Below are 168663 nucleotides of genomic sequence, written 5' to 3'. Positions count from 1 at the left end.
TGTTGGCCTGCGTCGCCGAGGCGCTGCGGCCGATCGCGATGGACCCGTCGCCGGCCGCGTTCGCCTCGGTCCCGAGGGCCGTCGCGCTCACGCCGCCCGCCGTGGCGCCGTAGCCGGCCGCGAGCGCGTCAGCGCCGCCGGCGACCGGGAGCGGGAACTGGCTGACGTTGTTGCCGCGGATCGGCAGGTTCTCGGCGTTCGACAGCCGCAGCTCGATCGCCGCGATGCGGGCCGGATCGTACACCGTGCTGCCGCCGCCGCCGCCGGGTCCGGCTCCGCCGCCCGTGCAGGGATTGCAGGCGGTGCCGCCCGTCGTGCCGGTTCCGGTTCCGGTGCCGGCGGTGGTCCCGGTTCCGCCGCCGACCGACACGCCGACGGATCCGATCGTGCCGCCGCCGACCGTGGCGCCGACATTGGCGACGGTGCCGCCGCCGACGGTCGCGCCGACCCCGGCGATCGTGCCGCCGCCGACCGTGGCGCCGACATTGGCGATCGTGCCGCCGCCGACGGTGGCACCGACCGTCGCGACCGATCCGCCGCCGACCGTCGCTCCGACGTTGGCGACGGTACCGCCGCCGACGGTGGCCCCGACATCCGCGACCGATCCGCCACCGACGGTTGCACCGACATTCGCGACCGATCCGCCGCCGACCGTTGCGCCGACGGTCGCGAGGTTGCCGCCGCCGAGGGTCGCATCGACCGTCGCCAGGCTTCCGGCGGTGCTGTTCACGGCCGTGGTCACCGTATCGAGCGCCCCGCGCAGGACCTGGGCCTCGGCCAGGCCCGGAGTGCCGAGGAGCAGAACGCCTCCGAGCAGCGGGATCGCGATCGTGCTGCGCGAGCGGGCCGCTTCGCGACGCGGCGCAGGGGTGGACGTGCGCGCGGAGGCGCGGTTCTGGCGACGAGACATGGGGGCACTCCGACAGGGAACCACGCCGGGAGGCTGCATCGTGCCGAGAACACAACGCACGAGATCCATTGCATGGCTCATGCAATCTGAGCGGGAATGCTTAACGAGGGTTTGAAGTTACAACCGAGAGTTGCTTTTCTTCGCGTGGGTTCAGCGCGCGCCCGACCTTCCGCATTCGGCGCGGCGACCGCTTGCGCGCAGGAGCTTCGGGACGAGATGGGATGACGGGGAGCGAGCCGCGGCGGCCGAGCAGACGCTGCCGCCCTGCGCGGGACGTGATCCCGCTCGCAGCAACCGTCCGACGCAGGAGGCCGATCTCAGCGCCGGCCGCCGCCGCCCTTGTATTTCGGCTTCTGGCCGCCGAGCCCTTGCGTCGAGCGTGGCTTCGGCCGCTCCACCCAGGCGACGGCGCTCGCCGGCAACTCGCGGTCGGTGCCCGGTCCCATGTTGTCGAGGGTCGGCTTCGAGATCCGCGTGCCCGAGCCGCGTGGGGTCTTGCGGCCGTACTTGCCGGCATCGCGCTCGACGTCGGCCTGGCGCGCCATCGGGTCGTCGGAGATCATCAGCTCGGTCGCCTGGAGCCGCTTCAGCTCGTCGCGCAGGCGCGCGGCCTCCTCGAAGTCGAGATCGGCGGCGGCGGTCCGCATCCGCTTCTCGAGATCGGACATCACCGCCTTGAGGTTGTGGCCGACGGTGATCTCCGCCATCCCGGTATCGACCTGGACGTGATCGCGCTCGAACACGCTGCTGAGGATGTCGCTAATCCCGCGCTTGACGCTCTGCGGGGTGATGCCGTGCTCGAGATTGTAGGCGAGCTGCTTCTGGCGCCGGCGCTCGGTCTCCGCCATCGCCCGCTCCATCGAGCCGGTGATCTGGTCGGCGTAGAGGATGCAGCGCGCGTCGGCGTTGCGGGCGGCGCGGCCGATGGTCTGGACCAGCGAGGTCTCGGAGCGCAGGAAGCCCTCTTTGTCGGCGTCGAGGATCGCGACCAGCGCGCATTCCGGGATGTCGAGGCCCTCGCGCAGCAGGTTGATGCCGATCAGCACGTCGAAGGCGCCGAGCCGCAGGTCGCGGATGATTTCGATGCGCTCCAAGGTGTCGATGTCGGAGTGCATGTAGCGCACGCGCACCGAGTTCTCGTGCAGGTACTCGGTCAGGTCCTCGGCCATGCGCTTGGTCAGGGTGGTGACCAGGGTGCGGTAGCCGGCCTGCGCCACCTCGCGGACCTCGCCGAGCAGGTCGTCGACCTGGGAGCGGGCCGGGCGGATCTCGATCACCGGGTCGACGAGGCCGGTCGGGCGGATCACCTGCTCGGCGAAGACGCCGCCGGTCTGCTCCATCTCCCACTTGCCGGGGGTGGCCGAGACGTTGACCGTCTGCGGCCGCATCGCGTCCCATTCCTCGAAGCGCAGCGGGCGGTTGTCGAGGCAGGAGGGCAGGCGGAAGCCGTACTCCGCGAGCGTCGCCTTCCGCCGGAAGTCGCCCCGGTACATGCCGCCGATCTGCGGAACCGTGACGTGGCTTTCGTCGGTGAAGACCAGCGCGTTGTCGGGCAGGTACTCGAACAGCGTCGGCGGCGGCTCGCCCGGCTTGCGGCCGGTGAGGTAGCGCGAATAGTTCTCGATGCCGTTGCAGGCGCCCGTCGCCTCGATCATCTCGATGTCGAAGGTGCAGCGCTGCTCGATCCGCTGGGCCTCGATCAGCCGGCCCATCCGGGTCAGCTCCTCGACGCGGCCGTTGAGCTCGTGCTTGATCCCCTTGATCGCCTGCTGCAGCGTCGGCCGCGGCGTGACGTAGTGCGAGTTGGCGTAGACCTTCACGAACTTCAGCTCGTTGATCTTCTTGCCGCTCAGCGGATCGAACTCGACGATGCTCTCGATCTCGTCGCCGAACAGGCCGATGCGCCAGCCGCGGTCCTCCAAGTGGGCCGGCCACAGCTCGATCACGTCGCCGCGCACCCGGAAGGTGCCGCGGGCGAAGTCCGCCTGGATGCGCTTGTACTGCAGCGCCACCAGGTCGGCGACGAGCTGGCGCTGCTCGATCTTCTCGCCGAGCGTCACCGTGAACGACATCGCGGTGTAGGTCTCGACCGAGCCGATGCCGTAGATGCACGAGACCGAGGCGATGATGATGACGTCGTCGCGCTCCAGCAGGGCGCGGGTCGCCGAGTGCCGCATCCGGTCGATCTGCTCATTGATCGAGGATTCCTTCTCGATGAAGGTGTCCGAGCGCGGCACGTAGGCCTCGGGCTGGTAGTAGTCGTAATACGAGACGAAATACTCGACCGCGTTGTCGGGAAAGAAGCTCTTGAACTCGCCATAGAGCTGCGCCGCCAGGGTCTTGTTCGGCGCCAGGATCAGGGCCGGGCGCTGCGTCTCCTCGATGATCTTGGCCATCGTGAAGGTCTTGCCCGAGCCGGTGACGCCGAGCAGCACCTGGTCGCGCTCGGCCGCGTTCACGCCCTTGACCAGCTCGGCGATGGCGGTGGGCTGGTCGCCGGCCGGCGTGAACTCGGATTCGAGGCGGAACGGCTTGCCGCCCTCGGACTTCGCCGGGCGGTCCGGCCGGTGCGGCACCCAGGTCTGCCCGTCGCGGAACAGCGGGTTTCCCTCCTCGAGCAGGCGCTGCAGGGCGTCGACCGTGGCGGAGACGCCGTCGGCGGCGAGCGGGGCCTGGTCCGGCTCGCCCTCGGGGGCGGGGCCGTCCTCGGGTGGGGTCATCCCGAGGGCCTGGGCCAGCGCCGGGTCGACCTCGGCGCCCGGTGCGATGGTGAAGCCGCGCTGCGGCGCCTCGCCGAAGCCGGCGGGCTCGGTCGTCGCGCCTTTGGCCGGCGGTTTCGCCTTGGCCTTCGCCGGCTTGCGCTGGCCCGGCCGCGGCAGCTCGGCCGGCCGCTTGGATTTGACCTGCGGCGTGCGGGCGAGGGCGGGGCTCAGCAGCTGCGCCAGGAACGGATCGAGCGGCTGCACGTCCGGCCGGTCGGCCTTCCCGGTTGCTGAGACGTGCCGGGGCTTCTTGGGAATTGCCATGTGCCAAATATGGCGCGGCCCTGGGCCGGACGGAAGAGGCCCGACGGTCGCTGCCGGCATCCCGCCCCGATACCAGGGGCTCATAAACCGTTCGCCGCTATCGAGGGCTGGGGTCGTCCGCCGCAATGCCGCCGGCTTGCACGATCACACGCGAGCCGTGGGCGGCAGGCCGGCCTGACCGCTGAAAGCTGATGGGATGATGAACTTCGTTCTGGGAGCCGTGGCCGGGGCGCTGATCGTCGGCATCGCGGCGATCGCGGCGGCGCGGAACCCGGAGATCCAGCAGCGGCTCGGCCTGTTTCCGGCCGCGCCGATCACGCTGATGGCGGCCCCTCAGCGGCCGGAGCCGATCTGCCCGCCGCCGCCCGCGGTGGGGCCGACCATCGGGACGCAGGACATGCTGTTCAACAAGCGCCGGTTCTGGTCGGTCGCGCCCTGACCCAACGGCGATGGCCGACGGTGCGCATTCGCTAGCGAGCCTCGGCTCAAACGCTGCTCAGCAGGAACATCAGGATCGTCGTGGCCGCCGTGGTGCTGAGGAAGCCGCACAGGGCGGCGGCGAAGGACGGGCCGGTGGCGGCGGTGAAGGTCTGGGTTTCGGTGGTCATGACGGCTGGCCTTGTCGGCGACGTGCTGCGTCGCGTTCGATGGGACGATGCTCGGAACGGAGAAGCTTTGCGGTGCGAACGCGCACCCGGTCAGTTGCAGCGGTTCACTTGCTTGGCGATGCGAAGGTTTCGCAGCTCGGTGCGAAGATCGATCGCGACGACGCCGGCACCGCAATCCTCGAAGGCGTCGCGGGCCTCGTTGTAGCGGTCCCCGATCTCGTCGAGGGTGTCGCAGACCCGATCGTGGTTGCCGAGGCGGGCTTCCTGACGGGCCTGGTAGCGGAGGGCGGACGCCTCATCGACCTTGGCGCGGCCTTCGAAGCAGGAGGGCGCGGCGAATGCCGGGCCGAGGCAGAGAACGAGGCCGAACGCGGCCAGTATCGTGGTCTTGGTTCGGGTCATGGGCCACCGTGAAGACAATCACGCAAGCGGTACGCTGGAAGAGGCAAAGTATTCGACCGGTGTCGTTCAACCCCCGGTCACGTGCGCTCAACGGCGGAGCTAGGCCGATGGTTCCGCTTTTGCTGCGCTGCGGCCGCGGCGCGAAACCAGGATTGCGGCGAGGTCGACCGGCGCGAAGCCCTGCGCGTCGACGCCGACGTCGTACTGCTTGGGCGCGGTACGGAGCTGCCCGTGCGAATGGCCGTGCAGATTGAGAACGCCGCGGCCGATGCCGTTCCAGGTGCGGAAGGCGTAGTGGCACAGCACCAGGCCGCGGCCGTCCACCGCGATCTCGGCATAATGCGCGATCGAGGTCCAACCCGGCGCATCGAGCGTATCGGGCCCGTCGTTGTTGCCGACGATCAGGTGCTTCTCTCCGTTCAGGCCGGCGAGGATCGCGTGGACCCGCTCCCGCGGCGGCCCGAGGGCGAAGTCTCCGAGATGCCAGACGGTGTCGTCGGGCGCGACGACGCGATTCCACGTCGCGATCAGCTCGGCATCGTGCGCGGCGAGGTCGGGAAACGGCCGGCGGTCGAGCCGCAGGATGCGCGGGTCGCCGAAATGCGTATCGCTCGTGAAATAGACCGCCACCGCCCGCCTCGCTGCGCCAGACCGCACGCGGTCTCGTGTCCGATCCGGCCCGCCTCGCGCAAGGGGCGTCGGGATCGGTGCGACACCCCACCCTGTTTCGGCGAAGCGCCGGAACGGGGCTTGCGTGCCCCGGAGCGGAAAGCTAAGACCCGCGGACCCTTCGGGGTGTCGGCGGCCCAACGGCATGCCGACGCGAGAGCGGACGTGACGGAGTATAGCGCAGCCCGGTAGCGCACCTGTCTGGGGGACAGGGGGTCGCAGGTTCAAGTCCTGCTACTCCGACCAACAAAACGGGACGTCGGTCGAAGGATCGAGGTCGCCGCTCTGAGGAAAGGCCGGGGCCGAGCAGGCCCCGGCCTTTTTTTGTGGTCGTGGGGCCGGCCGTTCGGGTCCGCGTTCCGAGAGGCCTTGGGGACGCGGAAGCCTCGAAGGCGCCCGCCGGAGGCCGCGTGATTTTCCAGACACCCCGTCCGAGGCCCGATCGCGCGGACGCCTCCGGAAGAGGGCTGACTCCCGAAGCGTCGAGCCTCAGCTCTTCTTTCGGAACGCGTCGAGGCTGACGACCTCGGCGCTGGCCTCGTTGCCGTCGGCGTCCTTCTTCGCAGCCTTGACCGCGACGCGCGCCTCCTTCTCGTCCGCCTTACCGCCGTTCTGCGCGGCGGGGAGAGCGGGGATGGTCTTCGGTGCGGTGCTGCCGATCGCCGCCAGGCCGGTGCCGGGCGTGACCGATTTGGGCTTCATCTCGGTCGGCTCGGAGGCCGCGCCGCGCGGGCCGGCCTTCGCGTTGCTCGGGGCGGGCTCCTCGCCGGAGGCCTCCGCCGTCTCGTTGAGGTCGAACTTCAGGCCGAACTGCACGGACGGATCGAAGAACCCCGACAGCGCATCGAACGGCACCAGCAGCCGCTCGGGAACGCCGGAGAAGGACAGCCCGACCTCGAAGCTGTGCTCGGTCACGCCGAGGTCCCAGAACTGGTGCTGCAGGACGATCGTCATGTCCTGCGGGTACTTCTCGCGCAGGGCCTGGGACATCCGCACGCCCGGGGCTTCGGTGCGGAAGGAGACGTAGAAGTGGTGCTCCCCCGCCAAGCCCTCGCGGGCGGCGTCGGTGAGCACCTTGCGCACGACGCCGCGGAGGGCGTCCTGAACCAGGAGATCGTAGCGGATCAGGTCGTCTGCCATCTGCGGTCGCTCTGTGCGGTCTGCCCGACGACCTGTCGCGCGGGACGCGCACCAAATCGGATGAGGAAGGAAGGCGGCTTCCGTCGCCGGAGGCCGGGTATCAAGCGGCCGACGCGCGGAACCGCGTCAGGCTGCCGACCACCGCGCCGGCGGACCCGTCCGGCCGTCCCGCCCGGCAGCGCCATCGTGTCCGAGGGCGGGGGGCTACGGCGAACGGAACGGATCCGATAGGTTCGAAGTGACCGGCGCGTCGCGAAGACCGTTCGTCGCCGTTCCGGCCTTTCGACCGGTGAGAAGAACATAGTGGGGATCGCCGCGGTTTTGAAGCCCGATCATGGTGTCCCGCCCATCGAAGCCGCCGCACCGTCCGAACCGGACCGGCGATGGGTCGCGGCCGGCCGCCTCGGCGTGAACCTGGTCGTGCTGGCCGGGATGCTCCTGCTCTACCTCGCGGCGGCGAGCCTGATGTCGCTGGCCGCGGTCCGGGTCGGCGCCGACCTGCTCGCCGGGATCGATCCGTTCCTCGACGCGGCGCGGCGGCCCTATCTCGGCGCCACCGAGCTCGCCCGCCGCGAGCTCGCCGTCGACGTGCTGCGGCAGGTCTTCCTCGCCGGCCTCGTCGTCGCGGTCGCCCTGCGCCGCGACGGCACCGGGTGGCGCAGAAGGCTCGCCCTCGATCGCGAGCGGCCGAACGGGATGCGGCCGCGCACGCTGCTGCTGATCCTGCTGCTGTGGCCGGCCGTGCACATCGCCTGGGTCACCGGCACCGCGGAGGCGTTCGGCGCGGCCTTCGGCAACGGCGTGCGCCTGTCGCCGATGCTGAGCCCGGCCGCCGTGGCGGCGTGGCTCGGCTACGTCGTGGTGCTGGCGCCCGCCGCCGAGGAGATGCTGATGCGCGGGGAAGGCTTCGCCGCCGCCCGGCGCTTCCTGCCGCCGGCCGCGACGATCCTCGTCACGGCATTGCTGTTCGCGATGGCGCACGTCTCGGCCTGGGGATTCGCCCGCCCGGTCTCGCTGGCGCCGCTGGCGCTGATGCTGGGCTGGCTGCGCTGGCGCACCGGCCGGCTCTGGCCGTGCATCGCGCTCCACGGCTGGAGCAACCTCGCGCTGATCGCCTACGTGCTGTGGCCGTGACGGCGCGTCAGGCGGGCCGGTTCGCCAGGGCTTCGCGCACGGTGCTCGCGACGGAGCCGTTGCGCAGGTCGCGCGGGATCAGGATAGCGTCGGGGAGGAGGTGCGAGGCATCGCCCGACATCTCCTCGTAGAGATCGCTGGCCAGGACGATGCGCAGGCCCGGGCGCAGGGCGCGGGCCTCGACAGCGAGCCGCGAGCAGCAGAGCGCGCCTTCGAGCCCGACATCGGCGACCAGCACGTCGACCGGAAGGCCGAGGACGAGGACGGTGAGGGCGTCGACGCCGCTGTCGCAGGCCGTCGCCTGGAAGCCCGCGCGGCGGACCTGATTGGAGACCTCGTCACGCCAGCGCTTCTGCCGGCCGGCGACGAGAACCTGGATCCCGTAGCAGCCCCCTGCGGGCTGGGTCGGGCTCACGAGCGTTGTTCCGCTGGTGGGTTGCGGCATTCCGCGTTCGACTCGGCGTTCGCGTTGCATCGCAGCATGCTAGGCCGGGAAGCAGCGGTCGCGCAAGCCCCACGCCGCGTTTGCGCCGTATTTCTGAGCGCACCCGCCCAGGAAGCAGGCATGCGCCGGGATCGGGCAGGCGGTTGACCGAGGCCGGGCCGGCGGGGCAACAGGGCCGCGTCGCGGGCGACGCCGCGAGCGCACGGAGATGGTTTCAATGTCGTCCGCAAAATCGCCCCCCGTCTCCCCCCTCGCGCCGGCCTCGACGCCGGCGCTGCCCCCGATCCGCGGCGTCGCCCTCGCCACCGCGCAGGCCGGGATCCGCTATTCCGGCCGCACCGACGTGCTCTATGTCGGCCTCGACGCCGGCACCGCCGCCGCCGGCGTGTTCACCCGGTCGCGCTGCCCGTCGGCGCCGGTCGACTGGTGCCGCGAGGCGCTCGCCGGTGGCGCGGCGCGCGTGCTGGTCGTGAACTCCGGAAACGCCAATGCGTTCACGGGATCGCGCGGCCGGGATGCGGTCGCGCTCACGGCACGGATCGCGGCCGCTGCGGCCGGCTGCGCCGAGACCGAGGTGTTCATCGCCTCCACCGGCGTCATCGGCGAGCCGCTGGACGCTACCAAGTTCGAGGGCGTGCTCGCCGATTGCGCCGGGCGCACGGTGCCGGGCGCCGAGGCCTGGGAGGCCGCCGCCCGCGCGATCATGACAACCGACACCTTCCCGAAATGCGCGACGCGGACCGCCGAGATCGACGGGGTCGCGGTCACGATCAACGGCATCGCCAAGGGCGCCGGGATGATCGCGCCGGACATGGCGACGATGCTGGCCTTCGTCTTCACCGACGCGGCGCTGCCGCAGCCGGTGCTGCAGGCGATGCTGGCGGAGGGCACGGGCAAGAGCTTCAACTGCGTCACGGTCGACGGCGACACCTCGACCTCCGACACGCTGATGCTGTTCGCCACCGGCAAGGCCGCGACCGCGCCGGTCGCGGACGCCGCCGACCCGCGGCTCGCGGGCTTCCGCGCGGCGCTGGACGACCTGCTGATCGAGCTGGCGCAGCTCGTCGCCAAGGACGGCGAGGGCGCCCGCAAGTTCGTCACCGTCGAGGTCGGCGGTGCCGAGAGCGACGCCTCCGCCCATCGCATCGCGATGTCGATTGCCAACTCGCCGCTGGTGAAGACGGCGGTCGCGGGCGAGGACGCCAATTGGGGCCGCGTGGTGATGGCCGTCGGCAAGGCCGGCGAGCCCGCCGACCGCGACCGCCTCGCGATCTGGTTCGGCGACGTGCGCGTGGCGGTGGCCGGCGCCCGCGACCCGGATTACAGCGAGGATGCCGCGAGCGCCGTGATGCGCGAATCCGACGTCACCGTCCGCGTCGATCTCGGGCTCGGAACGGGCAAGGCGCGGGTCTGGACCTGCGACCTGACCAAGGGCTACATCGAGATCAACGGGGATTACCGCTCGTGAGGCGCCTCGCGATCGCCCTGACTTCCGGCTTCTGCCTCCTGGGGTCGCCGGCTCGCGCCGACGATGCCTGCGCGCGCCGGATCACCGTGACCGGGCGCGCGCAGGCCACTCAGGCACCCGACTTCGCGACCGTCGTCATCGGCGTCGAGGCCAAGGCGCCCAACGCCGCGGCGGCACTCGATGCGTCGTCACAGGCGGTCGGCGGCGTCGTGGCGCTGGCCGGGCGACTCGGCGTGCCGACGGGCGACGTCGGCACCGCGGCCGTCGTGCTGGAACCGGCGACGCGGACCGTGACGCAACCGGACGGTACGCGGCAGGAGCAGCCGGACGGCTACCGTGCGACGAACCGCGTCAGCGTGCAGCTTGCCGATCTGGTCCGCCTCGGCGACCTGCTGCGACAGGCTCTCGATACGGGAGCGAACAGGATCGATGCGATCACCTTCGGGCTGAAGGATCCCCTGGCCGTCGAGAACCGCCTTCGGGTGGAGGCGACGCGCGACGCGCGGTCCCAGGCCCAGGCGTTGGTGGAAGCGGCAGGCGCCAAGATCGGCGGCCTCTGCCAGCTCACCGTCGGCCATGGGCAGCTGCCGGATGCGGCGCAGGCCTTTCGCTTTTCCGCAGGATCGCGGTTTGACGCCAAGCGTGTGCCGATTGAGGCCGGGCTGATCGCGAGTCAGGCCGAAGCCACGGCATCGTTCGCGGTGGAACCATGACGGCGCCGGTGCGCCTGCTGCTCGTGGTCGCCGTGGCCTTGGTCGATCACGACGGCCGCGTGCTCGTCAGCGAGCGGCCACCCGGCAAGCAGCTGGCCGGCCTGTGGGAGTTTCCCGGCGGCAAGGTGGAGGCGGGCGAGCGCCCCGAGGCGACGCTGATCCGCGAGCTGGCCGAGGAGATCGACATCCGGGTGGAGGAGCCGTGCCTGGCGCCGCTCACCTTCGCGAGCCACGCCTATCCGGACTTCCACCTGCTGATGCCGCTCTACGTCTGCCGGCGCTGGAACGGCACGCCGCGCCCGCTCGAGGGCCAGGCGATCAAGTGGGTGCGCCCGCGCGACCTGCGCGAGCTCGCGATGCCGCCGGCCGACGAACCGCTGATCCCCTACCTGATCGACCTGCTCGGCCCTTGAAAGCCTTAGCGGAAGCCGGCCACGCGGCGGTCGCGCTTGCGCTCGGCCGCCGGCTGGTAGGCGATCTGGGCGTGATGCGTGCAATAGGGCAGCCCGGTGATCGAGCGGGCGCCGCAGAACCCGAATTCCGGCGTGGTCGGGTCGCCGATGGGCCAGCGGCACATCGATTCGCGCAGATCCATGATCGTCACGCGCTGCGAGGCGGCGAGCGCCACCGGCTCGGGCGCGGCGGCCGGAACCGGGAAGTCCGGCGCGGGCCGGTGCGCGAGGATCGCCACCGGCTCGGGAGCCTCGGCCTCGACCACGGCGATCGCCGTCTCGATCTCGACTTCCTGCGCCGGCTTGCGCCGAGCGGCCGCGACGTCCTCGGCCGGCTTGATCACGCGGCCCGAGAGGCCGAGCCGGTGCACCTTGCCGATCACCGCGTTGCGGGTGACGCCGCCGAGCTGCGCCGCGATCTTGCTCGCGCTCTGGCCGTCTTCCCACAGCTGGCGCAGCAGCGTCACGCGCTCGTCCGTCCAACTCAAGATTGTGTCCATGGTCTCGCCCCTCCCGATCTAGACCCGCGGACTGCCCCGGTCCCCCGCAGTCAAGGCGCGGATCGGGCGCGACCTGTCCCCGCTGACCGGCTGGTCCCGAAAGTCGGGACGAGGCCGGTCCGAAGCCCGTCGTGCGCGCCGCTGGTCATAGCCGCCATACCCCCCCTGAGGCATCCGGCGACGAGGGCAACCTACAGGACCGTTCTCCGCCGATGCAAGGCCGGCGGAAGCGGAGCCGTGGCTGTCCACCGCCCATTGTCTGGGCGGCGACGACCGGGGTTCCCGTGCGCCGGGTGTGACCCGGCCGCATCACCGCCGGCGGCAAGGCTGCGTTGCGGTCGCCCGGCCGGAACGCTAGTATGGTCAAGCTCGTTCGCATGCCGTGACGGCCCGGATCGGGCGTGGGGTTTTTTGACGATGTCGCGTCGATACGGTTGGCTGCGCGGGTGCCTCGCCCTCGCTGTTGCGGCCCAGCTTGCCGCCTGCTCCTCGGTGCCGAGGATCCCGTACACCGCCGCCGAGGCGGCGGTCGCGGGCGTGCCGGGCATTCCCGGCGCCCGCGTGTTCTCGGACGCCTCGGTCGAGACCTTCACCGAGATGGCGTCGACGCCGCAGAACAAGCGCCAGGGCTTCAGCTACCTCGCCCTGTCCGGCGGCGGCGGCGACGGCGCCTACGGCGCGGGCGTGCTGAACGGCTGGTCGGCCTCGGGCACGCGGCCGGAATTCTCGCTCGTCTCCGGCGTCAGCACCGGGTCGCTGATCGCGCCGTTCGCCTTCCTTGGCTCGTCCTACGATTCCTACCTCACCGACATCTACACCAGCGGCATCGCCAGCACCCTGGTGCAGAGCCCGAGCGTCGTGAACGTGCTGTTCGGCTCCGGCCTGTTCGGCGACGGCCGCCTGCGCAACCTCGTCGGGCGCTACGTCAACGCCGACCTGCTCGCCGCCATCGCCGCCGAGCACGCCAAGGGCCGACGCCTGCTGGTGGTGACGACGAACCTCGACAGCCAGCGCGCCACGATCTGGAACATGGGCGCCATCGCCGCGAGCGGCGCGCCCAACGCGCTCGACCTGTTCCGCGACGTGCTCACCGCCTCGGCCAGCATCCCGGCGGTGTTCCCGCCCCAGCTGATCGACGTGCAGGCCGAGGGGCGCGCCTTCCAGGAGCTGCACGTCGACGGCTCGGTGGTGACGCCGGTCTTCACCCTGCCGCAGGCACTGCTGCTGCGCGACAAGCGCCTCGCGACCGGTCAGAAGGGCCGGATCTACGTGATCATCAACGGCCGCCTCGAGCCCGAGTTCGACGTGGCGCAGAACAACACCCTGGCGATCGTCGGGCGCTCGTTCACCACGGCGAGCCGCGCCCGCAGCCGCCAGACGCTGGCCGCGACCTACGCCTTCGCCCGCGAGAACGGCGTCGGCTTCAACCTCACCTACATTCCCGAGGACGGCCCCAAGCTGACGACGCCGGACGGCTTCGACACCACCTACATGCGCAACCTTTACGAGGCCGGCTTCGAGCGCGCCAAGACCGGGCGGTTCTGGGAGAGCACCGTGCCGGCCGCGCCGCTGACCAAGGCGATCGCCAGCGCGGCGACCCGGTAGGCCTCGGCGCCCTCGCGCATCGTGCTGCAGTGCGGTAGGGAGTGGGGGAGCGCCCCCGCTCCCGGCCCGTGACCCCCCATCATGCTGCAGATCGAAGACCTCACCTTCAACATGTGGGGGCGGCGCTTCTTCACGAAGGCCAGCGTGGCGATCCCGCCGGGGGCCAAGGTCGGCATCGTCGGCCGCAACGGCGTCGGCAAGTCGACGCTCTTCAAGATCATCCTCGGTGCGTTCCAGCCGGATTCCGGAACGGTGTTCCTGCCGAAGACGGCGCGCATCGGCTCGGTCGACCAGGAGCACCCGGCGACGCCGGTCAGCCTGATCGACACGATCCTCGCGGCCGACGTCGAGCGCGACGGCCTCTATGCCGAGCTGGAGACCGCCGAGCCCGAGCGCATGGGCGAGATCTACGGCCGGCTGATCGAGATCGACGCCGACCGGGCGCCCGCCCGCGCCGGCGAGATCCTGGCCGGCCTCGGCTTCTCGGTGGCCGACCTCGAGCGGCCGATGTCGGAGTTCTCCGGCGGCTGGCGGATGCGGGTGGCGCTCGCCGCCGCCCTGTTCGCCGCCCCCGAGATGCTGCTGCTCGACGAGCCGACGAACTATCTCGACCTCGAAGGCGCACTCTGGCTCGAGGCGCGGCTCAAGCGCTACCCGCACTCGGCGCTGATCATCAGCCACGACCGCGAGCTGCTGAACAACTCCGTCGACGCGATCCTGCACGTCGCCAACGGGCAGCTCGAGCTCTACACCGGCGGCTACGACGACTTCGAGCGGCGCCGCGCCGAGAAGGCGAGGCTCCAGCTCTCGGCCAAGGCCAAGCAGGACGCCGAGCGCGCCCACCTGCAGAGCTTCATCGACCGCTTCAAGGCCAAGGCCTCGAAGGCCGCGCAGGCGCAGTCGCGGGTCAAGCGCCTGGCCAAGCTCGAGCCGATCGCCACCACGATCGAGGAGCACGTCGCGCCGTTCCATCTGCCGTCGCCGAAGCGCCCGCTGGCGCCGCCGCTGATGCACCTCACCGACGTCGAGGTCGGCTACGGCGACGATCCCGCAATCCTGCGCGGCCTGAACCTGACGCTCGACATCGACGATCGCATCGGCCTGCTCGGCGTCAACGGCGCCGGCAAGTCGACCTTCGCGAAGATGGCGGCCGGCGCGCTCGACATCCGCTCGGGGCGGATGACGCGCGAAGGGCGGGTGCAGGTCGGCTGGTTCCACCAGCACCAGATCGAGGCGATGGACCCGAAGGATACGCCGCTGGCCATCATCCGCCGCGAGCGGCCCGAGGACGGCGAGTCGGCCCGCCGAGGCAAGCTCGCGAGCTTCGGCCTCGCCTACGAGAAGCAGGAGACCACGGTCGATGCGCTGTCGGGCGGCGAGCGGGCGCGGCTGCTGCTGAACCTCGTGGCGATGCGGGCGCCACACCTGCTGATCCTCGACGAGCCGACCAACCACCTCGACATCGACAGTCGCCGGGCGCTGCTCGACGCGCTGAACGACTACGAGGGCGCCGTCATCCTCATCACCCACGACCGCTCGCTGATGGAGCTCGTGGCCGACCGCCTCTGGCTCGCGGCTGACAACACCGTGAAGCCGTTTCCCGGCGACATGGACGACTACGCGAAGTTCGTCCTCGACCGCTCCCGCGCCGGCAAGAGCGCGCCGGGACAGGGGCGCGAGAAGAAGGGCAAGAAGCGGGCTGCGTGATCCTTAGGCGGGATCATGATAGGAACGATCGAATACAGTCGATCGTTCCGCTGCGGCGCCGTCCGGCCGACGCGGTGCTTGAACAATCGCTCGGGCGGCCGATGCAATTCTCGTCCGCGGCGCTTACCCTATGTTAAGGCGCGCGCTGCCATAACCCCACCCCGTGCCCGCCGGCCTGCGGGTGGAGCGTCAGACCGATGAGTTTCGCCGCCAACGCCTACACGAGAACCGCGAACAGCGTCCTCAGCCCGCGCGAGGCGGAAGCCGCCGTGCTGATCAAGGCGGCCCAGCAGCTTCAGATGGTCAAGGACGACTGGACCAACCAGTCCGCCAACCTGAACAAGGCGCTGAACTTCAATCAGAAGGTCTGGACGCTCCTGGCAGGCGCCGCGACGGCGCCCGAGAGCCCGCTTCCGATCGCGATCAAGAACAACATCGGCCAGCTCTCGGTCTTCGTGTTCCGGCGGATCATCGACACGCTGATCGAGCCGGGCGCCGACAAGCTCTCGGCGCTGATCAACATCAACCAGCAGATCGCCGCCGGCCTGCGCTCCTCGTAGGCCGCGCCGGATCGGCGGACGCGACCGGGCACGGGACGCGGCGCGTCCCGTCGCCTCGGCTTCGGCGACCCGGTCTCGACAGGCATGGCGACGCAAAAAAGGGCCGAGGCGCACAGCCCCGGCCCTTTCGTTCCGCTCGGCGTCACGACCGGCGGAGGCGCCGCTCACGCCTCGCGATCGACGGGCTTGTCGGCCGTCCTGCGCTCCGCCTGAGCCTCGGCGTAGGCGCGCGACCGCAGCACCGACACGTCCGGAAGCTGGACCAGCACCGCACCGGTGCCGGGATCGAGCACCTGATACACGACGCTCTTCGTATCCCGGTCGATGGTGATGCGCCGCTCGTCGTTGGTCCGATCCGACGCGGCGTCGCCGCGCGACCGTCCGTCATCGGAGACCGCAGCGCCGCTGCGATCGCTTCTGCCGATGTCGACGCGAACGGCCGGATCGAGCGCCACCGGAGCCGCCGCCTCGATGAGTCTGGCAGGCTGGACGACGGGCGGTGCGCTCAGGCGCGTCGGCGTCGGGGGTGTCACTTCGAAGGTACTCATCGCGCACCTCTACGGGTCCCGTTGCGGCATGAGACCAGAAGCCGTGCGGCGCGTGAATCGTATCTTAAGACTTCGCCCCGGTACCCGACTGAGCGGGATCATCCTGAAGAATCAGGCAACGACGCGGATCGAATTTTAACGGTTCGCCCCGGCATGCGCCGCGTTCCCGGGGCCCGGTCGAGCGGATGCGAGGCCTTGGAAGCGATCCGCCCCCGCGCGCCTGTCGGCGGGCGGGGGCGGAGCGCTCGGTCATGCGTCCCAGTGTGGCGCCGTCACTCGGCGGCGTCGACGTAGAGCTTGCCGCCCTCGGCCAGGAACTCGCGCGACTTCTCCGCCATCCCGGCCTCGCGCTCGGCGCTGGTGAGGATCGGCGCTGTGTTGAGCACCTCGCCGGCGGCCTCCATCGCCAGCACCTCGGCGCGCAGGTCCTGCGTGATCTTCATCGAGCAGAACTTCGGCCCGCACATCGAGCAGAAATGCGCGACCTTGTGGGCGTCCTTGGGCAGGGTCTCGTCGTGGTAGGCGCGCGCCGTGTCCGGGTCGAGGCCGAGGTTGAACTGGTCCTCCCACCGGAAGTCGAAGCGGGCCTTCGACAGGGCGTCGTCGCGCAGCTGCGCCGCCGGGTGGCCCTTGGCCAGATCCGCGGCGTGGGCGGCGATCTTGTAGGTGATGACGCCGGTCTTCACGTCGTCGCGGTTGGGCAGCCCGAGATGCTCCTTGGGCGTGACGTAGCAGAGCATCGCGCAGCCGAACCAGCCGATCATCGCCGCGCCGATGCCGGAGGTGATGTGGTCGTAGCCCGGCGCGATGTCGGTGGTCAGCGGGCCGAGGGTGTAGAACGGCGCCTCGCCGCACTCGGCGAGCTGCTTCTCCATGTTGACCTTGACCTTGTGCATCGGCACGTGGCCCGGCCCCTCGATCATCGTCTGGCAGCCCTTGTTCCAGGCGATCTTGGTCAGCTCGCCCAGCGTCTCGAGCTCGGCGAACTGCGCCGCGTCGTTCGCGTCGGCGATCGAGCCGGGGCGGAGGCCGTCGCCGAGCGAGAACGAGACGTCGTAGGCGCGGCAGATGTCGCAGATCTCCTCGAAGCGCTCGTAGAGGAACGATTCGCGGTGCCCGGCCAAGCACCAGCGCGCCATGATCGAGCCGCCGCGCGACACGATGCCGGTGACGCGCCGCGCGGTGAGCGGCACGTGGGCGAGGCGGACGCCGGCATGGATCGTGAAGTAGTCGATGCCCTGCTCGGCCTGCTCGATGAGCGTGTCCTTGAACACCTCCCAGTCGAGCTTGAGCGGATCGCCGCCGACCTTCTCGAGCGCCTGGTAGATCGGCACCGTGCCGATCGGCACCGGCGAGTTGCGAATGATCCACGAGCGGATGTTGTGGATGTTGCGGCCGGTCGACAGGTCCATCACCGTGTCGGCGCCCCAGCGGATCGACCAGACCAGCTTCTCCACCTCTTCCGCCGCCGACGAGGTGACGGCCGAGTTGCCGATGTTGGCGTTGATCTTCACCAGGAAGTTCCGGCCGATCGCCATCGGCTCCAGCTCGGTGTGGTTGATGTTGGCCGGGATGATCGCCCGGCCGCGGGCGACCTCGTCGCGCACGAACTCGGGCGTGATGAACGGCGGCACCGAGGCGCCGAAGCTCTCGCCATCGGCGAGCGCCGCGTGCGCCCGGTCGAGCATCTGCTCGCGGCACAGGTTCTCGCGGTGGGCGACGTAGATCATCTCCTCGGTGACGATCCCGGCGCGGGCGAACTCGTACTGCGTCACCATCTGGCCCGGGCCGGCCTTGCGGATCGTCCGCTCGGCGGGGCAGGGGGCCACCAGCTTGTCGGCCGGCACGAAGCCGTTGTCCTCGGGCTTCACGATGCGCGGCTGCACGGCGGCGTAGTCGCGCTTGGCGATCCACGGGTCGCGCAGGGTCGGCAGGCCCTTGGCGAGGTCGATGCGGGCGTCGGTCTCGGTGTAGGGGCCGGACGGGTCGTAGACCCGCACCGCCGGCTCGTTCGGGTCGGTCAGCACGATCTCGCGGAACGGCACCCGGATGTCCTCCCGGCCGGCCACGCTCGCGTAGACCTTGCGCGAGCCGGTCACCGGACCCGTGGTCACGGTCTCGGGACTTCCCTTGACGTCTTTGGACAGGACGGGCGCGTTCATCGAGTGGGTCTCCCGGCTTTGGGGCGACCCGGCACGCGTCGATGGAGATGCGATGAAGCGGCAGACGCCGGGATCGGCGCCGCAGGTTCCCGTCCCTCCGCCGGTACGAGCCGGATCAGGTTCAAGGGTCAGGACGTCGCGTCCACTCTCAGCCCCCGGTTGCGGGGCCCCCCTCGGAATGGTTCGAATCTCCGCGTGCCGCCGGACTTTGTCAATGCGCGCGACAGACCATGCCGGGACGGACGGCTGCCGGCGTCGCCGCGGAACGGTTAGGGTCCGCCCGCGAGACCCGGCGGAGACCCATGCGCATCCTGCTCGTCCTAGCGGCCGCCGCCATCGTCTTCGGCGGCCCCATCGCCGCGCTGGCCGTCTTCCAGCGCAACCTGCTCTACCCGGGCGCCTTCATCGCCGGCCCGCGCGCACGCCTGCCGGTGCCGCCGGGCACCGAAGCGATCTCGCTCGTCACCGCCGACGACGAGCGCCTGCATGCCCTGTGGCGGGCGCCGCGCCCCGGCTGCGGCGTCGTGGTCAGCTTCCACGGCAACGGCTCGCGCCCCGAGCCCGCGGCCGCGCGCTTCGCCGCCGCGCCCTGGTCCGGCGCCGGATGGGGCGTGCTGGCGATCGCCTATCGCGGCTATCCCGGATCGACCGGCACGCCGACGGAGGAGGGGCTGATCGCCGACGGGCTCGCGGCCGTCGCCGAGGCCGCGCGGCGGGCGCCCGGCGCTCCGATCCTGCTGCACGGTCATTCCCTCGGCGCCGCGGTCGCGGTCGCCGTGGCGGAGCGGGTGCCGCATCTCGGGCTCTACCTCGAGGCGCCGTTCGATTCGCTGCCCGGCATCGTGCGCCTCGCCTTCCCCTACGCGCCGACCACTCTGCTGCGCGATACCTGGCGCTCCGATGCGCGCATCGCGCGGGCCGGCGGGCCGGTGCTGATCGTCCACGGCACGGCGGACGGCGTCGTGCCGGTGAAGCTCGGGCGCCGCCTCGCCACCGCGGCGGGCGCGAGCGCCCGCTTCGAGGCGGTCGCCGGCGACCACGTCTCGGTGCTCGGAACCCGCGATCGCCTGGCCGAAACCCTGTTCGGCGACCGCGTCCGGCCGGGCTGCCCGGCGCTCGCCGCAGCGACGCCTTGACGCCGCGCCGCGGTTTTCCCGCAATCCCATATCGCCGGTCGGACCCGATGCGAACGGAGGCGAGGCGGTGGGGCGACGCGAGCGGCGCTGGCGCGAGGACGATCCCGAGACGCAGGCGCGCAGCCCCGAGCCGGTGATCTGCCCGCTCTGCGAGCGCCCGATCCCGCCCCGCGCCCGCTCGAGCCTGCATCACCTCGTGCCGAAGCTGAAGGGCGGCACCCACGGCACCACCGTGCGGCTGCACCAGGTCTGCCACTCGGCGATCCATGCCCGGCACAGCGAAGCCGAGCTCGCCCGGCGCCTCGCCGACGTCGGCGCGCTCCGCGCCGAGCCGGAGATCGCGCGCTTCATCGCCTGGGTGCGGACCAAGCCCGACGACTTCCACGCTGCCACGCGGATGACGCGGGACCGTCGCTCGGCCAAGCGCAAGAGCTGACGCCGGGCCCCGGAGCGGATTCACCCCGCGTTCGCCATGCCGCGCGATGGCGCTGCGGGGCTCAGGCGGCCTTTACGCATCCCGCCCAAGGGTTGCGCCGACGGGGCGACCGGGCGGAGGCGGTGATGGCGGGGGCGGCGGGCACGGCGGGGCCGGGGGATGCGATGCGTCTCGCCTGGGTCGACGTCGCCAAGGGCATCTGCATCCTCCTCGTGGTGATGATGCATTCCACCCTCGGCACCGGCGAGGCGATGGACGGCGAGGGTTTCCTCCACACGGTGGTGAGCTTCGCGAAGCCGTTCCGGATCCCGGACTTCTTCCTGCTGTCGGGCCTGTTCGTCGGCCGGGTGATCGACCGCGACTGGCGCTTGTTCGCCGACCGGCGTGTCGTCCACTTCGCCTACTTCTACGGGCTCTGGGTCGTCGTCCAGTCGCTCGCGAAGTATCCGGCGATCGTCGGCGAGGCCGGGCCCGACGCCTTCGCGGCCCATCTCGTCCACGCGCTGATCGAGCCGTACGCGACGCTGTGGTTCATCTACCTGCTCGCGGTGTTCTCCGTGGTGACCAAGCTGCTGCGCCGCGTGCCGGCGGCGGTGCTCCTGGCCGGCGCCGCCCTGCTGCAGGTCGTGCCGATCGCGACCCCTTCCTATCTCGCGGAGGAGTTCTGCGCCCGCTACGTCTACTTCGTGGCCGGATACCTGTTCGCCGGGCGCATCTTCGCCTTGGCCGACCGGGTCGCGCGCAACCCGGGGGCGGCCTGTGCCGGGCTGATGCTCTGGGCGGGGATCGAGGCGTGGCTCGCCTTCACGCCCTCGCAACTGCCGGGGTACCCGACGCTCGCCAGCCTGCCGCTGGTCAGCCTGATCCTCGGCGGCGCCGGCGCGCTCGCCATCGTCGCCGGCGCCGCCCTGCTGACGTCGGCCGGGGGGCCGGTCACCGCGGCGTTGCGCGCCTGCGGGCAACGCTCGATCGTGATCTACCTCGCGTTCTTCCTGCCGATGGCGGTCACGCGGACGCTGCTGGTCAAGGTCGGGCTGATCGACGATGTCGGCCTCGCCAGCCTGACGGTGATGGTCGTCGCCGTGATCGTGCCGCTCGCCCTGGAGCGCGCGGTCCGCGGCACCGCCCTCCGCTTCCTGTTCGCCCGCCCGAAGGCGTTCCGCATCGCGAGGGCCCGGCAGGCCCCCGCTCCGGCGCTGCAGCCGGCCTGAGCCGGGGCGCGCCGGTTTCGCGGTCCGTCTCAGCCTTCGAACCGTACTCCCAGCCGCCGACCCTCGCGCCGGACGACGCGACAGCGCCGCAGCGGCTCGTAGGCGGTCACCCGCAGCGTGAACCGATCGGGGGCGACGATCTCGGCCGCGACCTCGATCTGCGCGCCGGTCTCGGAGACGTCCCAGACCAGGCATTCGCAGGGCTCCCCGCATTCGTCCGCGATCAGGCTCGCCACCTGGAAGGCGTCCTTGCGCGGGGTGCTGCGTCGATTGTCGCTCATGGCATCACCCCAAGGTCGAAGGCGGAGCGCATCTTGCGCGCAATCGCTTAGCAAAAGCCGCGTCCGGCGCCAAAAACCCCGTGAACTCGGCGACGCTGGGCCGCATCGCGGAGCGCGAACGCCAAGTTCCTGATCGTCAACGGGTTCTGAAAATCGGCGGTTAACATCCCTTAAACCCGCCGCATTTACCGTGCGGAACCGGACCTCCGACGATCGCCGCCGCACCGCCTTCGCAGGGCATCTCGGACGGGCCTCAGGACAGACGGGACGCATGGCGAACGGACGCGGACGGGACGGCCGGGGCGAACCGAACTTCGACGTGCCCGAGGGGCGCGGCGCGGGTCGGGGCGGCGCGGACCTTCGCCTGTCGCGGGCCGATCGCCCGGGAGGCGGCGTGGCCAGCAGAAGCCGAGACAGCGAGGACGCGGGCAGCCGCCGGGCGAAGCCGGCCGCCAAGGGCGGCGCGCGGCGTGGCGCTTCGTCGAAGAAGGTCCGGCGGCGCTCGCTGCTCGGGCGCGTGGTCTACGCCGGCTGGGTGCTCGGCCTGTGGGCGGTGGTCGGGATCGCCGGCCTGATCGCCTACCATGCCTCCCAGCTTCCGCCGATCGACCAGCTCGCGGTGCCCAAGCGCCCGCCGAACATCGCGATTCTCGCTTCCGACGGCTCGCTGCTCGCCAACCGCGGCGAGACCGGCGGTCGCGTCGTCGGCATCAAGGAGCTGCCGAGCTACCTGCCGCGCGCCTTCGTGGCGATCGAGGACCGGCGCTTCTACAGCCATTTCGGCGTCGACCCGGTCGGCATCCTGCGCGCCATCGGCCAGAACCTGACGCGCCGCGGCGTCGCCCAGGGCGGCTCGACCCTGACGCAGCAGCTCGCCAAGAACCTGTTCCTGACGCCCGAGCGGTCGGCCTCGCGCAAGATCCAGGAGGCGATCCTCGCCCTGTGGCTCGAGCACAAGTACAGCAAGGACGAGCTGCTCGAGCTCTACCTGAACCGGGTCTACTTCGGCGCCGGCGCCTACGGCGTCGAGGCGGCGGCGCAGCGCTACTTCGGCAAGCCGGCCAAGACCGTCAGCGTCGCGGAAGCCGCGATGCTCGGCGGCCTCGTCCAGGCGCCCTCGCGGCTGGCGCCGAACCGCAACCTGCCGGCGGCCCAGGCGCGCGCCGCCCAGGTGGTCGCGGCGATGCAGGAGCTCGGCTTCATCACCGCCCAGGACGCCAAGGTGGCGCTCGCCCAGCCGGCCCGGCCGGCGAGCACCCGCGGCGGCGGCTCGGCGAACTACGTCGCCGATCTCGTGATGGACGTGCTCGACGACTTCGTCGGCACGATCGAGGGCGACATCGTCGTGCAGACCACGGTCGACACCAACCTTCAGGCGACCGCCGAGAAGGCGCTCGTCGACGAGCTGAACGCCAAGGGCGGCCGCTACAACGTCGGCCAGGGCGCGCTGGTCTCGATGCGGCCGGACGGCGCGATCCGCGCGCTGATCGGCGGGCGCGACTACGCGCAGAGCCAGTTCAACCGCGCCACCACCGCCAAGCGCCAGCCCGGCTCCTCGTTTAAGCCGTTCGTCTACCTCGCCGCGGTCGAGCGCGGCGCGACGCCGGACACGGTGAAGGAGGACGCGCCGATCAAGATCGGCAACTGGCAGCCGGAGAACTACTCGCACCAGTACGAGGGCCCGGTCACGCTGCGGACCGCGCTCGCCCTGTCGCTCAACACCGTCGCGGTGCGCCTTGGCCAGGAGGTCGGCGCCAAGGCGGTGGTGCAGACCGCGCAGCGCCTCGGCATCACCTCGGCGCTGCAGGCCAACGGCTCGATCGCGCTCGGCACCTCCGAGGTGACGCCGCTGGAGATGGTCGGCGCCTACAGCGCCTTCGCCAACGGCGGCACCGGCGTGATCCCCTACGTCGTCGCCGGCGTGAAGGCTGCCGACGGCAAGGTGCTGTACAAGCGCGGGGAGGGCGCCCTCGGCCGCGTCATCGATCCGAACGCCGTCGGCATGATGAACGCGATGATGCACGAGACCTTCGTGATCGGCACCGCCAAGAAGGGCGACATCCCGGGCTGGGACCTCGCCGGCAAGACCGGCACCAGCCAGGATTTCCGCGATGCCTGGTTCATCGGCTATTCCGGCAGCCTGGTCACCGGGATCTGGCTCGGCAACGACGACGGCGAGCCGACCAAGAAGGCGTCGGGCGGCAACCTGCCGGTCGAGATCTGGAAGTCCTACATGAGCGTCGCGCTGAAGGGCCAGACGCCGGTGCCGTTGCCCGGCCTCAACCGCTGGCGCAAGGCGCCCGAGACGACTGCCTCGGTGGCGAGCGCGCCGAGCCCGGGCAACATCCTCGGCCAGATCTTCGGCGAGCCCCCGGCGCCGGCGCCCCGCCCGAATGCGGCCCGCCGTCCGGCGGCCCGCGACTCGGACGACCGCAACTTCATCGAGAAGCTGTTCGGCATCGGCGAGTGACGTGAGCGGACGGCTCGGCCGGCGCCCGCGTCGCGCGGCGGACCTGGCCCCCGAGGCGTCGCGCTGCGCGACGCCTCGCTCGGGCGGACGCCCTCAGGCGGCCAGCTCCTCCTCGTAGGCGATGAGCTTCCGCCCGGTCTTGATCGCCAGGTGGTACTGCTTGGCCGCGACCGCGTCGTGGATCGCCACGAGATACGGGGCCGCGCCCGGGATCGTCTTCAGGATCTCGGTCGACTGCATCACGAACAGGTTCTCCGCCTCCGCCGGATCGTCGGCGAGATAGATCACCTGCAGGGTCACGCAGAGCTTCTTGCACGGCGTGTCGGCGTCCGCCTCGCGGATGATCTCGCTCTCGCGCAGGAACTTGCACTGGGTCTCGACGAGGAAGACCGACCGCCGATCGCCGTTCCGGATCAGCGCCCCGTTGATGATCAGCCGCTCCGCGGGCTTCAGCTCGATGCGTAGGGCCATGCCGGCAACTCCATTCTAGAGACGCCACGACCATCGACACGATCTGTTAATGTTGTTTGAACTCTCATCGCTTAATTGGGCGCAATACACCCTGCACACCCGCGATATGCCGGATTCGACCGGTCGATTTAACGCGTCGGTAGGTGGCGACATGTTTCTTCGTGAGGCCGGCAGAAAGCCGGTCTTCTGATCAAATATGGATCTCACCTCATGTCCGGCGTCTCCCTCACCGCTGCTACCCGCCAGAACCTGCTCTCGCTGCAGGACACGGCGTCCTTGTCCTCGACCACCCAGAACCGTCTTTCCACCGGCAAGAAGGTCTCCTCGGCCCTCGACAACCCGGTCAACTTCTTCACCGCGCAGAGCCTGTCGAACCGCTCCTCGGACCTCGGCACCCTGCTCGACAGCATCTCGAATGGCGTGCAGACGATCCAGGCGGCCAACACGGGTCTGACCTCGATCCAGAAGCTGGTGGACTCGGCCAAGTCGACCGCCAACCAGGCGCTCGCCACGCAGATCACCACCAGCGGAACGGCTGGCACTGGCTTCTCGGCCACTACCGGCTCGGTCAACCTTCTCGTCAACGGCTCGGCGGTTCCGGTCTCGCTGACCGCCAGCGACACCATCGACACGGCCATCACCAAGCTGAACACCGCGGTCAGCGCTCAGGGCGCAGGCAACGCGTTCACCAAGGATGCCACGGGTACCAAGCTCGTCGTCAACGCTACGGCTGACATCGAGTTTTCGGCGCCTGCCGACCAGACCGCGCTTGGCTTTGCCAGCGGCGCCGCTAATGCGGGTCCTCTGTACACAGCTTCGGCGGCCGGGCAGAGCTCCAACCTGACGGTGACCGGCGTCAAGGAGCGGGCCTCCCTGTCGAAGCAGTACAACAGCCTGCTGACCCAGATCGATCAGCTCGCCAAGGACTCGAGCTTCAACGGCACCAACCTGCTGTCGAGCAGCGCGGCTTCGAACAAGCTGCACATCTCGTTCAACGAGAAGGACACCTCGAACCTCGACGTCCAGGGTGTCGATGCCACTTCCGGCGGTCTCAACCTGACGGCGATCACTGGCAACTCTGGTTCGACGGCGGACGGCAAGGGCAGCTTCCTTCTCGATGCCTCAGTCACCGCTACGCTCAGCAGCCTGACGAGCGCCTCCACAACGCTGCGTTCGCAGGCCTCGACCTTCGGCTCGAACCTGTCGGTGGTGCAGAACCGTCAGGACTTCACCAAGAACCTCCAGAACGTGCTCGACACCGGCGCCTCCAAGCTCACCGATGCCGACCTCAACGAGGAGGCCGCGAATTCCCAGGCCCTGTCGACCCGCCAGTCGCTCGGCATCTCGGCCCTCTCGCTGGCCAACCAGGCCCAGCAGGGCGTGCTTCAGCTCCTCCGCTAAGCAACCACCCACCATCACGACGCGACGAAGCGGCCGGGGCATCGCCCCGGCCGCTTTTTCTTTTTTGTCCGCGATGCGTCTTCGATCGTCGATCTTCCCTAATCACGCGCGCAGTCAGCCGAAATCTCAGACTTCATTAACCGGAATGCAAGGAACGGCGTGCTTAGTTAACCCTAACATCGCCTAAGCAAGACGGATCATCCCATGTCCTCGGAAGTCACGCTCTCTGCCGCCACGCGCCAGAACCTGCTCTCGCTGCAGGATACGGCGGCGCTCTCGTCGACGACGCAGAACCGTCTTTCCACCGGCAAGAAGGTCTCCTCGGCCCTCGACAACCCGGTCAACTTCTTCACCGCGCAGAGCCTGTCGAACCGCTCCTCGGATCTCGGCACCCTGCTCGACAGCATCTCCAACGGTGTGCAGACGATCCAGGCGGCCAACCAGGGCCTGACCTCGATCCAGAAGCTCGTGGACTCGGCCAAGTCGACCGCCAACCAGGCACTCGCCACGCAGCTCAACACGAGCGGAACAGCCGGTGCCGCCTTCTCCGCCGCTGCCGGCACGATCAATTTGCAGGTCAACGGCACCGCGGTCTCGACCACGCTGACCGCCAGCGACACCATCGACACGACCATCGCCAAGCTGAACGCGGTGGTCGGTCCCCAGGGCGCGGGCAACGCGTTCAGCAAGGACACGACCGGCACGAAGATCGTCGTCAGCGCCAGCGCCGACCTCGAGTTCTCGACGCCCGGCGACCAGACCGCGCTCGGCTTCACCAGCGGCACCGCCAACTCCGGTCCCCAATACGGCACCACCTCGACGGCGGGTCAGAGCTCGAACCTGACGGTGACCGGGGTCAAGGAGCGCGCGGCCCTCGCCAAGCAGTACAACAGCCTGCTGACGCAGATCGACCAGCTCGCCAAGGACTCGAGCTTCAACGGCACCAATCTGCTGTCGAGCAGCGCCACCACCAACAAGCTGCACATCTCGTTCAACGAGAAGGACACCTCGAACCTCGACGTGCAGGGCGTCGATGCTACCTCGGTCGGCCTCAGCCTCACGGCGATCACCGGCAACTCCGGTGCATCCTCGAATGGGCAGGGCAACTTCCTGATCGACAACGACGTCAAGACGACGCTCACCAGCCTGACGAACGCGTCCTCGACCCTGCGCTCGCAGGCCTCGACCTTCGGCTCGAACCTGTCGGTGGTGCAGAACCGTCAGGACTTCACCAAGAACCTCCAGAACGTGCTCGACACCGGCGCCTCCAAGCTCACCGATGCCGACCTTAACGAGGAGGCCGCGAACTCCCAGGCGCTGTCGACCCGCCAGTCGCTCGGCATCTCGGCCCTCTCGCTGGCCAATACCGCGCAGCAGGGCATCCTCCAGCTCCTGCGGTAGGCTGCGCCCACGCGCGTTCGGAGCGAGGTCGGGGCATCGCCCCGGCCTTTTTTCATGCGTGAGGCCCGGCGGCGATCGGGGGCGAGGCCGGAACGGTTCGTTAACCATCGCAACGCGACTGTCGCGCGGGGGAGGCATCATGGCCCGACGCACGAATCATCGCGACCTGCCGGTCGCGTCCCAGCGACGATCCTCGACCGCGAGGCTGCTGAAGGATGCCTCGCTCGAGCAGCGCGCCGGACGGCTCGCGGCGGCCGAGCGGCAGTATCGCCGGGTGCTGGATGCCGACCCGCAGAACGCCGAAGCCAATTACAAGCTCGGCATCATTGCGAGCCAGACCGATCGCGTCGCGCTGGCGGTGCCGCATTTCGCGGCCGCGTTGAAGGCGGGGCCGGACCAGCCGCATTACTGGCTCTCGCTCGCCACCGCCCTGCTCGGCGCCCGCCGGGTCGGCGACGCCCGCTCCGTGCTCGAGCGCTTCCGCGAGAAGCGCTTCGCCGATGCCGAGACCCAGGCGACGCTGACGGCGCTGATCGCCAACCTGTTCACCGAGGCGCACCAGCATTACGAGGACCGGCTGTTCAAGGACGCCGAGCCGCTGATCGACATGATCGTGATGCTCGACGAGGGCCACGTCGAAGCGCTCCACATGGCCGGCAGCATCGCCGCGCAGACGAACCGCCTGACCCTCGCCGTCGACCTCCTGCAGATCGCCGTCTCCCTCGACGACGACGCGCCGGTGATCAAGGGCAACCTCGGCACGATCCTCGCGCGCCAGGGACGCTACGGTGAGGCGAATGCCTGCTTCGACCGATCGATCGAGATCGATCCGAACAACCCGAACACCTTCAGCAACTTCGGGGTCGCCCTGCGCAAGCAGGGCCGCCTCCGCGACGCGATCGACCGCTTCGACGAGGCGCTTCGGCTTTGCCCCGACTTCGCGCAAGCCCACAGCAACCGCGGAAGCGCCCTGATGGACATGGGCCTGCTCGACGAGGCCATCGCCGCCTACGACGAGGCGCTGCGGATCGACCCGAGCCTATCCTTCGTCCACAGCAACCGCCTGTTCACCAAGCTGTACTCCGCCGACTATACCGCCGAGGAACGCTTCGCCGACGCCCAGGCCTTCGGCCTTCGGTTCGCTGATCCGCTGCTGCGCCGCCGCCCGTTCGCGAACGATCGCGATCCCGAGCGCCGCCTGCGGGTCGGTTTCGTCTCGGGCGATTTTCGCGAGCACGCGGTCAACTACTTCTTCGAGCCTGCGCTGCACCGGTTCGATACGACGCAGATCGAGACCTTCGCCTTCTCCAACACGGTGAACGAGGATGCGGCGACGGAGCGCCTCAAGGCGAGCTTCGCCCACTGGCACTGCCTGTGCGGCCTCACCGACGACGAGGCGGCAGACCTGATCGAGGCGGAGGCGATCGACATCCTCGTCGACCTGTCCGGCCACACGGCCGAGAACCGCATCCTCGTCTTCGCCCGCAAGCCCGCCCCGATCCAGGTCGGCTGGATCGGCTATCCCGGAACGACCGGCATGTCGGCGATCGATTATCGCTTCACCGATCTCCACGCCGAACCCCCCGGCGTCGGCGACGACCTCAGCGTCGAGGCGCTTTGGCGCCTCCCGCGCGCCGGCGCGTGCTACCAGGCCCCCGCGGCCTCGCTGCCGCTGGCCGATCATCCGCCCTCGGAAGACAACGGCTACGTCACCTTCGGCTGCTTCAACCGCTTCACCAAGGTCAGCGACGCCGCGCTCGAAGCCTGGGGCCGCATCCTCCACCGGGTCCCGGGCTCGAAGCTGCTCCTCGAGATCGCCGACGTGGACGAGCCGGCGACCGCGCGCCACGTCGCGGCGCGGCTTGAGCGCCTCGGCGTCCCGCTCGACCGCACGATCCTGAAGGCGCGTTCGCCGAGCAACCGCTACGTCCTCTATAACCAGATCGACATCGCCCTCGACCCGTTTCCCTACAATGGCGGCACGTCGAGCCTCGATACGCTCTGGATGGGCGTGCCGTTCATCGCCCTGGAAGGGAGCCACTTCGTGGCCCGGATGGGCCATTCGATCCTGACGAATGCAGGCCTGCCGGAACTCAGCGCTCCGACCGTCGACGCGTATGTGGATCTTGCCAGCCGTTTGGCCGAGGATGCGGGGTGGTTGCGGTCCATCCGCCACGATCTTCGCGGCCGCTTCGCAGCGAGTCCGCACATGGATCATCGTCTTCTGGCGGACGACGTCGTCGCGGCTTGGCGCATGATGTGGCGGGCATGGATTGCGAAGTCCGCCACGTCGGTCGTCTCGGAAGCATGATGTCGATGTCGACGTCTTCGGTTGCCTATCGATCTCTCCGCGGTGGCCCTCGGACCAACCTCGCCGATCTCGTCCCATTGCCGGCGCCGTTCACGGTCTATCTCGAGCCGACGAACATCTGCAACTTCAAGTGCTCGTACTGCCCGGTGCATTTCGATGATTACGCGGAGCGAAGCGGTGGCCTCAGCCGTTTGACATTGGAAGACTGTACGCGCGTCTTCCGTGATATCCTGGCGCTCGGCCGTCTTCGGACGCTCAACTTATATATGCTGGGTGAGCCGTTCGCGAACAAGCGGCTGCCGGAGTTCATCTCACTGGCGAAGCAACTTGACGTCGCTGATCGCGTCATCGTGACCACGAACGCCACATTGATCGACGAAGCGATGGCACGTCGCACGATCGAAAGTCGGCTCGATTATCTCCGGGTGTCGATCTACGGCACCTCCAACTCGCGGTCGGCACAGGTCACGGGCTCGAAGATCCCCCTCAACCGCATCGTCGCGAACGTGACACGGCTGAAGTCGATCCGGGACGAACGAGGATCGGCTTGGCCGCATATCTACGTGAAGATGATCGACGCCGGTGATGCGGAAGACAATAAGCGCTTTCTCGAGCTGTTCGGGCCGATCTCGGACCAGGCTGCCGTCGAGCCTGCGATGAACTGGAATCTTCCGAAAGACGAGGTCAATCTATCCGGACCCCATGAAAATCTCGACGCGGAGCATTTCAGGCACAAGAAGACGGCGTGCCCGTTTCCGTTCTACTCGCTCGTCGTCAACGCCGATCTCCGTGTCACGGTCTGCTGCGTCGATTGGGAGAAGGCACCGAGATCGGCAACTTGCGTGATCAGACGCTTCAGCAGATCTGGCACGGCGAGGCGCTTCGCGATTTTCGCTTGAAGCATCTCCAAGGTGAACGCCACAACATCGAAGCCTGCCGGTCGTGCACCTTCCTCCATACCGCGCCGGACAATCTCGACGCCGTGTCGCCAGCAACGTTCCTGGATCGCGAGACAAAGACGGCCGCTTCGGCCGCGGGATGATCGTCTATTTCGGCTCATCCGGCATCACGTAGACGACCGTGTCGAAGCCATGGTGGCCATGTTGCCTGAGGCGGAAATGCGGGCGATCGTAGAGGCTGGCGATGATCCGCGGGATGTCCCATAGGTCCGAGGGACGATGGTAGACGCTGACGGCGATCGTCGGCCGCCGCGCCAGAAGCTCTGCCATGCCCTGCAGGGCGTCGCGTTCCGCCCCCTCGATATCGAGCTTCACGTAGACGTCGCCGGTGCAACTGACGGCGTCGTCCAATCTGACCACTTGGATGTCCGTCGTAGAGGTGCTTGCCGCAACGAAGTCCTGCGAGCCCAAGACGCGCGACGCTTCGCCGTCGCCGTCGGTGAATTGAACGGTCTCGTTCGCATCGGAAAGCCCCGCCTTGATCAAGGTGTAGCGGCCGAGCGTTGTGCGATGCCTTCGGGCGGTCTCGACGAGAGCTGCCATGTTCCGCTCGTCCGGTTCGAAAGCGATCCAGTCGTATACGGAGACGTCGTGCGCGAGCAGCGTCTCCAGCGTGTCTCCCGTATAGGCTCCGCCATCGACGAAGGTGATGGGTTGATTGAAGATGGGGAGGAAGGCGGGAACGTATGCGTCCGATGCGCAGAGTTCGGGATGGCGCCGTGGGTCGGTCGAAAGCCGATAGTCGAGCAGTGCGAGCAAGAGAGCCTGGCTCTCGGCGTCGCCCAGCCGATCGTGGAGCGCTTCGATATCGTCGAGCCGATCGAGCGTCGCAGCGGGTGGTGCGAGCCAATAGTTGTCGAGCGAGAATCCGGGTATCGTATACAGATCTGTCGGGAAGAGGACTTGGGCGAAACCGCGCGCAATGGCCCATTCTGCGATGGAGCGCGATGGCACGTAGTGATTCATCAATCCATGCACGTAGGCCGATCCTTCGATCTCGGCATCGCCGAGATCGTCGGGATGGCGGCACGGCAGGCCGTCGACGGTCGATCGCTCGCGCCCGGTCCGGTCGACGAAGCCCAGGACCGGCACGTCGCGCCGCACGAGCTCGCGCGCGATCCGCCTGCCGAAGCCGCCGGCGCCGTAGATGTGACAGCCCCGCCCGACACCCGCGAAATCCTGCTCGGGGACGGCGAGGCGCCGGCGAAGGTTGGCAAACGCGGTTCCGCTCATCACGGCCTATCCTGTTCGGCGTGCGGCATCGGCGGTCCGGCGGATCGCCTGGTCGAGGGGGGTCCAGACGTCCAGGCCGAGGTCGCACCGGGCCTTGTCGATCGACGGGACGTAGCGGTTGCGGTCGGCGCCGGCGCTGGGGAGGCCTTGGATCGCGACGCCGCGGCTCGACGGAATCTCCGCGGCGACCGCGGCCGCCAGGTCGGCGATGCTGATCGGCTGGTCCGAGCCGACGTTGTAGGCCGTGCCGGGCATGCCGCGCACGAGGAGCGTCGTCAGCCAGCCCGCCAGATCCGCCGCGTAGAGGTAGGAGCGGACCGGCTGCCCATCGCCCGAGACGACGATCGTCCGCCCATCCAGGGCGTCGCGGATGAAGTTGCCGATGGCGAAATGCCCGTCGAGCGGCAATCCCGGCCCGACGAAGGCGAAGGCCCGCGCGATCACGGCGGCCGTCGCCGTCCGGGCGGAGACGATCGCGCACATCTGCTCGGCGAGCCGCTTGGCCTGCCCGTAGGCCGAGCGTGGATCGAGCGGATCGCAGGCGCCGGGATGATTTTCCGGAATCGCCGCGAGGTCCGGCGGTTGGCGGCCGTAGACTGCGCCGGAGCTGACGTAGAGGAAGCGGCCCACCTCCGCAGCGGTCGCGAAGTCGAGGACGCGCCGCGTGCCCTCGGTGATCGACGCGATCAACGTCATCGGATCGCGATCCGCCGCCGCGCTCGTGTCCGTCGCCGCGTGGATCACATGGGTGAAACGTCCGGCCGGAAAGGCGAAGGACTGCACGTCGCCGGCGATCAGCCGGACGCAGTCGAGTTGCGCGAGATCGGGCGAGGCGCGAAGGAACCCGCCGGGATCGCGCGAGAGGACGGTGACCGTGAGATCGATCGGCAACGTGGTTCGCGCGCGCGCCAGCAGCGCGAGCAACCCTCGCCCGAAGAAGCCGGTCCCGCCGGTGAGGAAGATCGAGGCACGATCGAGTTCGGCGAGCGCCGGGGCCACGCGGGCGATCACCGCATCGAGATCGCCCGAGGCGATGCCGCCGAAGTCGTCGCTCACGCGGGTGCGCGCCGGACGATCAGGTGCTCGGGCACGGTCTCCGAGGCCGGATCGAGCGGAACGATCATGTTGGCGCGGAACTCGTCGCGCGGCAGCAGCGGCGACATGTCCTCCAGCGGCATCGAGCGCATCGATCCGTCGGCCTGGGGCAGGGCCGCCGATTTCGGGAACAGCGCCTCGGTCTCGATCACGCGCACGTCGACGAGGAGCGGCCCCGGGTGATCGAGCGCGCGGCGGATGCCGTCGCGCAGGTCGGCGACGTCCGAGATCGCGAACGCGTCCCAGCCGAAGGTCTTGGCCAGCGCGACGAGATCGGGGATGTCGAGCTTGGCCTGCGGCCCGCTGCCGACGTAGCGGCCCTCGAAGTAGTTGCGCTGCGTCGTGCGGATCGAGGCGTAGCCGTTGTTGTTGAACACGAACATCCGAACCGGCATCCCGAAGCTGGCAATCGTCTGCAGTTCCTGCACGTTCATCATCAGCGAGCCGTCGCTCTCGATCCCGACGAAGGGCCGGCGGTCGGACGCCATGTAGGCGCCGATCATCGCCGGCAGGCCGTAGCCCATCGCGCCGAGACCCGAGGTCAGGAACACCCGCTGGCCCGGCTTGTTCTGGAAGCCGGTGTGGAAGAACTCGACCGCCAGGCCGGAGCTTCCGGTGACGATCAGGCCGTCCTCCGGCAGTTCCTCGGACAGCATCTGGGTCAGGTGGAAATGGCCGATCGGCCCTTCTGTCGGGAAGGGCGCGCCGTCGTTGATCGGATAGCGCCGCTTCCAGTCGGCGCAGCGCGCGAGCCAGCCGGACCGGTCGACCGGCGCGGCCTCGCGCGTCCGCGGCAGGAGCCGTCCGATGAAGTCGCGCGCGTCGGCCTCGATCCTCAAGGAGAAGCCGGCATTCTCCGAGAACTTGGCCAGCTCGGCGGCATCGACGTCGACGACGACCTTCTGCGCGTGGCGGCCGAACTTGGCCGGGTTGTGCGCGGTGACGACGTTGTCGAGGCGCGCGCCGATCGCGATCACGAGGTCGGCGTTCTGGACCGCGAAGTTCGGCGCGCGCAGCGCCACCGTGCCGGGCTTGCCGACGCTCAGGGGATGGGCCGCCGGGATCAGGTCGGCGGCGTTCCACGTCGTCACCACCGGGATCTGCAACGTCTCGTAGAGCTCGCGGAACGCGCCCGCCGCCTCCGCCAGGCGGATGCCGTGCCCCGCCAGGATGATCGGCCGCTCCGCCCGCGCCACCATGCCCATCACGGCATCCAGCTGCGCCTCGGTCGGGCCGGTGCTCGCGTCGGGCGACGGCGGCGCGAAGCCGGCGAGCGCGGCGACGTCGATCGTAGCGTTCTGCACGTCCAGCGGAATGTCGAGCCAGACCGGCCCGCGCCGCCCCGTCGTCGCGCGGTGCACCGCCTCCTCGAGATGCCGGCGGATCGCCGCCGGCTCCATCACCGTCGCGGCGTATTTGGTGATCGGCCGCACGATCGAGACGATGTCGACCTCCTGCGGCCCCATCTGCCGGACGCCGCTCGCGCCGATGAGGTCGTCGCGCTTCACCTGTCCCGAGATGATCAGCAGCGGCACGGACTCGATCCAGGCGCCGGCGCATCCGGTGATGGCGTTCGTCGCCCCCGGGCCCGTCGTCACCAGGGCGCAGCCGAGGCGCCCGTTCACCCGCGCATAGGCTTCGGCCGCGATGGCCGAGGCCTGCTCGTGATGGTTCGGGACGTAGGTCAGGGTGGGGCAGGCGCCGACGGCGTCGACGAGGTACATCGCGCCGCCGCCGGGCACGAGGAAGACGCAGCCGACCCCTTGGGCGGCCACGAACTCCGCGACGTAATCGGCCAGGCGCCGGAGATGGGTGGTCATCGCGGGTGGGTCTCTCGGTGGTGCGGCAGGCTCGAAGATCGGCCGGGGGCGTCGGTCAGGCGAGCCAGTAGCGCAGGAAGGTCTTGCGATCCGGGTTCTGCCCGATCGCCGGATCGGTGTAGAACGAGTCGTCGATCGCGTGGGTGGAGGAGATCTCCTCGAACACCGCCCCGGTCCGGCTCTCGAAGGCGTGCCGCGTGCCCGGCGTGATCGTCACCACCGAGCCCGGCCGGCAGACCTGATCCTCGCCGTCGAGCCGCAGGACGAGATCGCCGTCCAGCATGTGGAAGGTCTCCTCCTTGCGCGCGTGGTACTGCTCAGGATGCGACTGCCCCGGCAGGACGACGATGAGCTTCTTGCAATAGCCGCGGTTGACCACGGTCACCATCGTGATGCCGACCCGATCGAACTGGTCGAGACCGTAATGGTGCGAGATCTCGAGCTCGGCCTCGCCCGGCACCACCCCGCGGCTCTCGCTGAGCAGGGCCTTCACACGCTCGACGATCGACAGGATCCGTGCCCGGACCTCCTCCCGCCGCGTGGCGGCGGACGTGACCGGGGCCGCGGCGGGGATGTCGTCGGTCGCGGTGTAGTGCGTGTACTTCGACCAGTCGTTGGCGGTGACCTGGCCCGGCTGCGCGGGGATCGCGAAGAACACGTCCTCGGCCTTGAGCCGCTGTCCCTTGGCGATCGGCCGCTTCGCGAACACGCCCCGGCGCAGGTCGCGCAGGGCGTCGCGTTCCTCCCGCGACGGCTCGACCCGCTCTCCCGTCACCCCGGCGCAGGCATAGGCCTTCCGGGCCGAATCCAGCCAGGCCCGCGCCTGGGCGGGCGATGCGGAGTAGGCGTTGAGCGCGTAGGTTTCGGTCGGGACGCCGACATGCTTCTCGAACAGCGTAGCGCCCTTCGCGATCGCCATCGCGACGGGCAGCGTCTCGTTCGGGTCCTCGTGCGTCGAGTATCCGATGCGCAGGTGGGGATAGCGCGCGCGCAGGAGATCGATCTGGTTGAGCTGCAGGTCGCTTGCGGGCGTCGGATACTGCGCGACGCAGGTCATCAGCGCGAAATCGCGCTCGCGGTGGCGCATGAAGGACACGATGTTGTCGATGTCGAGCAGCTCGATCCCGGCGGTCGAGCCGACGACGGGCAGATCGGTCCGCCCGATCGCCTCGATCAGCGGCCAGTCGGTGAACGAGCAGCTCGCGATCTTCAGGATGTCGAAGCCGTCCGCGACGATGCGATCGACGGAGGCCTCGTCGAAGGGCGTGCACATGGCGATCAGCCCGTGCTCCTTGATCCGCGCGACCAGGCGGCGCGTCTGCGCGCGGTCCAGGCGGGTTTCGGAGAACCGCTTGATGTACTTGATGTCGGTCCGACCCTGAAAATCCGGGTGGATGAAGGTGTCGAGCTCGCGGAACTGGAGCTTGATCGCGAAGGCGAAATCGTAGCCGCGGGCCAGGGCTGCGAATTCGTCGATGATGCGGAGCCCATGCTCGACGTCGCCCATGTGGTTGTTGGCGAGCTCGAAGATGAACAGGCGCTCCGGGATCAGAGAGGCGACAGGCGACGTCCGCGACAGTGACATGGGGTTGGTCTCGTTCAGCAGGGCGCTTCGGTGTGTCGTTCGCTGCGCCGGCACGTCCGCGACGCTCGAGCGGACGCCGCGGACGCGCCGGTGCTCGCCTCCGGGGCGTCGTCCGGCGCGGGTCTGGCGATCACCGCGAATCTTCCCGGCGATCATAGGGGTGGTCGGGTGGGTGTCTCAAGCGGGCGACGCGAGCGGGCGACGATCGAGAAGACATGGCTGCCCTTGCCGCCGGCCGAGACCGGATGGGAGATCCGCGTCAGCGTCTCGAGGCCGGCCTGCTCCATCATCGCGTCGATCGCTTCCTCCGTGAAGAAGTTGACGTGCTCGTGCCAGTGCCGCTTCGCCGCCGCCCGATCCCCGGAGGCGGGAACGAGGCGGACGATGTCCTCGTGCGGGACCTCGAGGTACAAGATCGTCTTCGGATTCATCGAGGCCGCGATCTCGCGAAGCTGCTCGCGCGGAAAGGGCACGTGTTCGAGCACGTTGCTCGAGACGACGAGGTCGTAGGGTCCGGTCCGAGCCTGATCGAGGGTCACCCGCTTGGCGCCGGAAACGACCGGTTTGTCGGAGATGTCGTAGACGTGGTGGAGCGAGGCTCGGTCCTTGAACGGCGTGTTCACACCGGTATCGCCGCCCCAATCCAACACGCGCGGCGCCGCCGCGACGTGATCGGCGAGGATCGCCTCGATCGCCGGGATGTAGGCGCTGCCGCCGAGCAGGATGTCGTTGCGGGCGCCGTATCCCGGCTCGTAGCGCTCGCGCTGGGCACGATAGGCGGGGCCGCGATAAGCGGCGTAGAGCGCGGCCATCTCCGCGTCGTCGAAGCGCATGTCGAGGAAGAGCAGGCCGCAGCCCTCGCAAGCCAGCGTGTTGCAGACGCTGTAGGCGCGGCCGAGCGTCAGGTCGCGCATCGCCCAGTCCGGCGTGATCTCGACGCTGTCCCAGCCGAAGATCCGATGGGCGAGGAACGGCATTAGCACCGCCGGGACGCGGCGCAGCGCCGTCCCATCGCAGCAGACGCAGCTTTTCGCGATCTTGATGCCGGCATCCCCGTGTAGCGCGCGATCTGGCTCGACAGGAGCCGGCGCAGCGGCGCGCCGGTCAGGTCCGAGCGATACAGTGCGACGCTCGCCGCCAGGCCCTGCTCCAGGCTCCAGCGCGGATGCCAGCCGAGGATGCGATGGGCCCGCGTCGAATCCAGGCGCAGCAAGCCGGCTTCGTGGAGCTGCCCCGGCACACCGGCTTCGTGCCAGCGCGCGTCGGCCGCCCACAGCCTGGCGACCGCATCGGCGACGTGGCGGACCGACACCTCGCCTCCCGCCGTCGGGCCGAAGTTCCAGCCCTGGCCGAGCAGGTCCGGCGCGTCGTGGGCGCGCTCGCACAGCACCAGGTAGCCGCAGAGCGGTTCCAGCACGTGTTGCCACGGACGGACCGCATCCGGGTTCCGGATCGCCACAGACCGCGCATCGCGGAAGCCCCGCACCAGATCCGGGATCAACCGGTCCGGCGCCCAGTCGCCGCCGCCGAAGACGTTGCCGGCGCGCGCGGTCAGCGTGCGCAGGCCGGCCCCGGGTCCGTACGACCGGGCGTAGGCGGAGGCGACGTGCTCGGCGCAGGCCTTGCTCGCGCTGTAGGGATCGTGGCCGCCGAGCGCCTCGTTCTCGCGGTAGCCCCAGGGCCATTCGCGGTTCTCGTAGCACTTGTCGCTGGTGACTACGAGGACGAGGCAGCCGTTCCCGCGTCGGCGGGCCGATTCGAGCACGTGGACCGTGCCCATGACGTTGGTCGCATAGGTCTCGACCGGATCCGCGTAGGAGCGCCGCACCAGGGATTGCGCGGCGAGATGGAGGACGATCTCCGGCTCCGCCTCGGCCATCACGGCCTGGACCGCCGCGAGGTCGCGCACGTCGCCCCTGCGGTCGAGGAGGCCGTCGCCGAGCCCGGCGTCTCGAAACAGGCTCCGGCCTTCGAGGCGATCGCGCGAGAAGCCCGTCACGACGGCGCCGAGAGCGCCGAGCCAGTGCGCGAGCCACGCGCCCTTGAAGCCGGTATGGCCGGTCAGCAGCACGCGGCGCCCGCGCCAGAAGGCGGGGCTCGGCAGGGCGCCGGCGATCACCACCGCTTCCACGGCGCGGTGCCGTCGGCCCAGAGCCCGTCGAGATGGATCTTGTCGCGCAGCATGTCCATCGGATGCCAGAAGCCGTGGTGCCGGAACGCGGCGAGCTCGCCCTGCGCCGCAAGCGCCTCCATCGGTTCCTGCTCCCACATCACGTCGTCGCCCTCGACGAGGTCGAGCACCTGCGGCGACAGCACGAAGAAGCCGCCGTTGATGAAGTCGTTCGTCTCGGCCGGCTTCTCCTGGAAGACCGCCACGCGCTCGCCGTCGAGCGCCATGGCCCCGAAGCGTGCCGCCGGCGACACGGCCGTCACCGTCGCGCGCTTCCCGTGCGCGCGATGGAAGGCGAGCAGCGCGTCGAGATCGACATCCGACAGCCCGTCGCCGTAGGTCATGCAGAAGTCCTGGTCGCCGACGTAGTTGCGCACGCGGCGCAGGCGGCCGCCGGTCATCGTCGATTCGCCGGTCTCGACCAGCGTGATTTGCCAGGGCTCGGCGACGCTGTTGTGGATCACGGTCGAATTGTTCTTCAGGTTGATCGTCACGTCGGACGTGTGCAGGAAATAGTTCGAGAAGAACTCCTTGATCATGTACCCCTTATACCCGAGGCAGATCACGAATTCTGTCAGCCCGAAGGACGAGTAGTACTTCATGATGTGCCAAAGGATCGGCTTGTTGCCGAGCTCGACCATTGGCTTGGGCCGGATCATGGTCTCCTCGCCGAGCCGTGTGCCGCGGCCGCCGGCCAAAATGACGACCTTCATGAGTGCCGTGCTCCCACCCTGCCCGCACCGGTTCGACGGTACCCCGTAGTGTCAGGGCGTTTCCATTCCGTTAACCATACCGGACGATAGCTCGCGCGCGGCTCTCGCGCGATGCAGGGGCCTCGAACAGCCGCCCGTGCGACAGGAATGGGGAATGTCGGTGCATGGCGGACGGTGACGGGACGGAAGCGCCCACTTTCGACGCCACGGCCAGCGCGGACCGGATCCGCGACGAGATCCTGCGCCTCGTCGATCTCTACGCGTCGAAGGCCCATGCACCGCGCCCGTTCGAGGCCGGCGCATCGCCGGTTCCGGTCTCGGGCCGCGTCTACGGCGCCCCGGAGATGCGGCTGCTCGTCGATTCCGCGCTCGAATTCTGGCTGACCACCGGCCGCTTCAACGCGGCGTTCGAGGGGCGCCTCGCGCGCTTCATCGGCGCCCGCTACTGCCTGACCTGCAATTCCGGGTCCTCGGCCAACCTCCTCGCGGTGACCGCGCTGACCTCGCATCTGCTCGGCGACCGGCGGCTCGTGCCCGGCGACGAGGTGATCACCTGCGCCACCGGCTTTCCGACCACCGTCAACCCGATCCTGCAGAACGGCCTCGTCCCGGTCTTCCTCGACGTCGAGATCCCGACCTACAATCTCGATGTCCGCGCGCTCGAGGCTGCGCTCTCGCCGCGGACGCGGGCGATCGTCGTCGCCCATACGCTCGGCAACCCGTTCGACCTCGGCGCCGTCACGGCCTTCGCCAAGACGCACGACCTGTTCCTCGTCGAGGATTGCTGCGACGCGCTCGGGGCCACCTACGACGGCCGCATGGTCGGCACCTTCGGCGATGTCGGCACGCTCAGCTTCTATCCGGCCCACCACATCACCATGGGGGAGGGCGGGGCGGTCTTCGCCGGGTCGAGCCGGCTCAAGCGTGCGCTCGAATCCCTGCGCGACTGGGGCCGGGATTGCTACTGCGCGCCGGGCCAGGACGACACCTGCAAGAAGCGCTTCGACTGGAAGCTCGGCGACCTGCCGCACGGCTACGATCACAAATACACGTACTCGCATCTCGGCTACAATCTGAAGATCACCGACATGCAGGCCGCGGTCGGGGTCGCCCAGCTCGACCGGCTCGACGGCTTCATCGCGCTGCGCAAGCGCAACTACGCGCTGCTGAGGGACGGCCTGCGCCGGTTCGAGGACCGATTGATCCTCCCCGAGGCGACGCCGCTGAGCGAGCCGTCCTGGTTCGGCTTCCCCCTGACGCTGCGCGAGAGCGGCCGGCGCAACGACCTCTTGAAGCACCTCAACCGTCACCGGATCGGCACGCGGCTGCTGTTCGGCGGCAACCTCACTCGCCAGCCCTACATGCTGGAGCGGCGCTTCAGGACGGTCGGAGACCTCTCGGCGAGCGATCGGGTGATGAACGACACCTTCTGGATCGGCGTCTATCCCGGGATCTCGCCGGACGCGATCGCCTACATGGTCGACAGCATCGGCGCGTTCTTCGCCGGCTGAGCGCGCGCACCGGCCGCGCGGCGTCGGTGTCACCAGTACAGCTGGAACCGCCCGATGAAGACGTCGGCATCGACGGCGCGGCCGGCCTGGAGCGCCGACGGCGCGGTCCGCGAGCGGACGTAGTCGGCCATGATCCGCACGTTGCGGTCCGGGTACCAGTTCACCCCGACGCTGACGTCGCGCTCGATCCCGCCGCGGACCGTGCCGTCGTCGAGGTCGATCGCGCTGACGCGGGCGGCCACTTCGAACACGCCGATCCCGCCGCGGCTCACCCGCGCGTCCTCGCCGACCTTGACGCCCTCGAAGATCGCGTAGGTCGTGCCGTATTTCGGCGTCACCGCGTAGGCGCGGCCGGCGCCGTTGAGTACGTAGCTCGCCTCGACGTAGCCGCCCTGGAACGCGACCGATCGCGCCCCGTCGAAGCGCGACACCTCGGTGCGGATGTACTCGGCCTGGATCAGCAGCGGTCCGGTGCGGTAGGCCGCCTCCAGCCCGATCCGGCCGATGCTCGCCGCATCGCGGATGTCGCCGGTGTTCACGAACGGGCGGGCGAACAGGAAGGCCTCGGAGCGGCTCGACAGGGCGAGCGGCGTCTCGTCCCGCGGCAGGCTGCGATAGCTCCCGGCGATGCCGAGATGCAGCACCGCGTCGTCGGTGTGGATGGGCGCGAAGGTGGCGCGGGTGGTCGAGGCCACGCCCTCGCTGCGGATGCCGGTGTTGGCGTTGCCGCCGAAGACGCTGGTGACGACGCTCCAGTCCGCCCCGCTCCGGCCGATCGCGAAGCCGAAATTGCGGGCCGGCGCGAACGCGTCGGCGAGCGAGCGTTCGGTGAAGACGGTGTTGTTGTCGCTGATCAGCTGATCGAGGCTGAACGGCTCCTTCATGTTGCCGACCGTGAGGATCATGTTCGGGATGCCTTTCCAGGCGATCGCCGCATCGTTGATCGGCCGCATCGGGTCGGCGAAATCGTACTGGAACGCGATCTCGATGGATTTGCCGAGCGTCAGGTAGGTCTCGATCCACGAGCGCCGGACGCCGACGTTGTCGGAGAACGGCTCGGCAAACCCCGGCTGGCGGATGCCGGCCGCCCCGAAATCGAGCTGCAGCTTGCCGCCGATCCGAAGCTGGGCCGCGTCGTCCGGGAAGCGCAGCGTGATGCCCTTGTCGTCGATCGTCAGCGTCTCGCCGTAGGGTCCGGCCAGCGGCGCGGCCGCGACGCCGCCGGCGGCGACGGCCGCACCACCGACCAGCATGGCGGCCAGGCATCGCCGCGCGATCGACCGCTTCGCCATCATCGTCTCCGAAAGCTCCCCGCCCGTGCCCAGGACGACCGATAGCCCGGGATCGCTGACGGTATCGCGACAGGGCGGCGCCGACCGCACGCGATTCACAGCATCGGCAGGGTTCGCGGCCGCGGCCCGCGCAGAAACTGCGCCTCGATCATCGCGATCTCGGCCGCGTTGAGATAAAGCTTCGCCGCGCCCGCATTCTCGATCGCCCGCGATGCGCGGCCGGTCTTCGGGATGGTGAAGGTGTTCTCGATTCGCGTCAGGAACGCCAAGGCCACGGCGTAGGGCGTCGTCCCGTGCGCCGCGGCGATGCCGGCGAGCACGCGGCCGCCGGCGCTCGACGGGTTCGGGAAGTCGCCGCTGCCGAAGGGCGAGTAGCCGACGAGCGCGACCCCGTTCGCGGCGCACCACGGCAGCACCGCGTGCTCGATCGCCCGCTCGCCGAGATGGTACAGCACTTGGTTGCAGGCAATGCGGTAAGGGCCGGCGATGCGCAGCGCCCGGTCGAGGTCGTCGACGTCGAAGTTGCTCAGGCCCCAGGCCAGGATCTTGCCCGCCTGCCGCAGGTCCTCGAACCCGGCGATGGTCTCCTCCAGCGGATGGCTGCCGGGCCAGTGCAGCAGGTAGGCGTCGAGCCGGTCTGTCCCGAGCCGCCGCAGCGACTGCTCGCAGGCCCGCGCCACCCCGCGCCGCGTCGCGTTGCCCGGAACCACCTTGGAGACGAGGAAGACCTCCTCGCGCACGCCGCGGATCGCCTCGCCGACGATGGCCTCGCCGTCGCCGTACATCTCGGCCGTGTCGATGTGGGTCATGCCGGCATCGATGCCCGCCCGCAGGGCGGCGACCGCGCCGTCGCGGGCCGTGGCATCGATGTGCCACGTGCCCTGCCCGATCACCGCCACGTTGAGGCCGGTCGAGCCGAAGGGTCTGGCGTGCATCGCGTGGATCCTGTCTCGCTGGGGCGCGCGGCGCGCCCCGAAGGTCCGATGTCTGCGGCGCGGCCGCCCGATCGGCGAACGGATGGCGCCCGCGCCTTAATCGCGCCATCATGGGACGTTGAGCAATGGCTCGGCACGGGGTCCGGACCTAGACTTTGGACGATGTCCCGTTTCCGAAACGGGGCGCCGTCCCGCGGGCTACGTCCTTCTCCGGTTCGAGAACGCTTCAGGATCGGTTTCGTGCACGCTGCCTGTCCGCCTCCCGTCCCGCTCCCCGCCCAGGCGGATCGCTGAATGCTGCCGCAGCATCGCTGGTTCTGGGCCCTGATCGTCGTCGCATCGGGCGGGGCCGGTCTTCTCTACAACCTCCTGTTCGTCGGCGGCACCTCGCTTGCCGCCGGCCTGATCTACGGTCTCGCCGTCGGCGTGACGGTGCTGTCGTTCGATCGCGGGCTGATTCTCTCCGGGCTTCAGACGCGCCTGCGCCGCCTCCCGGCGATGCTGTACGTGCCCTCGGCCGAGCTGCTCTACGTGCTGATGATCGCGCTCGGCTGCGCGCTCGGCGGCCTCGTGGTCTGGTCGCTCGGGCTCACCGCCGACAGCCTGTCGGCGGCGGTTCGGATCACGCCGCGGGTGCTGGCCTACTCGCTCGCGGTCTCGGCGCTGCTGGTCTTCGTCGTGCGGATGCGCGACCTGATCGGCGGCGAGGTGTTCGTGAACTTCCTCGTCGGACGCTACCACAAGCCGGTGCGGGAGGAGCGCATCTTCCTGTTCCTCGACGTGGTCGGCTCCACCGCCTTCGCCGAGACCCACGGCGACCTCCGGGCGCAGGAATATCTCGGCGCGATCTTCGCGACGCTGGCCGAGCCGGTGCGGCGCAACGCCGGCTCCACCGACGATTACATCGGCGACCTCGCCATGATCACCTGGCCGATGGCGCGCGGCCTCAAGGATGCGCGCTGCGTCGCCTGCGTGTTCGACGTGCTCGACCGGATCGAGGCGGATGCGCCGGCGTGGACCGCGCGCTTCGGCACGGTGCCGCGGCTGCGCGCGGCCCTGCACGGCGGATCGGTGGTCACGGCGGAAGTCGGCGTCGACCGGCACAAGATCGCCTATTTCGGAGACGCGGTGAACGTCACCTCGCGGATCGAGGCGCTGTGCCGGCCGCTCGGCGTGAACATCCTCATCTCGCAGGACCTGCTCACCCGCCTCGGCGGGTTGCCGCCCGGGATCGCGGCGCGGTCCCTCGGAGCCCACGCCCTGCGCGGGCGCGGCCAGCCGCTCTCGGTGGCGACCTTGGAGCGGCCGGCCCCCGAGGTGCCCCAGCCGATCGAGGCAGAGCGGCCGGCGCTTCGGGTCGCGCGATGAGCGGACGCTGGCTCACCGCCCTGCGCATGCTGCTGCGCTACGGCCTGCCGCTCGCCGGCATCGTCGTGGTCGGCCGGGCGATCGTGCTGTCGATCGGCGGCGAGATCTCGAAGGCGCAGTTCGCCCTTGGCGTGCTCCTGATGGTCGCGGGATTCTCGGCGCGCCTGGTGCCGAAGGCCCGTCGGCCGAGAGCGACGGCGGAGCGGCGCGCCGCCGCGAGGCGGCCGTCATGACCGGCTCGACGGCGATCTACGTCGACGCCGACGCCTGCCCAGTGAAGGACGAGACCTATCGCGTCGCCGCCCGCTACGGGCTGCACGTCTACGTCGTCGCCAACAGCTTCCTGAACGTGCCGCGCGAGCCCTGGATCGAGCGCGTGGTGGTCGGCGACGCGATGGATGCCGCCGACGACTGGATCGCCGAACGCGCCGGGCCGGGCAGCATCGTCGTCACGGCCGACGTGCCGCTGGCCAGCCGCTGCGTGAAGGCGGGCGCGACGGTGATCGGGCCGAACGGCAAGCCGTTCTCGGACGCGTCGATCGGCATGGCGCTGGCGACGCGCAACCTGATGCAGGACCTGCGCGAGGCCGGCGCGATCACCGGCGGGCCGCGCCCGTTCTCGGCGCGCGACCGGTCCGAGTTCCTCGGCGCCCTCGACCGTGCGGTGAACCGCATCCGGCGCGGCTCGACCTGACGGCGTGGCGCGTCAGCCGGCGACGAGCGCCTTGAGCGCGTCGTTGAGGCGGTCCTGCCAGCCCGGGCCGTCCTTCTGGAAATGCGCGAGCACGGCGCTGTCGAGGCGGAGCGTCACCGATTCCCGCGCGCCCGGGGCGGCCTGCGGCTGGCGCGGGGCCGGCGGTGCGGCCGCCGGGGCGGGCTTGGCGGTGGTGGCCGCCTTGAAGGCGGCCTCGGCCGCCTGACGCGGATCGGTGATGCGGCGCGTGCGGTCGAAGGCCATGGTCGCGCCTCAGGCCTTCTTGGCGGCTTTGGCCGCACTCTTCTTCGCGGCCGCCTTCTCGGCGACGGCCTTGTCGGCCGCCTTGTCTGCAGCCTTCTCCGCCGCCTTGGCCTTCGCGGCGGCCGCCTTCGTCAGCGGCTTCACCTCGGCGGCCTTGGCCTGCGCGTCGGCGGCCTCCTTGGCGAGCCGCAGCGCCCGCAGGCGGACCGTGCGCTCGTCGACGGCCTTGATCGAGGCGATGTGCTCCGCCATGGCCTGGGCGCCCTCGCGCTGCATGCGCTCGGCCCGTTCCGCGCGCTCGGCCCGCTCCTCGGCCTTGTGCTTGGCTTCCTCTTCCGGCGTCCGGACTTCGTCCTCGGCGTCCGCGCCCGTATCGATCTCGTCGCTCATCATATTCCTTTCGTCCCGTCCGGGTCCCGTCACGACAAGGGCGCTCCACGCTCCGCAGGAGCGCGCCGTTGCGTCGGGATGGGCAGGCTCGGCGCAACCCGAGGACAGGTGGGCGGCCGGTTCGCATCGTCTCCGCCGATCCACCGCGAACCCGTCGCGGCGTGCGGAACGAGTGATTGTGTAGCACGCCGGAGGCCCCGATGGCGAATGCCGCGGCCTGGTCGAAGGCAAGTCACGGCGACTTTTCCCGTGCAGCCGTAGCCTAACCTTCGACGAACGAACGTATGACCGCCGGCGGCACCTTACGCCGGCGGCTCGGACGTCGGTTCAGCGCACGCGATAATTGAGCGGGATCGTCACCGACAGGCTCGACTGGGTCACGCCGGCGGGCGCCGCCGGCAGGCTCCCGCGCACGGCGCCGAGCGCCGCGCTGTCGATCTGGCTGACGCCGCTGCTGCGCGCGAGGCCGGCGCTCGTCACCTGGCCGGACCGCAGCACGGTGAAGCGCACCATCGCCGTGCCGCCGGCCGTGCCGCTCGCGGCACCCGGGTTCATCCGGCCATGGATCGCCGAGCTGATCGCCCCGGTCCATTGCCGCATGGCGCTCGGATCGCTCCCGGCCGAGGCCCGGCCCGACGCGTTCTCGCGTGAGGACGATGCGGAACTCCGGCTCTCGGCGCCCGCGCGGGCCTGGGCCTGCTTCGCCTTGGCCTCGCGGGCGGCCTTGGCCTTCGCCTCGCGGACCGCCTCCTTGCGCTCCTCGATGGCCTCGCGGCGGGCCTCCTCGAGCTCTTCCCGGCGCTTCTGCGCCCGGAGCTTCGCCTCGCGCTCGGCCTTGAGCTTGGCGAGGTCGACCTTCGGCTTTTGCGGCTCGGCCGGCTTCTCGGGCTCCGGCGCCTGCGCGACCACCGGCGGCGGGGGCGCCAGCGGCTCGGCCTGCTCGGCCTGGGAGGTGATGATCTGGCTCTCGGGCTCGACCGCGACGGCGTCGGGCGGGACCTCCGCGACGGACGCGGGCGGCGGCGGCGCGACGACGGCCTCGTCGGGCTTCACCTCGGCCACCTCCGGCGGCGGCTTGGTCGGCTCCGCCTCGGCCGGGTCCTCGACCGGCTTGGTTTCCGGCGGAGCGGCTTCGCTCGCCTGGGTCTCGCTCGGCGCCTGCGTATCCGCGTCGGTCATCAGCGGGGCAAGGTCGATCGAGATTTGCTGCTCGCCGGGGGGAGCCGGCGGGGTCAGCTTGAACAGGGCGAGGCTGGCCAGCGCGCCGAGATGCAGCACGAGCGCGACGAGGAAGGCGGGCACGAGCCCGGACGTGCGGGATTCGGGAGCCCCGGTGTCGGCGATGACGGACATGGCTTACCGAGCCGCCCCGTTGGCCGCCCCACCTGAGGGCGCCGCCGGAGACGCGCCGGGCGCGGCACCGCCGGGCGACTGGGCGATCAGCGAGACCTTGGTGAAGCCCGCCTGCCCGACGAGGCCCATCACTTCCATGATCTTGCCGTAGGGCACGTCCTTGTCGCCGCGGACCAGCATCACCTGGTCCTTGTTCTCGGCCGCCATGGCGCGGAGGCGCGGCATCAGCGTCTCGTTCGTGAAGATCTCCTTGGCGATCGACGGCTTGCCGTCCTTGTCGATCGTCACCTCGACCGGCTTCTGCGACTGCGCGACCTTGGCGGCCGAGGTCTTCGGCAGCTGCACCGGCACGCCCGTCGTCATCAGCGGCGCCGCGACCATGAAGATGATCAGCAGCACCAGCATGACGTCGACCATCGGCGTCACGTTAATCTCCGACATCGGTGCGGTGTCGAGATCGTCGTCGTCGGAACCGCTCGCGCGGATCGAACCCATCGCCATGCGGCGTCCTCCGGGATCGGCGGCCCGGCCCTCGAGGGCGGCCGCTGCGGGAATGGAAGGCCCGGCCGCCCTTCGCGGGGTCGGGCTCGCGCATCGTGAGATCGCCGGGGGGCGCTACTCGGCGGCGGCGCGGTGCTGGACGCCGCGGTCGCGGGCGAGGCGGTTGCCGAGCACGCCGATGCCGGAGACGAAGGTGCTCTGGATCCGCCCGACGTCGTTGGCGAGCTTGTTGTAGGCCATCACCGCCGGGATCGCGACGACGAGGCCGATCGCGGTGGCGAACAGCGCCTCGGCGATGCCCGGCGCCACCACGGCGAGCGAGGTGTCCTGGCTGCGGGCGATCGACGAGAACGAGTTCATGATGCCCCAGACCGTGCCGAACAGGCCGACGAACGGCGCCGTCGAGCCGGAGGTCGCCAGGAGCGCGAGGCCGTTCTGCAAGCGCTTGACCTCCAGCGTCAGCGCGGCGCGCATGGCCCGCTCGATGCGGTCGCGCCGCTCGGCGCGGGTCTCCGAGGCGTCCTGGTCGCGCCACGCGTCGAGGGCCGCCTTCACCACGTGGCCGGCGATGCCCTTCATCCCGGTCTCGAGGTTGCCGCCCGAGCGCACCAGCGCATCGAACGCCTTGGCCTGCCGCCGGGCGGCTGCGAGCCGGACGATCTTCTCGAACACCACGGTCCAGCAGGCGAGGGAGGCGACCACCAGCAGGATCATCACCCCCTTCACGATCGGGTCGGCCTGCAGGAACAGGCCCACGAACGAGAAGTCGTGACCGGCATCGATCGGGGCGGAAGTCGGATCCATTGCGGGTTCCCTCGGGTGTCATTCGGATGCGGCAACGGCCGCGGGCCGCCCGGCGGCGCGAGGCCGTCGGGCGGGTCGGTTCTCACGAGGTCTCGCCGGCGTGCCCGCCGGCGAGGTCGGCTCAGCGATCGAACGGGACGTTCGCCTTGGTCTCGGTCTCGGTGCGCTCCAGGCAGGATTCGCGGGTGGCGTCCCCGCCCTCGCAGGCGAGCACGTCGCTGAGCAGCACGCGGCTCAGCTTTGGGCACGCGATCCCGGGGAAGTTGAAGATCTTGACGGTGGTCTTGCGGGCAGGGATCGGGCCGAGCTCGGCGGCGACCCGCTTCTGCGCGATCCCGTCGGTGTCGAAGGCGAACAGGTCGAGCTTGTAGGATTTCAGGGCCGTCCCACGGCTGTTGTCGACGATGATGGTCGCGCGGCACGAATCGTCGGCGGGCTCGAGCCGGTTGAGCTGGAGCTTGATCGGCGCGGCCTTGTCGGCGGAACCGGCGTCCTGCGCCGTTGCCGACACGACGAGCGAGGCCGCCAGCACGAGCGACAGCCCGGCGCTGGCCGCCGTATCGAGCGCGAGGCGCCCGATCCGGCGCCGGTAGAGCGGGACGCCTCGCCCGAGCATTTGTTCAGCCATCGACTCGCTTTCCATCCTCCGCCCCGCGGCGGTCTCCCGGCGCCCTGCGCCGCATCGATCTCGTTCGCCCCGGAAGGATCCGGTCGGGTCCGGCTCCGTCCGGTCAGTGCAGGGCCGCACCGTCCGGCCGGCGCTTCGATGCCCCGAGACGCCCCGCGGCCTCGTCGATCGGCCCGACCGCCGCACGCAGCGCGGCGACGAGGCGCGGCGCTTCGGGCCGGCCGGTGATCGCGGCCGCGCCGCGCTCGACCTCGCCCCAGAGCCTGCGCCGGCCGCGCCCGATCAGGCCGACCAACGCGCATTCGTGCCCGGTCAGCCGGCAGCAGGTCGCCGGCATGAACGGCCCGTCATCGGCCCGCTCGGCGCGCAGCGCGCGGACGACCCCGACGATCCCGGAGACGAAGCGGCCGCCGGCCTCGGCGCCGAGGAGCGTCTCCGCACCGTCGAACGCCGCATCCCAGCACGCGATGTCCCGCGTCATGTAGCCCGCGGCCACGAACCGGGCGACCGAGAGCGCCAGCACCTCCGCGTCGTCGCCGCAGACCTCCGCCACCCGCGGCATCGGCGCATGCTTCGACAGGATCGGTGCGGACATTCGGCCTCCGGAAAGTGCCTGCCGCACCGCCTCGTCACGCTGAAACGGACCGCACTGTGCCTGCGGGGCGGAAGTATCCGAGGTGGAGGGCAAGGATCAAGGGCATGGCCGAAAATCAGAGCCGTTCCAAACTGTTACGAATACATCCCTGTTCTCGGCCGTCGTCTGTTGCCGAAAGATCCCGCCGTCCGTTGCCGCTTCTGCCCGTGCGTCCCGCCTTCGGCGCGGCGCGGCGTCCCTTGATGGGCCGGGTCGCCTCGTCCATATCTTGGCGTGCCGGGCCGCTGGGCCGGAAGGGGCGCTGCCGCCAGCGGGCCCCGCGACGAGGCGCCCACCGGCATTCGGGCACGGGGCCTCCACAGGGGTGTTGCCGCCGATGACCCGTCCATCTCCGTTCGGACACCCGTTCCTGCTCGGGTTCGACGAGATCGAGCAGGCCCTCGACCGGGTCTCCAAGGCCGCCAACGACGGCTACCCGCCCTACAACATCGAGCGTCTGGCCCGCACCGACCGGGAGCCGGACCGCCTGCGGATCACCCTGGCGGTGGCCGGCTTCACGCGCGACCAGCTCGACGTGATGCTGGAGGAGAACCAGCTGATCGTCCGCGGCCGTCAGGTCGATGACAAGGAGCGGCTGTTCCTCCACCGCGGCATCGCGGCGCGGCAGTTCCAGCGCGCGTTCCTGCTGGCCGACGGGATGGAGGTGCTCGGCGCCGACCTGTCGAACGGGCTGCTCTCGATCGATCTGGCGCGGCCCGAGCCCGAGCGGGTGGTGCGCCGCATCGCCATCCTCGAGCGCGATTGATCCGCGGGAAAAGCACCCCACATCAGGATCAGGCCCACGATCGCCGGATCGGTTCGATCAAGACGGGATCGTTTCCGGGCCGATTGCTCTGCCTCGAAAGGAGGGCACGACATGACCGACCTCAACACCTCCCCGCTGACGGCCGCCGACCTCGATCCGGCCGAATTCAACGCCGCCGACCTCGCGGCTCTGGGCGAAGGTCACATCGCCTACGTCCGCTCGATCCGCTCCGACGAGGTGATGCGGCTGTTCCCGCAGGCGCCGCAGCTGACGCCCGGCCTCGACCTGTTCGCGCTCCTGTCGGCCAGCGGCGCGCCGATCCTGCTCGCGGATTCGCGCGAGGTGATCCTCGCCAACGCCGCCGAGCACGACCTCTTCCCGGTCAGCCTGCACTAGCCGGTCTCGCCATCTCCGCCACCGCCGAGCGCAGCCGCGCGATATCCTGCGGCCGCGACAGGCGGTGGTCGCCGTCCGCGATCAGCGTGAGGACCGTGCCCGCCGCCGGCAGCCGGTCCAGGATGCGGAAGGCGTGGGCGTGCGGCACGTCCGGATCGTTCATCCCCTGGAGGATGTGGACCGGGCAGCGCAGGTCGAGGGCGCCCGTCAGCAGGCGGTTGCGCCGGCCATCCTCGATCAGCGCCATGGTGATCGCGTCGGGCTCGGGCGCGTAGGCGCTCTGGCGCAGCCAGACGCCGTCCTGCTCCAGCGTGCGGCGCACCTCGGGCGGGAACCGATCCCACATCAGGTCCTCGGTGAAGTCGAGGGCCGGCGCGATCAGCACGAGGCCGGTCGGCGCCGGCGCCCCGCGCGCGGCGAGGTTTCGCGCCGCGAGGCAGGCGATCCATCCGCCCATCGAGGATCCGATCAGCACCGGCGCTTCCGGCGCGTGCGCGGCGAGCACGCCCTCGGCGTCGGCGAGCCAAGTCGAGATCGTGCAGGCCGAGAACTCGCCCTCGGATTCGCCGTGGCCGGAATAATCGAACCGCACGAAGCGCCGCCCCTCGGCGGCGGCCCAGGCGTCGACCGCCATCGCCTTGGTGGCGCCCATGTCCGAGCGGAAGCCTCCGAGCCAGACGATCGCCGGACCCGCCCCGTCGCGCACGCGCACGGCGATCCGGCGTCGGTCCGCTCCTTCGCCGACGTCGACGTGCTCCAACGTCGTCCCGTCCCGCATCCCGCTCTCCCGATTCGCCCGGCCCGCGCGTTCCCGACCTGAACGCCGCGTCTTCAGCGCCCGTTTACCAGACCGTAAAGCGTACCCGTGATCCTATGACAATGAACGCTTCCCTGCGGCCGCGGCCCGCCTGCGCCCTCTCGCCGCGCAGCCGCCGATGAACGGCGATTCCCGTCCGTCGGTCGGCTTCCCCGGCGACGCGTCGCCGCTGGCCGGTGCCTGCGTCCTCCAGATCATTCCCGAGCTCGACGCCGGCGGTGCCGAGCGCACCACCGTCGACATCGCGGCCGGCCTCGCGGCGGCGGGTGCGCGTGCGCTGGTGGCGACGGAGGGCGGGCGCCTCGTCGGCGAGCTTCAGGCCAAGGGCGGCATCTGCCTGCCGTTCCCGGCGGCATCGAAGAACCCCGTCCAGATGGCCCTCAACGTCGGCCGCCTGGCGCGCCTGTGCCGGCGCGAGGGCGTGCAGATCATCCATGCGCGGTCCCGCGCCCCGGCCTGGGTCGCGCTCGGCGCCGCGCGACGGCTGAAGCTGCCCTTCGTCACGACCTATCACGGCAGCTATTCCGGCCGTACCGGCGTGAAGGTGCTGTACAACTCGGTGATGGCACGCGGCGACGTGGTGATCGCCAACTCGCACTACACCGCCGACCTGATCCGTCGCCTGCATGCCGAGCAGGCGGGCGACCGGGTTCAGGTGATCCACCGCGGAACCGACCTCTCCGCCTTCACTCCCGTCGCGGTCGGCGCCGCGCGGGTCGAGGCGTTGCGCCGCGTCTGGGGCGTCGCCCCGCACGAGCGCGTCGTCCTGCTGGCGGCCCGCCTCACCGCGTGGAAGGGTCAGCGCATCCTGATCGAGGCGGCGGCGCTGATGCGCGCGCAGGGCGTCGCCGACTTCGCCATCGTGCTCGCGGGCGACCCCCAGGGCAGGGTCGCCTACGAGCGCGAGCTCGACGCGCTGGTCGTGGCGCGCGGGCTCGAGGGCGTCGTCCGCCGCGTCGGGCATTGCACCGACATGCCGGCGGCCTTCCGGGCCGCCTCGGTCGTCGCGGTGCCCTCCGTCGAGCCGGAGGCGTTCGGCCGTTCCGCCGTCGAGGCCCAGGCGCTCGGCACGCCGGTGGTGGTGTCCGACCTCGGCGCGGTCCCCGAAACCGTTTTGAGCCCGCCCGAAGTGTCGGCCGGCCAGCGCACCGGCTGGCGGGTTCCCGCCGGCGATGCGGCGGCGCTCGCGGCGGCACTCACGGAGGCGCTGTCGCTCGGCGCCAGCGCGCGCGACGCGCTGGCCCGCCGCGAGCGCGCCCATGTGGAGGCGAACTTCTCCCTGGAGCGCATGGTCGGCGACACGCTGGCGATCTACGCCAAGCTGCTCGGCCGATCGGAGCCCGCCTGACCCCGCGTCGCGATGGGGGCTTGTGCTTTTGGCCTGCAAGCTTCACATCCGGGAAAAGGTTTTCGCATCGCGGGAGCCGGTATCGTTTTGCGTCGAGACGGCGGCATGTGTTGACTTGCCGCACGGTTCGGCCAAGGTAAGCTGTCCGGGATCGGCCGGAGCGATCGGTGGTCTGGGCAGCCTGGAACGGGATGCCAGGGGCCGCCGTTTCGTCGTTGCATCAGGAGAACACCGCCATTCGTAGACCCATGAGAGCCATGCCGGCCCCGCAGAAGGACGGGCCTCGCGCCAACCGGGACATCCGCGGCGTGCGCGAAGTGCAGCTCATCGACGACACCGGCCAGAACCGGGGCGTCGTCGCCTTCTTCGATGCTCTGGCCCTGGCCGAAGAGGCCGGCCTCGACCTCGTCGAGATCGCACCGAACTCCGTTCCTCCCGTCTGCAAGCTGCTCGATTACGGCCGCTTCCGCTTCAACGAACAGAAGAAGCAGAACGAGGCCCGTAAGCGGCAGAAGACGGTCGAGGTCAAGGAGATCAAGCTCCGCCCCGGCATCGACAAGCACGACTACGACACCAAGATGAAGTCGGTGCAGCGCTTCTTCGAGGAGGGCGACAAGGTCAAGGTGACCCTGCGCTTCCGCGGCCGCGAGATGGCGCACCAGGATATCGGCCTGCGCCTGCTCGAGCGGGTGAAGACCGAGACCGCCGAGATCGCCAAGGTGGAAAGCGAGCCGATGCTCGAAGGCCGCCAGATGATCATGATCCTGGCGCCGCGCTGATCGCTCCGCCGAGGCCCGTGGAATTCCAAAACGCCGTCTCGCTCCGCGAGGCGGCGTTTTCATGCTGCGGTCGCGCGTCGCCATTCCCAGACCATGCGCCTTTCACGGGCCGTCGCGCTTTCACCGGCCGGTCGCGCGGATTATCTGCTGCGCATGGCCCTGACATCCGACGAGATCGAACGCTACGCCCGCCACCTCGTGCTGCCGGAGATCGGCGGCCCCGGGCAGGGCAGGCTGAAGGCGGCGCGCGTGCTCGTGATCGGTGCCGGCGGGCTCGGCGCCCCGCTGATCCAGTACCTGGCCGCCGCCGGCATCGGCACGATCGGCATCGTCGACGACGACACGGTCTCGCTCTCGAACCTGCAGCGCCAGATCATCCACGGCACACCGGATCTCGGCCGGCCGAAGGTCGAAAGCGCCGCGGACGCCGTCGCCCGCCTCAACCCGAACGTGACGGTGGTCGCCCATCCGATCCGGATCGATGCCGCATCCGCCGAAGCCTTGGCCGCCGCGTACGACGTCGTCGCCGACGGCTCGGACAACTTCGCGACCCGCTACGCCGTGTCCGACGCCTGCTACCGGGCGCGCCGCCCCTTGGTCACCGCCGCCCTCGGCCGTTTCGACGGCACGCTGACGACGATCCGCGCCCACGAGACCGGGCCGGACGGCGCCCCGAACCCGACCTACCGCTGCCTGTTCCCGAACCCGCCGCCGCCCGGCACCGTGCCGCCCTGCGCGGAAGCCGGCGTGCTCGGGGCGCTCGCCGGCGTGATGGGCTCGCTGATGGCGATGGAGGTGATCCGCGCGGTGACCGGCTTCGGCGAGCCGCTGGTCGGGCGGCTGCTGATGGTCGATGCCCGCGCGATGCGGTTCGAGACCTTGGGCTACGCCTGGGACGAGGCGAACCCGCTCAGCGGCGCGGTGCCGTCACAAGCCTGATGGCGGGGTCCATTCCGCTTCGGCATCCACCTTGCCGAGGCAGCACTTCTTGAACTTCTTGCCGCTGCCGCACGGGCAGGGATCGTTGCGGCCGACGTCCTTGAACGGGTTGACCGTCGGCAGGCCGTAGCCGGCCTTGGTCCAGGCGAGCTGAACGATCGGGTCGTCGAGGTAGCCGTGGTTCCACGCGTCGAGGCGCGACCGGTCGTTGGGCTTGCGCTCGGCCTCGCGCAGGGTCTCCTTGAACCACGCGGCATCGCTGAACTCGTCGGTGATGCGCTTGTCGCGCCGGGCCGCCTCGGCCCGCGGGGCGAGCTCGCGCAGGCCGAGATAGGCGATCGCCTCCTCCCAGGCGATCCAGCCGACCGCCTCCTCGACGGCGGCCTTCGCGTCGTCGAAGCGGACCAGCAGGTCGCGCAGGGTCTGGCGCGGAATCCGACCCTCGATCGCCAGGAAGACGCAGGCGGACAGCAGCGCCTGGCGCACCGCATCGTCGACCGTGCTGTCGAGGATCAGCGCGAAGATCCCGTCGATCCGCCCGTCGAACAGGCTCGCGATCATGCGGGCGAGCGTCGTGGTGACGGCGTCGCCGAGCACCGCGTCCACGCTCTCCTCGTCCTGGCGCAGGAAGCGCAGGAGCGGGGCGAGCAGCCGCGGATCGCGGGCATGGGCGAGCACGTGCAGCCCCCAGAACAGCAGGTTCTCCTGCTCCGGCGTCAGCTCGGCGCCCTCGGCCGCCCCCGCGAGGAGGCGAAGGGTCTCGTCCGCGACGAGATCCGGCTCGGCCAGGGCGCGACGCAGCAGCGGCTCGGGCAGGGTCTCGGCAAGGGACAGTGCCTGGCTGAGCGCTTCGGCGTCGGTCATGGTCGGGTCGCCCTCGTTGCGTGCCGATCGCGTCGCGTGCAGGTCGCGCGCCGGTATGGTCGTCGGGGCGCGGGGTTCAGCCGCGCAACGTCGCGCCGGTCTTGCGGCCGACCTCGGCGACGATCCGGGCGCTCACCGCCTCGATCTCCGCGTCGGTCAGCGTCCGCTCCAGCGGCTGCAGCCGCACCGCGATCGCCACCGATTTCGAGCCGTCCGGGATGCCGGTGCCCTCGTAGACGTCGAACACGTCGACGCCGGTGACGAGCTTGCGCTCGGCGCCGGCCGCCGCCTTGACGATCTCGCCGGCGGCGACGTCGCGGCCGACGACGAAGGCGAAGTCGCGCGACAGCGGCTGGAAGTCCGAGAGCGTCGCCGCGCCCTTGGTCTTGGTCGGCTTCAGCTTCGGGGCCGGGATCGCGTCGAGGACGATCTCGAACGCCACCAGGGTGCCCTTGAGATCCAGCGCCTTCATCACCCGCGGATGCACCTCGCCGAAGAAGCCGACCGGGTTCTTCGGGCCGAACTGGAGCGTGCCCGAGCGGCCGGGATGCAGCCAGTCCGGGCCGCCCGCCACGACCTGGAGCCCGCCCGTCGGAACGCCGAGGGCGGCCAGCATCGCCATCGCGTCGGCCTTGACCTGGAAGGCGTCGACGGTCGGCGCGGTGCCGTCCCAGTGGCGCCCGCCGCCCGCGAGGTTGGCCGTTCCCCGGCGCACGGCCGCGGCGCGGATGGTCTGTCCCTCCGGCGTGTCGTCGGCGAAGCACTGCCCGACCTCGAACAGGGCGGCATCGGGATAGCCGCGGTCGGCGTTGCGCTGCGCCGCGCGCAGCAGGCCCGGCACCAGGCTCGGCCGCATGTCGGAGAGTTCCGAGGCGATCGGGTTGGCCAGCACCAGGTCGGCGCCGCCGCCGCCGAACAGCACCGCGTCGTCGTGCGGGATGAACGACCACGTCACCGCTTCCATCAGGCCGCGGCTCGCCAGCGCGCGCTTGGCGCGGCGGGTGCGCTTCTGGATCAGCGTCAGCGTCGGGCGCGCGAGGCCGGCCAGCGGCGCCAGCGGCTTCGGCTCGATCCGGTCGAGGCCCGCGATGCGGATGATCTCCTCGACGAGGTCGGCCTCGCCCTCGATGTCGGGCCGCCACGACGGCGGCAGCACCTTCGCCCGGTCGCCGGTGCCGGAGACCTGGAAGCCGAGCGCCTCCAACGTGACGGTCATCTCGGCGCGGGACAGCTCGATCCCGGCCAGACGCCGCACTTCGGTCCAGGGGAAGTCGACGACGCGGTCGGTCTTGGGCATCGCGCCGGCGATCGTCGCCTCGGACGGGATCCCGTCGCAGAGGTCGAGGACGAGCTGCGTCGCGCGGTCGAGCCCGGGCAGCGTCGAGGCCGGGTCGACGCCGCGCTCGAAGCGGTAGCGCGAATCGGTGATCACGCCGAGCCGCCGTCCGGTCTGCGCGATGTTGGCCGGGTTCCACAGCGCCGATTCGATCAGCACGTCGGTGGTGGAGGCGTCGCAGCCCGAGGCCGCCCCGCCGATGATGCCGGCGATGGATTCGACGCCGTTGTCGTCGGCGATGACGACCATCTCGCCGCCGAGCGCGTGCTCGCGCCCATCGAGGCCCTTCAGGGTCTCGCCCTCGCGGGCGAGCCGGACGGTCAGGCCGCCGGCCACCTTGGCGGCGTCGAACACGTGCAGCGGCCGGCCCTGGTCGAAGGTCATGTAGTTGGTGATGTCGACCAGCGCGTTGATCGGGCGAAGGCCGATCGCACGCAGCCGCGCCTGCATCCAGTCCGGCGAGGACCCGTTGCGCACGCCGCGCACGCGGCGGAGGGCGAAGTGCGGGGCGAGGTCGCGCGCCGCCTCGGGAATGTCGAGGGCGACGGCGACCGGGCAGGGGTCTTCGCCGCGGATCGGCGGCTCGGCCAGGGGCTTCAGGGCACCGATGCCGGTGGCGGCGAGGTCGCGGGCGATGCCGTGGACCGAGGCGCAGTCCGGGCGGTTCGGCGTCAGGTTGATCTCGATCGCCGGATCGTCGAGCCCGGCCCACAGCGCGTAGGGCGTGCCCACCGGCGCGTCGGCCGGCAGCTCGAGGATGCCGTCGTGGTCGTCCCCGAGGCCGAGCTCGGCCCCTGAGCACAGCATGCCGCGGCTCTCGACGCCGCGGATATTGCCCACCGAGAGGGTCATGTTCTTGCCCGGCACGTAGGTGCCCGGCGGCGCGAACACGCTGAGCAGGCCGGCGCGCGCGTTCGGCGCGCCGCAGACCACCTGGAGCGGCTGCCCGTCCCCGGCGTCGACGCTGCAGACCCTGAGCCGGTCGGCGTTGGGATGCTGCTCGGCGGTGAGGATCTTCGCCACCACGTAGGGTTTCAGCGCCGCCGCCTTGTCCTCGATGCCCTCGACCTCGAGCCCGATGCGGGTGAGCGTCTCGGCGATCACGTCGAGGGACGCCTCGGTGTCGAGGTGGTCCTTGAGCCAGGAGAGGGTGAATTTCATGTTTGAATGCTTCCGCTCAAGCCAGGCGGGGCTTCGCGATGAGGAGAACCGCAAGCTGCTTGCGATCGGATGTGGGCAATTGCTCGATGAGCGTGACGGTCTGAGCGGCGAGAGCGATCAATCGCAGCGTCTCGTCGTGACGGACCAGGAGTCCGGGCGGACTATAATCGGCGAGGTTTCGCGCTTCCTGTAGGTCGATGAAATTGTTGCCGATATCGACGATCTGCGGGCCGATTGCCAAGGCGCCTCGGCCTTTCAGGCGCTGCTTGGCAGCACCGTGGTCGAGCAGGCGGTAGACGGGCTCCACCAAGGTGTTCGGCTGCGTCCACCCGAGCAGCTCGCTCGCGCAGACGAAGCACAACGCATGGAACACGGCGTAGTAGGCACTGCTGACCGCTCGCCGATGCGCAGCCTTGCGCAGGTTGGGCCGACCGCGCGTCTCGGCAAGCCCGAAAGCGACGTCCAACAGATCGTAGACGATCGGGTTGCCCAGCCGCGGCATCAGCCGTGTCCCGGCAGTCGGTCCGGCGCACCTTTGCCGGCAATCCCGACGTCGTGGTGGTCCTCGTCGGAAACATCGTCGCCGAGGACTTCGTCTCCGGGATAGTCGTAGCGGATGTAGGGAAAACGGGTTTCTCCGCGATCCAGCAATCCCTGCCGGAGCCGCGATAGGGCCTTCGTCGATACGGCACCGTCGGTGACGCCCGCATCCGACTTGAAATGCGCGATCACCACGAGCGACGGTTCTCCGTCGTGATCGGACCCGGCGATCATGTCCGCGTGCTCGAAGCCGTGCGGCGCCAGAACGTCGCGAAGGATGTCGTTGGCGAGCGTCGTCAATTCCTGTTCGGTCATTGCTTCGACCTCGTGCGTTGTCACCCCGTCAGGCCGCCGATCAGGCTCGGCACGTCGAGCGGGCGGAAGCCGTAATGCTCGATCCAGCGCAGGTCGGCCTCGAAGAACGGCCGCAGGTCCGGCATGCCGTACTTGAGCATGGCGATGCGGTCGATGCCGACGCCGAAGGCGAAGCCCTGGACCTCGCTCGGGTCGAGGCCGCAATTCCGCAGCACGTTCGGGTGCACCATGCCGCAGCCGAGGATCTCGAGCCAGTCGGTGCCCTCGCCGAAGCGGATCTCGCCGCCCTTGCGCGAGCACTGGATATCGACCTCCGCCGAGGGCTCGGTGAAGGGGAAGAACGAGGGTCGGAAGCGCATCTTGACGGCGTCGACCTCGAAGAACGCCTTGCAGAACGCCTCGAGCACCCATTTCAGGTTGGCGATGTTGGCCGCCTTGTCGATCACCAGCCCCTCGACCTGATGGAACATCGGCGTGTGGGTCTGGTCGGAATCGTGCCGGTAGGTCCGGCCCGGGATGATCACCCGGATCGGCGACGTCTGCGACCGCATGGTGCGGATCTGGACCGGCGAGGTGTGCGTGCGCAGCACCTTGCGCTTGCCCTCGGCGTCGGGCGCCAGGAAGAAGGTGTCGTGCATCTCCCGCGCCGGATGCCCGGGCGGGAAGTTCAGCGCGGTGAAGTTCAGCTCGTCGGTCTCGATGTCCGGGCCTTCGGCGACCGAGAACCCCATGTCGGCGAAGATCGCGGTGATCTCGTCGATGACCTGGCTGATCGGGTGGATGCGGCCGCGGGACTCGGGCGCCTCGCGCAGCGGCAGGGTCACGTCGATGCGCTCGGCCGCGAGCCGCGCTTCGAGGGCCGCCTCGGCGAGCGCGTCGCGGCGCTGGGCGATCGCGCCCTGCACCCGGTCGCGCAGGCCGTTGATGAGCGGGCCGCGCTGCTTGCGCTCCTCCGGGCTCATCGCGCCCAGCGTCTTCAGCAACTCGGAGACGCTGCCCTTCTTGCCGAGCGCCGCGACGCGCAGGGCCTCGAGCGACGCCTCGTCGGCGGCGGCCGCGACCTGGGCGAGCAGGTCGCGTTCGAGGGTGTCGAGATCGGTCATCGCTGTCCCATCGCGTGCGGTTCACCGCCCGGCGCCGTCGGCGCGCAGGCTCGTGGTCACAGGGTGTGCGAACATGACGAAGGCGCGGCGCTCCCCGAGGGAGCCCCGCGCCTTTCGCCGGTTCGTCGCTCGGATGAGGCTCAGGCGGCCTTGGCGGACTGAGCGGGCAGGGCGGCCTTGGCCTTCTCGACCACGACGGCGAAGCTCGCCGGCTCGTGGATCGCGAGGTCGGACAGCGCCTTGCGGTCGACCGCGATGCCGGACTTCGCCAGGCCGTCGATGAAGCGCGAATAGGTCAGGCCGTGCTCGCGGACGGCAGCGTTCAGGCGCTGGATCCAGAGGGCGCGGAACGTGCGCTTCTTGTTCTTGCGGTCGCGGTAGGCATACTGCATGCCCTTCTCGACCGCCTGCTTGGCGATGCGGATCGTGTTCTTGCGCCGGCCGTAATAGCCACGGGCGGCCTTGAGGACTTTCTTGTGCTTGGCGTGACTGGTCACGCCGCGTTTGACGCGGGCCATGGTGTATCTCCTGGATCGAAAAAAGCAGTCTCGGCGGTCGTGAAGGGCTTACCGGCTGTTGGGCAGGAAGTACTTCTTCACGTTGGCGGCATCGCCCTCGAACAGGGTGGTGGTGCCGCGCAGGTTGCGGATCTGCTTCGTCGTCCGCTTGATCATCCCGTGGCGCTTGCCGGCCTGGGCGTACATGACCTTGCCGGTCCCGGTGATCTTGAAGCGCTTCTTGGCGCCCGATTTGGTCTTCAGCTTGGGCATTTGGCTCTCCGCTGCGCGAAACCCCAGCCGTCCGACGATGGCCGGAGGGGTGCGCTCGATGGATGCTTCTGGTGGAGCAGCATGAACCGCCACGGCAGCCCTAACCGGCCGGGCGGTTCCACGCGGAGCGGCTTATGGCAGAAACCGCGCGCCGCTTCAATGCCTTCGCGGATGCCCGATCGGCCCCGCCGTCCCGAGCGACGCGTCCGGGGCTCGGCTCACAGCTTGGCCGTGATCGTGGCGAGCACCGAGAGCGGCGCGCCCGGGGCGTTGTTGAACTGGTTGAACGGCTGCTCGATGTAGCGCCGGTCGGTGAGGTTGCGGGCATTCAGCGAGAAGCGGGCGTGCTCGTCGATATCGTAGAACACGGCCGCGTCGAGGCGCGCAAAGCCGCCGACGGAGTAGCTGTTGTTCAGGTCGCCGGTGCGCCGCCCGACATAGGTGATGCCGCCGCCGACGGTCCAGCCGCGCAACGGGCCCTCCTGGAACTGGTAGGTCGACCACAGGCTGGTGCTGAAGCTCGGCACGCCGATCAGGCGGTTCCCGACGACGTAGACGTCATCCTTGGTGATCCGCGCATCGAGGTAGCCGACGCTGCCAATGACCTTCCAGCCCGGCAGAATCTGGCCGGCCAGATCCGCCTCGACGCCCTGCGAGCGCTGCTCGCCGGTGATCACCGAGAAGCCGGTGTTGACGGGGTCGGCGGCGGCCACGTTCTGGCGGGTGATGCGGAAGGCGGCCGCGCTCAGGGTCAGGTCCGGCGTAAGGTCGAGGCGGCTTCCGACCTCGACCTGGTCCCCGGTCTCGGGCGTCGGGTTCGAGACGTTGAGGACGTTGGCGGTCTGCGGCTTGAACGACGTCGTGTAGCTCGCATAGAGCGTCAGCGGATCGAGCGGCCGGTAGACGAGGCCGACCCGCGGCGAGGTCCCGGACAACGCCAGGTCCGGCGGGATCGTGCGCGAGGTCGGCGTCCGGTTGAAGTAGAACTGCGTTCCGGTGTCGTAGCGGACGCCGAGCAGCACCTGCAGGCCGTAGCCGAGGTTGACCTGGTCCTGGAGGAAGAGGCCGTAGAGCTCGCTTCTCTGGCGGAGGTCGCCCTGCAGCGCCGTGCCGACGATGGCCGAGCCGAAGCTCGGCGTGAGGAAGCTGACCGACGGATAGCCGGTGCTCTGCGTCGTGTAGGAATGGCGAAAGCCGTCGGCGTACTCGAGCCCGACCAGCACGGTGTTGCGCAGCCCGAACAGGTCGAACTTCGCGACCATCTCGGTCTGGCTGTCGATCGAGGCATAGGCCGAGCGGACCGCGGTCTCGCGCCGTGACACGGTCCTGTTGTTGTCGGTCAGGCCCGTCGCACGGGTCGCGACGAGATCGAAGGCGCCGCCCTGGGCGCTGAAGACCTCGCGTAGGGTGATGGACTCGTTCACGTCGTGCTCGATGCGGAGCACGCCGAAATTCGCCGTGGCGTTGTAGCGGCTGAAGGGCTCGCCGTAGTAGCGGCCGATGTCGTCGAGGAGGACGCGTCCGTTCCGGGCGATCAGTCCCTCGTCGTACTGGGTGTCGGTGCGGGTGAACTCGCCGACGAACGACACGCGGGTGTCGGGAGACGGGTTCCAGGCGAAGGCCGGCGCCGCGAAGGTGCGGGCATTGTCGCGATCGCCGTAGTTGCGGAAGGTCGGGTCGGACTGTCCCGCGAAGCTGATGCGGGCCGCCAGGCCCTCGACGCCCGGGATGGCGCTCGACACCGAGCCCTGCACGCGCCGGAAGCCGAAGCTGCCGCCCTGGATGTTGAGGTCGCCGGACGGGACGAGCGTCGGCTGCCGGGTGACGATGTTGATCAGGCCGCCGGGCTCGCCGCGGCCGTACAGCACCGAGGCCGGTCCCTTCTGCACCTCGATGCGCTCCACGTCGGCGAGGTCGCGCTGGACGGTGTAGAAGTTGCTCGCCTGGTTCAGCAGGATGCCGTCGATGGCGTAGGTCTGCGTGGCGAAGCCGCGGATGATGAAGGTCTCGCTCCGCCCCTGCAGGGTGCCGCCCGGCTGCACGTTGCTGACGTTCTGCAGCGCGTCGCCGAGCCGAACGTCCTGCTGATCCACCAACACGTCGCGCGGCACCACCTGGACGGATTGCGGCGTGTCGGCCAGCGGCGTGTCGGTGCGCGTGGCCGTCGCCGAGCGCGTGGCGCGATAGCCGACCACCGGTCCGCCCGCCCGCTCGCCGCCCGTGCCGGTCACGCTCAGCTCGGACAGGACGACCTCGTCCGTGGCCGGGCCGGCCAGTGCTGGGACCGGGGATGCGACACCCGCCAGCAGGCCGGCCACCGCGGCGAGAAAGCAACCGATGGTTTCATGACGGGGACGTCTCGCATCTCCACCATCACCGACCATGGTTTTCGCTCGCGCTTGGATATTCGAAGCCGATCGGCTCCGCGCAATCCTTGAGCGATGGCGTGCGGTGCTTGCAATGATCTCAACGCGGAAAGCGACCGGCGGATATGATCCTTTCGGAGGCGTCGCCGAAAGGCCACAACATCGATTTGTAATACTTCAAAGCTGCTCTTTACGATTTCGATTCTTGTGCGCGCCGCGGATCGCCATGTCCGCCGGCGTCCCGGTCCACGGGGCTCGCGGCTCGATCGGGCATCGCGGGCCGACCGGTCGTCGAGGATACCGGGGACAAGTCCCGGTGAAGACGACGAAGCGCTGCCTTTGCACCGCACAAGGAACCATAACCTTGGCCGTGGGTTTCGTTCATGTCCCACTCAGCCCGGGTCGGGTTAGATCCCCGAAACGCAGGCTACTCAGGAGACCTTTCGTGCGCATTGCCCAGATCGCCCCGCTCTCGGAAGCCGTACCGCCCAAGTTCTACGGCGGCACAGAGCGCGTCGTCAGCTGGATCACCGAAGAACTGGTCCGCCAGGGCCACGACGTCACCTTGTTCGCGAGCGGCGATTCCGAGACGTCCGCCAAGCTCGCGGCCTGCACGCCCGAAGGTCTGCGTCTTCTGGGCTATCGCGATCATACCGCGAGCCATCTCGCGATGCTGCACCAGGTTCATCGTCGGGCGCACGAGTTCGACATCCTGCATTTTCACATCGATCTGCTGCAGTATCCCATGTTCGAGGATCTGAACCACAAGTGCATCACCACGATGCACGGCCGCCTCGACGTGCCGGACTTCATGCCCGTCTACAAGACCTTCACCGGGATGCCGCTGGTGTCGATCTCCGACAACCAGCGCGAGCCGATGCCGCCGAACGTCAACTGGCTGTCGACGATCCATCACGGCCTGCCGGCCCAGAACTGCCCGTATTCCCCCGAGGCCAAGGGCGGCTACCTCGCCTTCCTCGGCCGCATCTCGCCGGAGAAGCGCCCGGACCGCGCCATCGAGATGGCGATCCGCTCCGGCACGCCGCTGAAGATCGCCGCCAAGGTCGACAAGGCCGATCAGGATTACTGGGACGAGGTCATCGAGCCGATGATCCACCAGCCGCTGATCGAGTATATCGGCGAGATCAACGAGGAGCAGAAGAAGGAATTCCTCGGCAACGCCCTGGCGCTCGCCTTCCCGATCGACTGGCCGGAGCCCTTCGGCCTGGTGATGATCGAGGCGATGTCGGCCGGTACTCCGGTGATCGCCTTCCGCAACGGCTCCGTGCCGGAGGTGATCGCCGACGGCGTCAGCGGCGTGCTGTGCGAGACCATGGACGACGCGGTCGCCGCGGTGGCCAAGGTCAAGACCATGAGCCGCGCCGGCGTCCGCCGCCACTTCGAGACCGCGTTCACCGCCGAGTGCATGGTCAAGAAGTACGTCGCCGCCTACGAGGAACTGCTCGCCGCCCGCGATTCGGTGATCGCCCTGCCGACCGCCTCCGCCTTCGCCCCGCATTACGGCGAGATGAACGGCTCGGCCCGCCCGGCGATCTCGATCGCCGCGATGCCGGCCTGATCCGGTCGCGGCGGGCCTCGCCCGCCGCCGCATCCGGCATTCGGCTTGCAAGGGCCGCCCAAGAGCCGTCGAAGCGGCGCGGGCAGGGTTTTCTCCGTCCTCGCCCCGTCGTACAAACGGCTCAATCAGACGGTCACCAGGGCCGCCGCATCGCAAAGGCGCGATCCGGCGGCCCTTTCGATTCGCACTCCAGGATGCGCGGAGCAGGTCACGCATGGCGGACACGATGACGGCAAAGGCGCAGCCCGGCAGCGAGGCGCAGCAGAAGATTCCGCGCGGCTTCCAGGATGCCGACGAGGTGCTTCCGCAGTACCACATCGAGGCGCAGACCTCGCTGGTGGACCGGCCGCTGCGCTCGCTCAAGTTCGGCGAGGCCTTCGCCGTGCTGGATTCGTTCGGCGACATCGGCGTGCAGCCCGGCCCGGAAGGCCTGTACTTTCAGGATACGCGCTACCTGTCGCGCCTGCACTTCACCATCGAGGGCCAGCGCCCGCTGATGCTGTCCTCGGTGATGCAGGACGACAACGGCGCGCTTTCGGTCGACATGACGACCCCCGACATCCGCCTCGACGGCGGCGACGAGATCACGCTGGCGCGCGAGATCATCGCGATCGAGCGCACGAAATTCCTGTTCCGCGGCGCCTGCTACGACCGGATCGGCCTGCGCTCCTACGATTCGCGCCAGCGCACCCTGCGCATCGAGGTGACGTTCGATGCCGATTACCGCGACCTGTTCGAGGTCCGCGGCACGGCGCGCACCAGCCGCGGCAAGCGCGCGGTGCAGGTCGCGAGCGACCAGGAGGTGCAGTTCCGCTACGTCGGCCTCGACGAGATCGTGCGCACCACCGCGCTGCATTTCGGGCCCAAGCCGAAGCTGCTCGAGCCCGGCCGTGCCGTCTTCGAGGTGACTCTGGCGCCCGAGGGCCGTGCCTCGCTGTTCGTCCGCGTGGTGTGCGAGGCGCATCGCGCCTTCACCAGCGCGCCGTCCGCCGAGAAGACCGGCGAGGATGCCGCCGCCGCGCTCTCGCTCGCCTCGGGCAGCACCGCGGTGCGGCCGCCGAAGGGCCTCTACGAAGGCATGGTCTTCGCCCGCGCCTACCGCGATGCGCGGCGCGACCTGCGCGAGCTGACCGCCGGCATCACCACGATCATCTCGTCGAACGACCAATTCAACGAGGCCGCCTGCCGCGCCACCGCCGACCTCTACATGCTGGCGAGCCGGACGCCCGAGGGCATCTACCCGTTCGCCGGCATCCCCTGGTACTCCACGGTGTTCGGGCGCGACGGCATCATCACCGCGATGATGGCGCTGTGGATCGATCCGAAGTTCGCCAAGGGCGTGCTGCGCTACCTCGCGGTGACGCAGGCCAAGACCGTCGATCCGGCCGCCGACGCGCAGCCGGGCAAGGTGCTGCACGAGACCCGCCGCGGCGAGATGGCGATGCTCGGCGAGGTGCCGTTCCGGCACTATTACGGCACCATCGACGGCACGCCGCTCTTCGTGATGCTGGCCTGGGACTATTACGCCGTCACCGGCGACCGCGAGACCATCACCCGGATCTGGCCCGCGCTCGAGCTCGCGCTGGCCTGGATGAACGAGTACGGCGACCGCGACGGCGACGGCTTCGTCGAGTACGCCCGCGACACCGACAAGGGGCTGGAGAACCAGGGCTGGAAGGACAGCCACGATTCGATCTTCCACACCGACGGGCACCTGGCCAAGGGCCCGATCGCGCTGTGCGAGGTCCAGGGCTACGTCTACGCCGCCAAGAACGGCATGGCCAAGCTCGCCGCGATGCTCGGTCACGACGCCATGGCCGAGAGCCTGACGCTCGAGGCGAACGACCTGCGCGAAAAGTTCGACGCCGCGTTCTGGAACGCCGAGATCGGCACCTACGCGCTGGCGCTCGACGGCGAGAAGCGCCAATGCGCCGTGCGCTCGTCCAATGCGGGCCACGCCCTGTTCACCGGCATCGCCAAGCCCGAGCGGGCGGCGCAGGTGGCGGCGACGCTGCTGTCGAAGGATGGCTTCAACGGCTGGGGCGTGCGCACGATCGCCCGCGGCGAGGCGCGCTACAACCCGATGTCGTACCACAACGGCTCGATCTGGCCGCACGACAACGCGATCATCGCGATGGGGCTCGCCCGCTACGACCTGAAGCACGAGGCCGCGCGCATCTTCCAGGGCATGTTCGAGACCGCCTTGTACCAGGACCAGAAGCGGTTGCCGGAGCTGTTCTGCGGCTTCATGCGCCGGCGCCAGCGCGGGCCGGTCTCCTACCCGGTGGCGTGCAGCCCGCAGGCCTGGGCCGCGGCGGCGCCGTTCGCTTTCCTCTCGGCCTGCCTCGGGCTGGAGCTCGATCACGCGCGCAACCGCGTCCGCCTGCGCAACCCGATCCTGCCGGCGTTCCTCGACGGGGTCTCGCTCTACAACGTGCGCCTGGGCGATTCGCGGGTCGACCTGCGGTTCCAACGCCACGGCGGCGACGTCACCGTCAGCGTCACGCGTCGCCTCGGCGATGCACAGGTGGCGGTGCTGAAGTAGCCGCCGCGCGTGGGTCTCGAAGCGCGAGGCGGCGGTCGCCTCGCGCAGCCGCGCATCATTCCGGATGCGTCTCGCCGTCGGGCTTCGGAAGTGTCAGCACCACGCCGGCGAAGTCTCCGCGCTGCCACTTGCGCGCGACCGGATAGGCATGGTCGTACCCGGGCACGGTGAGGGCGAAGCCCGGCGGCAGGCGATGGCGGCGCGAGATCGCGAGCTTCGCGCCCGCGACCGACATGTCGCGGATCACGCAGGCATGGGTCGTCCCGTCGGGACAGGTGATCGTCGCCGGGATCATCACCGTGTGGCGGCCCCCGCCCGATCGCTTCTCCGGCGGAGGCTCCATCAGGCTGAGATGGTTGCGGGAAGCGGCGAGCTCGGACCACGCCTTCGCAACCATGCCGCGATGCTCCTATCCTGCCGCGGCCCTTGCGGTGCGGTGCCTGTTCCTGCTCCGGGTTGTCGTAAGCTCGGTTTCTCAAGAAGGGTTGAAGATGCAGCCGCCGTCCTCCGCCATCGCGCCGACGGATCCACACCGTCACGGTAGCTCCGCGGGCGAGGCCTCGGTGATCGTTGAGGTGTCGGCGTGAGCGCCGAGGCGAGCCCGCTCGACCTGGCGCAGGCGCTGCTGCGCTGCCCCTCGGTGACCCCGGAGGAGGGCGGGGCGCTTGCGCTGCTCGACCGGATCCTCACCGCGGCCGGGTTTGCCGTCTCGCGGCCGGTCTTTTCCGAGTCCGGCACGCCGGACGTCGAGAACCTCTATGCCCGGATCGGCACCGGCGCGCCCTGCCTGCTGTTTGCCGGCCATACCGACGTGGTGCCGCCGGGAGACGCCGCCGCGTGGCGGAGCGGCCCGTTCGCGGGCGCGGTCGCCGACGGCGTTCTCTACGGGCGCGGCGCCGTGGACATGAAGGGCGGCATCGCCTGCATGCTCGCCGCCACGCTCCGGTTCCTGCAGGCGCGCGGCTCGGGTCTTCACGGCTCGATCGCCTTCCTGATCACCGGCGACGAGGAGGGACCGGCGGTCAACGGGACCGTCAAGCTGCTCGACTGGGCGAAGGCCCGGGGCGAGCGCTTCGACCATTGCCTGCTCGGCGAGCCGACGAACCCGAGCACCCTGGGCGAGATGATCAAGATCGGGCGGCGCGGCTCGCTCACCGGCAAGCTCACCGTCCACGGGCGGCAGGGCCACGTCGCCTACCCGCACCGGGCCGAGAACCCGATCCCGGGCATGCTGCGCCTCGCCTCGGCGCTGGCCGCGGACCCGCTCGACGGCGGCACCGCGCATTTCGACGCCTCGAACCTCGAGTTCACGACGATCGACGTCGGCAACCCCGCGACCAACGTCATCCCGGCCGACGCGCGGGCGGTGTTCAACATCCGCTTCAACGAGGGATGGGACGCGCAGACGCTCGCCGCCGAGATCCGCCGCCGCCTCGACGCGGCCGCCGGCGGCACGGTCCGCTACGCCCTCGACCTCGCGCCCTCGAACTCTCCGGCCTTCCTGACCCAGCCCGACGCCTTCGTCGCGCTCGTCTCCGACGCGATCGAGGCCGAGACCGGGCTGCGCCCGAAGCTCTCGACCACCGGCGGCACCTCGGACGCGCGCTTCATCAAGGATTTCTGCCCGGTCATCGAGTTCGGCCTCGTCGGCGAGACCATGCATCAGGTCGACGAGTGCGTGCCGGTCGCCGACCTCGACCGCCTGACGGCGATCTACGGCCGGATGCTCGACGCCTACTTTCCGGCGTCGGGCCAGACGGGTGGGCCCTCGGCGGGATAATCCACGCCGACGAAGCACAGCCCGCAGGCGGGCGCCATCGGGCCGCAGCGGCTGCGGTCGCGCGAGGCCAGGATGTCGGCGAGGCCGGCCGCATCGAGGCGTCCGCTTCCGGCGAGCATCAGCGTGCCGACCATGCTGCGGACCTGATGGTGCAGGAAGGAGCGGGCGTGGGTCTCGACCACGATCTCCACCATCGATCCCATCGCACGGCGGGTGACATCGAGGCGGTCGAGGGTGCGCACCGGGCTGTTGGCCTGGCACTCGGCGGCGCGGAAGGCGGTGAAGTCGTGCAGGCCGAGCAGGCTCTGCCCGGCCGCGTGCATCGCCGCCGCATCGAGCGCCCAGGGCACGTGCCAGACCTGGCCGCCGGTGAAGGTCGGCGGGCTGCGCCGGTCGAGGATGCGGTAGCGATAGTGCCGCCGGATCGCCCAATGCCGCGCGCTGAACCCGGCGTGGACGATCTCCGCCGAGAGGATCGAGATCGGCACGCGGCGCAGATGCGCGTTCAGCGCGTCGCGCACCACGTCCGTCCGCCACGCCTTGGCGAGATCAAGATGGGCGACCTGATGCGTCGCATGCACGCCGGAATCGGTGCGCCCGGCGCAGGTCAGCCCCTGCGTCTCGCCCGAGAACCGCGTCACCGCCGTCTCGATCGCGCCCTGCACGCTCGGCGCGTCGGCCTGCCGCTGCCAACCGCGGAAGGGCGCGCCGTCGTACTCGATGACGAGCTTGTAGCGCGGCATCAGGGTCGTCTCTGCAGGTGAGCGGAGGACGCGCCTTTCCCTCCCCCCCTGCGGCGCAGGGTACCTTCCCCCGCAGAAGGTGGAGGGAACGGGCGGTTGTCGATTTCCCTCATCCGAAACGCGCGCCGGCAATCACCCGCGCCCCGCGCAGGAACTCCGCGCCGCTGGCGCTGCCGCCCTTCCCGGCGCGTCGGACCTCCAGGAACCGCACGGCGCCCGAGCCGCAGGCGACCGTGGCGTCGGCGTCGAGGAGCGTTCCGGCGACGCCCGATCCGGTGGCGGGCAGAGCCCGGAGCACCTTCACCCGCTCGGCGCCCTTCCCGAGGTCCACCTCGAAATAGGCGCCCGGGAACGGGCTCAACCCGTTGATCTGCGCCGCGACCGCGTCGGCATCCCGGGCCCAGTCGATCCGCGCCTCGTCGTTGGCGATCTTCCTGGCGTAGAGCACGCCGTCCTCAGCCTGCGGCCGGAAGGTCAGGGTGCCGGCGTCGAGCTCCTGCAGAGCTTGCGCCATCAGGTCGGCGCCCGCCGGCATCAGCGCGTCGTGCAGGTCGCCCGTGGTCATGCCGGGGCGGATCGGGATGCGGGCTTCCAGCGCCACCGGCCCGGTGTCGAGGCCGGCTTCCATCCGCATCACGCCGACGCCACTCATCCCGTCGCCCGCCATCACCGCGCGGTGGATCGGCGCCGCCCCGCGCCAGCGCGGCAGCAGCGAGCCGTGCAGGTTGAGGCAGCCGTGGCTCGGCGCGTCGAGGATCGCCTGCGGCAGAAGCATGCCGTAGGCGACGACGACGGCGACGTCGGCCCGGTGGCGCGCGAAGGTCTCGGCGGCCTCGGCGTCCTTGAGGGTCGACGGGGTCAGGACCGGCAGGCCGAGCCGGTCCGCGAGCGCATGGACGGGGGAGGGGCGCAGCGCCATGCCGCGCCCGGCCTTCGCCGGCGCGCGGGTGTAGACCGCCGCGATGGCGTGGCCGTCCTCCGAAAGACGCGCGAGCGTCGGCACCGCGAAATCCGGGGTGCCCATGAAGACAACGCGCATGTCCGGTGTCCGATCAGGCCGCGTCGCGCTTGGCCGCCTTGGTGAACTTCTTCACGATCCGGTCGCGCTTGAGCTTCGACAGGTGATCGATGAACAACACGCCGTTGAGGTGGTCGATCTCGTGCTGGATGCAGGTGGCGAGCAGGCCGGACGCCTCGATCTCCTGCACCCCCCCGTCGAGGTCGCGGAACCGCACCCGCACCTTGTCCGGCCGCGTGACCTCGCCGTAGACCTCCGGGATCGAGAGGCAGCCCTCGTCGTAGACCCGCGTCTCCTCGGAAGCCCAGACGATCTCGGGATCGAGGAAGATCTGCGGGTTGCGCACGCCCTCCTCCTTGGAGGTGTCGATGGTCACCATCCGCTTCGTCACGCCGATCTGGATCGCCGCGAGGCCGACGCCGGGCGCGTCGTACATCGTCTCGAGCATGTCGTCGGCGAGGGTGCGGATCTCCTTCGTCACGGGGCCGACCGGCTCCGACGGCAGGCGCAGGCGCGCATCGGGCAGGATCACGAGGGGACGGATCGTCATGGCTCGACCGGGTGACGGGGCAGGTGGCGGGGCGGGCGTGTCGCCGGAATAGGATGCGGGGGGAGGGCGGTCAAATGCCCGCGCGCCCGCCGCCGCGGCAGGTCCTAGAACGCCGTGCGGCTGCGGATCGCCGCCGTCAGCGTGCCCTCGTCGAGATAGTCGAGCTCGCCGCCGACCGGCACGCCGTGGGCGAGCCGCGTCACCGTCAGGCCGAGGTCCTTGATCGCGTCGGTGACGTAGTGGGCCGTGGTCTGCCCGTCGACCGTGGCGTTCAGCGCGATGATGATCTCCTTCACCTCCGGTCGGGCCGCCCGCTCCACGAGGCTGGCGATGTTGAGGTGCTCGGGCCGGACCCCGTCGAGGGCCGAGAGCACGCCGCCGAGCACGTGGTAGCGCGCCTGCACCGCGCCCGAGCGTTCCAGCGCCCAGAGATCGGACACGTCCTCGACCACGACCAGCAGCGTCGGGTCGCGCGTCGGGTCGCTGCAGATCGTGCACGGATCGCAGGTGTCGACGTTTCCGCATTCGCGGCAGACGACGATGCGCTCGACCGCGACCCGCATCGCGTCGGCCAGCGGCGCGAGCAGCGTGTCCCGCTTCTTGATGAGCTGCAGGGCCGCCCGCCGGGCGGAGCGGGGCCCTAGGCCCGGCATCCGCGCGAGCAGCTGGATCAGGCGCTCGATCTCGGGGCCGGCGACGGCTTGCGGCATGAACGGTTCGTTTTCCTGGGCGGGGCCTGGGCGGGGCCGGGTCGGGGCGGGAGCGCCCATGCGATACCGCCGAACGCGGCCGGGATGAAGGCGGCGTGGGGTCCCACGCGGCCGCGATGCGATGCGCTCGGGTGAACGGTTTCCGGCCCCCTGACAAGCGGCCCTCGTCTGTCCCCCACCGCCCTTCGTCCAAGTTGACGGCGAAAGCTTGCCGCCTATCCAAGACGAGCCGGGAGCGGCGAACCTGCGTGCGGCGGTCCTGTACGACCGCACGGACGCTCCCATGATCCGGCGCCTGGCGCGCCCGGAGCAGCGACACGGCGCGAGCAGGGGCCCGGGAGAGAGACCTTGAGCAAAATCGGCGATCATAACGCGGCCCACGGCGCGGAGGCGATCGGCCTGCGCAACCTGAAGGCCGTTCACTGGAACCTCGAGGCCCCGCGCCTCTACGAGGAATCCCTCGCCCGCGGCGAGAGCCGCCTGGCGCGCGGCGGCGCGCTGGTGGCCACCACCGGCAGCCATACCGGGCGCTCGCCCAAGGACAAGTTCGTGGTGCGCGACGCGAGCACCGAGAACGAGATCTGGTGGGAGAACAACGGCGCGATCACGCCCGACCAGTTCGCCGCCCTGCTCGCCGACTTCCAGGCCCACGCCGAAGGCCGCGAGCTGTTCGCGCAGGACCTCTACGGCGGCGCCGACCCGGCGCACCGGGTGAAAGCGCGGGTGTTCTCGGAATTCGCCTGGCACTCGCTCTTCATCCGCAACCTGCTGATCCGGCCGCCGCGCGCCGAGATCGCGGCCTACGTCCCGGACATGACCATCATCGACCTGCCGAGCTTCCAGGCCGACCCGGCCCGCCACGGCTGCCGCTCGAAGACCGTCATCGCCATCGACTTCACCCGCAGGATCGTGCTGATCGGCGGCTCGGCCTATGCCGGCGAGATGAAGAAGTCGGTCTTCACCTACCTGAACTACATCCTGCCGGGCGCCGGGGTGATGCCGATGCACTGCTCGGCCAACGCCGCCCTCGACGCCGAAGGCGGCTCCGCGATCTTCTTCGGGCTGTCGGGCACCGGCAAGACCACGCTCTCCAACGATTCCTCGCGCAAGCTGCTCGGCGACGACGAGCACGGCTGGAGTTCGGACGGGATCTTCAACTTCGAGGGCGGCTGCTACGCCAAGACCATCCGGCTCTCGCGCAACGCCGAGCCCGAGATCTACGCCACCACCGAGCGCTTCGGCACGGTGATGGAGAACGTGGTGATCGACCCCGAGACCCGGATTCCGGATTTCGACGACGCCTCGCTCACCGAGAACACCCGCTGCGCCTACCCGCTCGACTTCATCGCCAACGCCAGCGACACCGGCCGGGCCGGGCACCCGAAGAACATCGTGATGCTGACCTGCGACGCGTTTGGCGTGATGCCGCCGATCGCCAAGCTCACCGGTGCGGAGGCGATGTACCACTTCCTCTCCGGCTACACCGCCAAGGTCGCCGGCACCGAGCGCGGGCTGACCGGGCCCGAGGCGACGTTCTCGACCTGTTTCGGCGCGCCGTTCATGCCGCGCCACCCGAGCACCTACGGCAACCTGCTGCGCGACCTCATCGCCCGGCACGACGTCGATTGCTGGCTCGTCAACACCGGCTGGACCGGCGGCGGCGTCGGCACCGGGCGGCGGATGCCGATCCGCGTCACCCGCCGGCTGCTCACGGCGGCGCTCGACGGCTCGCTGTCGAAGACTGAGTTCCGGCGCGACCCGTATTTCGGCTTCGCGGTGCCGGTCTCGGTGCCCGGCGTCGAGCCGCACATCCTCCAGCCGGTGAAGACCTGGGCCAACAAGGCCGCCTTCGCCGAGACGGCGAACCGGCTCGTCGGCATGTTCAAGGAGAACTTCAAGCGCTTCGAGCAGCACGTCGACGCGGACGTGCGCGCGGCCGAGCCGAACGCGCAGGCGATGGCGGCCTGAGGGGCTCTGGTCTTCCCTCCCCCTTGCGGGGGAGGGAAGGGTACGCGTCCGACCGTCGCCTCAGCCCGGCTTGCGCTCGCTCAGGAACGCCTTCATCCGCTCGAGCGCGCGCAGGATGTTCTCGGCCGAGTTGGCGTAGGACAGGCGGATGTAGCCCTCGCCGTGCACGCCAAAATCCGGGCCGCCGATGACGGCGACGCCGGCCTCCTCCAGCAGGGTCGAGGCCAGGGCCTTGGCCTTCCAGCCGGTGCGGCCGACGTTCGGGAACGCGTAGAACGCGCCCTTCGGCACGATGCAGGAAACGCCGGGCAGGTCGTTGAGGCCGTCGACCACAATCGTCCGCCGCCGGTCGAACTCGGCGACCATCTCGGCCACGCAATCCTGCGACCCGTCGAGCGCGGCGATGCCGGCCCACTGCGTCGCCGCGTTGACGCAGGAATGGGCGTTGACCGCGAGCTTGCGCGCCGCCTCGTAGAGCGGCTTCGGCCAGACCGACCAGCCGAGCCGCCAACCGGTCATCGCGTAGGTCTTTGAGGCGCCGTCGAGATAGATCAGCCGGTCGCGGATCGCGTCGTACTTGAGCAGCGAGTGATGCGCCTGCCCGTCGTAGGTCATGGTGCCGTAGATCTCGTCCGACATCACCGCCACGCCGGGGTGGTCGGCGAGCCCCTTCACCAGGGCGTCGATCTCGGCCTTCGGGGTCACGCCGCCGGTCGGGTTCGCCGGCGAGTTGACGATGAGCAGCCGCGTCCTCGGCGTGATCAGCGCCAGGGTCTCCTCGGCCGAGAAGGCGAAGCCGTTGCCCTCGCGGATCGGCACCGGGACCGGCGTCGCGCCGGTGAACTCGATCATCGAGCGGTAGATCGGGAAGCCGGGGTCGGGATAGAGGATCTCGGCGCCGGGCTCGCCGAACATCAGGATCGCCATGAACATGGTGACCTTGCCGCCGGGCACGATCATCACGCTTTCGGGTGAGATCTCGACGCCGTGGCGCCGGTGGATGTCGCGGGCGACCGCCTCGCGCAAGGGAAGGATGCCGGTGGCAGGCGTGTAGCCGTGATGGCCGTCGCGCAACGCCTGGATGCCGGCCTCGACGATGTGGGCCGGGGTCGGCATGTCGGGCTGGCCGATGCCGAGATTGATGACGTCGCGCCCCTGGGCCGCCAGCGCGTTGGCCCGCGCGAGGACGGCGAAGGCGTTCTCCTCGCCGATACGTCCGAAGGCCGGAACGATCTGCATCATGGAAACGCCCTCGTGATTAGCGCAGCCGAGCCTCGCGATTGCCCGGCGCGCCGTCCTGCCCGGAACGGAGCCTGCTCCCTGCACGCCGCGTGCCGGGAGGGACGCAGCGCTCAGTTCTTGGAGCGCTCGGCCAGCTTGCTCGCGCCGAACGACAGCGCCACGGCGATGACGGCCAGGATCACGAAGGTCTTCACCGACGCGTAGAACAGGGCCGGCTCGATGCCGGTGTCGGTGTAGAGCACGAGGCCGATCGCGGCGAGCGGCAGCGAGATCAGGATGAAGAGCGGAACGAGCGGGTTCATGAACGGCACTCAGGTCGTGCGGGGCGGCGGCGCAGCCCTCGCGCTTGGACGGATCGCTCGTCCTTAGCATCCCGGCGTGGCCGTGGGGACACCCGGCGCACCGTTTTTTTGCCGCGCGATCGAGCCTGGCCGCAGTTCGGATCGACAAATATCGGCGGGGTAGCAACGCGGACATTTTCACGAGATCGATCGGCGTTGCTAAGAAAGACGCAAGTCTCGGCGTCTATGTTCGCCCCTAACAAGGGGAAACCGAATTGATGCGCTCACCTGTGTCGAAGCCGCGCTCGATCATGTCGGATCGCGCGCAGATTGACGCGCTGGTGCTGCAGATCGGCAGGCTGGTCCGTCATCGCGGCTACGTCCGTACGAACGTCGCCAGCGCGATGCTGCTCAAATATCTTCCCTCCGACGCCGGGTACGACTGGAGGGGCGAGGCAGGATTGCAGGTCCGTTTCCACGAGGCCGGCCTGGACCTGAAGACCCTGGAATACCTCCTCACGAGCGCCCGTCTCGAGATCACGCACATCCAGGAACGCGCCCGCTGACGAGCCTCGGGCGGCGCGGCCCTCACGCCGGCACCCGCACCGTCGCCCGCAGGCCGCCGAGCGGGCTGTCGTGGAGCGAGACGTCGCCGCCATGAGCACGGGCGATGTCGCGGGCGATCGACAGGCCGAGGCCCGAGCCGCCGGCATCCTGCCGCGCATCGTCCAGGCGCACGAACGGCTTGAACACCTCCTCGCGGCTCTCGAGCGCGATGCCCGGGCCGTCGTCGTCGATCGAGACGAAGAACGCCCGCGCCTCGGCCCGGCCGGAGATCGCCACCGTCTCGCCGTAGCGCGCGGCGTTGGCGGCGAGGTTGAACAGGCAGCGCCGGAACGCGTCCGGCCGGACGGTGACCGAGGGCGACCCGGCCAGCTCGAAATCCGAGACCTGGGCGCCCAGGCGCTCGACGTCGGTGCGCAGGTCCTCCAGCAGGGCGCGCATGTCGGTCGGCGCCGCGTTCTCGGCCGAATCACCGCGGGCGAAGGCGAGGTAGCCTTCCAGCATCCGGCTCATCTCGTCGACGTCGCGCGAGAGCTCGTCGATCTCCGGGGTCTGCTCGATCAGGGCGAGCGAGAGGCGGAACCGGGTGATGATGGTGCGCAGGTCGTGGCTCACGCCGTTGAGCATCGTCGTGCGCTGCTCCATCGCCCGCTCGATGCGGCGCTTCATCTCGATGAAGGCGTGGCCGGCCTGGCGGACCTCGCGGGCGCCGCGGGGGCGGAACTCGATCTCGCGGCCCTTGCCGAATCCCTCCGCCACCGCGGCCAGCCGCAGGATCGGCTTGATCTGGTTGCGCAGGAACAGGATCGCCACGCCGAGCAGCACCATCGACGAGCCGATCATCCAGACCAGGAAGATGTGCGAGTTTGAGGCGTAGGCCTGCGAGCGGCGGGCGGTGATGCGCATCACCCCGTCGGGGATCGCGACGCGGATCTCGATCAGGTTCGAGCGGCCGACGGTGTCGATCCAGAACGGCCGGCCGATCTGCCGCTTCAGCTCGTCCGACAGCGCCTCGTCGAGGATCGAGAAGAACGGCCGCGGCCCCGGCGGCGGAATCTTGGCCCCCTTCAGGATGTCGAGGTCGAGGTTCAGCCGCTCGCCGGCGATGCGCGAGAGCGTCTCGGCGTCCTTGTCCTGGGGATAGACCTCGTAGATGTCGATCAGGGCCGCGACGTCGGCGGTGACGGCCGAGGACAGGCGCTTGGTCACCAGCTGCCAGTGCCGCTCCATGAAGGTGTAGGCGATCACCGATTGCAGCAGCACCACCGGCGCGATGATGATGATCAGCGAGCGGGCATAGAGCCCCTTCGGCAGCAGGTCGCCGATGGCGCGGGCGAGCCGCTTCCACAGGGTGCGCGGGCCTCCCAGCCGGCGCTGGGCCGGGCGACGCACGGCCGCGAGGTCCGGCGCGGTCATGCCGGGCACCGTGCGGGGCGGGGTGCTGTCGTGCCGGGGAATGTCGGGGCCGGCGGGAGGCGGCGCATCGGGCGAAGGTCCGGGCGGAGGCCCCGGAAGCGGGACGTCCGTCTTATGCCACTCCCGACGCGCCGCTCCAACGCGCGCTCGGTCCGACGCCGATCAGGATGCTGGCGCCGAGCAGCACGAGGCGGCCGTCAGCCCGTCCTCGCGCACCTCGTGCGTACCGGCCTCGGTGCTGCGGATCCGATAATTCGGCGCGCCCGCCTCGGCCGGCAACAGGCCGATCACCTCGAAGATGCGGTTGCCGTTTCGCGCCGCCGCGAGATCGCGGCGACGCACGAGCTGCCCGAGATGAAACTTGTGGCCCATGTCGTGCTCTCCCACTGTCGCGCTCCCTTACGCGACGCGGGGCGGCTTCGGTTTCGCTTCGGGGATCGGCGAACGCGAGAGACTGAGGATCGTCCGCTGCGGACGCCCCGACTTCTGGGCGATCTCCTCGTCCTGTGCCGAGATCACCTCGCGGGCCGGCTCGTCGCCGTCGAGACCACCGAGGATCTCCATCGGGACGCGGCGGTTCGAGGCTTGCGAACCGTCCTCGTAGACCACGTCGAACAGCACGGAGCCTCGCTCCTGCGGCCTTTGCCTGGTGCGCTTACTCATTGCCTGCTTGGGGTTGGGGTCAACGTGAAACGCCGCCCAGGGATGGAACGGCTCCCGATCGATGGGCGGACCGGGGCGGGAGACGCCACCCGGCCCGTCAGCGGGAGCCGCATGCGGCTGGCGAGAAGGGCCTCGGCCGGCATCGAGGCTGAGATGGCGCAGGTCCGCGCGTTTGGCAACGCACGGCACGTCCGCGCGCCTTGCAGACGTCCGCGCGCGAGACGCCGAAGGCGTTGGGGCCGTGTGCGGCGACCGCTCGCAGCCGCCGTGGCGCATCAGCCGGCGAGGGAGAGCTCGCTCTCGTTGGCGGCGCGCTCGCCGGCCGAGGACTTGATCCGGTAGCAGGGCTCGCCGGTCCGGTCCTCGGGCATCAGGCGGACGATCTCGCACAGCAGGCCCGAGGCATCGTCCTTGACGGAGCCGAAGCCGCCGCGCGACTGACGGACACGCTGGCCGAGCTTGAACTTGTGGGACATCGTACATCACTCCTGATCGCCGCGACGCCGGCTGCCGGACCCGGGGCGGGTGCGACGTTCGAAGTGACGGATTCGGCTGGGTCGGGTGGCGCCGGCCCGCCCGCCGCGGCCTGAGCCGCGTCGGTCGGATCGCCGCCGGGGCTCGGCTGCGGGACTACTTGCGCGCGCGCAGCTTGCGCGCCGCGAAGCGGGCGTCGCGTGCCTCTTTCTGCTCGGCGGCCAGGGCGGCCTGACGCTCGGCCTTCTCGGCGGCGATGCGCAGCACCTCGGCAGCCTCGAACTCGCGCTGGGCCTTCGCCTCGGCGACGCGCTGGATCTCGGCGGCGACCCGGGCGGCCTCGCGCTCCTTGTTGCGCTCCTCGCGGGCCTCGATCACGGCCTGACGCTCGGCCTGGCGGGCGACGACGGCGGGATCATCGGCGGCCGGCCGCGAACGATAGCGCGCCAGCATCGCTTCCCGCGCCTTCGCAGCGGTCTCGAGCCGGTCGGAGAACTGGTTGTCCTTGGATTGATTCACACAAGATCCTTATGCGCCACCGGCCCCATGCCGGCTGCGGTCAAACAGGTCGGACCGAATCGCAAGGCTCGCGGCCCATGACGCTCGGCGGATGGCGGGCGCCCCGCCGTGGCGGGACGCGGTCGGCGATGAGGCTCGCTCATCGCGATTCGGTCGCAACGCTCCGAAAACGCGCGAAGCCGTCCCGGGTGGGACGGCTTCGACGACGATCCGAGGCGAGCTCGGTGCTCAGGCGGCCTGGAGGCTGCCGGCGGACTGCTTGCCGCTACGACGATCGGTCTCCATCTCGTAGGAGATCTTCTGGCCTTCGGTCAGGCCGCGCATTCCGGCGCGCTCCACAGCCGAGATGTGCACGAAGACGTCCTTGCCGCCGTCATCCGGCTGGATGAAGCCGAAGCCCTTCTGATCGTTGAACCACTTGACGGTGCCGGTGCTCATAGAAAATTCCGTATCTTATCAGTCGTCATAATTCGACCGGCGCATGTGAATCACGCGCCAGGTCGCGGGTCGTCGAAATGTGGGAGAAAATCAGCGCACGTCCATTACGGACGGAACGGCCGGATATCTGGCCAGAGATCGATGTTGTACTTTTTGCACACTCGGCGACATTTAGCAAACACCGCGTGCGACAAACACGAAAGCGCGCGTCTCGATCCGAGAACCGCACGGTGGGTCGACGGCAAATCGTTCGGCGGGAATGCGGGAAAGCGTGCTAGGCTCGGGTCATGCCCGCCACGCGCTCGTGCGGACGGTCTCTTCCTTCGAGGTGGACATGGCGCGCATCCCCGAGACCGGTGACTCCTCCGTCGTTTCGATGGCGGAATACGACAAGCGCGCCAAGCGGATCTCCGGAAACACGAGCGAGATCGCCGAGGACCTGAAGAAGAGCCGCCAGGCGACGAGCCTTCGCCTGATCGAGACCGCCGAGCGCAAGGCCTCGACCCCGCGCCTGACGCTCGTCGGCTCCGGCGAGGAGCCGGCCGGCACCGACTGATTGATCGGCCCTTGGCGCGATCGGAGCGGCCGGACGTGTCAGCAAGCCCGCGCGTCGCGTTCGCGGGGGCTGAACGTACGATCCCGAAGGCATCGCGCGATCGCGGACGAGCCGCTACGGCAGCGCCAGGCTGCGGCGGGCCCGGCGGCGCTGCAGCCACAGGCTCGCCGCGAGCGCCGTGCCGATCACCACGGCCGACACCGCCGTCGTCAGGCTTCCCAGCGCGTAGATCTCCGGCGTCGTCACCGTGGTGGTGAGACCCTGGAGCTCGAGCGGCAGGGTGTTGCGCCCGCCGATCGCCTGGCTGGTGCGGGCGAGCTCGTCGAAGGACAGGGTGAAGCCGAACAGGGCGACGCCGACCAGGGCCGGCGCCAGGATCGGGACCACGACGTGGCGCAGCGTCTGCGCTCCGGTCGCGCCGAGGTCGCGGGCGGCCTCCTCGTAGGCCGGATCGAACCGGTTGAAGACCGCGAACATGATGAGAAGGCCGAAGGGCAGCGTCCAGGTCAGGTGCGCCCCGAGCGCCGAGGTGTAGAGCCCCATGGCGGTGCCGTGATCCTGCAGCCATCCCCAGCCGGTGGCGGCCGCCAAAGCGTTGATCGCGTCGTCGACCAGACGGAACTCGAGGCCGATCCCGAGGGAGACCACGATCGAGGGCACGATCAGGCTGGCGACCGCGATGGCGAACAGGGCGTTGGCGCCGCGAAAGCCCTTGCGGAAGGCGAGGCCCGCGAAGAACGCCAGGACGACGGTGAGCGCCATCACCACGAAGCCGAGGCGGAGCGAGCGCCCGAACGCTGCCCAGATGTCGACGATGCCGCCGCCGGCCCAGAGCTTGGCGAACCAGTGCGTCGAGACGCCGTTCATCGGAAACGTCAGGCCGCCCTGCGGACCCTGGAAGCTCAGCGCCAGGATCGTCAGGGTCGGGCCGTAGAGGAACAGCACGTAGAGCGCGAAGAACGCGGCCAGCGCGGCGAAGGCCAGGCCTCGGGGACGATCGCTCACGCCGAAGGCTCCGTCATGGTCAGAGTTCCCGTCGCAGGTCGATCACCCGGGTGAGCCCGAGGATCATCATCAGCACGGCGGCGAGCAGCACCACGGCGTTGGCGGCCGCGGCCGGGAACTGCAGGTACGACATCTGCACCTGGATCACCTTGCCGACCGACGCGATCTGCTGGCCGCCCATCACGCCGACGGTGACGAAGTCGCCCATCACGAGGGTGAGCACGAAGATCGTCCCGATGGCGATGCCCGGCTTGCACAGGGGAACGATCACGCTCCACAGCGTCTGCCACCCCGTGGCCCCGGCATCGTAGGCCGCCTCGATCAGCGACCGGTCGATCCGCGCCATGCTGTTGAAGATCGGCACGATCATGAAGACCGTGTAGAGGTGCACGAAAGCCAAGGTCACCGAGAAGTCCGAGTACAGCAGACCCTCGATCGGGCTCCCGATCACGCCCATCCCCTGCAGGGTGTCGTTGACGAGGCCGTTGCGCCCGAGCAGCGGAATCCACGAGATCATGCGGATCACGTTCGAGGTCCAGAACGGGATCGTGCACAACAGGAACAGCCCCATCTGCACGGTGCGCGAGCGGACGTGGAAGGCGAGGAAGTACGCGACCGGGAACCCGATCAGCAGCGTGAAGGCCAGCGTCAGCGCGCAGAACTTGAGGGTCGAGAGATAGGTCCGCGCCGTGGTGCACGGGTCCGCGAGGTTGCCGCAGCCCTCGAACACGTCGCGGTAGTTCTGCAGCGTGAAGGCCGGGATGATCTCGTACTCGTTGTACTCCCAGAAGCTGACCATCAGCGTCAGCAGGAGCGGGATCGCGAGGAAGACCAGGAACACCAGCGCCATCGGCGCGGCCTGAAGATAGGCGAGGGGCCGCCGCCGGCGGGCCGGGGCGGCCTCGGCCCGAGCCGGATTCGCCGGCACGTCGGCGAGGGCGGGAAGCGCCACGTCGCTCATCGCGAGCCCTCCGACCGATGCAGCGGGCGCCGTTCCCTTCCGCGTCCGCGGGCGACCGGTTCCACGGCGCCTGTCCTCGAATCGCGAGTTCCCTCTCCCGGACGGGAGAGGGGGCAGGGCGGTGCTTCGGACGATCCATGTATAGACGACATGCCGAAGTGCGTGAGCACCATGGCCTCGGCGAACGAGGGGCGCGGCGCAGCCATCGTCCTCACGCCGCGATGAACTCGTTCCACTTGCGGACCATGTAGGTGTTCTCGTCCATGACCGCGTTCCAGCAGGCGACCGCGCCCATGCGGGCCTCGAACGAGCCGCCGTCGCGGGTGGCGCCGGCCTTCTCGAGCAGGCCGCCGTCGGGGCCGTGGATGTCCTTCTCGGCGGGCTTGCCCTCCATCCAGTAGGCCCACTCGTAGGGCTCCATCTGGGTCTTGGCGGTCTCGGGCACGGCGGAATAGTAGCCCTGGCGGTTGAGGTAGGCGCCGGCCCAGCCGGAGAGGAACCAGTTGACGAATTCGTAGGCCGCGTCGAGCTTGCGGCCGGTCAGCGTCTTCGGCAGGCCGAAGCCCGTGGCCCAGGCGCGGTAGCCTTCCTTCAGCGGCTGATAGGTGCAGGCGACCCCCTGCGTGCGCACCTTGGTGACGGCGGGCGACCACATCGACTGGATCACCGTCTCGCCGGACGCCATCAGGTTCACGGATTCGTTGAAGTCCTGCCAGAAGGCGCGGAACTGGCCGGCGCGCTTGGCCTCGATCAGCAGCTTGATCGTGCGGTCGATCTCCGCCTTCGTCATGTTGCCCTTGTCGGCGTAGGTATAGTCGCCGGTGGCCTCCACCACCATCGCCGCATCCATGATGCCGATGGAGGGGATGTTGAGAATCGAGGCGCGGCCCTTGAACTCGGGGTTCAGCAGCTCCTTCCAGCTGGTGATCGGGCGCTTGATCAGGTCCGGGCGGATGCCGAGCGTGTCGGCGTTGTAGGTCGTCGGGATCAGGGTGATCCACTCGGTCGGCGACGACGCGAAGGTCTTGCCCGTCTGGCCTTCGAGGTAGAACACCTTCTTCGGCGCGGTGCCCTGGTCGCCGATCGCCTTACCGGCGATCTCGCCCTTGGTGAAGATCGGAGTGATCTTGTCGGCGTTCTTGATCCGGCGCGCATCCATACCGAGGATGTTGCCCGAGGGGACGATCTTCTTCAGGCTGAAGAACTCGGTGTCGATCAGGTCGAAGGAGTTCGGCTGCGTCACCGCGCGCTTCGTCACCTCGTCGGTGACGACCGGGATGTACTCGATCGTGATCCCGAGATCCTCCTTCACCTTCCGGGCGATGTCGCCGGACTGGTTCACGGCGGTGCCGAGGTAGCGCAGCGTCACCGGCTCGGCCGCGTGGACGGCGGGAAATCCGGTGATCGGCCCGGCCGCGAGGGCGGTGCCGGCTCCCTGGAGCAGCGTGCGCCGCGTGAATCTGATGCCGTTGGTCATCGTCGTCCCTTTCTTTTCTTGATGCCGGTCGCCTCAGGCGTCGAGGCGGTGCGCGGCGGCGGGGTCCCAGCCGAGCGCCACGCGGTCGCCCGGCGCCAGCGGGCGGCCGGCGAAGGTCGCGTCGTCGACGACCGCGCTCAGCCCGCCCGGCTCGGTCATCCCGTCCGCCTCGAGCGCCACCTGCACGCTGGCGCCCTGGTACTCGACCGCGAGGACGCGGGCCTGCACGGCGCCGTCGCCGGCCTCGGCCCCCAGCCGCATCCGGTCGGCGCGCACCGCGACCTTGCCCTCGGGCAGGGCGATGACGTTGTGGCCGCCGATGAAGCGGGCGACGAAGGCCGAGGCCGGCCGCTCGAACACCGTGCGCGGGTCGCCGGCCTGCTCGATCTTGCCGCCGTTCATCACCACGACGAGGTCGGAGAGCGCCATCGCCTCCTCCTGGCTGTGGGTGACGTGGATGAAGGTGAGGCCGAGCTCGGCCTGGATGCGCTTGAGCTCCACCCCCATCCGCACCCGGAGGAACGGGTCGAGGGCCGAAAGCGGCTCGTCGAGGAGCAGCACCTTCGGTCCGGTGACCAGCGCGCGGGCGAGCGCCACGCGCTGCTGCTGCCCGCCCGAGAGCTGGGCCGGAAGCCGGTCGGCGAGGTGCCCCATCTGCACGAGGTCGAGCATCGCGTCGGCCTTGGCGCGGCGCTCGGCCTTCGCGACGCCGCGCATTTTGAGCGAGAACGCGACGTTGTCCCGGCAGGTCAGGTGCGGGAACAGCGCGTAGCTCTGGAACATCATCGCCGTGCCGCGCTCCGCGGGCGGCGCGTCACCGACGGCGCGCGGGCCGATCACGACCTCGCCGGCGCTGACCGCCTCGTGGCCGCCGATCATCCGCAGCGTCGTGGTCTTGCCGCAGCCCGACGGGCCGAGCAGGCAGCAATAGGCGCCCGACGGGATTTTCAGGTCGATCGCATCGACGGCGAGGGTCGCGCCGTAGCGCTTGGTCAGCCCGATCAGCTCGACGTTCATGCGGTTCCTTTGCCCGGCACCCCTGCGGCGAAACCGGGGAGCAAGCCGCGGGCCATCCCGGCCACGCCGATGCCGGGAAAACGATGCGCCGCCTGCCGCGTCGCGCTCGGGCCCGGGGAATCGGGCATATGCACTCGGTCGCATGGACCCGGGCGCATGGAAGCGATGCCCTGCCCGCAGGCGGCCCCGTGCGGGCGCGCTTGTGGCGGCGGCCGCTTCGGTCTAACCCTCGCTGCCCCGAACACCCTGGATGCGAGACGGCCGGAGACGGCGCGTCGGTCAGCGCCCGCCGCCCGCGCGGCGGGTCCGCCGGAGTCCCACGAGTCCCATGTACATCGAACGCAAGGACGCGCCCGCGTCCCCGAAAACGCCCGGCGCCCGGGTCCTCGTGGTCGAGGCGCGCTTCTACGACGGCCTGTCCGACGACCTGCTCGAAGGCGCCCGCGCCGCCATCGCGGCGGCCGAGGCCGAGGCGACGGTCGTGACGGTGCCGGGCGCGCTCGAGATTCCGGCGACGGTGGCGATCCTGCTCGCAGCGGCCGAGACGGCCGGCACGCCCTACGACGCCGTGGTGGCTCTGGGCTGCGTCATCCGCGGCGAGACCGGGCATTACGACATCGTCGCCGGCGAGAGCGCGCGCGCGCTGATGGACCTGTCCGTCGACCTGCGCCTGCCGCTCGGCAACGGCATCCTGACGGTGGAGAACGAGGCTCAGGCCCAAGCCCGTGCCCGCGTCTCCGAGATGAACAAGGGCGGCGGCGCGGCCGAGGCGGCACTCGCGGTGCTGGCGCTCAAGCGCGCGGCCGCCGCTGCATGAGAGCCTGACGATCATGACCAAGATCAATCCGCGCAGCGGCGCCCGGCTCTCCGTGGTGCAGGCGCTCTACGATATGGAGATCTCCGGCAAGGGCGTGCTCGACGCGCTCGCCGAGTTCGAGACCTTCTGGCTCGGCAAGGAGATCGACGGCGTGCTGCACCCGGCGGCCGAGCCGGCCTTCTTCCGCGACCTGCTGCGCGGCGTGGTGGAGGAGCAGCGCGCGATCGATCCGCAGATCGACCAGGCGCTGAGCCAGGGCTGGCCGCTCAAGCGCATCGAGGTGGTGCTGCGCGCCATCCTGCGCGCCGGCACCTACGAGCTGATGTTCCGCCGCGACGTTCCGGCCCGCGCCGCCATCTCGGAATACGTCGACGTCGCCCACAGCTTCTACACCGGCGACGAGCCGGGCATGGTCAACGCCGTCCTCGACAAGGTCGCGCGCCAGACCCGCGCGGCGGAACTGGCCGGCGCCAAGCAGGGGTGAGCGTCCGGTGAGCGCATCGCGCCCGACCGAGGACGCGCTCATCGCGCGCTACTTCGCGCCGCTCGCCGGCCCCGGCGCCGACGGCCTGCGCGACGATGCGGCGAGCCTCGCGCCGAGCCCCGGCCACGACCTCGTGCTCACCGCCGACGCGATCGTCTCCGGCGTCCACTACTTTCCCGACGACCCACCCGGCTCGCTCGCGCGCAAGGCGCTCGGGGTGAACCTCTCCGACATCGCCGCCAAGGGCGCCGCGCCTTGCGGCTTCCTGCTCACGCTGGCTTTGCCGGCGGACTGGACCGAGGCGTGGCTCGCCGCCTTCGCCGAAGGGCTCGGGCAGGCGAGCCGGGCGTCCGGCTGCCCGCTGCTCGGCGGCGACACGGTGCGGTCGGGCGGTCCGGCGCTGATCGGCATCACCGCGATCGGCGAAGTCCCCGCGGGGCGCATCGTGCGCCGTACCACGGCGCGGGTCGGCGACCGGATCTGCGTCAGCGGCACCATCGGCGACGCGGCGCTCGGCCTGCGGATGCGGCTCGAGCCGGATGCCGAATGGGTCCGGGCGCTTGATGGCGCATCGCGCAGCCATCTGGCCGACCGCTACCTGCACCCGCGGCCGCGGCTGGCCCTCGCCGACGCGGTGCTGCGCTTCGCGACCGCGGCGATGGACGTGTCCGACGGGCTCGCCGGCGACCTCGCCAAGATGCTGGCCGGTGCCGGCGCGACGGCGACGATCGACACCGCGACGGTCCCGCTCTCGCAAGCCGCCGCCCGCGTCGTCGATGGGAGGCCCGACCTGCTCGACGTCGCCGTCACCGGCGGCGACGATTACGAGATCCTCTGCACCGTGGCGCCCGACGACCTCGACGCGTTCCGCCAGGCGGCTTCGCTCGCGGGCGTGCCGGTCGCGGTCCTCGGCACCGTCGCCTCAGGCAGCGGACGGCCCGGCTTTCAAGGTGTCGACGGAGCCACGCGCGTTTTCGCGGCGGGCGCGTTCAGCCATTTCTGAGAAGGTCTCGGAGACCGTCCGAACCTGAGGCGCCGCGTCGTGCGGCAAACCCTCGGCCTCGCGGCCGAGCTGGCGCCGGACGTCGTCGATGAGGGTGGCGGCGATGACCGGCGTCCAATGGGCGAGGTCGGCCCGCTGTACCGCCGTGCCGCCGGGATGCGCATCGTCCCGCTCCGCCGGGGCGGAGAGCGAGCGCTGGAGGACCTGAAGCAGCGCGCCGTGCACGGACGGCGGCTGCATGCTGACGCGTTCCGCCACCAGGAACTGCACCGCGTTCGTCAGCACCTCGATCGTCGCTGCGAGCTTCGTCGCCTGATCGCCACTCATCGTCGAGCACCCTTCATTGATGCAACCGAAGGTAGTGTTCGTCATAGTTAACGGCCGGTAAACGTGCATCCCGCCGCGCACCGCGCCGTCCGGATCGGGCCACGCGCAAAACCCGGCCAACGATAAGCGGTCCGGCCGCAAATCAGAATTCAATGCTCATTGCTGCGTTGCAGCAAGATCTCGTGTCGAAATACAAAAGTGGCGTTTGCGCTCGACCGCGAAGTTTGGCAATCAAGTCTCGCACTTCTGGGAAGGAATGCCGAATCCGAGTCGTTCGTCCAGGCCCAAGGGCCAAGCTCGACAACATCAAGCCGACGCCAGGCATCACGAGAACAAGGGACGGGTGCATGACCGCTTTGCTGCTGATCATCCTGGGCGGGCTGTGCGCCGTCGCCTACGGCATCGTGACGATCAACGACGTGATGAGACGGGACGCCGGCACGCAGCGCATGCAGGAGATCGCCGCCGCGATCGCCGAGGGCGCGCAGGCCTACCTCAAGCGCCAATACGCCACCATCGGCCTCGTCGGCGTCGTGCTGTTCGCGGCTTTGGCCTTCTTCCTCGGGATCAAGGTCGCCATCGGCTTCCTCATCGGCGCGGTCCTGTCCGGGGCGGCCGGCTTCATCGGCATGAACGTCTCGGTGCGTGCCAACGTGCGCACGGCGCAGGCGGCCTCGACGTCGCTCGGCGGCGGCCTCGAGGTCGCGTTCAAGTCGGGCGCCGTCACCGGCATGCTGGTCGCGGGGCTCGCGCTGCTCGGCGTCGCCTTCTACTACCTCTATCTCACCCGCGGGGCCGGCCTGCCGCCGGCCAGCCGCGAGGTCATCGACGCGCTCGTCGCGCTCGGCTTCGGCGCCTCTCTGATCTCGATCTTCGCCCGCCTCGGCGGCGGCATCTTCACCAAGGGCGCCGACGTCGGCGGCGACCTCGTCGGCAAGGTCGAGGCGGGGATCCCAGAGGACGACCCGCGCAACCCCGCCACCATCGCCGACAACGTCGGCGACAACGTTGGCGATTGCGCCGGCATGGCGGCCGACCTGTTCGAGACCTACGCCGTCACCGTCGTCGCCACGATGGTGCTCGCGGCGATCTTCTTCGGCGGGCAGGTCGACGTCGCGGGCCGCAACGTGCTCGAGGCGATGATGATCTATCCGCTGGCCATCGGCTCGGCCTGCATCCTCACCTCGATCGCCGGCACCTACGCCGTGCGGCTCGGGTCGAACCAGTCGATCATGGGGGCGCTGTACAAGGGCCTGATCACCGCGGGCGTGCTCTCGGTCGGGGCCATCGCCGCCGTCAACCTCGCCCTGTTCGGCGGTTTCGCGACGCGCTTCACCACCTCCACCGGCGTCAGCTTCACGTCGGGCGGCCTGCTCGGCTGCGCGGTGATCGGCCTCGCGATCACCGCGCTGATCGTGGTCATCACCGAGTACTACACCGGCACGAACTTCCGCCCGGTGAAGTCGATCGCCGACGCCTCGGTCACCGGGCACGGCACCAACGTGATCCAGGGCCTCGCGGTCTCGCTCGAATCGACGGCGCTTCCGGCCCTCGTGATCGTCGGCGGCATCATCTCCACCTATGCGCTGGCGGGGCTGTTCGGCATCGCCATCGCGGTCACGGCGATGCTGGCGCTCGCCGGCTTCATCGTGGCGCTCGACGCCTTCGGTCCGGTCACCGACAATGCCGGCGGCATCGCCGAGATGGCGGGCCTGCCCTCCGAGGTCCGCAAGTCCACCGACGCCCTCGACGCCGTCGGCAACACCACCAAGGCGGTCACCAAGGGCTACGCGATCGGCTCGGCCGGCCTCGGGGCGCTGGTGCTGTTCGCCGCCTACACCTCGGACCTCGACTACTTCATCGCCAACGCCAGCGACACGCAGTACCGCTTCTTCAAGGGCGTCACGGTGGATTTCTCGCTGTCCAACCCCTACGTCGTCGTCGGCCTGCTGATCGGGGGGCTGATCCCGTTCCTGTTCGCCGGCATGGCGATGACGGCCGTGGGCCGGGCGGCCGGCGCCGTGGTCGAGGAGGTCCGCCGCCAGTTCCGGGAGAAGCCGGGGATCATGGCCGGCACCGACCGGCCGGATTACGGCCGCGCCGTTGACATGCTGACGCGGGCGGCGATCCGCGAGATGATCGTGCCCTCGCTGCTGCCGGTGCTGATGCCGATCGTGCTGTTCTTCGCGATCCAGCTCGTCGCGGGCAAGTCCCAGGCCTTCGCCACGGTCGGCGCGAGCCTGCTCGGCGTGATCCTCACCGGCCTCTACGTGGCGATCTCGATGACCTCGGGGGGCGGCGCCTGGGACAACGCGAAGAAGTACATCGAGGACGGCCATCACGGCGGCAAGGGCTCGGACGCGCACAAGGCGGCCGTCACCGGCGATACCGTCGGCGACCCCTACAAGGACACCGCCGGCCCCGCGGTGAACCCGGCAATCAAGATCACCAACATCATCGCATTGCTGCTGCTGGCGATCCTGGCGCATGCGTGAGGTCGATGCCTGTCGATCCCATCTTCCTCCTCATCCTGAGGTAGCCGCGCGATCGGTCCTCAAAGGAGGCCTCCGGACCGCTCGGCGGCCTCTGGAGGGCGCCTTGGAGGGTTCCGCGTCGCTGCGGCACCTCGGGATGAGGTGTGGTCTCGGATGCGGGGCGGATCCGACGGACTTCAAGCAACCGTCCCGATCGCCTCGCAGCGAAACGCGCCGTACGCGCCGCGGGCCAGGCGCTCGGCCAGGGCCGGCATGAACAGCGCGGCTTCCTCCGCCAGGCGCCAGGGCGGGTTGACCACGATCAGGCCGTTGCCGGTGAGCCGCGTGTCGTCGGGCCGGTCGATCATGAGGTCGAGCCGTAGCGCCGGGCGGGTCAGGGCGCCGTCCAGCGCGGCGACCATGCGGTCGACGGCGGCGAGGTTCTTGATCGGGTACCAGGCCAGGAACACGCCGGTCGGCCACTTCGCCACCGCCCGGGCCAGATGGGCGCCGAGCCGGTCGACCTCGCCCGGCACCTCGTAGGGCGGGTCGATCAGGACGAGCCCGCGGCGCTCGGGCGGCGGGATCATCGCGTTGAGGGCGGTCCAGCCGTCAAGGTGCAGCACCTTGGTGCGGGCGTGACCGTTGAAGCGCTCGCGCAGCACCGCGTGGTCCTCGGGATGCAGCTCGACGAACACGCCCTGGTCCTCGGCCCGCAGGAACTCGCGGATCAGCGCCGGCGAGCCGGGATAGGTGGTGGCGCCGTGGCGCGCCCGGACCGCGGCGACCGCGGTGCGGTAGGGGGCGAGCAGGTCCTCCACGGCCTGCGGAAAGGGGTCGTCGAGGCGTCCCCAGCCGTCAACCCACTCGGCGGTGCGCCCGGCTTCGTCCGCGGTGAGGTCGTAGAAGCCGAGGCCCGCATGGGTGTCGATCGCCCGATAGGGCGCCGGCTTGAGGCCGAGATGCGCGAGCACCCGCGTCAGCACGAGGTGCTTGAGCACGTCCGCGAAGTTGCCGGCATGGAAGGCGTGGCGATAGTTCATGACGGACGATCAAGCGGATCCGGCGGCCCGGGTCCAGCCGTCGGACCCCGAATCCGCCGAAAAGGCTCAGCGCGCGGCGCCGACCGTGATCTCGGGCGCGCGGCAATTGCCGCGCGCGACCTCCGGGCAGGCGGTGAACCCGCGCAGGTCCTTGGTGAAGCAGATCCGCACATCCTGGAGCTGCCCGCGGGCGCAGGACACCGCCATCATGTCAGGCCGCAAGCCGGGGTTCGCGGTCACGAACTGCCGCGCGATCCCGATCGGCGCCAGGCGGCGCTCCGAACCCGAGGTCTTGAGGTCGTCGGGGATGGTCACCGCCAGACGCGCGGTGCGGGCGGCGTTGAAGTAGGCGGTCGGGTCGAGGCCGGAGCAGGTGCCGTGCTTGCGCCACTCGTAGCGGGCGAGCCCCTCGCTCGGGTAGACCTGGCCGGCGACCTCCATGGCCTGCGGCGTCGGCGAGCGCTGCACGGCCGAGCAGTTCTGCGGGTAGCCGCGGGTGTATTGCGGCCACAGCCCGTGCACGACGAAGCCGAGGCCGCGCCCGGCGGCGCATTGGCGGTCGTCGCGCTGGCCGGCGGTCTCGCAGTAGGTCGGGGACCAGGACAGGGCCAGGACGTAGAAGTCGAAGCCGCCGGACGTGTCGTTGCCGCGGCCGAAGCCGCCGTAGTCCTGCGCCTGCGCGCTTCCGGCGGCCAGCAGGGCCGCCAGGGCGAGGCCGGCACGCGTCACGGGCGCGCCATGCGGCAGGCGGTGGCGTAGGCGTAGCTCAGGTCGCGGTCGAGGCCGTGGACGCAGAGCTCGACGCCCCAGGTCGCGCCGATGATGCCGAGGCTCTCGCGCACGGAGTAGTCGACCTTGCGGCGGACGCCGTCCGAGGTGGTCGCGGTCGCGGTGCAGAATCGACGCGGGATGAAATCGAGGCCCCACGGTCGCCACGCCGTCCGCTCGATCGTGTCGTAGGCTACGATCGTCAGGGACGAGTTCCAGAACTTCGCCTCCTTCTCGGCGAACTGCGTCGAGACCTTCTCCAGCACGCTCGAATCCTGGCAGGCCGGGATGTTGGCGTCGAAGGGGAAGGCGCGCTCCTCGGAAGGCTCGATGTCCTCCCGCGCCGAGCGGGCGAAGGCCGGCTGCAGGCAGCCGGCGAGGATGAGGCCGACGCCCAAAGCGACGGAGACGGCGTTCGAGCGCATGGCGGGTGCTTTCCGCGTGTTGTCCTGCATCCGGGGACGATGGCCCGGGGCACGCTCAAGTCAAGCCGGACGACCCGTCCGGCCACGCTTTCGCGGGCCGGTGGCGCACGGGAGGCACACCCGCCGGCCGGGTGACGCTCAGTAGATCGGCCCCGACGCCAGCCCGGGCGCGGCGAGCGAGAGCGGCTCCTCGGAACCGCCACCCACGTCCTCCTCCGGCAAGGCCGCCGCGACGCGGGGCGCGGGACGTGACGGAAGCGGGCGCGGCGCCGGGGCCGAGGCGTAGGCCGAGGGCGCCGCCGGCCGGGCGGGCGCGCGGGCGACCTGTGTCGGGCTGGCGGCCCGGGACATCGGCGGCGCGCCGTAGGGATCGTCCTCCTCGATATCCACCGGGGCCTGCGGCGGCGCCGGCTGGCGCTCGGGCGGGCGGGGGCGGGACATCGGCCGCGGGCTGTCCGAGCCGAGCTGTGGCGTGAACTTGATCAGCGGCTGGCAGATCCGCTTCAGCCCGCGCGGGTCGTGGCGCGCCAGGTCGACGTGGATGTGGTCGTAGTGGAACACGTTGGATCCGGGCGCCAGCACGGTGGTGAAGCGCTGGCAGGCCCCGATGAAGACCTCGCGCAGGAAGCCCTGCTCGGCCTCCGTGCCGCGCCAGCCACCCTTGACGGTGATGACGTAGCCGTCGGCGAGCTTGAACGACATCACGTCGATGGCGTTGCCGAAGGAATGCTCGGACAGCTTGGCGCCGACCTGGTTGTTGCGCCCGCGGCAGGCGTAGGAGCCGGCGTTGATCTCGGCGACCGGCTGGCCGAAATACAGGTTCGCCGCGGGCTGGATCGTGTCGGCGAGCCAGGCCTCGGCTTCGGCGAGCGCCGGGCAGCCGAGCGTCATGCGCTGCTTCAGGACCACGGCGCCGCCGCCGAGCCGCGTCACCCGGAACGGCTGCGTCATGCCGCAGGGGCCGGGCCCGTCGATCTCCTTGGACGGGACGACGAACTCGGTCGGCTCGACGAGCTTCTTGGCCAGGCACACCTGCTCCGCCTGGTCGCGCCAGGCGTCGCGGCGCTCAAACTTGTTGATCGCACAGCCGGTGAGCCCCGCGCCGAACAGCGCAAGGGCGGAGAATGCGAGAACGCTACGCCACATGACGCGGAGAATGATCACGGACGCGTAAACGCGATGCTAACGCTGCCGCCGTCGCGGCGGGGCCTTGCGCATGCTACGCCCCGGGCACCGCCGGCCGGGCCTTCGCGCATCCGCGCACGAAACCTGCACCGGCGCCCGCGGCGGTCGTCGTCGGACCCGCCCCGGAACCGGTGGCCTTCGCGAAGGGCCCTCAAGTCAAGGACGCGTGATGCTTTCGTTGGTCGACCTGCGCCGCCGCATCGAAGCCGGCACCCTCACGCCGGAGGGCGCGATCCGCCTGTCGCAGGAGGCGATCCTCGCGCGCGATCCGGTGGTGCGCGCCACCGTCGTAACCGATGCCGCGCCCGCCGTCACCGATGCCGGGCCGCTCGCCGGGATCGCGGTGGGCGTCAAGGACATCATTGACACCGCCGCGATGCCGACGCAGATGGGCTCGCCGATCTACGACGGCTGGCGCCCGAAGGCCGACGCCGCCATCGTCATGCGGCTCAAGGCGCTGGGCGCGGTGGCGCTGGCCAAGACCACGACCTCGCCCTTCGCCAGCGTCGACCCGACCGAGACCACGAACCCGCACGATTCGAACCACACGCCCGGCGGCTCCTCGGCGGGCTCCGCCGCCGCGGTCGGGGCCGGGATGCTGCCGCTGGCCCTCGGCACCCAGACCGGCGGCTCGGTGATCCGGCCGGCGAGCTTCTGCGGCTGCGCCGCGATCAAGCCGTCGTTCCGGCTGCTGCCGACGGTGGGCGTGAAGACGTTCTCGTGGGCGCTCGACACGCTCGGCCTGTTCGGGGCCGGCATCGGCGACGTCGCCCACGCGCTGGCGCTGATCGCCGGCCGTCCGGCGATCGACCTCGGCGGCACCGCGCCCGGCACGCCGCGGGTCATGGTCGTGACGCAGGACTACGCCGAAGCCCCGGCGCCCGAGGCGCAAGGAGCGCTCGACCGTGCGCGGCAGGCGGCCGAGCGCGCGGGCGCGCTGGTGCGCGACTTCGCGCTGCCGGCGGAGTTCGCCGCGGCGTTCGAGAGCCACGGGACGATCCAGGATTTCGAGGCGCGCCAGGCGCTGGCCTGGGAATACGCCCACCATCGCGACGCCCTGAGCCCGCGGCTCGGTCCGCAGCTCGACGCCGCGCAGGGGCTCGACGCGGCCGCCTACGACGACGCCCGCCGCAAGGCGCACCGGGCGCGGCGCCTGCTGAAGACGCTGTTCTCGGATTTCGACGCGATCCTGACCTATTCGGCCCCCGGCTTCGCGCCGCGGACGCTGGCCTCGACGGGCGACGCCCGCTTCAACCGCCTGTGGACGCTGATGGGTGTGCCCTGCGTGAACGTGCCGGTGCCGGGGGACGGACTGCCCGTCGGCGTGCAGGTGATCGCCCGGTTCGGCGACGACGGGCGGGCCCTCGCCGTCGCCGCGATGATCGAAAGCGCCCTGGAACGGTAGAGCGCCCACAGCGCGTCAGACGGTGGCGTCCTCGCCGAGCGTGTCCTCGACGTAGAGCTGCTCCAGCAGCACCTTGATCACCGCCATCATCGGCAGGGCCAGCGCGATGCCCCACAGGCCGAAGATCACGCCGAGCACGAGCTGCCCGGCGAAGATCGTCGCCGGCGGGATGTCGAGGGCGCGCTTCTGGATGAACGGCGTCAGCCCGTAGCTCTCCAGGCACTGCACCAGCAGGTAGACGCCCAGCGCGCCGAGCAGCGCGTTCGCCCCCGAGGCGAGGCTCGCCAACAGGATGATCACGCCGGCGACGAGCGGACCCACCGTCGGCACGAAGGCCAGCAGGCCGGCCTGGAGCCCGAGAATCAGCGAGCCGCCGATGCCGAGGAAGGCGAGGCCGCCCCAAATGCACAGGAAGATCACCGTCATCGTGATGAGCTGGCCGAACAGCCAATGCCGCAGGGTCTCGCCGGCCCCGTCGAGCACCTTCGACCAGCGATCGCGCTTCCTGGGCGGGATGAAGCGCAGCACCCCGTCGCGGTAGCTCGCCGGATCGGCGGCGAAGGACAGGCCGAGGAAGACGATCACCAGCACGTTGCCGAGCGCGCTGAACAGCCCGATGATCACCGCCGCCGCCGGGCCCAGAACGTTGCCCGCATCCGACAGGAGCGAGCCCGGGCTCTTGATCGCGCTCGAGGCGAGGCCGCCGAGGCCTTCCGGCTTCTTGTCGTCGTCCTTGGGCGCGGGCTTCTCGTCCTTGCCCTTGCCGTCCGGCCCGCCGACGGAGTCGAGGATCGGCAGGTCGATGCCGTAGGACGACAGCCACGACGTGACCGTGCCCGCCTGGCTCTTGATCGTCTGGCCGAGGTCGCGCCCCTGCTGCACCACGGTCGCGCCGCCGAAGCCGATCAGGCCGATGGCCGCCGCCGCGACCGCGAGGCTGGCGATCGTCAGCCGCAGGCCGCGGGGCAGGGGGAGGACGTGGCCGAGGCCACGGGTCAGCCCGTCGAGGAAGACGCCGAGGAGCACCCCGGCGAAGACCAGGAACAGCGTCGCCACCGACATCCAGGCCAGCGCCAGCAGCGCCACGAACGACACCACCGCGATGCCGGATGCGGCGAGCGGCAGCGTCCCTCGCCAGGGGCCGACGGGCCCGGCGAACGCTTCGGTCTTGGGTTCGGCCATGTCGTCCTTCGAAACTGGTGCGGCGTCGGCGCTCACGAGCGCCCCCGCGTCGCCCGGGTCAACCCTCGGGCGCCGCCTCTGCACCGAGGATCGCGGCCCAGCGCGCGGCCGCCGCGTCGTCCGCCTCCGCCGCCTCGACCCAACCGCCGGTGGTCCCGTCGACGAGATGCTCGCGCTTCCAGAACGGGGCGCGCGTCTTGAGGTAGTCCATCAGGAAGCTCGCCGCCTCGAAGGCCGCGACGCGGTGGCTCGATGCGGTCAGCACCAGCACGATGCCCGCGCCCGGCGCGACGCGGCCGTAGCGATGGATCACCCGGACCGCCTGGAGCGGCCAGCGCGCTTCGGCCGCCGCCGCCACGCGCCCGATCTCGGCTTCGGCCATGCCGGGATAATGCTCGAGCTCCAGCGCCGTCAGCCGGCCGCCCTCGTCGCGGCACAGGCCGGTGAAGGTGACGACCGCGCCGGCGCGACCGGCGAGCCGCGCGTTCAGCGCGTCGATCTCGGCGGCGACGTCGAAGGGCTCGGCCTGGATGCTGACGGAGGGCAGGGAAGCAGCGGGCATCGGTCTCTCATCGCGGCGACGCGGGTGACGGCGGCGTGACGACGAAACACGCTTGCGCCTGACTCGGCCACCGCCTGCGCCTATATGGCATATCGGCCCGCTCCCCGCGGGGGGCGGCCGATCCGCGCCGAAGGACGAAGACGTGACGCCTGAACTGATCCTGCCCTACGATGGCGTCCTGCCGGAATTCGCGAGCCGCCCCGTCTGGTGCGGGCGCGGCAGCACGGCGATCGGCGCCGTCCGCCTCGGCAGCCAGGCCTGGATCGGCGACGACGGCGTGATCCGCGCCGACGGGCAGCCGGTGACGCTCGGCGACCGGTTCTGGCTCGGCCACCGCTCCACCGTCCACATCGCGACCTTCACCCACGGCACCCGCGTCGGCGACCGGGTCACGGTCGGGCGCAACAGCGTGGTTCATGCCTGCACGGTCGGGTCCGACGTGGTGATCGAGGACGACGTGGTGATCCTCGACGGGGCGAGCGTCGGCGACGGCGTCGTGATCGAGGCCGGCGCGACGGTGTTTCCGCGCACCCAGCTCGCCGGCGGCTTCGTCTACGCCGGCAGCCCGGCCAAGCCGCAGCGCCCGATCGATCGGGCCGAGATCGACGAGCGCGCCGAGCGCCTGCGCGAGGCCGCGGGCGATCCGGCCGCGGTCGCCGCCGGCGACCCGCCCGAGGTCGACGAGACGGTCTACGTCGCCAGCACGGCCCGCATCCGCGGCCGCGTCGGGCTCGGCGCCGGATCGAGCGTGCTGTTCTCGTGCGACCTCCATGCCGAGGTCGGGCCGATCGTGGTCGGCGCCGACACCAACATCCAGGACAACACGGTGATCCGCACCCGAGGGGAGGGCGTCGTCATCGGCCGCGACACCACGATCGGCCACAACGTCCGCATCGGCGACAGCCGCATCGGCGCCCGCTCGCTGATCGGCATCGGCGCGACGGTCGCGCCCGGCACGGTGATCGCCGACGACGTCATGCTCGCCGCAGGGGCCACCACCGATCCCGGCCAGCTGCTCGAGGGCGGCTATCTCTGGGGCGGCCGCCCAGCCCGCATCCTCGGCCCGCTCGATGCCGACAAGCGCGCGATGATGGTGCGCATCGTCGAGGGCTACTGCGAGCACGGGCGCGAGTACCGCAAGGCCGAGGCCGGGCAGGGGTGAGCTTGCGTCGCGCCGGGACGTGCGTCGTCGGGCAAGGCAGGGCTCCGCTTGGATCCACCACGCTCCGTCATCCCGGGGCTGCGTTGCGGAACCCGGGATCCAGAGCCGCCGATGGCGCAAGCTGAAGCACGACCTGCGGTTCAGGATCCCGAGCTCGCCTGCGGCGCCCCGGGATGACGGGGCGTGGTGGAAAACGACGTTCTATAGTAAGCCCTGCCTATCGCCGGGCCGGCCTATCGGTCATCGGCCACGGGCAATTGCGGCAACCAACCCTCAGCGACCGACCTCAATCCTCCAGCCCGATCAGCTGGAAGCTGGTGTGCAGGTCGTTGGACATCGGCACGTTCAGCCGCTCGCCGTTCGGCAGGCGCTTGAGGAACCAGCGCTCGTAGGTCCAGCGCAGCTCGCGGCTTTCGGCCAGCCGCGCGAAGGTCGCGGCGACGGCGCCCGCCAGCTCCGGGTCGTCCTTGCGGAACATGATGCCGTAGGGCTCGAACGACAGCTTGTCCGGCAGCACCGTGTACTTCGCGCCATCGGCGGAATCGTTGGCGATCAGGCCGTAGAGCAGGATGTCGTCGGTGGCGAAGGCGTCGGCGCGGCCGTCCTTGACCATGGCGTAGGATTCCGCGTGGTCCTTTCCGCTCAGAATCTCGGCCTGCAGCTTGAGCTTGGCGAGGATGTCGCGGACGGCGGCCTCGTTGGTGGTGCCGGCGGTGACCACGACCTTCTTGCCGCCGAGGTCGCGATAGGACGCGATCGGCGAGGCCCGGGCCACGAGGAGCTTCGTCGCGCTGATGAAGGTCACCGGCGAGAACGCGACCGTGCGGCGGCGCTCGGCGTTGGCGGTGGTGGAGCCGCATTCGAGATCGACCTTGCCGCCGGACACCGCGGCGAACCGCGTCTCGGAGGTCACCGGCTCGTAGCGCACCTTCAGGTCGGTGCGTCCGGTCTCGCGGCCGATCTCGTCGACGATCTCGCCGCAGAGGTCGATCGCGTAGCCGATCGGGCGCGGGCTGCCGTCGGCCTGCTTGCCCTCGACGAAGGAGAACGGGACCGAGCTGGTGCGATAGCCGATCACCACCTCGCCCTTCGCGGCGATGGTCTTCAGGGAGCCGGTGAGAACGTCGACCGCGCCCGCAGGCCCCGCGATCGCCAGCAGCCCCGCCGCCAACGCCGCCGTCACCGTGCCTGACGCCATCGCGAAACTCCTGATCCGGGCAGCGGGAAGGGATCGGGACCGGCGGCCGGCCCCGGATCGGACGACCGCCTACTCGGCAGCCGCCACGGCGCCGACGTGGTCGAGGCGCTGGTCGCTCGTCGAGAGCTGCCCCTCCCACTTGGCGACGGCCACGGTGGCGATGCTGTTGCCGAGCACGTTGGTGGCCGAGCGGCCCATGTCGAGGAACTGGTCGATGCCGATGATCAGCAGCAGCCCGGCTTCGGGGATGTTGAACTGCGTCAGCGTCGCTGAGATCACGACGAGCGAGGCGCGCGGCACGCCGGCCATGCCCTTCGAGGTCACCATCAGCAGGAACAGCATCGTCAGCTGCTGACCCCAGGTGAGGGGGATGTTGTAAGCCTGCGCGATGAACATCACCGCGAAGGTGCAGTACATCATCGAGCCGTCGAGGTTGAACGAGTAGCCCATCGGCAGCACGAACGAGGTGATGCGGTTGGGCACGCCGAACTGCTCGAGGTTGGTCAGCATCTTCGGGTAGGCCGCCTCGCTCGACGCGGTCGAGAAGGCGAGCACGAACGGCTCCTTGATCAGGTTGAACAGCCGCTTGATCCCGGCTCCGCCGAGCAGCAGGAAGCCGACGCCCATGAGCGCGCCCCAGAGCACGCCCAGCCCGATGTAGAACTCGACCAGGAACTTGCCGTAGGTCACCAGCACGCCGATGCCCTGCGTGGTGATCGTCGCCGCGATCGCCGCGAACACCGCGACGGGGGCGAACAGCATCACGTAGCCGGTGACCTTGAGCATCACGTCGGCGAGGCCCTCGATGCCCTTGGCCAGGAACGCGCCCTTTTCGCCGAGCGCGGCGAGCGCCACGCCGAAGAAGATCGAGAACACGACGATCTGCAGGATCTCGTTGTTGGCCATCGCCTCGACTGCGCTCTTGGGCACGAGGTGGGTGACGAACTCCTTCAGCGACAGCGAGGCCGCCTTGAGGCCGGTGCCGGCGCCGACGTCGGGCAGCGGCAGGTTCAGGTTGTGGCCGGGCTGCATGATGTTGACGAGCACGAGGCCGAGCATCAGCGAGCAGAACGAGGCGCCGACGAACCACAGCAGCGCCTTGCCGCCAACGCGGCCGACGCTGGCGGTGTCGCCGAGATGGGCGATGCCGACGACGAGCGTCGAGAACACGAGCGGGGCGATGATCATCTTGATCAGCCGCAGGAAGATGTCGCTGATCAGCGCGATGTAGCCGGCGATCTCCTTGGAGGTCTGCGGGTCCGGCCAGGTGATGCTGCACAGGTATCCGACGACGATGCCGAGCAGCATCCCGACGAAGATCAAGGTGGTCAGCCGCGAACCTGTCATCGGGAACTCCTGGGCGAAAGCGAGCCGGCACGAGACTTCGCGTTAACGAATGTGAAGCAGGAAGCGCGCCATGCGCAAGCGGCCAGGACGGTTTAATCCGTGGGTCCGCGACTTTTGTTTTTCGCGGGGATTGGATTTTCCGGCGTGGCGTTTTCGTCGCGCCGAGGGCTATGCTCCGGCACGGGCGCGGCCGGTTGCGGTTGAGGGGCGTCGCACGGTGTGGCGGCGGCGCCGCTCGTGCGGTACGGGACTTGCGCGTCCGGGATCTGCCGGTTCGGGACTTGCCCTGCCCGGCCTTGCCCCATACGCCATGCGCCGCCGGCCGCGGGCGAGAGAGACGGACACGCGATGGATGTCTTCGTACAGCAGTTGATCAACGGGCTGACGCTCGGGTCGATCTACGGCCTGATCGCGATCGGCTACACGATGGTGTTCGGCATCATCGGCATGGTCAACTTCGCGCACGGCGACGTCTTCATGGTGTCGAGCTTCATCGCACTGATCGGCTTCCTGATCCTCACCGCCTGGCTCGGCGTCTCCTCAATCGCCCTGGCCTTCCTGATCGTGCTCGTCGTCTCGATGGTGCTGACCGCGCTCTGGGGCTGGGCGATCGAGCGGGTCGCCTACCGGCCGTTGCGCGGGTCGTTCCGGCTGGCGCCGCTGATCTCGGCGATCGGGGTCTCGATCTTCCTCTCGAATTTCGTCCAGGTGACGCAGGGCGCGCGCAACAAGCCGCTGCCGCCGATGCTCTCGGGCGGCATCACCCTGTTCGAGACCGACGGGTTCCAGGTGTTCCTGTCCTACAAGCAGTGCCTGATCATGGCGGTGACCGCGGTGCTGCTCACCGGCTTCTGGTACCTCGTCCAGCGCACGCCCTTCGGCCGGGCGCAGCGTGCCTGCGAGCAGGACCGCAAGATGGCGGCGCTGCTGGGCATCGACGTCGACCGCACGATCTCGCTGACCTTCGTGCTCGGCGCCGCGCTCGCGGCCGTCGCGGGCGTGCTCTACCTGATGTATTACGGCGTGGTCTCCTTCTCCGACGGCTTCGTGCCCGGCGTGAAGGCCTTCACCGCCGCGGTGCTCGGCGGCATCGGCTCGCTGCCGGGCGCGGTGCTGGGCGGCCTGATCATCGGGCTGATCGAGACGTTCTGGTCGGCCTATTTCTCGATCGAGTACAAGGACGTGGCCGCGTTCTCGATTCTCGCCGTGGTGCTCATCTTCATGCCGTCGGGGATTCTCGGCCGCGCCGAGGTCGAGAAGGTCTGATGGCCGCTGCCACCCGCGGGGCCGACGGCCTCACCGGCATCCTGAAGGATGCCGCCTTCTACGCGCTCGGAGCCTTCGCGCTCTGCGTGCCCGTGGTCAGCTTCCGGACCGATGCCGGCCCCACCGGCGGGCTCGAGCTGACGCCGCGCTGGGTTCTCGTCGCCGGGCTCTGCGCCGCGATCTTCCTGGCCCGCCTCGCGCAGCGATTGGTCCTGATGCGCCGCGACGCCCGCCGCGCGCTCAGGCCGTCGCGGTCCCAGGCGACGGAAGCCGTCGCCGGCCTGCCGAATGCCGGGCAGCGGGTCTCGATGCTGGCCCTGTGGCTGTTCATCGGCGTGGCGCTGACGCTGCCCGTCGTCGCCGCGCTCGCGAGCGGCAGCCTCGGGGAGGGACGCTACTGGATCGACCTCGGCATCCTGATCCTCACCTACGTGATGCTCGGCTGGGGCCTCAACATCGTCGTCGGCCTCGCCGGCCTGCTCGATCTCGGCTACGTCGCCTTCTACGCGGTCGGCGCCTACTCCTACGCGCTGCTATCCACCACCTTCGGCCTGTCGTTCTGGATCTGCCTGCCGCTCGCGGGCCTGTTCGCCGCCCTGTGGGGCATGCTACTCGGCTTCCCCGTGCTGCGCCTGCGCGGCGACTACCTCGCCATCGTGACGCTGGCCTTCGGCGAGATCATCCGCCTCGTCCTGATCAACTGGGTCGACGTCACCGGCGGCGGCGCCGGCATCTCGTCGATCCCGCGCGCGACCTTCTTCGGCATCCCCTTCACCGCGGGCGAGGACGGGTTCGCCGCCCGCTTCGGGCTGACCTTCGACTCGATGCACCGGGTCGTGTTCCTGTACTACCTCATCCTCGCGCTCGCCCTGATCACCAACGTCGTGACGCTGCGGCTGCGGCGGCTGCCGATCGGCCGCGCCTGGGAGGCCCTGCGCGAGGACGAGATCGCCTGCCGCTCGCTCGGCATCAACACCACCACGACGAAGCTGACGGCCTTCGCCCTCGGCGCCGCCTTCGGCGGTTTCGCCGGCTCGTTCTTCGCCGTGCGCCAGGGGTTCATCTCCCCGGAAAGCTTCAACTTCCTGGAGAGCGCGATCATCCTGGCGATCGTGGTGCTCGGCGGCATGGGCAGCCAGGTCGGCGTCGCCATCGCCGCGGTGGCGATGGTCGGCGGCCCCGAGATGCTGCGCAACCTCGGCTTCCTGAAGTCTATCTTCGGCCAGGGCTTCGACCCGAACGAGTACCGCCTGCTGCTGTTCGGCCTCGCCATGGTGGCGATGATGGTCTGGCGCCCGCGCGGGCTGATCTCGGAGCGAACGCCCTCGGTGGCGCTGGGCGAGCGCCGCGCGATCTCGGGCGCGCATGTCAGCGAGGGCCACGGCTGATGACCGAGCCGACCACCCGCGCCGACGCCGTGCTGACCGTCGACCACCTGACCATGCGCTTCGGCGGGCTGACGGCCGTTGGCGACCTGTCGTTCCAGGCCCATCGCGGCGACATCACCGCGCTGATCGGGCCGAACGGCGCCGGCAAGACCACCGTCTTCAACTGCATCACCGGCTTCTACAAGCCGACCGAGGGGATGCTGACGCTCGCCCATGCCGACGGCTCGAAGCATCTGCTGGAGCGCCTGCCGAACCATGCCGTGAACCGGATCGGCCGGGTCGCGCGCACCTTCCAGAACATCCGCCTGTTCCAGGGGATGACGGTGCTGGAGAACCTTCTCGTCGCCCAGCACGCGCCGCTGATGCGGGCGTCGGGCATGACCGTGCTCGGGCTGCTCGGCCTGCCGGTCTACCGCCGGGCCGAAGCCGCGGCGATCGAGCGGGCGAAGGAGTGGCTCGTCCGCATCGGCCTGATCGAGCGGGCCGACGACCCCGCTGGCGACCTGCCCTACGGCGCCCAGCGCCGGCTCGAGATCGCCCGCGCGATGTGCACCGAGCCGGTGCTGCTCTGCCTCGACGAGCCGGCCGCCGGCCTCAACCCGCGCGAATCGGGCGAGCTCAACGCGTTGCTGCGCCACATCCGCGACGCGCACGACACCTCCGTGCTGCTGATCGAGCACGACATGTCCGTGGTGATGGAGATCTCCGACCACGTCGTCGTGCTCGATTACGGCGTGAAGATCGCCGACGGCACCCCCGGCGAGGTCCGAGCCGACCCGCGCGTCATCGCCGCCTATCTCGGCGTCGAGGACGAGGAGGTCGAGGCCGTCGAGGCGGAGGTCGGCCTCACCGTCACCCATCTGGAGGTCGAGGCTTGAGCGTCGCCGGGATCAACGTGCTCGTGGAGGAGACCCGGGCGCTCGCGGCCGGGAAGGCTCCGGCCAAGACCCTGCTCGCGGTGCGCGGCGTCTCGACCTACTACGGCAGCGTCGCGGCTTTGCGCGGCGTCGATCTCGACGTCACCGAGGGCGAGATCGTCACGCTGATCGGCGCCAACGGCGCCGGCAAGTCGACCCTGATGATGACGATCTTCGGGGCGCCGCAGGCGCGCGAAGGCACCATCACCTACGACGGGCGCGACATCACCCGCCTGCCGACCCACGAGATCGCGCGGCTCGCGATCGCGCAGTCGCCGGAGGGCCGCCGGGTCTTCCCGCGCATGAGCGTGCACGAGAACCTGCAGATGGGCGCCGCGCTCCACGACGGGCGGTACTTCGCCCAGGACCTGGAGCGCGTCTGCGCCCTGTTCCCCCGCCTGAAGGAGCGGCTGATCCAGCGCGCCGGCACCATGTCCGGCGGCGAGCAGCAGATGCTCGCCATCGCCCGCGCGCTGATGAGCCGGCCGCGCCTCCTGCTGCTTGACGAGCCCTCGCTCGGGCTCGCGCCGCTGGTGGTGAAGGGCATCTTCGACGCGGTGCGCGACCTGAACCGGCGCGACGGCATGACGATCTTCCTCGTGGAGCAGAACGCCTACCACGCGCTGAAGCTGGCGCATCGCGGCTACGTGCTGGTCAACGGGCGCATCACCATGAGCGGCACCGGCCGGGCGCTGCTCGCCGACCCCGCGATCAAGGCCGCCTATCTCGAGGGCGGCCACGGCGCCCCGGTGGAGGTCTGACGCGATGCAGGGCCTGATCTACGAAGAGGAGTCGATCGGCCTCTTCCTCCTCGTCACCGTCGCGATGGGCGGCTGGGCCGGGTGGATGGCCGCCCGCGGCCTGGCCAAGGCATGGCGCCCGTTCTGGCAGATCGTGCCGGCGCTCCTCGCGGTGGCGGCAGCGGTGAGATTCATCCACTTCGCGCTATTCGGCGGCACGCTTTTGTCAGCCCAATACTATGCGGTCGACGCCATCGTCGTCATGATCGTCGGCGCGGCGGGCTACCGCTGGACGCGGACGCGGCAGATGACGACCCAGTATCGCTGGCTCTACGAGCGGACTTCGCCGCTGACGTGGCGGACACGCGAGCCGGCGGCCGGCGGGCCGTGATGGCATTCGGCGCGCGCGGGTGCCGAGCGCACGATTCTTGCCCGGCGCCGACGGTCCGAATTCAGATTACAACCAAGGGGATTTGAGATGAGAGCGTTACTACTGGCGGGCCTCGGGCTCGGTGCCATGCTCGCGGCGGCCCAGGCGGCCGAGGTCAAGCTCGGCATCGCCGCACCGATCACGGGCAACAGCGCCGCGATCGGCACGCAGCTCAAGAACGGCGCCACCCAGGCCGTCGAGGACCTGAACAAGTCCGGTGCGGTGAAAGGCACGACGTTCTCGGTCCTCGTCGGCGACGACGCGTCCGATCCGAAGCAGGGCGTCTCGGTCGCCAACAAGTTCGCCTCCGACGGCGTGAAAGTGGTGGTCGGCGACTACAATTCCGGCGTCTCGATCCCGGCCTCCGACGTCTACCAGGACGCCGGCATCATCCAGGTCACGCCGGCCTCAACGGCGGTGAAGTTCACCGAGCGCGGCCTCTGGAACGTGTTCCGCACCTGCGGCCGCGACGACCAGCAGGGCGCGGTCGCGGGCGAGTATCTCGCGACGCACTTCAAGGGCAAGAAGATCGCCTTCGTCCACGACAAGACCCCCTACGGCAAGGGCCTCGCCGACGAGACCCTGAAGGCGCTGAAGGCCAAGGGCGGCAAGGACGCGATCTACGAGGGCATCAACCCGGGCGAGAAGGACTATTCGGCGCTCGTGTCGAAGCTGAAATCCGCCAAGATCGACGTGGTCTACTTCGGCGGCTACTACACCGAAGCCGGCCTGATCCTGCGCCAGATGAGCGACCAGGGCCTGAAGGCGCCACTGATGGGCGGCGACGGCCTCGTCGACAAGGAGCTGGTGGCGATCGCAGGGCCGGCGGCGGAGGGCACGCTGACGACGTTCCCGCCGGACGCGCGCAAGAACCCCAACGCCAAGGACGCGCTCGCCGGCTTCAAGGCGAAGGGCATCGATCCGGAGGGCTACACCCTCTACTCGTATGCCGCGGTCCAGGTGCTGGCCAAGGCCATGTCCGAGACCGGGTCGACCGACGGCAAGAAGCTCGCGGACTGGCTGCACCAGGGCAAGCCTGTCGACACCGTCGTCGGCCCGATCGCCTACGACAAGAAGGGCGACATCACGAAGCCCGACTACGTGATGTACCAGTGGAAGAAGAACGCGGCCGGCAACATCGATTACGCCGGCAACGAGCTGACCAAGTAGCGCGTCCTCGCGATGCCGCGTCCGAGCCGTCCCGCACCGCGCGGGGCGGCTCTTTCATGCCCACGCGGCGAGACAGATTGGCGGCTTTCCAGGCATAATCGTCGCCGGACCCCGGATTCCCGGTGCGCCCGCTCACGAAACGTGCACACTGCACCGTGCATGGGCGGAATTGCCCGGCTCCGAGGTTCGGATCGACAACCGGGTGGAACCTGTGAACGCCGACGCGCGACGGCCTCGCTCCATGCGGGCAGACCGCTCACGGACGGAGACCGAAATCGGTCCCGGTCCGGCGACGGTGCGGGACGACCCGGTCCCGATGCTCGCGAGAGTTGTCCCCACCATATCGGCCAAGCTTGCTTCGCCCGCCCCCGTTCCGGCACCATCATTGCAGAGGCACGGCCAGCGCCGGCCGCTTTCTGCGCGTCCGCCACACGCCGCCATGTTCGTGCGGCTCGTTTCGGGAGTTTCGTTTTGACGCAATCCAAGTTCGATCGTCGCGGGATCGTGGCCGCCCTCGCGCTCGGCGCGGCCGTGGTCTCCGCCGGCGCGCAGGCCCAGGAACTGACCGGCACGCTGAAGAAGGTGAAGGACACCAACGCCCTCACCATCGGCTACCGTGATTCCTCGGTTCCGTTCTCCTACCTCGACGGCGACCAGAAGCCGGTCGGCTACGCGATGGACATCTGCCTCAAGATCGCCGAGGCGGTGAAGAAGGAGCTCAAGCTCCCGGGCATGGAGGTGAAGCTCAACCCGGTCACCTCCGCGACCCGCATCCCGCTGATCGCCAACGGCACGATCGATCTCGAGTGCGGCTCGACGACGAACAACGCCGACCGCCAGAAGCAGGCGGCGTTCACCAACACCCACTTCCTGACGGCGACGCGCTACGTCTCGAAGAAGGACGCCAAGCTGCACACGATCGACGACCTCAAGGGCAAGACCGTGGTCTCGACCTCGGGCACGACGAACATCAAGCAGATCAACGAGGCCAACACCGCCAAGAGCATGGGCCTGACGATCCTGCCCGCCAAGGACCACGCCGAGGCGTTCCTGATGGTCGAGACCGGCCGTGCCGTCGCCTTCGTGATGGACGACGTGCTGCTCGCCTCGCTGGTCGCAGGCTCCAAGACCCCCGACGCCTACGAGATCTCGACGGAAGCCCTGTCGAAGCCCGAGCCCTACGGCATCATGCTGCGCAAGGACGACGCGCCGTTCAAGGCGGTGGCGGATGCCGCGACGAAGGCTTTGTACGAGAGCCCCGAGGGCAAGGCGCTCTACAGCAAGTGGTTCGAGAAGCCGATCCCGCCGCGCAACATCAACCTCAAGCTTCCGATGAGCGAGGCGATGGCCAAGCAGTTCAAGAGCCCGAGCGACAGCGCCGACCCGGCCGCCTACTGAGCCTGAGCCGGCGGATCCCGGGCGGCACTGCCGCCCGGGATCCGCGACACGGATCGAACGAACGAGAACGGTGAAGCGCGGGCGATGAACTACAACTGGAACTGGGGCATCTTCTTCGAACAATCGCCCGAAGGCACCGGCACCTACGCCGACATGCTGCTCTCGGGCCTGGTCTGGACGATCGCGACCGCGCTCTGCTCCTGGATCATCGCCTTCTTTCTCGGCTCGCTGATCGGCGTGATGCGGACGCTGCCCTCCAGGGGCGCCAATGCCGTCGGCACGGCCTATGTCGAGCTGTTCCGCAACATCCCGCTGCTGGTGCAGATGTTCCTGTGGTACTTCGTGCTTCCGGAAGTGCTGCCGCAGGCGTGGGGCAACGCGCTGAAGCAGCTGCCGAACGCCCCATTTTACACCGGCGTCGTCTGCCTCGGGTTCTTCACCGCCTCCCGCGTCGCCGAGCAGGTCCGCGCCGGCATCCAGTCGCTGCCCCGGGGCCAGCGCCTCGCCGGCACCGCGATGGGCTTCACGGTCTACCAGACCTATCGCTACGTGCTGCTGCCGAACGCCTACCGGATCATCCTGCCGCCGATGACCTCGGAGTTCCTGAACAACCTCAAGAACACCTCCGTCGCCCTCACCATCGGCCTGCTCGAGCTGACGGCCCGCGCGCGCTCGATGCAGGAATTCTCGTTCCAGGTGTTCGAGGCGTTCACGGCGGCGACCATCCTGTACGTCCTCATCAACCTCGTCGTCATCCTGCTCGCGTCCCTCCTGGAGCGCAGCGTGGCGGTTCCCGGGCAGCGCTGATGTTCTCGAACTTCGATTTCGGCGTCGTCTTCGGATCGCTGCCCTACCTCTTCGGTCAGGGCATGGTCTTCACCGTCACCCTGACCGCGCTCGCCGCCGGCATGGGCGTCATCCTCGGGACCCTCCTGGCGATGGCGCGCCTCTCGGGCGTGCCCGGCCTCAAGCACGTGGCCAAGGTCTATGTCGAGCTGATGCGCTCCCTGCCGCTCGTGCTGGTGATCTTCTGGTTCTACTTTCTGGTGCCCTATATCGGCGCCTACCTCACCGGCGCCTCGCGCCCGATCCAGGTCGGCGCCTTCTCCTCAGCGCTCATCACCTTCACGCTGTTTGAGGCGGCGTACTTCTCCGAGATCATGCGCGCCGGCATCCAGTCGATCCCGAAGGGGCAGACCGGGGCGGCCTACGCGCTGGGCATGACCTACGCGCAGACGATGATCACCGTCGTGCTGCCGCAGGCCTTCCGCAACATGCTGCCGCTGCTGCTGACGCAGACGATCGTGCTCTTCCAGGACACCTCGCTGGTCTACGTGCTGTCGCTGACCGACTTCCTGGGGGCGGCCTCGAAAGTGGCCCAGCGCGACGGGCGCCTGGTCGAGATGTACCTGTTCGCCGCGGTCGTCTACTTCGCCGTGTGCTTCTCGGCCTCGTTCCTGGTGCGCCGGCTGCAGCGCCGCGTCGCCATCATCCGCTGATCGCCGTACAAGGACCGCGTTATGACCTCGACGCCGATGCCGGCCCCCACCGCCAAGACCCCCGTCGCTCCCGGCTCCGTCGCGCCGACGGATGCCGGCCTGCAGTCCGGCCCGCTGTCGAGCCCGTCGCCGAAGCTCGCGACCGGCGCACCGATGATCGCCATCGACAACGTCAGCAAGTGGTACGGCGACTTTCAGGTGCTGACGAACTGCACCACGCAGGTCGCCAAGGGCGAGGTCGTGGTGGTGTGCGGCCCCTCGGGCTCGGGCAAGTCGACCCTGATCAAGTGCGTCAACGCTCTGGAGCCGATCCAGAAGGGCCAGATCACGGTCAACGACACCAAGGTCGTCGACAAGGCCACCGACCTGCCGAAGCTCCGCTCCCGCGTGGGGATGGTGTTCCAGCACTTCGAGCTGTTTCCGCACCTCTCGATCACCGAGAATCTCACCGTCGCCCAGCGCAAGGTGTTGAAGCGCCCGGCCGAGGAGGCGAAGAAGAAGGGGCTCGACCTGCTCGCCCGCGTCGGCCTGTCGGCGCACGCCAACAAGTATCCCGGCCAGCTCTCCGGCGGTCAGCAGCAGCGCGTGGCGATCGCCCGCGCGCTGGCGATGAACCCGGTGGTGATGCTGTTCGACGAGCCGACCTCGGCGCTCGACCCCGAGATGGTCGGCGAGGTGCTCGACGTGATGGTCGAGCTCGCCAAGGAGGGCATGACCATGATGGTGGTGACCCACGAGATGGGCTTTGCCCGCAAGGTCGCCGACCGGGTCATCTTCATGGATCGCGGCGAGATCGTCGAGGACGCCCGCAAGGACGACTTTTTCGGCCAGCCGCGCAGCGAACGCGCGCAGCAGTTCCTGTCGAAGATCCTGCAGCACTGATCCTCTCGCGTGCGGCCCGACGCGCCCCGTGAGCGCGCCGGGTCCGAGCGTCAGCGCTTGATCGCCACCGGCCCGTTCATGCCGGGCCAATCCGAGTAGCCGTTGGCACCGCCGCCGTACCAGTACGGCTTCGGCGCCTCGGCGAGAGGGGCGCCGGACGCCAGCCGTCCCACGAGGTCGGGATTGGCGATGAAGGGCCGGCCGAAGCTGAACAGGTCGGCGTGCCCATCCGCGAGCTCCTTCTCGGCCAGCTCCAGCGTGTACTGGTTGTTGCCGACATAGGCCCCCGAGAAGCGCTTCCGCAGGTCGAGGAAGTCGACGCTGTCGGGCACGTCGCGGGTCTGCTGGGTCACGCCCTCGATGGTGTGGATGTAGAGCAGGCCGAACTTCGACAGCGCATCGACGTAGGCGCCGAAGGTCGCGTGCGGATCGCTGTCGAGGGGCGTCTTGCCGGGCTCGGTCGTCGCCGGGGAGAGGCGGATGCCGACGCGGTGACCGCCGCCCCAGACGTCCGTGACCGCCTTCACCACCGCGAGCGGAAACCGCAGCCGGTTCTCGATCGATCCGCCATACGCGTCGGTGCGCGTGTTCGTCGAATCGCGGACGAACTGCTCGAGCAGGTAGTTGTTGGCCGAGTGGATCTCGACGCCGTCGAACCCGGCGCGCTTCGCGTTCTCGGCGGCGCGCCGGTAATCCTCGACGATTCCTGGGATCTCGTCGGCCTCCAGGGCGCGCGGCGTCACGTGCGCCTTCATGCCCTCCTCGGTGAAGGCGGTGCCCTCCGGCCGGATCGCCGAGGCCGAGACCGGCGGCCGATGTTCCGGCTGCAGGTCGGGATGCGAGATCCGGCCCGTGTGCCAGAGCTGCAGGAAGATGCGGCCGCCGTTGGCGTGCACCGTGCCGACGATCCGGCGCCACGCCTCGACCTGCGCCTCCGACCAGATCCCCGGCGTGTAGGCGTAGCCGACGGCCTGCGGGGAGATGTTGGTCGCCTCCGAGATGATCAGCCCCGCGGTGGCGCGCTGGCCGTAATAATCGGCGGCGAAATCCGGCGGCACGCCGTCGGTCGAGGAACGGCTCCGGGTCAGCGGCGCCATCACGATGCGGTTGCTGAGGGTGAGGTCGCCGAGGGTGTAGGGCTGCAGCACGGGGCTGTCGGAGCGGGGCATGCCGGGTCCTTTGTCGCAGGCGGTCGCGCGGCTCACGGCGATGGACGGTCCGCCGGACCGCGAGCGCGGGTGTCCGACAACGTGCCGCGCCGGCGGGAGTTCGCCGCAGCGCACCGGCGGGCGGCAGGCCCCGGCTACTTCCCGGTCCAGTCGTGCCCCGCCACCAGCGCCTCCACCGGCTTCCGCCACGTCGAGGGCTGGTCGTCGGAGCCGGAGCCGAGGGCGCACTGCACCATCACGCTGTCGCTCCAGCGGCCGTACTTGTAGCCGACCGCGGGCAGGTGGCCGACGCGGACGAAGCCGCAGGCCTCGTGCAGGCGCAGCGAAGCCGCGTTCTCGGAATCGATGTAGCCGATCATCTGACGGTAGCCGCCCGCGGCGCAGGCCTCGATCAGCGCCGGCAGCAGGCGCCGGCCGATCCCGGCATGCAGGTGCTCGGGATGCACGTAGATCGAATGCTTGAGCGTGTAGCGGTAGGCCGGCCGCTTCCGGAACGGCACCGCGTAGGCGTAGCCCGCGACCTGACCGTTCCGGTCGGCGACGAGGTGGGGCAGGCGCTTCTTGCGCATGGTCTTGCGGCGCCGGCGCAGGTCGTCGGGGAGGAGGCGATCCTCCTCGAAGTCGCCGACGTCGCCGACGCCGCGGCGGATGTGGTGCTCGTAGATCGCCACCATCGCCGCGAGGTCCGCGTCCGACGACGGGCGAATGACGATGTCGGCGCAGGACGAGGCCGGCTCTGGGATCGCGAAGTCGCCCGCCGGGCCCGCGTCCTCCATCAGCGCGCCTCGCGCATGACGTAGGTGTGGAAGCGGATCTGCCCGTCCGGCTCGACCTGACGGTACACGCCCTGGATCTCGGCCTCGAAGCCGGGGAACAGGTTCGCGGAGCGCTCGAACATCTTGAAATAGTCCAGCATCGGCTTGGCCCGCTCATCGATCCGCTCGCCGGGCAGCACCGTGCCGATCCCGGGCGGGTAGACCAGAAGCAAGGTCGTCGCCACACGCCCCTCGGCTTCGGCAATCGGGACGAAATCGACGTTGTTGCGGGTCAGCATCTGCGCCGCGGCCTTGGGCGCCATCACCATCTCGGGCAGGTGCTCGGGCTGGAACTGCTTGCGCTGGAGCATCGAGGTGCCGTGCTCGCGGTGGAAGGCGTGGAAGTCGGCGCAGAGGTCGCGAAGCCGCACGCCGCGGTAGCGGTTCGGGCGCCGCCGCACGAACTCCGGCATCGCGTCCTCCAGGAGCACGTTGTCGTCGTGCAGGCGCTTGAAGGCGACGAGGCCCGAGATCAGCGTGCCGGCCTTCGAGGATTCGACGCCGGGGGTCAGCAGGAAGAGCAGCGAGTTCAGGTCGTTCTTCTCGGCGACGATGCGGTTCTCGCGCAGGTACTGCGCGACGATCGGGGCCGGAACGCCGTGGGCGGCATATTCCCCGGTCGCCCGGTCGAAGCCCGGCGTCAGCACCGTCAGCTTGTTCGGGTCGGTCATCGCGTAGCCGGGCGAGGCCTCGGGCCCGACATGGGTGAAGCCGTGCCAGCGCGCGCCGGGGCGCAGCTCCCAGTGCTTCGGGTCCGAGGCGAGCACGTCCGTCGTCAGGCTCTCCCACGGCACGTTGACGCCGTCCGGGCCGGGGGTCACGTCGGGCACGAAGGCGTCGAAGAACCAGCGCCGGTTCGGATCTCCCTCCTTCTCCTCGAACTCGCGGCGGATGGCGCGGACCTTCTTGCGCCACTCGATCCCGAGACGGATCGTGTCGTCCCACAGGATCATGCCCGAGCGGCCCTTCATCATCTGCGCCCCGACGTCCAGCGAGGCGAAGATCGGGTAGAACGGCGAGGTCGAGGCGTGGACGAGGAAGCTCTCGTTGAGGCGGCGGTGCTCGACGCGCCGGGTCTGGCCGCGGATGTGCCCGTCCTTGGTGTGGATCTGCGAGGCTTGGCTGAAGCTCGCGAGCTGCTTGTGGGTCGATTGCGTGGCGATGATGCCCGGCGAGGTCTCGTCGAGCCCCTTCAGGCCCATGGCGAAGCGGCCGACGAAGAGCGGGTGGAACTTCATGAAGCCGGCCCAGGCCTCGTCGAACAGGATGTAGTCGCACAGGTGCCCGATCCGCTCGACGACGCCCTGCGCGTCGAGGATCGTGCCGTCGTAGGTGCACTGCTCGATCACCGCGACGCGGAACGGACGCTCGCGGCGCCACGCCTCCTTGTCCTCGACCAGCGGGTTGCGGCGGATCTTCTCGCGGATCGCGGTCTCGTCCAGGGCCTCGTGGTAGATCGGCCCGATCAGCCCGTAGGCATTGCGGTCGGTCTCGAGGAAGATCGGGATGCCGCCGGCGAGCATCAGGGCGCCGTGATGGGCGGCCTTGTGGTTGTTGCGGTCGAACAGTACGAGGTCGCCCTCCGCGACCAGAGACCCGAGCACCACCTTGTTCGAGGCCGAGGTGCCGTTGAGGACGAAGTAGGTCTTCTCCGCCCCGAAGATCTGCGCCGCCTCCTTCTGCGCCTTCAGCGCCGGCCCCTCGTGGGTCAGGAGGTCGCCGAGGTCGAGGACCGAGTTGTCGAGGTCGTCGCGGAAGATCGCCTCGCCGAGGTGCTCGACGAAGATCCGCCCGATCGGCGAGCGGTTGTAGAAGATGCCGCCGTTGTGGCCCGGGCAGGTCCAGAGCTGGTTGCCCTTCTCGGCGTAGTCGACGAGCGCGCCGAAGAACGGCGTCTTCAGGGTCTCGGCGTACTGGGTCACGCGGGAGACGAGGCCGCGGGCGATGAATTCTGGCGTCTCCTCCGCCAGGAAGATGTAGCCGTCGATGAAGTCGAGCAGCTCGACCGGGATGTCCTCCAGGCGCTTGCGGCGCACGAGGATGACGATCGGCATCTCGAGGCCGCGCCGCCGCATCATGTCGATCAGCGAGGCCGCCTTGCCGTCGAGGCCGCGCTTGCCCCAGTCGACCACCATGCAGCCGATCGCCGCGTCGGTCTGCACGGCGATCGCCGCGTCCTCGACGCGCCGCGCCCGGATCACCTCGAAGCCGCGCCCCTCGACCGCGGTGACGATCTGCGCGACGCGGACGCCTTCGAGGTCGTCCGGATCGAAGGCCGGCGCGCACATCAGCACAGTGAAGCGGCGGTGAAAGTCCATGGAAAGCCTCTGGCCTGACGGGTCGGCGCCTGCCTGCGACGCCATCATGACGGTTGGATGACGGTGCGGGCGAACGGCGCGGGATCTTGCCGGGGCGGCGGCCGACCTTCGGTCCGCTCGGGTAATACGATCGGCCCGCCATGGCCATGACGACGATGCCTCGGGCCACCCGCTCGACCGCTCCGCGCATCGGCCGCGTCGCGCTCCGCCTCGCTTTCGCCCCAGCGCCTGCGGACAAGGTGGCCCGCGCTTAACGGATCCTTCACCACAGCGCCGCGAGCGTCCCAAACGCATGAAGCCGACAGCCGCGATCCTTCGTCCCGCACTGGCCGCCGCATGGCTGGCCTCCGCCGTCGCGCCCGCAGCGGCCCACCCGCACGTCTGGGTGACCGCGAAGGCCGAGATTGGGTACGCGGGCGGCAAGGTGGTCGCGGTGCGCCACGTCTGGACGTTCGACGCCGCCTACACGGCCTTCGTCACCCAGGGGCTCGACGCGAACAAGGACGGCAAGCTGACGCCGGACGAGCTTCAGACCCTCGCCGCCGAGAACACCGGGAATCTCGCCGAGTTCGGCTACTTCACCAAGCTGAAGGTCGGCGGCAAGGAGCAGGCCTTCGCCGACCCGGTCGAGCCGCGGATGGCGATGGAGGGCGACACCCTCACCCTGAGCTTCCGCCTGCCGCTGAAGACGCCGCCCGCGCAGGGGCGCGGCGTGCTCGCGCTCGAGGTCTACGACCCGACCTACTTCGTGTCCTTCGGCCTGTCCGAGGCGCCGGATGCAGCGACGCTCGTCGGCGCACCGAGCGGCTGCGCGGCGACGGTGACGCGGCCGAAGACCCCCGAGCCCAAGACGGCGGAGGCCGGCGCCCCCGGGATGAGCGAGGCGTTCTTCGAGGCGCTGACGGCCGCTTCCGGCTACGGGGTGCAGTTCGCGAACCGGATCCTCGTCGCATGTCCGTAGGCGCCACGCTCGCCGTCCAGCACGCAAGCCGCGGGCCGCTGCGGCTGATGCTGGTCGCCGCCGCCGTCGCGGTCGCGGCCCTGATCCTCGCCGGCCTGGTCTGGCTCGCGGCGCCCGGTCTCTCCGCGCCGCCGCCGCGCTCGCCCTTCGGCATCGGCTTCCGCGAGGCCGCGCCGTCGGCGACCGGGCTCGGCGGCTGGCTCCTGGCGATCCAGTCGAGCTTTTCGCGCAGCCTTCAGGCCGCGCTCGCCGCGATCAAGGGCGGCGGCGACTGGATGCCGCTGGTCACGCTCGGCTTCGCCTACGGCATCTTCCACGCCGCCGGCCCCGGGCACGGCAAGGCCGTGATCGCCGGCTATCTGTTCGCCGGCGAGCGGGCCTTGCGCCGCGGCTTCGGCTTGAGCTTCGCCGCCGCGATCCTGCAGGCGCTGGTGGCGATCGCGATCGTCGGGACCGGCCGCCTCGTGCTCGGCGCCACCGCCGCCGGAATGACGCGGGCCGGCAACACCATCGAGATCGTCAGCTTCGCCCTCGTCGCCGCGATCGGGCTGGCGGTGACGTGGCGCAAGGCCGGGCGCCTCGCCGACCTCGGCACGCCCGCCGCCTGCGGCCCCGAATGCGGCCATGCCCGCCTCGCCGACGCGCGGGCGCTCGAAACGCTCGACACCTGGCGGGAGCGCGCCGGCGTGGTCGCCGCCGCCGGTTCGCGGCCATGCGCCGGAGCGGTGCTGATCCTGGTCTTCGCCGCCGCGCAGAACATGCTGGCTGCGGGCGTCCTCGCGGTCTTCGCCATGGCGCTCGGCACGGCGCTCACCACCGGCGCGCTGGCGAGCCTCGCAGTCTTCGCCAAGGGCGCCGCCCTGCGGATCGCCGGCGGTCGCGGACGCGCGGGCGTCGTGGCGATCGGCGCGCTCGAGCTGCTGGCCGGCGCCTTCGTGCTGGTGCTCGGGCTGGCGATGCTGTCGGGCCTCGCGCTCGACATCGGCGGCTGATCGCCCCTCGCCAACGGCACGCCGCCATGCCACGCTCCGGTCCGGGCAGGGAGCCCGGCACGCGAGGCGCCGCATGGCAGGGTTCGACCACATCCTGAACTGGCGGCTGCTCTCGGGCTCGCACCCGTTTCCGGGACCCGACGGCGGCACCTGCATCAACGAGGCGGCCCTCGTCGCCGCGGGGCTGCCCTACCGCGCGATCCGGTCGAGCGACGAATGCCCGCCCTGCTTCTCGCGCCCGCTCGCGGCCTACGCCCTCGGCCTCAACGACGCGATGCCGGACGGCGAGCGCCACCGCTTGATGGCCTTCGTCCTGCGCCTGTCCGGCTCCGCCGACACGCCGGCGGTCGAGGCGGAGCGGACGGCCTTTTTGGCCCTCGAAAGCATCCGCAGCCTTCTGCCGCCGCTGCTCGAGCGGGCCGGATCCGCCGCCCTCGCCACCCGCTGCGCCGGTGCGGCGGATCTCGACGAGGCGCTGGCGGCCGCGCGTTCGGCCGCCTGGGCCGGCGGAGCGCGGGCGCAGGCCGCATCGAGTCAGCGCGCCTGGGTCTCCGGAGCGTTGGCGGCCGCGGTCTCCCGCACCGCAAGCGCGGCGATCCGCGCAGCGGAGGATCCGCGCAGCGCGGCCGAGATCGCCGAGGGGGCGGCGCCGTTCGCCCCGGGCACGTGGGCGCGGGCGGCCGTGATCCTCGACGGCGCGCTGCGGATCGGGCGGCAGGCGCCCGACATCGACCTGTTCGCCGCGCGCGACCGCCTCGACGCCGCCCGATCGGCCGCGCACGCCTGAGCCGCGATCACGCGTTCGCGTCAGGCGGCGGCGGAAGCCGCGTCGAGATCGAGTTCGACAGTCTCGCAGTTGTCGAGCCAGACGCCGGTGAGGTGGAAGAAGAACGTGCCGTGGCCGACCACTGCGATCGTCCGCTCGGGCCGCGCGCGCAGCCATTCCCGAAACCCGGCGACGCGCTGGTCGAACAGGTGCCGCGGCTCGACCGGATGACCGCCGACAACGGACCCCTCCTCGGCGTGCCACCACACCTCGGGCAGGTGCCCCACGTCCAGATGCGGGAACTCCGCCGCGATCTCGGAGGCGACCCGGCCGACGTCGCAGCTGCTCTCCTGGCACTCCCGATGCAGCACCTCGACGAGGAGCTTCGGCTCGGCCGGATGGTCGGCGAAGACCAGCGCGGTCGTCTCGATCGCGCGGGTCAGCGGCGAGACCACCACAAGGTCGAACGGGATCTCGGAGAGCGCCGCCCGCGCCGCGCGCGCCTGCTCCCGGCCGCGCGGCGTCAGGCGGGCGTCGCGATGGTCGGGATCGCGGCCGGTCGCGCGGTGGGCGGCGTTGAAGGTCGATTCGCCGTGGCGGAGGCAGACGATGCGGGTCAGGCCGTTCATGCGGGTCATGGTCTCGTCGGTTCGTGTCGGGGTCAGGCGAAGCGGCCGCCGCGCTGGATCACCTCGATCTTGTAGCCGTCGGGGTCCGTGGCGAAGAAGAACCGCGCCAGCTCGGTGTCGCCGTGCTTAAGCGTCTTCATGTCCGTCGCCGGCAGCCCCTCGCGAGTGAAGCGGGCGTGCTCGGCGGCGAGATCCGCGACGGTGACGGCGACGTGGCCGTAGCCGTCGCCGAGGTCGTAGGCCTCGGTCCGGTCCTTGTTGACCGTCAGCTCGATCTCGAAGGGCGAATCCGGCGCGCGCATGTAGACAAGGGTGAAATCGGGAAAGTCGAAGCGGTCGGAGATGGCGAGCCCGAAGGCCGCCTCGTAATAGGCGACCGAGCGCGCCTCGTCGCGGACGCGGATCATCGCATGGACGGGCTTGGCCATTCTTCGCTCACAGGTCGGATCGAGGGAGTGAAACCGATATTTGGCGCGAAGAACCGATCCGAAAAGGCCGCGAGCCCTGCGCCGAACCGCAGGCAGCCCCGCGCCGATGGCCACGGAGGCCCGTTCGAAGCCGATGCCAAGGCTATCAGCAACCCTGTCGACCGATCGAGGCGCCCTCATGCCTGAGCCCATCCTGCTCGCCACCAGCCAATCGCCCGCCGAGGAGGCGATCTGGCGCGACGCGCTCGCCCGCGCGATGCCGGGCGAGCGCATCGTGACGGCTGCCGACGAGTTCGATCGCTCGACGGTCGCGATCGCGATCGTCGCCAACCCGGTTCCGGGAGCGCTGGCCGGACTGCCGGCGCTCGCCTGGGTGCACAGCCTGTGGGCCGGCGTCGAGCGCCTGCTGCAGGACGCGACGCTGCCGCCGGTCCCCGTCGTCCGTCTCGTCGATCCGACGCTGGCGCGAACGATGGCCGAGACCGTCGCGGCCTGCGTGCTCGCGCTGCACCGCGATCTCCCGCTCTACGCCGCGCAGCAACGCCGCCGCGAATGGCGCCAGCACCCGGCCCGCGCGGCCGGCGCGTGCCCGGTCGCGATCCTCGGGATGGGCGAGATGGGGCGGGCCTCGGCCGAGCTGCTGCTCGGGCTCGGCTTTCCCGTCCGCGGCTGGAGCCGATCGGGCACCGCGATTCCCGGGTTGATTGCACATTCCGGCCGCGACGGCCTCGGCACGGCGCTGGACGGCGCGGCCTACCTCGTCAACCTGCTGCCGCTCACCGCCGAGACCCGCGGCATCCTCGATCGCGACTGCTTCGCCCGGCTGGCGCCGGGTGCCGGCGTGATCAACTTCGGCCGCGGCGCCCACCTCGTCGAGGCCGACCTGTGGCCAGCGCTCGATGACGGACGGGTCGGGCACGCGGTGCTCGACGTGTTCGCGCAGGAGCCGCTGCCCCGCGACCACCCGGCCTGGGACTACCCGAACGTCACGGTCCTGCCCCACGTCGCGGCGCCGACCGACGAAGCCTCGGCGGCCGCGATCGTCGCCGGGGCCGTGGCGGCCTTCCGCAGCACCGGACGGGTGCCGGCGGGTGTGGACAGAGCCCGCGGGTACTGATCGCCGTCGCCGCAAGCTGTCGCGTGGTTTCGCGGACGCAACGTCTCGCGTCCTCGAGATGCCGCACACCGAAACGCGCATGGGAAACACGCCGTTACAAATTTGCCGCCGCCCGCCATCTTCGATTGTCGCGCGTCTCGGGCCATAAGGAGCCGCGAAGTCCCGTCGGGACGCGACCGAAGACGACCGCCGATGAACGCGCCCGCCAGCCCGCATATCCTGATCGTCGAGGACGACCGCGAGATCGCGAACCTGGTCGCGCGCTACCTCCGCGGCAACGCCTGCCGCGTCACCCTCGCCGGCGACGGCGCGGAGATGGACCGGGCGCTGGCCGACGGCCGGGTCGACCTCATCGTCCTCGACCTGATGCTGCCGGGCGAGGACGGCCTCAGCCTGTGCCGGCGCCTGCGCGCGAGCTCGGCGATCCCGATCCTAATGCTCACCGCCAAGGCCGAGGAGATCGACCGCATCGTCGGCCTCGAGATCGGCGCCGACGACTATCTCGCCAAGCCGTTCAACCCGCGCGAGCTGCTGGCCCGCATCCGCGCCGTCCTGCGCCGCACCGGCAACGAGGTGGCGGAGGAGGAGGGCGCGCGCCGGATGCACTTCGTCGGTTGGACGCTCGACGTCTCGCTGCGGCAGGTGCTGAGCGCGGAGGGCGCTCGCATCTCGATCACCGGCGCGGAGTTCGACCTGCTCCACGCCCTGTGCCTGCGCCCGGGCCGCGTGCTCTCGCGCGACCAGCTCCTCGACCTGACCCAGGGGCGCAGCGCCGGCCCGTTCGAGCGCAGCATCGACGTGCTCGTGAGCCGGATCCGCCAGAAGATCGAGCGCGATTCGCGCAACCCCGAGATCATCCGCACGATCCGCTCGGGCGGCTACCTGTTCACGCCGGAGGTGACGCGCTCATGAGGTTCGGCCGGATCCGGAGCCGCCTGCGCCCGCGCAGCGTCGCCGGGCAGATCGCCCTGCTCGTGGTGGCCGCGATCGTCGTCGCGCACGCGGTCGCGACCACGGCCTTCGTGCTCCTGCGCGAGCCCTGGAAGCCGGACGACCATCCCGGCGTCGCGGCAGGGCGCCTCGCGATCGTCGCCCGCCTCCTCGACAACGCTCCCGTGCCGGACCGCGACGCCCTGCTGGCGAATGCGGCACGCAGCGTGCCGAACCTTCAGATCGCACCCTGGACCGGGACCGCTGCCGAGGGCGAAGGCCTCAACCGCCCGGTCGTCCGCCGCCTGCGCAACGGCTTCGGCCGGGCGCTGACCGTGGTCGAGATCGGCGGGCCGGAGATGCGCGCCGACGGCTACCTCCGCCTCGGGATCGTCACGCCAAACGGTGCGCGGCTGCAGGCGAGCCTGCCCGACGACCCGCTCAGGCCGCCGCACGAGGGCGCGATCATCTTCACCGTGATCTTCCTCGCCCTGACGCTGGCGCTGCTCTCGGTGTGGGCGACGCGGGCGCTGACGGCGCCCCTGGCGCGGCTCGCCGGCGCCGCCGAGGCCTTCGGCACCGGGGACGACCACGTGGCGCTGCCCGAGGCCGGCCCGCGGGAGGTGATCGCGGTCTCCCGCGCCCTCGACCGGATGCGCAACCGCGTGCGACGCCTGATCGACGACCGCACGCAGATGCTGGCCGCGATCAGCCACGACCTGCGCACACCGATCACCCGCCTGCGGCTGCGCGCGGAGTTCATCGACGACGACCACACCCGCATCATGACGCTGCGCGATCTCGACCAGATGAACGCGCTCGTCGAGGCGGCCCTGTCCTTCGTCCGCGACGGCCAGGGCGGCGCGTCGAGCGCCCGGACGCTGATCGACCTCGCCTCGGTGGTGCAGACGGTCTGCGACGGGTTCAGCGACGTCGGCGCCGACGTCGTGGTCACGCAGAGCCGCCACGTGCTCGTCCGCGGAAAGCCCGACGAGCTTGAGCGGGCGATCACCAACCTCGTCGACAACGCGGTCAAGTACGGCGGCGGCGCGCGCCTCTCGATGGAGCAGACGCCGCGGGGCGTCCGCATCGTGGTCGGCGACACCGGTCCCGGCATTCCCGATGCCGAACGCGACGCGATGCTGCAGCCGTTCGTGCGCGGCGACCGGGCCCGCAACCTCAACGACGCGAGCGGCTTCGGCCTCGGGCTGTCGATCGTGCTCGCCATCGTCGAAGCGCATGACGGCTGGCTCACCCTGACGAATCGCCCGGAAGGCGGCCTCTCCGCCGCGATCGAGCTGCCGCTGGCCGCCGCGATCCCGGCCGAACCCGCCGAGACCCGGATCGCCGCCGCGGCGGAATGAACGGCCGAGCCTTGCATCGGACCGGCGCGATCGGCGTTGAGGCCGCACGGGCATCGGAAGGCAGGAAGCGCATGGACGTCGGATTCATAGGGCTCGGGCGCATGGGGCGCGCCATGGCAGCCAAGCTGGTTGAGGCCGGGCACACCGTCCGCGTCTGGAACCGGACCCCGGATGCTGCGCACGGGATCTCCGGCGCGACGCCGGTGGCGAGCGCGGCCGAGGCGTTCGTGGGCGACGCGGCGATCACCATGCTGTCGGACGACGCAGCGCTGCGCTCCGTCATCGTCGAGGGCGGGCTGCTCGACAGCGCAGGCCGGCCGGCGATCCACCTGTCGATGAGCACGATCTCCGTCGCCTTGGCGCAGGAACTGGCCGCGATCCATGCGCGCGCCGGCATCGCCTATGTCGGCGCCCCTGTGTTCGGGCGGCCGGACGCGGCCGCGGCGGGCGCCCTCAATATCATCGCCGCGGGCGATGCCGGCGCGATCGATCGCGCAGCCCCGCTCCTCGACGCGATGGGCACGAAGACGTGGCGCTTCGGCACCGAGCCGCATCAGGCCAATGCCGTGAAGCTCGCCGGCAACTTCATGCTGGTCTCGGCGATCGAGGCGATGGGCGAGGCCGCCGCCTTCGCCGAAGGTCACGGGGTGGCCGGCGCCGACCTTCTGGACATGCTCACCGGCACGCTGTTCGCCTCGCCGGTCTACAAGGGCTACGGCGCGTCGATCGCCGCGAACCGCTACGAGCCGCCGGGCTTCGGCCTCCGCCTCGGCGCCAAGGATATCGGCCTCGCCCTCGGCGCCGCGGCGGCGGTGAACGTGCCGATGCCGTTCGCGAGCGTCCTGCGGGACAACCTCATCGACGCGATCGCGCACGGCGACGGCGACAAGGACCTGGCCGCGCTCGCCACCGTGGCGACCCGACGCAGCGGGCGCTGAGCGCTTGGACACGGCGACGGCCGGCGTTTGCACCGACGCGCGAAGTCGGTCGTCATGCGTTCGGTGCAACGCCGCCGTTGCGCGCGCCTTGCGCCCCGCCCACGATGCCATACCTGAACCTCTCGGCCCGCGACCGGGCTCCCCCATCCTGAGGCCGGCGCGCGCGGCCTTCGAGGCACGCCGATGATCTCGACCGAAGCCGACATCCTGAACACCGCTGCGTCCTGGCGACGCGACGGCCGCGACGTCGCGCTCGCGACCGTGATCGAAACCTGGGGATCGGCGCCGCGTCCGGTCGGCAGCCACCTCGTCGTCGACGGCGAGGGCAACTTTCTCGGCTCGGTCTCCGGCGGTTGCGTGGAGGGCGCGGTCATCACGGAAGCCGCCGACGCCATCGCCGACGGCAAGCCGCGGGTGATCGAGTTCGGCGTCGCCGACGAGACCGCGTGGCGGGTCGGCCTCTCCTGCGGCGGCCGCATCCGCATCTTCGTCGAGCGGATCGACTGACATGCGCGCCGACATCCTCGAAGGCCTCAACGTCGAGCGTGCCGCCCGCCGCGCCGCGATCCTCGTCACCGACATCGCCGACGGCGCGCAGCGCCTGGTTCGGGAGGCCGATATCGCCGCCGACGCCCTCGCCGAACCGCTCGGTCGGCACCTCGCCGCAGCCCGGAGCGGCCTCATCGAGGCGGACGGCCGGACGCTGTTCCTGACGGTCCAGGTGCCGCCGGTCCGGCTCGTCGTGGTCGGGGCCGTGCACATCACCCAGGCCCTGGTGCCGATGGCCGCCGCGCTCGACCTCGCGCTGACGGTGATCGACCCGCGCACCGCCTTCGCCAGCCCCGAGCGGTTTTCGGGCGTCGCGCTGGTGGCGGATTGGCCGGACGCGGCCCTCGGCGGCGCTGTGCCGCCGCTGGATCGCTACTGCGCGCTCGCCGCGCTGACCCACGATCCCAAGATCGACGATCCGGCGTTGAAGGCCGCGCTCTCGGCGGAGTGCTTCTACATCGGCGCGCTCGGCTCGCGGAAAACCCACGCGGCGCGCGCGGTCCGGCTGATCGAGGCCGGCTATTCCGAGGCCCAGCTGGCGCGCATCCGCGCCCCGATCGGGCTCGCCATCGGCGCGGTCAGCCCGGCCGAGATCGCGCTGTCGGTGATGGCGCAGATCGTCGCCGCCCTGCGTCGGGCGCCGCGCGAGGCAGCTTCGTGAAGTTCGGGCCGGTTCCGGTCGGATCCGCGCTCGGCCTCATCGCCGCCCACACCATCAAGGCGGGCGGCGCGACCCTGCGCAAGGGCCGGGCGATCTCGCCCGAAACGATTGCAGGCCTCGCGGCCGAGGGCGTGCGCGATCTGGTGGCCGTCTCCCTGGAGCCGGGCGACGTCGGCGAGGACGAGGCCGCCGAGACCCTGGCGCGGCACCTCGCCGGGACCGGCCTGCGCTGCGAGCCGCCGTTCACCGGACGCTGCAACCTCTTCGCGGTCGGGCCCGGCGTTCTGGTCGTCGATCGAGCTGGCATCGATGCGGTCAACGGCGTCGACGAGGCGATCACCGCGGCGACGCTGCCGCCGTTCAAGCCCGTGGTGGCCGGCGAGATGGTCGCGACGATCAAGATCATCCCCTACGCGGTGCCGGGTACGGTCCTGGCGCATGCGTGCGCCGCCGCGCCGGCCGGCGCGTTGCGGGTCTCGCGCTATCGCCGCCGGCGGGTCGGCGTGGTCTCGACGCGGCTGCCGAGCCTGAAGGAGACCACCGTCGACCGGACCCTGGCCGCCCTCGCGGATCGGCTCGCGCCGACCGGCGCCGAGATCGTCGCCGACCGTCGCGTACCGCACGCGGCCGGTGCGGTCGCCGAGGCGCTGGTCGCGGCGACCGCGCAGGACGGCGCCGACCTGGCGATCGTGTTCGGCGCCTCGGCCATCGCAGACCGCCGCGACGTGATCCCGGCCGGCATCGCGGCTGCGGGCGGCGCGGTGATCCATTTCGGCATGCCGGTCGATCCCGGGAACCTGCTGCTGCTCGGAGCGCTGGGGGACGTTCCGGTGATCGGCGCGCCGGGCTGCGCCCGCTCGCCCAAGGAGAACGGGTTCGACTGGGTGTTGCACCGCCTGCTCGCGGACCTGCCCGTCACCCGCGCGGACATCGTCGCGCTCGGTGTCGGCGGACTGCTGATGGAGATCGTCTCGCGGCCGCAGCCGCGATCGGGCGAACCGAGCGCGGCCGACGATGCCTGACATCGCAATCGGTGCCGTCCTGCTCGCCGCCGGGCGCGGCACCCGCTTCGGTGCCGAACCGAAGCTGCTCGCGCGGCTCGACGGGACGCCGCTGGTGCGCCACGCCGCGGAAGCCGCCCTCGCGTCCAGGGCCCGTCCGGTCGTCGTCGTGCTCGGGGCCCATGCGGTGGCCGTGCGCGCCGTCCTTCACAATCTCGACCTCGTCTTCGTCGAGAACGCCGCGTTCGGTTCCGGCCTCTCGACCTCGCTGCGGGCGGGACTCGCCGCGCTGCCGGCCGAGACCGATGCGGCGGTGATCCTGCTCAGCGACATGCCGCGGGTGACGCCGGCGCAGATCGATCGCCTCGCCGCCGCCTACCGGGCCGCGAAGCCGGCTCCGAGTGCCGTGGTGCCGACGATCGCGGGGCGCCGCGGCAACCCGGTGCTGCTTGATCGGCGCGTGCTCGGCGACACCCTCGCCAGCCTGTCCGGCGATCACGGTGCCGGGCCGCTGCTGAAGGGTCGCGCCGACGTCCTGGAAATTCCGGGAGAGCCCGGGACCGCGCTCGACGTCGACACGCCGGAGATGCTGGCTCGGCTCTGAAGGCTCAGGCCTTCTTCGCCTCGCTTCGGCAGCGATCCGAGCAGAACCGTACCTCATCCCAGACCCGCTCCCACTTCTTCCGCCAGGCGAACGGCCGCCCGCACTGCGCGCACAGCTTGGTCGACAGGTCGCCCTTGCGGATCATCTTCCCCGATGTCCGGCCCGAACTCTTGTTTACGGAATCGCCCCCGCTTCGCCTGGACATCCGGTCAGCGCCCGATCTGTCCGGCTTCGGCCAGCCCCACCGGCGACCACCGCGTGATCTGGATGTAGCCGTCGCGGGCCGCGACCACGACGTGGCGCCTGTGGCGATGGACGACGGTGCCGGGCAGATGCTTGTGCGCCTCGCGCCAGCCGCCGGCCTGCGCGACGTAGACGCGAGCGTCGCCGAGCCGCGCCAGCGTCTCGATCGATCCGAAAGCGCGGATCCGACGCAGGATCGCGGCGACGTCGGCGCGGAAGTCGAGGGTGCGGTCGACGTCGCTCGCGCGCGCCCAGTACGAGCCGTCGCCCTGCGGCTCGGGCCGCCGCCACCGCGCCGGCAAATCGCGGCCGATCGGCCCGGTCGCGAGCCGCCGCGCCGCCATCTGGCACTTGGCCAGCAACGTCTCGTGGTCTTCCTGGGCGTCGAGCGGGAACAGGTCCTGCGCGAGGATGTCGCCGGTGTCGAAGGCCTCCTCGGCGAGCACGTGTGCGGTGACGCCCCAGGTCTCGTAGGCCTCCTCCACCGCCCGGAACAGCGGGTAGGGGCCGCGCCCGGTCGGCAGCGGCGAGGGGTGGATGTTGAGGCCGAAGGCCGCGCGGGTGCGCCATCCGGTGATCAGCCAGGGATAGCCCGCCACGACGAGCGCCCAGTCGCGGCCGTGGGCGGCGTTCAGCGCGTCGAGATCCTGGGCCTTCAGCCGCGAGAGCTGGATCGGCAGGCGCAGCTGACGGGCGCGCGCCACCACCACGTCGTTGTGATCGTAGAGCCCGTCGCAGGGGCGGGTGAACAGCTTGATCGGGGTCCAGCCGGCCTCGATCAGGCCCTCGAACACGCCGCCGAGGAAATCGATGCCGGCGAAGGCGAACTTCATGAACCTGGATTCTCCGGCGGTCTTGATGGGATGCGACCATGTGGAACGGCTGCGCCGGCCTCGACCGACTCCTCCGTCCTCCACGACGCCTTAGCTTCATCTTGTCGAACCGTCTCCGCCGGCAAGGGGCGTTCGGCGGCGACGGGGGCGAGCATGCAACGGGTTCTGATCTACGGCGGCACGGGCGGCATCGGCCGGGCGACGGCGGAGGCGCTGCGCCACCGCGGCTACGGCCTCCACCTCGCGGCGCGCGACCGCGGCCGGCTCGAAGCCGCGGCGGCCGAACTCGGCGAGACCACCGTGACGGCCGGCGACGTCGCCGACGCCGACTTCTTCGCTCAGGCCACCGCGGAGGCAGGCGATCGCCTCGCCGGCCTCGTCTACGCGGTCGGCACCATCAACCTGCGGCCGCTCGCCCGCCTGACCCGGACGAACGCCGAGACCGATTTCCGGGTCAACGCGCTCGGCGCCTTCTCGGCGATCCAGGCAGCGGCCGGCGCGCTGAAGGCCGGTGCCGGCGAGGCGGGCGCGGGCGTCGTCCTGTTCTCCACCGTCGCGGTGGCGCAGGGGTTTCCGGCCCACGCCTCGGTCGCCATGGCGAAGGGGGCGGTCGAAGGCCTCGCCCTGTCGCTGGCGGCCGAGCTCGCGCCGCACGTACGCATCAACGTGGTGGCACCCTCGCTGACCCGGACGCCGCTCGCCGCCGCGATCACCGGCAACGCCACCCTGGCCCAGGGCATCGCCGCGATGCATGCCCTGCAGCGCCTCGGCACGCCGGAGGACATCGCGGGGCTCGCCGCCTTCCTCGTCTCGGCCGAGGCCGGCTGGATCACCGGGCAGATCATCGGCGCCGACGGCGGCCGCTCGATGCTGCGCACCAAGGGCTGAGGCGCTTGGCAACGCGGAACACCGGGGGGCGGAAGACCCTGCGGTTCGTGCTGGGCGACCAACTCAACCGGCGCGTGTCTAGCCTCGTCGATCTCGATGCGCCCGACGTGGTGCTCATCGTCGAGGTGATGGCGGAGGCGACCTACGTCCGCCATCACAAGCAGAAGATCGCCTTCCTGTTCTCGGCCATGCGCCACTTCGCGGCGGAGCTCGAAGCCGAGGGCGTCACGGTGGATTACGTCCGCCTCGACGATCCCGGCAACAGCGGCAGCTTCACCGGCGAGCTCGCGCGCGCGGTGGCCCGGCATGCGCCGGACCGTGTCGTCGTGACCGAACCCGGCGAATGGCGGGTCTGGTCGATGATGCAGGCGTGGCGCGACGACCTCGCCGTCCCGGTCGAGATCCGCGACGACAACCGTTTCCTGTGCCCGCGCCGCGATTTCGCCGACTGGGCCGGGGACCGCCGGGCGCTGCGCATGGAAACGTTCTACCGCGGCATGCGCCGCCGCACCGGCCTGCTGATGGACGGCAAGGATCCCGTCGGCGGCCAGTGGAACTTCGACGCCGACAACCGCAAGAAGCTGCCGCGGGGCCATGCCGTCCCAAGCCGCCTGCGCTTCGAGCCGGACGCGACGACGCGCGCGGTGCTCGACCTCGTCGCCCGCGCGTTCGCCGGGCATTTCGGCGACCTCGACGGCTTCGGCTGGCCGGTGACCCGCCGCGACGCGCTCGAGGCCCTGAAGCACTTCATCGCCGACGGCCTGCCGACCTTCGGCGACTACCAGGACGCGATGAAGACCGGCGCGCCGTTCCTCTACCACGCGCTGATCTCGCCGCCGCTCAATGCCGGCCTGCTCACCGCGGAGGAAGTCTGCCGCGCCGCCGAGCGCGCCTATCGCGAGGGCGCGGCCCCGCTGCACTGCGTCGAGGGCTTCATCCGCCAGATCCTCGGCTGGCGCGAATACGTGCGCGGCCTCTACTGGGCGCGGATGCCGGCTTATGCCGAGACCAACGCCCTCGACGCGTGGCGCGACCTGCCGTGGTTCTACTGGTCGGGCGAGACGGAAATGAACTGCCTCGCGCAGGTCGTCGCCGAGACGCGGGCCCATGCCTATGCCCACCACATCCAGCGCCTGATGGTCACCGGCAACTTCGCTCTGCTCGCGGGGCTTTCGCCGGCGCAGGTCGAGGAATGGTACCTGATCGTCTTCGCCGACGCCTACGAGTGGGTCGAGCTGCCGAACGTGCACGGCATGGTGCTGTGGGCCGATGGCGGCGTGATGGGATCGAAGCCGTACGCGGCCTCCGGTGCCTACATCAACCGGATGTCCGATTACTGCGCCGCCTGCCGCTACGACGTCGCGAAGAAGGCCGGCCCGGACGCCTGCCCGTTCAACTACCTGTACTGGAACTTCCTTATCGCCAACGCCGACCGCCTCGAAGGCAACCCGCGCCTGTCGATGCCCTATCGCACGCTCGCCGCGATGCCGCCCGCGCGCAAGGCCGAGATCGCGGCGGACGCGGCGTCGTTCCTCGATGGGCTGAGCGCCGATGCGCCGGCGGGCGAGATTAAACGATAACTGGAACGCTGCAGGCGGACGCGGCGCGAAGGAGCTTCGCATCGCGCGAGGCGAGGGGGCGTGAACACCGAATCGCCAATTCGAGATAGCTCGCATCGTACAGCGAGAGCCCGTGCTTGGCGGCGAGCGTCATCGTCGCCGACCAGGCATGTCGCGCGGTCTCGGTATCGATCAAGATCGGTAGGGCTGCGAGAAGCTCGAGAGCCTGAGTCCTCTCTGCCGTTACGATGCGGCGCTTCCGCTCAGCCGTAAGAAGGACGTGCCCGACCTCGAGAGCCCAGAGGCCAGGCACGATCGCACCTTTTGCCGCGACCTGTTCGAGAATATCGCTCGCATCGCTCTCGATCGGCAGGACCCAAGCGAGGGCCATCGACGCATCTAGGATGCAGAGGCTCACCGGCGGTCTTCGCTACGAAAAATCTCTATCTCCTCTGGGCTGAACGTTTCACCGCGGGCGGCGATGCGATCGCGCAACGCGCGCAGCCCGCCAACCGTCAGGGCCGTGGTATCCTCACGGGTCGGCGGGACGAGCCGTGCGACGGGTTTGCCATCGCGCAGGACGAGCACGTCCTGGCCAGCCTCGAGCGCATCGAGAAGTGAGCCGAGCGAACTTTCTGCGTCGAAGATGCTGATTGCGTCCATACGATCACCAACCGAACGACGTCGCGTTTCCGCTGCGTCTGCTGCTGGCAATCGTAGCATGGTTCGGCCAGCCGCGGATGGGTCGAGCATCGCTCACCACGGCGTCCAGACCGACAACGCGAGGTACGGGCTCGGCCGCCTTTCGGTACTCTCGACCTGTACGCCGCCCGACACGCGAAAACTGTAGCTGCCGACTGAGAAATCGGTGGAGTGGGCGCCGAAATTCCACTTCGTATAGCCGGTCCGGTCGGCGTAGAGGCTGACTTCGGGGCCGAGGTAGAAGCCCCAGGCGCGATAGCCGAGGGCGATCCGAGACCAAGCCGAATCGCGCGCCGAGCCCAGGACCAGGGTCGCCTCAACCAGGCTCTCGTCGGTCGGGCGCGCCCAGACCTCGCCGTGCAGGCGAAGGCCCCAACGCATCGGAAGCGTCGCCACGCTGCGCCCGTCCGTCAGGGCTTCGTACGCACCCTCCGGCCCGGCATAGAGCGCGACGACGCCCCAATCCGGGAACCACTGATAGCCCGCCAGCGCCGCGCCGAGCACGGTGTAGCGCGACAGGCGAGCGCTGCCCCACGAATCGCAGCCGCACGCCATCTCGTTGCGGCGCCCGCCGCCGAGGCTGGCGAGCGCGACGAAACCCGGCCGGTCGAGCTTGTCCAGCGCGATCTTGGCGCCGATGGACAGGAAATTCGCGGCGCCGGCATCCAGGCTGCCGAACAGCAGGGTGTCGAGATCGCCGGCCCGAGCCGTGGGGGATGCGGCTGGAACGGTGCAGAGCAGGCACGCCACCGCCGCCGCGAGACGGCGCCTTCGGTGCGGGGACGCGAGCCGTGCCAAGCCGATGACTCCTAATACAAGATGAAAATCTTATATCTCGAAGGCTCGCAACATGGGGCGATTCAGGAGAGATGTCGCGACAGTTTCAAAGACGGTCGTCGATTTTTCCACCATTCGGCCGTGAAACAATCAACCGCAACTCTGAGTATGTAACTTTAAGTTACGCATAAAGCGCCCAGTCAACCTGAAGGAAATATGTCCTTTCTGAAGCTTCCAGGCTTGTCGGTTTCCCGCGGACGGTGCGCCGCCGGGGAGGGGGCGAGGCTCATGCTTGGCGGCGGTGCCGAACTCGGCTAGAGCCCGCGCCGGGACAGCAACCTGCGGCCACGTTTTGTATTCCGGTGCCCGAACGTCCGACGTCCTCACGGTTCTCGCCAGCCAAGAGGGAGACCGCCTGACCGTCGGCGACATCGTCGCGGTGCTGCGGGACCGTGCCTTCGCGCTGCTCGTGGTGCTGCTCGGCCTGCCGAATTGCCTGCCGATGCCGCCGCCGATCCCCCTGGTCTGCGGCCTGCTGCTGCTGCTCGTCGCCGTGCAGATCGCGATCGGCAAGTCGTCGCCCTGGCTGCCGAAGGCGCTGCTAGGACGGTCGGTCGCCCGGAAGGACGTCGAGCGGGCCGTCAAGCGCGCCGTGCCGGTGCTGCGGCGGCTGGAGCGCTGGTCGCGGCCAAGGCTCAGCGTGTTCGAGACGGCGCTCGGCATGCGCGGCATGGGCATCGCCCTGCTGACGCTGTCGCTGGCGCTGATCGTCGCCGCGCCGGTGATCGGCCAGATCCCGCTCGGGCTCGCCGTCTGCCTCGTCGGCCTCGGGCTGGTCGAGCGCGACGGCATCCTGGTGCTGGTCGGTCTCGGGATCGGGAGCCTGGGCGTGCTGCTCAATGCCGGCTTCGCCTACGCGATCGTCGCCGGGATCATGAGCCTGTTCCACCTCTGAACCGCGATCGTGCGGCTCCGGCTCACGCCTCGAGATGCCGCGGCTTCACCAAGCGGTAGAGCAGCCCTCCGCGCGGGCCCGCCAGCATCGACACGAGATAGAGCGCGCCGGCCGCCAGCACGATCGCCGGCCCGGTCGGCAGGTCGAGATGGTAGGACAGGCTCAGGCCCGAGAAGCTCGCCACCACCGCGATCAGCATCGAGGCCGGGATCAGCGTGCCGAGCCCGCGCGCCCAGAACCGGGCGGCGATCGCCGGAAGCAGCATCAGCCCGACCGCGAGCAGGGTGCCGAGCGCCTGGAACCCGCCGACGAGGTTCATCACCACGAGGCCGAGGAAGGCGTAGTGCACCGGGCCGCCGCTGCGGCTCACCGTGCGCAGGAACAGCGGGTCGACGCATTCCATCACCAGCGGGCGGTAGATCAGCGCGAGGCCGAACAGGGTCGCCGTCGCGATGCCACCGAGCAGCAGCAACGCCGGGTCGTCGAGCGCCAGCACCGTGCCGAACAGGATGTGCAGCAGGTCGATCTGCGAGCCGCGCATCGACACCAGCAGCACGCCGGCGGCGAGCGAGATCAGGTAGAACGCGGCCAGACTCGCATCCTCGCGGATCACGGTCGAGCGGGTGACGAGGCCGGCGAGCAGGGCGACCGCGAGCCCCGCGACGAGCCCGCCCAGCGTCATCGCCGGCAGCGACAGGCCCGCCACCAGGAAGCCGACGGCGGCGCCGGGCAGGATGGCATGGCTCATCGCCTCGCTCATCAGGCTCATGCGTCGGAGCATCAGGAACACGCCGACCGGCGGCGCCGAGATCGACAGCGCGAGGCAGCCGACCAACGCCCGGCGCATGAAGCCGAACTCGACGAACGGCGCGAAGGGATCGATCACGCCGCGGTCTCGTGCTGCTCGGGTGGGGCCGGGCGATGGCGATGCCCGTGCGTGTGATCGTGCCCATCGTCGTGCCCGGACCCGTCGGGTGCCGGGGCGACTTGGGCATGGTCGTGGGCGCAGATGGCGGCGTCCTCGTCCCAGGCCTCGGACAGGCGGGTGGCGCGGGCGAGGTTCTGCGGCGACAGCACCGAGGCCGTCGCGCCCCAGGCGACCGGCTCCCGCGCGAGCAGGAGCGTCTTCGGGAAGTACGCACGGACCTGCGCCAGGTCGTGCAGCGCCGCGACGATAGTCCGGCCCTCGCCGTGCCACGTGCGGATCAGCGCGATCAGGTCGGCGGTGGTGCGCGCGTCGACTCCGGTGAACGGCTCGTCGAGCAGGAGCACCTGCGCGTCCTGGAGGATCAGGCGTGCGAACAGCGCGCGCTGGAACTGGCCGCCCGAGAGGGTGCCGATCGGCCGCACCTCGAAGCCGGACAGCCCGACGGCGTCGAGCGCCTTCAGCACGGCGCCTCGATGCCCGAGCAGGCTCCGCCAGGCGCCGGATCGGCGCCACAGGCCCATGCTGGCGAGATCGAGGACGCTCAGGGGGAAGCTGCGGTCGATCTCGTCGGCCTGCGGCAGGTAGGCCAGCGTGCGGGCCGGCATGCCGCGGTGGATCTGCCCGTCGAGGCTGGGGATCTCGCCGATCAGCCCTTTCAGCAGGGTCGACTTGCCGGCGCCGTTCGGGCCGACCAGCGCCAGCAGGTCGCCGCGGCGGATGGTGCCGTCGAGGTGGTGCACCGCCGGATGCCGGTCGTAGCCGAGCGTCAGTCCGTCGAGGCGGATGTCGCCGGCGGCCACGGGCGTGCGCGCGGTCACGCGCCCAGCGTCCAGGCGATCGCCAGCCAGAGCGGCGCGGCAAGCGCGGCGGCGAGGCCGAGGTGGAACGCCAGGCCGCTCTGGAACAGCGATGCGGCCGAGGAAGCCGGCGTGCGGGATCTGGGTCTCAAGGGGACGATCTTCGTCGAGGGTGCGCGAGCGCCGAAGGCCGATCCGTTGCCCGGACCGGTGGCGCGGCCTATAATCCGTGGTGATACACTGTAACACCGGCGGCGTTCAATCGGGGCGCCCCGGCCGCAAGGATCGGGATGCACGATCACGTCGGGCACGAAGGGGAGGCGTGCGGCGCGGAGCACGCCGCCGCGACGATGGCGCGTGCCGCGAAGCTCTGCCGCGACAGGAGCCTGCACTTCACCAAGCTGCGGCACGACGTGCTGCAGGCCGTCGCGGAGACGGGCAAGCCGATGGGTGCCTACGACATCGCCGAGCGCCTGAGCGGGCCGGATCGCCGGGTGGCCGCCGTCTCGGTCTACCGCGCGCTCGACTTCCTGACCGAGAACGGCCTCGTCCACCGCATCGCCAGCCGCAACGCGTTCGTGTCCTGCGCGCACGAGCACGGCGCGGGGGAGGGGCTGGTGTTCCTGATCTGTCGGAGCTGCGGCGGCATCGACGAGACCACCTCGCCCGAGATCGAGGCCGGGCTCGGGCGCACCCTTGAGCGGGCGGGGTTCCGCCCGGCGAGCCGGATCCTCGAGGTCGAGGGCGAGTGCGGCGCTTGCCACGGGCGGCAGGCCGACGGCGCCCACTGATCCCGGGACGCCGCTCGCGGATCTCCGGCTCAGAACGCGTTGCGATAGGCGCGGCGCGAGAACACCGTCTGGAACATGATCTGGATGTCGAACCAGATTGACCAGTTGTCGATGTAGTGCAGGTCGTGGTTGACCCGGCGTTCCATGTCGAGGTCGGTCAGGGTCTCGCCGCGCAGGCCGTTGACCTGCGCCCAGCCGGTGATGCCAGGGCGGACGTTGTGTCGGCGCGCGTAGAGGGCGATGCGTCGCTCGAAGCTGCGGTCGTGCGCGAGCGCGTGCGGGCGCGGCCCGACGAGCGACATCTCGCCTTTCAGCACGTTCAGGATCTGCGGCAGCTCGTCGAGGTTGGACCGGCGCAGGAAGGCACCGATGCGCGTGATGCGCGAATCGTTGCGCGAGGCCTGCTTGAACACCGCCTCCGCCTCGGCCTTCATGCTGCGGAACTTGAACACGCCGAAGGGTTGCTGATTGAAGCCGTAGCGCTTCTGCCGGAAGAACACCGGGCCGGGGCTGTCGAGCTTGATCGCCACGGCGATGGCCGCGAGCAGCGGGCTCAGCGCGACGAGGGCGATCGTGGCGAGCGTCACGTCGAGGAGGCGCTTCAGCAGCACCTCGGCCATGCTCAGCGGACGGCGGCCGATGTTGATGCCTGAGAGGCGGCCGACCCGGGACACCTGCATGTCGGGGAAGCGGTCGAGCACGGAACCCGGGCGCAGGTGCAGCGCCGCCGGCACCCGAAGGAACGCGTCGATGCAGCGCTCCACCTCGGCGGTGTCGGCCCAGGGCACGAGGATGAAGACGTCGTCGGGGCGCAGGAACCGCACCACGGAGACCGCGAGGTCGAGATCCTCCGACATCTGCGCATGGCGGGTGGCCTCGTCCGCGCGGGCGTCGACCCGGCGGAGATAGCTGGTGCCGACGACGCGCAGGCCGAGCGAATCGGCCTCGTTGCTGGCATAGAAGCGGGCGATGTCGTCCTCGAAGCCGACGAGGTGGACGCGGCTCACCGAGGCGGACGCCGGCGTCACGCTGCGGCGCACGAGCCCGATCATCGCCGCATGCGCCAGCATCAAGACCGGCAGGCCCGAGACGAAGACGGTGAGGGCGACGACGCGCGAGACCTCGTTCGTCGTCTTGGTGATGAAGCCGACCACGAGCGCCGCAGCCCAGGCGACGACCCACCGGGCCGCGCTCTTCTGCAGCGACGCCTTCTGCGCCAGCATCGCCTCGATCGCGTATTCCTCGCGCAGGGCGGACGTCGCGACGATGACGATCGCCAGCAGACCGGAGAGCTGCAGGCCCCAGCTCGCCGAGAACGGCATCATCTCGCCGTTCAGAAGGAAGAAATAGCCGTATTCGACCACCATCGTCGTGATGACGATCGACAGGATGTCGGTCATCGCCACCGAGGCCGAGATGCCGATGCGGAACGCGCCGCGGCTCCGACGCGGGAGCAGCGCCGTCCATACATTGCGCCGTCGCTCCGCCGAAGTCGGCAGCGGCTGGAAAGTCTCAGGCAGGCGATCTTGAAACATCTGGCGCGCCATGTTCCGAACTGAACCGGACGGTGTCCCGAAACGACACAAATCGCGCGTCGAGAAGAGCACTCTTGGACTATGGAGCAAGCGTAGGGCCGCGATCACGACACCCGTCACCTTGCGCGAGATGACTCGGCCTTAAGGGTCCGACCAGCGCCTCGCAACGCGAGCAAACTACTGAGAGACGGTTTCGTCAGGATCGCGTCGATCACGCGCAATCGAATCGCAGCGGCCGTCCTACGCCGTCACGGACCCGACGGCTTCACGGTCAAGCTTCACGTTCGAGTGATGGCGGTTCCGGTGCGGGTCGAAGGCGCGCCCCTCGTGCCGACGCGGCCGGACGCAGCGATGCGTGCCGAAGACGCGCTTTGGCGTCCATGCGTCGGCGGCCCGCCGCGCTTCGGCTTCGAGCGTGCCGGAACCGTTTTCGACGCGGGAGCGCCGATCGCGCCCCGCTCGCATCACGCCGGAGGAGCCGAGCCGGCGGCCGGGATGGAGGAACCTCGGCCGTCCCGCCTTCGGGACGCCGAGGCCGTGTGATCAGGCCGCTGCGACGTCGCCACTCGCCCCGCCGACGGTCTGGATCGTCTCGAAGCCCTCGAATTGCGGGTGGCCGAGATAGAGCGGCTTCGTCGTCGGCACGCGGCCGTGCGCCTTGCGGAACTGCTCGGAGCGGGTCCAGGCCTCGAAATCGGCCTTCGAGCGCCAGATCGTGTGCGAGGCGTAGAGCACGTGATCTTCCGCCTCGGGTCCGCGCAGAAGATGAAACTCGACGAAGCCCGGCATCTCGCCGAGATGACTGTCGCGGCCGAGCCAGACCTGCTCGAAATCCGTTGTCGATTCCTTAACCACTTTGAAACGATTCATCGCAATGAACATCGATGTCTCCATGATGTGGTGGGATCTCGCCACCACCCTGATTCCAACGCCCGAATCTGCGTAATTCGTACCGAGGACCGCTTCGGTAGGCCGACGCCACCTGTCGAACCAACATACTATAGTTTTAGCGCAGGCTCGTAGCGTCGCAGCGCAAACGTCGTGACAAGGCCTCGATCTGATCGATCTAAGCTTGCATTCAGATTTATTTCGTGTCCTAGTTGTCTTCAGTTGAGGCGCTCAGGTGGCTATCCCTTCGCTCTGACAAGACGTTGGCACGGCACCGTGACGGGCGCGAGGTAGGTGGCGGCCTCCGCAACCGGCTGTCAATCTCCCGGTCGGCGTGTCGACCGTCCGAGGATGACGGTCACCCACCCGGTCGCGACCGCGAAATGGGATTGTGTCTGACGATGATGCCCAAACAGACCACCGATGTCGACCGCCTCGTCGGTCTCCGCATCACCGCGCTCCGCAAGGCGCGAGGGCTGAGCCAGACGGCCCTCGGGACGGCGGTGGGCGTCACCTTCCAGCAGGTCCAGAAGTACGAGAAGGGGCAGAACCGCGTCGGCGCGGGGCGCCTGCGCGAGATCGCGCGCCTGCTCGAGGTTCCGGTCTCAGCCTTCTTCGAGGAGAAGGAAGAGGGCGCGGCGCCGAAGGAGGACGTGTTCGGCTTCCTCAGCGCCCACGGCGCGATCGAGCTGCTGCGGGCCTACGCGCTGATCGAGAACGACCAGATGCGCCGCGACGTGCTCGCGATCGTGCGGACGGTGGCCAAGCTCGGCCATGGCCAGGCGGACACAGCCGAGGCCGAAGCCGCCGAGTGAGCCGGGACGGTCCGCCCCCGATCGGGGCGGCGCTCGTCTCCGATCGCTGAGCGCTGCCGGCCCACTGTCGTCGTCCGTCAGTCGTCGAGCGCGATCAGGTGGAAGAACGTGCCGGTGACGCGGCCGCGCCGATGCCCGGCAAACCCGAGATCCGTCCCTTCCGCGTCGGCGACCCGACAGAACGCTTCGTCCTCGGAGGGCGGCGGGGTCGACTCGCTCGCGTAGTGGAATTCGTGGCCGACGAGGCGCAGCCCCGCCCGCCCCAGAAGCCCATCGGCGATGGGATGTGCGACGCGATACCCGAGATGCAACTTGCGCGACTTGTACGAGGTCGCGACCGGCAAAAGCCCGGCCATCGGATGCTGCATGCCGGCCGCATCCTCGAGGCTCTCGCCCAGAACCATGTAGCCGCCGCACTCGCCGTGCACCGGCCGTGTCTCGGCAAAGCTGCGCAGGCCGCCGAGGAAGGTCGTCGCCGCGGCGATCCGGCCGGCATGGAGCTCGGGATAGCCGCCGGGCAGCCAGCACACGTCGCACCCCTGGCTCGGTGCCTCGTCGGCGAGCGGCGAGAACGATACGATCTCCGCGCCCGCCGCCCGCCAGCCTGCCGCCTGGTGCGGATAGAGGAAGCTGAACGCGGCATCGGCCGCCACCGCGATGCGCTGCCCCGGCGGGCGGGGGAGGGCGCCCGCGCCGGCGGGAACCGCGCCGCCGGCCGCGGCCAGGATCGCGTCGCAATCGAGACCTTCGACGGCGAGATCGCCGAGGCGGTCGAGACGGGCGTCGAGGTCGGAGGTCTCCCGCGCCTGCACGAGGCCGAGATGGCGCTCCGGCAGGACCAGCGACGCATCCCGCATCAGCGCGCCGAAGACCGGGATCCCGACGCGGGCGAGCCCGGCTTCGACGAGACGGCGATGGCGGGCGCTGGCGACCTTGTTCAGCACCACGCCCGTGATTCTGACGCGCGCATCGTAGAGCGAGCAGCCGAGCGCGATCGCCGCCGCGGACTGCGCCGCCCCCGACACGTCGAGCACCAGCAGCACGGGCCAGCCGTAGCGGGCGGCGATGTCGGCATTCGCGCCGGTGCGGCCCTCGCCGGCGCGGACGCCGTCGAACAGCCCCATCGATCCTTCCGCCACGACGATGTCGGCGTCCCGCACGGCGAACCCGGCGACCGCGTCGAGGAGGGCAGGGCCCATCGCGAAGCTGTCGAGGTTGACGCTCGGAAAGCCGGTCGCCGCCTCGTGGAAGGCCGGGTCGATGTAATCGGGCCCGCACTTGACCCCGCGGACGCGCAAGCCGCGACGGGCGAGCGCGCGCATGAGCGCGAGCGTCACCGTGGTCTTGCCGGAACTCGACCGCGGCGCGGCGACGAGGATGCCGGGAACGCTCATGCGTTCGCGTCCTCGTTGTCGATGCCCGTGCTGCCGACCGCCCCGCCGGGCCGGAACCGGCGGTCGTAGTCGGCCGCGTAGAGCGCGCTCTCGCGAAAATCCTCGGCGCCAAGCGCCGGCCCGACCAGGATCAGCGCCGTGCGCTCGATCCCGGATCCGGCGACCTGCCCCGCGATCGTCGCCAGCGTTCCGGTGATCACCCGCTCGTCCGGCCAGGAGGCGCGGAACACCACGGCGGCCGGGCAGGGCGCGCCGTAGAACGGCACGAGCTCGGCGACGACCTTGTCCAGAATGTGGATCGAGAGGTGCAGCGCCAGCGTCGCGCCGGTGGCGGCGAAGCCGGCCAGCGTCTCGCGCTCCGGCATCGCGCTCGCCCGCCCGGAGGTGCGGGTGAGGACGACCGACTGCGCCACGCCCGGCACGGTCAGCTCGCGCTTCAGCAGGGCCGCCGCCGCGGAGAAGGCCGGGACGCCCGGCGTGACGGTGTAGGCGATCCCGATCCGGTCGAGCCGCCGCATCTGCTCGGCGAGCGCGCTCCAGATCGACAGGTCGCCGGAATGCAGCCGGGCCACGTCCTCGCCGCGCGCATGCGCCGCCTCGATCTCCGCGACGATCGCGTCGAGGTCGAGCGGCGCGGTGTCGACGATCCGCGCGCCCGGGGGGCACCAGCCGAGGATCTCCGGCGCGACCAGGGAGCCGGCATAGAGGCAGACCGGACAGGCGGCGATCCGGTCGCGCCCGCGCACGGTGATGAGGTCGGGAGCGCCCGGCCCGGCGCCGATGAAATGGACAGTCATGCGGTCACGATCTGCGCCGCTCGGGCGCGCTGGGATATGGGAGTCTTCGATCGGCTAACGGCGCCCGCATCCTTCCCTACCCCCGCAGAGGGGGGACGGTAGAGGGCGCGGGCCTCATCGGCCTCGCGCATCGCCTCGTCGCTCGCTAGGCCCAGCGCCGCGAGCGCGCAGGTGGCGCGTCCGTCGTCGATGCGGGCGAGGATCAGGCGTCCGGTTTCGCCGGCGACGGCGAGCGCCGCCGCCTCGGCGAGCGAGCCGACGCCGCGCGATCGCTCGATCCGGGCCGAGCGCGTCGGCACGCGTGGGTCGACCGTGCGGAGCGCTTCGGCATCGACGGCGATGGGCGTCAGGCCGAACGCGCCGGCGGCGTCCCGGATCGCCTGCTCATCGGCTCGGTCGGCGGCGGTGGCGATCGCGACGAGCGCCCCCTCGCATGCCGCCTGCGCGATCGCCCGCCGGATCAGCGCGACGATCGCGTCGGGGGGCACGCCGTGGCGGAAGCCGATGCCGGCGACGAGGCGGGTCCCGGTCACGGCTTGGTCCAGGCCCATTGCGTCACCGGCATCGCCGCACGCCAGCCGTGCAGCCCGCCGACCGGATCGGCGCGGGCGATCGACAGGCGCCGCAGCGTTCCGCCCCGGGTCGAGAAGGCGGCGAGCAGCACCGCCTCGGCCTCCAGCGTCACCGCGTTGGCGACGATCCGGCCGCCCGACAGCAGGCCGCCGAGCGCCGCCGGCAGAACGCCCGGCGCGGAGACGCCGCCGCCGATGAAGATCGCATCCGGCGCCGGCAACCCGGTCAGCGCATCCGGCGCCACCCCGTGGACGATGGTCAGCCCGGGGGCGCCGAGGGTCTGCGCGTTGCGGGCGATCCGCTCGACGCGAGACGGATGGGCTTCGATCGCGGTCGCCCGCATCGCAGGATGGCGCAGCATCCACTCGATGCCGATCGAGCCGGCGCCGGCGCCGACGTCCCACAGCAGCTGGCCGGCGAGCGGGCGGAGCGCCGCCAGCGTCACCGCGCGGATCTCGGCCTTGGTCAGCTGGCCGTCGTTCTCGAACCACGCATCGTCGAGCCCCGGGGCGAGGCCGACCGGCCGGCAGCCGGGCTCGCCCACCACCTCGATCGCCAGGGTGTTCAGGGCGTCGACGTCGCCGAGGTCGAAATCGCGCGCGCATCGGGTCCGAACGGTCTCGCGCGGGCCGCCCATCGCCTCGCATACGGTGATCGGCGATGCGCCGAAACCGCGCTCGGTCATCAGCGCGGCGACCGCCGCCGGCGTCGTGCCGTCCCAGGACAGCACCAGCAGGCGGGCGTTCGGCTGCAGGTGGCGGACGATCTGCGCGAGCGCCCGCCCGTGCAGCGTCAGGCAGGCGCACTCGGCGAGCGGCCAGCCGAGGCGGGCGCAGGCGAGGCTGAAGGCCGAGGGCTGCGGAAACGCCCGAATCTCGGCGGCCGGCACGATCCGGGCGATCTCGGCGCCGATGCCGTAGTGGAACGGGTCGCCGGTCGCGAGCAGGCAGGTCGGCGTCCCGCGCCGTGCCAGAATTTCAGGGTAGGCGTCGGAGATCGGGCTCGGCCAGGTTCGCAGCTCCGCGTCGAGCGGGCCGGCGAGCGCGAGGTGACGACGGCCGCCATAGACCACGCGGGCGCCGTCGAGCGCCGCGCCGGCGGCGGGGGAGAGCCCGTCGCGGCCGTCCTCGCCGATGCCGACGATCGCGAGCCAGGGATCGGGCCTCGACACCGGTTCGGGCCTATCGGACAAGGCGGCCATGCGGATCCTCATCCTCGGGGGCACGACGGAGGCCAGCGCCCTCGTCCGCGGCCTTCTCCCCCATTCCGGCCTCTCCGTCACGTTGTCGCTGGCCGGGCGCACCGCGGCGCCGGTCGTCGACGTGGTTCCAACCCGCATCGGCGGATTCGGCGGCCCGGAGGGCTTGGCTTGCTACCTGCGCGAGCAGGCGATCGACCGGCTTGTCGATGCCACCCACCCCTTCGCCGCACGCATCGGTAGGAACGCTTATGGGGCCGCGGAAGCTGCCGGCGTCCCGCTCCTGGCGATCCGCCGCCCGGCCTGGACGCGGAAGCCTGGAGACGCCTGGACCGAGGTCGACACCGTGGCCGGTTGCGTCGCGGCGCTGGGGGACGTTCCGCGCCGCGTCTTCCTCACGGTCGGCCGCATGGAAGTCGCGGCCTTCGCGGCCGCGCCGCAGCACGACTACGTCGTGCGCACGATCGAGCCGCTCGGGGATGCGCTGCCGGTCCCGCGCCTCACGGCGATCCGCGCGCGCGGACCGTTCGACGCCGCCGCCGAGATCGTGCTGATGCGCGACGCGTCGGTCGACGTGCTCGTCACGAAGAATGCCGGGGGGGCGGCGACCTACGGAAAGATCGCCGCTGCGCGGACACTCGGCTTGCCGGTGGTGATCGTCCGCCAGCCGTGGAAGCCGATGGTCGACGCGGTCGCCGATGCCGCCGCGGCCGTCGAGCGGCTCGTCGGCGCGGGCCGCGATCATGCGACGCTGCGCGGCGTGTAGACGAACGGCCGCTCGCCCGGCCCGCGCTCGATCAGCCGGGTGGTCGAGGCACCGATGATGACCATCGTCGCCATGTCGGCGGTCGCGTCGCGGGCCTCGGCCAGCGTCATCACGCGGATCGCCTCGTCGGGCCGGGTGACGGCCCGGGCGAAGATCACCGGCGTGTCGGGGTTGCGGATCTCGGCGGCGATCCCGAGGGCCTTGCCGAGCTGCCAGGGCCGCGCCGACGAGATCGGGTTGTAGAGCGAGACCACGAAGTCGGCGCGCAGCACCGCGTCGAGCCGTGCCGTGATCACCTCCCACGGTTTGAGATTGTCCGAGAGCGAGAGCGCGCAGAAATCGCCGCCGAGCGGCGCGCCGAGGCGCGCGGCGGCCGCCAGCATCGCGGTGATGCCCGGCTCGACGGTGATCGCGAGGTGGCGCCAGGCCGGATCGCCGTGCTCCACCGCCTCGAAGACCGCCGCCGCCATCGCGAACACGCCGGGATCGCCGCCAGAGACCACGGCCACCCGCCGGCCGGAGACTGCGAGCTCCAGCGCATGGCGGGCGCGGTCGACCTCGACGCGGTTGTCGCTGGCGTGCCGCGTCAGGCCGGGCCGATCCGGCACGCGCGAGACGTAGGGAATGTAGCCGATCAGGTCCTCGGCCGCATCGAGCGCGGCCTGCGCCGAGGCGGTGAGCAACCCGGCATCGCCCGGCCCGAGGCCGATGACCGCGAGGCTTCCGCTCACGGCCGGCGGCCTTCGCCCGGCACCAGCACCATCGAGAAGTACGGGGCTGCGTCGTCCGGCTTGTCGGCCAGCGGCACGACGTGCTCGCCGGCCATGGTCCCGCGCTCGACGTAGACCGCACGTGCCAGAAGGCCGGCCTCGTGCAGGGCGGCGCGGACCTTCGGCAGGTGCCGGCCGAGCTTCATGATCACGGCGGCGTCGGTCGTAGCGAGGCGGGCTGCGAGGTCGGCGGCCGGCAGCGTCGCGGGCAGGATCGTGAGCACGTCGTCGCCCCAGGTGATCGGCGTCCCGGCCTTGGTCCAGCAGCCGGACATGCCGGTGACGCCGGGCACGACCTCGACCGGGAAGCGGTCCTTGAGCCGCCGCCACAGATGCATGAACGAGCCGTAGAAAAACGGGTCACCTTCCGACAGGATCGCCACGTCGCGACCGGCGCCGAGGTGGTCGGCGAGCTGCCCGGCCGCGTCGTCGTAGAAGGCGGCGAGTGCCGCGACGTAGTCCGGGTGATCGGGGTGGAGCTCTGTGGTGTAGGGGTAGGCCAGCGGGAACTCGCGGGTCGCGTCCGGCGGGAGCACGGCATCGGCGATGGTGCGGGCGTTGCCGCGCCGGCCCTTCTTGCAGAAGTGGACCAGCACCGGCGCGCGCTCGAGCACCCGCATCGCGCGAACGGTGAGGTAGTCCGGGTCGCCCGGCCCCATGCCGACGCCGAACAGCGTGCCGGTGACGACCGCGATCGGCCTGTCCGGCTGCTCGGCAGGCTCCTCCGCGAAGCGGTTCTCGGCCGAGTCCATCACTCGATCTCGTTGGCGAGCGCGTTGACGGCCGCCGCGGCCATGGCGCTGCCGCCGCGCCGCCCGTGCACGACGACGAACGGCACGCGCCCGTCGCGCGCGAGCGCCTCCTTCGATTCGGCCGCGCCGATGAAGCCGACCGGGATGCCGATCACCGCCGCCGGCGGCGCGACGCCCTCGTCGAGCAACTCGAGCAGGCGGAACAGCGAGGTCGGCGCGTTGCCCACCGCCACGACGCTGCCGGGCAGGTGCTCGCGCCACAGCTCCATCGCGGCGGCCGAGCGCGTGGTGCCCATCTCGGCCGCCATCGCCGGCACGCGCGGGTCGGTCAGCGTGCAGATCACGCGGTTCTCGGCCGGGAGCCGGGCGCGGGTGCAGCCGTCGGCGACCATCCGCACGTCGCACAGGATCGGCGCGCCGGCGCGCAGAGCCGCCTCGCCGGCCTGGGCGAAAGTCTCGGACATCTCCACGTCGGCCGGCAGGTCGGTCATGCCGCAGGCGTGGATCATCCGCACGACCACGCGCTCGGCCGCACCGGACCAGCGCGCGAGGTCGGCCTCGGCACGGATCATCGCGAAGGACCGGGCGTAGATCGCGCCGCCGTCGCGCAGGTATTCGTGGCGGGCGCTCATATCGTGGTCCCGATGGCTGGCTCGGCGAAGGCTTGCCGAGGGGAGGGGGAGGGGCCGAACGCCTGTGCCAGCGTACCGGATTTCGCCCTCCATACGCGCTCCAGCGCCGCGTCGAAAGTCAGTTCCAGAGCCGGCGCATCGCCGGGCGAGCCGTCGAGGACGACGCCGTAGCGTCCGTTGCGGGCGACCAGCGTCAGGTCGGCGCGGGCCGGATGGGCGCAGCCCTTGGTGCAGCCGGAGACGTGCGCGGTCATCCCGCTCGCGGCGAACGGCCGGAACGCCTCGGCGAGCCGTGCGGCATCCGCGCCCGTCTGCGTCGAGCCCGAGGCGCAGGCCGGCGCGCCGGGGCAGGTCGCCACCGCCCGGCGCGGATCGTCCGGTGCGGTGACGAAGCCGGCGGCGGCGAGGTCGGCAAGGGCCTCGCCGCGGCGATGTGACGGCACGCCACGCATCGGCAGCACGAAGCCGCGCGTCGGCGAGACGCGGACCTCGTCGATGCCGAGACCGTCCGCGACCTCCGCCAGCCGATCCAGCATCGCCGCCGTGCAGCGGCCGAAGGGTGCCGCGATCTCGAGGCACGAAAATGCTCGGTCGGACAGAGCGGGTTTCCCTCCCCCCCCTGCGGGAGAGGGTGGGCCACAATCCCCCACAGAGGGGGGAGGGGGCGCGTCGGCGAGGATGGCGGGCAAGGCCCGCACGAGGCTCCCTCGTTCCGTATCGGCAAGGTCGCGGATGCGGCGTCGGCCGCTGGTGGCGAACGCCCGGAGCAGCCCCGCGACCGCCTCGGCGGTTCGCGCCTCGTCGCACGTCGCGATCCACGTCACGCCCGCTTCGTCCGCGAGGCCGACCGCCGCGATCCCCGGCCCGGTCGCGCGCACATGAATGTCGGCCGCGATTCCCGAAAGGTCGGTGCCGCCGCCTTCGATCAGCACCAGGGTCTTCGGCGGAAGCCCGGCGATCGCGAGGCCGTGCGCCTCGATCGCGGATGCCATGGCCCTGACATCCACGGCCTCCGCGGTCAGGCCGGCGAGCGGGCTGGTGAGGGTGAGGCGCTGCGGGCCGCCGTCGGCACGCATGTCGCCGAGGCCCGCCCCGCCCAGCGCCGCGACGAGGGCCGGCCGGGTCGCCTCGGTGACACCGCGCAGCTGTAGGTTGGCGCGCGCCGTGACGTCGACATGGCCGTTGCCGAAAGCACGGGATGCGGCCGCCACGGCATGGATCTGCGCGCGCGTCAGGATGCCGAGGGGCGGGTGGATGCGGGCGAGCAGGCCGTCCCCGGTCGGCATCGGCCGCGCGAGGCTGGGGCACCAACCGCGGCGGTTCGCAGCATCCGGCAGGATGCGACGCGGCACGTTCATTCCGCCGCCTGCGGCATCAATTCGTCGGCCGGCATCGCATTGCGCCGGCTGGTCCAGAGACCGCGGGCGCGGGCCTCGTCGAACCGCTCCAGGATCGCCCGCGTCGCCGCGGGATTGGCGGTGCGCAACGCGTCGAAGATCTCGGCATCAGCGATCCAGGCGCCGTAGAGCCGGTCGAAGTCGGCATCGCTCACCGCGTCGGTGGTCGCGGCCAGCACGAACACCGCATCGAGCCCTTGAGCGAGTTCCTGGGCGCCGCGATAGCCGTGCCGCAGCTGTCCGGCGATCCAGCGCGGGTTCGCGAGCCGGGCGCGGACGAGGCGGGCGGCGTCCTCGCGGGCGGTGCGCACCTTCGGCGTCTCCGGGCTCGCGGCATCGAGGCTGTAGAGGGTCGGCGTGCCGCCCCCGAGGGCGGCCGCGGCGGCGAACCCGCCCATCGCATCGGCGGCGGCATCGCCGTCGAACAGGTCGCGTTCGGCCACGTCGAAGGCGTGGAGATAGGCGTCGGCCTGCGCCACCCGCTGGGCGAAGCCGGCATCCGCACCCTCCGCGTCGCCGTAGGCATGGGTGCTCGCCGCGAGATAGGCGCGCCCGAGATCGCCGCGCTCGGCCCATGCGCCGTCGAGCGCCGTCTCGGCGGCGCCGGCGCCATAGCGGCCGGGGGCGGCGCCGAAGATGCGAGCCTGGCCCTCGCCACGGCGGCGGGCTGCGGCGAGGGGGTTCTCGTCGTCCTCCTCCTCGCGCTGCGCCACGGCCCGTGCGGCGCGGTCGAGGAGGGCGAGGGTGTCCGGGAAGGTGTCGCGGAACGCGCCCGAGACGCGGCAGGTCACGTCGATGCGCGGCCGGTCGAGCAGGGCGAGCGGCAGCACCTCGAAGCCGGTGACGCGGGTGGTCGCGTGGTCCCAGGTCGGGCGTACGCCCATGAGAGCGAGGGCATGCGCCACGTCCTCGCCGCCGGTGCGCAGCGTCGGCGAGGCCCACAGGTCCATGACGATCCGGGCGGGATACTCGCCCTCGTCCTGAAGGTGGCGCAGGACAATGGCGGCCGCGGCCTTCTCGCCGAGCAGCGTCGCCGCGCGGGTCGGCAGAGAACGCGGATCGAGCGTCGTCAGGTTGCGGCCGGTCGGCATCACGTCGGTGCGCCCGCGCGAGGGCGATCCGGATGGGCCCGGCGGCACGAATCGGCCGTCGAGGGCGGCGAGCAGCCCCGCCCGTTCGGCCTGCGCGCTCGCGACGACCGCGTCCGGCGCGCCGTCCGGTGCGCGGCCGAAGACATGGAGCCCGTCGCGGAACGCGGTCTCGCCGAGGTCGCACAGGTGCGCGTCGAGCGCCGCGAGCGCGTCCGGCATCGGCGTGTCGGCGTCGATTCCGGCGCCCGCCAGCAGCCCGGCCGCCTCGGCATCGTCGAGGATGGCGCGCGCGATCAGCGTCGCGCGGCGCGGGTCGAGGACGCTCGCGGCACTGTACTCCTCGACGAGCTCGCGCAGGCGCGCCGCCTCCGGCTCGAGGCCGCCGGCCTCGATCGCCGGCGTCAGGTGCCCCAGGGCGACGCCGCCGAGGCGGCGCTTCAGCGGGGCCGCCTCGCCGGGATCGTCGACGATGAACGGATAGACCACGGGCAGGGCGCCGATCGCCCGCGCGGGCCAGCATGCGGGCGCGAGCGCGACGGCCTTGCCGGGCAGCCATTCGGTGGTGCCGTGGGTGCCGAGATGGATCAGGGCGTCGAAATGCCGGCGCAGGCCGAGATGGAACGCGAGGTAGGCGTGCGTCGGCGGCTCGTCGGGATCGTGGTACCCGGCCTTGCGGTCGTCCGACCGGCCGCGGTCGGGCTGGAGGAAGATCGCGATACGGCCTGGCGCGTCGTCTTCCCCTTCCCCCGCTGCGGGGGGAGGGGGCGTGTCGCCCCCGGCATCCACCATCCGAAAGCGGAACGCGCCGTCGCGGCAGGTCGGGTCGGCTTCGGGTTCGCCCCAGCGTTCGATCAGCGCCTCGCGCGAATCTTCCGGTAGCGTCGCGAGCCAATCCGCGTAATCGGGCAGCGGGATCGCGAAGTCCGGCGCACCGTCCGTCAACGCCTGCATCAGGGCGGCGGCCTCCGGCAGCGATGGGCCCGCGTAGCCGGCCGCCGCGAGGTCCGACACAATCGCGCGCGCGCTTTCCGGCGTGTCGAGGCCGACGGCGAAGCCGGCGCGGCCGCCGCGGGACGGGTAGTCGGAGAGGACCAAGGCGATCCGGCGATGCCCGCGCGGCGTCGCGGCCAGGCGCAGCCAAGCGGCGGCACGGTCGGCGAGCGCCGCGATGCCGGCCGCGTAGGGCACCGCGCGGCGCTCGGCGTAGCCGTCGGCCGCGTCCGTTTCCTGCTTGAACGAGATCGGGAAGCCCGAGAGGCGGCCGTCGAATTCCGGCAGGGCCACCTGCATGGCGAGGTCGGCCGCGTTCATGCCCCGTGCCGACGCCTCCCAGGCCTCCTGCAGGCTGCCGACGGTGAAGGCCTGCAGCACCGGGCAATCGGCCGCGTCGAGGACGAACCCGGCATCCTCGCGCGCCGAAAAGGCGGTGGCGGCGACGATCAGGTCGGGTTTCCGCGCGCGGATCGCCGCGCGCACCGCGTCGACCGCCTCCGCATCCTTGAGGCTCGCCACCGCCAGGGTCAGCGTTCCGATGCCCCGCTCACGGAGGGCGGCCGCCAGCGCGTTGGCGGGTGCGCCGTCGCCGCCGAGAGCCGCCGAGCGGTAGACCAGGATCAGCGCGTGCGGCGCAGCCGCGCCGGGCGCGCCGAGGCCGAGCGGCGAGGCGCCGAGCGAGAGCGCCGCGTCGAGGCCGAGCGGTCCGCAGCCCGGGCACCATGCGAAGCCGCGCGGCAAGGTCTCGGGCGGCTCGACAGTGGTCGGGACGCCGATCTCGGCCGCGAGGCGCCCGAGCATGCGGCGCAGGTTCTCGGGGCCTCCGGCGCGGAAATATCCGTCGAGCACCGGCGCGAGGTCGGGCGCGGTCGAGAGCTCGGCGAGCCGCGGGTCGGGCCGGTCGCAGCCGGGCAGGATCACCAGCGGGATGCCGGCGGCCCGTGCGACGGCGGCGCAGCGCTCGACGCCGTAGCGCCAGTAGTCGAGGCCGCCGAGGCAGCGGATCACGACGATCCTCGCCTTCGCCACCACGGTCTCGACGTAGAGATCGACCGACATCGGGTGGCGCAGGCGCGACAGCTTGGCCAGGCGCAGCGACGGGAAGCCCGGGCCGCAGGCCGCGTGGGCATTGGCGACGCCGAGCAGGTCGGAATCCGTAAACGACAGGAACACGACGTCGCCAGGCTGTTGCCCGAGATCGACCGCCGCCTCGCCGTCGTCGAGGCTCACCGTATCGATGCGGATCAGGTGCATGCGATGGTCAGCCTGCGGAGCCGCCCGGCTCGTCGGGGACGAGGCGGGGCCAGCTCGGAAACGCGACGCCGTCGTAGATCTCGGCCGCGGGCATGGCGATCCCGAACGCCAAGAGCGGGACCGTCGCGTCGAGCCCGAGAAGACGGGTCTCAGCCCAATGCCGGTCCGGATCACGCGTCCAGAGGCGGAGTTCCGCCGCATTGGGTTCCACCAGCAGGATATGCTCCAGGTCGGCCATCGTGCGGTACTCGCCGAGCTTCTCGAACGCATCGAAGTCGCGCGTGCTCGGCGACAGCACCTCGACGACCAGCCGCGGCTGCGCCGCCTTCAGCGCGTTCGGATCGCGGGATCCGCAATCGACCCCGATATCGGGGCGGCGGATCTGGCCGGGCAGCGTTTCGACGCTGCCGTCCCCGGTGAACGGACGGCATCCGCTTCCGCGTAGGGCCGTGCGCAACCATGCGAGGATGTTCACGACGATGTCGTCGTGAACGTTGCGCGCCCCGGCCATCATCCGCACCGGCACGCCGCCGACGAGCTCGTACCGCTCCGCTTGGGCTTCCTGCCAGGCGAAGAACGCATCGATGCTCATCGGCTGAAGTCGGCGGTCCAGCATCCCGGAATCTGCGGTGATCGTAAAAACGCGCAGTGTAGCCTGTGCGGCGGACAACCCCTAGCCGGCGAGCGCTTCGGCGACCGCGCCCTGGTCGAAGCCCTTCAGGCCGATCACCACCAGTGTGCCGTCGCGGGGCTCGGCCGCCGTCCAGGGACGGTCGAAATGATGGGTGATGCGGCGGCCGACGCCCTGCACCACGAGGCGCATCGGCTTGCCCTCGACGGCGCAGAAGCCCTTGATGCGCAGGACGCCCTCGGTCTCGGCCGCCTTCTCGACGCGGGCGGCGAGGTCGGCGGCGGTGATCGCCGTGCGAACCGGGAGCGCCACGGTCTCGAAGTCGTCGTGGTCGTGATCCTCGCCCGCGCCGTGATGCGAGGGGCGCGCGTCGAGGTCGTCCTCGGCGGCGGCCTGGAGGCCGAGCAGCACCCGCGGGTCGATCTTGCCGTGGGCTGTCTCGACCACCTTCACCGCGCGGGGAAGCTGGCGCTCCACCTCGGCCCGCACCTGCGCGAGGCCGGCGGCGTCGAGAAGATCCGCCTTGTTGAGCACGACGAGGTCGGCGCAGAGGAGTTGGTCCTCGAACACCTCCTCGAGCGGGTTGTCGTGGTCCACCGCCGTATCGGCGGCGCGCTGGTTGGCCAGAGCCTCGGGGTCCTCGGCGAAGGCGCCCGAGGCGACCGCCGGCCCGTCCACGACCGCGACGACGCCGTCGACGGTCACCCGCGAGCGGATCGCCGGCCACTGGAACGCCTGGACTAGGGGCTTGGGCAGGGCGAGGCCGGACGTCTCGATCAGGATGTGCTCGGGCGGGTTCGGGCGATCGAGAAGAGCCGTCATCGCCGGCACGAAGTCGTCCGCGACGGTGCAGCAGATGCAGCCGTTGGGAAGCTCGACGATCGAATCCTCGGTGCAGCCCTCGATGCCGCAGGCGGCGAGGAACGACTTGTCGAAGCCGATGTCGCCGAACTCGTTGACGAGGATCGCGAGCCGGCGCCCGCCGGCATTCTCGACCACGTGGCGCACCAGCGTCGTCTTGCCAGCCCCGAGGAAGCCGGTGACGATGGTGCAGGGGATCTTCTGGACGATGCTCATGGGGATCTCGCCGATGGCTCAGGCCGCGCGCGGCGGAAACGGGGGGATGCGGGCGACGACGCCCTTGCGGAATTCCTGCGGCCTCTGCTTCCACGGCACGATCCCGTCGGGCGTGCCGGCGTAGAGGCCGACGCCGTCGAGGATGATGCGTGCGGATTCCTCCGGGTCGAGGTCGCCGTAGACGTAGGTCCAGCGATCCTCCGCGGCCACGGCGACGGTGCAGGGCCGCTTGCAGACCGACAGGCACTCGACCGCTTCGATCGTCACGCCGTCGGGGGCGGGAAGCGCATGCAACGCGTCGAAGAGGCGGGCGCCCGCGCGCGGGCCGTCCGGCGCATCGCTCTCCATCCGGCAGGTGGTGCAGACGTAGAGGATCGTGTCAGCCACGGGCGCCTGCCGCGGCCTTCGGGCCGAAGGTCTGCCAGGCGCGCCCGAAGGCCAAGCCGATCACCGCCCAAAACACGAAGGCGATGGCGAGCGAGCGCGCGGCGAACTGCGCGGCGAGGCCGGCGGGAAGCTCGGACGGCGTCGCCGCCACCTCCGGCGCACCGGCCAGATGCGGAGCGACGATGAGCACGATTCCGCCGAGGATGGTGATCGGCACCCGGCGGATCGCGATGAGATAGATCCCCATCGCGGTGGCCGACGCCGTCATCACCCACCAGACCTGGCGGGCGGCCAGCGGGGCCGCCTCGCTGCCGGGCAGCTCGGGCGGCAGGCCCAGAGCCGGCGCGAGCGCCACTGCGAGGAAGCCGGCGACCGCGAAGGCGAGCCCGCGCTCGGGCGACGGCTCGCGGCCGGTGGCCAGCATCACCGCGCCGAGGAGCAGGGCGTAGCCGATCCCGCCGACGAGGGTCGCGAGCCCGGTGAACAGTATGCGCGGCAGGCCGGCGGCCGGCTGCCATTCCGGCTCGGCCTTGGTGTCGTGGTCGTGCCCGGCATGGGCGAGCACGATCGGCGGGCGCCCGACCAGCGGGGCCGCCGAGGCGGCGGCGCCGGGAGCGGCCTGGGTCTCGTAGCGCTCGGCGGCGATGATCAGCGGCGAGGTGAGCGCGAGCTCGAGCCCCGTCACGAGGACGGCCGCGAGGAAGCCGGCGGCGAGCGCCGCTGACAGGAGCCGGATGAGCATGGGAACGCCTGGGTTCAGGCGGTCAATGGCAGGGGAAGTTCTGCGTGTGCCGGAAGTCGTGCGCCGCGTTGTGCAGTGCCGAGGCCGGCGAGAAGCCGGCGAGGAACACGAGCCCGAGGCCGAGCATGGCGGCGGCGACGATGGCGACGAAGCCCTCGTTCGCGCGGGTGCCGGTCTGGGTGAGGGTCTGGGTGGTCATGTCGACAACATCTCCGGCCGCCCCGCCGGCGGCGTTCGAGAAAGCGCGGGGGACGGCAGGTCTCCTGGCTCGCGGATCGCAGCGCCTGCCGCCTTCCCGAAACATCGGTGGCCGAGGGCAGGAGCTGAGGGCTCCCACGGCGTTCCAGGCTTCGATCCGCAACGCAGTCCCATCTTGGACAGGTCGGTTCAACGAAGCCCGGATCGCCGTGGGGACCCTGGCCGCTTACAGTTGCGGGGGCAGCCGCGGCATCGGGTTTCCCCTCACCGCATTCCCTTTTCACCCCGTCTCCGGGGCACCGTCGCGTCCAGCCATAGCCTGTCCGGTCTCCCCGCACAACGGAGGCTTTGACGGGCGCACAGGGGTTGGGGCATGGGTTCCAGCCATGCAGCAGGCCGCGCCTCGGACGACCCTCGTGCTCGGCGGTGCGCGCTCGGGCAAGAGCGCCTACGCCGAGAGGTTGATCGAGGCGGTGCCGGGCCCGTGGCTCTACCTCGCCACGGCACAGGCCTGGGACGACGAGATGCGCGCGCGCATCGCCCTCCACAGAGCGCGGCGCTCCGGCGACTGGATCACTCGGGACGTGCCGACCGCCCTGGCCGCCGCGATCGCCGAGGCGCCGGGGCCGGTGCTGGTCGATTGCCTGACCTTATGGCTGACGAACCTGCTGCTTGCCGATGCCGACCTCGACGCCGAGACGGCGGCGCTCCGCAGTGCCTGCCGGGAAGCGCGCGGGCCGCTCGTCCTCGTGTCGAACGAGGTCGGCCTCGGGATCGTGCCCGACAATGCGCTCGCCCGCCGCTTCCGCGATGCGGCCGGACGCCTCCACCAGAGCCTCGCGGCCGAGTGCGACCGCGTCGTCCTGGCGGTCGCCGGGCTGCCGCTCGTCATCAAACCGCAGGGAACGCCATGACCGACGACGCCGAACGCCATCGCGAGAAGATGGAGAAGCGCAAGGCGGTGCAGGACGCCGAGGTCGCAGCCAAGACGATCGAGAAGGGCCTGCTCATCGTCAACACCGGACCCGGCAAGGGCAAGACCACGGCGGCGCTGGGCCTGGCGCTGCGCATGCTGGGCCGCGGACACCGGGTCGGCGTGGTGCAGTTCATCAAGGGCGCGTGGGACACCGGCGAGGCACATGCGCTGAGGACGTTCGGCGACCGGGTCGCGTGGCACGCGATGGGCGAAGGCTTCACTTGGGAGACGCAGGACAAGGCCCGCGACATCGCCGCCTGCCTCAACGCCTGGAACCGGGCGACCGACCTGATGGCCGACCCGAGCCTCCGTCTCCTGATCCTCGACGAGCTCAACATCGCGCTGCGCTACGACTACCTCGATCTCGATGCGGTGGTGGCCACCCTGAAAAGCCGTCGCCCGGACCTGCACGTCGTCGTCACCGGCCGCAACGCCAGGTCGGCGCTAATCGAGGCCGCCGACCTCGTCACTGAGATGGGCAGCGTGAAGCACCACTTCGCGGCCGGCGTGAAGGCGCAGGAGGGGATCGAGTTTTGATGGAATGGTCCCTTCAGCCGTGACCCGAAGCCTAATGATCCAGGGCACCGGCTCGGACGTCGGCAAGTCGCTGATCGTTGCCGGGCTCGCGCGCGTCTTCACCCGACGCGGGCTTCGGGTGCGCCCGTTCAAGCCGCAGAACATGTCGAACAACGCCGCCGTCACAGCGGATGGCGGCGAGATCGGGCGGGCGCAGGCGCTGCAGGCGCGGGCGGCCGGCGTCGCGCCGTCGATCCACATGAACCCGGTGCTGCTCAAGCCCCAGACCGAGGTCGGCGCCCAGGTGGTGGTGCAGGGCCGCATGGTCGCGACGGTGAAGGCGCGCGACTACCAGGCGTGGAAGCCGCGCCTGCTGGAGGCGGTGCTCGACAGCTTCGACCGCCTGAGGACGCAGGCCGACCTGATTCTCGTCGAGGGTGCGGGCTCGGCATCCGAGGTCAACCTGCGTGCCGGCGACATCGCCAACATGGGGTTCGCCCGCGCGACGGATACGCCGGTGGTGCTGCTCGGCGACATCGACCGCGGCGGGGTCATCGCCAGCCTCGTCGGCACCAAGGCGGTGATCGATCCCGACGACGCCGCGATGATCGTCGGCTTCCTGGTCAACCGCTTCCGCGGCGACCCGAGCCTGTTCTCAGACGGCATGGACCTGATCGCGCGCCACACCGGCTGGGCCAGCCTCGGCCTGATCCCGCACTTTCCCGAGGCGGCGCGCCTGCCGGCCGAGGACGTGCTCGGCCTCGTCGGGTCCGCCGGCCCGGCGGCGACGCGCATCGCGGTGCCGGTGTTTCCGCGGATCGCCAACTTCGACGACCTCGACCCGCTGCGGGCCGAGCCCGCGGTGGAGGTGGTGCTGGTCCGCCCGGGCGAGGCGATCCCGGGCGATGCCGCCCTGGTGCTGCTGCCGGGCTCGAAGACCACGATCGACGATCTCGAATTCGTCCGGGCGCAGGGCTGGGACGTGGACCTGCATGCGCATCTACGCCGCGGCGGCCGGGTGCTCGGCCTGTGCGGCGGATACCAGATGCTCGGGCGGACGCTGTCCGATCCGGACGGCATCGAGGGCGAGGCGCGGACCGTGCCCGGCCTCGGGCTGCTCGCCGTCGACACGGTGATGACGCCGTTGAAGCGGCTGGAAGCCGTCTCCGGCACCAGCCTGCCCGACGGCATGCCGTTCACCGGCTACGAGATGCATGTCGGCGACACCACCGGCGCCGACGCGGAACGGCCGCTGCTGCGCCTCGCCGACGGGCGCGCCGACGGTGCGGTCTCCGCCGACGGCCTGGTGTCCGGCACCTACGTCCACGGCCTGTTCGCCGACGACCGCCAGCGTGCCGCATGGCTCGCCCGCCTCGGCGCACGATCCGACGGCGCCTCCTACGAGGCTGGCATCGAGCGGGTGCTCGATGCCCTTGCGGCGCATCTCGAGCAGCATGTCGACTGCGACCGGCTGCTGGCCCTGGCGCGATGAGGCGCACCGGGGATGAGGCGCATCGGGCATGACACCCGGGCGGGTCCTGTCCGCGAGCAGGCATCGCGGGCGGTCGGGGATCGCTGCGGGCCGATAGGCACGCGCCGCCGCGGGGCCTAGTCTCGTGCGAAAGCGCGGCCGGTCGCGATCGACCGCCGGGACGCGAGGAACGCCCGATGACGCCCACCGAGACCGCGGCCGACGACGCGCTCGCCCGACGCACGATCGCGTCGGTGACCTGGCGGCTGATGCCCCTGCTCGGGGTGATGTACCTGATCGCCTATATCGACCGGCAGAACATCTCCTATGCCAAGTTGCAGATGGTCGGCGACCTCGGGCTGAGCGAGAGCGTCTTCGGGCTCGGGGCGTCGCTGTTCTTCCTCGGCTATTTCCTGTGCGAGGTCCCGGCCAACGTCATCCTGGAACGCGTCGGCGCGCGCCTGTGGTTCGCCCGGATCATGGCGACCTGGGGCCTGATCACGGTGCTGCTCGGCTTCACCCGGAACACGGCGATGTTCTACGGGCTGCGCTTCCTTCTCGGCGTCGCCGAAGCCGGGTTCTTCCCCGGCGTGCTGTTCGTGCTGACCCTGTGGTTCCCGCAGAAGCACCGCGCGGCGATGATCGGCTGGTTCATGATCGCGAGCGCGGTGGCCAACGCCGTCGGCGCGGCGATCGGCGGCACGCTGCTCGACCTCGACGGCGCGCTCGGGCTCAAGGGCTGGCAGTGGGTGTTCGTCAGCACCGGCGTGCCGGCGCTGCTGCTGGCCGTGATCGTGCTGGTGGTCCTGCCGGACGGGCCGGAGAAGGCGCCCTGGCTCGATCGCGCCGGCCGCGACTGGCTCGGCCGGACGCTGCGGGAGGAGCGCGAGACCGGCGGCAAGGTCGAGCACGGCAACCCGTTCGCCGCGCTCCTCGACCGGCGCGTGTGGATGCTCGCCAGCGTCTACGTCGCGTTTCCGCTGGCCGCCTATGGCCTGAGCTACTGGCTGCCGACGGTGGTGCGCAGCTTCGGCGTTACCAACACCGTCAACGGCTTCATCAACATCATCCCGTGGGTCGTCACCGGGCTGGCGCTGTGGTGGGTGCCGCGGCATTCCGCGCGCACGGGCGAGCAGACCTGGCACGTCGTCGGCCCGGGGCTCGTCGCCGCGTCGGCGCTGGCGCTGAGCGTGGTGGTGCCGGGCTCGATCCCGAAGTTCGCCTGCCTGTGCGTGGCGGCGGCCGGCATCTTCTCGGCCCAGCCGGTGTTCTGGTCGCTGCCGCCGACCTTCCTCAAGGGCGCGTCGGCCGCGGCCGGAATCGCGGCGATCAACTCGGTGGGCAATCTCGGTGGCTTCATCGCCCAGAACGCCGTGCCGATCATCCGCGACCGAAGCGGCAGCGACCTCGTGCCGATGATCTTCCTCTCGGCCTGCCTCGTGGTCGGCTCGTGCCTCGTCTTCGTCGTGCTCGGCGCCCTGCGGCGCGATGCCGGCCGCCGCGCCGCCGATCAGAGCATGGCGAGCCCGGTCGCGCCGGCGGCGAGCCCACACAGCAGCACGCAGGCGGTTCGATAGAGGCGCAGGGCCCGCTCGATGTCGTCGGCCGCCGCCGCCGCGCGGCCGTCGCCCATCCAGGCATCCTCGACCGCGACGCCGGCATAGACCCGCGGGCCGGCGAGCCGAAGGCCGAGCGCGCCGGCCATCGCCGCCTCGGGCCAGCCGGCATTCGGCGAGCGGTGGCGGCCGGCGTCGCGCCGGATCGCGCGCCAGGCGCCGCCCGGCGAGGCGCCGTGATGGATCGCGGCGGCGGCGACGATCAGCAGGGCGGTGAGCCGCGAGGCGGGCAGGTTCACGAGGTCGTCGAGCCGGGCCGAAGCCCAGCCGAAGGCCTCGTGGCGCGGGGTGCGGTGGCCGATCATGCTGTCGGCGGTATTGATCGCCTTGTAGAGCGCGCCGCCCGGCAGGCCGCCGAGCCCGATCCAGAAGGCCGGCGCGACGATGCCGTCGGAGAAGTTCTCCGCCAGGCTCTCGATCGCGGCGCGGCAGATCCCGGCTTCGTCCAGCGTCTCGGGATCGCGCCCGACGATCATCGACACCGCGCGCCGGCCGCCCGGCAGGCCCTCGCCGCGCAGCCCCTCCGCGACTCGGGCGACGTGCTGGTACAGGCTGCGCTGGGCCGGCAGGCTGGCGCAGAGGAGGGCGATGAGCGAGATCGCCGGGAGCGGGCCGGCCAGCCCCGCCGCGAGGGTGAGACCGAGGGCGGTCGCGCCGACGCAGGAGAGGAGGACGGCGAGCGCGAGAATCCCGCCGAGCCGCCGCGCGGTGCGGCCGCCGCGGTTGAGGCCGCGGTCGAGGACGGCGATCACCCGGCCGATCCAGGTGACAGGGTGGCCGAGCGCCCTGTAGAGCGCGTCCGGATAGCCGAAGGCCGCCTCGATCGCGAGGGCGAGGGCGAGGATGGCGAGCGTATCGGGCGGATGAGCGAGCGCGGTGGACATGGCGTCTGGGGTCCGGGGAGGCCCGAGGCGGAGCCGATCGCCCATGGCGGCGACCTCGATGCGGCGCGGCGGATGTTTCCCGATGCGCCGGAGCCTTGGATCGACCTCTCGACCGGGATCAATCCGGTCCCCTATCCCTGCCCGGCGATCGACGCCAGCCTGTTCCACCGGCTGCCCTCCGCCGCGGACCATGCCGCGCTCCGCGAGGCAGCGTCCCGCGCCTACGGGGCAGCGCCCGACCGAATCGTGCCGGCGCCGGGCACGCAGATCCTGATCGAGACGATCCCCCGCCTGGTTTCGCCGCGCGCGGTCGCCGTCGTCGGGCCGACCTATGCCGAGCACGCGGCGGCGTGGCGTCGGGCCGGGCACGCCGTCTCGACGGTGCCATGCCTCGAAGCGGTCGGCACCGCGCAGGTCGTGGTCGTGGTCAATCCCAACAACCCCGACGGGCGGACGTGGCCGGTGTCCCCGCTGCTCGCCCTCGCCGAAGTCCTCTCCGCCCGCAACGGCCTGCTTGTCGTGGACGAGGCCTTCGCCGATCTCGAAGCCGTCGAGAGCCTGTGCCCGCGGCTGCGGCCGGGGCTCGTGATCCTGCGCTCGTTCGGCAAGACCTACGGGCTCGCCGGCCTCAGGCTCGGTTTCGCCGTGGCGGAATCCGGGATCGCGCGCCGGATCGCGGGGGCGCTCGGGCCCTGGGCCGTCGCCGGGCCGGCGCTCGCGATCGGCCGCGCCGCCCTCGACGATGCCGCGTGGCGCCGCGACGCCGCAGCCGCCCGCGCCGCCGATGCGGGGCGCCTCGACCGCATGATCGCCCGGGCGGGCGGGACGCCGGTCGGCGGAACCGTCCTGTTCCGCACGGCCGATTTTGCCGATGCGCCGGGCCTGTTCCGGCGGCTCGGGGCGGCCGGAATCCACGTCCGGCGCTTCGCCGAGGCGCCGGCGCGCCTGCGCTTCGGGCTGCCCGCCGACAGGAACGCCTGGTGCCGCCTGTCGCGGATCCTCAGATGATCGTCGGGCGCCGGTCGAGCACGGCGACGAGCAGGGCGGCGACGGCGAAGGCGATGCCGACCGCGCAGACCCCGCCCCAGCCGGCGAGCAGGAAGGCCTGCGATCCGGCATAAGCGCCGATCGCTCCGAAGACGAACATCGCCGTGAACAGCACGGTGTTGATCCGTCCGCGCGCGCCCGGGACGAGCGCGTAGGCGCGCGTCTGGTTGGCGATCAGCGCGCCGTTCATGCCGATGTCGATCAGCAGCACGCCGACGGCGACGGCGGCGAGCGACCACGTGCCGCCGGCCCAGAGCACCGCGAACGCCGCCACGACCAGCAGGCTTCCGCCCACGACCACCGGTCGTGCGCCGCGCAGATCGGTGAAGCGGCCCGAGACCGGCGCGACGAGGGCGCCGCAGACGCCGATCACGCCGAACAGCCCGGCGCCGGCCGCGGTCAGGTTGAACGGCTCGGCCTCCACCAGCAGGGCGAGGGTGACCCAGAACGCGTTGAACGCGGCAAACAGCAGCGCCTGCGACAGGCTGGCGTTGCGCAGCACGGGCTGGGTCCTGGCGAGGTGCAGGATCGACAGCATCAGCGCCCGGTAGCGCAGGCGCTTCGCCGCGGTCCGGGGCAGGGTCGCGGCCGCGACCGCAGCCATCGCAAGCGAGACCACGGCGGCGGCGAAGAACACCGCCCGCCATCCGAGATGCGCGCCGACGAAGCCGCTGACGGTCCGCGCGAGCAGGATGCCGGAAAGCAACCCGGTCATCACCTGCCCGACGATGCGGCCGCGGGTGGCGTCCGGCGCCAGCTCGGCCGCGAACGGCACCGCCTGCTGCGCCGCCGACGACAGGAAGCCGATCAGGAGGCTGGCGAGCGCCAGGATCGGCAGGTTCGGGCTGAGCGCGGCGACGACGAGCACCAGGCTCAGCGCGAGAAGCTGCGCGATGATCAGCTGGCGCCGCGGCCAGGCATCGCCCAGCGGCACCAGCCCGACGATGCCGAGGCCGTAGCCGACGAGGCAGCCGGTCGGCACCCACAAGGCGGCGCGCGGCCCGAAATCGGCCACCAGCAGCCCGAGCAGCGGCTGGTTGTAGTAGATGTTGGCCACCGCCCCGCCCGCGATCAGCGTCAGCCCGAGCCGCGCCTTCGTGCTCAGGTCGGGATGCGGCACGGGGATGTCGCTCACGAGCGGGGCTCCGTGGCGCGCGAGCGGTTCGGCTCTGTGAGCATGAGACTCGTATCTCTGGTTGCGAGGGATCGCGGTCGGCCTAGGCGCCGACCGGGCGGGTGACAACGGCGGCGCGCGCAGGGCACGGCCGCGTAGGAGTGGCGCACCCGGTTTCGATTCCGCTGCGCCTGCATATGTTTCGTCCACGGACGATGTTCCACGCGCGGGTCGATTGCTGGCAATCGATTTGGCGATCGCGGCGATTCAGGTTCTGATGCCGTTCATAGGATTGGTGGCACCGATTCGTGCGGCGGAGCGTGACCGACACGACGAGAGAGGGTTGCATGCCGAATTATCGGGTGGATTTCGAGAAGCAGATCTTCGGTCTTCCGTTCACCATCGGATCCGTCGAGATCCAGCGTGCCCGCGACCCCGATCGCGCGCGGCGGGCGGCCGAGCTGAAGTTCGCCCGGCAATACGGCCTCGGCGATTGGCGCGAGCGCGCCGACAGCGCCGTCGTGGCCCAGGCCGGCGACGAGCGCCGCTGATCGCCCTTCACGGCGGAGCCGGCCACGACGTCCCGGAGTTCCGCTTCGGCCTTCGCGGCCTCACGGGGGGTCTGGCCCTGCGCGCGGTCACGCCGTAAACGGTGGGGCCGCCGGCATCGCCGTGCGGGACGACCGGAGCCTCCGCGGCGGCCGGTTTCGAAACGAGACGCGGACGGCGATCCATGGCGGCGATCTCTTTCTTCGGCGATCTCCTTCAGACCATCAGCGACCGCGGTCGCGACCTCATCAGCTTCGGCCGCGGCGATCTCGCCGCACGGGCCAACGCCGCCGAGCTGGTCAAGCTCTGCGACGACCTGATCTCGCGCCGCGGCGAGGCATCGGGCGTCGCCCTCGCGCGGCTGATCCTCGACCGCTACGCGACGCTCGGCACCGACGAGCGCCACGCCTTCCTGCGCCTGATCGCCGTCGAGTTCGATGCCGACCACGACGCGGTCGACGCCGCGATCCAGGCCTATCGCTCGGACCCGACGCGGGCACGCCTCGGTCACCTGCACGAGGAGGCCGAGCCGCGCTCCCAGGAACTGATCCGCCGCCTCAACCTTGCCCGCGACGGCACGCTGAGCCTGGTCCGGATGCGCGAGGACCTGTTCGACCTGCGCCGCATCCTGCGCGACGAGGGCGAGCCCAACCTGATCGACGCCGCCGACAGCCTCGATTCGGACTTCGAGCACCTGTTCGCCTCGTGGTTCAACCGCGGCTTCCTGGTGCTGCGCCACATCGACTGGACGACGCCGGCTCACATCCTCGAGAAGATCATCCGCTACGAGGCAGTCCACGAGATCGCCGGCTGGGACGACCTGCGCCGCCGGATCGAGCCGGCGGACCGGCGCTGCTTCGCGTTCTTCCACCCGGCACTGGTCGACGAGCCGCTGATCTTCGTCGAGGTCGCGTTGACCAGCGCGATCGCGCCGGCGATCGCGCCGATCCTGTCGCAGGCGCGCGATCCGCTTCCGCTGAAATCCGCCACGACCGCGATCTTCTACTCGATCTCGAACTGCCAGAAGGGCCTGGCCGGCGTCACCTTCGGCAACTTCCTGATCAAGCAGGTGGTCGAGGACCTCGCCCGCGAGATCCCGACCCTGAAGACCTTCGTCACGCTCTCGCCGGTTCCGGGTTTCGCGCGCTGGCTCGATCGCGAGCGCCGGGCGGAAGCGCCGCAGGGCCTGACCCGCGACGACGTCGAGGCGCTTCGCCTGCTGGACGAGCCGGATTGGGCGACCGACAAGGCGAAGTCCGATGCCGTGCGCAAGGCGCTGCTGCCGGCGGCAGCCGCCTACTTCCTCCGCGCGAAGAACGAGCGGGGCCGCCCGCTCGACCCGGTGGCGCGCTTCCATCTCGGCAACGGCGCGCGCCTCGAGCGGATCAACTTCCTCGGCGACGTCTCCGGCAAGGGGTTGCGGCAATCCCATGGCCTGATGGTCAACTACCTCTACGACCTGTCGGCGATCGAGAAGAACCACGAGACCTATGCCAACCTCGGCACGGTCTCGGCGTCCGGCGCGGTCTCACGCGAGTTGCGCGCCAACCTGCCTCCGCCGCGTTCCGTCGCGCTCGCCGAGGCCTGAGGCGGGTGGACCGCCGCCGATCATCCGTTTCGCTGAGCGTTGTGTCATGACGAATCATCTCTTCGCGTTGATCCGCGAGGCCCTGCCGGCGGATCCGGCGGCCAGCACCTTCATCGAGACGCCCGACGGGCGCCGCTACAGCTACGCCGACATGCTCGCGCGCAGCGGGGCCTACGCGAACGCGCTGGTGTCTGCAGGCGTCCGCCCCGGCGACCGGGTCGCGGTGCAGGTGGAGAAGAGCGCCGAGGTGGTGTTCCTCTATCTCGGCGCAGTGCGCGCCGGCGCGGTGTTCCTGCCGCTCAACACCGCCTACACCGCCCCGGAGGTCGCCTACTTCCTCGGCGACGCCGAGCCCGCCCTGTTCGTCTGCGACCCGGCCAAGCGCGAGGCGCTGGTGCCGGTCGCCGGGGACGCCGGGACCACCCGCGTGCTCACCCTCGATGCCGCCGGCCGGGGCAGCGCCGCCGAGGCCGCGGACGCGCAGGGCTCGGAGTGCTCCGACGTGCCGCGGGATCCGGAGGATCTCGCCGCGATCCTCTACACCTCCGGCACCACCGGGCGCTCGAAGGGCGCCATGCTCAGCCACGACAACCTCGCCTCGAACGCGCGCACGCTGGTCGAGGCCTGGCGCTTCACCGCCGACGACGTGCTGATCCACGCCCTGCCGGTGTTCCACACCCATGGCCTGTTCGTCGCGATCAACACGGTGCTGGCGTCGGGGGGCAGCATGCTGTTCCTGCCGCGCCTCGACGCCGGGCTGATCCTCAAGCTGATGCCGCGGGCGACCAGCATGATGGGCGTCCCGACCTTCTACACCCGCCTGCTCAAGGATCCCGGGCTGACGCAGGCGGCGACCGCGCACATGCGGCTGTTCACCTCCGGCTCGGCCCCGTTGCTGGCCGAGACGCATGCGGCGTGGCGGGCACGGACCGGTTACGCCATCCTCGAGCGCTACGGCATGACCGAGACCAACATGAGCACCTCGAACCCCTATGAGGGCGAGCGCATCGCCGGCACCGTCGGGTTCCCGCTGCCCGGCGTGGCCCTGCGCGTCGTCGACCCGGACACCGGCGCGCCGCTCGGCTCCGAGCAGGTCGGGATGATCGAGGTGAAGGGCCCGAACGTGTTCAAGGGCTACTGGCGCATGCCCGAGAAGACCGCGGCCGAGTTCAAGGTCGACGGCTTCTTCGTCACCGGCGATCTCGGCAAGGTCGACGCCCGCGGCTACGTCCACATCGTCGGCCGCGGCAAGGACCTGATCATCACCGGCGGCTTCAACGTCTACCCGAAGGAGGTCGAGGCCGAGATCGACGCAATGCCGGGCGTCGTCGAATCGGCGGTGATCGGCCTGCCGCACGCCGATTTCGGCGAGGGCGTCACCGCCATCGTGGTGGGTTCGAAGGACGCTCCGGACGAGGCGGCGGTGCTCGCCCATCTCGAAGGGCGCCTCGCCCGGTTCAAATGCCCGAAGCGGGTTCTCTTCGCCGACGACCTGCCGCGCAACGCCATGGGCAAGGTCCAGAAGAACGCCCTGCGGGATCGCCACGCCGATTTGTATCGCGACGCGTCGAAGACGTCCTGACCAGCGGGCCTCAGCCGGCCACCGAGGCGCGCGCGGCCTCGATCAGGTCGTTCGCCAGCGCCTCGTCGTCCACGGCCCGAGCCAAGACGACGGCGCCGACGAGGGTCGACAGCGTCGCCAGCGAACGCTGCCGGCGGCGCTCGCGCGAGGCCTTCGGCGTCAGGTCGGCAAGGATGGCGGCGAGGCGTTCGACCCCGTGGGTGAACCGCGCGCGCACCGGGCTACCCGAGGGCTCCCGCGCGACGTCGTTGGCTAGGGCCGCGAGCGGGCACCCCTTCTCGGGCGCCTGGACGTGCCCGAGCGACAGGTAGTTCCCGACCAGGCTGTCGAGATTGCCGCGGTATTCCTCCTTGATCGCGCACTCGAAGGCTTCGGCCGCCAGGGCGTCCTTGTTGGCGAATTGGCCATAGAACCCGCCATGCGTCAGGCCGGCCGCCCCCATGATGTCGGCGACCCCGACGCCGTGAAGGCCGCGCTGGCGGAACAGCGCCGACGCCACCTCGACGACGCGCTGCCGGTTCAGCCGCGCCTGCTCCTGAGACACCCTCGGCATCTTCGTCTCCTCGTTTCACGAGCGGCCGCCGCGCGGTCCGGCGGACGATGCGCTAACGCATCGCATCCGATGTGGATGCGACGCGTCATCTAAATCAGTCCACGGTCGCGCTGTCGCCGGACGCTTTCACCGCCTGGCCGTTGCCGCCAGCACGAAGCGCCGCCCGTTCGACCGTTCAGGGGCATGGGCTCGGGCTGGTCGATCGATCGGGCACTTGCCGCGTCGCATGCGCGGCGGCGAGCGCCCATCCGCACCAGCCCTCAGGATGGAACAGCGCCCGTCGTCGCAGTCGCTCCGTCTCGTCCGGAAACGACCGCGGGGCTCCGCGCATCCGCAGGCGTTCGGGCGACGCGGAACCACAGGGCGTAGAGGGCCGGCAGGAACAGCAGCGTCAGCAGGGTGCCGACGCCGACGCCGCCGATCAGGACGTAGGCCAGCGCCCCCCAGAACACCGAGTGGGTGAGCGGGATGAAGGCGAGCATCGCCGCGGCCGCCGTCAGGATCACGGGCCGCGCGCGGCGCACGGTCGATTCCACCACGGCCTCGTAATCCGACAGGCCCGAGGCGCGATCGTGATGGATCTGATCCACCAGGATCAACGTGTTGCGCATCAGGATGCCCGACAGCGCGATCAATCCGAGGATCGCGTTGAAGCCGAAGGGCTGGTGGAAGATCAGCAGGGTCGGCACCGCGCCGACGAGGCCGAGCGGCGCGGTCGCGAACACCATGAACATGGTGGTGAACGAGCGCACCTGGATCATGATCACCGTCAGTGTGACGATCAGCATGATCGGGAACACGGCGATCAAAGCCGTCATCGCCTTGGCGCTCTCCTCGACGGCGCCGGCCGTGTCGATGCGGTAGCCCGGCGGCAGCCTCGCCCGGATCGGATCCAGCAGCGGGAAGATCTGCGCATGCACGTCCGGCGGCTGCTTGCCGTCGAGCACGTCGCCCTGCACCCGGATGTAGCTCTCGCGGTTGTAGCGCTTGAGCACCGCATCCTCGTTCCGGCTTTCTAGGTGCGCGACCTGCGAGACCGGCACCTGCCGGCCGTCCTTCGTCGCGAGCGTCAGGTCGCCGATCTCGCCGAGCGAGCGTCGCTCCGGGCCGGGGCTGCGCAGCAGCACGTCGACCGAGCGCAGGTTCTCGCGGACCTGGGTGGCGGGCGTGCCGTTGAGGTAGCTCTGCAGCTGCTGTCCGGCCTCCTTCGGCGTCAGGCCGATCAGGCGCAGGCGTTCCTGGTCGAGGACGAGGTGAAGGCCCGGCGTCCGGTCGCCCCAGTCGAGATGGACGAGCCGCATGTCGGGATTGCCCGCCATGACCTCGGCGACCTCGGCCGCGATGCGGCGGATGACGTCGAGGTCGGGGCCGACCACCCGGAACGCGACCGGGAATCGGATCGGCGGCCCGAACACGATCTGCAGCACCCGCACGCGCGCCTCGGGGAAGCGGCCGTCCTTGACGAGCTTGCGCACCTTCGCCCGGAGGGCGTCGCGGGCCTCAGCGTCCGCGGTCTGCACCACGATCTGCGCGAAGGCCGGGTCCGGCAGCTCGGGATCGAACGACAGCACGAAGCGCGGCATGCCCTGGCCGATATAGCTCGTGATCTCCTTGGCCTCCGGCAGGTCGCGCACCGCCGCCTCGACGCGCTGCACGGTGGCCTCGGTGGTGACGAAGGCCGACCCGGTCGGCAGCGTGACCTCGACGATCAATTCGGGCCGCTCGGAGTTCGGGAAGAACTGCTTCTCGACGCGGCCCATCCCGATGACCGCGACCACGAACAGCGCCACGGTGATGCCGGCTGCCGCCCACTTGTGATCGACCGAGGTGCGCACGATCCGGCGCAGGCGCTGGTAGTTCTTCGTCGCGTAGATCGCCGCGTGGCCGCCCGCGACCGGCTCGATGTTCGGCAGCAGCTTGACGCCGAGATAGGGCGTGAAGGTCACGGCCACGATCCAGGAGACGACGAGCGAGAACGCCACCACCCAGAAGATGTTGCCGGCATATTCGCCGGCCGTGGAGGCGGCGAAGCCCACCGGCAGGAACCCGGCGATGGTCACCAGCGTGCCGGTGAGCATCGGTGCGGCGGTGGCGCTCCAGGCATGGGTCGCGGCCTCGATCCGGTCGGCGCCTTCCTCCATGCGCACCACCATCATCTCGATGGCGATGATCGCGTCGTCGACGAGCAGCCCGAGCGAGATGATCAGCGCGCCCAGCGTGATGCGATCGAAGTCGCGCCCCGTCAGCATCATCACCACGAACACCGCCGACAGGGTCAACGGCACGGCCAGCGCCACGACGATGCCGACGCGGAAGCCGAGCGCCACCAGGGACACGAAGATCACCACCGACAGCGCGGTGAAGAACTTGACCATGAACTCGTGGATCGCCGCGTCGATGACCTTGGCCTGATCGGTGATCTTGGTGAAGCCGATTCCGAGGGCGAGGTCGTGATGGATCGCGACCTCCTCGGCATTGAGCGCCTCGCCGAGCTTGAGGCCGTTGAAGCCGGGCTTCATCACCAGGCCGAGCATCAGGGCCGGCTCGCCGTCGTTGTGGATCGCGAAGCTTCTGGGGTCCTCGTAGCCGCGCTTCACCTCCGCGATGTCGCCGAGCTTGAGGCTGCGGTCGCCCGCCGCCACCGGCAGGCCGCGGATCGCGTCGAGCCCGTCGATGGCGCCGTCCAGGCGAAGGTAGACCCGCGGCCCCGCTGTCTCGACGAAGCCGGCCGGCGTCACGTCGTTCTGGTTGGCGAGCGACGCCAGCAGCTGCTGGCCGGTGATCCCGAGCGTGGCCAGGCGCTGGTACGAGATCTCGACGAAGATCTTCTGCGCCTGCTCGCCGAGGATGTTGATCTTCTCGACGCCGGGCAGCCGCAGCAGGCGCTGGCGCAGGGCCTCGGTCTGGAGCACGAGCTGGCGGTGCGGCAGCCCCTTGGCCTGGAGCGCGTAGAGCGCGAAGTAGACGTCCGAGAACTCGTCGTTGAACAGCGGCCCCATCACCCCGCGGGGCAGGCTGGAGGCCTGATCGGACAATTTCTTGCGCGCCTGGTAGAACTCCGACTGCACCTTCCCCGGGGGCATGTTGTCCTTGAGGTAGACCTTCGTCACCATCAGGCCCGGGCGCACGGTGGTCTCGGCGCGGTCGTAGTAGACGAGCTCCTGCAGCCGCTTCTCGAGCGGGTCGGCGACCTGGCGCTGCATCTCCTCGGCGGTGGCGCCCGGCCACGCCGCCGAGACCGTCATGGTCTTGACGGTGAAGGCCGGGTCCTCGCCGCGGCCGAGCTTCTGGAAGGCGAAGATGCCGGCGACCGTCACGGCGATCAGCAGGAACAGCGTGACCGCCCGCTCGCGGACGGCGAGCGCGGAGAGGTTGAAGCCGCTCATCGCTTCGCCCCCGTCAGGTTCGCCTCCGCCTGGCGCACCTTCTCGCCGGGCTTGAGCAGGTGGGCGCCGAGCGCCACGATGCGATCGCCCGGGCTCAGGCCCGCGACGACCTCGGCGCGCTCCTCGCCCATGCGTGCGACCCGCACGGCCTGCTCCCGAACCGTTTCGGTCTCGGCGTCGTAGCGCCAGACCGCGGTGCCGGCGCCCCGGTCGAACAGGGCCGCCAGCGGCACCTCCACCGCGGGCTCGCGCCGGACGTCGTGGTCGGCGAGCCGAAGGGTGACCGTGGCCCCGAGCGGCGCGGCCTCGCCGCCGCCCGACAGGATGTAGCGCGCCCGGTAGGTGCGGGTCGCGGGGTCGGCCGTCGCCGACAGCTCGCGCAGGCGCGCCGGATAGATTCCCTCGCCCTCGGCGTAGAGGGTTGCCGAAGCGTTCCCCTGCGCCGCGCGCCGGCTGCCCTCGGGCAGGAACACCTCCGCCTCCCGCGATCCGTCGCGGGCGAGCTTCACCACGGTCTGGCCGGCGGCGACGACCTGTCCCGGCTCGGTCGGCACCTCCATCACCACGCCGTCGGCATCGGCCTGCAGCTCGGCGTAGCCCGCCTGGTTGGCGATCTGGCTCGCCTGCGCCTCCGCATTGGCGAACTGCGCGATGGCGGCATCGGCCGCGCCCTTGTTCTGGTCGTAGGCCTGGATCGAAGTCCAGCCGTCGGCCACGAGCTTGCGGCTGCGCGCCTCCTCGGCCTTGGCCTTGATCATCTGCGCGCGGGCCGCCTCGACGGACGCCTTGGCGGCGTTCAGCGCGAGCCCGAAATCGGTCCGATCGAGGCGCATCAGCGGCTGTCCGAGGCGGACGCGGTCCCCCGGATCGACCAGCCGCTCGAAGATCTTGCCGCCGACGCGGAAGCCGAGATTGCTCTCCGTCCGCGCCCGAACGACCCCGGTGTAGCGCGAGACCGCCCCCTCGGCCGGGGCGACCGCGACGGTCTGAACGAGCGGTGGTTTCTCAGGCACCGCCGTCTCGGCCGGCGAGCACGCCGCCAAAGCGAGGCTCGTCAGCAACATCACCATACCGACATTCATCGCCGCTTCCCAGACCCCGATCGAACTCGCCATTTATATTATTGTCATCATTTATTACGGAGCGGTGATCTCGTCAATGGCGAGGGCGGCTCGATCCGGTGAGCTCGGATTAAAAATTATCGGCTCACCGTTCGCCACGGTTCGACTAGGACACCCCGGTCTTCTGCCTCGGACGGATCTACTACGTCAGCATCTCGGCGGCTGCATATGCCATGTTGCCCCCCCCCAGCCGCACGGCCAGTCAGGCATATCGAACGCAGCATAGGTCTTCGCCGAGGGCAGCATCACCCGACACATTGACGGAGGCGGCATGATCTCGGCATCGCGCGATTTGCATCATCGACGCCGTAGATGCTCGGTCGCTGCAAGATCCTGGCTACCTCGATCGAGGTCGTGCGGATGGGTTTATGACCTACGTGCGCTACGATCTTGTCGGCGGTATCCCGTCGAGCAATGACGGTATAGAGTTAGGCTGTGTAGATACGAACAGGTTTGATGATCGCGGTGGCCTTGGTGCGGGCGGTTTGGGCTCGGCGCTTCCAGCGACCGGCACGACCATAAGATTTCGATGGAAGAAGCAAGCTTTGCCAGTCTGGAACTAACTGGCCCTCACGAGGTAGACCGATGGTAAAGTGAGTGCACGGTGGGCCGCTCCGCCACGGGTAGCTTGGCCGGCGGAGCTGGTCGAGCGAGCGCAGCTGGCCATGCGGAGAAGGCTCGCACGAACACCTCCGGGGCCGGCGGCCTGTATTTCAGCGATGCATGCGGGCGCACGCCGTTGTAGTGACGGCGCCAGCTTTCGATGACGACCTGCGCTTCCCTGAGTGTGTAGAAGATCTCGCCATTCAGAAGTTCGTCGCGAAGCCGTGCGTCGAAGCTTTCAACGTAGCCATTCTCCCACGGTGAGCCTGGCGTGATGTAGGCCGTCTTTGCTCCGACGCCGGTGATCCAAGCTTGGACGGCCTTCGCAACGAACTCCGGGCCGTTATCCGAACGGATATGGCCAGGTACACCACGCAGGATGAACAGATCCGAGAGCACGTCGATGACGTCGGTTGCCTTCAGCTTGCGGGCGACTCGGATCGCCAGGCATTCGTGCGTGAACTCGCTGCGCGGTCCTTCGGTTCGTCGACCACGTTGAGCATCCAGATCTTGCGTCCATCACGCGTGCGGGCCTCGACGAAGTCGTACGACCACTTGTGATTGCGGTGTTCCGGGCGAAGACGGACGCAGGAGCCGTCGTTGTCCCAGATCCGCCCCCGCTCGGTCTGTCTGGCTGGGACCTTCCGACCCTTACGACGCCAAATGCACTCGACGCGCTCGTCGTTCACGAACCATCCGTCCGCCTTCAGCAGCGCGCTGCTCGTGCGGTAGCCATAGCGTCCGTACTTCTCAGCCAACGCCGCGAGATCGGCCGTCATCGCCTCTTCATCGTCGCGGCCTCGAGGTACCTTGCGCCGTGACGGTCGATGCTGTCCAACCGCCCTCCAGGCACGGCGC

The 168663-nt window shown here is 70.4% G+C and carries 169 protein-coding genes, 1 tRNA gene, 2 pseudogenes and 2 riboswitches; of the genes and pseudogenes, 74 read left to right on the top strand and 98 right to left on the bottom strand.

Annotated features, from left to right (window positions below; genetic code table 11):
• Positions 1 to 910: pseudogene (locus tag MKK70_RS17805) on the bottom strand (hypothetical protein); the annotation flags it as partial.
• Positions 911 to 1227: 317 nt separating this feature from the next.
• A complete protein-coding gene (gene uvrB / locus MKK70_RS17800) occupies positions 1228 to 3936 on the bottom strand; it encodes an excinuclease ABC subunit UvrB (RefSeq protein ID WP_243949201.1) in 2709 nt (902 codons plus the stop codon).
• A gap of 196 nt (positions 3937 to 4132) precedes the next feature.
• Between uvrB and MKK70_RS17795 the strand changes: the two genes are divergently transcribed.
• Positions 4133 to 4375: a hypothetical protein gene (locus MKK70_RS17795; RefSeq protein WP_147729112.1), complete on the top strand. Its 243-nt coding sequence runs from the start codon at positions 4133 to 4135 to the stop codon at positions 4373 to 4375.
• 46 nt (positions 4376 to 4421) lie between these two features.
• Here the strand turns inward: MKK70_RS17795 and MKK70_RS30675 are convergent, their stop codons facing one another.
• The 3 genes from MKK70_RS30675 to MKK70_RS17785 form a co-directional block, all read right to left on the bottom strand.
• The gene (locus MKK70_RS30675) at positions 4422 to 4544 is read right to left on the bottom strand and encodes a hypothetical protein (RefSeq protein WP_279596406.1); all 123 of its coding nucleotides are present in this window, start codon (positions 4542 to 4544) and stop codon (positions 4422 to 4424) included.
• Between the two features lie 90 nt (positions 4545 to 4634).
• A complete protein-coding gene (locus MKK70_RS17790; RefSeq protein WP_243949199.1) occupies positions 4635 to 4946 on the bottom strand; it encodes a hypothetical protein in 312 nt (103 codons plus the stop codon).
• A gap of 99 nt (positions 4947 to 5045) precedes the next feature.
• Entirely contained in the window at positions 5046 to 5576 is a 531-nt protein-coding gene (locus MKK70_RS17785) for a metallophosphoesterase (RefSeq protein ID WP_243949198.1), read from the bottom strand.
• Positions 5577 to 5784: 208 nt separating this feature from the next.
• Here MKK70_RS17785 and MKK70_RS17780 point away from each other — a divergent pair.
• Positions 5785 to 5861: transfer RNA gene (locus tag MKK70_RS17780), tRNA-Pro, on the top strand.
• 243 nt (positions 5862 to 6104) lie between these two features.
• On the opposite strand, the gene MKK70_RS17775 is transcribed toward MKK70_RS17780, so the two are convergent.
• A complete protein-coding gene (locus MKK70_RS17775) occupies positions 6105 to 6755 on the bottom strand; it encodes an SspB family protein (RefSeq protein ID WP_243949196.1) in 651 nt (216 codons plus the stop codon).
• A 321-nt stretch (positions 6756 to 7076) separates the two neighbouring features.
• Here MKK70_RS17775 and MKK70_RS17770 point away from each other — a divergent pair, with 321 nt between their 5' ends.
• A complete protein-coding gene (locus tag MKK70_RS17770) occupies positions 7077 to 7889 on the top strand; it encodes a CPBP family intramembrane glutamic endopeptidase (RefSeq protein ID WP_243949194.1) in 813 nt (270 codons plus the stop codon).
• A gap of 7 nt (positions 7890 to 7896) precedes the next feature.
• Here the strand turns inward: MKK70_RS17770 and MKK70_RS17765 are convergent, their stop codons facing one another.
• Positions 7897 to 8334 carry a histidine kinase gene (locus MKK70_RS17765; protein ID WP_147729923.1) on the bottom strand — a complete coding sequence of 146 codons (438 nt, stop codon included), beginning with the start codon at positions 8332 to 8334 and terminating at the stop codon, positions 7897 to 7899.
• A 217-nt stretch (positions 8335 to 8551) separates the two neighbouring features.
• Between MKK70_RS17765 and argJ the strand changes: the two genes are divergently transcribed.
• From argJ to MKK70_RS17750, 3 genes are read left to right on the top strand one after another with little or no spacing between them, the layout of a single operon-like run.
• Positions 8552 to 9802, top strand: coding sequence for a bifunctional glutamate N-acetyltransferase/amino-acid acetyltransferase ArgJ (argJ, locus tag MKK70_RS17760; RefSeq protein WP_147842296.1), 1251 nt, complete (start codon positions 8552 to 8554; stop codon positions 9800 to 9802).
• On the top strand, positions 9799 to 10515 hold the full coding sequence (locus MKK70_RS17755; protein ID WP_243949193.1) for an SIMPL domain-containing protein: 717 nt from the start codon (positions 9799 to 9801) through the stop codon (positions 10513 to 10515). The genes argJ and MKK70_RS17755 overlap by 4 nt, the downstream gene beginning before the upstream one ends.
• Positions 10512 to 10928 carry a (deoxy)nucleoside triphosphate pyrophosphohydrolase gene (locus tag MKK70_RS17750; RefSeq protein ID WP_147727255.1) on the top strand — a complete coding sequence of 139 codons (417 nt, stop codon included), beginning with the start codon at positions 10512 to 10514 and terminating at the stop codon, positions 10926 to 10928. The genes MKK70_RS17755 and MKK70_RS17750 overlap by 4 nt, the downstream gene beginning before the upstream one ends.
• Before the next feature lie 5 nt (positions 10929 to 10933).
• On the opposite strand, the gene MKK70_RS17745 is transcribed toward MKK70_RS17750, so the two are convergent.
• Positions 10934 to 11467, bottom strand: coding sequence for a GcrA family cell cycle regulator (locus MKK70_RS17745; protein ID WP_147842297.1), 534 nt, complete (start codon positions 11465 to 11467; stop codon positions 10934 to 10936).
• A gap of 417 nt (positions 11468 to 11884) precedes the next feature.
• Between MKK70_RS17745 and MKK70_RS17740 the strand changes: the two genes are divergently transcribed.
• The 3 genes from MKK70_RS17740 (at position 11885) to flaF (ending at position 15339) form a co-directional block, all read left to right on the top strand.
• Positions 11885 to 13072 carry a patatin-like phospholipase family protein gene (locus MKK70_RS17740; RefSeq protein ID WP_243933902.1) on the top strand — a complete coding sequence of 396 codons (1188 nt, stop codon included), beginning with the start codon at positions 11885 to 11887 and terminating at the stop codon, positions 13070 to 13072.
• An 81-nt stretch (positions 13073 to 13153) separates the two neighbouring features.
• Entirely contained in the window at positions 13154 to 14779 is a 1626-nt protein-coding gene (locus MKK70_RS17735) for an ABC-F family ATP-binding cassette domain-containing protein (protein ID WP_147859688.1), read from the top strand.
• Between the two features lie 197 nt (positions 14780 to 14976).
• Positions 14977 to 15339, top strand: coding sequence for a flagellar biosynthesis regulator FlaF (flaF, locus tag MKK70_RS17730; RefSeq protein ID WP_147727251.1), 363 nt, complete (start codon positions 14977 to 14979; stop codon positions 15337 to 15339).
• A 164-nt stretch (positions 15340 to 15503) separates the two neighbouring features.
• Here flaF and MKK70_RS17725 read toward each other — a convergent pair whose 3' ends face one another.
• Positions 15504 to 15794 (bottom strand): hypothetical protein, encoded by a 291-nt coding sequence (locus MKK70_RS17725; RefSeq protein WP_147727250.1) that lies wholly within the window; start codon positions 15792 to 15794, stop codon positions 15504 to 15506.
• A 365-nt stretch (positions 15795 to 16159) separates the two neighbouring features.
• Positions 16160 to 18049 (bottom strand): phosphomethylpyrimidine synthase ThiC, encoded by a 1890-nt coding sequence (gene thiC, locus MKK70_RS17720; protein WP_147727249.1) that lies wholly within the window; start codon positions 18047 to 18049, stop codon positions 16160 to 16162.
• Positions 18050 to 18124: 75 nt separating this feature from the next.
• A riboswitch (TPP riboswitch) is annotated at positions 18125 to 18233 on the bottom strand.
• Positions 18234 to 18351: 118 nt separating this feature from the next.
• On the opposite strand from thiC, the gene MKK70_RS17715 reads away from it, so the two are divergent.
• The 3 genes from MKK70_RS17715 to MKK70_RS17705 all read left to right on the top strand — a co-directional run bounded on the left by MKK70_RS17715 (position 18352) and on the right by MKK70_RS17705 (position 20832).
• Positions 18352 to 19185, top strand: coding sequence for an alpha/beta hydrolase (locus tag MKK70_RS17715; RefSeq protein ID WP_243949192.1), 834 nt, complete (start codon positions 18352 to 18354; stop codon positions 19183 to 19185).
• A gap of 67 nt (positions 19186 to 19252) precedes the next feature.
• On the top strand, positions 19253 to 19621 hold the full coding sequence (locus tag MKK70_RS17710) for an HNH endonuclease (protein WP_147842303.1): 369 nt from the start codon (positions 19253 to 19255) through the stop codon (positions 19619 to 19621).
• A 125-nt stretch (positions 19622 to 19746) separates the two neighbouring features.
• On the top strand, positions 19747 to 20832 hold the full coding sequence (locus tag MKK70_RS17705; RefSeq protein WP_243949191.1) for an acyltransferase family protein: 1086 nt from the start codon (positions 19747 to 19749) through the stop codon (positions 20830 to 20832).
• Positions 20833 to 20861: 29 nt separating this feature from the next.
• Here the strand turns inward: MKK70_RS17705 and MKK70_RS17700 are convergent, their stop codons facing one another.
• Entirely contained in the window at positions 20862 to 21113 is a 252-nt protein-coding gene (locus MKK70_RS17700; protein ID WP_243949190.1) for a PilZ domain-containing protein, read from the bottom strand.
• Positions 21114 to 21384: 271 nt separating this feature from the next.
• Between MKK70_RS17700 and MKK70_RS17695 the strand changes: the two genes are divergently transcribed.
• Positions 21385 to 23583, top strand: coding sequence for a transglycosylase domain-containing protein (locus MKK70_RS17695; protein WP_243949189.1), 2199 nt, complete (start codon positions 21385 to 21387; stop codon positions 23581 to 23583).
• A 93-nt stretch (positions 23584 to 23676) separates the two neighbouring features.
• Here MKK70_RS17695 and MKK70_RS17690 read toward each other — a convergent pair whose 3' ends face one another.
• Positions 23677 to 24054: a flagellar biosynthesis repressor FlbT gene (locus MKK70_RS17690; protein WP_147729760.1), complete on the bottom strand. Its 378-nt coding sequence runs from the start codon at positions 24052 to 24054 to the stop codon at positions 23677 to 23679.
• Positions 24055 to 24264: 210 nt separating this feature from the next.
• Here MKK70_RS17690 and MKK70_RS17685 point away from each other — a divergent pair, with 210 nt between their 5' ends.
• The 5 genes from MKK70_RS17685 to MKK70_RS31085 all read left to right on the top strand — a co-directional run bounded on the left by MKK70_RS17685 (position 24265) and on the right by MKK70_RS31085 (position 30209).
• Positions 24265 to 25455 (top strand): flagellin, encoded by a 1191-nt coding sequence (locus MKK70_RS17685; protein ID WP_243949188.1) that lies wholly within the window; start codon positions 24265 to 24267, stop codon positions 25453 to 25455.
• Positions 25456 to 25659: 204 nt separating this feature from the next.
• On the top strand, positions 25660 to 26856 hold the full coding sequence (locus MKK70_RS17680; RefSeq protein WP_147842360.1) for a flagellin: 1197 nt from the start codon (positions 25660 to 25662) through the stop codon (positions 26854 to 26856).
• Between the two features lie 139 nt (positions 26857 to 26995).
• Positions 26996 to 29167 (top strand): tetratricopeptide repeat protein, encoded by a 2172-nt coding sequence (locus MKK70_RS17675; protein ID WP_243949186.1) that lies wholly within the window; start codon positions 26996 to 26998, stop codon positions 29165 to 29167.
• Positions 29125 to 30066: a radical SAM/SPASM domain-containing protein gene (locus MKK70_RS17670; RefSeq protein ID WP_243949184.1), complete on the top strand. Its 942-nt coding sequence runs from the start codon at positions 29125 to 29127 to the stop codon at positions 30064 to 30066. The genes MKK70_RS17675 and MKK70_RS17670 overlap by 43 nt, the downstream gene beginning before the upstream one ends.
• Positions 29979 to 30209 carry an SPASM domain-containing protein gene (locus MKK70_RS31085; RefSeq protein ID WP_409568290.1) on the top strand — a complete coding sequence of 77 codons (231 nt, stop codon included), beginning with the start codon at positions 29979 to 29981 and terminating at the stop codon, positions 30207 to 30209. The genes MKK70_RS17670 and MKK70_RS31085 overlap by 88 nt, the downstream gene beginning before the upstream one ends.
• Before the next feature lie 4 nt (positions 30210 to 30213).
• Here MKK70_RS31085 and MKK70_RS17665 read toward each other — a convergent pair whose 3' ends face one another.
• From MKK70_RS17665 to rfbF, 7 genes are all read right to left on the bottom strand, one after another.
• Positions 30214 to 31359, bottom strand: coding sequence for an FkbM family methyltransferase (locus MKK70_RS17665; RefSeq protein ID WP_243949183.1), 1146 nt, complete (start codon positions 31357 to 31359; stop codon positions 30214 to 30216).
• A gap of 6 nt (positions 31360 to 31365) precedes the next feature.
• The gene (locus tag MKK70_RS17660; protein WP_243949181.1) at positions 31366 to 32415 is read right to left on the bottom strand and encodes an NAD-dependent epimerase/dehydratase family protein; all 1050 of its coding nucleotides are present in this window, start codon (positions 32413 to 32415) and stop codon (positions 31366 to 31368) included.
• Positions 32412 to 34274 carry a thiamine pyrophosphate-binding protein gene (locus MKK70_RS17655; RefSeq protein WP_243949179.1) on the bottom strand — a complete coding sequence of 621 codons (1863 nt, stop codon included), beginning with the start codon at positions 34272 to 34274 and terminating at the stop codon, positions 32412 to 32414. The genes MKK70_RS17660 and MKK70_RS17655 overlap by 4 nt, the downstream gene beginning before the upstream one ends.
• A 55-nt stretch (positions 34275 to 34329) precedes the next feature.
• The gene (locus MKK70_RS17650; RefSeq protein ID WP_243949177.1) at positions 34330 to 35859 is read right to left on the bottom strand and encodes an N-acetylneuraminate synthase family protein; all 1530 of its coding nucleotides are present in this window, start codon (positions 35857 to 35859) and stop codon (positions 34330 to 34332) included.
• 152 nt (positions 35860 to 36011) lie between these two features.
• Positions 36012 to 36836, bottom strand: coding sequence for a class I SAM-dependent methyltransferase (locus MKK70_RS17645; protein ID WP_243949175.1), 825 nt, complete (start codon positions 36834 to 36836; stop codon positions 36012 to 36014).
• Entirely contained in the window at positions 36836 to 37978 is a 1143-nt protein-coding gene (rfbG, locus tag MKK70_RS17640) for a CDP-glucose 4,6-dehydratase (RefSeq protein WP_243949173.1), read from the bottom strand. The genes MKK70_RS17645 and rfbG overlap by 1 nt, the downstream gene beginning before the upstream one ends.
• Positions 37975 to 38742 (bottom strand): glucose-1-phosphate cytidylyltransferase, encoded by a 768-nt coding sequence (gene rfbF / locus MKK70_RS17635; protein ID WP_243949172.1) that lies wholly within the window; start codon positions 38740 to 38742, stop codon positions 37975 to 37977. The genes rfbG and rfbF overlap by 4 nt, the downstream gene beginning before the upstream one ends.
• Positions 38743 to 38906: 164 nt before the next feature.
• Between rfbF and rfbH the strand changes: the two genes are divergently transcribed.
• Positions 38907 to 40253, top strand: a complete 1347-nt coding sequence (gene rfbH, locus MKK70_RS17630) for a lipopolysaccharide biosynthesis protein RfbH (RefSeq protein WP_243949171.1) — start codon at positions 38907 to 38909, stop codon at positions 40251 to 40253.
• 29 nt (positions 40254 to 40282) lie between these two features.
• On the opposite strand, the gene MKK70_RS17625 is transcribed toward rfbH, so the two are convergent.
• Together MKK70_RS17625 and MKK70_RS17620 are read right to left on the bottom strand one after the other, a co-directional pair.
• Positions 40283 to 41548, bottom strand: coding sequence for an OprO/OprP family phosphate-selective porin (locus tag MKK70_RS17625; RefSeq protein ID WP_243949170.1), 1266 nt, complete (start codon positions 41546 to 41548; stop codon positions 40283 to 40285).
• A gap of 92 nt (positions 41549 to 41640) precedes the next feature.
• Positions 41641 to 42480 carry an aldo/keto reductase gene (locus MKK70_RS17620; protein ID WP_243949169.1) on the bottom strand — a complete coding sequence of 280 codons (840 nt, stop codon included), beginning with the start codon at positions 42478 to 42480 and terminating at the stop codon, positions 41641 to 41643.
• A gap of 294 nt (positions 42481 to 42774) precedes the next feature.
• On the opposite strand from MKK70_RS17620, the gene MKK70_RS17615 reads away from it, so the two are divergent.
• From MKK70_RS17615 to MKK70_RS17605, 3 genes are read left to right on the top strand one after another with little or no spacing between them, the layout of a single operon-like run.
• Positions 42775 to 43848, top strand: a complete 1074-nt coding sequence (locus tag MKK70_RS17615; RefSeq protein WP_147729257.1) for an adenylate/guanylate cyclase domain-containing protein — start codon at positions 42775 to 42777, stop codon at positions 43846 to 43848.
• The gene (locus MKK70_RS17610) at positions 43845 to 44081 is read left to right on the top strand and encodes a hypothetical protein (protein WP_243933859.1); all 237 of its coding nucleotides are present in this window, start codon (positions 43845 to 43847) and stop codon (positions 44079 to 44081) included. Before MKK70_RS17615 ends, MKK70_RS17610 begins: the two co-directional genes overlap by 4 nt.
• Complete coding sequence (locus MKK70_RS17605) at positions 44078 to 44542, top strand: YaiI/YqxD family protein (RefSeq protein ID WP_147729255.1); 465 nt, start codon at positions 44078 to 44080, stop codon at positions 44540 to 44542. The genes MKK70_RS17610 and MKK70_RS17605 overlap by 4 nt, the downstream gene beginning before the upstream one ends.
• Positions 44543 to 44554: 12 nt before the next feature.
• On the opposite strand, the gene MKK70_RS17600 is transcribed toward MKK70_RS17605, so the two are convergent.
• From MKK70_RS17600 to MKK70_RS17570, 7 genes are all read right to left on the bottom strand, one after another.
• Positions 44555 to 44806 carry a BrnA antitoxin family protein gene (locus tag MKK70_RS17600; protein WP_147842350.1) on the bottom strand — a complete coding sequence of 84 codons (252 nt, stop codon included), beginning with the start codon at positions 44804 to 44806 and terminating at the stop codon, positions 44555 to 44557.
• Between the two features lie 9 nt (positions 44807 to 44815).
• Positions 44816 to 45199 (bottom strand): hypothetical protein, encoded by a 384-nt coding sequence (locus MKK70_RS17595; RefSeq protein WP_243949168.1) that lies wholly within the window; start codon positions 45197 to 45199, stop codon positions 44816 to 44818.
• Positions 45200 to 45523: 324 nt separating this feature from the next.
• On the bottom strand, positions 45524 to 46549 hold the full coding sequence (locus MKK70_RS17590; protein WP_243949166.1) for a TonB family protein: 1026 nt from the start codon (positions 46547 to 46549) through the stop codon (positions 45524 to 45526).
• Between the two features lie 3 nt (positions 46550 to 46552).
• Positions 46553 to 47050 (bottom strand): protein TolR, encoded by a 498-nt coding sequence (gene tolR, locus MKK70_RS17585; protein WP_147842347.1) that lies wholly within the window; start codon positions 47048 to 47050, stop codon positions 46553 to 46555.
• A 114-nt stretch (positions 47051 to 47164) separates the two neighbouring features.
• Positions 47165 to 47854 (bottom strand): MotA/TolQ/ExbB proton channel family protein, encoded by a 690-nt coding sequence (locus MKK70_RS17580; protein ID WP_147729001.1) that lies wholly within the window; start codon positions 47852 to 47854, stop codon positions 47165 to 47167.
• A gap of 121 nt (positions 47855 to 47975) precedes the next feature.
• A complete protein-coding gene (locus tag MKK70_RS17575) occupies positions 47976 to 48470 on the bottom strand; it encodes a Tat pathway signal protein (protein ID WP_409567374.1) in 495 nt (164 codons plus the stop codon).
• A 115-nt stretch (positions 48471 to 48585) separates the two neighbouring features.
• Positions 48586 to 49077 (bottom strand): hypothetical protein, encoded by a 492-nt coding sequence (locus MKK70_RS17570; RefSeq protein ID WP_243949163.1) that lies wholly within the window; start codon positions 49075 to 49077, stop codon positions 48586 to 48588.
• A gap of 376 nt (positions 49078 to 49453) precedes the next feature.
• On the opposite strand from MKK70_RS17570, the gene MKK70_RS17565 reads away from it, so the two are divergent.
• Both MKK70_RS17565 and MKK70_RS17560 read left to right on the top strand, forming a co-directional pair.
• The gene (locus MKK70_RS17565; RefSeq protein WP_147729168.1) at positions 49454 to 49882 is read left to right on the top strand and encodes an Hsp20 family protein; all 429 of its coding nucleotides are present in this window, start codon (positions 49454 to 49456) and stop codon (positions 49880 to 49882) included.
• A gap of 111 nt (positions 49883 to 49993) precedes the next feature.
• Positions 49994 to 50278, top strand: coding sequence for a DUF1150 family protein (locus MKK70_RS17560; RefSeq protein WP_147729167.1), 285 nt, complete (start codon positions 49994 to 49996; stop codon positions 50276 to 50278).
• Here the strand turns inward: MKK70_RS17560 and MKK70_RS17555 are convergent.
• Positions 50265 to 51056 carry an alpha/beta hydrolase gene (locus tag MKK70_RS17555; RefSeq protein ID WP_243949162.1) on the bottom strand — a complete coding sequence of 264 codons (792 nt, stop codon included), beginning with the start codon at positions 51054 to 51056 and terminating at the stop codon, positions 50265 to 50267. The genes MKK70_RS17560 and MKK70_RS17555 overlap by 14 nt on opposite strands.
• A gap of 157 nt (positions 51057 to 51213) precedes the next feature.
• Between MKK70_RS17555 and MKK70_RS17550 the strand changes: the two genes are divergently transcribed.
• The 3 genes from MKK70_RS17550 to MKK70_RS17540 all read left to right on the top strand — a co-directional run bounded on the left by MKK70_RS17550 (position 51214) and on the right by MKK70_RS17540 (position 54161).
• On the top strand, positions 51214 to 52443 hold the full coding sequence (locus MKK70_RS17550; protein ID WP_243933830.1) for a glycosyltransferase family 4 protein: 1230 nt from the start codon (positions 51214 to 51216) through the stop codon (positions 52441 to 52443).
• Between the two features lie 257 nt (positions 52444 to 52700).
• Positions 52701 to 53222, top strand: coding sequence for a translation initiation factor IF-3 (gene infC / locus MKK70_RS17545; protein WP_243933822.1), 522 nt, complete (start codon positions 52701 to 52703; stop codon positions 53220 to 53222).
• Between the two features lie 153 nt (positions 53223 to 53375).
• Complete coding sequence (locus MKK70_RS17540; protein ID WP_243936763.1) at positions 53376 to 54161, top strand: HesA/MoeB/ThiF family protein; 786 nt, start codon at positions 53376 to 53378, stop codon at positions 54159 to 54161.
• Here MKK70_RS17540 and MKK70_RS17535 read toward each other — a convergent pair.
• The 8 genes from MKK70_RS17535 to MKK70_RS17500 all read right to left on the bottom strand — a co-directional run bounded on the left by MKK70_RS17535 (position 54150) and on the right by MKK70_RS17500 (position 62634).
• Positions 54150 to 55025: a DUF1186 domain-containing protein gene (locus MKK70_RS17535; protein ID WP_243949161.1), complete on the bottom strand. Its 876-nt coding sequence runs from the start codon at positions 55023 to 55025 to the stop codon at positions 54150 to 54152. The genes MKK70_RS17540 and MKK70_RS17535 overlap by 12 nt on opposite strands.
• Before the next feature lie 76 nt (positions 55026 to 55101).
• A complete protein-coding gene (gene pheT, locus MKK70_RS17530) occupies positions 55102 to 57522 on the bottom strand; it encodes a phenylalanine--tRNA ligase subunit beta (RefSeq protein WP_243949160.1) in 2421 nt (806 codons plus the stop codon).
• A 16-nt stretch (positions 57523 to 57538) separates the two neighbouring features.
• Positions 57539 to 58024 (bottom strand): hypothetical protein, encoded by a 486-nt coding sequence (locus MKK70_RS17525; protein ID WP_243949159.1) that lies wholly within the window; start codon positions 58022 to 58024, stop codon positions 57539 to 57541.
• Complete coding sequence (locus tag MKK70_RS17520; RefSeq protein WP_243933787.1) at positions 58024 to 58377, bottom strand: hypothetical protein; 354 nt, start codon at positions 58375 to 58377, stop codon at positions 58024 to 58026. Before MKK70_RS17520 ends, MKK70_RS17525 begins: the two co-directional genes overlap by 1 nt.
• 20 nt (positions 58378 to 58397) lie before the next feature.
• Positions 58398 to 59480 (bottom strand): phenylalanine--tRNA ligase subunit alpha, encoded by a 1083-nt coding sequence (gene pheS / locus MKK70_RS17515; RefSeq protein WP_243949158.1) that lies wholly within the window; start codon positions 59478 to 59480, stop codon positions 58398 to 58400.
• Positions 59481 to 59620: 140 nt separating this feature from the next.
• A complete protein-coding gene (gene rplT / locus MKK70_RS17510; protein WP_147725894.1) occupies positions 59621 to 59998 on the bottom strand; it encodes a 50S ribosomal protein L20 in 378 nt (125 codons plus the stop codon).
• 48 nt (positions 59999 to 60046) lie between these two features.
• Complete coding sequence (gene rpmI, locus MKK70_RS17505) at positions 60047 to 60250, bottom strand: 50S ribosomal protein L35 (RefSeq protein ID WP_018044555.1); 204 nt, start codon at positions 60248 to 60250, stop codon at positions 60047 to 60049.
• A gap of 218 nt (positions 60251 to 60468) precedes the next feature.
• Complete coding sequence (locus MKK70_RS17500) at positions 60469 to 62634, bottom strand: TonB-dependent siderophore receptor (protein ID WP_409568289.1); 2166 nt, start codon at positions 62632 to 62634, stop codon at positions 60469 to 60471.
• A 427-nt stretch (positions 62635 to 63061) separates the two neighbouring features.
• Here MKK70_RS17500 and MKK70_RS17495 point away from each other — a divergent pair, with 427 nt between their 5' ends.
• Both MKK70_RS17495 and MKK70_RS17490 read left to right on the top strand, forming a co-directional pair.
• Entirely contained in the window at positions 63062 to 64195 is a 1134-nt protein-coding gene (locus tag MKK70_RS17495) for a glycosyltransferase family 4 protein (RefSeq protein WP_243949155.1), read from the top strand.
• 226 nt (positions 64196 to 64421) lie between these two features.
• Positions 64422 to 66740 (top strand): glycogen debranching N-terminal domain-containing protein, encoded by a 2319-nt coding sequence (locus MKK70_RS17490; RefSeq protein ID WP_243934169.1) that lies wholly within the window; start codon positions 64422 to 64424, stop codon positions 66738 to 66740.
• 55 nt (positions 66741 to 66795) lie between these two features.
• Here MKK70_RS17490 and MKK70_RS17485 read toward each other — a convergent pair whose 3' ends face one another.
• The gene (locus MKK70_RS17485; protein ID WP_243949153.1) at positions 66796 to 67137 is read right to left on the bottom strand and encodes a PilZ domain-containing protein; all 342 of its coding nucleotides are present in this window, start codon (positions 67135 to 67137) and stop codon (positions 66796 to 66798) included.
• A 186-nt stretch (positions 67138 to 67323) separates the two neighbouring features.
• Between MKK70_RS17485 and dapE the strand changes: the two genes are divergently transcribed.
• Complete coding sequence (gene dapE / locus MKK70_RS17480; RefSeq protein WP_243949151.1) at positions 67324 to 68520, top strand: succinyl-diaminopimelate desuccinylase; 1197 nt, start codon at positions 67324 to 67326, stop codon at positions 68518 to 68520.
• Here dapE and truA read toward each other — a convergent pair.
• The 4 genes from truA to recR all read right to left on the bottom strand — a co-directional run bounded on the left by truA (position 68475) and on the right by recR (position 71541).
• Positions 68475 to 69263: a tRNA pseudouridine(38-40) synthase TruA gene (gene truA, locus MKK70_RS17475; RefSeq protein ID WP_243949149.1), complete on the bottom strand. Its 789-nt coding sequence runs from the start codon at positions 69261 to 69263 to the stop codon at positions 68475 to 68477. The genes dapE and truA overlap by 46 nt on opposite strands.
• Positions 69264 to 69372: 109 nt before the next feature.
• Positions 69373 to 70302 carry a methionyl-tRNA formyltransferase gene (gene fmt, locus MKK70_RS17470; protein WP_243949147.1) on the bottom strand — a complete coding sequence of 310 codons (930 nt, stop codon included), beginning with the start codon at positions 70300 to 70302 and terminating at the stop codon, positions 69373 to 69375.
• 13 nt (positions 70303 to 70315) lie between these two features.
• Entirely contained in the window at positions 70316 to 70831 is a 516-nt protein-coding gene (gene def / locus MKK70_RS17465; RefSeq protein ID WP_147842614.1) for a peptide deformylase, read from the bottom strand.
• Positions 70832 to 70935: 104 nt separating this feature from the next.
• Positions 70936 to 71541 carry a recombination mediator RecR gene (gene recR, locus MKK70_RS17460; protein ID WP_243949145.1) on the bottom strand — a complete coding sequence of 202 codons (606 nt, stop codon included), beginning with the start codon at positions 71539 to 71541 and terminating at the stop codon, positions 70936 to 70938.
• Between the two features lie 348 nt (positions 71542 to 71889).
• On the opposite strand from recR, the gene MKK70_RS17455 reads away from it, so the two are divergent.
• Positions 71890 to 73509, top strand: a complete 1620-nt coding sequence (locus MKK70_RS17455; protein WP_243949143.1) for a phosphoenolpyruvate carboxykinase — start codon at positions 71890 to 71892, stop codon at positions 73507 to 73509.
• Between the two features lie 60 nt (positions 73510 to 73569).
• On the opposite strand, the gene MKK70_RS17450 is transcribed toward MKK70_RS17455, so the two are convergent.
• Positions 73570 to 74751 (bottom strand): pyridoxal phosphate-dependent aminotransferase, encoded by a 1182-nt coding sequence (locus tag MKK70_RS17450; protein WP_243949141.1) that lies wholly within the window; start codon positions 74749 to 74751, stop codon positions 73570 to 73572.
• A 110-nt stretch (positions 74752 to 74861) separates the two neighbouring features.
• Complete coding sequence (locus MKK70_RS17445) at positions 74862 to 75053, bottom strand: hypothetical protein (RefSeq protein WP_147726916.1); 192 nt, start codon at positions 75051 to 75053, stop codon at positions 74862 to 74864.
• 269 nt (positions 75054 to 75322) lie between these two features.
• Here MKK70_RS17445 and MKK70_RS17440 point away from each other — a divergent pair, with 269 nt between their 5' ends.
• Complete coding sequence (locus tag MKK70_RS17440) at positions 75323 to 75598, top strand: hypothetical protein (RefSeq protein ID WP_147726914.1); 276 nt, start codon at positions 75323 to 75325, stop codon at positions 75596 to 75598.
• A 22-nt stretch (positions 75599 to 75620) separates the two neighbouring features.
• On the opposite strand, the gene MKK70_RS17435 is transcribed toward MKK70_RS17440, so the two are convergent.
• From MKK70_RS17435 to MKK70_RS17410, 6 genes are all read right to left on the bottom strand, one after another.
• Positions 75621 to 77012, bottom strand: coding sequence for an ATP-binding protein (locus MKK70_RS17435; protein WP_243933762.1), 1392 nt, complete (start codon positions 77010 to 77012; stop codon positions 75621 to 75623).
• Positions 77013 to 77174: 162 nt separating this feature from the next.
• Entirely contained in the window at positions 77175 to 77384 is a 210-nt protein-coding gene (locus MKK70_RS17430) for a hypothetical protein (RefSeq protein ID WP_147726911.1), read from the bottom strand.
• Positions 77385 to 77411: 27 nt separating this feature from the next.
• A complete protein-coding gene (locus MKK70_RS17425) occupies positions 77412 to 77675 on the bottom strand; it encodes a hypothetical protein (protein ID WP_147726909.1) in 264 nt (87 codons plus the stop codon).
• A 275-nt stretch (positions 77676 to 77950) separates the two neighbouring features.
• On the bottom strand, positions 77951 to 78151 hold the full coding sequence (locus tag MKK70_RS17420; protein ID WP_147842575.1) for a hypothetical protein: 201 nt from the start codon (positions 78149 to 78151) through the stop codon (positions 77951 to 77953).
• A gap of 154 nt (positions 78152 to 78305) precedes the next feature.
• Entirely contained in the window at positions 78306 to 78668 is a 363-nt protein-coding gene (locus MKK70_RS17415) for a DUF6481 family protein (RefSeq protein WP_147726905.1), read from the bottom strand.
• Positions 78669 to 78896: 228 nt separating this feature from the next.
• Positions 78897 to 79106, bottom strand: a complete 210-nt coding sequence (locus MKK70_RS17410) for a cold-shock protein (protein ID WP_147726903.1) — start codon at positions 79104 to 79106, stop codon at positions 78897 to 78899.
• Between the two features lie 334 nt (positions 79107 to 79440).
• On the opposite strand from MKK70_RS17410, the gene MKK70_RS17405 reads away from it, so the two are divergent.
• Complete coding sequence (locus MKK70_RS17405) at positions 79441 to 79662, top strand: hypothetical protein (RefSeq protein ID WP_147726900.1); 222 nt, start codon at positions 79441 to 79443, stop codon at positions 79660 to 79662.
• Positions 79663 to 79776: 114 nt separating this feature from the next.
• Here MKK70_RS17405 and MKK70_RS17400 read toward each other — a convergent pair whose 3' ends face one another.
• The 4 genes from MKK70_RS17400 to MKK70_RS17385 all read right to left on the bottom strand — a co-directional run bounded on the left by MKK70_RS17400 (position 79777) and on the right by MKK70_RS17385 (position 84122).
• Positions 79777 to 80667, bottom strand: a complete 891-nt coding sequence (locus MKK70_RS17400) for an ABC transporter permease (RefSeq protein WP_147842576.1) — start codon at positions 80665 to 80667, stop codon at positions 79777 to 79779.
• A gap of 19 nt (positions 80668 to 80686) precedes the next feature.
• Positions 80687 to 81628: an ABC transporter permease gene (locus MKK70_RS17395; RefSeq protein ID WP_243949139.1), complete on the bottom strand. Its 942-nt coding sequence runs from the start codon at positions 81626 to 81628 to the stop codon at positions 80687 to 80689.
• Between the two features lie 211 nt (positions 81629 to 81839).
• Positions 81840 to 83105: a PotD/PotF family extracellular solute-binding protein gene (locus tag MKK70_RS17390; protein ID WP_243949137.1), complete on the bottom strand. Its 1266-nt coding sequence runs from the start codon at positions 83103 to 83105 to the stop codon at positions 81840 to 81842.
• Positions 83106 to 83138: 33 nt separating this feature from the next.
• Complete coding sequence (locus tag MKK70_RS17385) at positions 83139 to 84122, bottom strand: ABC transporter ATP-binding protein (RefSeq protein WP_243949136.1); 984 nt, start codon at positions 84120 to 84122, stop codon at positions 83139 to 83141.
• 328 nt (positions 84123 to 84450) lie between these two features.
• Here MKK70_RS17385 and ribH point away from each other — a divergent pair, with 328 nt between their 5' ends.
• From ribH to thiL, 3 genes are read left to right on the top strand one after another with little or no spacing between them, the layout of a single operon-like run.
• A complete protein-coding gene (gene ribH / locus MKK70_RS17380) occupies positions 84451 to 84939 on the top strand; it encodes a 6,7-dimethyl-8-ribityllumazine synthase (RefSeq protein ID WP_147727573.1) in 489 nt (162 codons plus the stop codon).
• Between the two features lie 13 nt (positions 84940 to 84952).
• Complete coding sequence (nusB, locus tag MKK70_RS17375) at positions 84953 to 85423, top strand: transcription antitermination factor NusB (RefSeq protein ID WP_147859651.1); 471 nt, start codon at positions 84953 to 84955, stop codon at positions 85421 to 85423.
• A 7-nt stretch (positions 85424 to 85430) separates the two neighbouring features.
• Complete coding sequence (gene thiL, locus MKK70_RS17370; RefSeq protein WP_243936803.1) at positions 85431 to 86426, top strand: thiamine-phosphate kinase; 996 nt, start codon at positions 85431 to 85433, stop codon at positions 86424 to 86426.
• Here the strand turns inward: thiL and MKK70_RS17365 are convergent.
• Positions 86346 to 86873 carry a hypothetical protein gene (locus MKK70_RS17365; protein WP_243949134.1) on the bottom strand — a complete coding sequence of 176 codons (528 nt, stop codon included), beginning with the start codon at positions 86871 to 86873 and terminating at the stop codon, positions 86346 to 86348. The two genes, thiL and MKK70_RS17365, sit on opposite strands and share 81 nt — an antisense overlap.
• A 227-nt stretch (positions 86874 to 87100) precedes the next feature.
• Here MKK70_RS17365 and MKK70_RS17360 point away from each other — a divergent pair, with 227 nt between their 5' ends.
• Positions 87101 to 89248, top strand: coding sequence for a sodium-translocating pyrophosphatase (locus MKK70_RS17360; RefSeq protein WP_147727576.1), 2148 nt, complete (start codon positions 87101 to 87103; stop codon positions 89246 to 89248).
• A gap of 176 nt (positions 89249 to 89424) precedes the next feature.
• Here MKK70_RS17360 and MKK70_RS17355 read toward each other — a convergent pair whose 3' ends face one another.
• The 4 genes from MKK70_RS17355 to MKK70_RS17340 all read right to left on the bottom strand — a co-directional run bounded on the left by MKK70_RS17355 (position 89425) and on the right by MKK70_RS17340 (position 92609).
• Positions 89425 to 90270, bottom strand: a complete 846-nt coding sequence (locus MKK70_RS17355; protein ID WP_243949132.1) for a 23S rRNA (adenine(2030)-N(6))-methyltransferase RlmJ — start codon at positions 90268 to 90270, stop codon at positions 89425 to 89427.
• Positions 90271 to 90336: 66 nt separating this feature from the next.
• Positions 90337 to 91017, bottom strand: coding sequence for a ribonuclease T2 (locus tag MKK70_RS17350; RefSeq protein ID WP_279603698.1), 681 nt, complete (start codon positions 91015 to 91017; stop codon positions 90337 to 90339).
• Complete coding sequence (locus MKK70_RS17345; RefSeq protein WP_147842583.1) at positions 90996 to 91463, bottom strand: hypothetical protein; 468 nt, start codon at positions 91461 to 91463, stop codon at positions 90996 to 90998. The genes MKK70_RS17350 and MKK70_RS17345 overlap by 22 nt, the downstream gene beginning before the upstream one ends.
• 138 nt (positions 91464 to 91601) lie before the next feature.
• A complete protein-coding gene (locus tag MKK70_RS17340) occupies positions 91602 to 92609 on the bottom strand; it encodes an extensin family protein (protein ID WP_243949128.1) in 1008 nt (335 codons plus the stop codon).
• A 208-nt stretch (positions 92610 to 92817) separates the two neighbouring features.
• Between MKK70_RS17340 and MKK70_RS17335 the strand changes: the two genes are divergently transcribed.
• Complete coding sequence (locus MKK70_RS17335; RefSeq protein WP_243949127.1) at positions 92818 to 94053, top strand: amidase; 1236 nt, start codon at positions 92818 to 92820, stop codon at positions 94051 to 94053.
• A 15-nt stretch (positions 94054 to 94068) separates the two neighbouring features.
• On the opposite strand, the gene MKK70_RS17330 is transcribed toward MKK70_RS17335, so the two are convergent.
• Together MKK70_RS17330 and MKK70_RS17325 are read right to left on the bottom strand one after the other, a co-directional pair.
• Entirely contained in the window at positions 94069 to 95235 is a 1167-nt protein-coding gene (locus tag MKK70_RS17330; protein ID WP_243949125.1) for an AI-2E family transporter, read from the bottom strand.
• Positions 95236 to 95293: 58 nt separating this feature from the next.
• A complete protein-coding gene (locus MKK70_RS17325; RefSeq protein ID WP_147859035.1) occupies positions 95294 to 95797 on the bottom strand; it encodes a molybdenum cofactor biosynthesis protein MoaE in 504 nt (167 codons plus the stop codon).
• 142 nt (positions 95798 to 95939) lie between these two features.
• Between MKK70_RS17325 and MKK70_RS17320 the strand changes: the two genes are divergently transcribed.
• Positions 95940 to 96959 carry a gamma carbonic anhydrase family protein gene (locus tag MKK70_RS17320; protein WP_243949123.1) on the top strand — a complete coding sequence of 340 codons (1020 nt, stop codon included), beginning with the start codon at positions 95940 to 95942 and terminating at the stop codon, positions 96957 to 96959.
• 286 nt (positions 96960 to 97245) lie between these two features.
• On the opposite strand, the gene MKK70_RS17315 is transcribed toward MKK70_RS17320, so the two are convergent.
• A complete protein-coding gene (locus tag MKK70_RS17315) occupies positions 97246 to 98157 on the bottom strand; it encodes an amino acid ABC transporter substrate-binding protein (RefSeq protein ID WP_147725917.1) in 912 nt (303 codons plus the stop codon).
• A 69-nt stretch (positions 98158 to 98226) separates the two neighbouring features.
• Positions 98227 to 99504, bottom strand: coding sequence for a dicarboxylate/amino acid:cation symporter (locus tag MKK70_RS17310; RefSeq protein WP_147725916.1), 1278 nt, complete (start codon positions 99502 to 99504; stop codon positions 98227 to 98229).
• Positions 99505 to 99852: 348 nt separating this feature from the next.
• Between MKK70_RS17310 and MKK70_RS17305 the strand changes: the two genes are divergently transcribed.
• The 10 genes from MKK70_RS17305 (at position 99853) to MKK70_RS17260 (ending at position 109194) form a co-directional block, all read left to right on the top strand.
• Positions 99853 to 100770, top strand: coding sequence for a branched-chain amino acid ABC transporter permease (locus tag MKK70_RS17305; RefSeq protein ID WP_147842264.1), 918 nt, complete (start codon positions 99853 to 99855; stop codon positions 100768 to 100770).
• The gene (livM, locus tag MKK70_RS17300; protein ID WP_243949120.1) at positions 100770 to 102158 is read left to right on the top strand and encodes a high-affinity branched-chain amino acid ABC transporter permease LivM; all 1389 of its coding nucleotides are present in this window, start codon (positions 100770 to 100772) and stop codon (positions 102156 to 102158) included. Before MKK70_RS17305 ends, livM begins: the two co-directional genes overlap by 1 nt.
• Positions 102158 to 103036 carry an ABC transporter ATP-binding protein gene (locus MKK70_RS17295; protein WP_147725913.1) on the top strand — a complete coding sequence of 293 codons (879 nt, stop codon included), beginning with the start codon at positions 102158 to 102160 and terminating at the stop codon, positions 103034 to 103036. The genes livM and MKK70_RS17295 overlap by 1 nt, the downstream gene beginning before the upstream one ends.
• Complete coding sequence (locus MKK70_RS17290; protein WP_243949118.1) at positions 103033 to 103836, top strand: ABC transporter ATP-binding protein; 804 nt, start codon at positions 103033 to 103035, stop codon at positions 103834 to 103836. Before MKK70_RS17295 ends, MKK70_RS17290 begins: the two co-directional genes overlap by 4 nt.
• 4 nt (positions 103837 to 103840) lie before the next feature.
• The gene (locus MKK70_RS17285) at positions 103841 to 104206 is read left to right on the top strand and encodes a DUF6867 family protein (RefSeq protein ID WP_147842262.1); all 366 of its coding nucleotides are present in this window, start codon (positions 103841 to 103843) and stop codon (positions 104204 to 104206) included.
• Positions 104207 to 104293: 87 nt separating this feature from the next.
• Positions 104294 to 105415: a branched-chain amino acid ABC transporter substrate-binding protein gene (locus tag MKK70_RS17280; RefSeq protein WP_147842261.1), complete on the top strand. Its 1122-nt coding sequence runs from the start codon at positions 104294 to 104296 to the stop codon at positions 105413 to 105415.
• 501 nt (positions 105416 to 105916) lie between these two features.
• Positions 105917 to 106813, top strand: a complete 897-nt coding sequence (locus MKK70_RS17275; RefSeq protein ID WP_147725920.1) for an amino acid ABC transporter substrate-binding protein — start codon at positions 105917 to 105919, stop codon at positions 106811 to 106813.
• Positions 106814 to 106897: 84 nt separating this feature from the next.
• Positions 106898 to 107620 carry an amino acid ABC transporter permease gene (locus tag MKK70_RS17270; RefSeq protein ID WP_243949116.1) on the top strand — a complete coding sequence of 241 codons (723 nt, stop codon included), beginning with the start codon at positions 106898 to 106900 and terminating at the stop codon, positions 107618 to 107620.
• A complete protein-coding gene (locus MKK70_RS17265) occupies positions 107620 to 108312 on the top strand; it encodes an amino acid ABC transporter permease (protein ID WP_147725908.1) in 693 nt (230 codons plus the stop codon). Before MKK70_RS17270 ends, MKK70_RS17265 begins: the two co-directional genes overlap by 1 nt.
• A gap of 153 nt (positions 108313 to 108465) precedes the next feature.
• Complete coding sequence (locus MKK70_RS17260) at positions 108466 to 109194, top strand: amino acid ABC transporter ATP-binding protein (protein WP_147725919.1); 729 nt, start codon at positions 108466 to 108468, stop codon at positions 109192 to 109194.
• A gap of 50 nt (positions 109195 to 109244) precedes the next feature.
• Here the strand turns inward: MKK70_RS17260 and MKK70_RS17255 are convergent, their stop codons facing one another.
• From MKK70_RS17255 to MKK70_RS17245, 3 genes are all read right to left on the bottom strand, one after another.
• Positions 109245 to 110363, bottom strand: coding sequence for an alkene reductase (locus MKK70_RS17255; RefSeq protein WP_243949114.1), 1119 nt, complete (start codon positions 110361 to 110363; stop codon positions 109245 to 109247).
• A gap of 134 nt (positions 110364 to 110497) precedes the next feature.
• On the bottom strand, positions 110498 to 111139 hold the full coding sequence (locus MKK70_RS17250; RefSeq protein ID WP_243949113.1) for a GNAT family N-acetyltransferase: 642 nt from the start codon (positions 111137 to 111139) through the stop codon (positions 110498 to 110500).
• Entirely contained in the window at positions 111139 to 113496 is a 2358-nt protein-coding gene (locus tag MKK70_RS17245; RefSeq protein ID WP_243949112.1) for an Orn/Lys/Arg decarboxylase N-terminal domain-containing protein, read from the bottom strand. The genes MKK70_RS17250 and MKK70_RS17245 overlap by 1 nt, the downstream gene beginning before the upstream one ends.
• A 292-nt stretch (positions 113497 to 113788) precedes the next feature.
• On the opposite strand from MKK70_RS17245, the gene MKK70_RS17240 reads away from it, so the two are divergent.
• From MKK70_RS17240 to MKK70_RS17230, 3 genes are all read left to right on the top strand, one after another.
• Positions 113789 to 114457, top strand: coding sequence for a DUF1007 family protein (locus MKK70_RS17240; RefSeq protein WP_147842258.1), 669 nt, complete (start codon positions 113789 to 113791; stop codon positions 114455 to 114457).
• Positions 114448 to 115449: a nickel/cobalt transporter gene (locus MKK70_RS17235; protein WP_243949110.1), complete on the top strand. Its 1002-nt coding sequence runs from the start codon at positions 114448 to 114450 to the stop codon at positions 115447 to 115449. Before MKK70_RS17240 ends, MKK70_RS17235 begins: the two co-directional genes overlap by 10 nt.
• Before the next feature lie 73 nt (positions 115450 to 115522).
• Entirely contained in the window at positions 115523 to 116236 is a 714-nt protein-coding gene (locus tag MKK70_RS17230) for a hypothetical protein (RefSeq protein WP_243949108.1), read from the top strand.
• 20 nt (positions 116237 to 116256) lie between these two features.
• On the opposite strand, the gene MKK70_RS17225 is transcribed toward MKK70_RS17230, so the two are convergent.
• Positions 116257 to 116844: a histidine phosphatase family protein gene (locus tag MKK70_RS17225; RefSeq protein WP_243949203.1), complete on the bottom strand. Its 588-nt coding sequence runs from the start codon at positions 116842 to 116844 to the stop codon at positions 116257 to 116259.
• A 32-nt stretch (positions 116845 to 116876) separates the two neighbouring features.
• Entirely contained in the window at positions 116877 to 117272 is a 396-nt protein-coding gene (locus MKK70_RS17220) for a VOC family protein (RefSeq protein WP_243949107.1), read from the bottom strand.
• Positions 117273 to 117450: 178 nt separating this feature from the next.
• Here MKK70_RS17220 and MKK70_RS17215 point away from each other — a divergent pair, with 178 nt between their 5' ends.
• The 8 genes from MKK70_RS17215 (at position 117451) to MKK70_RS17180 (ending at position 124436) form a co-directional block, all read left to right on the top strand.
• Positions 117451 to 118389, top strand: a complete 939-nt coding sequence (locus MKK70_RS17215) for a 2-hydroxyacid dehydrogenase (RefSeq protein WP_243949106.1) — start codon at positions 117451 to 117453, stop codon at positions 118387 to 118389.
• A gap of 192 nt (positions 118390 to 118581) precedes the next feature.
• Entirely contained in the window at positions 118582 to 119301 is a 720-nt protein-coding gene (locus MKK70_RS17210) for a response regulator (RefSeq protein WP_147728697.1), read from the top strand.
• Positions 119298 to 120683: an ATP-binding protein gene (locus MKK70_RS17205; protein WP_243949104.1), complete on the top strand. Its 1386-nt coding sequence runs from the start codon at positions 119298 to 119300 to the stop codon at positions 120681 to 120683. The genes MKK70_RS17210 and MKK70_RS17205 overlap by 4 nt, the downstream gene beginning before the upstream one ends.
• A gap of 71 nt (positions 120684 to 120754) precedes the next feature.
• Positions 120755 to 121621, top strand: a complete 867-nt coding sequence (locus tag MKK70_RS17200; protein WP_243949102.1) for an NAD(P)-dependent oxidoreductase — start codon at positions 120755 to 120757, stop codon at positions 121619 to 121621.
• 183 nt (positions 121622 to 121804) lie between these two features.
• Positions 121805 to 122128 (top strand): XdhC family protein, encoded by a 324-nt coding sequence (locus MKK70_RS17195; RefSeq protein ID WP_147728569.1) that lies wholly within the window; start codon positions 121805 to 121807, stop codon positions 122126 to 122128.
• 1 nt (position 122129) lies between these two features.
• Entirely contained in the window at positions 122130 to 122831 is a 702-nt protein-coding gene (locus MKK70_RS17190; protein ID WP_243949100.1) for an XdhC family protein, read from the top strand.
• Complete coding sequence (locus tag MKK70_RS17185) at positions 122828 to 123853, top strand: molybdopterin-binding protein (protein WP_243949098.1); 1026 nt, start codon at positions 122828 to 122830, stop codon at positions 123851 to 123853. The genes MKK70_RS17190 and MKK70_RS17185 overlap by 4 nt, the downstream gene beginning before the upstream one ends.
• Positions 123846 to 124436 (top strand): NTP transferase domain-containing protein, encoded by a 591-nt coding sequence (locus tag MKK70_RS17180; RefSeq protein ID WP_243949096.1) that lies wholly within the window; start codon positions 123846 to 123848, stop codon positions 124434 to 124436. The genes MKK70_RS17185 and MKK70_RS17180 overlap by 8 nt, the downstream gene beginning before the upstream one ends.
• A gap of 4 nt (positions 124437 to 124440) precedes the next feature.
• Here the strand turns inward: MKK70_RS17180 and MKK70_RS17175 are convergent, their stop codons facing one another.
• Together MKK70_RS17175 and MKK70_RS17170 are read right to left on the bottom strand one after the other, a co-directional pair.
• Positions 124441 to 124581 carry a DUF2256 domain-containing protein gene (locus MKK70_RS17175; protein WP_243949094.1) on the bottom strand — a complete coding sequence of 47 codons (141 nt, stop codon included), beginning with the start codon at positions 124579 to 124581 and terminating at the stop codon, positions 124441 to 124443.
• Positions 124582 to 124645: 64 nt separating this feature from the next.
• On the bottom strand, positions 124646 to 125512 hold the full coding sequence (locus MKK70_RS17170) for a formyltransferase family protein (protein WP_243949093.1): 867 nt from the start codon (positions 125510 to 125512) through the stop codon (positions 124646 to 124648).
• Positions 125513 to 125665: 153 nt separating this feature from the next.
• Between MKK70_RS17170 and MKK70_RS17165 the strand changes: the two genes are divergently transcribed.
• The gene (locus MKK70_RS17165; RefSeq protein WP_243949092.1) at positions 125666 to 126400 is read left to right on the top strand and encodes an SDR family NAD(P)-dependent oxidoreductase; all 735 of its coding nucleotides are present in this window, start codon (positions 125666 to 125668) and stop codon (positions 126398 to 126400) included.
• Between the two features lie 47 nt (positions 126401 to 126447).
• Positions 126448 to 127980 carry a cryptochrome/photolyase family protein gene (locus MKK70_RS17160; protein WP_243949091.1) on the top strand — a complete coding sequence of 511 codons (1533 nt, stop codon included), beginning with the start codon at positions 126448 to 126450 and terminating at the stop codon, positions 127978 to 127980.
• Here the strand turns inward: MKK70_RS17160 and MKK70_RS17155 are convergent.
• The 3 genes from MKK70_RS17155 to bcsS all read right to left on the bottom strand — a co-directional run bounded on the left by MKK70_RS17155 (position 127970) and on the right by bcsS (position 129459).
• The gene (locus MKK70_RS17155; RefSeq protein WP_243949090.1) at positions 127970 to 128377 is read right to left on the bottom strand and encodes a type II toxin-antitoxin system VapC family toxin; all 408 of its coding nucleotides are present in this window, start codon (positions 128375 to 128377) and stop codon (positions 127970 to 127972) included. The genes MKK70_RS17160 and MKK70_RS17155 overlap by 11 nt on opposite strands.
• Entirely contained in the window at positions 128374 to 128622 is a 249-nt protein-coding gene (locus MKK70_RS17150; protein WP_243949089.1) for a type II toxin-antitoxin system Phd/YefM family antitoxin, read from the bottom strand. The genes MKK70_RS17155 and MKK70_RS17150 overlap by 4 nt, the downstream gene beginning before the upstream one ends.
• A 93-nt stretch (positions 128623 to 128715) precedes the next feature.
• A complete protein-coding gene (bcsS, locus tag MKK70_RS17145; protein ID WP_243949088.1) occupies positions 128716 to 129459 on the bottom strand; it encodes a cellulose biosynthesis protein BcsS in 744 nt (247 codons plus the stop codon).
• A gap of 331 nt (positions 129460 to 129790) precedes the next feature.
• Between bcsS and MKK70_RS17140 the strand changes: the two genes are divergently transcribed.
• Complete coding sequence (locus MKK70_RS17140) at positions 129791 to 130393, top strand: exopolysaccharide biosynthesis protein (RefSeq protein WP_147727042.1); 603 nt, start codon at positions 129791 to 129793, stop codon at positions 130391 to 130393.
• Positions 130394 to 130415: 22 nt separating this feature from the next.
• On the opposite strand, the gene MKK70_RS17135 is transcribed toward MKK70_RS17140, so the two are convergent.
• From MKK70_RS17135 to MKK70_RS30670, 3 genes are read right to left on the bottom strand one after another with little or no spacing between them, the layout of a single operon-like run.
• Positions 130416 to 131240, bottom strand: a complete 825-nt coding sequence (locus tag MKK70_RS17135; RefSeq protein WP_187274778.1) for a metal ABC transporter permease — start codon at positions 131238 to 131240, stop codon at positions 130416 to 130418.
• Positions 131241 to 131275: 35 nt separating this feature from the next.
• Positions 131276 to 132139: a metal ABC transporter ATP-binding protein gene (locus MKK70_RS17130; protein ID WP_243949087.1), complete on the bottom strand. Its 864-nt coding sequence runs from the start codon at positions 132137 to 132139 to the stop codon at positions 131276 to 131278.
• Entirely contained in the window at positions 132136 to 132270 is a 135-nt protein-coding gene (locus MKK70_RS30670) for a hypothetical protein (RefSeq protein WP_279603691.1), read from the bottom strand. Before MKK70_RS30670 ends, MKK70_RS17130 begins: the two co-directional genes overlap by 4 nt.
• 138 nt (positions 132271 to 132408) lie before the next feature.
• On the opposite strand from MKK70_RS30670, the gene MKK70_RS17125 reads away from it, so the two are divergent.
• Positions 132409 to 132909 carry a Fur family transcriptional regulator gene (locus tag MKK70_RS17125; RefSeq protein WP_279596258.1) on the top strand — a complete coding sequence of 167 codons (501 nt, stop codon included), beginning with the start codon at positions 132409 to 132411 and terminating at the stop codon, positions 132907 to 132909.
• Positions 132910 to 132938: 29 nt separating this feature from the next.
• Here the strand turns inward: MKK70_RS17125 and MKK70_RS17120 are convergent, their stop codons facing one another.
• Positions 132939 to 134444: an undecaprenyl-phosphate glucose phosphotransferase gene (locus MKK70_RS17120; RefSeq protein ID WP_147842239.1), complete on the bottom strand. Its 1506-nt coding sequence runs from the start codon at positions 134442 to 134444 to the stop codon at positions 132939 to 132941.
• 543 nt (positions 134445 to 134987) lie between these two features.
• A complete protein-coding gene (locus MKK70_RS17115; RefSeq protein WP_147842240.1) occupies positions 134988 to 135326 on the bottom strand; it encodes an antibiotic biosynthesis monooxygenase family protein in 339 nt (112 codons plus the stop codon).
• Between the two features lie 407 nt (positions 135327 to 135733).
• Between MKK70_RS17115 and MKK70_RS17110 the strand changes: the two genes are divergently transcribed.
• Positions 135734 to 136147 (top strand): helix-turn-helix domain-containing protein, encoded by a 414-nt coding sequence (locus tag MKK70_RS17110; RefSeq protein ID WP_147727032.1) that lies wholly within the window; start codon positions 135734 to 135736, stop codon positions 136145 to 136147.
• 77 nt (positions 136148 to 136224) lie between these two features.
• Here MKK70_RS17110 and MKK70_RS17105 read toward each other — a convergent pair whose 3' ends face one another.
• From MKK70_RS17105 to cbiE, 4 genes are read right to left on the bottom strand one after another with little or no spacing between them, the layout of a single operon-like run.
• Positions 136225 to 137541 carry a cobyrinate a,c-diamide synthase gene (locus MKK70_RS17105; protein ID WP_243949085.1) on the bottom strand — a complete coding sequence of 439 codons (1317 nt, stop codon included), beginning with the start codon at positions 137539 to 137541 and terminating at the stop codon, positions 136225 to 136227.
• Complete coding sequence (gene cobM, locus MKK70_RS17100; protein WP_147842243.1) at positions 137538 to 138338, bottom strand: precorrin-4 C(11)-methyltransferase; 801 nt, start codon at positions 138336 to 138338, stop codon at positions 137538 to 137540. The genes MKK70_RS17105 and cobM overlap by 4 nt, the downstream gene beginning before the upstream one ends.
• On the bottom strand, positions 138335 to 138871 hold the full coding sequence (locus tag MKK70_RS17095) for a cobalamin biosynthesis protein (RefSeq protein ID WP_313899098.1): 537 nt from the start codon (positions 138869 to 138871) through the stop codon (positions 138335 to 138337). The genes cobM and MKK70_RS17095 overlap by 4 nt, the downstream gene beginning before the upstream one ends.
• Positions 138868 to 140112: a precorrin-6y C5,15-methyltransferase (decarboxylating) subunit CbiE gene (cbiE, locus tag MKK70_RS17090; protein ID WP_243949084.1), complete on the bottom strand. Its 1245-nt coding sequence runs from the start codon at positions 140110 to 140112 to the stop codon at positions 138868 to 138870. Before cbiE ends, MKK70_RS17095 begins: the two co-directional genes overlap by 4 nt.
• On the opposite strand from cbiE, the gene MKK70_RS17085 reads away from it, so the two are divergent.
• Positions 140111 to 140875, top strand: coding sequence for a cobalt-precorrin-6A reductase (locus tag MKK70_RS17085; protein ID WP_147728989.1), 765 nt, complete (start codon positions 140111 to 140113; stop codon positions 140873 to 140875). The two genes, cbiE and MKK70_RS17085, sit on opposite strands and share 2 nt — an antisense overlap.
• Here MKK70_RS17085 and cobJ read toward each other — a convergent pair.
• Genes cobJ through MKK70_RS17035 form a run of 10 tightly spaced genes read right to left on the bottom strand, consistent with a single transcriptional unit; the run spans position 140851 to position 150800 of the window.
• Positions 140851 to 141606 carry a precorrin-3B C(17)-methyltransferase gene (cobJ, locus tag MKK70_RS17080; protein WP_243949082.1) on the bottom strand — a complete coding sequence of 252 codons (756 nt, stop codon included), beginning with the start codon at positions 141604 to 141606 and terminating at the stop codon, positions 140851 to 140853. The genes MKK70_RS17085 and cobJ overlap by 25 nt on opposite strands.
• Positions 141603 to 142397 carry a precorrin-2 C(20)-methyltransferase gene (locus MKK70_RS17075; protein ID WP_147728991.1) on the bottom strand — a complete coding sequence of 265 codons (795 nt, stop codon included), beginning with the start codon at positions 142395 to 142397 and terminating at the stop codon, positions 141603 to 141605. Before MKK70_RS17075 ends, cobJ begins: the two co-directional genes overlap by 4 nt.
• Positions 142397 to 143029 (bottom strand): precorrin-8X methylmutase, encoded by a 633-nt coding sequence (locus tag MKK70_RS17070; RefSeq protein ID WP_243931934.1) that lies wholly within the window; start codon positions 143027 to 143029, stop codon positions 142397 to 142399. The genes MKK70_RS17075 and MKK70_RS17070 overlap by 1 nt, the downstream gene beginning before the upstream one ends.
• Complete coding sequence (gene cobG / locus MKK70_RS17065) at positions 143026 to 144387, bottom strand: precorrin-3B synthase (RefSeq protein WP_243949080.1); 1362 nt, start codon at positions 144385 to 144387, stop codon at positions 143026 to 143028. Before cobG ends, MKK70_RS17070 begins: the two co-directional genes overlap by 4 nt.
• On the bottom strand, positions 144384 to 147764 hold the full coding sequence (cobN, locus tag MKK70_RS17060) for a cobaltochelatase subunit CobN (protein ID WP_243949078.1): 3381 nt from the start codon (positions 147762 to 147764) through the stop codon (positions 144384 to 144386). Before cobN ends, cobG begins: the two co-directional genes overlap by 4 nt.
• Positions 147765 to 147771: 7 nt before the next feature.
• Positions 147772 to 148434: a Uma2 family endonuclease gene (locus MKK70_RS17055; protein ID WP_243949076.1), complete on the bottom strand. Its 663-nt coding sequence runs from the start codon at positions 148432 to 148434 to the stop codon at positions 147772 to 147774.
• A gap of 3 nt (positions 148435 to 148437) precedes the next feature.
• The gene (cobW, locus tag MKK70_RS17050) at positions 148438 to 149472 is read right to left on the bottom strand and encodes a cobalamin biosynthesis protein CobW (RefSeq protein ID WP_147729440.1); all 1035 of its coding nucleotides are present in this window, start codon (positions 149470 to 149472) and stop codon (positions 148438 to 148440) included.
• Between the two features lie 18 nt (positions 149473 to 149490).
• Positions 149491 to 149859, bottom strand: coding sequence for a DUF1636 family protein (locus MKK70_RS17045; protein WP_243949074.1), 369 nt, complete (start codon positions 149857 to 149859; stop codon positions 149491 to 149493).
• Positions 149852 to 150601 carry a CbtA family protein gene (locus MKK70_RS17040; RefSeq protein ID WP_243949073.1) on the bottom strand — a complete coding sequence of 250 codons (750 nt, stop codon included), beginning with the start codon at positions 150599 to 150601 and terminating at the stop codon, positions 149852 to 149854. The genes MKK70_RS17045 and MKK70_RS17040 overlap by 8 nt, the downstream gene beginning before the upstream one ends.
• A gap of 22 nt (positions 150602 to 150623) precedes the next feature.
• Positions 150624 to 150800 (bottom strand): CbtB-domain containing protein, encoded by a 177-nt coding sequence (locus tag MKK70_RS17035; RefSeq protein WP_147728670.1) that lies wholly within the window; start codon positions 150798 to 150800, stop codon positions 150624 to 150626.
• A gap of 36 nt (positions 150801 to 150836) precedes the next feature.
• A riboswitch (cobalamin riboswitch) is annotated at positions 150837 to 151118 on the bottom strand.
• Positions 151119 to 151185: 67 nt separating this feature from the next.
• On the opposite strand from MKK70_RS17035, the gene cobU reads away from it, so the two are divergent.
• From cobU to MKK70_RS17015, 4 genes are all read left to right on the top strand, one after another.
• The gene (gene cobU, locus MKK70_RS17030; RefSeq protein ID WP_243949072.1) at positions 151186 to 151713 is read left to right on the top strand and encodes a bifunctional adenosylcobinamide kinase/adenosylcobinamide-phosphate guanylyltransferase; all 528 of its coding nucleotides are present in this window, start codon (positions 151186 to 151188) and stop codon (positions 151711 to 151713) included.
• Positions 151710 to 152312 carry a cob(I)yrinic acid a,c-diamide adenosyltransferase gene (gene cobO, locus MKK70_RS17025; protein ID WP_243949071.1) on the top strand — a complete coding sequence of 201 codons (603 nt, stop codon included), beginning with the start codon at positions 151710 to 151712 and terminating at the stop codon, positions 152310 to 152312. The genes cobU and cobO overlap by 4 nt, the downstream gene beginning before the upstream one ends.
• A gap of 34 nt (positions 152313 to 152346) precedes the next feature.
• The gene (locus MKK70_RS17020; RefSeq protein WP_243949070.1) at positions 152347 to 153783 is read left to right on the top strand and encodes a cobyric acid synthase; all 1437 of its coding nucleotides are present in this window, start codon (positions 152347 to 152349) and stop codon (positions 153781 to 153783) included.
• A gap of 176 nt (positions 153784 to 153959) precedes the next feature.
• Entirely contained in the window at positions 153960 to 155339 is a 1380-nt protein-coding gene (locus tag MKK70_RS17015) for an MFS transporter (RefSeq protein WP_243949069.1), read from the top strand.
• Here MKK70_RS17015 and cbiB read toward each other — a convergent pair.
• The gene (gene cbiB, locus MKK70_RS17010; RefSeq protein WP_243949068.1) at positions 155273 to 156262 is read right to left on the bottom strand and encodes an adenosylcobinamide-phosphate synthase CbiB; all 990 of its coding nucleotides are present in this window, start codon (positions 156260 to 156262) and stop codon (positions 155273 to 155275) included. The two genes, MKK70_RS17015 and cbiB, sit on opposite strands and share 67 nt — an antisense overlap.
• Here cbiB and cobD point away from each other — a divergent pair.
• Positions 156242 to 157270, top strand: coding sequence for a threonine-phosphate decarboxylase CobD (gene cobD / locus MKK70_RS17005; protein ID WP_243949067.1), 1029 nt, complete (start codon positions 156242 to 156244; stop codon positions 157268 to 157270). The genes cbiB and cobD overlap by 21 nt on opposite strands.
• Here the strand turns inward: cobD and MKK70_RS17000 are convergent.
• Positions 157263 to 158444 (bottom strand): MFS transporter, encoded by a 1182-nt coding sequence (locus tag MKK70_RS17000; RefSeq protein ID WP_243949065.1) that lies wholly within the window; start codon positions 158442 to 158444, stop codon positions 157263 to 157265. The two genes, cobD and MKK70_RS17000, sit on opposite strands and share 8 nt — an antisense overlap.
• A 326-nt stretch (positions 158445 to 158770) precedes the next feature.
• Here MKK70_RS17000 and MKK70_RS16995 point away from each other — a divergent pair, with 326 nt between their 5' ends.
• From MKK70_RS16995 to MKK70_RS16985, 3 genes are all read left to right on the top strand, one after another.
• Positions 158771 to 158974, top strand: coding sequence for a hypothetical protein (locus tag MKK70_RS16995; RefSeq protein WP_147726422.1), 204 nt, complete (start codon positions 158771 to 158773; stop codon positions 158972 to 158974).
• A gap of 182 nt (positions 158975 to 159156) precedes the next feature.
• Positions 159157 to 160560 carry a malonyl-CoA decarboxylase gene (locus MKK70_RS16990; RefSeq protein WP_243949063.1) on the top strand — a complete coding sequence of 468 codons (1404 nt, stop codon included), beginning with the start codon at positions 159157 to 159159 and terminating at the stop codon, positions 160558 to 160560.
• A 46-nt stretch (positions 160561 to 160606) separates the two neighbouring features.
• Entirely contained in the window at positions 160607 to 162142 is a 1536-nt protein-coding gene (locus MKK70_RS16985) for a malonate--CoA ligase (protein ID WP_243949062.1), read from the top strand.
• Between the two features lie 10 nt (positions 162143 to 162152).
• Here MKK70_RS16985 and MKK70_RS16980 read toward each other — a convergent pair whose 3' ends face one another.
• From MKK70_RS16980 to MKK70_RS16965, 4 genes and pseudogenes are all read right to left on the bottom strand, one after another.
• Positions 162153 to 162695, bottom strand: a complete 543-nt coding sequence (locus MKK70_RS16980; protein WP_147726425.1) for a TetR family transcriptional regulator — start codon at positions 162693 to 162695, stop codon at positions 162153 to 162155.
• A gap of 260 nt (positions 162696 to 162955) precedes the next feature.
• Positions 162956 to 166081, bottom strand: a complete 3126-nt coding sequence (locus MKK70_RS16975; RefSeq protein WP_243949061.1) for an efflux RND transporter permease subunit — start codon at positions 166079 to 166081, stop codon at positions 162956 to 162958.
• Complete coding sequence (locus tag MKK70_RS16970; RefSeq protein WP_243949060.1) at positions 166078 to 167163, bottom strand: efflux RND transporter periplasmic adaptor subunit; 1086 nt, start codon at positions 167161 to 167163, stop codon at positions 166078 to 166080. Before MKK70_RS16970 ends, MKK70_RS16975 begins: the two co-directional genes overlap by 4 nt.
• A 609-nt stretch (positions 167164 to 167772) precedes the next feature.
• Positions 167773 to 168663 (bottom strand): annotated as a pseudogene (locus MKK70_RS16965) (IS3 family transposase); the annotation flags it as partial.

Origin of the sequence: Methylobacterium sp. E-041, assembly GCF_022829665.1 — a bacterium.
GTDB lineage: Bacteria > Pseudomonadota > Alphaproteobacteria > Rhizobiales > Beijerinckiaceae > Methylobacterium.
This window is presented reverse-complemented; position numbering and strand designations above follow the sequence as displayed.

Bases quoted from the DNA above. Each gene is read 5' to 3' on its own strand.
- uvrB (WP_243949201.1), bottom strand. From the start codon at position 3,936: ATGGCAATTCCCAAGAAGCCCCGGCACGTCTCAGCAACCGGGAAGGCC.
- MKK70_RS17795 (WP_147729112.1), top strand. From the start codon at position 4,133: ATGATGAACTTCGTTCTGGGAGCCGTGGCCGGGGCGCTGATCGTCGGC.
- MKK70_RS30675 (WP_279596406.1), bottom strand. From the start codon at position 4,544: ATGACCACCGAAACCCAGACCTTCACCGCCGCCACCGGCCCGTCCTTC.
- MKK70_RS17790 (WP_243949199.1), bottom strand. From the start codon at position 4,946: ATGACCCGAACCAAGACCACGATACTGGCCGCGTTCGGCCTCGTTCTC.
- MKK70_RS17775 (WP_243949196.1), bottom strand. From the start codon at position 6,755: ATGGCAGACGACCTGATCCGCTACGATCTCCTGGTTCAGGACGCCCTC.
- MKK70_RS17765 (WP_147729923.1), bottom strand. From the start codon at position 8,334: ATGCCGCAACCCACCAGCGGAACAACGCTCGTGAGCCCGACCCAGCCC.
- argJ (WP_147842296.1), top strand. From the start codon at position 8,552: ATGTCGTCCGCAAAATCGCCCCCCGTCTCCCCCCTCGCGCCGGCCTCG.
- MKK70_RS17750 (WP_147727255.1), top strand. From the start codon at position 10,512: ATGACGGCGCCGGTGCGCCTGCTGCTCGTGGTCGCCGTGGCCTTGGTC.
- MKK70_RS17745 (WP_147842297.1), bottom strand. From the start codon at position 11,467: ATGGACACAATCTTGAGTTGGACGGACGAGCGCGTGACGCTGCTGCGC.
- MKK70_RS17740 (WP_243933902.1), top strand. From the start codon at position 11,885: ATGTCGCGTCGATACGGTTGGCTGCGCGGGTGCCTCGCCCTCGCTGTT.
- MKK70_RS17735 (WP_147859688.1), top strand. From the start codon at position 13,154: ATGCTGCAGATCGAAGACCTCACCTTCAACATGTGGGGGCGGCGCTTC.
- flaF (WP_147727251.1), top strand. From the start codon at position 14,977: ATGAGTTTCGCCGCCAACGCCTACACGAGAACCGCGAACAGCGTCCTC.
- thiC (WP_147727249.1), bottom strand. From the start codon at position 18,049: ATGAACGCGCCCGTCCTGTCCAAAGACGTCAAGGGAAGTCCCGAGACC.
- MKK70_RS17715 (WP_243949192.1), top strand. From the start codon at position 18,352: ATGCGCATCCTGCTCGTCCTAGCGGCCGCCGCCATCGTCTTCGGCGGC.
- MKK70_RS17705 (WP_243949191.1), top strand. From the start codon at position 19,747: ATGGCGGGGGCGGCGGGCACGGCGGGGCCGGGGGATGCGATGCGTCTC.
- MKK70_RS17700 (WP_243949190.1), bottom strand. From the start codon at position 21,113: ATGAGCGACAATCGACGCAGCACCCCGCGCAAGGACGCCTTCCAGGTG.
- MKK70_RS17695 (WP_243949189.1), top strand. From the start codon at position 21,385: ATGGCGAACGGACGCGGACGGGACGGCCGGGGCGAACCGAACTTCGAC.
- MKK70_RS17690 (WP_147729760.1), bottom strand. From the start codon at position 24,054: ATGGCCCTACGCATCGAGCTGAAGCCCGCGGAGCGGCTGATCATCAAC.
- MKK70_RS17685 (WP_243949188.1), top strand. From the start codon at position 24,265: ATGTCCGGCGTCTCCCTCACCGCTGCTACCCGCCAGAACCTGCTCTCG.
- MKK70_RS17680 (WP_147842360.1), top strand. From the start codon at position 25,660: ATGTCCTCGGAAGTCACGCTCTCTGCCGCCACGCGCCAGAACCTGCTC.
- MKK70_RS17675 (WP_243949186.1), top strand. From the start codon at position 26,996: ATGGCCCGACGCACGAATCATCGCGACCTGCCGGTCGCGTCCCAGCGA.
- MKK70_RS17670 (WP_243949184.1), top strand. From the start codon at position 29,125: ATGGATTGCGAAGTCCGCCACGTCGGTCGTCTCGGAAGCATGATGTCG.
- MKK70_RS17665 (WP_243949183.1), bottom strand. From the start codon at position 31,359: ATGAGCGGAACCGCGTTTGCCAACCTTCGCCGGCGCCTCGCCGTCCCC.
- MKK70_RS17655 (WP_243949179.1), bottom strand. From the start codon at position 34,274: ATGACCACCCATCTCCGGCGCCTGGCCGATTACGTCGCGGAGTTCGTG.
- MKK70_RS17650 (WP_243949177.1), bottom strand. From the start codon at position 35,859: ATGTCACTGTCGCGGACGTCGCCTGTCGCCTCTCTGATCCCGGAGCGC.
- MKK70_RS17645 (WP_243949175.1), bottom strand. From the start codon at position 36,836: ATGCCGTTCCTCGCCCATCGGATCTTCGGCTGGGACAGCGTCGAGATC.
- rfbF (WP_243949172.1), bottom strand. From the start codon at position 38,742: ATGAAGGTCGTCATTTTGGCCGGCGGCCGCGGCACACGGCTCGGCGAG.
- rfbH (WP_243949171.1), top strand. From the start codon at position 38,907: ATGGCGGACGGTGACGGGACGGAAGCGCCCACTTTCGACGCCACGGCC.
- MKK70_RS17625 (WP_243949170.1), bottom strand. From the start codon at position 41,548: ATGATGGCGAAGCGGTCGATCGCGCGGCGATGCCTGGCCGCCATGCTG.
- MKK70_RS17620 (WP_243949169.1), bottom strand. From the start codon at position 42,480: ATGCACGCCAGACCCTTCGGCTCGACCGGCCTCAACGTGGCGGTGATC.
- MKK70_RS17615 (WP_147729257.1), top strand. From the start codon at position 42,775: ATGCTGCCGCAGCATCGCTGGTTCTGGGCCCTGATCGTCGTCGCATCG.
- MKK70_RS17610 (WP_243933859.1), top strand. From the start codon at position 43,845: ATGAGCGGACGCTGGCTCACCGCCCTGCGCATGCTGCTGCGCTACGGC.
- MKK70_RS17605 (WP_147729255.1), top strand. From the start codon at position 44,078: ATGACCGGCTCGACGGCGATCTACGTCGACGCCGACGCCTGCCCAGTG.
- MKK70_RS17600 (WP_147842350.1), bottom strand. From the start codon at position 44,806: ATGGCCTTCGACCGCACGCGCCGCATCACCGATCCGCGTCAGGCGGCC.
- MKK70_RS17595 (WP_243949168.1), bottom strand. From the start codon at position 45,199: ATGATGAGCGACGAGATCGATACGGGCGCGGACGCCGAGGACGAAGTC.
- MKK70_RS17590 (WP_243949166.1), bottom strand. From the start codon at position 46,549: ATGTCCGTCATCGCCGACACCGGGGCTCCCGAATCCCGCACGTCCGGG.
- tolR (WP_147842347.1), bottom strand. From the start codon at position 47,050: ATGGCGATGGGTTCGATCCGCGCGAGCGGTTCCGACGACGACGATCTC.
- MKK70_RS17580 (WP_147729001.1), bottom strand. From the start codon at position 47,854: ATGGATCCGACTTCCGCCCCGATCGATGCCGGTCACGACTTCTCGTTC.
- MKK70_RS17575 (WP_409567374.1), bottom strand. From the start codon at position 48,470: ATGCTCGGGCGAGGCGTCCCGCTCTACCGGCGCCGGATCGGGCGCCTC.
- MKK70_RS17570 (WP_243949163.1), bottom strand. From the start codon at position 49,077: ATGTCCGCACCGATCCTGTCGAAGCATGCGCCGATGCCGCGGGTGGCG.
- MKK70_RS17565 (WP_147729168.1), top strand. From the start codon at position 49,454: ATGACCCGTCCATCTCCGTTCGGACACCCGTTCCTGCTCGGGTTCGAC.
- MKK70_RS17560 (WP_147729167.1), top strand. From the start codon at position 49,994: ATGACCGACCTCAACACCTCCCCGCTGACGGCCGCCGACCTCGATCCG.
- MKK70_RS17555 (WP_243949162.1), bottom strand. From the start codon at position 51,056: ATGCGGGACGGGACGACGTTGGAGCACGTCGACGTCGGCGAAGGAGCG.
- MKK70_RS17550 (WP_243933830.1), top strand. From the start codon at position 51,214: ATGAACGGCGATTCCCGTCCGTCGGTCGGCTTCCCCGGCGACGCGTCG.
- infC (WP_243933822.1), top strand. From the start codon at position 52,701: ATGCCGGCCCCGCAGAAGGACGGGCCTCGCGCCAACCGGGACATCCGC.
- MKK70_RS17540 (WP_243936763.1), top strand. From the start codon at position 53,376: ATGGCCCTGACATCCGACGAGATCGAACGCTACGCCCGCCACCTCGTG.
- MKK70_RS17535 (WP_243949161.1), bottom strand. From the start codon at position 55,025: ATGACCGACGCCGAAGCGCTCAGCCAGGCACTGTCCCTTGCCGAGACC.
- pheT (WP_243949160.1), bottom strand. From the start codon at position 57,522: ATGAAATTCACCCTCTCCTGGCTCAAGGACCACCTCGACACCGAGGCG.
- MKK70_RS17525 (WP_243949159.1), bottom strand. From the start codon at position 58,024: ATGCCGCGGCTGGGCAACCCGATCGTCTACGATCTGTTGGACGTCGCT.
- MKK70_RS17520 (WP_243933787.1), bottom strand. From the start codon at position 58,377: ATGACCGAACAGGAATTGACGACGCTCGCCAACGACATCCTTCGCGAC.
- pheS (WP_243949158.1), bottom strand. From the start codon at position 59,480: ATGACCGATCTCGACACCCTCGAACGCGACCTGCTCGCCCAGGTCGCG.
- rplT (WP_147725894.1), bottom strand. From the start codon at position 59,998: ATGGCCCGCGTCAAACGCGGCGTGACCAGTCACGCCAAGCACAAGAAA.
- rpmI (WP_018044555.1), bottom strand. From the start codon at position 60,250: ATGCCCAAGCTGAAGACCAAATCGGGCGCCAAGAAGCGCTTCAAGATC.
- MKK70_RS17500 (WP_409568289.1), bottom strand. From the start codon at position 62,634: ATGGTCGGTGATGGTGGAGATGCGAGACGTCCCCGTCATGAAACCATC.
- MKK70_RS17490 (WP_243934169.1), top strand. From the start codon at position 64,422: ATGACGGCAAAGGCGCAGCCCGGCAGCGAGGCGCAGCAGAAGATTCCG.
- MKK70_RS17485 (WP_243949153.1), bottom strand. From the start codon at position 67,137: ATGGTTGCGAAGGCGTGGTCCGAGCTCGCCGCTTCCCGCAACCATCTC.
- truA (WP_243949149.1), bottom strand. From the start codon at position 69,263: ATGCCGCGCTACAAGCTCGTCATCGAGTACGACGGCGCGCCCTTCCGC.
- fmt (WP_243949147.1), bottom strand. From the start codon at position 70,302: ATGCGCGTTGTCTTCATGGGCACCCCGGATTTCGCGGTGCCGACGCTC.
- def (WP_147842614.1), bottom strand. From the start codon at position 70,831: ATGACGATCCGTCCCCTCGTGATCCTGCCCGATGCGCGCCTGCGCCTG.
- recR (WP_243949145.1), bottom strand. From the start codon at position 71,541: ATGCCGCAAGCCGTCGCCGGCCCCGAGATCGAGCGCCTGATCCAGCTG.
- MKK70_RS17450 (WP_243949141.1), bottom strand. From the start codon at position 74,751: ATGATGCAGATCGTTCCGGCCTTCGGACGTATCGGCGAGGAGAACGCC.
- MKK70_RS17445 (WP_147726916.1), bottom strand. From the start codon at position 75,053: ATGAACCCGCTCGTTCCGCTCTTCATCCTGATCTCGCTGCCGCTCGCC.
- MKK70_RS17435 (WP_243933762.1), bottom strand. From the start codon at position 77,012: ATGACCGCGCCGGACCTCGCGGCCGTGCGTCGCCCGGCCCAGCGCCGG.
- MKK70_RS17430 (WP_147726911.1), bottom strand. From the start codon at position 77,384: ATGGGCCACAAGTTTCATCTCGGGCAGCTCGTGCGTCGCCGCGATCTC.
- MKK70_RS17425 (WP_147726909.1), bottom strand. From the start codon at position 77,675: ATGAGTAAGCGCACCAGGCAAAGGCCGCAGGAGCGAGGCTCCGTGCTG.
- MKK70_RS17420 (WP_147842575.1), bottom strand. From the start codon at position 78,151: ATGTCCCACAAGTTCAAGCTCGGCCAGCGTGTCCGTCAGTCGCGCGGC.
- MKK70_RS17410 (WP_147726903.1), bottom strand. From the start codon at position 79,106: ATGAGCACCGGCACCGTCAAGTGGTTCAACGATCAGAAGGGCTTCGGC.
- MKK70_RS17405 (WP_147726900.1), top strand. From the start codon at position 79,441: ATGGCGCGCATCCCCGAGACCGGTGACTCCTCCGTCGTTTCGATGGCG.
- MKK70_RS17395 (WP_243949139.1), bottom strand. From the start codon at position 81,628: ATGAGCGACGTGGCGCTTCCCGCCCTCGCCGACGTGCCGGCGAATCCG.
- MKK70_RS17390 (WP_243949137.1), bottom strand. From the start codon at position 83,105: ATGACCAACGGCATCAGATTCACGCGGCGCACGCTGCTCCAGGGAGCC.
- MKK70_RS17385 (WP_243949136.1), bottom strand. From the start codon at position 84,122: ATGAACGTCGAGCTGATCGGGCTGACCAAGCGCTACGGCGCGACCCTC.
- ribH (WP_147727573.1), top strand. From the start codon at position 84,451: ATGTACATCGAACGCAAGGACGCGCCCGCGTCCCCGAAAACGCCCGGC.
- nusB (WP_147859651.1), top strand. From the start codon at position 84,953: ATGACCAAGATCAATCCGCGCAGCGGCGCCCGGCTCTCCGTGGTGCAG.
- MKK70_RS17360 (WP_147727576.1), top strand. From the start codon at position 87,101: ATGACCGCTTTGCTGCTGATCATCCTGGGCGGGCTGTGCGCCGTCGCC.
- MKK70_RS17355 (WP_243949132.1), bottom strand. From the start codon at position 90,270: ATGAACTATCGCCACGCCTTCCATGCCGGCAACTTCGCGGACGTGCTC.
- MKK70_RS17345 (WP_147842583.1), bottom strand. From the start codon at position 91,463: ATGCGCTCGAACGCCGTCTCCGTCGCTTTGGGCGTCGGCCTCATCCTC.
- MKK70_RS17340 (WP_243949128.1), bottom strand. From the start codon at position 92,609: ATGTGGCGTAGCGTTCTCGCATTCTCCGCCCTTGCGCTGTTCGGCGCG.
- MKK70_RS17335 (WP_243949127.1), top strand. From the start codon at position 92,818: ATGCTTTCGTTGGTCGACCTGCGCCGCCGCATCGAAGCCGGCACCCTC.
- MKK70_RS17330 (WP_243949125.1), bottom strand. From the start codon at position 95,235: ATGGCCGAACCCAAGACCGAAGCGTTCGCCGGGCCCGTCGGCCCCTGG.
- MKK70_RS17325 (WP_147859035.1), bottom strand. From the start codon at position 95,797: ATGCCCGCTGCTTCCCTGCCCTCCGTCAGCATCCAGGCCGAGCCCTTC.
- MKK70_RS17315 (WP_147725917.1), bottom strand. From the start codon at position 98,157: ATGGCGTCAGGCACGGTGACGGCGGCGTTGGCGGCGGGGCTGCTGGCG.
- MKK70_RS17310 (WP_147725916.1), bottom strand. From the start codon at position 99,504: ATGACAGGTTCGCGGCTGACCACCTTGATCTTCGTCGGGATGCTGCTC.
- MKK70_RS17305 (WP_147842264.1), top strand. From the start codon at position 99,853: ATGGATGTCTTCGTACAGCAGTTGATCAACGGGCTGACGCTCGGGTCG.
- livM (WP_243949120.1), top strand. From the start codon at position 100,770: ATGGCCGCTGCCACCCGCGGGGCCGACGGCCTCACCGGCATCCTGAAG.
- MKK70_RS17295 (WP_147725913.1), top strand. From the start codon at position 102,158: ATGACCGAGCCGACCACCCGCGCCGACGCCGTGCTGACCGTCGACCAC.
- MKK70_RS17285 (WP_147842262.1), top strand. From the start codon at position 103,841: ATGCAGGGCCTGATCTACGAAGAGGAGTCGATCGGCCTCTTCCTCCTC.
- MKK70_RS17280 (WP_147842261.1), top strand. From the start codon at position 104,294: ATGAGAGCGTTACTACTGGCGGGCCTCGGGCTCGGTGCCATGCTCGCG.
- MKK70_RS17270 (WP_243949116.1), top strand. From the start codon at position 106,898: ATGAACTACAACTGGAACTGGGGCATCTTCTTCGAACAATCGCCCGAA.
- MKK70_RS17265 (WP_147725908.1), top strand. From the start codon at position 107,620: ATGTTCTCGAACTTCGATTTCGGCGTCGTCTTCGGATCGCTGCCCTAC.
- MKK70_RS17260 (WP_147725919.1), top strand. From the start codon at position 108,466: ATGATCGCCATCGACAACGTCAGCAAGTGGTACGGCGACTTTCAGGTG.
- MKK70_RS17255 (WP_243949114.1), bottom strand. From the start codon at position 110,363: ATGCCCCGCTCCGACAGCCCCGTGCTGCAGCCCTACACCCTCGGCGAC.
- MKK70_RS17250 (WP_243949113.1), bottom strand. From the start codon at position 111,139: ATGGAGGACGCGGGCCCGGCGGGCGACTTCGCGATCCCAGAGCCGGCC.
- MKK70_RS17245 (WP_243949112.1), bottom strand. From the start codon at position 113,496: ATGGACTTTCACCGCCGCTTCACTGTGCTGATGTGCGCGCCGGCCTTC.
- MKK70_RS17240 (WP_147842258.1), top strand. From the start codon at position 113,789: ATGAAGCCGACAGCCGCGATCCTTCGTCCCGCACTGGCCGCCGCATGG.
- MKK70_RS17235 (WP_243949110.1), top strand. From the start codon at position 114,448: ATGTCCGTAGGCGCCACGCTCGCCGTCCAGCACGCAAGCCGCGGGCCG.
- MKK70_RS17230 (WP_243949108.1), top strand. From the start codon at position 115,523: ATGGCAGGGTTCGACCACATCCTGAACTGGCGGCTGCTCTCGGGCTCG.
- MKK70_RS17225 (WP_243949203.1), bottom strand. From the start codon at position 116,844: ATGAACGGCCTGACCCGCATCGTCTGCCTCCGCCACGGCGAATCGACC.
- MKK70_RS17220 (WP_243949107.1), bottom strand. From the start codon at position 117,272: ATGGCCAAGCCCGTCCATGCGATGATCCGCGTCCGCGACGAGGCGCGC.
- MKK70_RS17215 (WP_243949106.1), top strand. From the start codon at position 117,451: ATGCCTGAGCCCATCCTGCTCGCCACCAGCCAATCGCCCGCCGAGGAG.
- MKK70_RS17210 (WP_147728697.1), top strand. From the start codon at position 118,582: ATGAACGCGCCCGCCAGCCCGCATATCCTGATCGTCGAGGACGACCGC.
- MKK70_RS17205 (WP_243949104.1), top strand. From the start codon at position 119,298: ATGAGGTTCGGCCGGATCCGGAGCCGCCTGCGCCCGCGCAGCGTCGCC.
- MKK70_RS17200 (WP_243949102.1), top strand. From the start codon at position 120,755: ATGGACGTCGGATTCATAGGGCTCGGGCGCATGGGGCGCGCCATGGCA.
- MKK70_RS17195 (WP_147728569.1), top strand. From the start codon at position 121,805: ATGATCTCGACCGAAGCCGACATCCTGAACACCGCTGCGTCCTGGCGA.
- MKK70_RS17190 (WP_243949100.1), top strand. From the start codon at position 122,130: ATGCGCGCCGACATCCTCGAAGGCCTCAACGTCGAGCGTGCCGCCCGC.
- MKK70_RS17180 (WP_243949096.1), top strand. From the start codon at position 123,846: ATGCCTGACATCGCAATCGGTGCCGTCCTGCTCGCCGCCGGGCGCGGC.
- MKK70_RS17175 (WP_243949094.1), bottom strand. From the start codon at position 124,581: ATGATCCGCAAGGGCGACCTGTCGACCAAGCTGTGCGCGCAGTGCGGG.
- MKK70_RS17170 (WP_243949093.1), bottom strand. From the start codon at position 125,512: ATGAAGTTCGCCTTCGCCGGCATCGATTTCCTCGGCGGCGTGTTCGAG.
- MKK70_RS17165 (WP_243949092.1), top strand. From the start codon at position 125,666: ATGCAACGGGTTCTGATCTACGGCGGCACGGGCGGCATCGGCCGGGCG.
- MKK70_RS17150 (WP_243949089.1), bottom strand. From the start codon at position 128,622: ATGGACGCAATCAGCATCTTCGACGCAGAAAGTTCGCTCGGCTCACTT.
- MKK70_RS17135 (WP_187274778.1), bottom strand. From the start codon at position 131,240: ATGCGCCGGGCGTTGGTCGGCTGCCTCGCGCTGTCGATCTCGGCGCCG.
- MKK70_RS17125 (WP_279596258.1), top strand. From the start codon at position 132,409: ATGCACGATCACGTCGGGCACGAAGGGGAGGCGTGCGGCGCGGAGCAC.
- MKK70_RS17120 (WP_147842239.1), bottom strand. From the start codon at position 134,444: ATGTTTCAAGATCGCCTGCCTGAGACTTTCCAGCCGCTGCCGACTTCG.
- MKK70_RS17115 (WP_147842240.1), bottom strand. From the start codon at position 135,326: ATGTTCATTGCGATGAATCGTTTCAAAGTGGTTAAGGAATCGACAACG.
- MKK70_RS17110 (WP_147727032.1), top strand. From the start codon at position 135,734: ATGATGCCCAAACAGACCACCGATGTCGACCGCCTCGTCGGTCTCCGC.
- MKK70_RS17105 (WP_243949085.1), bottom strand. From the start codon at position 137,541: ATGAGCGTTCCCGGCATCCTCGTCGCCGCGCCGCGGTCGAGTTCCGGC.
- cobM (WP_147842243.1), bottom strand. From the start codon at position 138,338: ATGACTGTCCATTTCATCGGCGCCGGGCCGGGCGCTCCCGACCTCATC.
- MKK70_RS17085 (WP_147728989.1), top strand. From the start codon at position 140,111: ATGCGGATCCTCATCCTCGGGGGCACGACGGAGGCCAGCGCCCTCGTC.
- cbiE (WP_243949084.1), bottom strand. From the start codon at position 140,112: ATGGCCGCCTTGTCCGATAGGCCCGAACCGGTGTCGAGGCCCGATCCC.
- MKK70_RS17075 (WP_147728991.1), bottom strand. From the start codon at position 142,397: ATGGACTCGGCCGAGAACCGCTTCGCGGAGGAGCCTGCCGAGCAGCCG.
- MKK70_RS17070 (WP_243931934.1), bottom strand. From the start codon at position 143,029: ATGAGCGCCCGCCACGAATACCTGCGCGACGGCGGCGCGATCTACGCC.
- cobG (WP_243949080.1), bottom strand. From the start codon at position 144,387: ATGAACGTGCCGCGTCGCATCCTGCCGGATGCTGCGAACCGCCGCGGT.
- cobN (WP_243949078.1), bottom strand. From the start codon at position 147,764: ATGCACCTGATCCGCATCGATACGGTGAGCCTCGACGACGGCGAGGCG.
- cobW (WP_147729440.1), bottom strand. From the start codon at position 149,472: ATGAGCATCGTCCAGAAGATCCCCTGCACCATCGTCACCGGCTTCCTC.
- MKK70_RS17040 (WP_243949073.1), bottom strand. From the start codon at position 150,601: ATGCTCATCCGGCTCCTGTCAGCGGCGCTCGCCGCCGGCTTCCTCGCG.
- MKK70_RS17035 (WP_147728670.1), bottom strand. From the start codon at position 150,800: ATGACCACCCAGACCCTCACCCAGACCGGCACCCGCGCGAACGAGGGC.
- cobU (WP_243949072.1), top strand. From the start codon at position 151,186: ATGCAGCAGGCCGCGCCTCGGACGACCCTCGTGCTCGGCGGTGCGCGC.
- cobO (WP_243949071.1), top strand. From the start codon at position 151,710: ATGACCGACGACGCCGAACGCCATCGCGAGAAGATGGAGAAGCGCAAG.
- MKK70_RS17020 (WP_243949070.1), top strand. From the start codon at position 152,347: ATGATCCAGGGCACCGGCTCGGACGTCGGCAAGTCGCTGATCGTTGCC.
- MKK70_RS17015 (WP_243949069.1), top strand. From the start codon at position 153,960: ATGACGCCCACCGAGACCGCGGCCGACGACGCGCTCGCCCGACGCACG.
- cobD (WP_243949067.1), top strand. From the start codon at position 156,242: ATGAGCGAGCGCGGTGGACATGGCGTCTGGGGTCCGGGGAGGCCCGAG.
- cbiB (WP_243949068.1), bottom strand. From the start codon at position 156,262: ATGTCCACCGCGCTCGCTCATCCGCCCGATACGCTCGCCATCCTCGCC.
- MKK70_RS16995 (WP_147726422.1), top strand. From the start codon at position 158,771: ATGCCGAATTATCGGGTGGATTTCGAGAAGCAGATCTTCGGTCTTCCG.
- MKK70_RS16990 (WP_243949063.1), top strand. From the start codon at position 159,157: ATGGCGGCGATCTCTTTCTTCGGCGATCTCCTTCAGACCATCAGCGAC.
- MKK70_RS16985 (WP_243949062.1), top strand. From the start codon at position 160,607: ATGACGAATCATCTCTTCGCGTTGATCCGCGAGGCCCTGCCGGCGGAT.
- MKK70_RS16980 (WP_147726425.1), bottom strand. From the start codon at position 162,695: ATGCCGAGGGTGTCTCAGGAGCAGGCGCGGCTGAACCGGCAGCGCGTC.
- MKK70_RS16975 (WP_243949061.1), bottom strand. From the start codon at position 166,081: ATGAGCGGCTTCAACCTCTCCGCGCTCGCCGTCCGCGAGCGGGCGGTC.
- MKK70_RS16970 (WP_243949060.1), bottom strand. From the start codon at position 167,163: ATGAATGTCGGTATGGTGATGTTGCTGACGAGCCTCGCTTTGGCGGCG.